Origin of the sequence: Streptomyces xanthochromogenes (genome assembly GCF_014650455.1) — a bacterium.
In the GTDB taxonomy this organism is placed as follows: Bacteria; Actinomycetota; Actinomycetes; order Streptomycetales; family Streptomycetaceae; genus Streptomyces; species Streptomyces xanthochromogenes.
In genome coordinates this window covers 113,813-339,898 of sequence record NZ_BMUZ01000012.1, presented here as the reverse complement: position 1 = coordinate 339,898, position 226,086 = coordinate 113,813, and the positions used below count along the sequence as shown (strand labels likewise).

Below are 226,086 nucleotides of genomic sequence, written 5' to 3'. Positions count from 1 at the left end.
TTCGACATCTCACGCCTCCTTCGGGGTGTCGACGGGAGCGGAGGTGGTGCGGCGGGTGCGACGCAGCGGAGGCTTGGCGCCGAGCCGCTTGGGGTCGAGGCCGGACCACGGATGGCCGCTCGCGAAGAACTTGCGGCGGGCCAGGAGCGTCATCACCGGCTTCGTGAAGAGGAAGACGACGACCACGTCGAGCAGCGTGGTCAGACCCAGCGTGAACGCGAAGCCCTGGACCTTGCCGACCGTCACGATGAAGAGCACCGCGGCGGCGAGGAACGACACGAAGTCGGAGACCAGGATGGTGCGCCGGGCGCGGGGCCAGGCCCGCTCGACGGCGGGACGCAGGGTGCGGCCCTCGCGGATCTCGTCACGGATGCGTTCGAAGTACACGATGAACGAGTCCGCGGTGATGCCGATGGCCACGATCGCACCACAGACCGCGGGCAGGTTCAGCGCGAAGCCGATGCCCGGGCCGAGCAGCGTCATGATCGCGTAGGTCAGGATCGCCGAGGCGACGAGGCTGAGGATGGCGATCATCGCGAGGCCGCGGTAGTAGGCCACCAGGTAGATGATGACCAGCGCGAGGCCGATGGCACCGGCGATCAGACCGGCGTGCAGCTGGTCGGCGCCGAGCGCTGCGGTCACCGTGGTGACGCTCTGCTCCTGGAAGGTGAGCGGCAGCGCACCGTAGGAGAGGACGTTGGCCAGGTCCTGGGCGCTCGACTGGTTGAAGCTGCCGGAGATCTCGGCGGAGCCGCTGAGCGTGGAGCTCACCGTCGGGGCCGAGACGACCGTGTTGTCCAGCGCGATCGCGAAGCGGTTGTTCGGGTACTGCTGCTGGGACAGCTTGCCGGTGATCGCGGCGAACTTCTTGGAGCCGCCGCTGGTGAAGTCCATCTGAACGATCCACTGACCGTTCTGCTGGTTGATCACGGCCTGCGCCTTGGCGACGTCGGTGCCGTCGACCTCGGCCGGGCCGAGGATGTACTTCTCGGCGCCGTTCTGGTCGCACGCGACGGTCGGGTCGGTGGACTTGGCGCCCTCGCCGGCCTTGGAGCGGGCTTCCTTGGTGGAGCAGTCGAGCGCGGCGAACTGGGCCTGGAGCTTGGCCGCGGCCGCCGAGTCGGCGGCGGAGCCCGACGGGTTCGGCGCGGGGCTGCTGGGCTTGCTCGCGCCGGGCGTGGGCGTACCGGACGCCTTCAGGGCGTCGGTGAGCGCACGGCCCTGGGGGGTGCCGCTCGGCTTGCCCGCGCTGGGCGTGGCCTTGCCGGAGGCGCTCGGGGTCGCCTTGCCGGTGACACTGGGGGTGCCCGAGGGAGTCGGCGTCCCCTTGCCGGAGGCGCTCGGGGAAGCGCTCGGGGTGGGCGCGGCGGTCGCCTGGGCGGTCAGCACCGGGCGGAAGTACAGCTTGGCGGTCTGGCCGACCTGCTGGCGGGCCTGCTCGGAGTTCGTACCCTTGGGGATGTTGACAATGATGTTGTCATTGCCCTGGGTCTGAACCTCGGCCTCGCTCACACCAAGGCCGTTGACACGACGCTCCATGATGGAGACCGCCGTGTCCATGTTGGCCTTGTTGATCGCCGACTCCTGGCCGGGCTCGGGCTTGGCCTTGAGCGTGATGCTCGTACCGCCCGCGAGGTCGATGCCGAGCCTCGGGGTGGTGGTGTGGGAAATGAACATCCCGCCGACGAGCGCGACCATGGCGATGAGAATCAAGGCCAGGGCGCGGCCCGGCTTGCTCTGACCCCCCGCCGCCGGCCTTCGGCCCTTGTTCGGTGCTGCCACCTTGTCGTTTCTCCCTGTCCAACCGCCCTGCGCCGGGTGTGCGCGTGGACGGCCACGAAGTGTTGTGGGGACGTCCCCCGTGGAAGTGGGCGCGCTCCGGGGACCGCCCGCGCCGGTCGGGCGCCGCGGTCCCGGTGCGTGACTACTTCGTGTCGGCCCCGCCGTCGGCCTTGCCGTCCTTGCCGTCCTTGGGCGCGGCGGCGTCCTCCGCCTCGTCCTTCTTGCCCAGGTCGATCTTGGCGTCCTTGGCGACCTCGGCATCGGCCTCGGCGGCCTCGGTGCTCGCCGTCAGCGAGGAGGCGTCGTCCGGAACGACCGGGAGCTCCTCCTCGGTGTCGCCGTGCACGATGCGGTTGTACTCCGCGTCGTCCAGGACCGCGCCGATGGCGTTCTTGGCGTAGACGGCGTGGACGCCGGGCGCCACCTCCAGAAGGACCGTCTCGTCGCCGATCTCCTTGACGGTGGCGTACATGCCCCCGATGGTGCGGACACCGGTGCCGGGCTGCATCTCATTGCGCATGGCTGCGGCCGCCTGCTGCTTCTTCTTGGCGGACCGGGTCATCAGGAACATGGCCCCGATAAGCACAATGAAGGGGAGGAGAGTAATAGGGCTCACGGGACGGAACTTCCTTCGCATGACCGCACCTGTGGGGCGCGGCCTGATCTGGGGGTGGGTACGCCGGCCTGGAAGGGCGGCATCGGCGGAGTCTAAGCGAGTCCGCACAGATGGAACAACGCCCAGCATCCCACCGGGGTTCCTCGACGTGCGACCCTCCGCGCCGTCACGCCCCGAAGAGCCCCTGTTGTCCGCTTCCTGCCGCGCCGCCGCCCTGCTGCGGCGGGACGAGACCGAGGTGGGCCCAGGCGGCGGGCGTGGCCACCCGGCCGCGCGGGGTGCGGGCGAGCAGACCCTCCCGGACCAGGAAGGGCTCGGCCACTTCCTCCACCGTCTCGCGCTCCTCCCCCACCGCCACGGCGAGGGTGGACAGGCCCACCGGGCCGCCGCCGAAGAGCTTGAGCAGGGCTTGCAGGACCGCCCGGTCGAGCCGGTCCAGACCGCGGGCGTCGACCTCGTACACCGCGAGTGCCATCGAGGCGATCTCAGGGGTGATGATGCCGTCCGCCTTGACCTGGGCGTAGTCGCGCACCCGGCGGAGCAGCCGGTTGGCGATGCGCGGGGTGCCGCGGGAGCGGCCCGCGATCTCCGCGGCGCCCGCGGTGTCGATCTCCACGTCGAGCAGCCGGGCGGAGCGGTGGATGACCCGCTCCAGCTCGGACGGCTCGTAGAACTCCATGTGCCCGGTGAACCCGAACCGGTCGCGCAGCGGGGGCGGCAGCAGGCCGGCCCGGGTGGTGGCGCCGACCAGGGTGAAGGGCGGCAGCTCCAGCGGGATGGCGGTGGCTCCGGGGCCCTTGCCGACGATGACGTCGACCCGGAAGTCCTCCATCGCCATGTAGAGCATCTCCTCGGCGGGCCGCGACATCCGGTGGATCTCGTCGAGGAAGAGGACCTCGCCCTCCTGGAGGGAGGACAGGATCGCCGCGAGGTCACCGGCGTGCTGGATCGCGGGGCCGCTGGTGATGCGGATGGGGGCGCCCATCTCGGCCGCGATGATCATCGAAAGGGTGGTCTTGCCGAGGCCGGGGGCGCCCGACAGGAGGACGTGGTCGGCGGTGGCGCCGCGGGCGCGGGCCGCGCGCAGCACCAGGTCGAGCTGCTCGCGGACCTTCTCCTGGCCGACGAACTCCTCCAGGTCCTTGGGCCGCAGCGCGGCCTCGACCGCGGTGTCCTCGCCGTCGGCGTCGGCCCCCACGAGCCGGTCGCCCGCCGTCGCGGACAGATCCGCCGTGTCGGAGCCGTCTTCCCAGTTCATGACGTGTGCCTCGGATCGTGGTCGCGGTGGGGGGCCTGCGGGCTGGTTCAGCGGGCGCGGTTGAGGGTCTGGAGGGCGGCCTTGAGGAGCGCGCCGATGTTCGGCTGCTCGGCGGCCTCGGCCTGCGCGGTGACGGCCGTGACCGCCTCGTCGGCCTCACGGGTCGCGTAGCCGAGCCCGATGAGGGCCGCGTGCAGTTGGTCGCGCCAGCCCGAGGTGACCGGGGCGCCGACCGCCGGGGCGTTGCCGACGGGCGCGCCGAGCCGGTCCTTCAGCTCGATGAGCAGCTTCTGGGCGCCCTTCTTGCCGATGCCGGGCACGGCGGTGAGCGCCTTCTCGTCGCCGGTGGCGAAGGCGCGGCGCAAGGCGTCCGGGGTGTGCACGGAGAGCACCGCCTGGGCGAGCCGGGGACCGACGCCGTTGGCCGTCTGGAGCAGCTCGAAGACCTGCTTCTCGTCGTCGTCGGCGAAGCCGTACAGGGTCAGCGAGTCCTCCCGCACGACCAATGACGTGGCGAGTTTGGTGTGCTGGCCGATGCGCAGTTCGGCCAGGGTGTTGGGTGTGCACTGGAGGGCCATGCCGATGCCGCCGACCTCGACCACCGCGGTGTCGGGGGCGAGGGCGGCGACCGGGCCGCTGACGAACGCGATCATCGGGTGACCTTCCGTACGGAGTGCTGGGCGTGGGCCTGTTGCAGCCGGTTGAGCGCGGGGGCGCGCCAGATGTGACAGATGGCGAGGGCGAGGGCGTCCGCCGCGTCGGCCGGCTTGGGCGGGGCGTCGAGCCGCAGCAGCCGCGTCACCATCGCACCGACCTGCGCCTTGTCGGCCCGGCCGCTGCCGGTGACGGCGGCCTTGACCTCGCTGGGGGTGTGCAGGGCGACGGGGATGCCGCGGCGCGAGGCGCACAGCATGGCGACCGCACTGGCCTGGGCGGTGCCCATCACCGTGCGCACGTTGTGCTGGCTGAACACCCGCTCCACGGCGACGAATTCGGGCCGGTGCGCATCGAGCCACTCCTCGATGCCGCGCTCGATGGCGACGAGGCGATGGCCCAACTCGGCGTCGGCGGGCGTGCGTACGACGCCGACACCGATCATGGTGAGCGGCCGTCCGGCGACTCCCTCGACGACGCCCACACCACACCGCGTCAGTCCGGGGTCAACCCCGAGTACGCGCACGGCCCCTCCCCTCGCCCGTCGGTGATCTGCCTGTCGGCGATCTCTGTGCCTGTCGGTGATCTTTGATCCGCTGCCAGGCTATCCGCTGCCACTGACAACGGCGGCGGGCCGATGGGACGTGTCCCATCGGCCCGCCGAAAACGCTCAGCCCGCGGCAGCGCTACGCGTCGACCTTCTCCATGACCTCGTCGGAGACGTCGAAGTTGGCGAAGACGTTCTGGACGTCGTCGCTGTCCTCCAGCGCGTCGATCAGCTTGAAGATCTTCCGCGCGCCCTCTTCGTCCAGTTCGACCTGCATGGTCGGGACGAAGTTGGAGTCGGCCGAGTCGTAGTCGATGCCGGCCTCCTGGAGCGCGGTGCGGACCGCGACCAGGTCGGTCGCCTCGGAGATGATCTCGAAGGAGTCACCGAGGTCGTTGACTTCCTCCGCACCCGCTTCCAGGACCGCGCCCAGGACGTCGTCCTCGGAGAGCTCGGCCTTGGGCAGGACGATGACGCCCTTGCGGTTGAAGAGGTACGAGACGGAACCCGGGTCGGCCATGTTGCCGCCGTTGCGGGTCATCGCGACACGTACGTCGGATGCGGCACGGTTGCGGTTGTCGGTGAGGCACTCGATGAGCACCGCGACACCGTTGGGGCCGTAACCCTCGTACATGATCGTCTCGTAGTCGGCACCGCCCGCCTCGAGACCGGCACCGCGCTTGAGCGCGGAGTCGATGTTCTTGTTGGGCACCGACTGCTTCTTGGCCTTCTGCACGGCGTCGAAGAGCGTCGGGTTGCCGTCGATGTCGGCGCCACCGGTGCGCGCCGCGACCTCGATGTTCTTGATCAGCTTCGCGAAGAGCTTGCCGCGCTTGGCATCGATCACGGCCTTCTTGTGCTTCGTCGTAGCCCATTTAGAGTGGCCGGACATCTGCCTGTCTCCTTCGCGTAACCCATTCTGCGTCGTTCGGCAGAGATCCTACCGGGACCCGGCCCGCCCGTCGCCCGGCCCCCGCCCGTCAGCAGGCGCTTTCGCGCCCCTCTTTCAGGAGGCGGCGCGCACCATGTCCACGAACAGGGCGTGCATCCGGTGGTCGCCGGTCAGCTCGGGGTGGAACGAGGTGGCCAGGGCGTTGTTCTGGCGTACGGCGACGATGTGGCCGCCGTGCTCCGCGAGCACCTCGGTCTCGGCGCCGACGGACTCGACCCAGGGCGCGCGGATGAACACGCCTTCCACGGGGCCGACGCCGGCGACCTCGACGGTCGCCTCGAACGACTCGTTCTGCCGTCCGAAGGCGTTGCGGCGCACGATCATCTCGATGCCGCCGATGGTCTCCTGGCCAGAGCGCGGGTCCAGGATCTTGTCGGCGAGCATGATCAGCCCGGCGCAGGTGCCGTACACGGGCAGGCCCGCCCGCACCCGCTCGCGCAGCGGCTCCAGCATGCCGAACAGCGCGGCGAGCTTGGAGATGGTGGTGGACTCGCCGCCGGGGATGACCAGGCCGTCCACCTCGGCGAGCTCCTCGGGGCGCCGGACCGGCCTGGCCACGGCGTCCGCCGCGGCCAGGGCGATCAGGTGCTCCCGTACGTCGCCCTGGAGGGCCAGGACACCGATCACAGGGGTGTTCATGAGTGATTACCAGCCACGGTTGGCGTAGCGCTCGGTCTCGGGCAGGGTGTCGCAGTTGATGCCGACCATGGCCTCGCCCAGGTTGCGGGAGGCGGCCGCGATGATCTTCGGGTCGTCGAAGAAGGTGGTGGCCTTCACGATCGCGGCGGCGCGCTTGGCCGGGTCGCCCGACTTGAAGATGCCGGAGCCCACGAAGACGCCCTCGGCGCCGAGCTGGCGCATCAGCGCGGCATCGGCGGGGGTGGCCACACCACCGGCGGAGAACAGCACGACGGGGAGCTTTCCGAGCTCGGAGACTTCCTTGACCAGCTCGTACGGGGCGCGCAGCTCCTTGGCGGCGGCGTACAGCTCGTTGTTGTCGAAGCCGCGCAGCTTGGCGATCTCGTTCTTGATCTGGCGCAGGTGGCGGACGGCCTCGACGACGTTGCCGGTGCCGGCCTCGCCCTTGGAACGGATCATGGCCGCGCCCTCGGCGATGCGGCGCAGGGCCTCGCCCAGGTTGGTGGCGCCGCAGACGAACGGCGTGGTGAAGGCGAACTTGTCGCTGTGGTTGACCTCGTCGGCCGGGGTGAGGACCTCGGACTCGTCGATGTAGTCGACGCCGAGGGACTGCAGGACCTGGGCCTCGACGAAGTGGCCGATGCGGGACTTGGCCATCACCGGGATGGAGACCGCGCCGATGATCTCCTCGATCATGTTCGGGTCGGACATCCGGGCCACGCCGCCGTCCTTGCGGATGTCGGCCGGGACCCGCTCCAGGGCCATGACGGCCACGGCGCCCGCGTCCTCGGCGATCTTCGCCTGCTCGGCGTTGACGACGTCCATGATCACGCCGCCCTTGAGCTGCTCGGCCATGCCGCGCTTGACGCGCGCGGTGCCGATGGCGGGGCTGTCGGACTGGGGGGTGCTGGAAGGCGTGGTGGACACGGAGCGACCTCACTGGGCGGAGAAGGGATTCTGCTGCCCCGAGAGAACCCCGGCGGAGCAGGCCACATCAAGGGCCAATGCGTACCCGGTGGATCGTTTTCACCTGCCGGCCCGGCCCGTGAGCCACCCGGCCGTGCCCGGTCGGCCCGCCGGTGCGGCAGGGCTCAGGCGCCGGGCGGTCCGGTCGTCGGCCGGTGCGGCAGGGCTCACGTGCCCGGGCGGTCGGCCAGCGCCGTCGGGGGCTCGTCGTCCATCTCGAACGCGAGCGGGAAGGGCGCGTGCCCGGCGAGGCGCAGCCAGCGCACCGTACGGTGCCGGCGCAGCGCCCGCGCCGCCCGCACCGCGTCGTTGTGGAAGCGGCGCGCCATCGGCACCCTGCGCACCGCTTGCGCCAGTTCCTCGGCCGCCTCGACGCCCCCGGGCGCCTCACGTACGGAGTCGACCTGCGTGGGCTCCCCGAACACCGCCCGCAGCGCCTGGCTCAGCTCGCTCTCGGCGACCTCCCGGTGTTCCTCCTCCGCCTGGCGCGCGGCGTGCGCGGCCTCGTACAGGACGATGGAGGCGGCCGGGTCGAGCACCCCGCTGGTGGCGAGTTCCTGGGTGACCGAGGCGCGGCGCAGGAGTTGGGCGTCCAGGGCGGCGCGGGCCGCGTCGATGCGGGCGTGCAGCCGGTCGAGCCGGCCTGCGGTCCAGCTGAGATAGAGGCCGATCGCGACCAGGGCGACGACGATCCAGATGAGGGTTACGGTCACGGGCGGCAAGGCTACCGGGACCCCGGCCCGCTCCGGCCCGGCTCCGGCGGCCGGGGCGGTTCACGGATGGCGGGCGGGGCCCTGGAGCCTCAGTCCCGGGCGAGCCCGAACCGCGCCCGGAATCCGGTGCGTTCGTCCGCCGCGACCGCCGCCGCGCCGTGCGTCACCGTCTCGTACACCGCGAGGATGTCCGCGCCGACCGTCGCCCAGTCGAAGCGCCGTACGTGCGCCGAGCCGCGCTCGCCGAGGCCCGCGCGGCGGGCCGGGTCGGCGAGCAGCCGTACCGCGGCCGAGGCCAGCGCGTCGGCGTCCTCATTGGCGAAGAGGTCGCCCGCCGCGCCCTGGTCCAGGACCTGCGCGAAGGCGTCCAGATCGCTGGCGAGGACCGCGGCCCCGGCCGAGAGCGCCTCGACCAGGATGATCCCGAAGCTCTCGCCGCCGGTGTTGGGGGCGACGTACACGTCCACGCTGCGCAGCAGCCGCGCCTTGTCCTCGTCGCTGACCATGCCGAGGAACTCGACCCGGGAGCGCATCTCGGCCGGCAGCGATGCGACCGCCTCTTCCTCGTCGCCGCGCCCGGCCACGAGCAGCCGGGTGTCCGGGCGCTCGGCGAGGATCTTGGGCAGGGCCTTCATCAGGACCGGCAGGCCCTTGCGGGGCTCGTCGATGCGCCCGATGAAGCCCAGGGTCTGCCCCTGCCACTCCTTCTTCGGCTCGGCCTTGGCGAAGAAGTCGACGTCCACGCCGTTGGGGATGACCACGGCGTCGCCGCCGAGGTGCTCCACCAGGGTGCGCCGCGCGTACTCGCTGACCGCGATGCGCGCGCTGATCTTCTCCAGGGCGGGCTGGAGGATCGGGTACGCCGCGATCATCGCGCGGGAGCGCGGGTTGGAGGTGTGGAAGGTCGCCACGATGGGCCCCTGCGCGGCCCAGCAGGACAGCAGGCCGAGCGAGGGCGAGGCCGGCTCGTGGATGTGGATCACGTCGAAGGTGCCGTCGTGCAGCCAGCGCCGCACCCGGGCCGCCGAGAGGAACCCGAAGTTGAGCCGCGCGACCGAGCCGTTGTACGGGACGGGGACGGCCCGGCCGGCCGATACGACGTACGGCGGCAGCGGGGTCTCGTCGTCGGCGGGGGCGAGCACCGACACCTCGTGGCCGAGGCGGATGAGGTGCTCCGCCAGGTCGCGGATGTGGAACTGGACGCCCCCGGGGACGTCCCACGAGTACGGGCAGACGATGCCGATCTTCACGGCCGTCGTTCCTCCAGATCCGCGAGCCACAGGCGTTGCAGCATGTGCCAGTCCTCGGGGTGGTCGGCGATTCCGGTGGCGAAGGCGTCTGCCATCGCCTGTGTCATCGAGGACGTCCTGGAGGCCCGGTCACCTGTCTCGGGCACCTCGATGGGCGGGTGCACCCGGCCCTTCATGATCGGCGAGTCGTCGTACCAGAGCGTCACGGGCAGCAGCACCGCGCCGGTCTGCTGGGCGAGCATGGCCGGCCCCGCGGGCATGCGGGTCGTCTCGCCGAAGAACTTGACCTCGACGCCGGACGCCGACAGATCGCGGTCGGCGACCAGGCAGACCAGGCCGCCCGCGCGCAGTCGCCGGGCCAGCGTGCCGAAGGCGGAGCCGCCGGTGTGCGGCAGCACCTCCATGCCCAGGCTCTCGCGGTAGGCGACGAAGCGGTCGTACAGCGTCTCGGGCTTGAGCCGCTCGGCGACCGTGGTGAAGGGGGTGTCCATCTTGGTGGTGACCCAGGCGCCCGCGAGGTCGTAGTTGCCCATGTGGGGCAGCGCGATGACGACGCCCCGCCCGGAGGCGAGGCCGTCGACGAGGTGGTGGACGTCCTCGGGCACGAAGCCGTTCGCCATCCGGTCCCTGCTCCACGACGGCAGCCGGAAGGACTCCATCCAGTACCGCATGTAGGAGCGCATGCCCGCCCGGGAGAGGGCCGCGAGCCGCTCGGGCGACGCGTCGGGGACGACCCGGGCCAGGTTGGACTCCAGGCGCAGCACGCTCTTGCCGCGCCGCTTCCACGCCTGGTCCGCGATGCGCCGGCCGAGCCCGTTCGCGACGGGTTCCGGGAGCTTCTTGACGGTGGACCAGCCAAGGCCGTACAGCGCGTCGGTCAGCCTGTCCTTCATGCGCCCGCCTCACCGGCCGCCCGCGCGGCGGCGGCGTCCGCCTCGGCGGACTCCCGGCGGACGGTCACCACGCGCTGGATCAGCGTGACCAGGCTGCCGACGGCGACGATCCACAGCGCGACGGGGAGCAGCACCTGGATGCCCGGCACCCCGAAGTTGTGCAGTCCGGCGAGGCCCGCGGCGACCAGTGAGATGACGAGCCGCTCGGCGCGCTCGACCAGGCCGTTGACGGCGACGGGAAGGCCGATCGCCTCGCCGCGCGCCTTGGTGTAGGACACCACCTGGCCGCTGGCCAGGCAGAAGATGGCCACCGCGCACAGCACGTTGTTGTCGCCCCGACCGGCGTACCAGAGGGCGAAGCCGCCGAAGATCGCGCCGTCGGCGACCCGGTCGAGCGTGGAGTCGAGGAACGCGCCCCAGCGGCTGGAGATCCCGGCCTGGCGGGCCATGTTGCCGTCGATCAGGTCGGAGAAGACGAAGAGGGTGATGACGATGGTGCCCCAGAAGAACTCTCCACGGGGGAAGAAGACCAGCGCACCCGCCATCACTCCGGCCGTGCCGATGAGGGTCACCGCGTCCGGGCTGACTCCGCGGCGGAGCAGAAATGCGGCGAACGGCGTGAGGACACGCGTGAAGAATGCACGCGCGTACTTGTTCAGCATGGCCTTCCCGAGGGGTCGGTGTGGCCGCGCGGCCCCTGCTGGCCACCGGCCGACCCATCGTAGCCACGACTGCGCGGCCGCACCGCCGGGCACCCGCCGGGCGCGCTTCGGGCCACCTCGCGCGTGCGGACCCGTACGACGTATGGACGCACCGTGACGGGAGTGGAAAGCTCGAATTACCGCGGGCGTCGCAGATGCCGCCTAGGCACGTGGAGTCCGCGTGTCCGCGCCCCCCCCTCACCACCTCACCGCGCACGAAACCGGGAGGAACGGACATGGGCGACAAGGCGAACGCGCACCCCGGGGCCGCCGGCAGGGCCCCGGCGGCCGACCACCCCGCATCCGTGAGGAACGTGGTGCTGGTCGGCCACAGCGGATCGGGCAAGACCACCCTGGTGGAAGCGCTCGCGCTGGCGGCGGGCGCCGTCAACCGCGCGGGCCGGGTCGAGGACGGCGGCACCGTCTCCGACTACGACGACATCGAGCACCGGCAGCAGCGCTCCGTACAGCTGTCGCTCGTGCCGGTGGAATGGGGCGGCTTCAAGATCAATATCTTGGACACCCCCGGATACGCCGACTTCGTCGGGGAACTCAGGGCCGGTCTGCGAGCGGCGGACGCGGCCCTTTTCGTCGTCTCGGCCGCGGACGGCGTGGACGGCTCCACCCGGATGGTCTGGGAGGAGTGCGCGGCCGTCGGGATGCCTCGGGCCATCGTGGTCACGCACCTGGAGGCGGCCCGCGCCGACTTCTCCGCCATGACCGGAATCTGCGCCGAGGCCTTCGGCGGCGACGACCCCGACGCGGTGCTCCCGCTCTACCTCCCGGTGCACGGCTCGGCCGGTCCGGACGGGCACGCGCCGGTGACCGGACTGATCGGGCTGCTCTCGCAGCGGATCTTCGACTACCAGTCGGGCGAGCGCAAGGAGACCCAGCCCGACGAGGCCCAGCTCCCGCTGATCGAGGAGGCCCGCAACCGGCTGATCGAGGGGATCATCGCGGAGAGCGAGGACGAGACCCTCATGGACCGCTACCTCGGCGGCGAGGAGATCGACTTCGCGTCCCTGGTGAGCGACCTGGAGCGCGCGGTGGCCCGCGGCACCTTCCACCCCGTCCTCGCCGCGGCCCCGGCCGCCGAGGGCGCCAAACAGGGCCTCGGCACCATCGAACTGCTCGAACTCGTCACCGGCGGCTTCCCCTCCCCGCTGGAGCGGGCCGCCCCCGACCTCACCACGCCGGACGGCAAGCCGCGGCCCGCGCCCGCGTGCGCGGTCGACGGCCCCCTGGTGGCCGAGGTGATCAAGACCTCGTCCGACCCGTACGTCGGCCGCATCAGCCTGGTGCGCGTCTTCTCCGGCACCCTGCGCCCCGAGGAGACGGTGCACGTGTCCGGGCACGGCATGGCGGACCGCGGCCACGAGGACCACGACGTCGACGAACGCGTCGGCGCCCTGTCCTCGCCGTTCGGCAAGCAGCAGCGCACGCTCACCCAGTGCGTCGCGGGCGACCTGGCGTGCGTGGCCAAGCTGACGCGGGCCGAGACCGGGGACACCCTGTCCGCCAAGGACGACCCGCTCCTGATGACACCCTGGGAGATGCCGGACCCGCTGCTGCCGCTGGCCATCGAGGCGCACAGCAAGGCCGACGAGGACAAGCTCTCGCAGGGGCTCGCGCGGCTGGTCGCCGAGGACCCGACGATGCGGCTCGAACAGAACGCCCACACCCACCAGTTGGTCCTGTGGTGCCTGGGCGAGGCACACCGCGAGGTCGCCCTGGAGCGGCTGCGCAGCCGGTACGGCGTCCAGGTCGACGTCGTGGCGCACAAGGTGTCGCTGCGCGAGACCTTCGGCGCGAAGGCGGCCGGGCGCGGCCGGCACGTCAAGCAGTCCGGCGGGCACGGGCAGTTCGCGATCTGCGAGATCGACGTGGAGCCGCTGCCCCCGGGCAGCGGCATCGAGTTCGTGGACAAGGTGGTCGGCGGCTCGGTCCCGCGCCAGTTCATCCCGTCCGTAGAGAAGGGCGTACGGGCCCAGGCGGCCAAGGGCGTCGCCGCGGGCTATCCGCTCGTCGACGTGCGCATCACGCTCCTGGACGGCAAGGCGCACTCGGTGGACTCCTCGGACGCCGCCTTCCAGACCGCGGGCGCCCTGGCCCTGCGGGAAGCGGCCACCGAGGCCCGTATCGACCTGCTCGAACCGGTCGCCGAGGTCCAGGTCCTGGTGGCCGACGACTATGTGGGCCCGGTGATGAGCGACCTGTCCGGGCGGCGCGGCCGGGTGGTCGGCACCGAGCAGGCGGGGCACGGGCGCACGCTGGTGCGGGCCGAGGTCCCGGAGATCGAGATCGGCCGGTACGCCCTGGACCTCAGGTCGCTCTCGCACGGCACCGGCCGGTTCAGCCGCAGCTACGCGCGGCACGAGCCGATGCCGCCGGGGATCGCCGACAAAATGCGCGAACAGACAGAAGGCGGACGCTAGTTGACAGCTCATCAGAAAGCCGCCCATCGCGACGACCTCGCGGTGGGCGGCCTTGCGATGTCCCCTGACGGGCGGGCCGCGTCACCGATACGCTGGGGTCCCAGTTCAGCAGGTGTGCGGGGAGCGGTGGCCGGGAACGGGCCGCAGAGCAAGGACGCGCGGCGATGGGGGCGGCAGTGACCACGGAAGAGCCATTCTTCGACTTCTTGCCCAGGCCACAGGTGCCGCTGCAGGGCTCCGCGGGCCAGACGGCCGCGACCCAGGCGCTCGCCTCGGCCGCGTACCGGGACAGCCCGGTCGAGGACATACTCAAGGCCAACAGCGAATGGCACGAGTCGGTGGTGACGAAGGGCAAGCTGTCACTCTTCGAACCGAATCTCGGCGAGGCCTTCTCGCGGGCCGTGCAGAACCGGATGCTCGGGGCCACCCGCAAGGGCATCATCCAGTCCTTCGGCACCGAGCCCGGCACCATCGTCGAGCACTGCCTCGCCTCGATCCGCATCCGCAAGGAGCGGGACACCAAACTCACCCTGGTCATGGGCGTGTTCGGGGTGCTCTTCCTGCCCGGGATGCTGCTCTGGCTGGCCGTCTTCCAGCTGCGCCGCACCCTGGCCGGCGCCAAGGACCGGCGGGCCGGCGCGCTCGGCACGGTCCTGATGGTGGCCGTGGCCGGGCTCGCCGTGCTCTTCCTGATCAAGCTGCCGTTCCACGGGATACTCGCCCTCTATCTGCGCGCGATGATGGTGGCCCCGGTCATCGGCTGGTACTGGGCCAAGGTCATCTGCGAGCGGACCGCGCGCGATCTGCGCTCGCGCTGGGACAGCCTTCTCGGCGGCGGCGGCATAGGAGCCAAGATCCCGGAGGCGGTGCCCAAGAGTTCGGCGGCCGGCTCCGCCGAACAGCTGCGCCAGTCGCTGGTCAAGCTGGCCGCCGAGGACCAGAGCAACGTCGTGTTCTACGCCGGGCCCAAGGGAATACTCGGGATGGGCACCCGCTGGGGCAGCTGGCAGCTCGCCGAGGAGCTGGAGCCCAAGGAAGCCGGCAAGGAGATCCACGGCTTCCGCAGCTGGGACGTCATACGGGCCATCCAGGACCGCCTCCAGCTCCTGGAGCGCGGCCCCCTGCACACCGGCGGCTTCCCCACCCCGTCCATCAAGAACTGGGTGGTCTCACCGATCGGCGAGGGCGCCAAGGAGGTCTCGCGGCCCAGCGGCCAGGACATCGACAACTTCCAGGTGCGCCAGCACGAGATACAGCGCATCTGCAACGAGCAGCAGTTCTCCAGCGGCAACCGCCACTACCTGGGCATTCAATTCACGCTCTGGGACGGCCAGTTGGTCATCACCATGATGGTCACCGTCACCGTGCTGCACGAGACCCTGCGCATCGAGGTGACCGGGCACGCGCTCGGCCCGGTGCACTCCCTGTTCACGACCAAGCCGTCGCCCAAGACCAGGGAGGTCGACAAGACCTTCAAGTTCTGGGAGAAGAAGACGATCCAGCTGCCCCTGGTCGACGCCACCGAGGTGGTGCGGCTCGCCGCCCGAGCCCCGCTGACCTGGTATCCGCCGCTGCTCGACCACCTGGGCGGCCGGATAGCGCTGCCCGAGCCGTTCGGCCTGCGGCACGCCTGGGCGGACAAGCCCTGGCGCCACCGCTTCATGGCCGACGACGCGATGCGGGCCGCGACGCCGGTCCTGCGGGTGGTCCACTCCGCCGCCATGAAGGTGCTCGACGAGCACGGAGTGAACACCGACCGCTTCACCAACCGCTCGATGATCCTGAGCGGCATGGTGCAGGACGCGGCACCGCGCAAGGCGGACCTGTACGACGCGTGAGGACTACGCGGGCCAGGCGTCGGCCAGCATCTGGCGGGTGTCCGCGAGGAGTTGGGGCAGCACCTTGGTGTGGCCGACGACCGGCATGAAGTTGGTGTCGCCGCCCCAGCGCGGCACCACGTGCTGGTGCAGATGGGCGGCGATCCCGGCGCCTGCCACCGCTCCCTGGTTCATCCCGATGTTGAACCCGTGGGCGCCGGAGGCGGCACGCAGCGCGGTCATCGCCCGCTTGGTGAGGTCGGCGAGCTCCAGCGTCTCGGCCTCGTCCAGCTCGGTGTAGTCGGCGACGTGGCGGTAGGGCACCACCATCAGGTGCCCGCCGTTGTACGGGTAGAGGTTGAGCACCGCGTACACGTGCTCCCCGCGCTTGATGATCAGGCCGTCCTCGTCCGACTTCGCCGGAATCGAGCAGAACGGACATCCGTCGCCGGACTCCGGTCCCGTCGGCTTGTTCTCGCCCTGGATGTAGGCCATCCGGTGGGGCGTCCACAGGCGCTGGAACGCGTCCTGCGTCCCCACTCCGATCTGCTGCTCCGGCTCAGTCGTCATGGTGTGCAGCATATGACTTCGACGGGCCGGGGCGTCGTCCGGGTTGCCGGTGGCAGGACGTGTGCGGGCCCCCGGGAAAGCACGCTTCCCGGGGGCCCGCGGCGCGCGGAGGGCTCAGACCTGGGTCCGCTCCGCCACGACCTTCTCGATCTTCGCGATGGCCTCGGCCACCGGGACGCCGTTCTCCTGCGAACCGTCGCGGTAGCGGAAGGAGACGGCGCCTGCGGCCATGTCCTCGTCACCCGCGATGATCATGAACGGGACCTTCTGCTTCTGCTGGTTGCGGATCTTCTTCTGCATCCGGTCCGACGAAGCGTCGACCTCGACCCGCAGCCCCTTGGCCTTGGCCTGGCGCGCGAAGTCCTGGAGGTACTCGACGTGCGCGTCACCGATCGGGATGCCGACCGCCTGGACGGGGGCCAGCCACGCCGGGAACGCGCCCGCGTAGTGCTCAAGGAGCACCGCGAAGAAGCGCTCGATGGAGCCGAACAGGGCGCGGTGGATCATCACCGGGCGCTGCTTGGTGCCGTCGGGGCCGGTGTACTCCAGGTCGAACCGCTCGGGCAGGTTGAAGTCGAGCTGGACGGTCGACATCTGCCAGGTGCGGCCGATGGCGTCCCGCGCCTGGACGGAGATCTTCGGGCCGTAGAAGGCGGCGCCGCCCGGGTCGGCGACGAGTTCGAGGCCCTGCTTCTCGGCCACCTCGCGCAGGGTGTTGGTGGCCTCCTCCCAGATCTCGTCCGAGCCGACGAACTTCTCCGGGTCCTTGGTCGACAGCTCCAGGTAGAAGTCGTTCAGACCGTAGTCGCGGAGCAGGTTCAGGACGAAGGTGAGCGTCCGGTCCAGCTCCTCGGCCATCTGCTCCTTGGTGCAGTAGATGTGCGCGTCGTCCTGGGTGAAGCCCCGGGCCCGGGTCAGACCGTGCACCACGCCCGACTTCTCGTACCGGTACACCGTGCCGAACTCGAAGAGCCGCAACGGCAGTTCACGGTAGGAACGCCCGCGTGCATCGAAGATCAGGTTGTGCATCGGGCAGTTCATGGGCTTCAGGTAGTAGTCCACGCCCTCGTCGAGCTGCATGGGCGGGTACATGCCGTCGGCGTACCAGTCCAGGTGGCCCGAGGTCTCGAAGAGCTTCCCCTTGGTGGCGTGCGGGGTGTAGACGAACTCGTAGCCCTCCTCCTCGTGCCGGCGGCGCGAGTAGTCCTCCATGACCCGGCGGATGATGCCGCCCTTGGGGTGGAAGACGGCGAGGCCGGAGCCGATCTGCTCCGGGATGGAGAACAGGTCGAGCTCGTTGCCGAGCTTGCGGTGGTCGCGCTTCTCGGCCTCGGCGAGGAACTCCAGGTGCGCCTTCAGCTCGTCCTTCGACGGCCAGGCGGTGCCGTAGATGCGCTGGAGCATCGGGTTCTTCTCGCTGCCGCGCCAGTAGGCCGCGGCGTTGCGCATCAGCTTGAACGCGGGGATGTTGCGGGTGGTGGGCAGGTGGGGACCGCGGCAGAGGTCCTTCCAGCACAGCTCGCCGGTCTTGGCGTCGAGGTTGTCGTAGATGGTCAGCTCGCCGCCGCCCACCTCGACGTTCGCCCCGTCGTCGGTGGACGCGGCGCCCTTGATGCCGATGAGCTCCAGCTTGTACGGCTCGTCGGCGAGCTCCTCGCGGGCGGCCTCGTCGGTGACGACGCGGCGCGAGAAGCGCTGGCCGCGCTTCTGGATCTCCTGCATCTTCTTCTCGACGGCCTTGAGGTCCTCGGGCGTGAACGGCTTCTCGACGTCGAAGTCGTAGTAGAAGCCGTCCCGCACCGGCGGTCCGATGCCCAGCTTGGCCTCGGGGAAGAGCTCCTGGACGGCCTGGGCCATGACGTGCGCGGTGGAGTGGCGCAGGATGTTGAGGCCGTCCTCGGAGGAGATCTCGACGGGCTCGACCTCCTCGCCGTCCTTCACCTCGTACGCGAGGTCCTTCAGCTCACCGGCCACGCGGGCCGCGACGATGGTGCGCTCACCGGCGAAGAGCTCGGCGGCCGTAGTGCCCGTCGTCACCACGCGCTCTTCCCGCTCGGAATCGCGTTGGATGATCACACGGACGTCTGACACCGGACTTCTCCTGCCGTAGGGGGCGCGCAGCGCGTGTCGCGTACGCGGAACGATCCTACCGAGCCGGTGGGGTACGCCGCGAAACGGTTAACGCCGCTCACGTATCCGCCACCGGCGAAGCCCGCGCCCGGCTCAGTCCGCCGCCGCCTCCGGGTCCGCCCCGCAGGCCTCCTCGAAGAAGTCGAGGTTCTCCTGGAGCGACTTCATCAGACGGTCCCGCTCGGCGTCGTCGACCTGCACGGGGGTGACCTCGCGGGCCGCGGACAGCCTGCGGAAACCGCCCCGGCTCTCCAGGCGTCCCACGACCCGGATCGGCAGCCCGACCAGATGCGCGTGCCCGGCGATGCGGTACGCCTCCTCGTCCAGCTCCATGCGGACGTGCGGGACTTCCGCCCCGGCCAGCACCCGCAGCCGTACGACGCCGGGCCCGCGCGGCCCCGAGCGGCGCAGCCGCACCACGGCGCCGGTGATCCGCACCGGCACGGACGGCTCGTCGCTCAGGTAGCGGGCGCCGGCCGCGCGCAGGGCGGGCAGGTCGCCGGGCGAGAAGTCGACGGGCTCCGGGCGGGCCGCGCACCCGGCGGGCACCCCGGCCGCGGAGGCCCACTCCAGGGCGACCCGGACGCCTTCGGTGCCGTGCACCAGGGCGACCACGGCCTCGGTCAGCTCGCGGCTCACACCGGCCCGTACGGCGGCGTCGAAGGCCTCCATGCCGCCCGTGGTGCGCTGGTAGTCGACCGCGTCCCGCACCGCGTTGAGGGCGGCGTACAGACGCACCACCGCGGGCCGCCCGGACGCCGCCGGCACGAATGCGACGAGCCCGCCGCCGGGCGCCGGCTCGACCAGGACGCCTTCGAGCGAGGCCAGGGCCTGCCTGCGGTGGCGGGCCCCGTAGTACCCGGCGGCCCCGCGCACGGCGAGCGCGCCCGCGAGCAGCATCCGGTGGGCCGCGCCGCGCAGCTGGTCCTGCTCGCTCCAGGAGGCGGCGCCGGCCGGCCCCTCGGGGACCTCGCGCCACCAGCGCACCTCGTCGCTGGGCAGCGCGAGCGAGACCAGCACCTCGCGCGCGGAGGGCGCGGCGCTGCGGGCGAGCGCCGTGAGGGCCTCGCCGAGCAGGTCGTCGCAGTCGGGGTAGGCCCGGCTATCGGGGACCAGCAGGCTCGTGCCGGAGGCGGTCGCGCCGGGCGGCGTCCAGCGCGCGTAGCGCCCCGCCGCTCCCCCGCGCCGCCGCCAGCCGTGCCGGTGCAGGAGCACCCCGAGCACCGTCGGGTCCACCTGGCCGGGAACCGGCAGCGTGCCGCCGAGATCGTCGTCGGACCAGCGCATCAGGGCCTCCCTCCCACCCCGACCCGCGTCATGATCTCGCAGAGCGCGCGGTCGTCGAAGATCCGCGAGGTCGGTATTCGCACCGTGGTCCTGCGCCGGCCGGTCACCGGGTGTCCGGCCAGGTTGGTCCAGTAGCAGCAGTGCCGCAGCGCCAGGCGGTCGTGGCCCGCGCGCAGCCACTCGTCCCGGATCCGCGGCGCCAGCATCACGACCAGGATCTTGTGCACCGACACGGGAGTGCGGGCCAGCTTCACCAGGTGGTCGTTGTCGAGCGTGAAGGAGAAGGCCCCGCCCGGCGGATGCGGCGGAATCTGGTACGTGCACTTGAGCTGCACCTTGATCGTCACTTCGTCGTCGACGGTGTGGCCGGGAGCGCTGTGGCTCACGTGCCAGTCGATGCCGTTGTCCGGAAAGGGCTGCGACAGCGAACACCCCGCGGCCGCCGCCACCGCGTGCAGGTAGCCCACCTGAAGGGTCTCCATGCAGGCGGTGGTGGCGAGCGAGCCGCGCAGCGGAGCGATCCGCTCGGGCAGCAGACCGTGCCCGGGCGCGGCCGGATCGGGCTGCGCGAGCGCCATGGCTGTCGTATGCCTTCCGGAACTGTGCCGAACTGCTTTCTGACGACACGTCAAACCCATTTGCCGTCAAGAGTGTTGTCTCCGTACTCGGCTCCCCGCAAACGGCGTATGTCGCAAACGGCCCGGGTATCACGGAAACGGGCAGGGGATGCACGCCATCTGCCGGTAGTGCGCGAGGAGTTGAGTAGACATGACGTGCTGGTACGAGGGCCCCCTGGCGGCATTCGACACGGAGACGACCGGGGTGGACGTCGAAGGGGACCGGATAGTCTCGGCCGCCCTTGTGGTGCAGGACGGCCCCGGGGCGCGGCCGCGGTCGACCCGCTGGCTGGTCAACCCGGGCATACCCGTGCCGGCGGGCGCGACCGCCGTGCACGGCCTGACCGACGAGCACCTCCAGCGCAACGGGCGCTGGCCGGCGCCGGTGATGGACGAGGTGGCGAAGTGCCTCGCCGAGCAGTGTGTGGCGGGCCGCCCGCTGGTCATCATGAACGCGCCGTTCGATCTGACGCTGCTCGACCGGGAGTTGAAGCGGCACCGCGCGGCGTCCCTGGCCCACTACCTGGGCCAGAATCCGATGCGGGTGCTCGACCCGCGGGTCCTGGACAAGCATCTGGACCGCTACCGCAAGGGCCGCCGCACCCTCACCGACCTGTGCGAGCACTACGGCGTGACGCTGGAGGGGGCGCACGACGCGGCCGCCGACGCACTGGCCGCCCTGGAGGTCGTACGGGCCGTGGGCCGCAGGTTCGCGACCCGTCTCGAGCGCCTGACGCCGACCGAGTTGCACACGCTCCAGGCGACCTGGCACGCCGCACAGGCACGCGGCCTGCAGGCCTGGTTCACCCGGCAGGGCACTCCGGAAGTGGTGGACACGGCGTGGCCGCTGCGGCCCGAACTCCCGGCGGCGGCTTGAGTGTTGACCAGGGGCGGGCAGCAAAAAGGCCGGTCCGTCTGGGACGGACCGGCCTTTCCCGGTGGGCGATACTGGGTTCGAACCAGTGACCTCTTCGGTGTGAACGAAGCGCTCTCCCACTGAGCTAATCGCCCGGGAACGGACTGAACCATACAGGCCCACGGGCCCAGCTTTCAAACCGCCCGCCCGTCTCCCGACCGCCACCCCTCAACGACGCGCTCGACGCGGCTTCTTCATGTCAGGCGGCGCCGGAGCCCGCGCCTGCCCGACCTCATCATCAGGGCGTGATTGGCCCGGAACACCGGGCGACCGGGCACCGCGAGCCGTCGCATGAGCGGCTTGCGCACCTCGACCTCCTGCTCGTAGACGGCCCGTGTTCCGCCCCGGTGCGCCAACAGCGTCCAGCGCGCCCACCCTTCGAGATCGCCGTCGAGTGCGACCTCGAGGACCAACGCCGCCGGATCGCGCCGGCGCTCCCGGGCGGTGACGAACAGGTCGTACGGGACGAACGAACGGAGCCGGGCGGTGCCGGTGCGTTCGTCGACGGGGGTCACCTCGCGGACCTCGCGCCACCAGCGCGGATACTCCTCGACGCGCTCCAGGACCGCATAGACGGCGCCAGGAGCGGCCCGCAGGTCCCAGACGCTGCGGAAGCGGTAGCGGCACCAGTTCATGCCGTCAGTCTGCGCGTGGCGGCCCCGGCGCGGAACACCCGGGGACGCCGAAGGCCCCGGAGATCGAGATGATCTCCGAGGCCTTCGGTCCGGGTGGGCGATACTGGGTTCGAACCAGTGACCTCTTCGGTGTGAACGAAGCGCTCTCCCACTGAGCTAATCGCCCGGGCGCACCGCAAACATTACCGCATGTCAGCGGGGCTCTTGACCACGCGCGGTCACTCGTTGATCTTCCACGGCATCACCATGCCGAACTTCCACAGGTAGATCCCGGCGAGCACGGCGACGATCACCAGGCCGACCGTCGTCAGGATGATGTTGCGGCGCCGCACCCGGGGGTCGAGCGCCTTCTGCGCGGCCTCGGTGACCTTGCGCTTCGTCCAGCGGAGCACCAGCTGGGCCCAGACGAATTCGGTCGCCCAGATCGCCATGCCGCCGAAGATCACCAGCCAGCCGGGCCCGGGCAGCGGCAGCATCACGATTCCGGCGGCCACGACCGCGAGGCCCACCACGAAAACGCCGACCTGCCAGCTCAGGTGCAGCGGCCGCGACGCCTTGATGAACTCCGGCGCACGCGAGCCGAGGGCCGCGGCGTCCTGTTCGTCACTCCCCGTATCCATGCGCCCAACCTACCGGAACCGTGTCCGGAAACGCCTTCACCGAAATGGACCTATAACCCAAAGTAATAGTCCGCCGTACGAGCTACATGAAGGCCCGCAAAACGGTCAGAGGGGTTTACAACGGCACCGTAGGTGGCATGTCGATTTCGCCGACGTGCGAATCCCCGAGCGCACACTGAGCGAAAGGCCCTGGCGCTTATGAACACCACGGTCAGCTGCGAGCTGCACCTGCGCCTCGTTGTGTCGAGCGAGTCCTCACTGCCTGTACCCGCGGGCCTGCGGTATGACACGGCCGATCCCTATGCCGTGCACGCCACCTTCCACACCGGAGCCGAGGAAACCGTCGAGTGGGTCTTCGCTCGCGACCTCCTCGCCGAGGGCCTGCACCGGCCCACCGGAACCGGCGACGTCAGAGTCTGGCCGTCACGCAGTCACGGTCAGGGTGTCGTCTGTATCGCCCTGAGCTCGCCGGAAGGAGAAGCCCTGCTCGAAGCCCCGGCGCGGGCCCTGGAGTCGTTCCTGAAACGGACCGACGCCGCGGTGCCGCCCGGCACCGAGCACCGTCACTTCGATCTCGACACGGAACTCTCGCACATCCTGGCCGAGAACAACTGAGGCCAGGCAGAGAGCCGCACGGCGCCGTCCGACTCGGGGCGACGGCGCCGCGCGGACAACCACATAACGGCAGTCACTGGTGCCGTCCCCCACGAAAGCCGTCGTGGGGGACGGCACCGGTGCGCGTGCAGGACCAGCCGCTAGAGTCCTCCAGCATCGACGGGCGCCCGCCCGACGCAGGCCAGGGAGCGAATCGTGCTGATCCCTCACGACACCCGAAGCGCGCTCGACATGGTGGTCGATCTGGTGAACACCGCGCCGGAGAGCGGCGCCACCGACCTCCTCCCCGACGTGGAGGCGCTGTACGGCTTCGTCCACGACCACAGCGTCAGCGGTGTGGAGCGGCTCTCCATCGGTGACCTCGTGGGCGTCCAGGCGGTCCGCAGCAGGTTCGCGGAGATCTTCGCGGCCCCCGACGCCCCGACCGCCGCCGAGCTCGTCAACCAGCTGGTCGCGGCCGCCGGGACCACCCCGCAGCTGACCGACCACGACGGCTACGACTGGCATGTGCACTACTTCGCGCCGGGCGCATCGGTGGCCGATCACCTGGCCGCCGACGGCGGCATGGCGCTCGCCTTCATCGTGGTCACCGGCGAGCAGGAGCGCCTTCGCCGGTGCGAGGCGCCGGACTGCGGCCGGGCCTTCGTGGACCTCTCCCGCAATCGCTCCCGCCGCTACTGCGACAGCCGTACCTGCGGGAACCGCCTGCACGTGGCCGCCTACCGGGCCCGCCGCAAGGAGGCCGAAGCGGCTCGCTGACCGATCGCGGTCACGCCCTCGCGGCACGCCCTCACAGCAGGAACAGGTCGTGCACGGCCGCCATGAGCAACAGACAGCCGATCACCCCCAGAAAGATCATCAGGGGTGGCTGGGAAAGCGCGAAGAGACAGCCCCGCGCCTGCGGGTCGGGCGCGTTCGGCTTGTCGGTCGGTGCAGGGGTGCAGCCCTGGGAAGTGTCCAGCATCTCGGGGCGATGATGACCCAGCCACACCGCATGGGTATACCAACACGCCCATAAACAGAGGGAGTTCGCCCGATCTTGTAGCGCGTACGGCACCGGCTGTGCGCGGTTCACGCACCTTCGCGCTCCCGAAGGAAGCAGGCCAAAACCTCAGATGCCGTGCTTTTTCAGGATGGCCTCGATGTCACTGAAGTCCTCGCCGGGAGCGGGCTGCGCCTTGGCCTTGGCGGCGGGCTGAGCGGCCGGCGCACGGCCCCCGCCGAGCGAGGGCGCCGAAGCGGCGGGGGCCACTGCGTCGCGCCGGGCGGCCGCCGCCGCGGCCCTGCGCTCCTTGCGGGTGCCGCCCGTGCGCCGCTCGACGGCCCGCGTCGTCATGAAGAGCAGCCAGGCGACCCCGAGCAGCCCGAAGCCGAACCAGACGCTCGGCTTGAAGACGATGCCGGACACCCACTGCACGACGCCGGTCATGACGAGGCCGACGGGGACCAGCGAGTAGGCGGCGATGCGCGTGGCCGCCAGGAAGCGCTTGCGGTACGCCGTGATGGCAGCGATGCCCACTCCGGCCGCGGAAACGGCGGAGCAGACGGTCTCGGCAAGCATCCGGTTCCTCCAGGCATGGGTGGTATGGCTTCTTCCATCCTGCACCGGAACCCACCGCTCGGGCCACGGCCGGGCAGGACCTCAGGGAGATCTCCGGGGCGGGATCCTCCCCAGGTCCCGGTTGCTGGGAGACTGGGCCCATGAGCGACACCACCCCCTCCAGCACCGCAGGCCCCGTCGTCCTCGACGTGTGGTGCGAGCTGCAGTGCCCCGACTGCCACAGCGCCCTCGACGACGTCCGCGCCCTGCGCGCCCGCTACGGCGACCGCCTCGACATCCGGCTGCGGCACTTTCCGCTGGAGAAGCACAAGCACGCCTTCGCCGCGGCCCAGGCCGCCGAGGAGGCCTTCGAGCAGGGACAGGGCTGGCCGTACGTGGAGGCGGTGCTCGCCCGCACCGAGCGCCTCGCCGAGCGCGGCGAGCCGGCCCTGGTGGACACGGCGGCCGAACTCGGCCTGGACGCCGAGGAGTTCGAGACCGCCCTCATCGACGGACGGCACATCCTGATCGTCGACGCCGACCAGGCCGAGGGCAAGGCGATCGGCGTGACCGGCACCCCGACGTACGTCATCGACGACCAGCGGCTGGACGGCGGCAAGAGCCAGGAGGGCCTGCGCGAGCGCATCGAGGAGATCGCGGACCGGCTGCTCGCCCAGTAGGCCCCGCCCTGTCCCATCCCGTCCCGGAGCCTCCGGCGATTCGCGTGATTCCCGTGCCACGTGATTCCGCAGCCCCGTGGCGCCACAGCCCTCAGCACCGCGGTCTCTCGGTCCCCGTGACTCAGATCAGGTGCTTGTACTGGTTGTGGCGGACGGTCTCGTACCCGAGCGACTCGTACAGGCGCAGCGCCGGGGTGTTGGCCGCGAAGACGTGCAGTCCCACGACGTCCTGCCCGTCGGCCAGCGCCACCCGCTCGGCCAGCAGCATGAGCGACCGGCCGTGGCCGCGGCCGCGGTGCCCCTCGGTCACGAGGACGTCGTAGACGTAGGCACCCTCGGCGGGCGGGGCGGCCCGGGACACCCACAGGGTCCCCACCGCGCTCCCCCGGTCCTCCAGGACCATCAGCCGTACCCCGGGAGTGGCGGCCCCCTCCGGCAGCAGTGCGCGGTGTTGCGCGTCGGACCAGGCCAGGGCCCGTTCCGCGGGCATGCCCTCCTCGATCCGGCCCCGCGCGTAGCTTTCCACCGCCTCGCGACGCCACCGCTCGAACTCCTCGGCGCCCATGGCGCGTCCGGTCGTCCCCGCGGGCAACTCGGGTGCGGTGTCCGGGAGTTGCTTGACCATGTTCCGGCTGCGTTCCCGATAGCCGAGGGCGGCCGCCATCCGCAGGGCCGCCTCCGCGTCGGCCCCGACCGAGAGGCGGACCTGGCCGCAGCCCCAGCCGCGCAGCACTTCCTCGGCCGCGAGCGCGGCGACGGTCCCGCGCCCGCGGCCCCGGTCCGCCTCCTCGATCCACAGCTCGTCGATCCGGCCGACAGCCGGTCTGAACGACGCGTCGGCGGCGATCGCGATCCTGCCGACGCGTCGGCTGTTCACACACACGTCGTAGGTACGCGACTTGGCGCCGTCGGCGCCCTCCTGAAGCGGCTCTGTCGGCCGAATGGTGGTGGTCATCAAGGCCGTTGTACCCGCCTCGGCGCCGCCCGTCATCAGCTTTTACGGGTCGAGATCCGATCCGGCCCGCTCGTCGAAGATCCGCATGGCCTTGGCCGTGACCGGGCCGGGCGCACCGGCCAACTCCCGTCCGTCCACCCGGTGTACGGCCTGGACGTCCCGCAGCGTGGAGGTCAGGAAGACCTCCTCGGCGCGCTCCAGGACGTCCATCGGGAGCTCGCTCTCCTGGGCGCCGGTCCATTCGACGGTGAGGGCGCGGGTGATCCCGCCGAGGCAGCCGGAGGCGAGCGGCGGGGTGTGCAGCCGGCCGTCGACGACCACGAAGACATTGGAGCCGGTCCCCTCGCAGAGCTGCCCCGCGGTGTTGGCGAACAGGGCCTCCGAGGCTCCGGCCCCGTGCGCCTTCGCGAGGGCGACCACGTTCTCGGCGTACGAGGTCGTCTTCAGGCCGGCCACCGCACTGTGCTCGTTGCGGGTCCACGGGACGGTGATCACGGCGGTGCTGTCGGGCCTGCGCGCGCTCTCGGCGATCGCGACGACCAGCGTCGGGCCCGCGTCGCCCCGGTCGGAGCCGAGCGGCGAGAGGCCGCCGGTGTAGGTGATCCGCAGCCGGCCGAGCGGCATCGGGTTGGCGTCGAGGACGGCCGCGCAGGCGTGCCGCACCTCGTCGAGGTCCGGGTCGGACAGGCCGAGGCCGCGGGCCGAGCGGGTCAGCCGTTCGAGATGGCGGGTGAGCGCGAACAGGCTCCCGCCGCTCGCCTTCACCGTCTCGAAGACGCCGTCGCCCACGGTGAGCCCGTGGTCGAGGACCGACACCCGCGCGGCGTCGGCGTCCCGCAGTGCGCCATTGACCCAGATCTGCATTTACACGGTCCTTCCGCTGTGGTCGATACGTCCGCCGTGCCCGCTGTACGCGCCGTGTCCGCCGAGGGCGCGCGCTCCGGACGCCACCGACAGCAGGCGCGCGGCCTTCAGCTCGGTCTCCGCCCACTCGCGTTCCGGGTCGGAGCCCCAGATGATGCCCGCCCCGGTACCGAAGCGGAGCGCCCCCTGGGGCCGGTCGATCCAGAAGGTGCGTATCCCGACGGCGAGCTCGGCGGTGCCCCGGTCGGCGTCGACCCAGCCGATGCCTCCGCAGTAGGGGCCGCGCGGCGAGGTCTCCAGAGCCTCGATGATCCGCAGGGCGCTGGACTTGGGGGCCCCGGTGACCGAGCCGGGCGGGAAGGTGGCGTCGAGCAGTTCGCGCCAGCCCGCGCCCTCGCGCAGTTCGCCGCGCACGGTGGAGACGAGGTGGACGAGGCCCGGGTGCTCCTCGACCGCGCACAGCGCGGGCACGGTCACCGAGCCGGTGGCGCAGACGCGCCCCAGATCGTTGCGGACGAGGTCCACGATCATCACGTTCTCGGCGCGCTCCTTCTCCGCGAGGTCCGCCGCCGTCCGCCCGGTCCCCTTGATGGGGCCGGACTCCACGATGCGGCCCGCACGGCTCAGGAACAGCTCGGGGGAGGCGGTCGCGATCTCGACGCCGTGCGCGGGCAGCCGGATCGTTCCTGCGTAGGGCGCCGGGTTGCCGCGGGCGAGCAGCGCGGTGAGCGCGTCCACGTCGGCCGCCGCGGGGTCGGGCAGCGGCGCACTCAGCACCCGGCAGAGGTTCGCCTGGTAGACCTCCCCGGCCGCGATGTGCTCGCGGATGCGCCGCACTCCGGCCGTATACGCGGCGCGGTCGAGGGAGGACGTCCAGTCACCCTCGGCGGGCCCGCGCCAGGCGCCGGGGACGGGGGCGGGGACCGGCTCGGTGCGGACGTCCGCGAAGCGGGCGCAGACGAGGCGGCCCTCGAAGTCGTGGGAGACGGCCCAGAAGCCGGAGGAGTCCAGGGCCTCGGGGTCGCTGGTGACATCACGCAGGTCCGAGGCGACGAGCTGGCCGAAGCGCGCCAGCGGAGTGAGGTCGTGCACGGTTGTGAGTCTAGAGCCGGTGCAGGTGGGGTGCCCCTGAGTGACCTGGAGGCGAACAGCGGTCCGGGCTCCGGTCGCGGTCCGGACCAGGCGTAACGCAGCACGCTGCACAAACGCGTTTTTGTACTGGCCCGGGAATCCGCTAGAGTTCAACACGTCGCCGGGACGCGCAAGCGAAACGGAAACGACAAGCGGACGTGGCTCAGTTGGTAGAGCATCACCTTGCCAAGGTGAGGGTCGCGAGTTCGAATCTCGTCGTCCGCTCGATGTGGGGGATCTTCCCGAACCCCCATATGCACTCCTGGTGGAGTGGCCGAGAGGCGAGGCAACGGCCTGCAAAGCCGTCTACACGGGTTCAAATCCCGTCTCCACCTCCAAGCGCGATTAGCTCAGCGGGAGAGCGCTTCCCTGACACGGAAGAGGTCACTGGTTCAATCCCAGTATCGCGCACGCAGTAACACGAAGTAACCGGCCCCGTGAGACGTGGGGTCGTCCCGCGCGATTAGCTCAGCGGGAGAGCGCTTCCCTGACACGGAAGAGGTCACTGGTTCAATCCCAGTATCGCGCACGCAGTAACACGAAGTAACCGGCCCTGTAAGACGTGGGGTCGTCCCGCGCGATTAGCTCAGCGGGAGAGCGCTTCCCTGACACGGAAGAGGTCACTGGTTCAATCCCAGTATCGCGCACCACCCGAAACCCCCGACCTTCACCAAGGCCGGGGGTTTCGTCGTTGGTTCCCGGATCGGCGCACCAGGTCAACTGCCGGGCGGAGAAGCCCGGTCGGAGTCCTGGCCGGCGTGCGAGGCACGCGCAAAAGGCGGTGCCCGATCGGCTCCCCAGCCGATCGGGCACCGCCTTTTACAGCCGTCCGCCGCACCCCCGTCCCCACGGGGTTGAAAAGGCTCGATGTCCCCGACCCGGTCCGCTCTACCGGGTCCGGAGCGCCGCTCAGCGCCCCAGCATCACGCCCACGGACGACGCTTGTGTGACCACCGCGTCCCAGCCGCCGAAGACGACTACGAGCAGGGCCGCCAGGGGAAGGACCATGGCCGTCGCCACCAGGGGGTGGCGCGGGCCGGACCGGCGGGCGCCGAACGCGGCGCCGAACGCCCTGCGTCCCTGCGTGCGGATCATCGTCCGCGCAGCGGTGTCCGCCATGGTCCTCTCCCGTTCGTTCATGGCCTGGTCGTTCGGCTGCCTGGTTCGGCCGCCTGCTCGCAGGTCACGCGCTTGCGGGGCCTGCTCGCCGGTTGTCTGTTTGCAGCGGCGGGTGTTTGACCTCGGGGGACGAGTGCACCACCCGCCGCTTGTCTTCAACAGTAGGGATGCGCGGGGCCGCGGACGTCATGCCCTCGTACCGATCTCCTGGCCTCCCAGGGGATGAGCCGTCACCCCCGCGACTACTCCCCAGGGTGGAGACGGGCCCCTACACCTTGGGGTCTTCCCGGAGGGGACGCCCCTGGGCGCGGGCCTCCGCCTCCCCCGCGTCCTCCCTGGGGACCGGCTGCTCGACCAGGGCGAGCACCCGGGTGGCCATGAAGCGCGCGGTGCGCACGACCGTGCCGCTGCGGGTGACTTCGCTCACTTCCACCACCCCGCGGCGGACCGCGGTTTCCACTCTGCGACCCGCCCGGCTTGCCACCACTTCGTACGTCCGGGTCGTGTCTCCCGCGTCCACCACTATCTCCACGCGGTCACCCTTCATAGATCCAAACCCCCTTCTGCGACGGACCGTTGAGATCTCGCACGGGGCAGCGGCCATGGATCCGCGGCCTGCTGACCACTCCTCAAGTTTCCCACTCGGCACTGACAATCGCCCGGGCCGCGAGGGCGCGGCCTATGAGCACACCGGGCGACGGGTACGTAAGCTGTGCCACGTCAACAGGACTGGCAGCGGGGATGAAAATGGCGATGATGCGGCTCCGGCGCGAGGACCCGCGTGTCGTCGGCTCGTTCAGGCTCCACCGGCGTCTCGGTGCGGGCGGCATGGGGGTCGTGTACCTCGGCTCCGACCGGCGCGGGCAGCGGGTGGCACTGAAGGTGATCCGGCCCGACCTCGCCGAGGACCAGGAGTTCAGGTCCCGGTTCGCCCGTGAGGTCTCGGCCGCCCGGCGGATCCGGGGCGGTTGTACGGCCCGGCTCGTGGCCGCCGACCTGGAGGCCGAGCGGCCCTGGTTCGCCACTCAGTACGTGCCCGGACCCTCGCTGCACGACAAGGTCGCCGAGGAGGGTCCGCTGACGGCCGCCGAGGCCGCGGCGATCGGGGCGGCGCTGTCCGAGGGGCTCGTCGCGGTGCACGAGGCGGGTGTCGTCCACCGCGACCTCAAGCCGTCCAACATCCTGCTGTCCCCGAAGGGGCCCAGGATCATCGACTTCGGCATCGCCTGGGCCACCGGCGCCTCGACGCTGACCCATGTCGGCACGGCGGTCGGCTCCCCCGGCTTCCTCGCCCCCGAGCAGGTGCGGGGCGCCGCGGTCACACCGGCCACGGACGTCTTCTCGCTCGGCGCGACCCTCGCGTACGCCGCCATGGGCGACTCGCCCTTCGGGCACGGCAGTTCCGAGGTGATGCTCTACCGCGTGGTGCACGAGGAGGCCCAGCTGCGGGGCGTACCGGACGCGCTCGCCCCGCTCGTGCGGGCGTGCCTGGCCAAGGACCCCGAGGAGCGGCCCAGCACGCTCCAGCTCTCCATGCGGCTCAAGGAGATCGCGGCGCGGGAGGCCCAGGGCGGCCTGCACGGGCCGGGTCAGGACGTACGGCCTCCGGCCCAGCGGGAGCGGATCGAGACCGAGCGGCCCACGGGGCGGCTCGACGAGCGGACGCAGCGGTATACCGATGCGGGGCGGGGCACCGGTTCTTCGCCCGGGCCGCGGTCCGGGACCGGGGCCCGTACGGGGTCCGGTTCGGGTTCGGCGCCGCGTACGGGGTCCGGTTCGGGTTCGGCGCCGCGCACGGGTGGCTCGCGTCCGGGTGGGCCGCGCAGTGGCTCCCGGCCCGGTGGGCGGCCGGGTACGCGGCCCGGGGCGCGTACCTCGGGCGGTGGGCTGCGGCCGGCGAACCCGCGGCTGCTGCGGCAGCGGCTCACCGTGTTCGTCCTGGTGACGCTGATCGTTCTGCTGGGGATCGCCGCGGTCAAGCAGTTCTGAGGGCTCCAGCGGGTTTCCAGGAGGGCGCCTGCGTTTCGGGCGCGGTCCGACCCGGGCCTGTCGCGCGGTCCCCCGCGCCCCCGGGGTGAAAGCGGGGGCTTGGGTCGGCTACGCCGTCGGGCGGCCCGTCGCCACCGCGTAGAAGGCCACCGCCGCCGCCGCGCCCACGTTCAGGGAGTCGACCCCGTGGGCCATCGGGATGCGGACCCACTCGTCGGCCGCCACCAGGGCCTGGGTGGAGAGGCCGTCGCCCTCGGCGCCCAGCATCAAAGCCACCTTGTCCAGCTTGTGCGGGGCCGCCTCCTCGATGCTGGAGGCCTTTTCGTCGGGCGTCAGGGCGAGCAGGCGGTAGCCGGCCCCGCGGACCGTCTCCAGCCCCTTGGGCCAGGATTCCAGACGGGCGTACGGGACCGAGAAGACCGCGCCCATCGACACCTTCACCGAGCGCCGGTACAGCGGGTCGGCGCAGTCCGGCGAGAGCAGGACCGCGTCCATGCCGAGGGCGGCCGCGCTGCGGAAGATCGCACCGATGTTGGTGTGGTCGTTGACGGCTTCCATGACCACCACGCGGCGGGCGGTGGTGAGGAGTTCGTCCGCGGCCGGGAGCGGCTTGCGCTGCATCGAGGCGAGCGCGCCGCGGTGCACGTGGTAGCCCGTGACGCGCTCGGCGAGGTCCGGGCTGACCGCGTACACGGGCGCCGGAAGCTCGTCGATGACGTCCCGCATGACGTCGACCCACTTGGCCGAGAGCAGCATCGAGCGCATCTCGTAACCGGCGTCCTTGGCCCGTCTGATGACCTTCTCGCCCTCGGCGATGAAGAGGCCTTCGGCGGGCTCGCGGCGGCGCCGCAGTTCCACGTCGGTCAGGCCCGTGTAGTCGCGCAGACGGGGGTCGTCGGGGTCCTCGACGGTGATGAGATCGGCCACAGGGTGATACTGCCTTGTCCTGGGTGGGGTGCCAACGGCTGGGGCGCCGGTGGTCGTGGGCTGGCTGGTTACGGGCGGGCGTTCACGGTGACGACGTCGCCGATGACGATGACGGCCGGGGGCTTCACTTCCTCGGCCCTGGCGACCTCTCCGACGCTGCCCAGGGTGGCGTCCACCCGGCGCTGGGCGGCGGTGGTGCCCTCCTGGACCAGCGCGACCGGGGTCGCCGGATCCTTGCCGTGCGCCACGAGTGCCTCGGCGATCGCGCCGATCTTGTCGACGCCCATCAGGACCACGAGCGTGCCCCGCAGCTGGGCCAGTGACTTCCAGTCGACGAGCGAGCGCGGGTCGTCCGGCCCCACATGGCCGCTGACCACGGTGAACTCATGGGCCACACCCCGGTGCGTGACGGGGATGCCGGCCGCTCCCGGCACCGAGATGGAGCTGGAGATGCCGGGCACCACCGTGCAGGCGATGCCCTCCGCGGCGAGTGCCTGGAGCTCCTCCATGCCCCGCCCGAAGACGTACGGGTCGCCGCCCTTGAGCCGTACCACCGCCTTGCCCGCCTTGGCGTGCTCGATCAGCGCGTTGTTGATCGCCTCCTGCGCCATGAAGCGCCCGTACGGGATCTTCGCGGCGTCGATGACCTCGACGTGCGGCGGGAGTTCGTCGAGCAGGTCGCGCGGGCCGAGCCGGTCGGCGATGACCACGTCCGCCTCGGCGAGCAGCCTGCGGCCGCGCACGGTGATCAGGTCCGGGTCGCCGGGGCCGCCGCCGACCAGCGCGACGCCCGGGGTGCGGGTGCGCTGTTGCGGGGCGACCAGGGTGCCGTCGCGCAGGCCCTCGACGATCGCGTCGCGGATCGCGGCCGAGCGGCGGGGGTCGGGGGTGTCGGTGGTGAGGACGGCGACCGTGACGCCCTCGGAGCGGCCGGTGGCCGGGGTCCAGGCGGTGGCGGCGGTCGCGTCGTCGGCGCGTACGCACCAGACGCGGGAGCGCTCGGCCTCGGCGGAGATGCGCTCGTTGGCCTCGGTGTCGGCGGTGGCGACCAGGGCGTACCAGGTGTCCGCGAGGTCGCCGTCCCGGAAGCGGCGGCGCTCCCAGCGGATCTCGCCCGCGTCCGCCATGGCCTCCACGGACGGGGTGGCGCTCGGGGAGACCAGCGTGACGTCGGCCCCGGCGGCGATGAGCGCGGGCAGCCGGCGCTGGGCGACCTGGCCGCCGCCGACGACGACGACGCGGCGGCCGGTCAGGCGGAGGCCTACGGGGTACGCGGGGTGTTCGACCATGGCGGCGGTGCTCCTCGGGCGGAGTGACGTGCGGTGAGCCGCTGCGGCGATGAAGCGGCTGGTGGGAGGGGGTACGAGGTCCCGCGGACAGCCTAAGGGGCGGGCGGGTGGTGCGGCACGGGCGGAGCCGGTGTCCGAGACCCGCGCCCGGACGAGCCCACGGCGTCCGGTGCGTGCGATCGCAGGGCGCCGAAGGCCCTCGTAGCGGAGCTGCCGGGCGTTTCGGCAACGCGGCGAGCGTGCGTGCCGGACCCCGTGGCCCGGGGGTGGGGCTCGGACACCGGTCCTCGGGGCCGGGGTCACTGGCCCCGGCCCCGCTCGTGCGTGCGTGCGGGTTACTTCTCGGTGACGCCGGCCGAGTCGAACGTGGCGACCTCGTGCATCGCGCGGGCCGCGCTCTGCACCACCGGGAGGGCGAGCAGCGCGCCGGTGCCCTCGCCGAGGCGGAGGTCCAGGTCGACCAGCGGACGCAGGCCCAGCTTGTTGAGGGCCGCCACATGGCCGGGTTCGGCGCTGCGGTGGCCCGCGATGCAGGCGGACAGGACCTCGGGGGCGATCGCGCGGGCGACCAGGGCGGCCGCGCCCGTGCTGACGCCGTCCAGGATCACCGGCGTGCGCAGCGAGGCGCCGCCGAGCAGGAAGCCGACCAGGGCCGCGTGCTCCAGTCCGCCGACGGCGGCGAGGACGCCGATGGGGTCGGCCGGGTCCGGCTGGTGCAGTTCGAGGGCACGGCGTACGACATCGACCTTGCGGGCGTGCGTCTCGTCGTTGATGCCGGTGCCGCGGCCGGTGACCTCGGTCGGGTCGACGCCCGTGTAGAGGGAGATCAGGGCGGCCGACACCGTGGTGTTGGCGATGCCCATCTCACCGGTCAGGAGCGCCTTGTTGCCGGCGGCCACCAGGTCGCGGGCGGTCTCGATGCCCACCTCGATCGCGGCGATCGCCTCCTCGCGGGTCATCGCGGGGCCGGTCGTCATGTCGCCGGTGCCCGCGCGCACCTTGCGGGGCAACAGGCCGGGCGTGGCGGGGAGTTCGGAGGCGACACCCACGTCGATGACGCAGACCTCGGCGCCGACCTGGTTGGCGAAGGCGTTGCAGACCGCGCCGCCGCCGAGGAAGTTGGCGACCATCTGGCCGGTGACTTCCTGGGGCCAGGGGGTGACACCCTGGGCGTGCACGCCGTGGTCACCGGCGAAGATCGCGACGGCGGCCGGCTCCGGGATCGGCGGCGGGCACTTGCGCGAGAGGCCGGACAGCTGCGCGGAGATGATCTCCAGCATGCCGAGCGCACCCGCGGGCTTGGTCATCCGCTTCTGCCGCTCCCAGGCCTCGCCGAGCGCCTTGGCGTCCAGCGGGCGGATGCCCGAGACGGTCTCTTGGAGCAGGTCGTGCGGGTCCTCACCGGGCAGCGCGCGGCGGCCGTACGTCTCCTCGTGGACGACCCAGGACAGCGGGCGGCGCTTTGACCAGCCCGCCTGCATCAGCTCGGGCTCCTCCGGGAACTCGTCGACGTAGCCGACGCAGAGGTAGGCGACCACTTCGAGGTGTTCGGGCAGGCCGAGGGCGCGGACCATCTCGCGCTCGTCGAAGAAGGAGACCCAGCCGACGCCGAGCCCTTCGGCGCGGGCCGCGAGCCACAGGTTCTCGACGGCGAGCGCCGAGGAGTACGGGGCCATCTGCGGCTGGGTGTAACGGCCGAGGGTGTGCCGGCCGCCGCGGGTCGGGTCCGCGGTCACCACGATGTTCACCGGGGTTTCGAGGATGGCCTCGATCTTCAGTTCCTTGAACTGCTTGGCCCGGCCCTTGGGCAGCGACTTGGCGTACGCCTCGCGCTGGCGCTGGGCGAGTTCGTGCATGGTGCGGCGGGTCTCGGCGGACCGGATCACCACGAAGTCCCAGGGCTGCGAGTGCCCGACGGAGGGCGCGGTGTGGGCCGCCTCCAGGACGCGCAGCAGCACCTCGTGCGGGATGGGGTCGCCGCGGAAGCCGTTGCGGATGTCACGGCGCTCGCGCATGACGCGCAGCACGGCCTCGCGCTCGGCGTCGTCGTAGCCGGGGGCGGCGGGGCCCTGTTCGGGGGCCTGCACGATCTCGGCGAGCTCCTCGGCGGGGGGCTCCTGCGGTTCGGCGGCGGGCTCCGGTACGGCGGCCGGCTGCGGCGCGGCGATCACTTCGAGCGGCTCCTCGGCAGCGGCCTCCTCGGGAGCCTCGACCGGGGACGGCTGCGCGACGGCCGCCGGGGCCTCGGCCGACGTGAGCGGTTCGGCTGCCGGTGCCTCGGCCACCAGGGGCTGCTGCTGCGGTACGAGTACGGGCTCGGGCGCCTGCGCGGGCTCGGCGGCCGGCTGCTCGGGCGCGACCGCGACCGGCTGCTCGGGCACCTGTTCCTCGGCCGGCACCTCCTCCTCGCCCGGGACCTGCGGCACGGGCACGGCGACATGTGTGGGCGCCTGGACGTGCGGCACGACGACGGGCTGCGCCTCGGGGCCCTCGGCCCGGGCGGGCTCGGCGGCCACGGGCTGCTGCGGAAGCCGGGCCTCGACGACCGGCTCGACGACCGGCGCCGCGGCCACCGGCTCGGCGGGGGCGGGTTCGGCCGGGGCCGCCTGGGTCGCGAGCGGCTCCGGGGCGGCGGGCTGAACGGCGGCCTGGCTCTCCGGGGCGCTTTCGACGACCGGCTCCGCCACGGCGGGCTCCTCGACGACCGGCTCGGCGACGGTCGCCTGGACCGGGGCCGGTTCGGCCGCCGGGGCTTCGGCCGCCGGGGCTTCGGCGACGAGGGCCTCGGCAGGTGCGGGCTCAGCGGGCGCGGCCACGGCGGCGGTCGGGGTGACCGGCTCGGCGGGGGCGACCGGCTCCGGCTGTGCGGCCGGGGTGACCGGATCGGTCGCGACCGGACCCGCGGACTCGGCCGCCGGCTGCGCGGCATCGGGCGTGTGGGCTGCGGCCGGGGCGTCCTGCACGGGCCCGGCCGGTACGGCATCCGCCGGTACAGGTACCGGTGCCGGCTCCGGCCGGCCCGGTGCGGGCGCGAGGTGCGGACCGGTCGGCACCGAGCCCTCCACCGGCACGAACTGGCCGACGGGCTGCGGCTGTCCGGGCTGCTGCGGGGCCTGGTCGGCCGCCTGCTCCTGGATCTCCTGGGCCTGCTGGGCGACCAGCCGGTCCACCAGGAGGGTGGACTGCGCGACGGCCTGCGGGGCCGGTGCCGCGTGCTCGGCGGCCTGTGGCTGGGCGGCCGGCGCCGCGGCCTGGACCGCGAGCTCCTCCGGGACGACCGTTTCTGCAGGGGGCATGGGTGTGTTGAGTGACGGGTGGGGCGCGGAGCGCTGCTGAGGCGTCCATGCCATCCCGGGCCCAGGCCCGGGTGCCAGATCCCCGAGCTGGGCTCCCGGCTGCTGGGCGGCCGGCTCCTCGCGCGGAATGTCCAGGTACTCCGGTCCCGTGGTCGGCGGGCCCTGGGTGCGGGTCGGCACCGGGTTGACCGGCGTACCGGCCGGGCCTCGGTCGGCGAGGGAACGTACGACCCCGGCGGAGGCGTCCGGCACCTGCGGGCCGAGGTGGAGGGGACGGCGGGACGGCGCCGGGCCGGCCGCGGGCTGCTGCGCGGCGCGGACGGCACCGAGCTCGACGGAGCCGGTGTCGCGGCCGCCGGCCTCGTGCGCGCCGGGCTCGGCCTGCCCGGGCGCGGGCGGCACCTGGGCCATGACGGGGGCCGGGGCCGGGGCGGACTGCGGGTCGATCCAGGCGCCCTGGGCGCCCGGCATCAGCAGCAGATCGTCGTCGTCCGCGGTGTTCTCGGAGGGGTCGAGGAAGGTGTAGGCGCCGGGAGCGGGGACGCCCGGCTGTTCCACCATGCCTGCGTTCTCCGGCAGTCCCTCGCCCGGGACCTGGCCGGTGTCAGTCATGCGTACCCCTCGCCCATCTGTAGTGCTCCATCTGCCTGCGCCCGGGGCCGCACACGCGGGACGCGTGCGTCGCCCGTCGCTCGGAACGGGTGCGCCGCGCGGTTGCGGACGGCCCGCAGGCATCAACGACACCATGCATTGTCGCGGGCCCCCGCCGCCGTGGCGGTCGGTCGCGGCCACGGGCCGTGTGGGCTGCGCCACGTTGCGCGTCCCCCGGATGTGCCGTACCGCGAACGGATCCCAATGCGGGCCCCTTTTCCGGCCCTTGGCGAGCTGGGTGCCGAACGGCCGGGTGCGGTACAACGATCGGCCAGCCTACCCCCCGCGACGCGCCGGAAAAGTCACAGGGATCTTTCTTTCCGCCTTCCGGAGAGCAGGAAGACGACCGAGCGTTCGCGCTCCGACCAGGCGCTCGTGTCGAGGTCGACCGATTGGAGGAGCGCGCACTCGACCTCGTATCCGCCGGCGCTCAGCGCGGCTCCCACGGCCTCCGCCTCGTCCCGGGTGGCCGCGTGCGTCACGATGCGCTCCGGCCTGCGATCGGCGCACGCCTCCACCACGGCCGCGCCGCCTCCCCCGACGCGTACGACGTCGGGCTCGGGCAGCGATTCCAGGACGTGCGGGGCCCGGCCGCGGACGACCTGGACCTGGACGCCGAAGCGGCGGGCGGCGGACTCGGTGCGCGAGCAGGCCTCCGCGTCGGTGTCGACGGCGATGACGGCGGCGCCGAACCGGGCCGCCTCCGTGGACAGGGCGCCGCTGCCGCAGCCGATGTCCCAGACGAGGTCGCCGACGCGCGGGCCGAGCCGGGCGAGTTGGGCGGCGCGCAGGTCGGTGGACTCCCCCGGGCCGAGCCCGGCGCCGTACTCGCGGTCGGGCAGCGCCCAGCCGCGCGGTGCGGAGGGGTAGCCGGGCGTGGGCGCGGCGAGCCAGCCGTCGCCCTCGCCGGCGGGGCCGCCGCCGAGGACGATGACGACGTTGGGGTCGCGCCAGGCGTGGTCGACGGCGTTCTCGGAGGTGAGGACGGTGACCTGTTCGCGGTCGCTGCCCAGTTCCTCGCAGATGACGAAGGTGCGGTGCACTCCTTCGAGGAGCAGCGCGAGCTCGGCGGGCCCGGCGCCGGGCGAGGTGAGGACGGCGACCTTGGCGTGGGCGCGGCAGACGTTGACCGCGCGGCGCAGGGTGCGGGGGTGGGCGACGACGATCCGGGCGTCGTCCCAGGGCATACCGGCCCGGGCGAAGGCTCCGGCGACGGCCGATACGGCGGGCACCACCTCGACCTCGAGGCCGTGCTCGGGGGCCCGCAGGGTGCGGACGACGCCGAAGAAGCCGGGGTCTCCGTCGGCCACGACGACCGCGCTGCCGCGGTGTCCGGCGATGCGTCGGGCGGCCAGGCTCACGCTGCCGAGCCGGATGCGCTCGGCGGCGGCCGGTACTTCGGGGAGTGCGAGGTGGTGGGCGGCGCCGGCCACCAGGGTGGCCGCGGAGAGGGCGGAGGTGGCCGCGGGGGTGAGGGGCGAACCGTCCCAGCCGATCACTGTGACGCGGTCGGCCATCTTCGTCAGACTCCAGGGGGTGTGGCTGGTCGGGTCGGCGGATGTGTGCCGGGTACGGACTTGAGGGTAGCTCCGGATTTCCGTTCCGGTCGTCGGCCCGGGATTCAGTTCCAGTCGGTGTAGGAGGCGTATCCGGCGTCGGCGAGCTGGTCGGCGACCCCGTCGAGGTCTTCGGGGAGCAGGCTCCACACGATGAGGTCGGTGCGGATGTCCGTCCAGCCGCCGTCCTCCGTCTGCGTACGCGCTATCCAGGCGTTCCGCAGGACGCCCTCGCTGATGCAGCCGATCTTCTGCGCGACCTGCTGGGATGCGGTGTTGTCGGCGGCGGTGCGCAGTTCGAGGCGCTCGAAGTGCTGGTCCCCGAACAGCCATTGGGCGGCGGCGAGCACGCCCTCGGTCGCATAGCCCTCACCACGGGCCCAGGGCGCCACGACGTAGCCGACCTCGGTGGCCAGGGTGCGCCAGTTGGTGTTCTGGAGGTGGACGATGCCGACCAGGCGCTGGGTGAGGAACTCGGTGAGCGCCCAAACGATTCCTCGGCCCTCGGTGCGCTCGCGCGGGGCGAGCCGGCGGACCCACTCGTCGGCGTCGCGGGCCGTGTAGGGGTGCGGCACCGAGGTCCAGGCGACGACCTGCTCGTCGTTCATCATCTCGATGAGCGCGGGGCCGTCGGCGTCCTCGAAGGGGCGCAGCACCAGGCGGTCCGTGCTGATGGAGATGTCCGGGAAGACCGGAAGGGGGGTTGTCATGTGCCGCTCCATGCCGTGGACCGCCGTGGGGACCGGGAAGGCGCTCAGACCTCCGTGGCCCGTGAACCTATAAGGACCGTAAAGGCACAGCATGCAGCATCGGGCCCCCGGCGCGCATGGCCGGGTGGGCGGTACGACGAAGGTCCCGGACCCCTGGCGGGGTGTCCGGGACCTTCGTTCTGCCGTACGGGGAGCGCTACTTGGCGGCGCCGAACGCGGGGACGACGGAGCCCGCGTACTTGTCGGTGATGAACTTCTTGACCTCGTCGGAGTTCAGGAGCTTGGCGAGCTTCTGGACGCGGGGGTCGTTCTCGTTGCCCTGCTTGACGGCGAGGAAGTTGGCGTAGGGGTTGCCCTCCGCCTTCTCCAGGGCGAGGGAGTCCTTGGCGGGCTTCAGGTTCGCCTCGATCGCGTAGTTGCCGTTGATGACCGCGGCGTCCACGTCGTTGAGGGCGCGGGGCAGCGTGGCCGCCTCCAGCTCCTTGAACTTCAGGCCCTTGCTGTCCTTGATGTCGGAGAGCTTGGCACCGGAGCCGGCGCCGTCCTTCAGCGTGATCACGCCGTTGGCGGCGAGCAGTTGGAGGGCGCGGCCCTCGTTGGTGGTGTCGTTGGGCACGGCGACGGTCTGGCCGGAGGTGAGGTCCTTCAGCGACTTGACCTTGTGCGAGTAGACGCCGAGCGGCTCCAGCTCCACGTTGACGACGGGCACGATGTGGGTGCCGTTCTTCTTGTTGAAGTCGTCCAGGTAGGGCTTGTGCTGGAAGAAGTTGGCGTCGACCTGGCCCTGCTCGGTGGCGGTGTTGGGCAGGACGTAGTCCGTGAACTCCTTCACCTCCAGCTTGAGTCCGGCCTTGGCCGCCAGGTTGTCCTTGACGAACTTGAGGATGTCGGCGTGCGGCGTCGGGGACGCGGCGACGACCAGCGCCTTGGAGTCGTCCGCCTTGGCGCCCGCGGGCTTCGGGTCGGAGGAGGAGCCGCAGGCGGTGAGGCCGACGGCGAGGGCGCCGGTGACGAGGGCGGCAGCGGTGATCTTGGTGTTCTTACGCACGAAAAGTGCCTCTTTCCGGTGGTGCGGTGTGACGCCCGGACAAGGAGTGCGGGCCGTGGGGAGGGAGGTTCAGGAGGTCCGGCCGCGCCGGGCGATCAGGCGGACGACGCCGTCGCCGAGCAGCTGGACCACGGTGACGATGGCGATCAGGACCGCCACCGTGATGAGCATGAAGTTGGTCTCGAAGCGCTGGTAGCCGTACGTGATGGCGACCGAGCCGAGCCCGCCGCCGCCGACCGCTCCGGCCAGGGCGGAGTAGCTGACCAGGGTGATCACGGTGGTGGTGATGGCGGAGACCAGGGAGGGCAGCGCCTGGGGGAGCAGCACCTTCCACACGATGGTGGGGATGCCGCCGCCCATCGACTGGACTGCCTCGACGAGCCCGTGGTCGACCTCGCGGACGGAGGTCTCCACCAGACGCGCGAAGAACGGGATGGCCCCGATGGACAGCGGCACGATCATGGCGCTGGGGCCGATGAAGGTGCCGACGGCCCAGGTGGTGAAGGGGATCAGGGCGATCAGCAGGATGATGAACGGCAGCGAGCGGCCGATGTTCACGATCACGCCGATGACCTTGTTCACCGGGCGGTTCTGCAGGAGCCCGCCCGTGTCGGTGAGCACGAGCAGCACCCCGAGCGGCAGCCCGAGCCCGATGGTGACGACGGTCGCCCACAGCACCATGTAGAGGCTGTCGTACGTGCCCTGCGACAACAGCGGCTGCATTTCCGACCAGGTCACTTGGCACCTTCCTTCACCAGGTCGAGCGCCTGGCTGTCGTCCACGACGTCCACCTGGAGGCCCTGCTCGCGCAGGAAGCCGACCGGGACGACGTTCTCCTCGTAGCGGCCGGGCAGTTCGATCCGCATCCGGCCGATCTGCTTGCCCGCCACGGTGTCCATGGCCGCGCCGAGGATCGAGATGTCGATGTTGTACGTCCGTGCCAGCTGCGAGACGACCGGCTGGGTGGCGGCCTCGCCGTGGAAGGTGACGTCGATGACGGTGCGCTCGGGGCCGCCGGCCGCGCCGGTCACCGGGAAGAGTTCGGCGGCCAGCTGGGAGCCGGGGGTGGCGAGCAGTTGGCCGACGGTCCCGGACTCGACGATCTTGCCCTTCTGCATCAGCGCGGCCGAGTCGCAGATCGTCTTGACGACGTCCATCTCGTGCGTGATGAGCAGGACCGTGAGGCCGAGCTGCTGGTTGAGGTCGCGCAGGAGCTGGAGGATCGAGCGGGTGGTCTCCGGGTCGAGCGCGCTGGTCGCCTCGTCGGAGAGCAGCACCTTGGGGTCGCCGGCCAGGGCGCGGGCGATGCCGACGCGCTGCTTCTGGCCGCCGGAGAGCTGGGCGGGGTGGGCCTTGGCCTTGTCGGCGAGGCCGACGAGGTCGAGCAGGTCGAGCGCCTTGCGGGAGCGCTCCTTGCCGGAGACGCCGAGGATCTCCAGGGGCAGCTCGACGTTGTCCTGCACGGTGCGCGAGGACAGCAGGTTGAAGTGCTGGAAGACCATGCCGATGCGGGAGCGGGCCCGGCGCAGGTCCTTGCCGGCCCGGCGTCCGCGGCCGGCCAGCGCGGTGAGGTCGACGCCGTCGACGGTCACCGTGCCGGTGGTGGGGCGCTCAAGGAGGTTGACGCAGCGGATCAGGGAGGACTTGCCGGCGCCGCTCTGGCCGATGACGCCGTACACCTCGCCCTCGCGGACGTGCAGGTCGACGCCGTCGAGCGCGGTGATATCTCGTCCGCGCGACTGGTAGACCTTGGTCAGGCCCGTTGTGGTGATCACAGGATTTCCGTCACTGTCGAGTGCGCGGCGCGGGGTATGCCGGGCACGGGGCAAACGTGTTCGGGCGCGGCTCGGCCTCATCGGTGGATACCGGGGGCACGGTGTGCGCAGGGGGCGGGCCGGCTTCGTATGTTCGATACGCAACCGGGCACGGCCGACCGTCTCGCTTCGGGGCGCGAGGCTCAGGCGGGGGCCCTCAGAAGGCGCACATTCGACACATACAACGAGCACCGGGCGTCATCATCGCCTCGGTCGCAAGGGTGCGGCTGCTCGTCGTGGTCATGTGGCAAGTAAAGCAGAACCGGTCAGGAACCGATCAGGGATGTCCGAATACCGGACACCCCTGGATCGACATGCGGACGGGGTCACTCCGCCGTGGTGATCTCCACGCCACCCGCCGTGGCCTGCGCGGACACGGCCGACAGGTCCTTCACGACCACGTCCGCGACCAGCTCGTCGGCCCGGTGCGTTGTGGTCAAGGCCACGGTCGTCATGCCTGCCGCACGCCCTGCCGCGAGCCCCGCCGGGGCGTCCTCGAACACCACGCAGCGGGCCGGATCGACCCCGAGCCGGGCCGCCGCGAGCAGGAAGGGCTCGGGGTCGGGCTTGCCCCGGACGATGTCGTCGGCGGAGACCAGGAGCTTGGGGTGGATGCCGGCCTCGTGCAGGCGGGCCTGTCCGAGCCGGCCGGTCGCCGAGGTGACCACGGCCCAGCGGTCCGCGGGAAGCGAGGCGAGCAGGGCCGCGGTGCCGGGCAGCAGCACCACTCCCCCGGCGACGTCCTCGACCTCCAACTCCTCGATGCGGGCCAGGGCGCCCGGTACGGCGTCGACGGGCAGCAGGTCGGCCACGATCTCGCCGGCCGGGCGGCCGTGCAGCTCCACGCGCGCGAAGTCCTCGGCGGTGATCCCGTACTCCTGGGCCCAGCGGGTCCAGCACCGGGTGACGGACGCCATGGAGGAGACGAGCGTTCCGTCGTTGTCGAACAGCAGGGCTTCGGCATGGATCTTCATGTCTGTCGACCCTACGGGTGGGGGTGGGGGTCGGCGCATCGGGCCTTTCGACCCGTAATACCCTCGACCCCATGCTCGATGCCCTGACGGTCGCGGTCGCCGCCGCCGCGCTCGCCCTCGCTGCCTGGTGCGGTTTCGCCGCATACCGGGACCAGCCCACCAAGGACTGGCACTTCATCGGCATGGCCGTGGTCGCCGTCCTCGCGCTGGCCCAGCTGGTCGTCGGGCTCGTGCAGCTCGGCCGGGGCGAGCGGCCCGAACAGGGCGTCGCGATCTTCATCGCGTATCTGGCCGGCGCGTTCGCGGCCGTCCCGGCCGCGGGATTCCTCTCGCTCTCCGAGCGGACCAAGTGGGGCTCGGTGACGGTGTCGGCGGGTGCCGTGGTGCTCGCCGTGCTCGAAGTGCGTCTCTACGACATCTGGGGAGGCTGACCGTGACCGAGTCCGCCACTGACACCACGCCCGCCGACGAGAACGACAGGCTCGGCTCCGGGCCCGGCCGGGTACTCGTCTGGTTCTACGGGGTGTTCACCGTGGCCGCGGCGTCCCGCTCGATCGTCCAGATGATCATGGACTTCGGCAAGGCCCCGCTGGCGTACGTGCTCTCCGCGATCGCGGCCTGCGTGTACGGCTTCATCACGTACTCGCTGGTGCGCGGCGGCGAGAAGGCCCGCCGGGCAGCGCTGGTGTGCTGCGCGGCGGAGCTCCTCTTCGTTCTGGTCGTCGGCACCTGGAGCCTGGCGGACGCCTCGGCCTTCCCCGACGCCACGGTGTGGTCGGACTACGGGATGGGATACCTCTTCATCCCGGTGATCCTTCCGGTCCTCGGCATGCTCTGGCTGCGGCGCAACAAGCGCTAGCGCCGGACGGCGTCAGGCGCTCGCCACGAACTCCTGGGCCGCCGCGTCCTTTTCGAGGGTGATCAGGGACAGGCGGGCGCTCACCGGCTCGGTGGCGACGGTCGCGTAGCCGTGCCGTCGGTACAGGCGCAGGTTCGACTCGCTGCGGTGGCCGGTGAAGAGCTGGAAGCGCTTGGCGGAGAGCTCCGCCGCGCAGTGCGCCTCGATGGCGTCCAGAAGCCGGCCGCCCAGGCCGTGCCCCTGCATCCGCGGATGCACGATCAGCTTGTCGATGCGGCCGGTGCCCGACGCGTCCACCCGGCCCCGCACCGAGGCGATGATCTCGTCGCCGAGCCGGGCCACCAGGGCGTATCCCGTGGAGAGTTCGGCCCGCAGCTCCTCAAGGGTCTGGGTCAGGGGCTCGATCGAGTAGTCGCCGTAGAGCTCGGCCTCGCTCTGGTAGCACAGGTACTGCAGCTTCAATATCTGCTCGGCATCCTGTGCGCCGGCCGCAGAGATGGTCACGCTCATGCCCATGTGTGCATGCCTCTCGCTCAACTGGTCCCCGATTGTCTACCGCTCCTTTCCCCCGAGTTCAGGAGCGGCAACCTCCGCCGCCAGCATTCTGCGCAGGCATCCCAGGCAACGGGAACGCATCGGCCCCAGGCTGCCCTGTGAGATATCCAACTCCCCTGCGATTTCCCGGTAGGTGGGGTCCTTCGGCGAGAGCAGCGCGGTCAGCAGCCGGGGGCAGTTGCCCGGGGTGCGGCCGACCGCGGCACGCAGCACGCGGCGCCGCTCGGCGGTGATCGCGGCGAGTTCGGGCCCCGGGTCCGGGTCGGCGGCCGGTGCGCTGCCGTACGGGCTCTCCTGGCGGCGCAGCCTGCGGGCGCGGCGCGCCTCGGCCCGCACCGCGGTGCGCACCCAGTGCGCGGGGTCGGCCGGGTGCTGCTCCAACAGCCGGAGCCAGACGGCCTGTTCGAGGTCGGCGGCGTCCACCCCGGTGCCGGGCGCCTCCGCGGCGGCCTCGGCGGCGAGCAGCGGGCTGAGCTGTGTGACGAGATCCATGCCGGGCGGGACGCGCCCGCCGCGGCAGCCGGTTTCCGCGGCGGGCACTTCTCACTCGTACGAGGACGGACTCAGCGCGCGCGGAAGTCGGCGGCGGCGAGCAGCGCGGTGTCGGCGTTGTCCGAGAACACCGCGTCGATGCCGGTGGCGAAGTACGTCTTGAAGGCCCCGAACGCGTCCCCGTAGGCGTTCGGGTCGGTGCCGCGCCGGAAGTCGGCCGGCAGGAAGGTGTTCTCGTTGCGCATCGTGTACGGGTGCAGCACCAGGCCCTGCGCGTGCGCGTCCCGGACCAGGGTGGTGGGCCTGGTGAGCCGGCCCGACGCGTCCTTGGGGATGATCAGGTCGAGGGTGGGGCCGATGCCCTGGGCGTACGAGGCGATCCACTTCAGGCCGGCCGGCTCGACCAGGTCGTCGACGGTGCGCGGGTCGCCGGCGACCACGAAGTCCCAGGGCTTGGTGCCGGCGTTGGAGAGCAGGACCACCGAAGGCGTGTCGACCAGGCGCGACAGGCGCTGGATGCTGCTGGGCTCGAAGGATTCCAGGAAGTGCGGGGCGTCCGCGCGGTGGCGGCCGTAGCGGCGCAGCAGGGTCGCGACCCGGTTCTCCAGGGGCAGCCCGATGCCGCGGAAGTAGGAGGGGTGCTTGGTCTCGGAGTGCAGCCAGATCCGGCGGCCGAGACGGCGGCCCTGCTCCTCGGCCCAGCGCAGCACCTCCTCGAAGGTGGGTACGTCCCAGCGGCCGTCGTACAGGGTGTTGTGCTGCCGGTTGCCGGGGATGCGCTCCTTGGCCCGCAGTGTCTTCAGCTCGGCGAGCGTGAAGTCCTCGGTGAACCAGCCCGTGATCGCGACCCCGTCGACGGTCTTGGTCGCCTTGCGGGAGGCGAACTCGGGGTGGTCCGAGACGTTCGTGGTGGCCGAGATGTCGTTCTCGTGGCGGCAGACGAGGTGTCCGTCCTTGGTGGGCACCAGGTCCTGCTCGATGACATGGGCGCCGAGGTCGAGGGCGTGCTGGTACGAGCCGAGCGTGTGCTCGGGCCGGTAACCGGCGGTGCCGCGGTGCCCGATGACGTACGGGACGGGCAGGTCGCGGTAGCCGCCCCGCCCGCCGCCGCGGCGCTGTGCGGCCGAGGCCGGTGCGCCCGCGAGCCCGGTGGCCGCCGTGCCGAGCACGGCCGCGCCCGCCGCTCCCAGCACGGTGCGGCGTCCGGGGCTCATCCGCTCACCCTCAGTCATGAACACTCCTCAGTCGTCTGTTCCCACGGGCGAATTCCACATGTCCCCGCACCTGCCGGAGCGGGGAGTCGAGCGTAGGCGGACGGAACTGAAGAGAGGGATGCTTTATGGGTACCCGGGGACCAATGCGGGCCGAACCTGGCGCGAACACATGTCAACAGCGCGTATCCACTTCGTGAACCCGATGTGCGATCAGCGGCGGCCCGCGAGTATCGTCCTCACCTGCACAGACATCCCACCCCCACCCAGACGACTCCGGAGGGCCCGTTGTCCCGCTTCGCGCTCATCAAGGCAGTGCTCGGACCGATCATGCGCCTGATGTTCCGCCCACAGGTGGAAGGCGCCGAGAACATCCCGGGCACCGGTCCAGTCATCCTCGCCGGCAACCACGTGACGTTCATCGACTCGATCGTGCTGCCCATCGTGTGCGACCGGCAGGTGTCCTTCATCGGCAAGGACGAGTACGTCACCGGCAAGGGGCTCAAGGGCCGCCTCATGGCGTGGTTCTTCACCGGGGTCGGCATGATCCCGGTCGACCGGGACGGCGCGAACGGCGGGGTCGCGGCGCTGATGACCGGCCGCCGCATCCTGGAGGACGGCCGGATGTTCGGCATCTACCCGGAGGGCACCCGCTCCCCCGACGGCCGCCTGTACCGCGGCCGCACGGGCGTCGCCCGGCTCACCCTGATGACGGGCGCGCCCGTCGTCCCCTTCGCGATGGTCGGCACGGACAAGCTCCAGCCGGGCGGTGCGGGGATGCCGCGGCCCGGCAAGGTGACGGTCCGGTTCGGCGAGCCGATGGAGTTCTCGCGGTACGAGGGGATGGACCGGGACCGGTACGTGCTGCGGGCCGTCACCGATTCGGTGATGGCCGAGGTCATGCGGCTGTCCGGCCAGGAGTACGTGGACATGTACGCCACCAAGGCCAAGGCGGCCTAGCCCCCTCATTGACCGGGGCGCACCCCAACTCCCTTTGCCTGACGGATCTTGGGCTCGACCCTGCGGGGGTCGGGCCCATTTCTCTTGTCCGCGCAAGGCCCTTGAGCGCAGCCCTGCCAAGGCGCGCCCCAACTCCCCTTGCCCCGACGCGGGGTTCGGCCCGGCTCCGCCAGGGGCGCGGGGAACTGCGCGACCGGCCCGTGGCGGCCCGTGGCGGCCCGCAGATGAAAACACACAGGCTGCGCTCGAACGGCGATCGTTCACCCGCACACCGTGCGTGGCTGGTCGCGCGGTTCCCCGCGCCCCCAAACAGCACGGGCACCAGCCCATGCGACCCCGACCGCACCCCCAGCCCGCTCAGGGCCGAGGCACAGCCGGGCCGTAGGGGTGCGGCACTCGGGGTGTCAGGGGTGTTCCAGGCCCTCGGCGAGCTTCTGGCCGCGCAGGAGGAACCAGGCCGCCGTCGCCGTGGCGAACAGCACCACCGCCCCCACCCCCGCCGCCGTCTGGAAGCCCTGCGTGAAGGTGTCCCGCGCCGCGGACAGCAGCGCGTCCGCCTGATCGGCCGGCAGCTTCGCCGACGCCTCCACCGCCCCGCCGAGCGAGTCGTGCGCCTCGGCCGCCACGTCCGCGGGGACGCCCGCCGGGACCTCGAAGCCCCGGTAGATGCCGGTCACCACGGAGCCGAGCAGCGCGATCCCGAGGGCCGCGCCCAGTTCGTACGCGGTCTCGGAGACCGCGGACGCCGCCCCCGCCTGCTCCTTCGGCACGCTGGAGAGGATCACGTCGGCCGTCACCGTGAAGGCGAGGCCCGCCCCGAGGCCGCCCACGAACAGGGCGATCCCCAGCGAGAGGACCCGCGTCTCCGCGCCGAGCAGCACGCACGCGGCGAGCGAGACGCCGACCGCCGCGAGGCCTCCGGCGACCGCGCTGCGCACGGAGGCGCGCCGCGCGATCGTGCCGGCCGCGAGTCCGGCCCCCACCGCGCCGACGGCGGCGGGCAGTTCGATGAGCCCGGCCTGCAACGGCGAGCGGCCCTGGACCAGTTGGAGGAACTGGGACAGGAAGAACACCAGGCCCGACAGGCCGAGGATGGTCAGCAGATCGGCGAGCACGGCCCCCGAGAAGCCCCGGTGGTGGAAGAGCCGGATGTCCAGGAGCGGCGAGGCGAGCGTGCGCTGGCGGCGTACGAACCAGACCAGCGCGGCGATGCCGAGCACGCCCGCCGCCAGGATGTCCCAGCGGAACCCGTTGACCGCGGCTTCCTTCACCGCGTAGACCACGGCGACCATGCCGACCAGGGAGAGCCCGACGCTGATCAGGTCCCACGGGCCCGGGTCCGGGTCACGGGACTCGGGCAGCAGCTTGATGCCGACCAGGACCAGGACGGCCATCACGGGCAGGTTGATGAGGAAGACCGAGCCCCACCAGAAGTTCTCCAGGAGGAACCCGCCGACCACCGGCCCGACCGCCGCACCCGCGGACGCGGCGGCGCCCCAGATGCCGACGGCGAGGCTGCGCTCGCGCGGGTCGTGGAAGATGTTGCGGATCAGGGCGAGCGTGGACGGCATCAGGGTCGCGCCCGCGACGCCGAGCAGTGCCCGGGCCAGGATCATCATCTCGGGGGTGGAGGCGTACGCGTTGAGCACGGAGACCGCGCCGAACGCCACGGCGCCCATGAGCAGCAGCTTCTTGCGGCCGATGCGGTCGCCGAGGCTGCCCATCGAGACGAGCAGTCCGGCGATGACGAACGAATAGACGTCGCCGATCCACAGCAGCTGGGTGCCGGTCGGTTTGAGGTCCTCGCTGAGGAAGGGCGTGGCGAGGCCCAGCACGGTCGCGTCGACGGCGACGAGCAGCACGGCGAGTACGAGCACCGCGAGCGCGAGCCAGCGGCCCATCGGGCCGATGGCCTGGGGCGCCCGCTGTTCGGTTGCGGTCACTTCTCCACGCTCCGTCGTGCACCGCCGAGCAGCAACTCGACGATCATGTACTGGAAGTCCTTGGCGGCGACCCGGCCGTCCTGGACGGCCCAGGCGCCGGAGCCGATCAGCCCGTACAGGGCCTCGGTGAGCCAGGCGGGGGTGAGGTCGATCCGGAACTCGCCCTGCTCCTGGCCGCGCCGGAAGAGGGCGGAGACGCGGGCGTCGATGCGGGCCCAGCCCTCGTGCATCTGCTCGGTTTCGAAGAGCTGGTTCTCGGTGACCAGGAAGGCGAGCAGACCCGCCACCGGCTCGACCTCGGTGACCAGGCGGCGCAGCGCGTCGGGGGCGCCGTCCGCGTCGAGCCGGGCCGCGTCCAGGGCGGCCTCCAGCTCGCGGATGCCGAGTTCTTCGAGGGCTCTGACCAGCGCTTCGCGTCCCGCGAAGTGGCGATGGAGGGTGGCCCGGCCTATTCCGGCGGCGCGGGCCACCTCGTCCATGGTGGCGGTGGCCTTGCGGGTGAGGAGGGCGGCGGCGGTGCGAAGCACCTGGTCTCGGTCCACGGTCATGAGACAAGCCTAGCCCCGATGAGACACGAATGTCTCATCGGGGCTGGGGGCCAGGCCTTCGCCGGGGGGTTACTTCTTCGCGGTCGCCCAGGCGTGCTGGACCGCCAGGTCGGCCTTGACCTCGGCCAGTTGGACCGCCACCGCCGAGGGGGCCGTACCGCCCCTGCCGTCGCGGGAGGCGAGTGCGCCCTTGACGTTCAGGACCGTGCGGACGTCGGGGGTCAGATGCTCGGAGATCTTCGCGAACTGCTCGTCCGTGAGCTGGTCGAGCTCGATGCCGTGCGCCTCGCACTCCTTGACGCACTCGCCCGCGACCTCGTGCGCGACCCGGAACGGCACGCCCCGCTTGACCAGCCACTCGGCGATGTCGGTGGCGAGCGAGAAGCCCGCCGGGGCCAGCTCCTCCATCCGCTCGCGGTTGACGGTGAGCGTGGCCATCATGCCGGTGAAGGCGGGCAGCAGCAGCTCCAGCTGGTCGCAGGAGTCGAAGACCGGCTCCTTGTCCTCCTGGAGGTCCCGGTTGTATGCGAGCGGCAGCGCCTTCAGCGTGGCCATCAGGCCGGTGAGGTTGCCGATGAGGCGGCCCGACTTGCCGCGCGCCAGCTCCGCGATGTCCGGGTTCTTCTTCTGCGGCATGATCGACGAGCCGGTCGAGAAGGCGTCGTGCAGGGTCACGAAGGAGAACTCCTTCGTGTTCCAGATGATGATCTCCTCCGCGATCCGTGACAGGTTCACGCCGATCATCGCCGTGATGAAGGTGAACTCGGCGACGAAGTCCCGCGAGGCCGTGCCGTCGATGGAGTTGCCGACCGAACCGTGCTCGAACCCGAGGTCGGCCGCGACCGCCTCCGGGTCGAGCCCGAGCGAGGAGCCGGCGAGCGCCCCGGAGCCGTACGGCGAGACCGCGGTCCGCTCGTCCCACTGCCGCAGCCGCTCGGCGTCCCGGGACAGGGACTGGGCGTGGGCCAGCACATGGTGGGCGAAGAGGACCGGCTGGGCGTGCTGGAGGTGCGTGCGGCCCGGCATCGCGACGTCCGGGTGGGCCTCGGCGAGGCCGACCAAGGCGTCCTGGAGCTCGGCGATCAGGCCGCCGATGGTGCGGGCGTGGTCACGCAGGTACATCCGGAAGAGCGTGGCGACCTGGTCGTTGCGGGACCGGCCGGCGCGCAGCTTGCCGCCGAGGTCGGCGCCGAGCCGCTCCAGGAGGCCGCGTTCCAGGGCGGTGTGGCAGTCCTCGTCGGCGATCGTGCCGACGAACGAGCCGTCGGCGACATCGGCCTCCAGCTGGTCCAGGCCGTCGGTCATGCGCTGGAGCTCGTCGGCGGTGAGCAGGCCCGCCTTGTGGAGCACGCGCGCGTGGGCGCGCGAACCGGCGATGTCGTACGGGGCGAGCCGCCAGTCGAAGTGGACCGAGGCGGACAGCTTCGCCAGCGCTTCGGCGGGACCGTCGGCGAACCGGGCTCCCCAGAGCCGGACGTCACCGTTGTTGCTGCTCACAGCTCAAGCTCCTCAGAAGTGGATGTGCGACCGCCTCCCCGCCGCGGAGGAACGGGGAGGCGGCCGTATAACGAGTCGGGCTGACCCGAAGTCGCGCCGGGCGACATTCTCGCCGTTAGGCATAACTATGCAATCCACCGTATGTTTTGTCAACGCCTCACTGTCGGGGTGGCTGCCACCGCCCCGCTGTCGGGCGGGGGTGGCTGCCAACGCCCCGCTGCCGGGCGGGGGTGGCTGCCAACGCCCCGCTGCCGGGTGGGGCCGAAGGGAGTGCGGCGCACGTACGGAGCAACTCCGGCCGCTTCGGGCGGCCGGGCGACGCGGCGGCACATACGGTCCGGAACATGCGCATCGTTGCCGTGCTCCTGGCGTCCCTGCTGTTCCCGCTCGCCGCACCCGCGGACCCCGGGCCGCTGCCCGAGCGGCTGGCCGACACCGGGGGCGGCAGTCAGCTCCTGACTGCGGAGGCGCCCGGCACCGGGGCCACCACGGGCCGGCTCACCTGGTGGGACCGGCGCGACGGAAGCTGGGTGGAGGCGGGCTCGGCGCCGGCCAGGTTCGGCGCGAAGGGCCTGGTGGAAGGCGCGTCCCGGGTCCAGGGCACCGACACCACGCCGACCGGCCTCTACTCGCTGCCGTACGCCTTCGGGGTGGCGGCCGCGCCGCCGGGCACCCGCTATCCCTACCGGACCGCCACGGACCGGTCCTGGTGGTGCGAGGACAACGAGGCCCGCGCCTACAACCGGTGGGTGGAGGGCCTGCCCGCGGACTGCCGGGCGAGCGAGTCGGAGCACCTGACGGCGTACGCGAGCCAGTACGCCCGGGCGCTGGTCATCGGCTTCAACTACACGCGGCCCGTGCGCGGTCGGGGGGCCGGCATCTTTCTGCACGTCAACGGCCGTGCCGCGACGGCCGGTTGCGTCTCGGTGCCGGCCGAGGCGATGGACCGCATCCTCGCCTGGGCCGACCCGGTGCGCCGACCGCACATCGCGATCGGCACGACCGGAGGGCCGACCGCGATCACGCGCTACTGAACCGGCCCGGCGCGCCGGGCAGTTGAGGGCCACAACCCCCAACCACGGGGTCAGCGGGGGTCGTTCTGGGCCAGACGCAGCAGATGGTCCGCGAGGGCCTGGCCGCCCGACGGGTCGCGGCTGATCAGCATCAGCGTGTCGTCCCCCGCGATCGTGCCGAGGATGTCGTGCAGCTCGGCCTGGTCGATGGCCGAGGCGAGGAACTGGGCGGCGCCGGGCGGGGTGCGCAGGACCACCAGGTTGGCGGAGGCCTCCGCGGAGATGAGGAGTTCCGCGGACAGCCTGCGCATCCGCTCCTCCTTCGCCGACTCGCCGAGCGGCGCCTTCGGCGTACGGAAACCGCCCTCGCTGGGCACCGCGTAGATCAGCTCGCCCCCGGTGTTGCGGATCTTCACCGCGCCCAGCTCGTCGAGGTCGCGGGAGAGCGTCGCCTGGGTGACGCTCAGCCCGTCGTCCGCGAGGAGCTTGGCGAGCTGGCTCTGGGACCGCACCGGCTGCCGGTTGAGGATGTCCACGATCCGGCGGTGGCGGGCGGTGCGGGTCTGCGGTACGGCGGGGCCGCCCGGGTCGAAGTCCTGCGCCTCGTCGGTCATCGTCGTCTCATTCTCCGGATCGTCCGTCCCCGTTGACTGTGCCGAGGACGCCGGGCAGCGCCTGGAGGAACGCGTCCACCTCCGCATCACCGATGATGAGCGGCGGCATGAGCCGTACGACATCGGGGGCGGGCGCGTTGACCAGGAAGCCGGCGTCCTGAGCCGCCTGCTGCACCTGGGGTGCGAGGGGCTCGTTGAGCACGATACCCAGCAGCAGCCCCGCACCACGGACATGGGAGACCAGCGGGTGGCCGAGCGCCTCGATTCCGGCGCGCAGCTTCTCGCCGGTCCGCTTGACGTGGTCGAGCGCGCCGTCGGCGGACAGCACGTCGAGCACGGCGAGTCCGGCGGCGCAGGCGACGGGGTTCCCGCCGAAGGTGGTGCCGTGCATGCCGGGCTTCAACAGCTCGGCCGCCGCGCCGAAGGCGACCGTCGCGCCGAGCGGAAGACCGCCGCCGAGCCCCTTGGCCAGGGTGACGATGTCGGGCTCGACGCCCTCGTGCTGCTGGTACTCGAACCAGCTGCCGGTCCGCCCGATACCGGTCTGCACCTCGTCCAGGACCAGCAGCGTGCCGGTGGCACGGGTGATCTCCCGGGCCGCCTCCAGGTATCCGGCGGGCGGGACGACGACGCCGATCTCGCCCTGGATGGGCTCGATGACGACGAGGGCGGTCTCCTCGGTGACGGCCGCCCGCAGCGCGTCGACGTCCCCGAACGGTACGTGGGTGACGTCGCCGGGCAGCGGCAGGAACGGCGTCCGCTTGCCCTCCTGGCCGGTGAGGGCGAGCGCGCCCATCGTCCGGCCGTGGAAACCGCCGTGGGTGGCGACCATGTGGGTCCGCCCGGTGAGGCGGCCGATCTTGAAGGCGGCCTCGTTCGCCTCCGCGCCGGAGTTGCAGAAGAACACCCTGCCGGGCCGGTCGAAGAGCTGGACCAGCCGCTCCGCGAGCGCCACCGGCGGCTCCGCCACGAAGAGGTTGGAGACGTGGCCGAGCGAGGCGATCTGCTGGGACACGGCCTGCACGACGGCCGGGTGGGCGTGGCCGAGCGCGTTGACCGCGATGCCGCCCACGAAGTCGGTGTACGCGGTGCCGTCCGCGTCCCACACGGTCGCGCCCGCGCCGCGCACCAGCGACAGCTTCGGCGTGCCGTAGTTGTCCGTCATGACGTGCTGCCAGCGCTGTGCGAACTCCTGGTTGGTCACCGCGCTCCCCCTTGTCCATCGCTCACGTGCGGTCCGTCGGGCACGACCATGGTGCCGATGCCCTCGTCGGTGAAGATTTCCAGCAGGATCGAGTGCTGGACCCGTCCGTCGATGACGCGCGCGGTGTTGACCCCGTTGCGCACGGCGAACAGGCAGCCCTCCATCTTGGGGACCATGCCGCTCGACAGCTCGGGCAGCAGGGTCTCCAGCTGACTGGCCGTCAGTCGGCTGATCACGTCGTCGCTGTTGGGCCAGTCCTCGTACAGCCCCTCGACGTCGGTCAGGACCATCAGGGTCTCGGCGCCCAGCGCAGCCGCAAGTGCCGCAGCCGCCGTATCAGCATTGACGTTGTAGACATGTCCGTCGTCCTGGGAGCGGGCGATCGAGGAGATGACCGGGATACGGCCGTCGTCCAGAAGCGCCTTGATGGCGCCCGGATCGATCGCGGTGATCTGGCCGACCCGGCCGATGTCGACCAGTTCGCCGTCGATCTCGGGGCGGTGCTGGATGGCGGTGATGGTGTGGGCGTCCTCACCGGTCATGCCGACGGCGAGCGGCCCGTGCTGGTTGAGCAGGCCGACGAGCTCGCGCTGCACCTGGCCGGCGAGCACCATGCGGACGACGTCCATGGCCTCGGGGGTGGTGACGCGAAGGCCCGCCTTGAACTCGCTGACCAGGCCGTGCTTGTCGAGCTGCTTGCTGATCTGCGGTCCGCCGCCGTGCACGACGACGGGCTTGAGGCCGGACTGCCGCAGGAACACCACGTCCTGGGCGAACGCGGCCTTCAGGCCCTCGTCGACCATGGCGTTGCCGCCGAACTTGATGACGACGGTCTTGCCGTGGTGCCGGGTCAGCCAGGGCAGCGCCTCGATGAGGATCTGCGCCTTGGGCAGGGCGGTGTGCTTGCGCGTGCTCATGAGCTGTACGCGCTGTTCTCGTGGACGTACTCGGCGGTGAGGTCGTTGGCCCAGATGACGACGGGCCCGGCGGTGCCGGCGGCGAGGTCGGCGGTGATCCTGACCTCGCGGTAGCGCATGTCGACCAGGTCGCGGTCCTCGCCGACGGAGCCGTCCTTGCAGACCCAGACGTCGTTGATGGCGACGTTCAGCCGGTCCGGGTCGAAGGCCGCCTTCGTGGTGCCGATGGCGGACAGGACCCGGCCCCAGTTGGGGTCCTCGCCGTGGATGGCGCACTTGAGCAGGTTGTTCCGGGCGATGGAGCGCCCGACCTCGACGGCGTCGTCCTCGCTCGCGGCGTTCACGACCTCGATGCGGATGTCCTTGGACGCGCCCTCGGCGTCCCCGATGAGCTGGCGCGCGAGGTCGTCGCAGACGGCGCGGACGGCCTCGGCGAACTCGCCGTACTGCGGGGCCAGTTCAGAGGCGCCGGAGGCGAGCAGCAGCACGGTGTCGTTGGTGGACATGCAGCCGTCGGAGTCGACCCGGTCGAAGGTCTGCCGCGTCGCGTCGCGCAGCGCCCGGTCGAGGGTGGCGGCGTCGAGGTCCGCGTCGGTGGTGAGCACGACGAGCATGGTGGCGAGGCCGGGAGCGAGCATGCCGGCGCCCTTCGCCATGCCGCCCACGGTCCAGCCGTCCTTGCTGACCACGCTGGTCTTGTGCACGGTGTCGGTGGTCTTGATGGCGATGGCGGCCTTCTCGCCGCCGTGCACGTCGAGCTGGGCGACCGCCGCGTCGACGCCGGGCAGCAGCTTGTCCATCGGGAGCAGCGTGCCGATGAGCCCGGTGGAGGCGACGGCGACGGTGCCCGCGCCGTGCCCGCCGGTCTCGTCGCGCCCCGCGGCGTTGAGCGAGGCGGCGGCCTTCTCGGCGGTGGCGTGGGTGTCCTGGAAGCCCTGGGGGCCCGTACAGGCGTTGGCGCCACCGGAGTTGAGGACCACGGCGCTCACCTCGCCGCCCTTGAGGACCTGCTCGGACCACAGGACCGGCGCGGCCTTGACGCGGTTGGAGGTGAAGACGCCCGCGGCGGCGAGGCGGGGCCCGGTGTTGACCACGAGGGCCAGGTCCGGGTTGCCGTTCTGCTTGATCCCGGCGGCGATGCCCGCCGCCTGGAATCCCTTGGCTGCCGTCACGCTCACGGCGCAACTCCCATCGTGGAAAGGCCCGTCGACTCGTCGAGTCCGAGGGCGATGTTCATGCTCTGCACCGCGCCGCCGGCGGTGCCCTTGGTCAGGTTGTCGATGGCGCTGACGGCGATGACGCGGTTCGCGGCCTCGTCGAGGGCCACCTGTACGTGAACGCCGTTGGACCCGTACACGGAGGCGGTGGTGGGCCACTGCCCGGCGGGGAGCAGGTGCACGAACGGCTCGTCGGCGAAGGCCTTCTCGTACGCGGCCCGTACGCTCTCGGCGCTCACGCCGGCCTTCGCCCTGGCGGAGCAGGTGGCGAGGATGCCGCGGGACATCGGCGCGAGGGTGGGCGTGAAGGACACGGTGACGTCCTCGCCGGCCACGGCGCTGAGGTTCTGGATCATCTCGGGGGTGTGCCGGTGCCCGCCGCCGACGCCGTACGGCGACATCGAGCCCATCACCTCGCTGCCCAGCAGATGCGGCTTGAGCGCCTTGCCGGCGCCGGAGGTGCCGGTGGCGGCGACGATCACGGCGTCCGGCTCGACGAGTCCGTCCCGGTACGCGGGGAACAGCGCGAGGGAGACGGCCGTCGGGTAGCAGCCCGGCACGGCGATCCGCCGCGTGGACTCCAACGCGGCGCGCGCACCCGGCAGTTCGGGCAGCCCGTAGGGCCAGGACCCGGCGTGCGCCGAGCCGTAGAACTTCTCCCAGTCGCCGGCGTCGCGCAGCCGGAAGTCGGCGCCCATGTCGACGACCAGGACGTCGTCGCCGAGCTGCTCGGCGACGGCCGCGGACTGCCCGTGCGGCAGCGCGAGAAAGACGACGTCGTGCCCCGCGAGAACCTCGGCCGTGGTGGCCTCCAGAACCCGCCCGGCCAGCGGGACGAGGTGCGGCTGAAGCGCCCCGAGCGGCTGCCCGGCGTTGGAGTTCGCGGTCAGCGCCCCGACCTCGACCCCGGGATGCCCGAGCAGCAGACGCAGCAGTTCCCCGCCCGCATAGCCACTGGCCCCTGCCACTGCCGCACGTACCGCTGCCATCGTTCCTCCTCGGTGATGGCATGACTATACGCAGTCATGCAGTTTTATGCAAAGAGTGCGCCGGTCCGATCGCCTCCGGGCTGCAACTGGGCGCTTCGGCCCGCCCCGGGCGTTCCCGTCGGTCCGGCCGGTCATGACGGCGGTCCGGGCCGTTTTCCCCGTCCTCCACGGTGCGGCCGATGATTTTCCGGCTCCCGGCCGGTCCAAGCTCATGACACCTCAGGACTCGTGACACCTCAGGAAGGGACACCGCCATGCCGGAGCTTCTCGTCGACTTCATCACCTCCCTCGACGGCTACGCGTCAGGAGAGGGATGGCCCGGGTTCTGGGGCCTCGAAGGCCCGGAGTACCTCGCATGGCTCGGGGAGCAGCCCCAGGCCACCTATCTGATGGGAGCGAACACCTACCGCTTGATGTCGGGCTTCGCAGGAGGCGAAGTCCCCAGTGGCCAGGACGAGTTCAGGCCCGAGGAGGAGGCGTCCGTCGACGAGCTCACGCGAGCTTCCAAGGTGGTGTTCTCCTCCTCCCTCAAGGAGCCACTTGCCTGGGCCAACACCACGGTCGTCCGCGACGACGCCGTCGAGGCGGTCCGTGCCATGAAGTCGAGCGGCTCGGGGCTCCTCAGCACGATCGGCAGCCTCAGCCTCTGCCGGTCCCTGCTCCGAGCCGGGCTCGTCGACCGCTTCCGGGTGGTGATGTTCCCGGTGATCACCGGGGCTACGGGTGAGGAGCGCATCTACGACGGCTATCCGGACGTTGCCCTGGAGATGATCGAGCACCGCACCTTCGACGGCCGCACCCAGCTGGTCGAGTACAGGCCCCGCGTTCTCGACCACCCGCCGCTCGGCGCCCCCGCGTGACGACGACCCGCCCGTCGGACGGCCCGGCCGGCGGGGACCGACGTCAGGGTGCCCGTGGTGCGGGGCCGGCGGCGGGCTAGGATCCGGGCCATGGCGCTGACCATGAAGGACGTGGACCGGTTCGAGGCCGCCCGACCGCGGCTCCAGGCCATCGGCTACCGGATGCTCGGATCCGCGAGCGAGGCCGAGGACGTGGTGCAGGAGACGTTTCTGCGCTGGCAGGCGTCCGACGTGGAACGCATCGAGGTGCCCGAGGCCTGGCTGACCAAGGTGCTCACCCGGCTCTGCCTCAACCAACTCACCTCGGCCCGCGCCCGCCGCGAGACCTATGTGGGCCAGTGGCTGCCCGAGCCGCTGCTCGACGGGGACCCGATGCTCGGCCCCGCCGACACCGTCGAGCAGCGCGAATCGGTGTCGTACGCGGTGCTCACCCTGCTGGAGCGGCTCTCCCCCAACGAGCGGGCGGTGTACGTCCTGCGGGAGGCGTTCGGCTACGCGCACCGGGAGATCGCCGAGCTGCTCGACCTCACCGAGGCCGCCAGTCAGCAGATCTTCCACCGGGCCAAGAAGCACGTGGCCGAGGGCACGGCGCGGACCGAGATCGACGCGGCCGCGGCCCGGCGGGTGGTCGAGGAGTTCCTGGCCGCCGCGGCCAGCGGACGGACCGAGCCGCTGGTGCGGCTGCTCACCGCGGACGCCATCGCGGTCGGCGACGGGGGCGGGAAGGTCCCGGCCCGTACGCGCGCCTTCGAGGGGGCACTCGCGGTCGCGACCTTCATGCGGGGCCTGTTCAAGCCCGGCAAGGCCAAGCGTGCCCTGGTCGGCGGCTCGGCCGAGGTGCATGCCGCGAACGCCAACGGGGCGCCCGCCGTCGTGGCCGTCGTGGACGGCCGGGTCGTCGGCGTCATGGCCCTGGAGATCGGCGCCGACGGCATCGTCGCGTTCCGCAGCCAGGGCAACCCCGACAAGCTGGACCGGGCGACCCGGCAGTGGGCGGCGACCGAGCACGGGGAGCCGCTGCTCCACATCTTCTGACCCCCTCCCGTCCCCTGTGACCCGCTTCACATCCCGCACCTGTCAGGAAACGGCGGGCCGCCCGGTTCAAGGGGCGACACCGCGCGAGACAGGAGCAGGGATATGCAGCACCGCATCATCGTCCTCGGAGCCGGATACGCCGGAGCGATCACCGCCGGTCGCCTCGCCAGGCGGCTCTACCGCGAGGACGTCACCGTCACCCTCGTCAACGCCGAGCCCGACTTCGTCGAGCGCGTCCGGCTGCACCAGCTCGCGACCGGCCAGGACCTCAAGGAACGCCCCCTCGACGAGATGTTCGCGGGCACCGGCGTCGAGGTGAGGCTCGGAAAGGTCACCGGCGTCGACGTCGACCGGAAGACCGTCGCCGTCGTGGCCGCGACCGGAGTGGACGCGAACGGCACGGCCGAGGAGCTCTCGTACGACACCCTCGTGTACGCCCTCGGCAGCGGCTGGACCGACCACGGCGTCCCCGGCGCGGCCGAGCACGCCCACCAGATCGCCGGTCGCGCCGGGGCGCTGCGGCTGCGCGACCGGCTCGCCCGGCTCGATGCCGGACAGCCGGTGGTCGTGGTCGGCGGCGGCCTCACCGGCCTCGAAGCGGCGACCGAGATCGCCGAGGCCCGCCCGGACCTCGATGTCGCGCTCGTCGCCCGCGGCGGCCTCGGCGACTGGCTCTCGCCCAAGGGCCGCGCGCATCTGCGCAAGGTGTGCGGCGACCTCGGCATCACCACGTACGAGAACGCCGCCGTCACCGGCGTCACGGCCGACCACGTCGCCACCGGCGACGGCAGCGCGATCCCGGCCGCGGTCACCGTGTGGACGACCGGCTTCGCCGTGCACGCCATCGCGGGGGCCACCGCCCTGGAGACCGGCGCCGACGGGCGGATCGCCGTCGACGCGTCCATGCGCTCGCTCTCGCACCCCGACGTGTACGCCGTCGGCGACGCGGCGGTGGCGACCGGCCCCGGCGGCGGGCCGCTGCGCATGTCCTGCGCCTCGGGCACCCCCATGGCCTGGCAGGCCGCCGGCGCGATCGTGGCCCGCCTGACCGGCGGGAAGCTGCCTGATGTGCCGCTGCGCTACTTCAACCAGTGCGTCTCGCTGGGCCGCAAGGAGGGCCTGATCCAGTACGTGACCGCCGACGACCGGGCCGTGCGCGGCGCCCTCACCGGGCGGTTCGCCGCCTTCTACAAGGAGCTGGTCTGCAAGGGCGCGGCCTGGGGCGTCGCCAACCCGTTCTTCGGGATGCCGGGCCGGCGCCGCCATGTGGTGGCGCGGCCCCGGACGGACGCGGCCGGCCGCGCCGCGGACCCGGCGGGCGCCACTGCCGGGGTCTCGGCCTGAGCGGGGCCGCGAGGGCCGCACTACGCGGCCCTCAGCTCCGCCAACCTCCGCTCCAGGAACGCTCGTTCCGCCGCGTTGCCCGTGCGGGCGAGCGCCTCCTCGTAGGCCCCGGCCGCCTCCTCGTACCGGCCGAGCCGGCGCAGCAGGTCCGCGCGGGTGGCGTGGAAGAGGTGGTACGCGGCCAGGTCCAGCGCGTCGACGAGGGCGAGGGCCTCGGCGGGGCCCTCGGTCTCGGCCACGGCGACCGCCCGGTTGAGGGCCACGACCGGCGTCGGGGCGAGCGCGAGCAGTTGGTCGTACAGCTGCCGGATCTGGTGCCAGTCCGTCTCCCCCGCCGTCGCGGCGTCGCTGTGCACGGCGTTGATCGCGGCCAGGATCTGGTACGGCCCCGGCCGGCCGAGGCGCAGGCAACGGCGCACCAACTCCTGCCCCTCGAACCTGAGTTCGGGGTCCCAGCGGGTGCGGTCCTGGTCGGCGAGGAGGACGAGGGCGCCGGCCGGGTCCGACCTCGCGGCCCGGCGCGACGCGGTGAGCAGCATGAGGGCGAGCAGGCCGAGCGGCTCGGGCTCGTCCGGCATCAGCTCGACGAGCAGCCGGCCCAGACGCAGGGCCTCGGCGCACAGGTCCTCGCGCACGAGGTCCTCGCCGGAGCTCGCCGCGTACCCCTCGTTGAAGATCAGGCAGACGACGGCGAGCACCGCGCCGAGCCGCTCCGGGAGGTCGACCTCGCGCGGGACGCGGTACGGGATGCGGGCGTCGCGGATCTTGCCCTTGGCCCGCACCAGGCGCTGGGCCATCGTCGGCTCGGGCACCAGGAAGGCGCGGGCGATCTCGGCGGTGCTCAGACCCCCCAACAGCCGCAGGGTCAGGGCCACTTGGGCGGTGGGGGCGAGCGAGGGGTGGCAGCAGGTGAAGACCAGGCGGAGCCGGTCGTCGTGCACGGGGCCCTCCTCGGCGGGCTCGTCGGCCGTGAACAGCCGCTCGCGCCGGGCGGCCTCGGCCTGCCGGTCGGCGCGGGTCGACTCGCGGCGCAGCCGGTCCACGGCCCGGTTGCGGGCGGTGGTGATGATCCAGCCGGCCGGGCTCGGCGGCAGCCCGTCGGCGGGCCACCGGGCGAGGGCGGCCTCGAACGCGTCCTGCACGGCCTCCTCGGCGAGGCCGATGTCCCCGAGCACCCCGACGAGGACGGCGACCGCCCTGCCGTACTGGGCCCGGAACACCCGCTCGACCTCGTCGTTCCCCGGCGCGCCCGCCCCCGTCCGGCTCACTCCTGGACTTCGCCGTAGAAGGGCCGCACCTCGATGGGCAGGGTCGTCGCGAGCACCGCCTTGCGGCCCCATTCCAGCGCCGCGTCCAGGTCGGGCGCCTTCACGATGCACAGCCCGCCGAGGTACTCCTTGCTCTCGATGTACGGCCCGTCGGTGGTGAGCACGTCACCGTTCTTCTCGCGCAGCACCGTTGCCGTGGAGGGCGCCGCGAGCCCCCCGGCGAAGACCCAGGCACCGGCGTCCTTGAGCTCCTGGTGGAAGGCCTGGAGGTTGCCGGTGATCCTGGCCATCTCGTCGGAGGACGGCGGGGTCCCCTCGCTCGGCGTGACCACGCTGAGCAGATAGTGCAGGGCGTTCGTCATGGCGTTCTCCTCGTACGGTGGCGTCCCCGGCGGGGCGGCCCTCACCATCTATACGAACGCGAACCGTGCGGATCGACACGGATCGCGGGCGCGCGCCGAAGTTTTTCGCCGTGCGCGGCGGCCGATGGCGTACGGTCTGGGCGACCGCGACCGTACGGTCCGCCGACCGAGCCGGGAGGACGCCCCGTGGGGGAGAACAAGCGCTTGATGCTGGCCGGCGAGTGGTACCTGCCCGACGACCCGGAGCTCCGCGCCGACACCGAGCGCCGCGTCCGGCTGTGCGCCGCCTACGACGCGGCGGCCACGGCCCCGGCCGCCGAACGGCACGCGGTCCTCGCCGAGCTGCTCGGCCGGGTCGACGCCTCCGTCCACGTGCGGGCGCCGTTCCGGTGCGACTTCGGCTACAACATCAGCATCGGCGCGGGGACGTTCGTGAACTTCGGCGCGGTCTTCCTCGACACCGGCAGCATCACCGTCGGGGCCGATGTGCAGATCGGGCCGAACGTGCAACTCCTCACGCCCGCACACGAGTTGGATGCCGAACGGCGGCGGGCCGGGTGGGAGAGGGCGCTGCCCGTGACCATCGGGGACAACGTGTGGCTGGGCGGCGGGGTGATCGTCTGCCCCGGTGTGAGCATCGGCGCGAACACGGTGGTGGGCGCGGGCGCCGTCGTCACCCGGGACCTGCCGTCGGGCGTGCTCGCGGTCGGCAACCCGGCCCGGGTCGTACGCGAGCTGACCTGAGCCGGGGCCGCGCGGCCCGGGACTACTGCAGGCCGAGGGCCATCCACTTGTCCGCGGTCTCCAGGGTGCGGAAGCCGATCCTCTCGTAGACCCCGTGGGCGTCCGCGGTGGCGAGCAGGATCCTGCGGAGCCCGGCGGGCTCCAGGTGGTCGCGTACCGCGGTGACGAGGGCCGTGCCGAGTCCCTTGCCGCGCACGGCGGGGTCCACGTACACGTCGCAGAGCCAGGCGAAGGTGGCGTGGTCGGTGACGACCCGCGCATAGGCCACCTGCTCGCCCGAAGTGCGGTCGTACGCGCCGAAGTTGAGCGATCCGGCGATGGCGGCGTCCTGCTTCTCGCGGGTGCGGCCCCGTGCCCAGTACGCGTCCGTGGAGAGCCAGTGGTGGACCCGGGCGGCGTCGAGGCGGGCGGGGTCGCTGGAGATCGCGCAGTCGCGGAAGATCACTTCACTCATGCGGGGAGCCTCGCAGGCGGCGGCCCGGTTGTCAGCAGTCCGGCACACCGTCCAGGGCGGTGCGCAGTCTGCGCACGGCCTCGGAGATCTCCGCGCGGCCCGTTACGCCCGCGAAGCTGAGGCGCAGATGCCCGGCCGGGGGCTCGGCGCTGAAGTAGGGGCGGCCCGGGGCCACGGCGACGCCCGCGCGCAGCGCCGCGGACACGACGACGGGCTCCGGTACGCCGTCGGGCAGCCGGAGCCAGAGGTGGTAGCCGCCGGACGGGACGTGGGGCAGGGCGAGTTCGGGGAGGCGGTGCAGGACGGCGGCGGCGAGGGCTTCCCGGCGCGCGGTCAACTCGGCCGACACCGCGCGCAGATGACGCCCCCAGGCCGGGGAGCCGACGAGTTCGAGGGCGGTCTCCTGCAGCGGGCGCGGCACGAAGAACGAGTCGACGACCTGGATCGCGCGCAGGCGTTCCAGGACCGGGCCGCGGGCGGCGAGCGCACCGACCCGCAGGCTCGGCGAGGTCGCCTTGGTGAGCGACGAGACGTGGACGACGACGCCGTCCGGGTCGTCGGCGGCGAGCGGGGCGGGCAGGGGGCCCGCGTCCTCGTGGGCGAGCCTGCGGGCGAAGTCGTCCTCGACGACGAACGCGCCGTGGGCGTGCGCGATGCGGACCGCTTCGCGGCCGCGGTCCGGGGACAGGAGGGCGCCGGTCGGGTTCTGGAAGAGGGGCTGGCAGACGAGGACGCGGGCGCCGGTGGCGGCGAAGGCGCGGGCGAGGAGTTCGGGGCGGATGCCGTCGGGGTCGACGGGGACCGGGACGGGCCGGAGGCCCGAGGCCCGGGCGATGGCCAGCAGGCCGGGGTAGGTGGGGGACTCGACGAGGACGGGTGCGCCGGGCGCGGCGAGCGCACGCAGGGCGGTGGTCAGCGCGGTCTGGCCGCCCGCGGTGACCAGGACGTCGGCGGCGGTGACCGCGCCGCCGATCTCCCGGGCGAACCAGGCGCGCAGTTCGGTGAGCCCGTCGACGGGCGGGCGGCTCCACACTCCGGGGCGGCGGCCGGCCCGTCCGAGGGCCGCGGCCATGGCCCGCTCGGGTTGGAGACCGGCGTCGAGGTAGCCGCCGCTGAGGTCGATGACGCCGGTCGCCGGGACGGTGAGGGTGGCCAGGACGCCGCTGGCGTCGACGGCGCGCGGGGCCGGTTCGGTGGCCCCGTCGGCGCTGAGCGCGACCTCCTGCCAGGAGGTGTCGCCGGTGCGCGCCGTGGCCGTACGCGGCTCGGCACGGTAGGCGCCCGCGCCGGGACGGGTGACCACGAGGCCCTCGGCGACGAGCTGCGCGAGCGCACGCGCGACCGTCACCGGGGACACCCGGTACCGCTCGACGAGCGCGCGGCTCGACGGCAGCTTTCCGCCGACCGAGTAGCGGTTCAGCTCACTCCGCAGGGATTCCGCCAGTTCGGTCACACTGCTACGCTCATGCATGACAGCACAGGATAGCGCTACTACCCTCAGCCCGATAGCGGTCGGCACCGGCACCGGCGGGGGGCCGGCCCTCGGGACCGGCACCGTCGAGGTCCCGGCAGCCGGACCGAGCGGCACCCCCACCTCCCTCCCCCGCGGCGCGCTGCTCGCCGCGCTCGGGGTCGTGTCCTTCTCGCTCACCTTTCCCGGGACCGCCTGGGGGCTGGAGAGCTTCGGACCCTGGTCGCTCGTGTCGCTGCGGATCACCCTGTCCGCGCTGATCGCGGGCGCGCTCCTCGCCGGGCTGCGGGTGCCGCTGCCAGCGCGGGCGCACTGGGCCGGTCTCGCCGTGGTCGCCGGAGGTTCGCTCGTCGGGTTTCCGCTGCTCACCACCCTCGCGCTGGAGACCTCGACGACCTCGCACGCCGCCGTGGTGATCGGGCTGCTTCCGCTGGCCACGGCGGCGCTCGGCGCGGTGCGCACCGGGCGGCGGCCCTCCCGCGCGTTCTGGGCGGCGTCGCTCGCCGGGGCCGCCGTGGTCGCCGTCTTCACCGTGCAGCAGAGCGGTGGGGCCCTGTCCGCGGGCGACGGCTATCTGTTCGCGGCGCTCCTCGTCTGCGCCGCCGCGTACGTGGAGGGCGGCCGGCTCGCCGCGGTGCTGCCGGGCTGGCAGGTGGTCGCCTGGTCACTGGTCCTGTGTCTGCCGTTCGCCCTGGCCGGGGCCGTGGTGGCGCTGGTCCACGAGCCCTGGCGGCTCACCGGACACGGCGTGGCCGGTCTGGTGTGGCTGGCCGCCGGGTCCAACTGCTTCGGCCTGTACGTCTGGTACCGGGGGCTCGCCGCGGTCGGCGTGCCGAAGGCAAGCCAGCTCCAGCTCGCCCAGCCGCTGCTCACGCTCGTCTGGTCGGTGCTGCTGCTCGGCGAACACCTCTCCCCGGCCGCCCCGCTCGCCGCGGCCGGGGTCCTGGTGTGCATCGCGGTGACCCAGCGGGCCCGGTCCTGAGGAGGACCCGCACCACGGCCCGGCTCAGCGGGCCCGGGCCGTGTAGTGGTCGGCGACGACGCGGGCCATGGCCCCGATGCGGTCCTCGGCCACTTCCTTCGCGGCGAAGAAGCAGTGGCCGCGCACCGAGGGGTGGCGATCGGCCAGGGTCAGATGGCGGGACAGCTCGGCCGGGTCCTGCCAGGCGGCGGGCTGCGCCGGGTCCCCCGCCTTGTAGAGGGCCTCGCCGATGTACAGGTCGACGCCGGTGCCCCGCGCGACCTCGTCCCACCACGGCACCAGGACGGCGTAGTCGGCGGCGGCCAGCCCGATGTTCCAGTACAGCTGGGGACAGATGTAGTCGACGAGGCCCTCGCGGACCCAGGCGCGGGTGTCGGCGTGCAGGTCGTCGTAGGTCTGGGCGCCGGCCGTGGTCGCCGAGCCCCGGGGATCGCTCGCCCTGTTGCGCCACACCCCGAACGGGCTGATCCCGAACCGGAGTCGGGGACGCAGCTCCTTGATCCGGGCGCCCGTCTCGCGCACCAGGAGGTCGATGTTGTCGCGCCGCCAGGCATCGCGGTCGGGGAAGCCGGACCCGTACCGCGCGTACGCCGCGTCGTCGTCGAAGCTCTGGCCCGCCACGGGATAGGGGTAGAAGTAGTCGTCCCAGTGCACGCCGTCGATGTCGTAGCGGCGTACCGCGTCCAGCATCGCGTCCTCGACGAACCGGCGGACCTCGGGCAGCCCCGGGTTGTAGTACAGCTTCCCGCCGTAGGGGACGACCCAGTCGGGGTGCAGCCGCGCGGGGTGGGTGGGAACCAGCAGCGACGGGTCCGTGTGGTTCGCGACGCGGTAGGGGTTGAACCAGGCGTGCAGTTCGAGGCCGCGCCGGTGCGCCTCGCGCACGGCGGTGCCCAGCGGGTCCCAGCCGGGGTCCTGGCCCTGCGTTCCGGTGAGCCACTGCGACCACGGCTCGTAGGGGGACGGCCACAGCGCGTCGGCGGTCGGGCGGACCTGGAACACCACCGCGTTGAGCCGCCGCTCGACCGCCTTGTCCAGATGGGCCAGGAGTTCGGCGCGCTGCGCCTGCGCGGACAGCCCGGCCCCGGAGGGCCAGTCCCGGTTGGCGACGGTGGCCAGCCACACCCCGCGGAACTCCCGCCGCGGCCTCCTGCCCGCCATGTCCCGCACCGCCCGCTCCAGCGTTCCGTCCCGGCCGGCGGCCGTCGCGCCGCCCACCGTGACCAGCCCGCTCAGGGCTCCCGCCGTGCCCGCCACAAAGCTCCTGCGCGTGATTCGCCCCACGTCACACCCCTCGCTCGGATCCCGTCGGCCCAGGTGTACCGGACAGCATGCCCGCCCCGGCCCCACTGGCACACGCGCGTCCGGAGTAACGTCAGGGGCCGAAGGCGGGCGCCGGAATCACACGGGGGACCCGCCGGGGACGGCAGTAGAGCGAAGCGAAAGGCACGATGTGACCGACATCGAACGCGTCGGAATTGTGGGCTGTGGCCAGATGGGCGCGGGCATCGCGGAGGTGTGCGCCCGCAGCGGCCTGGACGTCATGGTCGCCGAGACCACCGGCGAGGCCCTGGAGATCGGCCGCACCCGGCTGCACAACTCCCTCTCGAAGGCCGCGGAGCGCGGCAAGATCACCGAGGAGGAGCGCGACGCGACGCTCGGCCGGCTCAGCTTCACCACCGACCTGGGCGAGTTCGCCGACCGCGACCTCGTGATCGAGGCGGTCGTGGAGAACGAGCAGGTCAAGACCGAGATCTTCCAGGTCCTCGACCAGGTGGTGACCCGCCCGGACGCGATCTTGGCCTCCAACACCTCCTCGATTCCGCTGGTGAAGCTGGCGGTCGCCACCTCGCGGCCCGACCAGGTCATCGGCATCCACTTCTTCAACCCGGCCCCGGTGCAGAAGCTGGTCGAGCTGATCCCCGCGCTCACCACGTCCGAGGGCACCATCAGCCGCGCCCAGGTCCTGGTCGAGAAGGTCCTCGGCAAGCACGCGATCCGCGCCCAGGACCGCTCGGGGTTCGTGGTCAACGCGCTGCTGATTCCGTATCTGCTCTCGGCGATCCGGATGTTCGAGTCGGGCATCGCCAGCCGTGAGGACATCGACAACGGCATGGAGCTGGGCTGCGCGCACCCGATGGGCCCGCTGAAGCTCTCCGACCTCATCGGTCTGGACACCGTCGCCTCGGTCGCGGACTCGATGTACGACGAGTTCAAGGAGCCCCTGTACGCCGCTCCCCCGCTGCTCCAGCGGATGGTCGACGCCGGGCGCCTCGGCCGGAAGACCGGGTCCGGTTTTTACTCGTACGCCTGAGTAAAACGGCGTACTTCTGTATACGCGGGTGTACGCCTGAAAGGCCTGAGCCGGGCTCGTACCGCGCACACCGGGTGTGCGGCACGAGCCCGCATATGCCCATCGCACACGCTCCCGCCCCTGGGACACGGCGAGTTGACTCTGAGCCAACACATCCATGGCACGTCCGGACAGGACTAAGGAGCCCCACCGTGTCCAGCCACCCGGGACATTCGACCACCGTCGACGAACTGGCGGAGTTACGCCGCCGCCTGGACGTCGGCATGGCCCACATGGACGGGCAGCTCGCGCTGCTCGCCCAGCGGAGCGAGCAGACGGAACGTGAACTGACCGAGACGGTGGGACGGGTGGCGGCCCTGGAACACCTGAGGTGGCCGCTCCCCGCCCTCACCGCACTGGCCGCCCTCGGCGCGCTCTCGCTCGCCGTGTGGCAGGCCCTCGGCCGCTAGGGAACCGTGCGACTAGCCGTCGGCCAGTCGCAGATGGTGCAGGAGCAGGAGTCCGGCCGCCATGTTGGCGGCCGGGACCTCCCCCCGGGCGACCATGTCGGGCACCAGCTTGAGGGGTATCCACTCACGCCGTGACGACTCGAAGTCGTCCTCGGGGTGGCCGATGTACTCGGCCGACTCGGACCAGAACAGATGGTGCCGGGCGTCGATGAGCCCGTTGGCGGGCTCGACGGTGAGCAGGGGTTTGAGCGGTCCCGGCCGCCAGCCGGTCTCCTCCTCCATTTCCCGGGCGGCCGCGGCCTCGATGTCCTCGCCGTCCTCCACGACTCCGGCGGCCAGTTCCCAGCCCCAGCTGTCGGTGATGAAGCGGTGCCGCCACAGCAGCAGCACCTCGTTGGCCGCGTTGACGACGGTCGCGACGGCGACCGGGCGCAGCCTGATCAGGAAGTGGTCCAGGTGTCGCCCGTCCGGAAGCTCTACGTCCGCGAGGTTGACCCGAAACCAGCGATTTTCATACACAGTTTGTTCGCTCAGGTTCGTCCACTGCACGTTTCTGCCACCTTCCGACAAGTAGATGGCAATATCGCAGCAGGCTGACGATTACAGGGGAACGCGAAGCGCCCCGTCGATCAGCTCGGCGGCCTCGTCGGCGCCCGCGCAACCGCTCTCGATCAGGTGCTCGCGCACCACGCGCAGCCGGTCGCGCAATCGCTGCGACTCCATCCCCCGGGCCCGCTCCGCCATCTCGACCGCGGTGGCCACGGCCCGGTCTGCGTCGCCCTGTCGCAGCTCGATCTGCGCGAGCATCGCGAGGCGGTGCACCCTGCCCCTGTCGTGGGAGGGCTCGTCGGCCGCGAGGGCGGCCTGTTCGCGCGCCGCCGCCAGATCGCCGAGGCTGAGCAGGGCCTCGGCCACCTGGACGTTGACCAGGCCCGGCTGGACGTAACCGGTCTCGGCCGGCTCCTGGCCCGGCCGGACCCGCCCGGCCGCCGACTCCGCGCTCCTGATCGAGGACAGCGCGCTGTGCCCGTCCCCGAGATGCGCGTACGCCTTGGCCTGCATGGCGTGCAGATCGGATGCGAGCGCGGGGCTCAGGCTGCCGCCCGCCGCGCGCAGCGCCGCCTCCGCGAAGGCGACCGACTGGCGGTAGTCCCGCATGAACAGGGACTGGTTGACGAGCAGCGCGATGACGTAGGCGCCAAGTCCCCTGTCCCCACTGGCCTTTGCGAGCCGGAGCGCCTGGTGGAAGTAGCGCTGGGCAAGACCCTGGGCATTGGAGTCGTAGGCACAGATTCCCGCGATGGCCACCAACCCGCCCGTGGCGCGGTGCAGTTGACGCCCGGTGGCGTCCGGGTAGCCGCCCCGCAGCAGGGGCGCCGTCTCGGCGTTGAGGAAGCCGACGATGCGCGCACGGGTCGCGATGCCGCCCGCCTTGCGGTACATCAGCTCGTAGTGCTCACGGGCCGAGCGCAGCATCTCGATGTCGGATTCCCCCACCGCCGTCTGGCCGTTGCGGGACACGTCGGTGTCCTCCGGCGGGTTCTCCCACTCCCATACGGGCATGACGGCCGGGGTGCCGGTGACGGCGGGGGCGTCGAGGATGTGGGTGCGCTGCTGTTCGTCCGAGCGCCACAGGGCGGTGGCCCGCTCGACGAACCCGGCGAGCGGCGAGCCGTGCAGAGGGGCCGGCTCGCCCGGCACCCCGAGGCCGATGTCGTCGAGGGTGACCCGGCGGCGCAGCCGTCCCGCGAGCACCTCGCAGATCAGGTCGGGCACCTGGCCGCGCGGGCGCTGCCCCTTCAACCACCGTGCCACCGCGGTGTGTTCGTATCTGAGTGCGAGACCTCTGGCCCGTCCCGCCTGGTTCACCCGGGCCGCCAGACCCGCGTGCGAGATCCCCGCCTCGTCCACCAGGGCGTCGAGCAGGGTATTGGGCTGCATGGGCCCCTCCAACGGCTCGGTGTGGCCAGCGTAATCGAGCTCGGTTCACACGGGGTGTGAACCGAGTACCCGCATTTATGCGCCGCGCCCTCTGCCCACGGGCGCCCCCAGTCGGTTGACTCTGAACCCGCCTCCCGTTGAGGCGGTCGGGCCGCCGGCTCCCCCTCGTACAGTGCGGCGGCCCGCCCTCGGCGCCGCCGCCCTGTCCGCGCTGCCCGGCACTCCCGGCAGGGCGACGGCGCCCCGTCGTCAGCGGTGCGCACCGGCCGCCTCACCGGCCGCCGACTGGGCGGGCACCCGGACCCGGTCGTTGCGCAGCACCAGGAGGGCCACGTCGTCGGAGAGCCGGCCGCGGGTGTGGGCCAGGAGCGCGCGCCGTACCCGCTCGACCACATCGGCCGGTGACACCGGCGAGGGGCGGGAGGCGACCGTGAGCGCCTCCCGCAGCGCGAAGAACCGCCCCGCGTCGTCCCGGGCGTCCTCTGCGCCGTCGGTGTACAGACAGAGCGCCTCGCCCGGCAGCAGCCGGGTGCAGCGCAGCGGGGGCAGTTCGGCCGGCAGCGGGAACGGACCGAGCGGCGGCAGCGGGTCGCCGGGCGTGAGGGGCTCGGCGCCCCGGTCGAGCCGATAGGGCCAGGGATGCCCGCAGTTGAGGGCGTACACCTCACCGGACGGCCGGATCTCCAGGAGCAGTACGGTGACGAAGTCCTCACCGAGCGGTCTCTCCGGCTCGGCGCCGCCGGACGCCGGGTGCTCGGCGCGGCAGCGCTCGCGCAGATGCCGGGCGAGGGCTCGGTCCAACCTCCGCAGCACGCCCGCGAGTTGGGGCTCGTCGTAGGCGGCCTCGCGGAAGCTGCCGAGGACGGCGGCGACCGCGCCGATCGCGCCGAGCCCGTGGCCGCGCACATCGCCCATCACCACGCGGACCCCGTACGGGGTCGACATCGCCTCGTAGAGGTCGCCCCCGATCGACGCGCCCCGGCTGACCGAGAGCTGCCCGGCGGCCAGCGCGATGCCGTCGAGCCGAGCGGGCAGGGGGCGAAGAAGCACCCGCTGGGCGACCTCGGCGATGTGCCGGATGCGCCGCAACTCCCGCTCCGCCGTGCTGCGGACGCCGGCCGCCAGCCACACCACGGCGATCAGGAAGGCCACGCACGTCACGATCCGCAGGACCATGCCGTCCGCACCGGCCGACGGGCAGGCAAGCTCCCAGGCGACGACCAGGGCGAGCCAGCAGGACGGCAGGACGAGCGCGAGGGCCGCGGCCCGGCGGGAGCGCAATGCCGTCGCACAGGCGGTGGTCCATCCCGGTGTACGGATCATGCCGTCGGCCCCCCTCGGCCTGCACCCTGCATGGGCACCGGACCCCGCAGCCGGAAGCCGCACCGGCCTGCCCGGCCGCCTCGATTGTTTCGACCGCCCGAGCCCTCCGGCGGGGATCGTCCGCCCTTCTCACCCGAACGAGTGAGAAGGGGAAGGCGCGTCCGGCAACGAGGAGAGGGGCGCACCGGCAGTGCCGGTGCGCCCCTCTTCGTGCGCCGTCGCGCGGACTAGGCGCCGCGCAGCACCGCGCCCGTGGACTCGGCGGCCTGGGCCACCGCCGCGTCGCGGGCGGCCGAGGCCTCCTCGACGGTCAGGGTGCGGTCGGCGGCACGGAACCGCAGCGCGTAGGCGAGGGACTTCTTGCCCGCGCCGGTCTGCTCGCCGCTGTAGACGTCGAACAGGCGGATGGACTCAAGGAGTTCACCGGCGCCGACGCGCAGCGCGTTCTCCACCGCGGCGGCCGGCACCGAGGCGTCCACGACGAGCGCGACGTCCTGGGTGGCCACCGGGAAGGTGGAGATGCTCGGCGCCTGGACCACGCCCTCGCCGGCCTGCTCCAGGTCGTCGAGGTTCAGCTCCATCGCGCAGCTGCGGGCGGGCAGACCGAACGCCTTGACGACGCGCGGGTGCAGCTCACCGGCGTGCCCGACGAGGGTCTTGACGCCCTCGGGGAACACATACAGCTCGGCACAGCGGCCCGGGTGCCAGGGGCCGTACTGGCCTTGGTCCACGGCGAGTTCGAGCCCCGCCTCGCGGGCGACGGCGCGCGCCGCCTCGACGGCGTCGGCCCAGTCGGCCGGGCGGCCCTTGCCCCACCAGCCGGCCTGCTCGCGCGCACCGGCGAGCACGGCGCCCACGTGCCGCGGCTGCACCGGCAGCACGGCGTCCAGCGAGGCGATCTCCTCGTCGGTGGGGCGGCGGTCGACGGGCAGCCTGGCGGCGACGCCCGGCGTCGAGGACGGGTGGAAGACCAGGCCCGTCTCGAACAGCGCCACGTCGTGGCTGCCGCGGCCGACATTGCGGCGCAGCGTGGCCAGGAGGCCCGGCAGGAGCGTGGTGCGCAGCGCCGGCTCCTCGTCGCTGAGCGGGTTGACCAGCTTCACGACCTTGCGGTTCGGGTCCCCGGCGTCCAGACCCAGCTGGTCGAAGACCGACTCGGCGACGAACGGGTAGCTCGGCGCCTCGGTGAACCCGGCCCCGGCGAGCGCACGACCGACCCGGCGGTGCAGTCGCTGACGCTCCGTCAGACCCCGTCCGGCGGGCGGCTTCGGCAGCGTGGAGGGCAGGTTGGCGTAGCCCTCCAGACGGATGACCTCTTCGGCCAGGTCGTTCGGCTCGCTGAGGTCGGGCCGCCAGGACGGCACGGTCACGACGAGCTCGTCCTGCCCGTACGCGTCGCAGCCGACCTGCTGGAGACGGCGTACGACGCTCTCGCGGCCGTACTCGACGCCGGCGACGCGGTCGGGGTGGTCGGCGCGCATCGAGATGCTGCGCGGCGCGGACGGCGAGACGATCTCGGTGACGCCGGCCTCGGCCGTGCCGCCCGCGAGCAGCACGAGCAGGTCGACGGTCCGCTGGGCGGCCGCGGCCGCGGCCTGCGGGTCGACGCCGCGCTCGAAGCGCTTGGACGCCTCGGACGTCAGCTTGTGGCGGCGCGCGGCGCGGGCGATGGCGACCGCGTCGAAGTGCGCGGCCTCGATGACGACCTCGGTGGTGCCCTTGACCTCGCCGGTCTCGGGGTCCGTGACGGAGTCGGCGATCTCGGTGTTGGCTCCGCCCATCACACCGGCCAGGCCGATGGGGCCCCGGTTGTCGGTGATGACGAGGTCGGCGGCGTCCAGCTTGCGCTTGGTGCCGTCCAGGGTGGTGAGCAGCTCGCCGGCCTCGGCGCGGCGGACGCCGATGGGGCCGTCGACCAGGCTGCGGTCGTAGGCGTGCAGCGGCTGGCCGAGCTCGATCATCACGTAGTTGGTGATGTCGACGGCGAGCGAGATCGGACGCATCCCGGCCTTCTGCAGCCGGCGCTGCAGCCAGATCGGGGAGCGGGCCTCGGGGTCGAGACCGGTCACGGTGCGCGCGGTGAAGCGGTCGCAGCCGATCGGGTCGGCGACCTTGACCGGGTAGCCGTACGAGTTGGGCGCGGGCACGTCGAGCAGCGCCGGGTCGCGCAGCGGCAGACCGTAGGCGATGGCCGTCTCGCGGGCGACGCCGCGCATCGACAGGCAGTCGCCGCGGTTGGCGGTGACCGCGATGTCGAGGACCTCGTCGACGAGTTCGAGCAGCGCGATCGCGTCGGTGCCGACCTCGTGCTCCGGGGGCAGCACGATGATGCCGCCGGTGGTGTCCGGGCCCATGCCCAGCTCGTCGCTGGAGCAGATCATGCCGTGCGAGGTCTTGCCGTACGTCTTGCGCGCGGCGATCGCGAAGTCGCCGGGCAGCACCGCGCCGGGCAGGACCACGACGACCTTGTCGCCGACGGCGAAGTTGCGGGCGCCGCAGACGATCTCCTGCGGCTCACCCGTGCCGTTGGCCGGGCCGACGTCGACGGTGCAGAAGCGGATGGGCTTCTTGAAGCCCTCCAGCTCCTCGATGGTGAGGACCTTGCCGACGACGAGGGGGCCCTTGAGCCCGGCGCCGAGCTGCTCGACGGTCTCGACCTCCAGGCCGGCGTCGACGAGCCTGGCCTGCACGTCGCGGCCGGTCTCGGTGGCGGGGAGGTCGACGTACTCCCGCAGCCAGGAAAGCGGGACCCGCATCAGATCTCCATCCCGAACGGCCGGGTGAACCGGATGTCACCCTCGACCATGTCTCGCATGTCTTCTACGTTGTGGCGGAACATCAGCATCCGCTCGATGCCGAAGCCGAAGGCGAAGCCGCTGTACTTCTCGGCGTCCACACCGCAGGCGGTCAGCACCTTCGGGTTGACCATGCCGCAGCCGCCGAGCTCGATCCAGCCCTCGCTTGAGCAGGTGCGGCAGGGCCGGTCCGGGTTGCCGACGGATTCGCCGCGGCAGACGTAGCAGACCATGTCCATCTCGGCGGACGGCTCGGTGAACGGGAAGAAGTTCGGCCGCAGGCGCGTCTCGATGCCCTCGCCGAAGAGCGCCTTGACCATGTGGTCGAGGGTGCCCTTCAGGTCGGCCATGGTCAGGCCCTCGTCCACGGCGAGCAGCTCGACCTGGCGGAACACCGGGCTGTGCGTGGCGTCCAGCTCGTCGGTGCGGTACACCCGGCCGGGGCAGATCACGTACACCGGCGGCTCGCGGTCGAGCATCGAGCGGATCTGCACGGGGGAGGTGTGGGTGCGCAGGACGACGCCGGAGTTGGCCGCGCCCTCCGGACCCTGCACGAAGAAGGTGTCGTGCTCGGTACGGGCCGGGTGGTCCGGGCCGATGTTGAGCGCGTCGAAGGTGAACCACTCGGCCTCGACCTCGGGGCCCTCGGCCACCTCGTAACCCATGGCCACGAAGATGTCCTCGATGCGCTCCGAGAGCGTGGTCAGCGGGTGGCGGGCGCCGGCCGGTACGCGGTCGTGGGGCAGTGTGACGTCCACCGCCTCCTCGACCAGGACCCGGGCGTCCCGCTCGTCCTCCAGCTCGGCCTGGCGCGCGGCCAGGGCCTTGTTCACGGCACCGCGGGCCATGCCCACGAGCTTGCCCGCCGCGGCCTTGGCCTGCGGCGGCAGCGCGCCGATCTCACGGTTGGCGAGCGAGAGGGGCGAGGTACCACCGGTGTGCGCGGTCTTCGCCTGGGCGAGCGCGTCGAGGTCGCCGGCGGCGGCGAAGGCGGCGAGCGCCTCGTCCCGCATGCGCTCGATCTCTTCCGGTTTCAGTGCCTCGACCTCGACAGGGTCGTACGACTTATTGGGTGCCGACATCTCTTCCCGTGCTTCCGATTGTCCCCCAGCTAACTGGGAGGTGCCCCCAGGCCGGGGGTCCCCGCGACCGCGACCGCGATACGGCGATGGCACGCGGACACAAACGCACCAAAGGTCGAGTCTAACGGGGTGTGGGAATGGGGTTGCGCCCGTGGGCGGCTCGGAGGGCGATCTACTGGAGATACGCCGGAGCGCCGACGGGCAGGATAAATCGGAACTGGGCGCCGCCGCCGGGGCCGCGGCCCACCGTGATCGTGCCGCCGTGCGCCTCGACGATGCCCTTGACGATGTACAGGCCGAGCCCGGTCCCGCCGCGCTTGCTCCCCCGCCAGAAGCGGGTGAAGACGCGGCCCATCGACTCCTCGGGAATGCCGGGGCCTTCGTCGCTCACGGTGACGGCCGTTCCCTTCTCGTCGTGCTCGTCGATGCGTACGGGCGCTGGTGCCACCTCAATGGTGACGGTTCCCTCGCCGTGGCGCACCGCGTTTTCCAGCAGGTTGCCGAGCACTTGGTCGATCTTGTCCGGATCGGCCCACAGATCGGGCAGCGGCCGCTGGATGCGGACCAGGAAGCGGTCGGCGCTCTGCCCCGAGGCGACATGGGCCTGGAGGTGACGGCCGACGGCGGCCGGGACGTCGACCGGCTGGCGGCGCACTTCGAGGCGGCCCGAGTCGATGCGGGAGATGTCGAGGAGTTCGGCGATGAGCCGGGTGACCCGGTTGGCGTCGGCGTCGACGGTCTCCAGCATCAGGCGCTTCTGGTCGTCCGTGAACCGCTCCCACTTGGCGAGGAGCGTCGCGGTGAAGCCCTTGACGGAGGTCAGCGGGGAGCGCAGCTCGTGGGCGACGGTGGCGATGAGCTCGGCGTGCGAGCGCTCGGTGCGCCGACGGGCCTCGGTGGAGCGCAGGCTGACCACGACCCGGCGGACCGGGCCGGTCGGGCGCTCGCGTACGTACCGGGCGGAGACCAGCACTTCGCGGCCGCCGGGCAGCAGCAGATTGCGTTCGGGCTGGCCCACGCGGATGGCGAGGCCGCCGTAGGGGTCGGTGAGCTGCCACCAGCGGCGGCCCTTGAGGTCCTCCAGGGGCAGCGCCCGCTCCAGCGGGCGGCCGAGCGCCTCGTGCCGGGGAACCGCCGTGATCCTGACCGCGGCCGCGTTGAAACAGATCACCCGGCCCTTGTCGTCGGCGACCACGATGCCGTCGGGCAGGTCGTCGGGATCGAAGCCGAGGACATCAGGACCGCCGGACGGGTACAGCGCGGTGCTGTTGCCGATGCCGCTCATGCCGACAGCCATCCCCGTATCCCACCTCTCCGAAGCGCTGAGTGGGCCCCCGAGCCCGCCACCCTACTAGTAGGAGGTGACGGAGCGGCACCCTCCGGCAGCACGCTGCGCACGAGCGGAGGCGTAGAGGCACACCGCGGCGGCGGTGGCGAGGTTGAGGCTCTCGGCCTTTCCGTGGATGGGCACGCGCACCACGGCGTCCGCGAGTGCGCGGGTCTCCTCGGGCAGGCCCCAGGCCTCGTTGCCGAAGATCCAGGCGGTCGGGCCGCCCATCGTCCCCGCGTCCAGCTCGGCGTCGAGGTCGTCCTCGCCGGCCCCGTCGGCCGCCAGGATGCGTACGCCCGCGTCCCGCAGGCCCTGGACGGCCTGCTCGACGGGGACGCCGACCGCGACCGGCAGATGGAAGAGCGAACCGACCGACGCCCGCACGGACTTGGGGTTGTAGAGGTCGACGGAGGCGTCGGTGAGGACGACCGCGTCGGCGCCCGCGGCGTCCGCGCAGCGCAGGACGGTGCCGGCGTTCCCGGGGTCGCGGACGTGCGCGAGCACGGCGACCAGCTTGGGCTCGGCCCTGAGGATCTCCTCGAACGGCGAGTCCAGGAAGCGGCAGACGCCGACCAGGCCCTGCGGGGTGACGGTCTGGGAGACCTCGGCGAGCACCTCGTCGTCGGCGTAGTGGACGCGGGCGCCCGCGTCCAGGGCCGCGGTCACGATGTCCGCGTACCGCTCGGCGGCCTCGACGGTGGTGAACAGCTCGACGAGGGTGGGCTCACCGTCGCTGCGGTGCTCCACGGCCTCGCGGACGGCCTGCGGCCCCTCGGCGATGAACCGGCGTTCCTTGCCCCGGAAGTTGCGCCGGGCGAGCCGGCGGGCGGCGGCGACGCGCGGGGAACGCGGGGAGATCAGCTCGGGGGTGGGCATGTGCTCGCGGTCTCTCTACGAGGGGGCGGGGGCCTGGGGGCGCGGCCCCCGGAGACGGGGGGTCCGGGGGCGCGGCCCCCGCAACGCACCGGGACCCGCAGGCCAGCGGCCTGCGGGTCCGGTTCTGCTCGACAAGCCGTCGGGCGCTTACGCGGCCTTCGGGGCGTTGACGTCGCTCGGGAGGGCCTTCTGGGCCACCTCGACGAGCGCGGCGAACGCGTTGGCGTCGTTGACCGCGAGCTCGGCCAGGATCTTGCGGTCCACCTCGATGTTGGCGGCCTTCAGACCCTGGATGAGGCGGTTGTACGTCATGCCGTTCTGGCGGGCAGCGGCGTTGATGCGCTGGATCCACAGCTGACGGAAGTCGCCCTTGCGCTTCTTGCGGTCGTTGTAGTTGTAGACCAGCGAGTGGGTGACCTGCTCCTTGGCCTTGCGGTACAGGCGCGAACGCTGACCGCGGTAGCCGGAGGCCGCCTCGAGGATTGCCCGGCGCTTCTTGTGGGCGTTGACTGCCCGCTTGACGCGTGCCACTTGTTAACTCCTTGTAGCGGGGCCGTGGTTGGACTCACACGGCCCGAAATCGAATGGGTCCCGGTCTCGACGTTCCGCCTCCGACGGGCGGAGGCGGAGGAACGTCACTTGCCGAGAAGCTTCTTGATCTTCTTGGCGTCGGCCGGAGCCACGACGACCGTGCCCGTCAGCGAGCGGGTCTTCTTGGACGACTTGTGCTCGAGCAGGTGGCGCTTGCCGGCACGCTCACGGAGCACCTTGCCAGAGCCGGTGATCTTGAAGCGCTTGCTGGTACCGCTGTGCGACTTGTTCTTCGGCATAGCGCCGTTATCTCCTCGTCAGTGGCGCTCCCAGCCGGTCCGGGGACCGGCGCTCGGGAGCGTCATGTGTATCGGTTGACATCCGGAACGGGCTGTCCCGGAATCAGGCCTCGGCAGGTTCCTCGGCCGGCGCGGCCTCGGCGACCGGCGCCTCGGCGACGGCCTCGTCCTCGACGGACTCGTCCGCCTGGGCCGACTGACCCTGGCGCTCCGCCTTGCGGGCCGCCTGGGCCTCGCGGGCTTCGGCCATCGCCTCGGTCTTCTTCTTGTGCGGACCGAGAACCATGATCATGTTTCGGCCGTCCTGCTTCGGGCTGGACTCGACGAAGCCGAGCTCCTCCACGTCCGAAGCGAGGCGCTGGAGCAGTCGGTAGCCGAGTTCCGGCCGGGACTGCTCGCGACCACGGAACATGATCGTGATCTTGACCTTGTCGCCCTGCTTGAGGAACCGGACGACGTGACCCTTTTTGGTGTCGTAGTCGTGCGGGTCGATCTTCGGCCGGAGCTTCATCTCCTTGATGACCGTGTGCGCCTGGTTCTTGCGCGCCTCACGGGCCTTCATGGCCGACTCGTACTTGAACTTCCCGTAGTCCATGAGCTTGCACACGGGCGGACGGGCGGTCGCCGCGACCTCGACCAGGTCGAGGTCGTACTCCTGGGCGAGCTCCAGGGCCTTGGCAAGCGGAACAATTCCGACCTGCTCGCCGCTGGGGCCGACAAGTCGCACCTCGGGAACGCGAATCCGGTCGTTGATGCGGGGCTCGGCGCTGATGGATCCTCCTCGGTAGCACCACACGACTGTCTGGCAGACAGCCGCGTACGTCTGGTGACGTGACCAACCGCCACGAGGCACAAAAAATGCCCCGGACGGACACAGGCGGGGCTCCAAGAAAACCGGAACACCACCACGGTCTACCGCGGGGCGCACATCGGGCGGCTCCATCGTCCGTACGGAACGATGGTGGCCACCTGACCGGATGACCCGCCTCCCCTGAGGGTGGCCGGGTGGGAGATCGGAGCCTCCACTTGTGGGCCGGGCACACGTGCCTGGCCGGTCGTTACACAAGGTTAGCAGCAACCGGACGGGCGGGCGAATCGAGTGCGCGGGAAGCGGGCGCCCGGGCACCGCATATCGTGTGGGGCATGAGTGAGACGCCCCCCAATCAGCCCGCAGACTTCGACACCATGGCCCGCGACATCGCGGAGGTCCCGGCGGTCGAGGTGATCGTGACGGTCGCCGTGAACCTGATGAGCGCCGCCGCCGTGAAGCTCGGTCTGACCGAGGAGGGCGACCAGTACAAGGACCTCGACGAGGCCCGCAAGCTGGTGCACGCCCTGGCCGGCCTGCTCGACGCCGGTGCCACCGAGATCTCGTCCTTCCACGCCGCCCCGCTGCGCGACGGCCTCAAGTCGCTCCAGCTCGCGTTCCGCGAAGCCTCGGTCGTGCCGGACGAGCCGGGCAAGGGCCCGGGCGAGAAGTACACGGGTGCCGTCTTCGGCTGAGGCCCGCCCGCACCACGGCTCGCCCGACCGGCCGGGCCGGCCGCCCGCACGACCCGAACGGGCCGCTCCTCCCCTCAGCGGGTGAAGAGCGGCTCGTTCGGCTGTGGGGCCTCCGCCGGCAACAGCGCCAGGTCGAGGCCCTGGACGAGCCGGGCCCGCAGGGTCTGGTCCGCCGCGATCAGCTCGGCCACCTCGCGGCCCGCGTCCGCCGGCGCCGTGCCGTCGGCGAGCACCAGGGCGAGCGTGCCGTCCGCGCTGCCGGGGCCGAGATGGGCGCGCAGCACCGAGGGCACCGCGGCCACCGCCGAGCGCACCGCCCCGAGCACCGCGGGGTCCTGGAGCGGGTCCGTGCTGCTGCGGCCCTCCGCGAGGGCGAGCAGGGCCGCGCCCTTCAGCTCGTACGCGACCGGGCCCGCGAGGTCGATGACCACGGTGTCCGCCTTCTCGTGCACGGCCGCCGCGAGGGCCTGGTGCAGAGGCACCGCGACCGGCCGGGCCGCCGGGTCCCACCGGGCCAGCGCCGCGATCGAGGTGAACGCGGGCAGCGCCGTGCGGTCGCCCGCCTTCAGGGTGGGGACGGCCATGTCGCTGGTCTTCTCGCGCTTGAGGCCGTTCTCGTCGATCTCGCTCTCGCCCAGCACCGCGACCACGGGGACGAGCAGCCGCGCGGTGCGCAGCGCCGCCAGCACGCGTGGTTCGGCCGACCTGTCCTGCGCCCAGGCGGCGAGCGCCTCGGTCAGTTCGGGGGCGGCGGTGCCGTCGTCGTCGGAGAAGCCGGAATCCGGAATGTTCTTGAGCGCCACGCGACGAGCCTAACCGGGCCCGCTTCCACGCCCGCCCACGACCTCCCCGCTCAGAGCCACTCGCGCGGGGTCCTGACCCGGGTGGAGCGCCAGAGCGCCACCCCGGCCCCGAGCAGCAGGACGCCGCCGCCCGCGGAGAGGGGGACCAGCCAGTCGGCCGGGTCCTTGGCGGCGACGGGCTTGTCCGGGCCGCCGCCGAAGTACGTGCTGCCATTGGCCGCGGACTGCGAACGCAGGGCGGCGGGCTTGAGGCGGGCCGCGGCCGCGAGCGCGGCCGCCGGGTCGATCATGCCGTAGCCGCGGGCGTCGTCGCGGCCGCCGTCGGGGGCGCCCCGGGCGGTGTCCTCCAGGAGCTTCTTGATCTGCGCCGGGGTGAGGCCGCGGTTCGCCGAGCGGACGAGGGCGACCGCGCCGGAGACGAAGGCGGAGGCGGCGCTGGTGCCCCAGCCCTCGTAGTACTTGCGGTCCGGGTCGGCTATGACGACGTCCACACCGGGGGCGCTGACGGTGGCGTACCAGCGGCGGGTGGAGAAGGAGGCGTGGGTGCCGTTCTTGTCGACGGCCGCGACCGCGATGACGCCCGGGTAGGCGGCCGGGTAGGAGATGTGGTCGCCCTGGTCGCCGCCGTTGCCCGCGGAGGCCACGACCGCCGCGCCCTTGCCGAGGGCGTACTGGATGGCCGCGTCCTCGGCGGGCTCGGGGTGGGCGGAGGCACTGTCGTCGCCGAGCGAGAGGTTGATGACGTCGGCGCCGTTGTCGGCGGCCCAGCGGATGCCCGCGGCGAGCGCGCCGCCCTTGGTCTCGCGGGCCTGTTTGCGGGCCGGGTCGGTGGATTCCAGGATGACCCGCACCGGCAGGATCTTTGCCTCGGGTGCGATGCCGAGCACCCCCGCGCGGTCACCGGCGCCGTGGCCGTGGCCCGCGATGATGCCGGCCATGGCGGTGCCGTGCCGGGCCCAGTCGCGACTGCCCTGGCCGGCCCCGAAACCGACGAGGTCGTTGCCGGGCAGCACCTGTCCGGCGAGGTCGGGATGGCTGCCGTCGACGCCCGTGTCCAGGACCGCGACGGTGATGCCCTTGCCCCTGGTCGTCTGCCACGCCTGCTCGGTGTGCATGGCGCCCAGCTCCCACTGGCGGTCCCGGATGCCGTCGGCGTGGGCCGGGACGGCGGAGACGAGAAGGGCGAGGACGGCCGCCGCGGCGAGGGTGCCGGCGCGCCGCGCCCCCGTCCGGGACCGGCGGGGCCCGGCGGTTGCGGTCGGCAGGGGCTCGGTCATGATGCGGGCTCCGGGCTTGCGGCGGCCTTCTTGCGCAGGCCGCGTTCGACGTTGTCGGCGATGCCCTTGGCGTCGTGGCCGAGGCCCGCCTCGGCCACGGGACCGCTGGCGCCGTCGGCCGTGGCCTGCTCGGCGGACTGGGGGGCGTCGATGCGGCGGCCGTCGGCGAAGCCGGAGACGGCGGTGACGACCACGGGGGCGTCGGTGAGGACCCGCACCGTCCAGCTCGCGCGCTGCTGGTCTCCGAACGCGGCGGCGTCCGTGTTCTTCACCGGGTAGGCGCGCGGCATCAGGTCGGAGCGGTCGGCGAGCTTCTCGGTGGTGAACCGGTTCGCCAGGTCGGTCATCGCGGCGGGCTCGGCCCGGGTGAAGACGAGGCCGACGGTGATCACGCTGCTGGCGGTGGCGTCGGTGTAGGTGGCGCGCACCAGACGGGCGCAGCCGACCGGTTCGAGGACCTTGAGCAGGAGGGGGTCCAGAGCGCCCGCGCAGTCGCCGTCCGGGGCGACCCCGACCCGGGTCCACTCGCGGTCGGCGCCGCCGGGGCCCGCGCCGGTACCGCGGATCGTCGGCGGGAAGAGGGTGTCGACGGGCACGCTGTGCCACAGGTCGCGGGCGGCGGTGAAATTGCTGCGGACAGCGGGTTCGGCGTCGCCGTCCAGCCAGGTGCCCGCCGCCGCCCCGCCGATGAGCCCGGCGCCCAGCACCACGCAGATCGCGGCGGCGGCCACGCGCCCGGGCCGCCGGACCGGCACCGGCCTGAGCGGGCCCGGCTCGTCGGACAGCGGTTCCGGGGGAAGCAGCGGCTTCGGCGGACCGACCGGCAGCGGAGGTATCTCCGGCGGTCGCGGCACGGAGGGCACGGGAGGTATCGGCGAAGAGCGGGGCGGTATGGGGGTGTTCGGCAGGACGGGTCCGGGGTCGACCAGGTCGAGCGCGGAGCGCAGCCGGTCCGCCGCGTCCTCGGGCGCGGGCTGCCGCGGGAGGGACGCGGACTTCTGCGCGGGCTCGGACTCCGGTGCGGGCGGCGGTGGTTGAGGGGTGCCCGGGGGTCGTGCGTCGGTGGTCATCCGCCCCCCTCGTGCCCCTCTTGCCGTCCAGCTCAGCCCGTTACTGCCAGGGCGTCACTCTACGGGTTGATCCTGTGCGGGTGCAGACCGGCCGGGCTCCTTCCACATCCGCACCCGCTCTCCCCTACCTTGTGGTAACCGGTTCTGGCAGGCTTCCGCCATGACACCCCGCGCCGCTGACCGTGCCCGGTACGACCGGGCGACCGCCCACCTCGACGCGCCCGTGGCGATCGTCGACCTGGAGGCGTTCGACGCCAACGCGGACGATCTGGTCCGCCGGGCCGCCGGCAAGCCGATCCGGGTCGCCAGCAAGTCGGTACGGTGCCGGGCCCTCCTGGAGCGGGTGCTCGCCCGGCCCGGGTTCGCCGGGATCATGTCGTTCACGCTCGCCGAGTCGCTGTGGCTGGCGCGGGCCGGGTTCGAGGACGTACTGCTCGCCTATCCGTCCGCGGACCGGACCGCCTTCGCCGAGCTGACCTCGGACCCCAAGCTGGCGGCGGCCGTCACCGTGATGGTGGACGACCCCGCTCAGCTCGACCTGGTGGACGCGGCACGCGAGCGCCAGGACCTGGAGGTGCGGGTCTGTCTGGAACTGGACACCTCGCTCCAGCTGTTCGGCGGCCGGGTCCGGGTCGGCGCCCGCCGCTCCCCCTTGCGCACCCCCGCCCAACTCGCCGACCTGGCCCGCTCGGTGGCCCGCCGTCCCGGGTTCCGCCTGGTGGGTCTGATGGCGTACGAGGGCCATGTGGCCGGGGTCGGGGACGCGGTGGCGGGGCGTCCGGTGCGCTCGCGCGCGATCCGGCTGATGCAGTCCGCGGCCCGCAAGGAGCTGGCGGCGCGGCGCGCCGAGGTGGTGCGCGCGGTGCGGGCGGTCGCGCCGGACCTGGAGTTCGTCAACGGCGGCGGCACCGGCAGCGTGCAGCACACCGCGGCCGAGGCGGCGGTGACCGAGATCGCGGCGGGCTCGGGGCTGTACGTGCCGCGCCTCTTCGACAACTACACGTCGTTCAGCGGGCGTCCGGCGGCGCTGTTCGCCCAGCCCGTGGTGCGCCGGCCGGGTGTCGGTGTGGTGACCGTGCTCGGCGGCGGCTACCCGGCCTCGGGGGCGCCCGGCACGGACCGGCTGCCGGTGCCGTACCTGCCGGAGGGGCTCGGCTACGACGGGCAGGAGGGCGCGGGAGAGGTGCAGACGCCGCTGCTGGGCTCGGCCGCGGACGATCTCCTGATCGGCGACAAGGTGTGGTTCCGGCACGCCAAGGCGGGCGAACTGTGCGAGCGCTTCGAGGAGTTGCAGCTCGTCGAGGGCGACCGGGTGACGGCGACCGTGCCGACGTACCGGGGCGAGGGCCGCACCTTCCTGTAGGACGTGGTCACAGGGACGGCGGGGCCAAGCTGGTGCCGACCCCGCCGTTCTGGCCGCCGCCGATGGGCGCGATGCCCCGGGTGACGGTGTCGATGAGGGCGAGCGACGGCCCGCCGGGACCCGCGTCGAAGGCGAACCGGGCGACGACCGTCGCCTGGCTGCCCACCGTCGAGGGGAAGGCGAGCGATTCGACGTAACCGCCGGGCCCCGCACCGGTTTTGACCTGCCAGCGCACCAGGTAGCCGGTGCGCCCGTCGACGACGACGGAGCCGGACTTCACCTCCCGGTGCGAGGTGATGCCGTTGTAGGGGCGGGAGCCGACCGGGTCGTGGTCGTAGGCGTCGTTGGCGGCGTCGGTGATGTCGTGCTTGGCGACGGCCTCGGCGGTCGTGAGGTCGGTCATGGTGGCCGTCGACGTGGTGACCGTGCCGTGATGGCAGAACCCGGCGTCACCGGGGCAGTCGTAGGTGTCCTTCGTCGCCATGGTGACGAGCCCGGACACCGGGTCGTCGGTCTTCTCCCAGCCGTCGGGGATGGGCAGCGTGATGCCGTTGAGCTGGTCGACGAGGGTGTGCGGGTCGGCGGACGGCCCCGAACTCGGCTGTACGGAAGGCGAGTTGACCGTTCCGGAGGCCACGGCACTGTTGCCGGCGCGCCCGGGCTGCGGCCCCCCGCCGTCGCCGCCGCGGAGGGCGACCGCGCCGACGACCGCGGCCACCAGGACCGCGGCCGCCGCACCGATCACCAGCGGGCCGCGCCGCCGGGCGGGCGGTGCGACGACCACGGCGACGGGCGGCGGCCCGAAGACCTGCCCGTCCGGCGCTCTGGTGTGGGCGGTCCAGACGGTGCCGTCCCACCAGCGTTCGGTGCCGGGCAGGCCCGGGTCCGGGTACCAGCCGGGCGGGGTCGTCATGGTCATGCGCACACCCTAGGACGCGTGTTCAGCCGGCGTACACCGTGTCGCGCTGATCCGGGACGACCGAGCCGTCGGCGCGCCGCACGGGGGCCGGGGTGCCGTCGTGCCCGGTGTAGCCGGTGCTGGCGCAGGGGTAGGCCGCGGTCTTCTGCCCCTTGGGCTCGATGAACATGGGGTTCACGATCCAGCGGCCGTCGCTGTCGTCGTACGCCCGGCACATCAGCTCGTTCTTGTTGCGGTTCAGGACGAGCCGCAGCCCGGTCGCGTCGCGCAGGAAGGACACGTCCGTGTCGGAGTCCCCGGCCGCGAACACCTGGCGGTTCCTGGCCGGCTGGACCTTCTCGGCCGCGGCGCCGCGCACGCCGAAGATCTCCTGGTTGATCCAGCAGCGCTTGCCGTCGATGTACGTGATCATCGAGTCGGCACCGTCCTTGGCCGAGCCGCAGCCCTTGAGGTGCGAGGTGATGCGGCCGCGCTCGGTGGTGGAGCGGATGCCGATGGCGTGGTCCGGGTCGACGCCCGCACCGCGCGCCCAGACGTCGACGACGGGCTCGGGCGAGGCCGAGGTGATCCAGACGTCGAAGCCGGCCTTCTGGAGCGTGCGGATGAGGTCGCGCTGCTGGTCGTAGTAGCGCACCCAGGCGGTCGCCTTGGTGTTGCTGCCCACCGTCTGGACGGCGTCGGCGGGGGCCTTGAGGTTCTCGGCGCGGGCCGCGCTCGCGAAGGTCTTGACCTGGGCCGGGGTCCAGCCGTGCAGGAGCTGGGCGAGCCAGGCGTACGAGGGCTCGATGGTGCGGCGGTCGTAACCGGCGAAGGCGGGGGCGCCCTTGCCGGTGGTGCCCTCGCCGTAGACCGCGAGGATCTCGTCCGCGCAGGCGGTGTCGGTGGCGGTCGGCAGCGTCGTGGACCGGCCCGAAGGGCAGGCGGCCGTGAGGGACGCGGCCGCGGCATCCGTCAGGTAGCGGCTGGTGGTGTGCCAGTCGCCGCGCACCGGGCGCTGGATCTTGGCGTTGCGCAGCAGCCAGTACATGGTGGCGTCGCCCACGTCGTTCTTGACGACGGTGTTGTCCCAGTCGAAGACGGCGACCGGCTTCTTGCCGTGCCCCGCGCCCGCGCCGCACTTGCCGTAGCTGTCGATCAGGTCCTGAATCCGGTCCTGGTTGTCGCCGAACCAGCCGTCGGAGACGGTCAGTTGGGGGCAGCGGGCCGGGTGCGCCGCGGCGGGCTGGGCGGCGACGAGGCCGGCCGCGGCTATGGAGAGGGCCGCGGCGAGGACCGGAAGCCGGCGGACGGCGGGGGACTTGGACACGCTGGAGGACTCCTGTCGTCGGGACGATCATCGCGGACGTTAGACACCACAGCCGGGCGTCGTGCGACGCCCGGCTGCCGGATGCGTGACCCCCGGGTGAACAGCGGGGGTTGGCGGGGTTTAGAGCGGGGTGACGTACGCCCCGGAGATGCCGCCGTCGACCAAGAAGTCGGTGGCGTTGATGAACGAGGAGTCGTCGCTGGCGAGGAAGGCGACGGCGGCGGCGATCTCGTTCGCCTCGGCGAACCGGCCGGCCGGGATGTGCACCAGGCGGCGCGCGGCGCGCTCGGGGTCCTTGGCGAACAGCTCCTGGAGCAGCGGGGTGTTGACCGGTCCCGGGCACAGCGCGTTGACGCGGATGCCTTCGCGGGCGAACTGCACGCCGAGCTCACGGGACATCGCGAGCACGCCGCCCTTGGAGGCGGTGTAGGAGATCTGCGAGGTCGCGGCGCCCATGACGGCCACGAACGAGGCGGTGTTGATGATGGAGCCGCGGCCCTGGCGCTGCATGTAGGGCAGGGCGGCCTTGCAGCACAGGTAGACGGAGGTGAGGTTGACCTCCTGGACCCGGCGCCAGGCGTCGAGCCCGGTGGTGAGGATGGAGTCGTCGTCGGGCGGCGAGATGCCCGCGTTGTTGAACGCGATGTCGACGCTGCCGTACGTGTCGAAGGCCGTCTTGAAGAGCGCCTCGACCTGCTCCTGGTCGGTGACGTCGACCTTCACGAAGGTGCCGCCGACGGCCTCGGCGGCGGCCTTGCCCGCCGTCTCGTCGATGTCGCCGCACACCACGTGGGCGCCCTCGGCGGCCAGCCGCTTGGCGGTGGCGAGGCCGATGCCGCTGCCGGCTCCGGTGATGACGGCGGTGCGGCCGACCAGGCGGCGGCAGATGGTGTCGTCGGTCATGTGTGCTCAGGCCTCCGTGCTGATGAAGACGTTCTTGGTTTCGGTGAAAGCGGTGAGGGCGTCGGGGCCGAGCTCACGGCCGAGGCCGGACTGCTTGTAGCCGCCGAACGGGGTCGAATACCGCACGCTGGAATGGGAGTTGACGGACAGGTTGCCCGCCTCGACGGCCCGCGAGACGCGCAGCGCCCGGCCGACGTCCCGGGTCCAGATCGAGCCGGAGAGTCCGTAGTCGGTGGCGTTGGCGAGCCGGACCGCGTCCGCCTCGTCCTCGAAGGGCAGGACGACGGCCACGGGTCCGAAGACCTCCTCGACGGCGGCGGGCGCGTCCGGGTCCAGGCCGGTCAGGACGGTCGGCGGGAACCAGAACCCGGGCCCCTCGGGGGCACTGCCGCGAAGGCCGGGCGCGTCGTCGGCGACGTAGGCCCTGACCCGGTCCAGCTGGACGCGCGAGATGAGCGGGCCCATCCGGGTCTTCTCGTCGGCCGGGTCGCCGACCACGATCTCCTCGATCGCGGGGCCGAGCAGCTCCATGAAGCGGTCGTACGCCGTGCGCTGGACCAGGATGCGGGTGCGCGCGCAGCAGTCCTGGCCGGCGTTGTCGAGGAAGGACATCGGGGTGGCGGCGGCCGCGGCCTCGATGTCGGCGTCCGCGAAGACGATGTTGGGGCTCTTGCCGCCGAGTTCGAGGGTCACCCGCTTCACGCGGTCGGCGCACTTGGCCATGATCTGCTTGCCGACCCGGGTCGACCCGGTGAAGACGATCTTCGCGACGCCGGGGTGTTCGACGAGTTCGTTGCCCGCGATCGCGCCCGCGCCCGGCAGCACCTGGAAGAGGCCTTCGGGAAGCCCTGCCTCCAGGGCGAGTTCGGCCAGCCGCAGCGCGGTGAGCGGGGTCGTCTCGGCGGGCTTGAGGATCACCGCGTTGCCGGCCGCGAGCGCGGGGGCGGTGCCCCAGGCGGCGATCGGCATCGGGAAGTTCCAGGGGGCGATGACGCCGACCACGCCGAGCGGTTCGAGCAGGGTGATGTCGAGGCCGCCCGCCACCGGGATCTGACGACCACTCAGGCGTTCCACTCCCCCGGCGGAGAAGTCGAGCAGGTCGCGGACGTTGCCCGCCTCCCAGCGGGCGTTGCCGATGGTGTGTCCGGCCTCCCGGACCTCCAACCGGGCCAGTTCCTCGATGTGTTCGTCGACCACGGCCGCGAAGCGGCGCAGCAGGCGGGCCCGGTCGGCGGGGGCCGCGGCGGCCCAGCCCTGCTGTGCGGCCCGGGCTCGCACCACCGCGGCGTCGACGTCCGCGGAGGTCGCGCCCCGGACGGTCGCGATCACTTCCTCGGTGGCCGGGTTGAGCACCTGAAGCTCGTATGCGCTGGACAAGTCGTTCCTCACAGCCGTTCGAAGGAGCGGCGGAGCTCCCAGTCGGTGACCGCGGCGTCGAACGCGTCGAGTTCGACCCGCGCCATGTTGCGGTAGTGCGCGACGACCTCGTCGCCGAACGCGGCTTTGGCGATGGGACTGTTCTCCCACAGTTCGGCGGCCTCGCGCAGGGTGGTCGGGACGTGCGCGTAGTCGCCGACGTAGGCGTTGGACGTGCAGGCGTCGGGCAGTTCGAGCTTGTTCTCGATGCCGTGGAGGCCGGCCGCGACGAGTCCGGCGACGGCCAGGTGCGGGTTGACGTCCCCGCCCGGCAGCCGGTTCTCGAAGCGGGTGCCGGCGCCGTGGCCGACGACCCGCAGCGCGCAGGTGCGGTTGTCGTGGCCCCAGGCGACCGCGGTGGGCGCGAAGGAGCCCGGCTGGAAGCGCTTGTAGGAGTTGATGTTCGGCGCGTACAGGAGGGAGAAGTCGCGCAGCGCGGCGAGCTGTCCGGCCAGGAAGTGGCGCATCACGGGCGACATGTGGTCGGGCCCCTCGCCCGCCATCACGTTGTGGCCGTCCTCGTCGGTGAGCGAGAGGTGGATGTGGCAGGAGTTGCCCTCGCGCTGGTCGTACTTGGCCATGAAGGTGAGCGAGACGCCCTCCTGGGCCGCGATCTCCTTGGCGCCGGTCTTGTAGATGGCGTGCTGGTCGCAGGTGACCAGGGCCTCGTCGTAGCGGAAGACGATCTCGTGCTGGCCGGGATTGCACTCGCCCTTGGCGGACTCGACGGTCAGCCCGGCCGCCTGCATCTCGTTGCGGATGCGGCGCAGGAGCGGCTCGATGCGGCCGGTGCCGAGCACCGAGTAGTCGATGTTGTACTGGTTGGCCGGGGTGAGGCCCTTGTATCCGGCGTCCCAGGCCTGCTCGTAGCTGTCCTTGAACACGATGAATTCGAGTTCGGTGCCGACCTGGGCGGTGTAGCCGAGCTCGGCCAGGCGCTCCAGCTGGCGGCGCAGGATCTGGCGGGGGGCCGCGACCACCGGCGAGCCGTCGGCCCAGCCGAGGTCGGCGATGAGCATCGCGGTGCCCTCGTTCCACGGGACGCGGCGCAGGGTCGCCGGGTCCGCGTGCATGGCGAAGTCGCCGTAGCCGCGCTCCCAGGACGACATCGCGTAGCCGTCGACCGTGTTCATCTCGGTGTCGACGGCGAGCAGGTAGTTGCAGCCTTCGGTGCCGTGCGCCAGGACCTCGTCGAGGAAGAACCCGGCGGCGAAGCGCTTTCCCTGCAGCCGCCCTTGCATATCGGGGAAGGCGAGGACGACAGTGTCGATCTCACCGCTCGCGACGAGAGCGCGCAGCTCCTCGATCGCGAGCGGGGGTGTGCGGTCTGCCACGGGAAGCTCCTCCTTGGGTCAGCCGAGAGCCATAAGGTATGGGGTAAGACCATTGATTGGGAAGGGGAATCCACGACGTGGCGAAGAAGATCGACTCGGCGGACCGCGCGGAAGGCCGGACACCTGACCGCACGGCGGGCCGGACGCCCGACACGCTCGTCCCCGTACTGCGGACCGTACGGGCCGGGAACGGCTTCGAGGAAGCGCTGGAGCAGATCCTCCAACTGCTGCGCCTGGGTCTGGTCCCGTTCGGCGAACGACTGCCGTCCGAGCGGGAGTTGGCGGAGCGGATGGGGATCAGCCGGGTCACCCTGCGCGAGGTGCTCAAGGTGCTCCAGGACCAGGGCCTGGTGGAGAGCAGACGCGGCCGCTACGGCGGCACCTTCGTGCTGCCCAGGGCCGCCGAGGGCGGCGAGGACGAGCTGCGCCGGCGCATCGCGTCGGTGGACGTCGAGGACATCCTGCGCTTCCGGGAGGTCCTGGAGGTCGGCGCTGCCGGGCTCTGCGCGGCGCACGGCCTGACCGGCGACGGCGCCGAGCGGCTGCGCGCCGCGCTCGCCGCGACCCACGACGCCCAGCTCACCGACTACCGCCGCCAGGACACCCTGCTCCACCTCACGCTCGCCGAGCTCTCGGGGTCGCCCACGCTCACCGCCCAGTACGCGGCCGTGCGGGCCACCGTGAACGACCTGCTCGACTGCATCCCGCTCCTGGTGCGCAACCTGGAGCACTCGCAGCACCAGCACACCAATCTGGTCGAGGCGGTGCTCGACGGGGACGCGGACGGGGCGCGCGAGGTGATGCGCGAGCACTGCGGGGGCACCGCGGCGCTGCTGCGCGGCTTCCTGACCTGAGCGGCTCCCCCGTCCCGCACGGGCAACGGACCACGTCCCGCCGCCCGTTCACCGGCGATGTCCGTAACAGCGGTTTTACGTCCACCCCTTGCGCATCACCCTGCCCTCCAGCAAAGGTATGCAGCCGAACCATTGACCTGATCTTCCCTTGACGATCATCTGGAGCGGCTCATGGCCGAGGGCACCGATCTGCGCACCCCACCGTCCGCCTCCGCCGAGGACGACTATCTGCACCGGCGCACCCTGCGGCGCGGCAGCGCCGGGTGGCTGCTGCTCACCGGGCTCGGCGTCGCCTACGTGGTCTCGGGCGACTTCTCCGGCTGGAACATCGGCCTGTCCAAGGGCGGCTTCGGAGGCCTCGCCGCCGCCACCGTCCTGATGGGCATCATGTACGCCTGTCTGGTGTTCTCGCTGGCCGAGCTGTCGGCCATCCTGCCCACCGCGGGCGGCGGTTACGGCTTCGCACGCCGGGCGCTCGGCACCTGGGGCGGCTTCCTGACCGGCACCGCGATCTTCATCGAGTACATCCTGGCGCCCGCCGCGATCTCGCTCTTCATCGGCGACTACGTCGAATCGCTCGGCCTGTTCGGCCTGACCTCGGGCTGGCCCGTCTACCTCGCCTGCTTCGCGGTCTTCATCGGCATCCATCTGTGGGGCGTGGGCGAGGCACTGCGCTTCAGCCTCGTGGTGACCGCGATCGCGGTGGCCGCCCTGCTGGTCTTCGCCATCGGCGCCTTCACCGACTTCGACGCCTCCCGCCTCAACGACATCCCGGTGGACGCCTCGGCGCTCGGCTCCAACTCCTGGCTGCCGTTCGGGGTCCTCGGCATCTGGGCCGCGTTCCCGTTCGGCATGTGGTTCTTCCTCGGCGTCGAAGGGGTACCGCTCGCGGCCGAGGAGGCCAAGGACCCGGTACGGTCCATGCCGCGCGCGCTCGCCATCTCCCTCTCGGTCCTCGTGCTGCTCGCCGTGGTGACCTTCTTCGCCGCGACCGGAGCGCACGGCTCGGCCGCCCTCAAGGACGCGGGCAACCCGCTGGTCGTGGCACTCCAGGGCGACGGCGGCCCCACCGCCCTGAGCCGGTTCGTCAACTACGCGGGCCTGGCCGGCCTGGTGGCCTCCTTCTTCTCGCTGATCTTCGCGGGCTCGCGTCAGCTCTTCGCCCTGTCCCGGGCCGGCTATCTGCCCCGCTTCCTGTCCCTGACCAGCCGCCGCAAGTCGCCCTACCTCGGCCTGCTGATCCCCGGCGCCCTCGGCTTCGCACTGGCCGCCTGGAGCGGCAACGGCGGCCGGATGCTGAACGTCGCGGTGTTCGGCGCCACCATCTCCTACGCCCTGATGGCCCTCTCGCACGTGGTCCTGCGCCGCCGCGAGCCGGGCCTGGAGCGGCCCTACCGCACCCCAGGCGGAATCCTGACCTCCACCGTCGCCTTCGTGCTCGCGCTCTTCGCCCTGGTGGCCACCTTCCTGGTGGACAAGGACGCGGCGTTCATCGCGCTGGGCGTCTATGCGATCGCGCTGGCCTACTTCGCCTTCTACAGTCGCCACCGACTGGTCGCCCACGCACCCGAGGAGGAGTTCGCCGCCCTGGCCGCCGCCGAGGCCGAACTCGCCCGGGACTGACCCCCTTCCGAACGGAGACCTCCGCCGTGTCCAAGCCGCTCATCGGCATCAGTACGTATCTGGAGCCCGCCCGGTGGGGCGTGTGGGACCTGCCCGCCGCCCTGCTGCCCGCCGGATACCCCCGGCTCGTCCGGGCGTCCGGGGGCCTGGCCGCGATGCTGCCGCCGGACGACGACCCGGCGGCCGCCACCGAGGTCGTGGCGCGCCTGGACGGCCTGGTCATCGCGGGCGGGGCGGACGTGGAGCCGGTCAGGTACGGGGCCGAGCCGTCGCCCCGTACCGGGCCCCCCGCCCGCGAACGGGACGCCTGGGAGCTGGCGTTGATCGAGGCGGCCCTCGCCTCCGGCACCCCCCTGCTCGGCGTCTGCCGGGGCCTTCAGCTCCTCAACGTGGCCCTCGGCGGCACCCTGGTCCAGCACCTGGACGGGCACACCGGCGGCCGGGGCGTGTTCGGCGAGCACACCGTGAAGCCGGTGCCGGGCACCCTGTACGCCTCGCTCGTGCCCGAGGCGGTGGACGTGCCGACCTATCACCACCAGTGCGTGGACCGCCTCGCCACCGGCCTGGTCGCCTCCGCGCACGCCGGGGACGGCACCGTCGAGGCGGCGGAACTGCCCGGGGCCGCCTGGGTCCTGGGCGTCCAGTGGCACCCCGAGATGGGCCGGGACACCCGGGTCACCGAGGGCCTGGTGCGGGCCGCTTCCCCGCGCTGAAACCCCGCACCGCCCCGGTGGCCGCGGCCCGGGACCCGGCCGGTCCCGGGCCGTCCGACACGCCCGGGAACCCGCGCCCCCGCGAGGGGGTGACGATTCGGCGATCATCCGGGTATCTTCCTCTCGCCGCCCCTCACCGGGCGGATTCCCCGAGACTCCTCGCCTTCACCTGGCCGCTCGTTCCTCTTCGCGCTCTCGTTCCTTCCCTGGCCATTTCACGGACACATCCTGACCATGTGTTCCTCCGTGTCCCCGCTCGCCCCGCCCACAGGTGGGGAAGCTCCGCCACGCCCCGAAGGACCGAAGGCCCCGTGCCCGCACCCGTCATCCTGTCGGGCCGTTCCGTACGGCTCGAACCGCTCAGCCCCACCCACGCCCCGGCCCTGGCCGCCGCCGCAGCGGCCGACCGGACCTCGTACGCCTTCACACCGGTGCCGCACGGCCTGGACGCGGCGTACGCCTACGTCCACAGCGCGATGGCCGACCAGGAGGCCGGCCGCAGCCTGGCGTTCGCGACCGTACGGGCCGCGGACGGCCTCGTCGTGGGCTCGACCCGGTTCTGCGAACTCGACTACTGGGACGGACCCGTGGTGTGGCCGCCGGCCCCGCGCGGCCCGCTGACCGGCGCCGCGGACGCGGTTCCGGACGCCGCCGAGATCGGCGGCACCTGGCTCTCCGCGCACGCCCAGGGCACCGGCATCAACTCCGAGGCCAAGCTCCTGATGTTCCAGCACGCCTTCGACACCTGGCGGGTGCGGCGGATCTCGCTGCGCGCCGATGCCCGCAACGCCCGCTCGCGGGCCGCGATCGAACGGCTCGGCGCGGTGTCCGAAGGGGTGCGCCGGGTGCATACGCGGGGCCTGGACGGGCTGGTGCGCGGGACGGCGTTCTACTCGGTCCTCGACGAGGAGTGGCCGGTGGTCCGGCACACCATCGAGCAGCGCCTGGCCCGAGCCGAGCGGAGCGTCAACGGCTTCCGCCTGGTGCTCGCCTGACGGTTCGTCAGGTGGGGCGGGTCAGCGAGAGCAGATCTCGGGCGGGGCCCGCCGGCAGCGGGCCCTGCCGCCACACGGCACGCAGATCGCGCCGCAGCCGTACGCCCTCGACCGGGATCTGCACCAGGCGGCGGGCCGCCAGTTCCTCGCCGAGTGCGAGCTCGCTGAGCACGGTCGGGCCCGCTCCGCTGACGACGGCGGCCTTCACCGCGGTGGTGGAGGCGAGTTCGATGAGGGGCTCGGCGAGCCCGCCGTGCGCGGCGAGGGCCGCGTCCAGGACCTGCCGGGTGCCCGAGCCGCGCTCGCGCGAGATGAGCGCAGTGGCGGCCAGCTCCGCGGGAAGCAGCGGCCTGCTCCGGCGCGCCCACGGGTGCGAGGGGGCCGTGACCACGACGAGCCGGTCGTGGCCGATCACCGCCGAGTCGAGACCGACGGGCACCCCGAGCCCCTCGACGAAGCCGAGGTCGGCCTCGTCGGCGAGCAGCCGCTCCGCGACCACCGCCGAGTTCCCGGCACTGAGGGACACGGCGGTGCCGGGGCGTTCCGCGCGCAGCGCGATCAGCCAGCCCGGCAGCAGATACTCGGCGATGGTCATGCTCGCGGCGACCCGCAGCCGCGAGTCCCGGCGGCCGCGCAGCGCCTGCGCTCCCGCGTCGAACGCCTCGGCCGCCTCCACGACCCGCCGCGCCCAGTCCGTGACCAGGACGCCCTCCGCGGTGAGCCTGGAGCCGCGCGGCGAGCGGTCGACGAGGGCCACACCGAGGAGCCGCTCCATCGAGCGGACCCGGCTGCTCGCCGCGGGCTGGGTGATGCCGAGGTCACGGGCGGCCCGCCCGAGGCTGCCGTGCCGGGCGACCGCGAGCAGCAGCTCCATCGCCCCCAGGTCGGGGACCCGGTGGGCGAGGGGGGCGGCGCCTTCGGGGCCGTTCATGCTCATAAGCCCAGTTTATGGGCTCATAGCCACGGGAGGCGTGGCGGGGGGCCGGTGCCGGGCAGAAGCTGGATTCATGGCCACCGTCGCGCAACCGCGCCCCCGCACCCGATCCACCGTCGCCGCCCGGCGCCGCCCCGCCCTCCGCCACCTCGGCCCGAACTGGTACGCCGCGGTGATGGGTACCGCGATCATCGCGAACGCGGGCGCGGGGCTGCCGTTCCACATCCCGGGCCTCCCGGTGGTCTGGGCGCTCTCGCTGGCCATGCTCGCCGTGCTGCTCGTGGCCCGCGCCGGGCACTGGCTGCACCACCGCGACCAGGCCCGCGCCCATCTCCTCGACCCCGCCGTCGCGCCCTTCTACGGCTGTCTGTCGATGGCGTTCCTGGCCGTCGGCATCGGCTCGCTGTCCGTCGGCGCCGACGTGATCGGCGAGGCCGCGGCCGTGCCGCTCGCGTGGGTGCTGTACGGCGCCGGCACCCTGATCGGCCTGGTGGCCGCGGTGGCCGTGCCGTATCTGATGGTCGTCCGGCACGACGTGGCACCCGGCAGCGCCTCCCCCGTGTGGCTGCTGCCCGTGGTCGCGCCGATGGTCTCCGCCACGCTCGGCCCCCTGCTCGTGCCCCACCTGCCGGCCGGCCAGGCCCGCGAGGCCATGCTGCTCGGCTCGTACGCGATGTTCGGCATGAGCCTGCTCGCCACCCTGGTGATCCTGCCGGTGGTGTTCTCGCGCCTGATCCACCGGGGCGCGCTGCCCCTGTTCCTCACCCCCACCCTGTTCCTGGTGCTCGGCCCCCTGGGCCAGTCCACCACCGCGGTGAACAAGCTGGCCGATGTGGCGGGCGGCTCCATCGGTGCCACCTACGCGCACGGCATGGCCGCTTTCGCTGTCCTGTACGGGGTGCCGGTGATGGGCTTCGCCCTGATGTGGCTGGCGCTCGCGGTGGCCATGGCGGTCCGGGCGGCCCGGCGCGGCATGGGCTTCGCGATGACCTGGTGGGCCTTCACCTTCCCCGTCGGCACCTGTGTCACCGGCGCCGAGGGCCTCGCCCGGCACACCGGGCTGCACGCCTTCGACTGGCTGGCGGTGGCCCTGTACGCGCTGCTGGTGGCGGCCTGGCTGGTGGCCGGGTTCCACACCGTACGGGGGCTGGTCGACGGCAGGCTGCTCGCGGCCCCCGGGAAGAAGTAGCCGCGCCGAGGGGCCGCCTCAGGAGGACGGCCCCGCTCAGGCCCCGGCCCGGAGGGCCGCGCCGAGCAGGGCCGGCGCCTCCGCCAACGACGGGCCGTACCACGTGAGTTGACGGCCGTCGACGAGGGCGGCGGGCAGCTCGGGGAATGCCTCGGGGCCGTCGTCGGGTGTGAAGCGGTACGGCTCGTCGGGCAGCACGACCAGATCGGCGCCCGCCGCGTTCAGCTCGTCGATGCCGATGCGCGGATAGCGCTCGGCATGGTCGGCGTAGACGTTGCGCACGCCGAGCCGGGCCAGCAGATCGCCCGCGAAGGTGTCGCGGCCGAGGACCATCCAGGGCCGCCGCCAGATCGGCACGACCGCCCGGCGCTCGGCCCCCGGAAGCACCCCGGCCCACGCCCGCTCGGCCGCGTCCAGCCAGTCGGGCCGGGCGAGCCCGCAGCCCTCCACCAGAACGCGCTCCAGCTCCGTGAAGGCCTGCGGGAGCGTGCGGACCTCGGTGACCAGGACGTCGAGCCCGGCCGCGCCGAGGGCTGCCAGATCGGCGGGGCGGTTCTCCTCCTCGTTGGCGACGACCAGGTCCGGGGCGAGTTCGACGACGCGCGCCACGTCCGGGTTCTTGGTGCCCTTCACGCGGACGACGTCGAGCCCGGGCGGATGGCTGCACCAGTCGGTGGCGCCCACCAGGAGCCCCGGGCCGCTGACCGCGATGGCCTCCGTCAACGAGGGGACGAGGGAGACCACCCGCATCAGTGGCGGGTCTCCTCGATGGCCTCGATGTGATCGGCGACCGCCACGACCAGGATGCGGGTGCCGGGCAGCGCCGCCCGCCAGCGGTGGCGCACCCCGCCGGACAGGCACAGGGTGTCGCCGCGTTCGAGGCGGTAGGCGCGGCCCTCGGCCTCGACCTCGGCGGCGCCGTCCGCCACGTACATCAACTCGTCGTTGCGGTGCTGGAATTCGCGGCCGGTGTCCTGCTCGCCGGTGAACTCCATGGCGTGCAGCTGATGGTGTCCGCGCAGCAGCTCACGCACCCCGTGGCCGTCGTTCTCGCCCTCGGGCTCGGCCCGTACGACGTCGACGGTACGGGTGCAGTCGGCGGCGTCGTACAGCTCGGCGACCGTGGTGTTCAGGGCGTCCGCCACGCGCTGGAGGGAGCGGGCGCTGGGGCGGGCGCGTTCGTTCTCGACCTGGCTGAGGAAGGGCACCGAAAGGCCGCTGCGCTCGGCGACCACCGCGAGGGTGAGGCCGAGGCTGCGGCGCAGGCGCCGTACCGCCACTCCCACCCGAAGAGTTTCCTTGTCGTCCATCTCCCGGGCTCCCTCCCCGTTCACTCGGTCCGCGTACGCACCGGCTGCGTGCAGGTCACCCTACGCAGCTTCGGGCGCCGAGGGGACCGTCCCGCCAAGATCGCGACGGGTCCCCCACCGGATCGGGCCGGATCACGACGGTCCGCAGCCGCGGCCGGAAGACCGGCCGCGGCTGCGGAAAGGGGAGGTGGGAGCGGGTCTCCCGGGTGGTCGGTCAGGCGCCGACCGGGGTCCACTTGTCGGCCAGGCCCGGGTTCTCCTTCAGCCAGGCACGCACCGCGTCCTGCTCCTTGCCCTTGCCGGTGGACTGGATCTTCGCCTCAAGGCTGGTGAGCTGCTTCTCGTCCATCTTGAAGTTCTTCAGCCACTTGCCGACCTCGGCGTTGTCGGAGGCGAAGCCCTTGCGGGCCAGGGTGTGCACCCCGTCGCCCTTGCCCCAGACGCCCTTGGGGTCCTTGAGCTTCTTCAGGTCGTAGGTGTTGTACGCCCAGTGCGGCGACCAGAGCGGAACCACGATCGGCTCCTTCTTGGCGTACGCGCGCTTCAGCTCGGCGAGCATGCCGGGCGTGGAACCGTCGACGACCTTGTACTCGCCGTCGAGGCCGTACTCCTTGAGGATCTTGTCCTTCAGGATGCCCGTCTCACCGGCGCTCGGCTCGATGCCGACGATGCGGTTCTGGAACTCGGAGCCCTTGCCCTTGAGGTCTTCCAGGGAGTTGACGTCCTTGACGTAGGACGGCACCGAGAGCTCCAGGGAGGTGGGGCCGTACCAGGAGCCCATGTCCTCCAGCTTGTCCTTGTACTTGGCCCAGTACTGGGCGTGCGTGGTGGGCAGCCAGGAGTCGGTCTCGAAGTCGATCTGGCCGCCGGCCATGCCGGTGTAGAGCGCGCCGGCCTCGTACTGGCGGGCGTCCACGGTGAAGCCGCGGCGCTCCAGGAGTTCCTTCCACAGGAAGGTGGAGGCGACGCCCTCGTCCCACGGGATGTAGCCGAGCGAGACCTTCTTGCCCTTGCCCACGTCCTTGGCGCCGCTGACGGCGTCCGAGCCGGAGGAGCCGAACATGTTCATGCTGCCCGCGACGACGGCGAGGACGACCACGCCGACGATCGCGACGACGGGCTGCGGACGGTAGTTCCAGATCTTGAGACCGCCGCCGGCGGCCTTCGCCTTGGCGAGCGCGCGCCGGCCGAGCGGCGAGACCTGGCGGCTGAGCGCGCCGGTCATCCGGTCCAGGTACATGGCCAGGACGACGATGGAGATGCCGGCTTCGAAGCCGAGACCGATGTCGACGTTGCCGATGGCGCGGTAGACGGCGCCGCCGAGGCCACCGCCGCCCGCCATGCCGGCGATGACGACCATCGACAGGCTCAGCATGATCACCTGGTTGATGCCCGCCATGATGGTGGGCAGGGCCAGCGGCAGCTGGACCCGCATCAGCGTGTTGCGGGGGGTGGTGCCGAACGCCTCGGCCGCCTCGACGAGCTCGCCGTCGACCTGGCGGATGCCGAGTTCCGTCATGCGCACGCCCGGGGGCAGCGAGAAGACGATGGTGGCGATGATGCCGGGGACGACACCGACGCCGAAGAAGATGATGCCGGGGATCAGGTAGACCATCGCGGGCATGGTCTGCATGAAGTCGAGGACCGGCCGCAGGACGGCGCTGACGGTCTTGGAGCGGGCCGCCCAGATGCCGAGCGGAATGGCGACGACCAGCGTCACGATCGCGGCGACGAGCACCAGCGACAGCGTCGACATGGTGTCGTCCCACAGCTGGATCGAGTCGATCAGCGCGAAGCCGACGAAGGCCAGCACACCGGCGGACAGGCCGCGCAGCCACCAGGCGATCACGGCGAGGATGCCCGCGAAGAGCAGCGGCTGCGGTGCGTCGAGCACCGCGTTGATGCCGTCGTACATGCCGTTGACGACCTGGGTGATGGCGTCGAACAGCCAGGAGAGGTGGCTCTGGAGGAAGTTGACGGCGCTGTCGACCCAGCCGCCGAGGTTCAGCCTAGGCATGCGTCGCCACCTCCTTCATCGAGCATTCGACCGGGCCCTGCTTGTCGTCCCCCAGGAAGGCGATGAGCCGCTCCTGCGGCACGACGCCGAGCACGGCGCCGTCGGTGTCCTTGACGGTGACCGCGTGCGGGACGCGGGCCGCGACCGTGCACACGTCCGCGACGGAGGTGTCGGGCAGCACGGTCTCGCAGGCGCACTCACCCACGTCGGGGCGGTCCGGCACGGTCATCACGGACAGCGCCGTGAGGACCCGGGAGCGGTCGACGTCCTGGATGAACGAGGCCACGTAGTCGTTGGCCGGCGTGAGCAGGATGTCCTCGGCGGTGCCGAGCTGGACTATGCGCCCGTCGCGCATGACGGCGATGTTGTCGCCGAGCCGCATGGCCTCGTTGAGGTCGTGGGTGATGAAGACGATCGTCTTCTTGAGGCGCTTCTGCAGTTCGAGGAGCTGGTCCTGCATGTCGCGCCGGATCAGCGGGTCCAGCGCGCTGAACGACTCGTCCATGAGGAGCAGGTCGGCGTCGGTGGCCAGGGCGCGGGCCAGGCCCACGCGCTGCTGCATGCCGCCGGACAGCTCGTCGGGCCAGGAGTCGCCCCAGCCGGCCAGGCCGGTCAGTTCCAGGGCCTCGGCGGCACGTTTCTCGCGCTCGGCCCGGGGTACGCCCTGAACCTCAAGGCCGTACGCCGCGTTCTCCAGGACGCTGCGGTGCGGGAACAACGCGAAGTGCTGGAAGACCATGCTGATCTTGCTGGAGCGGACCGTACGCAGCTCACGGGCGGGCAGGCTCGTCAGGTCCTGGCCATCGAACAGGACACGGCCCGAGGTGGGCTCCAGGAGCCCGTTGAGCATGCGCAGCAGGGTCGATTTTCCGGAGCCGGAGAGACCCATGACAACGAAGATCTGACCGGGTTCCACCGTGAACGAGGCGTCGATCACCGCCGCGGTCGTCCCGTCCGCCCGCAGCTCGTCGCGGTCCCCGCCGCCTTCGAGCGTGCGGACGGCTTCCTCGGGTCGTCTGCCGAACACCTTGTAGAGCTGCTCGGCTTGCAGCCTGGACACATACACCTCACGGGTTGAACCGAAAACGGCCCGCATCCCCCGCGGGCGGGCCGTGGAGCGGCGCGGATTCGGTCCGCAGCCCGAGAAATGGTTGAAATCCATACTTGGGTCCGCTCCGGCGACGCGCCTGCCCGATCCGACCGGCAGCAAACACGACAGTGACCCAGTTCACTTGTTCACGAGCGGGATGCGCCCGCACCCGGGAGCCCGGCGGGCGGCGGGTGGCGGGTGGCGGGTGGCGGGTGAGTGTCAGTGGGGTGCGGCATCATCGGGGTGTGACGCGACGCCTGATGCTCCTCGACACCTCGTCCCTCTACTACCGCGCCTACTTCGGGGTCCCGGACACCGTCAGGGCGCCGGACGGCACGCCGGTGAACGCCGTGCGCGGCCTGCTCGACTTCATCTCCCGCCTGGTCCACGACCACCGCCCGGACGACCTGGTGGCGTGCATGGACGCGGACTGGCGGCCGCAGTGGCGGGTCGATCTGATCCCCTCCTACAAGGCGCACCGGGTGGCCGAGGAGACCCCGGCCGGGCGGCCCGACGAGGAGGAGACCCCGGACACGCTGGCCCCCCAGGTCCCGGTGATCGACGACATGCTGGACGCGCTGGGCATCGCGCGCGTCGGCGTCGCCGGCTACGAGGCGGACGACGTCATCGGCACCCTGTCCGGCCTCGCACCCGGCCCGGTCGACATCGTCACCGGCGACCGCGATCTGTTCCAGCTGGTCGACGACGAGCGCGGGGTGCGGGTGCTCTACCCGCGCAAGGGCGTGGGCGACTGCGACCTGGTGGACGACGAGCTGATCCGCACGAAGTACGGGGTGCGGCCCGACCAGTACGCGGACTTCGCGGCGCTGCGCGGCGACACCAGCGACGGACTGCCCGGCGTCAAGGGCATCGGCGAGAAGACCGCGGCCCAGCTGATCAACGAGTACGGGGACCTGGCGGGCGTCCGCGCGGCCGCCGCCGACCGTTTCTCCAAGCTGACCCCGGCCAAGCGGCGGGGGATCCTGGAGGCGGCCGACTATCTGGACGTCGCACCCAAGGTGGTGCGGGTCGCGATGGACGTGGCGCTGCCCGCGTTCGACCCGGTGCTGCCCACGGAGCCACGCGATCCGGCCACCCTCGAAGAGCTGGTGGCCCAGTGGGGTCTGGCCGGAGCGACGGGCCGGCTGCTCACCACGTTGCGCGCCTGACGGGGAGGCCGCGCGAACGGGTCCCCCCGCCCAGCCGGACTCGACGCGCATCACATCAGGACTCCGCCCGGGCTTTCCGCCACCGAAGGTGTTAACTTAGGTAATCCTAACTAATGGTGGATCAGGGGAGCGCACAGTGGCAGAACGCCCGTCTCGCAAGGCACCGAAGATCAACGAGGCGCGAGTGGTGCGCACCGAGCGCATCACTCCGCACATGGTTCGTGTCGTCCTCGGTGGCGAGTCGCTGGCCGGCTTCGGCGTCGGCGAGCACACCGACCACTACATCAAGCTGCTGTTCCCGGCGCAGGGCGTGAGCTACCCGGAGCCCTTCGACATGGAGCGGATCCGCGCGGAGTTCCCGCGCGCGCAGTGGCCGAGCACCCGCGCCTACACGGTGCGCGCGTGGGACGCCGAACTCGGCGAGCTGACCGTCGACTTCGTGGTGCACGGGGACGAGGGCCTCGCGGGCCCGTGGGCGCTGCGGGTCCAGCCCGGCGAGACGGTCCGCTTCCTCGGCCCGGGCGGCGGTTACGCCCCGGACCCGGCGGCCGACTGGCACCTGCTCGCCGGCGACGAGAGCGCGCTGCCCGCCATCGCTGCGGCCCTGGAGCGGATGCCGGCGGGTGCGCTGGTGCACGCCTTCGTCGAGGTGGCCGGCCCCGAGGAGGAGCAGAAGATCAGCACCCCGGACGGCGTCGCGGTGACCTGGCTGCACCGGGGCGAGGCCGCGGTGGGCTCCCAACTGGTCGGCGCCGTCAAGGACTTGGAGTTCCCCGCGGGCGATGTGCACGCGTTCGTGCACGGCGAGGCGGGCTTCGTGAAGGAGCTGCGCGCACTGCTCCGGGTCGAGCGCAACGTACCGCGCGAGCGCCTCTCGATCTCGGGCTACTGGCGCCTGGGCCAGGACGACGACGCCTGGCGCGCGGCGAAGCGCGAGTGGAACGAGCAGGTGGAGCGCGAGCAGGAGGCCCCGGCCGCCTGATCCGCTCCCCCACCCGCGAACCCCCCGGCGCCTGCCCCGCCGGGGGGTTCGCCGTTCGGCGGCGGGCCGCCGGGACCGCGAGCGGCCCCGCAACCCCCTCCGCCCCTGGGGCAGTTGGCCCTAGACCGACTTCTGGTACGAGCGGAACGTGCGGGTCGACAGCCACACCGCGACGATCGCCAGGCCGAGCAGGGCGCCGCCCCGGCCGAGCACGAGAGACCAGTCCGGGTCGGCCGCCATGGCCGAACGGCCCGCCACCATGCCCCAGTTGAGCGGGTTGAAGTCGGCGATGTGCCGCATCCAGGAGGGCATCTGGGACGGCGCCATGAACGCCGAGGACAGGAAGGTCAGCGGCAGCAGCAGGAAGGTGTTGATGCCGATGATCGACTCGCGCTGGCGGACCAGCATGCCCAGCGCGTTGGAGAAGGCGCCGAAGACCGTGCCGAGCAGGATCGCGGCGACGGCCAGGATCACCAGACCGCCGAAGCCGCCGGGGTAGTGGGCGCCGCCGAGCTTGCCGAGCAGCAGGATGATCACGGTCTGGACGGTGATGCTGATGCCGTTCTGCACGACGTTGGCGTTCATCAGGGCGCCGCGGCTGACGGGCGTGGTGAGGAAGCGGTTGAGCGTGCCGCGCTCGATCTCCTCAAGGGTGCCCATGCCGGCCCACATGCTGGAGCCGAGGGCGCTCATGAGGACGATGCCGGGCACGAGGTAGTCCAGATAGGACGTGGTGCCGAAGCCGCCGAGCTGCACGACCTTCTTGAAGAGGTTGCCGAACAGGAACAGCCAGATCACCGGCTGCACCAGGGTGATCAGGAGATAGGCGGGCTGGCGGAAGATCGCCATCAGTTGACGCTGCGTCATGTACCAGGTCTGGGCGAGGGCGTTGGAGCGCAGGGGCGCGGGCCGGACGTCGGTACTGGTCATCGGGTGCCTCCGGCGGTGGCGAGGGCGGGGGCTTCGGCTGCCGCCTCGGCTTCGGAGTAACGGCGTCCGGCATAGCGCAGGTAGACGTCGTCGAGGGAGGGGCGGGCCACGGTCGCGGCGGCGACGGAGGCGCCGGCCCGCTCCAGGGCGGCGAGCAGCACGGGCACGGCGGCCGCGCCGTCGTCGGCGCGTGCGCTGACCCGGCGGCCGTCGAACAGCACCTCGTGCACACCGGGCAGGCCGGTGAGGGCCTCGCGCAGCGGCGAGCGTTCGGTGACGGCCTCGCGCAGCTCCACATGCACGGCGTCGCCGCGGAGTTCGCCCTTCAGCTCGTCGGGGGTACCTTCGACCACGACCCGGCCGCGGTCCACGATCGCGATCCGCTCGGCGAGCCGGTCGGCCTCTTCGAGGTAGTGCGTGGTGAGCACGATGGTGAGCCCCTCGTCACCCGCGAGGCGGGCGATCTCGTCCCACATGGCGGTGCGGGCCTCGGGGTCGAGACCGGTGGTCGGCTCGTCGAGGAAGAGCACCTCGGGCCGGTGCACCAGACCGAGCGCCACGTCGAGGCGGCGCTGCATGCCGCCCGAGTACCCCTTCACGACGCGCTTGCCGGCGTCCGCGAGGTCGAAGCGTTCGAGCAACTCGTCCACGCGCCGCTTGAGAGCGGTGCCGGTCAGCCCGTACAGGCGTCCCTGGAGTTGCAGGTTCTCGCGGCCGGTGGCCACGGGGTCGGCTCCGGACTTCTGCGCCACGACGCCGATCGCACGCCTGACCCGGTCGGGATGGCGCAGCACATCGTGCCCGGCGACGGTCGCCGTGCCGCTGTCGGGGCGCGCGAGTGTGGTGAGGATCTTGACGGTGGTGGACTTGCCGGCGCCGTTGGGGCCGAGCAGTCCGAAGACCGTGCCGGCCTCGACGGTGATGCCCATGCCGTTGAGGGCGGTGACATCTCCGGGATACGTCTTGATCAGGTTGTGCGCCTGCACTGCGGGCGCCCGGGTACTCATGACGGGGCTCTCCTGGGGTGAGCGGGGTGGTCGGTATGACGGACCGATCCGCGTGGGGAGCGCCGGGCTATCCTTGGCGTGCCGCACCTTCGATCGCCTGGCCTGCCGCGCGCGGGTCGGGTCCGGGGTCGCAACCCCGGTGGGGGCTGCTGCAACAGCCCGTACCGGGGTTTCCCTGTCTTGCTCGTCCTTGCTCGTCCTGCGTGTTCTGCCTGTTCTGCGTCTCCCGCACGGCCCACGCGTGGGCCGGCACGCCGGGTGCGCGGCCGGGACCGGTACTGCTTGGGCCCGGCGGGCTACCCGCGGGAGTGGTCCTCGTCCTCCAAGTGCTCCCATTCCGCGGGCACTTCGCCCGTGGCCTGCCAGCTGCGCCATCCGTCGATGCCGCTGAGGGTGCCGTCCGCCATCTCCTTGAGGAAGCCGCGCACCCACTCCGCCTCGGCGTCGATCATGTGGAGTTGGTACTCGGTCTCCACGAGGAAGAACCGGGGCAGCGTCTCGCGCAGCTTCCGCAGCGCTCCCCGCAGCCCGGCGGCCTGCACCTCCAGCGTATTGACGCGTTGCGTGAGCAGCGCGGTGACCTCGTCGGGCGGCAGTACGCCCATGAGGGACAGGGCGGTCTCGAAGATCGGGAACTCGTGCACGGGCACCGAGACGATGTCCGCCATCCAGTCGAGCATTTCCTCGCGGCCCGTCGGGGTGAGGGCGTAGAGGGTGCGCTCGGGGCGGTTGCCCTGCCGCTCGACGTCGGCGACCTCGACGAAGCCATGCTTCTCGAGGTTCTGGACGACGGTGTAGAGCGAGCCGTAGTTGATCTTGATGCTGTACTCCTTGCCGCGCTGGCGCAGAGTCTGGGCGATCTCGTACGGATGCATCGAGGGACGCTCGGCGAGCAGCACCAGAACGGCCAGCGCCAAGGGGTTGCGGAGCTTGCGCCGCCCGACTGCCACCGCCCTCACCTCACATCCCTCGCTCCCGAATACTCGTAGCCGAACATATCGCGACTGTCGCGTGATGGTCAACCGCGATGTATCGCGAGTCTGGGTGTGCCGTGCAACGATCCGGTCCGCCCGGTGGGCCCGCCGTCCGCTGCCCTCTCGTCTGCCCTTTCACCCCTGGCGGGCAGGGGCCGGCACTTCTGGCGTCGGGCGCTCGGGACCGAACGGCGAGCCGGAGGCGCAGCGTGCGAGAGACAGGGACACCGCCGGTGGGTACCGGACCGCGGGCCGTGCCACCGGCCCGGCGACAGACGGGGACCGCGGGCACGGCGACCGCCGGCGGACAGGGCGCGCAGCGCGCCGGGCCGGCCGCGCTCCACGGGACCGCGGGCAACGCGGCCGTGGCGCAGTGGATCCAGCGCCAGGAGGTCCCCGGCGCCAACGAGGAGGCGCGGAAGAACGCCGTCGACCCGACCGGGCACGGCGAGTGGAGCACGTTCCGCGACATGATGGCGGAGGCCGGGTTCCCGAACAGCGTCACGGACGCCGCCTGGCAGTTGGTACTCGGCGGCCTGGCGGAGCAGGGCCGGCTCAACGACGAGGCCATGGCCAAGTTCACCGAACGCCAGGAGCAACGGGACCACCGCGCGTCGAACACCTGGTACCAGGAGCTGGTGCAGCTCATCGGGGACTATCTGGAGATCGACCGACCGACGATGGCCCTGTGGTCCGGCGGCATCGACACCAGTGTGTACGCCCGCTCCAAGGGCCACACCCCGCTGGAGGCCACCCCCTTCGGGGGCGTGGTCGACAAGCTGAGCCTGACGAAGGACTGGAAGCTCAAGACCCCGATGTGGAACGTCCTTTCCAAGGCGTTCGTGAACCGGGCGCGCGGCCCGGTCCACATCTTCCTGCGCGCCTACAACCCCGACAGCGTCCTGATCGCGCAGGAAGTGCCCCAACTCCGTGTGGTGATGGCGCTCAACCCGGCCGTCAAACTCATCTGGCACCCGGTGTACACCGCGGCCGACGGCAAGCTGCGGGAGGTCACCAAGGGCCTCGAACTGGCCGCGGACGCCTCCTACTCGAAGCGGGACGAGTGCGTGCAGGTGCTCTACGACTACCTGCGCCTCAAGCACGACCCGGAGAACGGCAACTCCGAACGGGCCCACAAGGAGATGAGCGACCGGCTCGCCACCAACGGCAATCCCCGCTAGGGGGCTGCCTGTTGGCGGTGTCCCACACTCCTGCGGCGGGAGGCTTCAGCACGCTCGGGCCGCGCGTCGCAGCCGTGGTCAGTACGCCCCCGTCCGCTCCGCCTCCCGATCCGGTATGGCCCGCCCGCCGTACTCGGGGCGAGCGTCCCCGGCCGCTCCCGGGCGGACCGGCCACCACAGGGCGCGCCCCAGGAGAGCCGCGACGGCGGGGACGAGGACGAGGGACAGGACGAGCGCGGACAGCAGGATGCCGAGCGCCATCGCGAAGGCCATCTGTTCGTTGCCCGGAGAGGTGGCCAGGGTGGCGAAGGACCCGGCGAGAACCAGGCCCGCCGAGGCGATGGCCGGAGTCGTGTGCCGCACCGCGCGGGCCACGGCTGCGCGCGCCGGTCCCGGCCGCCGCATCTCCTCGCGGATGCGGTCGGTGATCAGGATGTTGTAGTCGGTGCCGAGGGCCACCACGAAGAGGAACAGCACCAGCGGGAGGGCGAAGTTGACGCCCGGCTCGCCGAGTCCGTGCTGGAAGAGCAGAGTGGCCGCACCGAGGGTGGCCGCGAAGCCGAGCCCGACGGAGAGCATCAGGACGACCGGGGCGAGCAGACTGCGCAGGAGCAGCAGGAGAATCAGGGCGATCAGCGCGGCGGCGACCGGGAACACCACCTTCAGATCGTGGTCGACGGCCGTCGCGATGTCGGCGAAGATCGCGGCCGTTCCGCCCACATGGGCCGTCGTCCCGTCGGGCGTGTGCCGGGCGACCGTGGCCCGGATCGGCCCCGAGGCCAGGTCACGGGCCTGCTGGCTCTGCGGGTCGGCGGTGGGGTAGAGGTCGATGCGGGCGGCGCGGCGGTCCTGGTTCAGGACGGTCGGGGCCACCTTGCCCACGCCCTTGACCCGGGTGAGCGCCTGCGCGAGGCCGTCGAGCCTGCCTGCGGTGAGGGTGCCGCCGTCCTTGGCGGTGACGAAGACACTCGTCGGGTCGGACACACCGGCCGGCAGCGCCCGCGAGATCTCGGTGGCGGTGGCCGCGGCGGCGGTCCCGTTGTCGGCCTCGCCCCGGCCGTAGTCCATGCGGATGCCGGTCAGCCCGGCGGCCAGCGCGGCGAGCAGGGCGAGCGAGGCGGCCAGCATCATGACGGGCCGGCGTGCCACCAGCACCCCGAGCCGTGCGGCCCGGCCCTCGCGCGGCTCGCGGCGCAGCGCGTTCTTCGAGGGCCAGAACATCTTGCGTCCGGCGGCCGCGAGCAGCGCCGGCATGAGCGTGAGGCTGCCGAGCAGCATCACCAGGACCGCGGCGGCGATGGCGGGGCCGAGCGAGCGGAACTGTCCGAAGGTGGCCAGCCCCAGGGTGGCGAACGCGGCGACGATCGTCAGCGCGGCCGAGGTGATGGCGCTGCCCACCCGGGCGCAGACCTGGCCCGCGGCCTCACGGGCCAACTGATCGGGCCGCTCCCGCAGTTGCTCGCGGTAGCGGAACAGCAGGAACAGGAGGTAGTCGATGCCGATGCCGAGCAGGACCACGTTGAGGAGCGCCGGGGTGCTCGCGTCGAGCTTGAGCCCCGTGAGCATCGCGGCCCCGGCGACGGCTCCCGCCGCGACGAACCCGATCATGGCGACGGCGAGCAGCGGAAGCAGAGCGGCGAGCACGCTGCGGAACACCAGCACGTTGAGCAGGACGATCAGCGCGGTGACGAGCGCGCCGCCGATCTTCGTGGCCAGCTCGTGGGCATCGGCCGTGTCGACGGTGTCGGCGAGGGAGCCGGTGAATCCGGTACGCATCCCGGCCTCGGCGAACCGCTCCCGGGCATCGTCGCGGAACGCCCGGAAGACGTCCTGCAGCCCCGGGTCCGACGGGTTGCCGGTCAACTCGGCACCGAGCAGCTCGAAGCTGCGGTCGGGTGCGGTCATCACGGGGGCGACCCGGGGCGTCTGGGAGCGGTCCGGGACCATGAACGACGGGGTGTCGTCCTTGCGCGGCATCGTGACCCGGCGCTCGCCCAGCCTCGCCGCCTCGCCCTTGATCCGCTCACGGTCGGCGGCATCGAGCGGCTTCCCGTCCGACCGGGCGACCAGGACCGTGACGGTGGTGGCGTCGGGGTCGACCCCGAACCGCTCCTCGGCGATGTGCAGCGCGGCGGCCGAGTCGTAGTCGCGGGGCAGGAAGTCGCCCGCCTGGTTCTGGGTGACGCGGGCGAACAGGGTCGGCGTCAGAGCGCTGAGGGCGACACCGAGGACCACCCACAGGGCGATCACCTTCCAGGGATGTCGGGTGGAGAATCCGGTCAGGGCGCGGATCACGAGGTCCTCCGGCGGACGGTCTTGGATACGGACGGCCGGGGGTTCCCGGCAGCTCCAAGCCCATCAGTGCGAAGCCCCCGTCAGCGTCCTGGCCAGGGATGATCCCGCCCCGGGCCCTGACTCCCGCCCGCCACCCACCCCAGGACCACGGTCCTGGTTCCCCCTCCCCCCACGGCAGGTCCCACACCCCCGCGGCCTGTGCGAGGCTGTCGTGGGGGAACGGGAGGACGAGAGCTCGGGGGGCGGACGAGGTTATGCGCAGGGATGGGAGCAGAGGGGTGGAGCCGGGGATGGACGCGTCGGGCTACGGGGAGACCGGGAGTGCCCGGCCGTCGAACCCCGTGGACGCGCGGCCGCATCCGCTCCTGGACCGACAGGCACCGTCCGAGCGCGGCGGCCCCTGTGGACCGGCGGGATCGCGGCCTCCCGGCGATGGTGGCGCCGAGACTCCGTGGACGCGGAACGAGGCGCTCGTCACCGGCGGGGCCTGCGCCATCAATCTGCTCAGCTATGTGTTCGTCAGTGACCCCGTGGGGCAGCGCGGGGTGAGTGTCGTGGGGTTCCTACTCGTCGCCCTCGCGGCCGTGCCCCTGCTCGTGCGGCGCACCCACCCGGTACTGGCACTCGCCGGCACCCTCGCGCTCGACTCCGCCGCCTCGATCGCCCTGCCCCTCGCCACCCACTTCGGCGCGGTCCTCGTCCTGGCCCTCTACTCGGTCGCCAGGGCCTGCTCGGGCTGGGTGACGGCCGCCGCGACCGCGGCGACGACGGCACTGACCCTCCTGTCCCAGAGCACTGGACAGATCCCGCCCTGGCAGGCGACCCTCTCCGCGGTCCTGTCCCCCTTGATCGTGGTCGCCACCGCTCTCGTGGTGGGCCGCTGGCAGCGCGAGGTGGCGGCCAACCGGCGGCTGCTCGCGGACCGCGCCGTGGCCGACGAACGCCGCCGCATCGCCCGCGAGTTGCACGACATCGTGGCCCACCACATCACCACCATGCAGCTGATGGCGGGCGGCGCCCGGGCCAACCTGGCCCGGCCCGAGGTCGCCCGCGATGCCCTGGTCACCCTGGAGTCCTCCGGCCGCCTCGCACTGAGCGAGATGCGCCAACTCCTCGACGTACTGCGGGCCGACGACGAGCAGGAGCACGCGCCGCCGCAGCCCCAGCCCGGGCCCGACGACCTCCCGCATCTGGTTGCCGAGTCCCAACGGGCCGGACTGCCAACGGAGTTCACGATCACCGGTGCGCCGCGCCACCTGCCGCCGGCCCTGGGCCTGACCGTGTTCCGGGTCGCCCAGGAGGCGCTCACCAACACCCGCAAGCACGCGGGACCGGCGGCTCGCGCGGAACTCTCCCTGACGTACCGTCAGGACAGGATCGTCGTCGAGGTGTGCGACGACGGCGGAGGCTTCCCGCCCGGGGAGCCGCCGACGCCGAGTCCCGGCGGCCACGGCCTGATCGGCATGCGCGAGCGCGTCGCCCTGCACGGCGGCACGCTCACCACGGGCCCGCGCCCCGGCGGCGGCTTCGCCGTACTGGCCGAGTTGCCCCTGACCACGGACGAGGCGGCCGGAGCGGCCGTCCAGCACGATCCCGAGGGAGCACTGCGATGACCGGGCCCGACGACGGGGCGAGGCCGCGGGCGATCAGCGTGCTGATCGCCGACGACCAGCCGCTGGTCCGCCGCGGACTGTCCCTGATCCTCTCCCCCGACCCGGCGTTCGAGGTGGTGGGCGAGGCCGAGAACGGCGCGCAGGCGGTCGCTCTGGCGGGCCGGCTCCGCCCCGACGTCGTGGTGATGGACATCCGGATGCCCGTACTGGACGGGGTCGCCGCCACCGCCGAACTCGCCTCCGTCGTCCCCGGCTGCCGCGTCCTGGCCCTGAGCACCTTCGACATGGACGAGTACGTGGTGGGCGCGCTGCGCGCCGGGGCTTACGGGTTCCTGCCCAAGGACAGCTCCCCCGAGGACCTGAGCGCGGCGATCCGCACGGTGCACGACGGCGAAGCCGTGGTGGCTCCGCGCCTGCTCACCCGGCTGATCTCCGCGTACGTGACCGCCCCGCGCGAACCTCGTCCCTCCTTCACCGCCGGCGCCGAACTCACCCCCCGCGAGGTGGAGGTGTGGCACCTGATGGCCAAGGGCCTCGACAACGCCGCCATCTCCCGCGACCTGGACATCAGTGTGTCCACGGTCAAGAACTACATCACCAGCATCTTCGACAAACTCTCCGTACGCGACCGCGCCCAGGCGGTGATCGCAGCCTACGAATCAGGCCTGGTGACCGCCGGAACGGCAGGCGCCACCACGGAAAGACGGGGCGCGTAGCTCAGCGCCCCCTCGGCAACGACCGGGGCGCATGGGCCCGGACCGCCTCGAAGAGCTCCCTCTTGGAGGGGTTCACCATCGCCCGCCCGGCCACGGTCACCGTGGGCACCGTCTCGTTCCCGCCCGCGACCGAGCGCACGAACGCGGCCGCCTCGGGGTCCCGCCAGATGTTCACCTTCACGAACCGCAGCCCCGTGAAGAGCAGCCGCAGTCGCAGCTTCATGCAGTACGTGCACATGGGGCGCCAGTAGAGGACCACCCCGTCCTGATCCTGTGTCACGGATCTCCCCCCGTTTCCGCAGTGCCGCCGGGCGGACGACAGCGCTCCGATCGTAGGCGAACCGCCGGAAGCCCCCTGGCCGGGGTGTGGGTAATTGGTTCGCGGGGCCGACGGGCCACTGGCTATCGTGACAAGCATGGTCTTGGGCAGGGGCATGGGCAGCCAGGGTTCCGGCGAGGGGGCCCCGGGCCGGGCCCAGCGGGCGGCGGGGGCCGTGGTCGGCTCGGCCGTCGGCGACGCGTTGGGCGCACCCTTCGAGTTCGGCCTGCCAGGGGTCTACGCGCGGCGGTTTCCCGACGGCGTCGGCACCATGTGCGGCGGGGCCGGCTGGGACCCGGGCGAGGCCACCGACGACACCCAGATGGCGGTGCTGGTCGCCGACTCCCTCCTGGAGTGCGGCGGACTCGAACCGGCCGATGTCTTCCGGCGGTTCCAGCGCTGGGCGGTCTCGGAGCCCAAGGACATAGGGCTCCAGACCGAGGAGGTCCTGACGAACGGCGAGCCCTGGGACCGTGCGGCCGCCCGCCATTTCCAGGTCAACCGCCGTGCCGCGGGCAACGGTTCGCTGATGCGGGCCACCACCGGCGCGGTGTACTTCGCGGCTGCCGGGCGCGCGGCGACGATGGCCGCGGCCCGCAGCATCGCGGCGCTCACCCATGGCGACCCGGCCGCCTGGGAGGGCACGGCGATCTACCACGACCTGATACGTGTCGCGCTGGCCGGGGCCGACTCCCTGACGGCGGTGCCGGACGCCCTGGCCTCCGTCCATCCCGACCACCGCGTCCGATGGTCGACGGTCCTCTCTCCCGACTGGCATCCCTCCGACGCGACCGAGTTCAACGGTGCGGTCTGGCCCTGCCTCGGCTCCGCGCTCTGGGCGCTGCGTACGACGGACTCCTTCGAGCGGGCGCTGAGTGCCGCGATCGACCTGGGCGGCGACACGGACACGGTGGCGGCGGTGACCGGTGGCCTGGCGGGCGCCCGCTACGGCCTCCACGGCATCCCGCCCCGCTGGACCGCTCCCCTGCACGTTCCCGTGCCGGGCTGCGGCGACCGGGTCCTTCGGACACCCGAACTGGTGCGGATGGCCGAGGAGTTGGCCGGCACCTCCGGTTAGCCGCGGCCTGCCGGTGGCGCCCTCTCAGCCCGGCGCGGCGGCTCGGGCCGGCGGCGGTCCCCCGCTCACCCCCTCCCCCGCACCGACGCCCACACCTCGCCCTTCGCCTGGAGCGTCAGGCCGGGGACCGGGGTGAGGTCCCGGGGGGTCACGTCCAGGTCGAAGCGGCGTGCCAGGACCGCCAGGATCAGTACGGCCTCCACGAGGGCGAAGCGCGTGCCCAGGCACACCCGGGGACCGCCGCCGAAGGGGAACCAGGCGTATTCGGGTATCTCCTCGGCCCCCTCCGCCCAGCGCTCGGGGCGGAAGGCCTCCGGATCGCGGAACCAGCGGGCGTCGCGGTGGGTGGCCCACTGGCTGGTCCAGACCCGGGTGCCGGCCGGGATGCCGCGGCCGCCGAGGACCGCGCCCTCCCTCGCGACTCCGGTGAGGAGCCAGATCGTCGGGTAGAGCCGAAGGGTCTCCTTCACCACGGCCTGGGTGTAGGCGAGTTGGGCATAGTCGTCGTGGCCGGGTTCATGGGTGGCGCCCAGGACGCGGTCGAGTTCGTCACCCAGCGCCTCGCGCACGCGCGGGTTGCGGGACAGGAGGTGCCAGGCCCACACGAGCGTGCTGCTCGTGGTCTCGTGACCGCCTATGTAGAGCGTGACGGTCTCGTCGCGTATCTCCCGGTCGGACAGACGTGTCCCGCTCTCGTCCTGGGCGGCCAGCAGCCGACTGAGCAGGTCCGGCCGGTCGGTGTCGCCCGCGCGGTGCCGGGCCACGACGCGGCCCACCTCCGCGTCGATGACCGCGGTCGCCTTCTTGATGCGGGCTCTGCCCGGGGTCGGCAGCCAGTCCGGCAGAAGCGCGCCGATCCCGCTGAACTCGACCCCGATCTCGTGCTGGGCCACCTCCATGGCCCGCCCGATGGCGTCGGCGTCCGCCGCGGTGTCGACGCCGAAGATGGTGCGGACGGCGATCCGCTGGGTGAGCGCGGACATCTCCCGCTTCACGTCGATCCGCTGCCCGTCCGCCCAGCTGTCGGCGAGGTCCACCGCGCATGCGGCCATGGTCGCCGCGTACGACCGCACCTGTCTGGGCCGGACCGAGGGCTGGACCAGGGATCTCTTGCGGCGCCAGTCCTTGCCCCCGGCCACGACGACGCCGTTGCCGAGCAGGGTGCGGAAGGAGACCCCGAGGTCGGGCTGGTCGAAGGTGTGCTCCATCTCGGTGAGGAGCTCACCGATGCACTCGGGATCGGCGACGAACAGCGAGGTCGCACGGCCGAACCGCCAGTGCACCAAGTCGCCCCGGTTCCGCAGCTGTTCGAAGAAGGCGAGCGGGTCCTTGCCGAACCGGGGCAGGCTGCCCAGGTACGGCAGGCCTCGCGGGCCCGCAACCACCTTTCGCCGCGCAGCAGTTGCTCGGACGTTCTCGGACACATTGGCGGTGGTCAAGGTGTCTCCCTCCCTGTGACGCCCGGCCGTTGGTGCGGTCGGCCGTCGACCCGATCGGCCATTGGTACGGTCGGCCGATGTGGATCAGCCCCGCGTGGGTCCATGGAACCCGACTCCCCGACGCCCCGCCACCCCTGTGGATATCCACCGGTCCGCCTCGCTCCCGTCGTCCCCCGCAAGGGTCACGCCGTTTTCCACAGCGCCGGAGGCAGCCTGCCCTGGCAGCCCCAACTCCCTTAGGGAGGGCGGCAGTACAGCGGACGGGCGACCTGGCCGCAGCACGGGAGCGGCACTGGCGCCCGCAGCAAGCGAGCGACACGGGACGGCAGAGGACAACAAGGGAGCGGCCCCGCCGGTCAACCCGGCGGGGCCGCTCCCCCTGTCATCGCGTCACATGTCCACCGCGTCAGGCGTCCATCGCGTCGGGCCCGGCACGTGAAGCCCCGTAAGAGGACCGTCTGCCGAGCACGCGCGCTCGGCCAACCGTCCGCTCAGCCGACCGTGTCCGCTCAGCCGACCGAGCTGTAGGCCACGACTCCCCTCAGCAGCGCGTCGACCGCCTTGCGGGCGTTCTTCGCGACGGTGCTGTTCTCGCGCGGCGCCGCCGCCGCGATCTGCCCGAGGACGTCGATGACCTGCTTGCACCAGCGGACGAAGTCGCCCGCTGGCATGTCGGCCTCGCGGAGCACCTCGTCCAGGCCCTTGTCGGAGGCCCACTGGTAGGCGGCCCAGGCGAAGCCGAGGTCGGGCTCGCGCTGGCCCACGCCCTCCGCCTGGTTGATCTTGTGGTCCTCTTCGAGCGCGTCGAGCCGGCCCCAGATCCGGACCATCTCGCCCAGTGCCGCCTTGGCCTTGCCGGTGGGCGTCTTGGGCGCCACGGCGTCGTCCGACTGGCGGGCCTCGTACACCAACGCCGATACGCAGGCAGCGAGTTCGGCCGGGGTCAGGCCTTCCCAGATGCCCGCGCGCAGGCATTCGCTGGCCAGCAGGTCGAGTTCGCCGTAGAGGCGGGCCAGGCGCTTGCCGTGCTCGGTGACCTCGTCGTCGCGCAGGTAGTCGAGCTCGGTGAGCAGCGCCACGATCCGGTCGAAGGTGCGCGCGATCGTGTTGGTCCGCCCCTCGATGCGCCGCTCCAACTGCTGGGTGTCGCGCTGGAGACGGTAGTAGCGCTCGGCCCAGCGGGCGTGGTCCTCGCGCTCGTCGCAGCCGTGGCACGGGTGGGCGCGCAGGGCCGTGCGCAGCCGGGTGATCTCGCGGTCGTCCGCCGCCTCGGAGCGGGCCTTGCGGTGCCGCTCGGGGACGATGTGCCCGGCCTTGGTGCGCAGCGCGGACGCCAGGTCCCGGCGGGACTGCGGCGAGCGCGCGTTGAAGGACTTCGGGACGCGCATCCGCTCCAGGGCCTCCACGGGCACCGGGAAGTCCATCGAGGCAAGGCGCTTGACCTGACGCTCGGCGGTCAGCACCAGCGGGCGCGGCCCGTCGTGCTGCTCGAAGCCCCGGTGGCCGTTGGTACGGCCCGCGGGGATGCCGGGGTCGAGGACCAGGGCCAGGCCCGCGAACTTGCCGGTCGGCACGTGGATGATGTCGCCCGGCTTGAGCTTCTCCAGGGAGGCGGCGGCCGCCGCCCGTCGCTGGGCGGCGCCGTGCTTGGCGAGTTCGGTCTCGCGGTCCTTGAGGTCGCGCCGCATTCGCGCGTACTCCTCGAAGTCCCCGAGGTGGCAGTGCATGCCCTCCCGGTAGCCCTCCAGGCCCTCCTCGTTGCGCTGGACCTGCCGCGAGATGCCGACGACCGACTTGTCGGCCTGGAACTGCGCGAAGGAGGTTTCGAGCAGCTCGCGCGAGCGGTGCCGGCCGAACTGCTGGACCAGGTTGACGGCCATGTTGTACGACGGCTTGAAGCTGGAGCGCAGCGGGTAGGTGCGCGTGCCGGCCAGGCCCGCGAGCGCGCCCGGGTCCATGCCGCGCTGCCACAGGACCACGGCATGGCCCTCGACGTCGATGCCGCGCCGCCCGGCCCGCCCGGTGAGCTGGGTGTACTCGCCGGGAGTGATGTCGGCGTGCTGCTCGCCGTTCCACTTGACGAGCTTCTCCAACACCACCGAGCGCGCGGGCATGTTGATGCCGAGCGCGAGCGTCTCGGTGGCGAACACGGCCTTCACCAGGCCGCGTACGAACAGCTCCTCCACTACCTCCTTGAAGGTGGGCAGCATCCCCGCGTGGTGGGCGGCGATGCCGCGCTCCAGGCCTTCGAGCCACTCGTAGTAGCCGAGGACGTGCAGGTCCTCGCCGGGGATGGAGGAGGTGCGCTCCTCGACGATCTCGCGGACCTTCTGGCGCGCCTCCTCGTCGTTGAGCCTGAGCCCGGCGTACATGCACTGCTGGACGGCGGCCTCGCAGGCGGCGCGGCTGAAGATGAAGGTGATGGCCGGCAACAGGCCGTCGGCGTCGAGCCGTTCGATGACCTCGGGGCGGCCCGGTGTCCAGATCCGGGAGCGCTGGCGGCGCTCCCGCTCGCGGTCCGCCTCGCGCACCATCTTGCCGCGGCGCCGGTCGCGCGGGTTGTACGTCTTCTGGTTCTCCATGCGCGCCATGCGCAGGAGGTCGGGGTTGACCTCGCGCCGGGAGACGCCACGGCCGCCGTGGTCGGTCTCCTCCTCGAAGAGGTCGTACATCCGGCGGCCGGCCATGACGTGCTGCCACAGCGGCACGGGCCGGTGCTCGGACACGATCACTTCGGTGTCGCCCCGGACGGTGTCCAGCCAGTCGCCGAACTCCTCGGCGTTGGAGACGGTCGCGGACAGCGAGACCAGGGTGACGGACTCCGGGAGGTGGATGATCACCTCTTCCCAGACCGCTCCGCGGAAGCGGTCGGAGAGGTAGTGCACCTCGTCCATCACCACGTACCCGAGCCCGAGGAGGGCCTGGGAGCCCGCGTACAGCATGTTGCGGAGCACCTCGGTGGTCATGACGACCACCGGCGCGTCCGCGTTGACGCTGTTGTCGCCGGTCAGCAGGCCCACCTTGTCGGCACCGTAGCGGCGCGCGAGGTCGGCGTACTTCTGGTTGGACAGCGCCTTGATGGGCGTGGTGTAGAAGCATTTGCGGCCCTGCTCCAGGGCCAAGTGCACGGCGAACTCGCCGACGATGGTCTTGCCGGAGCCGGTGGGGGCCGCGACGAGCACGCCCTTTCCGGCTTCGAGGGCCTGACACGCCTCGATCTGGAACGGGTCCAGATCGAAGTCGTACAGGTCACGGAAGGGTGCGAGCGCGGTGGCCTGCTCGACGGCGCGGAGCCGGGCAGCTGCGTACGCTTCGGCTGGTGAGAGGTCCTCTGTCATCTTGTCTTCGAGCCTACCCGCCGCCTCTGACAGAGGTCGCGATCTTTATTGGAGGCCGGGTGCCGCGGCCTTCCGGCCGGACGCCGGTACGGGTGCCAATACCCGTACCGCACCGCGTACACACTCCGCGGTGAGCGGGAGCGGTCCGAGCCGCTCCCCGTCGGCGTACCCGGTGATCCCGTCCGCGGCGAGGCCGATCGAGGCGACGCGGTACGTGGTGACCTTGGGATGGCCGAGATGGGTGCCCCTGTAGACCCGCGGGAAGACCTTGACGAGGGTCGCGCGCGAGCAGTCCCCGACGACGGTGACGTCGAAGAGTCCATCGGTGAGGTCGGCGTCGGCGCAGATGCGCATGCCTCCTCCGTAGGAGGAGGAGTTGCCGACGGCGACGAGGGTCGCATCGATCTCACGGGTCTCGCCGTCGTCGAGGGTGATCTTGTACGGGATGGGCTTGAACGCGGCCAGTTCGGCGAGCATGGCGAGGTCGTACTTGAAGCGGCCCGATGGCCACCTCATCCGGTTGCCCCGGTCGTTGACCTTGGAGTCGAAGCCGGAGGCGAGGACGGTGGCGAACCAGCGGTCGCCGGTCCGGCCCAGGTCGATGTCCGTGAGCCGGCCGTCCTTGAGGGCCCGGGCCGCGCATTCCCCGGCGCGGGCCGGGTCGCGTATCGGAAGCCCGAGGGCGCGGGCGAAGTCGTTGCCGGTGCCCGCGGCGACGACGCCGAGCGGGGTGGTGGTGCCCGCGACGGCCTGGAGCGCGAGGTTGACCATGCCGTCGCCGCCGACGGTGATCAGCGCCCCGGTGCCGCCATCGACGGCCTCGCGCGCCCGGCGCAGCGCGTCGTCGGCGTCCTCGCCGAGCACGGTGCGGACGGAGAATCCGGCGGCCCGCAACGCGGAAGCGGCCGGCTGCGCGGCGTGCGCGCCCCGGCCGCGTCCCGCGGTGGGATTGACGAAGAGGGTGATCTCGCTGGTCACCCGCCGGACCCTACAAGGTCCGGCGTTCGCGTCAAGGTCAGGTGATGTCGTCGTACCCGTTGAGCTTGGTGGAGCGTCCGCCGTCCGACTGCTCGGGCAGCGCCGGGGGCGAGGTCACCGCCTCGACGGTGCCGATGTCCTCGGGCGTGAGGTCCAGGTCGGACGCCTCGTCGTCGGCCGGTCCCGCTTCGGCACGCTGCTTGCGGCGCTTGTCGTTCATCAGCGAGATGATCACGGCGACGAAGTAGAGGCCGACGATCGGGGTGGCGAGCGAGAGCATCGAGACCGGGTCGACGGTCGGCGTGGCGAACGCCGCGAAGACCGTCACACCCATGATCATTCCGCGCCACCAGCCCAGCATCCGGCGGCCGGTGAGGATGCCGCTGAAGTTGAGCATGACGAGGAACAACGGCAGCTCGAAGGAGAGGCCGAAGACGATGATCATGCGGGTGACGAGGTCGATGATCTCGTTGAGCGGCAGCAGGTTGGTCACGCCCGAGGGCGTGAAGCCCAGCAGCACCTCGGCCGCGGCCGGCAGCACGTGGTACGAGAACCAGCCGCCGGCCACGAAGAGCGGGGCACCGGCCGCGACGAAGCTCAGCGAGTAGCGCCGCTCGTGCTTGTGCAGACCCGGCGCGACGAACGCCCAGAGCTGGTAGAGCCAGACCGGGCTGGCAGCCACGACGCCCGCGACCATCGACACCTTGATCATCAGCGTGAACGGCCCCATGAGGCCGGACATCGTGATCTGGCCGCAGGTGTCCCTGTTCTTGCTGGCGAGCTTGTGGAAGTCGTCCGGGCAGCCGACCGAGTGCGTGATCGGCTTGGTGATGAGCCCCGCGATGTCCTTGTAGTAGAACGCCGCCACGATGGCGCAGACCAGGATCGCGAACACCGCCTTCGCGAGCCGGTTGCGCAGCTCGCGAAGGTGGTCCGAGAGCGGCATCCGGCCCTCGGGGTCCCTCTGTTGTTTGCGGGCAGACTTGAGCAACCCACGTCCTCATCTCGTGCGGCAGGTCACTCTGGTCACGAAGGTGAACAGCGCCTGCTGGGGCCCGGTGTCAGCGCTTGGTCGTGTCCGTCGGCTCGGTCACCGGACGGGCGCTGCTCACGTCGCCGGGCGCGGACTGGATCGTGCGCTGGGCCGGCGGCTGCTCGCCCGGGACCGGCGGGTCGGCCGGGGCGGGCTGCTGGCCCTCGGACTTCATGGCCTTGGCCTCGCTCTTGAGGATGCGGGCCGACTTGCCGAGCGACCGCGCCATGTCCGGGAGCTTCTTCGCGCCGAACAGCAGGACGACGACGATGAGGATGAGAATGATCTCGGGGGCGCCGAGCCTTCCGAACATAAGCGTTTACCTTCTCACCGAGGCTGCAGGGTTGGGGCTGCCGGTTGGCGGCCGGACGGGTGCCCGACCGTTCTTACGTGCAGCGATCGTAACGCGCAGGGGTGAACGCTGGGCAATCCCCGTGCGTACGCCCGTTTGCGGACCGGGCCTCGCTACCTGGGCCGCGTTGTGCAGCGTACCGCCCCGAAACGGACGGCATCGGAGCGCACCTGTCATCTCAGCGTTTCGCCGGCCCCCGCGAGGTCGACGGCGGCGCGCTCCAGGTCCTCCGCCGCACGGTTGATCTTGCTTGTGGTGTCGGCCACTTGGCGGCCGAGGCGCTGCGCCTCGACGAACACCTTGACGGCGAGGACGCCGAGCACGGCGATCCCGAGGAAACCGAGGGTGATGGCGGTCATCGGCCAGAACATCATGCGGACCCTAGACGGTGGAGTGGAGCCGGAGCGTGCGGACGCCGCCCCCGGTGAGGAGTTCGATGATGCGCTCACCCGCGGGCTTGCGAACGGCCGAACCGCACTCGGGGCAGGTGAAGGAGTAGAAGGTGGTGCGCCGGCTGGCCCCGATCGCGAGCCGCAGCGCGGCCGCGCCCAGCTCCAGGCGGGCGCGGCACTCCGGACAGGCCGCCTTGAAGAGGACCGGGATCACGGGACGAGCAATACCGGGCAGTACCGACATGATCCGCAGTTCTCCTCAGCTCTGGCGGTCGAGTACGGGGGCGGTTCGGCTCCGACGGGCGGGTTCAGCCCTGATGGCGCACGGCCTGCGGTTCCTCATATGCGGCCAGCGCCTCGCGGGCCACCGTGCGGGCGCTCTCGGCGAGATCGTCCGGCGTGACGATCCGGCCGTCCTGGCCGAGCCGCAGCGCGAGGCGTCGCAGCGACGCCGGGTCGGGCGTGCGCAGGGTGATCCGCAGCCCGCCGTCGGGCAGCTCGTCGGCACTGTCGTGCGGGTAGTACTCGGCGACCCAGCGGCCGCCGGGGCCCACCTCGACGACGACCTCGGGGTCCTCGGCCGAGGGCTGGACGAGCCCTTCGGACAGGTCGCGCAGCTCCAGCTCGGGCGGCGCGGACGCCTCGTCGAGCAGGCGGATCTCGGCGACCCGGTCGAGCCGGAAGGTGCGCCGGGCCTCGGAGAGGCGGCACCACGCCTCCATGTAGGTGTGGCCGACGGCGAACAGCCGGATCGGGTCGACCTCGCGCTCGGTCAGCTCGTCGCGGGCCGGCGAGTAGTACTTCACCCACAGGCGGCGGCGCTCCGAGATCGCGCGGTCCACCTCGGCGAAGACACCGCCCTCGGACTCGAAGGTGACCGAGAGGCGGGAGCTGGCGCCGGCGGCCTCGCCGGCCGCGGCCTCCAGCTTGGCGGTGGCGCGCAGCAGCGCCTGCCGGTCGCCCTCGCGCAGGCCGGGCAGCGTGGACACGGCCCGGGCGGCCACGAGGAGCGCGGTCGCCTCGTCGGCGGCGAGCCGGAGCGGGGCCGCGACGTCATCCGGGTTGTGCCACCAGATGCGGTCGCCGTCGGTGTCGATGTCCAGGAGGTCGCCGCCGCGGAAGCTCGTGCCGCACATGGGCAGCACGTCGAGGTCGGAGATCAGTTCGTCCTCGGTGATGCCGAAGGCGCGGGCGACGTCGCCGACACGGGCGCCGGGGCGCTCGCGCAGATAGGTCACCAGCGACAGCATCCGCCGCGTCTGGTCGATGGCGTTGGCAGCCATGGTCGTCCCGTCCCTCTCAGCCCTTGGCCACGGCGCGCAGCCGGTCCATCACGTCGGCCCGCAGATCGGCGGGTTCCAGCACCACCACGTCGGGGCCGAACTCCACCAGGTGGGCATCGAGCCCGTGCCCGTACGGAATCTCCAACTCGTCCCAGCCGTCGCCGAGTTCACGGGTCGAGGTGGCCCGTGAACGCAGCGGGTAGCCGGCGCCCGCGCGCAGCCGGATGCGGGCCGAGCGGGTCGCGGTCTCGCCCGCCCAGGTCTCGACGGTCTCGCGCACGGTGACGACATCGGGGACGGGCGCGGTGAAGGCGGCCGCGCGCGAGCGGACCTTGCCGGAGATGCGGCTGAGCCGGAACACCCGCTCGGCACCCCGGTCGCGGTCCCAGCCGACCAGGTACCAGTGGCCGCGCCAGCACTCCAGTCCCCAGGGTTCGACATGGCGGGCCTCGGGGCGTACAGCGGTGACCTTGCGGTAGTCGAAGACGACCGGGCGGCGGTCCCGGCAGGCCAGCATCAAGGGCTCGAAGGCCGCCTCGTGGACCGGGATGCGCGGCTCGATCGCGCTGTGCTCATACGGATTGTCGGCTTCCGGCATACCGGCGGCGCGCAGCTTCTGGAGTGCGCCGCTGGCCGCTCCGGCGAGCCGCGCCTGCTGCCACACGCGGGCGGCGAGCCCGAGGGCCGCGGCCTCCTCGGCGTCGAGCTGGACCGGCGGCAGGCGGTTGCTGTCGCGGCGGGCGAGGTAGCCGGTCTCACCGTCGAGGTTCTCGACGGTCTCGATGACCAGGCCGAGCTCCCTCAGATCGTCCTTGTCCCGCTCGAACATCCGGTTGAAGGAGTCGTCGGAACCGGCCTCGAGATAGGCCTCGATGGACTCGCGCAGCTCCCGCTTGCTGAGTGCGCGTCGTGTCCCGAGCAGACACAGCGCCAGGTTCATCAGCCGCTCTGCCTTGGCGATCGCCATCGATGCCCTACGCCCTCTCTCGTTGTGCGCTACGACCGTTGACCGTACCGCTCCGGGCTGCCGGGGCAAAAGCCGAGGGTCCATGCCCGCAGGCATGGACCCTCGGTCCGATCAGGTCCGATCGCTCGGGACCGATCCGGGTGCGTCTCAGACGGCGACCAGGTCGCAGACGAAGATCAGCGTCTCGCCCGGCGCGATGGCGTTGCCGGCGCCGCGGTCGCCGTAGGCGAGGTGGGCGGGGATGGTCAGCCGGCGACGGCCGCCGACCTTCATGCCCTGGATGCCTTGGTCCCAGCCGGAGATGACCTGGCCGGCACCGAGCTTGAACTCCAGCGGGTTGCCGCGGTTCCAGGAGGCGTCGAACTCCTCACCGGTGGAGAAGGCCACACCCACGTAGTGGACCTTGACGAAGTCCCCGGCCTTGGCGACGGCGCCGTCGCCCTCCCAGATCTCCTTGATCTCCAGGTCCGCCGGCGGCTCGCCCTCGGGGAAGTCGATCTCGGGCTTGTCGATGCTCACGTAATGCTCCTACTAATCGCTATGGGCAACCGGGACAGTCTTACACTGCTCCGAGGATGTCCACGACGAAGACGAGGGTCGAATTGGCCGGGATGTCCGCGCCCTGGGCCTTGTCCTTGTAGCCCTGCTCCGGCGGGATGACGAGCAGGACACGGCTGCCGACCTTCTTGCCGACGAGACCCTTGTCCCAGCCCTCGATGACCTGGCCCTGGCCGATCGCGGTCGAGAACGGGGCGCCGGTCTTCCACGAGGTGTCGAACAGCTTCGCCTGCGGAAGGCCCTCGTTGGGCTTCCAGGTGGCGCCGCTGTACTGCATGTAGACGGTCTGGCCGCTCTTGACCTCGTCGCCCTTGCCCTCGATGAGCACCTGGTCCACGAGCTTCTTCGGCGGGTCGTTCTTCGGGACCGTGATCGTGGCGGCCTCCTCCTTGTCCGCCTTGATCTGCGGCAGGTCGGACGGGATGGAGGCCTGGGTGCCGTCGACCTTCTTCGGCATGACGCTGTCGACGTCGAGGACGAAGACCAGGTTGTCGGTGCCGGAGACGCCGAGCTCCTGCTTGCCCGCGGCGCCGAACGCGGCGGCCGGCGGCGCGACGACCAGGACGCGGGCGCCGACCTTCTGGCCGAGCACCGCCTCGCTGAACGCCGGGATGTAGGTCTGCGAGCCGGCCGGGATGACCTGGGGCACGCCGCCCTTGTCGTAGGACCCGGCCAGGTCCTTGCCGCTCTTCCAGATCTTTCCGGTGTACTTCGTCACCGCGAGGTCGTCCTTCTTGACCTCGGCCCCGGTGCCGGCGGTCAGCGTCTTGACGACGAACTTTCCGCTCGGGTCACCCTTGGGGATGGTGATCGTGGGCTTCTTGTCCGCGTCACCGGCGACGGTGGGCATCGGCGAGGCGTCGGACACCGGCTTGGGAGCCGCGGGCGGCTGCGACGCCGAATCGGAGGGGGAAGCGGACGCGTCCTTCTTCTTCGCTGCGTCGTCACCTCCTCCGCAGGCCGCGGTGAGCATCAGGGCCGGCACGATGAGCGCGGCAGCAAGTCGGCGTCGCACAGTGGTCCTCGGGGTAGCTGGAACGGTCGGAGCGGCCACTCTACGGCCCCACTTCGGTACCACAAGGGTGCGGCATGCCCGGGGGCCCCGTACGCAACAGCGCACGGGGCCCCCGGATCACACGGCTGACGTCGTCTCACATACCGGCGATCAGCTTCTCCACCCGGTCGTCCACGGACCGGAACGGGTCCTTGCACAACACGGTGCGCTGCGCCTGGTCGTTGAGCTTCAGATGCACCCAGTCGACCGTGAAGTCCCGTCGCTGCTCCTGCGCGCGGCGGATGAAGTCGCCGCGCAGCCGCGCCCTGGTGGTCTGCGGGGGCACCGACTTGCCCTCGAAGATCTTCAGGTCGTTGCAGATCCTCGCCGCCTGGCCCTTGCGCTCCAGGAGGTAGTACAGGCCCCGTCGACGGTGGATGTCGTGGTAGGCGAGGTCTATCTGCGCGACCCTCGGGTGCGACATGGTCATGTTGTTCTTGGCCCGGTACCGCTCGATGAGCTTGTACTTCATGACCCAGTCGATCTCGGTGCCGATCCGGTCGAGGTCCTCGGCCTCGATCGCGTCCAGGGTGCGGCCCCACAGTTCGAGCACCTGGTCGACCGTGCCGGTGCGGATGCCCCGGCGCTCCACGAAGTCGACGGCCTTCTCGTAGTACTCCCGCTGGACTTCGAGGGCGGAGGCCTCGCGGCCGCTGGCCAGGCGCACCTTGCGCTGGCCCGTGATGTCGTGGGAGACCTCGCGGATGGCCCGGATCGGGTTCTCCAGGGTGAGGTCGCGCATGACCGTGCCGGCCTCGATCATGCGCAGCACGAGGTCGGTGGCACCGACCTTGAGGAGCATGGTCGTCTCGGACATGTTCGAGTCGCCGACGATGACGTGCAGGCGCCGGTAGCGCTCGGCGTCGGCGTGCGGCTCGTCCCTCGTATTGATGATGGGACGGGAGCGGGTGGTGGCGGAGCTGACGCCCTCCCAGATGTGCTCGGCACGCTGGCTGACGCAGTAGACCGCGCCGCGCGGGGTCTGCAGCACCTTGCCGGCCCCGCAGATCAGCTGGCGGGTGACGAGGAACGGGATGAGGATGTCCGCGAGCCGGGAGAACTCTCCGTGACGGGCGACCAGATAGTTCTCGTGGCAGCCGTAGGAGTTTCCCGCCGAGTCGGTGTTGTTCTTGAAGAGATAGACGTCGCCCGCGATTCCCTCCTCGTGCAGGCGGCGTTCGGCGTCGACGAGCAGGCCTTCGAGAATGCGCTCACCGGCTTTGTCGTGGGTGACCAGTTCGGTCACGTTGTCGCATTCGGGTGTTGCGTATTCCGGATGCGATCCCACGTCGAGGTAGAGGCGGGCGCCGTTCCGCAGAAAGACGTTGCTGCTGCGGCCCCATGACACAACACGGCGGAAGAGGTAGCGCGCCACTTCGTCAGGAGACAGTCGGCGCTGTCCCCTGAACGTGCACGTGACGCCGTACTCGTTCTCCAGCCCGAAAATGCGGCGGTCCATGAGGGAACATTACGCCTGATGGCCTGAGCTGAAACCGGGTTCGACGGCACGGTTTCGATCATTTTCGTCAACTACCTCGACAGAGCGCGGACGCCCGGGAGCCGCAAGCACCCTTTGCGTCGCGAGGAGCACCACGAGCGCGGCGATTCCGCCGCCACCCGCGACCGCGAAACTCGCGCCGGTTCCACCGAGTTCGACCGCGGGTCCGGCCGCGGCCGTGCCCAGTGCCGTGCCCACGCCGAAGGCGGTCACGAGCCAGGAGAACGCCTCGGTCACCGTGCCGCGCGGGGCGTGCCGGTCGACGACGATGAACGCGCAGGCGATGGACGGCGCGAGGAAGAGCCCGGAGACGACGGTGAGCGCGGCCATCGCGGGCAGGGCCGGAACCAGCGTCAGCGGGAGGTAGCCGACGGCGAGCAGCGCGACCAGGATGCGCAGCCGCTTCTCGGGAGCGCCGCTCCACCGCCGGGCCCCGTAGACGAGCCCGCCGAGCAGCGCGCCCAGCCCGTTGGCCGCCATCAGCCAGCCGTAGATCGTGTCGCTGCCGTGGTCGTCGGCGTAGGCGGACGCGGCCACGATGATCGCGCCGAGCGCGAGCCCGACGAAGAAGAACGAGCCGAGCAGCGCGAGCAGCCCGGGCGAGCGCAGCGCGCCGAGCCAGTGCGCCTCGCGGGGCGCCGAGCGCCAGCTCCGGGAGGGCCCGGACAGCACCACGCTGAGGGCGCCGAGCACTCCGAGCGCGTTGATCAGGAGCAGCGCGGCGGCGGGCGACCAGAGTGCGATGGAGACGGTGACGAGCAGCGGCCCGACCGTGAACATCACCTCCTGGGCTATGGCGTCCATCGCGTACGCGGTGTGCACCTGCTCCTCGCGCGTGAGGACACTGGGCCACAGGGCCCGCAGGCCGCCCTCCAGGGGCGGTGTGGCGAGCCCCGCGACGAGAACCGCCGCGTACGCCACGGCCACCGGATCGATGCCGGCGACGGCCAGCAGGACCATGCCGAGGGCGGAAAGCACGGAGGCGGGGAGCATCACGCGCGGCTGGCCGTACAGGTCGACGGCCCGGCCGAGCAGCGGCTGGCCGACGGCGGTGGCCACGCCGTACACGGCGGTCAGCGCGCCGGCGAGCGAGTAGCTGCCGCCCTCGGCCCGGACGAAGAAGACGACCGCGATCGCGGCCGTCGCGTTCGGCAGCCGGCCGGTCAAGGTGCCCGCGAGCAGCCGTGCGGCGTGCCGGGTCCGAAGGATCTCCGCGTATCCCGCCGCCATGCCCACTCCTCAGTGTTACGTATAACGTCCGAGGTCATACGTACCATGTGGCGTGTCCGCAGGTCCACCCCGCGCCCGCCCGCACATCGCTCTGGAGGCCCCTTGACCAGCCAGGACAGCCCGGAGTCCGCAGCGGCATCCGCGCCGGTGGCGGCCCGCGCCGGGGTGCGTGCCGCCCGCGCCGCGCTGTCCGGACGGGCCGCCGGGACGCGCCCGCCCACCAGCCGGGACGTGGCGAGCGCGGCCGGGGTGTCGCAGGCCACCGTCTCCCTGGTGCTGGGCGACAAGTGGCGGGGCCGGGTCTCCGAGCGGACCGCGGGTCTGGTCCGGGAGGCCGCGCAGGACCTCGGCTACCGGCCCAACCTCGCCGCCCGCAGTCTGCGGCTCGGCCGCACCAGGACCGCGCTGCTCGTGGTACCCGCCATGACCAGCGAATTCTTCGCCCAGGTCTACGCGGGCGCGGCCAGGGTCGCCGCCGAACACGGCTTCGGCGTGGTGCTCTACCCCTCCCCCGAGGGCATCGGCCCCGCCCGCGACCCGTTCGACTCGGCGCGCACCGCCCTCGACGGCGTCATCGCCTCCTCCATGGCGGCGGAGGCGCTCGCCTCGATCCGCGGCAGCGACCTTCCCCTGGTGATGCTCGACAGCGACCCCGCCGAGGCCGGGCCCGCGGCCCACGTCAACCTCGACATCGCCGACGGCGTAAGGCGCCTGACGGAGCATCTGCTCGGCCTCGGACACCGCCGGTTCACCCACATCGCCGCCGACGTCGACTCGTGGACCTTCGTCGTACGGGCCCGGGCGCTGGCCGCCGCGCTCGCCGGGACGCCCGACGCCGAGCTCCGTACGGTCCGGGCGGAGCTCAGCGTGGACGGCGGCCGACGGGCCGCGGAAACCGCCCTGGGCTCCCCGGGCCCGCGCCCGACCGCACTGGTCTGTGACGACGACTTCCTCGCGGCGGGCGCCTGCAAGGCCGCCCATCGGCTGGGTCTGCACGTGCCCGACGACGTGTCCGTCACCGGGTTCGACGGTCTCAACCTCGCCACCGCCCTCGAACCGGAACTGACCACGCTCACACTGCCCGCCGAACAGGTCGGCGCGCGGGGCATGGCGGCCCTGCTCGCCGTTCTGGAGGGACGCCCCGTGGAGAGCGGGGATCTGCCGGTGGCGCTGGCCGTACGGGGCTCGACGGCCGCGCCCCGGCCCGCCTGAGGCGGAACCGGGGCGCGGTCAGGAGCGGCGGGGGACTACTCGTCCTCCGTCTCCTCCAGGTCCGAAGGGGCCTCGGTGGGCTCGGTCTTGGCCACATCGGCCTGGAGCAGCCGGGAAAGCTGGCGGCCCACGATGCGCTTGAACTTCCGCTGCTGCGGCCGCGTCCGGTCCAGGACCGCGACCTCCAGGCGCTCGGCGGGGATCTCCCGGTCGGCGCCGTTCGTCTGGTTGGAGAGGGCCTGCACGGCCAGCCGCAGCGCCTCGGCGAGCGACATGCCCTCCTGGTGGCGCTGGTCCAGGAACGTGCTGATCTGCTCGGCGTTGCCGCCGACCGCGACCGAGCCGTGCTCGTCCACGATCGAGCCGTCGTGCGGCAGCCGGTAGATCTGGTCCTCTTCGGGCGTGCTCCCGACCTCGGCGACGACCAGCTCCACCTCGTACGGCTTCTCGCCGACGCTGGAGAAGATGGTGCCCAGCGTCTGCGCGTAGACGTTGGCGAGCCCACGGGCCGTCACATCGTCACGGTCGTAGGTGTATCCGCGCAGATCCGCGTAACGGACGCCGCCGATGCGGAGGTTCTCGTACTCGTTGTACTTGCCGGCGGCGGCGAAGCCGATCCGGTCGTAGATCTCGCTGAACTTGTGCAGCGCGCGGGACGGGTTCTCACCGACGAACACGATGCCGTCGGCGTACTGGATCACGACCAGGCTGCGGCCGCGGGCGATGCCCTTGCGGGCGTACTCCGCACGGTCGGCCATGGCCTGCTGGGGTGAGACATAGAACGGGGTCGACACCGGCTAACCGTCCCTTTCTGTCAGTGGCTGGGTCATCTCGGGGCCTGCGCGGGCCTCAGAGGAGGGAGGCCCGGGGGCCGTCGGGCTGCTCCAGCCGCCGTTCCAGGATGGAGCGGGCGAGCTCGGAGGACTCCGCCTCGGTGAGCCGGCGGAAGCCGTCCTCGGTGATGACGGTGACGATCGGGAAGATCCGGCGCGCCATGTCCGGGCCGCCGGTCGCCGAGTCGTCGTCGGCGGCGTCGTAGAGCGCCTGGATGACGAGCGTGGTCGTCTCCTGCTCCGTCAGATCGTCGCGGTAGAGCTTCTTCATGGAGCCCCGGGCGAAGATGGAGCCGGAGCCGGTGGCGGCGAAGCCGTGCTCCTCGGAGCGGCCGCCGGTGACGTCGTAGGAGAAGATGCGGCCCTTCTCGCGGTCCACGTCGTACCCCGCGAAGAGCGGGACCACGGCGAGGCCCTGCATGGCCATGCCCAGGTTGCCGCGGATCATCGTGGAGAGCCGGTTGGCCTTGCCCTCCAGGGAGAGCGTGGCGCCTTCGACCTTCTCGAAGTGCTCCAGCTCCAGTTGGAAGAGCTTGACCATCTCCACCGCGAGGCCCGCGGTGCCCGCGATGCCGACCGCCGAGTACTCGTCGGCCGGGAAGACCTTCTCGATGTCGCGCTGGGCGATCATGTTGCCCATCGTGGCCCGCCGGTCGCCCGCCAGGACGACCCCGCCGGGGAACGTCGCGGCCACGATCGTCGTGCCGTGCGGGGCTTCAACATGGCCCTGCACGGGCGGCAGGACGCGCTTGCCGGGGAGCATCTCCGGCGAGTGGTCGGACAGGAAGTCCATGAATGAGGAGGACCCAGGCGTCAGGAAGGCAGCTGGTAGACGCCCGGTGCCACGAGTGTTGGCTTCCACGAGTTTCCTTCCAAGTAGGCGGCAGCGCGACGGACGGTGTCGGGGAAATTCCCCAACAGGCCGATGGCCGAATTGCAGTTGAAGCTCAAGTACGACTGGACCCTACCCGCCGTGTGCCGGTGATCCACATGAACGGCCGGGCAGGACCGGCCCATTGCACGGTTGCCCCTGCTCCCACGGGGCCGGGCCGCGCCAGGGGAATCCCTCACCCCTGGCCGGGTTTCCCACGACGGACCGCGTTGTTCACATCCGTGAACTACTGCCCACCCTTTTGAACGAAGGACCGCACGAAGTCCTCGGCGTTCTCTTCGAGCACGTCGTCGATTTCGTCGAGCACGGAGTCGACGTCGTCCGACAGCTTCTCCTGGCGTTCCTTGAGGTCCTCGGAAGCCTGCGCGTCCTGCGCCTGCTCCTCGACCTCCTCGGTGGAACGCGTCGCCTTCTGCTGTCCGCCGCCGGTGTCCTTGGTCGCCATCTACCTCACCCCGCTCGGTTCGATGTCCTTGATCAGACCCTACAAGCAGGGTCTGACATCGGCCCCGCAGTTTCTGGAACGTGCGCGGCCTACCTCTGTGTTTCCCACACCCGCGGTCTTTCAGCCGCCCGAGAGCACCCGCACCAGATCTTCGGCGGTCCGGCACCGGTCGAGCAGCGCCTTCACGTGATTACGCGTTCCGCGAAGGGGTTCCAGGGTTGGCACCCGCTGGAGCGAGTCCCGGCCCGGAAGATCGAAGATCACCGAGTCCCAGGACGCCGCGGCGACGTCGTCCGCGTACTGCTCCAGGCAGCGGCCCCGGAAGTAGGCCCTGGTGTCCTCCGGAGGCTCCGTCTGGGCCCGCAGGACCCCGGGGTCGTCCAGGAGGCGCTTCATCTTGCCGCGGGCCACCAGACGGTTGTACAGGCCCTTCTCGGGCCGTACGTCCGCGTACTGGAGGTCCACCAGGTGCAGCCGGGCCGCGTCCCAGTTCAGGCCGTCCCGGCGCCGGTAGCCCTCCATCAGCTCGCGCTTGGCGATCCAGTCGAGCTCCCCCGACAGGCTCATCGGGTCGTTCTCCAGCCGGTTCAGAACGTCTTCCCAGCGGACCAGGACGTCCTTGGTCTGCTCGTCGGCGTCCGCCCCGAAGCGCTCCTCGACGTACTTGCGCGCCAGCTCGAAGTACTCCATCTGGAGCTGCACGGCCGTCAGGGTGCGGCCGCTGCGCAGGGTGACGAGGTGTTGCAGGGTGGGGTCGTGCGAGACCTGGTGGAGGGTGCGGACCGGCTGGTCCACGGCCAGGTCGACGTTGATGAAGCCTTCCTCGATCATGGACAGGACCAGGGAGGTGGTGCCCAGCTTGAGGTAGGTCGAGATCTCCGAGAGGTTGGCGTCGCCGATGATGACGTGCAGGCGGCGGTACTTCTCGGCGTCGGCGTGCGGCTCGTCGCGGGTGTTGATGATCGGGCGTTTGAGCGTCGTCTCCAGGCCGACCTCGACCTCGAAGTAGTCGGCCCGCTGGCTGATCTGGAAGCCGTGTTCGTGGCCGTCCTGGCCGATGCCCACCCGTCCGGCGCCGGTGATGACCTGGCGCGAGACGAAGAACGGGGTCAGGTGGCGCACGATGTCCGAGAAGGCGGTCTCCCGCTTCATCAGGTAGTTCTCGTGCGTGCCGTACGAGGCGCCCTTGTTGTCGGTGTTGTTCTTGTACAGGTGGATCGGCTGCGCGCCGGGCAGTTGGGCCGCGCGCTCCGCGGCCTCGGCCATGATGCGCTCGCCGGCCTTGTCCCACAGGACCGCGTCCCGGGGGTTGGTGACCTCCGGTGAGCTGTACTCGGGGTGTGCGTGGTCGACGTAGAGCCGCGCCCCGTTGGTGAGGATGACGTTGGCGAGGCCGATGTCCTCGTCGGTGAGCTGGCTTGAGTCGGCGGCCTCGCGGGCGAGGTCGAAGCCGCGGGCGTCCCGCAGCGGGTTCTCCTCCTCGAAGTCCCAGCGGGCGCGGCGCGCCCGGTGCATCGCCGCCGCGTAGGCGTTGACGATCTGGGACGAGGTGAGCATGGCATTGGCGTTGGGGTGGCCGGGGACGGAGATCCCGTACTCCGTCTCGATGCCCATTACTCGCCGTACGGTCATGCGGCCCTCCTTGCCCGGCGGCGCTCCCCCGCGGGAGCGGCGCTCAAGTACCGCTGGTGTTCCGGTGCGTGTGCGGTGCCCGTCCCCGCACTGCGCGACTCGGCGGTACCGAAGAGCCTAGAACGCCTTTGCGCTGGTGGGGAGATCAATTCCGTCATTGCTCTTGCTCCGCTGGTGGCCTGAAAAGCAGTCGGCTGCGGATGCCCGCCCCGGGCACCCGCAGCCGGCCTGCCTTTTACAGGTACTGACCGGTGTTCGCCACCGTGTCGATGGAGCGTCCGGTGTCCGCGCCCTGCTTTCCGGTGACAAGGGTGCGGATGAATACGATCCGCTCGCCCTTCTTTCCGGAAATCCGGGCCCAGTCGTCCGGGTTGGTGGTGTTCGGCAGGTCCTCGTTCTCCTTGAACTCGTCCACGCAAGCCTGGAGGAGGTGGGAGATCCGAAGGCCCTTCTGGTTCTGGTCGAGGAAGGCCTTGATGGCCATCTTCTTGGCCCGGTCCACGATGTTCTGGATCATGGCGCCGGAGTTGAAGTCCTTGAAGTACAGGACTTCCTTGTCACCGTTGGCGTACGTGACTTCCAGGAAGCGGTTCTCCTCGGATTCCGCGTACATCTGCTCCACCACGGACTGGATCATCGCGTGGGTGGTGCCGTCCTTGTCCCCGCCGTGCTCGGCGAGGTCGTCGGCGTGCAGCGGCAGTGAGGACCTGAGGTACTTGGCGAAGATGTCCTTCGCCGCCTCCGCGTCCGGACGCTCGATCTTGATCTTCACATCGAGCCGGCCGGGCCGCAGGATCGCGGGGTCGATCATGTCCTCGCGGTTGGAGGCGCCGATGACGATGACGTTCTCCAGGCCCTCCACGCCGTCGATCTCGGCGAGCAGCTGCGGGACGATGGTGTTCTCCACGTCCGAGCTGACACCGGATCCGCGGGTGCGGAAGAGCGACTCCATCTCGTCGAAGAAGACGATGACGGGGGTGCCCTCGCTCGCCTTCTCCCGGGCACGCTGGAAGACGAGGCGGATGTGCCGCTCGGTCTCGCCGACGTACTTGTTGAGGAGCTCGGGGCCCTTGATGTTGAGGAAGTAGCTCTTCCCCGCGGGCTGGCCGGTCACCTCGGCGACCTTCTTGGCAAGGGAGTTGGCGACCGCCTTGGCGATCAGCGTCTTGCCGCATCCCGGCGGGCCGTAGAGCAGGATGCCCTTCGGCGGCCGCAGTTCGTGCTCCTTGAAGAGGTCGGGGTAGAGGTAGGGCAGTTCGACCGCGTCGCGGATCAGCTCGATCTGGTTGCCCAGACCGCCGATCTTGTCGTAGTCGACGTCCGGAACCTCTTCGAGGACGAGCTCCTCGACCTCGCTCTTGGGGACCACTTCGTAGACGTAACCGGACCTGGGTTCCAGCAGGAGCGCATCGCCGGGGCGGATGGTGATGTCCAGGAGCGGCTCGGCGAGCCTCACCACCCGTTCCTCGTCGGTGTGCCCGACCACCAGGGCGCGCTCGCCGTCCTCCAGGATCTCCTTGAGGGTGACGATGTCCCCGGCGCGCTCGAACTCCATGGCCTCGACCACGTTGAGCGCCTCGTTGAGCATGACTTCCTGGCCGCGCCTCAGGTCGTCGAGTTCGACGCTGGGGCTGACGTTCACCCGGAGCTTGCGGCCCCCGGTGAAGATGTCCGCCGTGCCGTCCTCGTTGGACTGCAGGAAGACACCGAAGCCGGCCGGCGGCTGTGCGAGCCGGTCGACCTCCTCCTTGAGGGCCACGATCTGGTCGCGGGCCTCACGGAGGGTGTTGGCGAGCCGCTCGTTCTGCGCGGACACGCCCGCCAGACTGGTCTGCAACTCGACGATCCGCTCTTCGAGAATCCTCGTATGACGCGGCGAGTCGGCGAGCTTGCGTCGCAGGACGGCGATTTCCTGCTCTAGATAGGCAACCTGGCCGGCTGGGTCCTCAGACCCCCGCCCGGGCCGGATGCCGCGGTTGATGTCGTCGTCGTGGGCTGCCACGGTCCTCACCTCCTCCAAGGGGAGCTGGACGCTTCCTGACCCTACCTGGGCTGGTGGTGATTGAAACCCCTAGATCACAAAGACTCTGGGGTGTGTCCGATCTTCACCCTTGCGCTCTCCCTCACGTCAGGTGGATACCCACCCAACAACATCGGAAAGCGGGCGGTTGTTATCGTCGATGGAGTCAACACCCGTCAGGGCTGGCACCGATTGATTACTCGCGCAGGAACGGCAGGGACATGAACGAGGCTCTCGAAGTCTGGATCGACCAGGACCTGTGCACCGGCGACGGCATCTGCGTCCAGTACGCCCCCGAGGTCTTCGAGCTGGACATCGACGGACTCGCGTACGTGAAGAGCGCCGACGACGAGTTGCTGCAGGCGCCCAGGGCCACAACGCCGGTGCCGCTCCCGCTCCTCCAGGACGTCGTGGACTCCGCCAAGGAGTGCCCGGGCGACTGCATTCACGTACGTCGGGTTTCGGACAGCGTCGAGGTGTACGGGCCCGACGCCGAGTGAGCGCGGGGTGACCGGTGATGACGCACGGTCGCCCCGGCTCTCCGCCCGCGTCCCGGCCGCGGAATTCAGACGCCCAGGGCGTCGGCCCCGGTCGAGCGGACGAACTTCCCGCCCTGCCAGCGCCACTTGACCTCCTGGCGCACATCGGGCTCGTAGCGCGGCACGTCGTCGGACGAGTAGCCGACCAGGGTCGCCGCCACCACGCCGTCGCGTATCGCGAAGTCGGTGACGGTCTGCTTGCTCTTCGGGTCGACCAGCGTCGCCACCACACGCGGCGGGGCGCCCTTGGCCACCGGCCGCGTCACGACGTAGACGCCGCTGGGCGGGGTGCCGCCGCCGGCCCGGCAGTGGACGACCGCCACGGTCTCCGGTACGCCGTCGCCGTCGAGGTCCCCCGAGGCCTTCTTCTCCACCACCGAGCCCACGGGGCCGCAGTCCAGCGGGAAGGCCACCGTGCCGGGGTCGGGCGCCGCCGCCGTCGTGAGCCGCGTGTCCCGCTTGTCCGGAGTCTGGGAGGCCGTGGCCGCGTCCGGTGTCAGCAGGCCGGCGAGAGCGACCACGGCGGCCATCGCGGTGGCGGTGGCGATCCAGTGCACGGGACGGGCGTGGGTGTGCGCGAGCTCAGGGACGGCGGCATTCTGCACGCGGGAGGTCTCCTGTGGAGGGTGGTGCGGGTGGGGGTGGCCAGCATCGTGCCACACGTCACAGGTGGGCGGAATACCGGGGCATCAGGCTCAACGTAAAGGCGCCGCCGCCGAGTTCCCGTGTCGGTCCGGGAACTCGGCGGCGGCGCCGGTTCGTTGTACGAGGCCACGCCCCAGGACTGTGGTCAGTCCTTGTTGGGGCCCTCGTAGTCGTCGCCGTACGCTCCCTTGGCGGGGCGGCGGCGGCGCATCGGGGGTTCCACACCGTCCGCGAGGCGGCGGGCGGTCACCAGGAAGCCGGTGTGGCCGATCATCCGGTGGTCCGGGCGGACGGCCAGGCCCTCCACGTGCCAGTTGCGGATCATCGACTCCCACGGCTGCGGCTCGGCGAAGCAGCCGATCTCGCGGATGGATTCGACGGTGCGCGAGAGCTGGGTGGTGGTGGCCACGTAGCAGCACAGGATGCCGCCGGGGACGAGCGCCTTGGAGACGGCGTCCAGGCACTCCCAGGGGGCGAGCATGTCGAGGATGACGCGGTCGACCTCGGTGTCCGAGAGGTTGTCCTGGAGGTCGCCCACGGTGAGCTGCCAGGCCGGGTGCGGTCCGCCGAAGTAGCGCTCCACGTTCTGCGTGGCGATCTCGGCGAAGTCCTCGCGGCGCTCGTAGGAGTGCAGCATCCCGTGGTCGCCGATGGCGCGCAGCAGGAAGGCGCTCAGCGAGCCCGAACCGACGCCGGCCTCGACGACGCGGGCGCCGGCGAAGATGTCGGCGAAGGCCAGGATCTGCCCCGCGTCCTTGGGGTAGACCACGGCGGCGCCGCGGGGCATGGACAGGACGAAGTCGGGGAGCAGGGGGCGCAGCGCGAGGTAGGCGACGTTTCCCGTGGTACGGACAACACTGCCCTCGGGAGCACCGATCAGCTCGTCGTGCGGGAAGGAACCCTTGTGGGTGTGGAAATTCTTCCCGGCTTCGAGCGTGAACGTGTAGTGGCGTCCCTTGGGGTCGGTGAGCTGGACCTGGTCCCCGACCTTGAAGGGCCCGCGACGGCGGGCGGCACCGGTCGGTTCGGACATACGACCAGAGTACCGGCCGTTCCAGGTCTCGAACGCCACGTCGGCCGGGCCGCGCTCCTAGGAGCCGGGCCGTGCCATGGCCGCGACGAAGGCCTTCTCCACGTCGGCCGCGGAGAGCACTCCGTAGATCTCCCCGGTCTCCTCGACGACGAGGTACTCGGTCGCGGGGGTGGCCCGCAGGAGGTCGAGGAGCGGCTCCCCCGCGAGTTCGGCGGGGACGTGCATGCCGTCGGTGAGGTCCTGGGCGAGGCCGCTGACGGCGACCCAGGGGCGGCGGTGCTCGGGGACGCCGACGATGGCGGCCTCGCGGACCAGGGCGGTCGGGTCGCCGTGCCCGTCGACGACGACCAGGGCGCGGGCGCCCGCCTCGTTGGCGCGGCGCAGCGCCTCGGAGAGCGGGGTGGTGGACTCCACGGGCACCGCCCGCCGGGTGAGGGTACGGGCCCGCAGTTCGGGGAGGTGCTCGCGCAGCCGGGCCATGCGCAGGCTGTTGCCGGCGCCGGTCCAGATGATCGCGGCGAGGATGGCGGCGAGCAGTGCGTCGGTGACGGTGTCCATGCCGCTGACCTCGTCGGGCGAGTTGCCGAGCGCCCCGGTCTGGGTGAGCAGCGGCAGCCCGATGAGCACGGTGACGGCGAGGGCGCGGCCGACCCAGGCGGCGGCGATGGTGCCGCTCATGGGCTTGCCGGTGATCTTCCACACGACGGCGCGGAGCATCCGCCCGCCGTCCAGGGGCAGGCCCGGCAGCAGGTTGAATCCGGCCACGATGAGGTTGGAGATCATCAGGCCCGCCAGCAGCACGCCGGGGACGGTGCCGGGTTCGACGGCCTTCATGCCGAGGTAGAAGACGCCCGACAGGACGAGCGAGAGCAGCGGGCCGACGAAGGCCAGGACGAACTCGCGGCCCGGGGTCTCGGTCTCCTTCTCGATCTCGGAGACGCCGCCGAAGAACTGGAGCTGGATGCGGCGCACCGGAAGCCGGAAGCGGAGGGCGGCCACGGTGTGGGCGAGTTCGTGGACCAGCACGGAGGCGTAGAAGGCCACCGCGAAGAAGAGCGACACGAGGTAGCGGGCGGCGCCGAGTTCGGGCAGGACCCGGTCGAGCTGGCCGCCGAAGACCCAGGTGATGAGGGCCGCGACCAGGAACCAGCTGGGGGCGACGTAGACGGGCACGCCGAACGGGCGGCCCATCAGAATCCCGCCACCGGGGCCGGAGCGCGGCTGCTTGCCCTTGACCGGACCACCGCCGCCGGGGCTCTTGCCCGTCGCGCCGGACTGCGGCCGTCCGCGCTCGCCGCTCTCGCCGCTGTCTTCCACGGGTTCCCTTCGTCGGTACGATGCCTGCTCCGGGAAACCTGCCCCGGAGCCCCGGCCGGACTCACTGCGTCCGCCGAATGTTCGCTGCATGGTGCGATGTCACGATCATGCAGGGTGAGGGCGCCTGTCGTCGATGGTATTCCGCTCGCTGTCAGTGGCGGGTCGTAGGGTCTGTGTCATGAGTACGAGTACCGGTGGGGCCGCGGCCGCACAGCAGCCGACGTCGTTGTCGCCGTCGCGCGCGAACGACTTCATGCAGTGCCCCCTGCTCTACCGGTTCCGGGTGATCGACCGGCTCCCCGAGAAGCCGAGCGAGGCGGCCACGCGCGGCACCCTGGTGCACGCCGTTCTGGAGCGGCTCTTCGACGATCCGGCGGCCGAGCGCACGGCCCCGCGCGCCAAGTCGATGATCCCGGGCCAGTGGGACCGGCTGCTGGAATCGAAGCCGGAGCTCACCGAGCTGTTCGCGCAGGACGCCGAGGGCGAGCGGCTCGCCCAGTGGCTGGGCGAGGCCGAGCGGCTGGTGGAGCGGTGGTTCTCTCTGGAGGACCCCACGCGCCTGGAGCCGGTGGAGCGGGAGTTCTTCGTCGAGACCGAGCTGGAGTCGGGGCTGCGGCTGCGCGGTGTCATCGACCGGGTGGACGTGGCACCGACCGGCGAGGTGCGCATCGTCGACTACAAGACGGGCAAGGCCCCCCGGCCGCAGTACGCGGAGGGGGCGCTCTTCCAGATGAAGTTCTACGCGCTGGTGGTGTGGCGCCTCAAGCAGGTCGTGCCGCGCCGGCTTCAGCTGGTGTACCTGGGCAGTGGGGACGTGCTGACGTACGACCCGGTCGAGGCGGACCTGGTGCAGGTGGAGCGGAAGCTGCTCGCGCTGTGGGAGGCGATCCGGCTCGCCACCGAGACGGGCGACTGGCGGCCACGGCCGACGAAGCTGTGCGGCTGGTGCGACCATCAGGCGGTCTGTCCGGAATTCGGTGGGACTCCCCCGGTATACCCGCTGTCCATCACCGTGGCCCCGGAGTCGGCAGGCTGAGTTCCAGCGGCGGCCGTCGGCCCGGGTACGCCCCCGGTGGCGGCCGCCGGGCCCCCGCCCGGCCGCGTCCGGCATCGGTGAGCAGGGCAGAATGGGCCCGGTCCAGCAATCTGATGAGGAGTACCCGTGGCGATCCGCGTCCTACTGGTCGACGACCAGCCGCTGCTGCGCACCGGCTTCCGCATGATCCTGGAGGCCGAGCAGGACATCGCGGTGGTCGGCGAGGCCGGTGACGGTCTGCAGGCCCTCGATCAGGTGCGGGCGCTCCAGCCCGATGTGGTCCTCATGGACATCCGGATGCCCCGCATGGACGGGGTGGAGGCGACCCGGCAGATCAGCGGGCCCGGCAAGGACGGCCCCGCGAAGGTGCTCGTCCTGACCACGTTCGACCTGGACGAGTATGTGGTGGAGGCGCTCAAGGCGGGGGCCAGCGGCTTCCTCCTGAAGGACGCGCCCGCCCATGAGCTGGTGCAGGCGATCCGGGTGGTCGCGGCCGGCGAGGCGATGCTGGCGCCGTCGATCACGCGCCGGCTGCTCGACAAGTACGCCGATCATCTGCCGTCCGGCGAGGAGCCGGTGCCGGACACGCTGCACACGCTGACCGACCGCGAGGTGGAGGTTCTGAAGCTCGTCGCCCGCGGTCTTTCCAACGCGGAGATCGCGGCGGACCTGTTCGTCAGCGAGACCACGGTCAAGACGCACGTGGGGCATGTGCTGACGAAGCTGGGGCTGCGGGACCGGGTGCAGGCGGCGGTCTACGCGTATGAGAGTGGGCTGGTTCGGCCGGGTGCCCAGTAGGGCGGGGCGGCTCCCCGAGGCACCGGGGGCTCCGCCCCTCGACCCCGGCTCCTCCAACGCCGGAGGGCCTTCATCCTCGCGTGTGCGTCACCTGCGGATCGTGCGTGGCTGATCGCGCGGCTCCTCGTGCCCCTGGCAGGGCCGACCGCAGCCACCGTGACGCCCACCCGGTGCAGGTGCTCACCTGGCAGGGCTGACCTCGACCCGGTCGCCCCGCCCGGCGGGACAGCACATGTCGCTGCCCCGCGCCCCGGGCGGGGCCCTCGCCTCAGCCCTTCTTGATTTCCCAGAAGCGGAAGACCGTCGACGCGTCCAGGGTCCACTCCAGGCCGGTGATCCCGGTGCGCGCGACCGCGTACTGCTTGCCCTGCCACAGCGGGAGGACCGGGAGTTCGTCGGCCACGATGTCCTGGAGCTTGGCGAACTCGCCCTCGGTGGTGGCGCGGTCGGCGGTGCCCGCGGTCGCCGGGAGGATCTCGTCGGTGATCTGCTTGTTCGTGTAGTTGTTGGACAGCACGTTGCCCTTGCCGAAGAACGGCAGGGTGAAGTTGTCCGGGTCCGGGTAGTCCGGAATCCAGCCCTTCACGTACACGCCGTACTTCCCGGCCTCGATGTCCTTCTCGTACTGCTTGAACTCGACCGACTTCACGTCGGCGTCGAACAGCCCGCTCGCGTTGAGCTGGCCCGCGATCGCCCTCAACTCGTCGTCCGTGGAAGGTCCGTAGCGGCTCGGCGTGGACCACAGCGTCAGCTTCACCTTGCCGCTGATGCCCGCCGAGTGCAGTGCCGCCTTCGCCTTGACCGGGTCGGGGCTGCCCCCGTACTGGTCGAAGAGGGCCGTGGTGTGGGCGGTGATTCCGCTGGGGACGACCGAGTACAGCGGGGTCGCCGTGGACGAGTACACATCGCGGACGAGGGCCTCGCGGTCGACGAGGTAGGCGATGGCCTTGCGCACTCCGAGCTTGCCGGCGACCGGGTCCTTCATGTTGAAGACCAGGTCCTGGACCTCGGCGCTGGAGCCCTCGATGACGTTGATGCCCTGCTTGCCCGAGGTCGCCGCGGTCTGCAGCGCGGCCGTGTCCTTCGCCGTGAGACCTCGGTAGGCGAGGTCGATGTCGCCCTTGTTCAGGGCCGCGGCCAGGCCCTTCTGGTCGCCGTGGAACAGCTTCAGGGTCAGCCCGGAGTTCTTGGCCTTGACCGTGCCCTCGTAGGAGGAGTTGACCGAGAAGACGGCCTGCTGCTCGCCGAAGGAGTCCAGCTTGTAGACGCCGGAGCCGACCGCCTTGCCGTCGGTGCGCAGCTTGTCGGCCGGGTACTCCTTGTGGTCGACGATCGAGCCGGCACCGGAGGCGATCTTGCTCGGGAAGGTGGCGTCCGGGACCTTCAGGTGGAAGACGACGGTCTTCGCGTCCGGGGTGTCGACCTTGCCGAGGGTGGCGAGCATCGGCGCCGGGCCGCTGTCGTCGTGGATCTTCAGCACCCGCTCGAAGGAGTACTTGACGTCCTCGGAAGTCAGCGGGTCACCGTTGCTGAACTTGAGCCCGGGCCGCAGGGTGCAGCGGTAGACCGTGGAGCCGCCCCGGTCGAAGCCGCAGCTCTGCGCGGCTTCGGGCTGGGGCGTCGTGCTGCCCTTGGGGAAGCTGAGCAGGGACTGGAAGACGTTGTTGAAGAGCAGCCACGACCCTGGGTCGTAACCGGAGGCGGGATCGGTGGCGAGGATGTCGTCGGACATACCCATGATCACCGAACCGTCGCCGCCGGAGGCCGCGCCGCCGCCCTGCTGTGTCCCACAACCACTCACGAGACCGGCTGCCACGCCCGCCGCGAGCGGGGCGGTCAGCCATCGGTTTCGTATCTTCACCTGCACGTGCCTCACAGTCCTGCTGATGGAAATGTCCGGGCGCGCCAAGGGCCGCGGCCGGGTCGTGCGTTACTTCTTGCCGCGCCCGAGTTCCCACAGCTGCAGGTCGGACGAGGAGTTGATGGCCCATTCGGTGCCGGTGATGTCGGTGCGGGCCGCGACGTACTGCTTGCCCTGCCACAGCGGGATGACCGGGGCGTCGTTGGCGACGATGTCCTGGATCTGCTCGAACGGCTTCGCCGCCTGGTTGCGGTCGGCGGCCACCCGCGACTGCGGGATGAGGGTGTTGCGGATGTCGTTGCTGACGTACGGGGTGTTGAGGAAGTTGTCCTTGCCGAAGAACGGCGCGACGAAGTTGTCCGGGTCCGGGAAGTCGGGGAACCAGCCGAGGCCGTAGACCGCGTACTCGCCCTTCTTCTGCGCGGGACGGAACTTCGACCACTCGGTGCCCTGGATCGTCGTGCTGAACAAGCCGGTGGCGTTCAGCTGCGCCGACAGGTTCTTGAACTCGTCCTCGGTGATCGAACCGTAGTGGTCCTTGGTGTAGTTGAGGGTGAGCTTGACGGGCGTCGAGATGTTGGCGCTCTTCAGGATGTTCTGCGCCTTGGCCTTGCTCGCCTCGCCGTACTTGTTGAAGAACGAGTTGGTGTGGCCGGCGATCGAGGTGGGGATCAGCGAGTACAGCGGCTCGGCGGTCTGGCCGTACACCTTGCTCACCAGCTGGTTGCGGTCGATGGCCTGGGCCATCGCCTCGCGCACCGCCTTGTTCTTGACCGCCGGATCGTCGGTGTTGAAGGCGAGGTAGCGGATCTCCAGACCGGGCATCTCGACCAGGTTGACGTCCTTGCTCGGGCTGACCTGCATCTGCTGGATCTGCCCGGGCGTCATGGCGCGCGCCATCAGGTCGATGTCGCCCTTGGCGAGCGCGGTGCCCATGGCCTCGGCGGTGGGGAAGGAGCGCAGCTCGACCTTGTCGTTCGCGAACTTCACGTCGCCCTTGTAGTTCGGGTTCTTGGTGAAGGTGAACTTCTCGACCTGGTCGCCCTTGACGTCGGCCTTCATCGTGTACGGACCCGAGCCGTCCATCTCCAGGCCGTCTCGGAGCTTCTTGGGCTGGTACTTGTCCTTCTGCACGATCCCCGCGGCGGGCGTCGCGAGCTTGTACGGGAAGGTGGCGTCCGGCGTCTTGAGATGGAAGACGATCTCGGTGCCGCCCTTGGTCTCCATCGTGTCGATGTTGTCCAGGAGACCGGAGGGGCCGTTGTCGTCCTTGATGTCGAGCACGCGCTGGATCGAGTACTTCACGTCGTCCGCGGTCACCTTGGTGCCGTCGGCGAACTCAAGTCCGCTGCGCAGCGTGCAGCGGTAGCTCTCGTTCTCCTTGTCGGTGAAGTTGCACGCGGAAGCGGCGTCCGGGACGGGCAGGCCGCCACCGCGCGGCACGCGGACCAGCGACTGCGTGGTCTGCCGCATCACGTTCCAGATGCCGGTCTCGTAGGCGTGGGCCGGATCGAAGGGAGCAGGCGCGTCCTTGGTCGCCACGAACTGGTCCGTGGTGCCCACGACGATGGTCTTTCCGCCACTTCCCCCGCTCTCCGATCCGCCGCAGGCGGCGAGTACGGGAGCGAGCAGGCCCACTACGGCCGGCAGCACCAAAGTCTTGCGGTTCATCCTGGACGATCTCCCTTGTCCGGCACTTTGGGGTACAGCTGTGTACGGGACACTCCGCCGCGTCCGCCCGTTCGGGGCGGGGCGATCGGGCCGGGTTTGTGCGATCGGACCTGCGCTTCCCGTCCACGTGGTGTGCGGCGGGGCAGATGAGGATGCGGCGAAGTTCTCGGACGAGATTAGTGCTCGCCGTACGGAAAGCTGGAACTGGCTCTGGTGCACGGGGAATCAATCCGTCCGCCCCCTGGCGGCCCACCGATATCGAGATGCCGGAATGTTTCGTACACCGGTTCATGAAATGGGACACAAGGGTGCGTCCAGGCGCTCCGGAGTGCCCGGATCGGGCCGCCGTCGAGCCTCGGTCGGGTGATGAACGTCACCCCGAGGACCTCTTTGACAGGGCGTGAATTCGATCTCTGAAGTCACGGAAAATGAACGCGCGGCTGCGATGAGTTCTTCCGTATTCAACGACACACGCTCGGTGAACAGGTCAGTTCACACGCGTGATCAGGGTGCGCAGAAAGGCCAGGTCGACCGCTTCGAGGGAGTCGACCACGACCCGGCCCTCGGCGGCCGCGATCGGGGCGACCGAGGGCACCGCGACCACCCGGCAGCCGGCCGCCTCCGCGGCGGCGACACCGGTGGCCGTGTCCTCCACGACGGCGCATCTGGCCGGGTCGGCGTCGAGCCCGCGGGCCGCGAACAGGTACGGGTCGGGGTGCGGCTTGGTGCGGGGCACCTCGTCGCCGGCGACGGTCAGCGCGAAGTGGGACGGGCCGAGCGAATGCACGATCTTGTCGATGATGCGGCGGTGCGAGGCGGAGACCAGGGCGGTCGGGACCTTGTGGGCGGCGAGTTCGCCCAGCAGCCGGGCGGCGCCCGGCATCAGCGGCACCCCGCGGGAGATCCGGGCCTCGAAGCGGTCGTTGAGCAGTACGGTCAGCTCGGCCAGGGTGATGTCGGCGCCGGTGGCCTCGATGAGGAAGCCCGCGCTGCGGGTCATGGGCCCGCCCACCACGATGTCCCGCCACGACTCGTCCAGGACGTGCCCGAGCGCGGCGAACGCCTCGCGCTCGGCGTCCCACCAGAAGCCCTCGGTGTCGACGAGCGTGCCGTCCATGTCGAGGAAGACGGCCTGGAGTGCGGAGCCTTCGGCCGTAAGAGTCATGGCTGTGGGGACCGTACTGGTCATCGGCACACCTCCTGAAGGGACGAGAAGGCCGGTCGCCTTCCCCAGCGGGGAAAAGCGACCGGCCTTCTACTGGGCCGACCAGTGTACGTCCGGTCCGCTGAACGTGCGCTGAATTAACCGGGGCGCTTGGTCATCGGGCGTTGAAGTACTTGGCTTCGGGGTGGTGGATGACGATGGCGTCGGTGGACTGCTCGGGGTGGAGCTGGAACTCCTCGGAGAGGTGGACGCCGATCCGCTCCGGTTCGAGCAGCTCGGCGATCTTGGCCCGGTCCTCCAGGTCGGGGCAGGCTCCGTAGCCGAGCGAGAAGCGCGCCCCGCGGTACTTGAGCGCGAACATGTCCTCCACGTCGGACGGGTCCTCGCCCGCGAAACCGAGCTCGGAACGCACCCGCGCGTGCCAGTATTCGGCGAGCGCCTCGGCCAACTGGACGGACAGGCCGTGCAGTTCGAGGTAGTCGCGGTAGGAGTTGGCCTCGAACAGCTTGGCCGTCTCCTCGCCGATCCGGGAGCCGACGGTGACGACCTGCAGGCCCACCACGTCCACCTCGCCGGACTCCTCCGGGCGGAAGAAGTCCGCCAGGCACAGCCGGCGGCCGCGGCGCTGGCGCGGGAAGGTGAAGCGGGTCCGCTCGCTGCCGTCGTCGTTCAGGAGGACGAGGTCGTCGCCCTTGGACACGCACGGGAAGTAGCCGTGCACGACGGCCGCCTCCAGGAGGCCCTCGGTGTGCAGCTTGTCGAGCCAGCCGCGCAGGTGCGGGCGGCCCTCGGTCTCCACCAGCTCCTCGTAGCTGGGGCCGCCCTTGCGGGCCTCCTTCAGGCCCCACTGGCCCTTGAAGAGGGCGCCCTCGTCCAGCCAGGACGCGTACTCCTTGAGCGGGATGCCCTTGACGACGCGGGTGCCCCAGAACGGCGGGGTGGGCACCGGGTTGTCGACGGCCACGTCCGAGCGCACCGAGCCCTCGGGCTCCTCGGCCTCCAGGACGGGAGTGTCCCGCTTGGGCACCCGGCGCTGCTTGAGCTCGGGCAGTACGGCGCCGGGCACGCCGCGCTTGACGCCGATCAATGCGTCCATGAGCCGCAGGCCCTCGAACGCGTCGCGGGCGTAACGGACTTCGCCCTCGTAGATCTCGTGCAGGTCCTGCTCGACATAGGCCCGGGTCAGGGCCGCGCCACCGAGGATGACCGGGTACTCGGCGGCCAGCTTGCGCTGGTTGAGCTCCTCCAGGTTCTCCTTCATGATCACGGTGGACTTGACCAGGAGGCCGGACATGCCGATGACGTCGGCGCGATGCTCCTCGGCGGCCTCCAGGATCGCGGAGACCGGCTGCTTGATACCGAGGTTGACGACGTTGTAGCCATTGTTGGACAGGATGATGTCGACGAGGTTCTTGCCGATGTCGTGGACGTCGCCGCGCACGGTGGCCAGCACGATCGTGCCCTTGCCCTCCGCGTCCGACTTCTCCATGTGCGGCTCCAGATGGGCCACCGCGGACTTCATGACCTCGGCCGACTGGAGCACGAACGGCAGCTGCATCTGGCCGGAGCCGAACAGCTCGCCGACCACCTTCATGCCTTCGAGCAGGGTGTTGTTCACGACGTCGAGGGCCGGGGTGGTTTCGAGGGCCTCGTCGAGGTCGGCCTCCAGGCCGTTCTTCTCGCCGTCGATGATGCGGCGCTGCAGCCTCTCCTCCAGCGGCAGCGCGAGGAGCTCCTCGGCCTTGCCCGCCTTCATCGACTTCATGTTGACGCCCTCGAAGAGCTCCATGAGCTTCTGCAGCGGGTCGTAGCCCTCGGCGCGCCGGTCGTAGATCAGGTCGAGCGCGACCTTGACCTGCTCCTCCTCCAGGCGCGCGATCGGCAGGATCTTGGAGGCGTGCACGATGGCCGAGTCCAGGCCCGCCTTGACGCACTCGTCCAGGAACACGGAGTTGAGGACGACACGGGCGGCCGGGTTGAGGCCGAAGGAGATGTTGGACAGGCCGAGCGTGGTCTGTACGTCGGGGTGGCGTCGCTTGAGTTCACGGATCGCCCCGATGGTGGCGATGCCGTCGCCGCGCGACTCCTCCTGGCCGGTGCAGATGGTGAAGGTCAGGGTGTCGATGAGGATGTCCGACTCGTGCACCCCCCAGTTGCCGGTCAGGTCCGCGATGAGGCGCTCGGCGATGGCGACCTTGGTCTCGACGGTGCGGGCCTGGCCCTCCTCGTCGATGGTCAGCGCGATCAGCGCGGCGCCGTGCTCCACGGCCAGCTTGGTGACCTTCGCGAAGCGCGACTCCGGTCCGTCGCCGTCCTCGTAGTTGACGGAGTTGATGACCGCCCGGCCGCCGAGCTTCTCCAACCCCGCCTGGATGACCGGGAGTTCGGTCGAGTCGAGCACGATGGGCAGGGTGGAGGCGGTCGCGAAGCGGCCGGCCAGCTCGGCCATGTCGGCCACACCGTCGCGGCCCACGTAATCGACGCAGAGGTCGAGCAGGTGGGCGCCCTCGCGGATCTGGTCGCGGGCCATCTCCACACAGTCGTCCCAGCGGCCCTCCAGCATGGCCTCGCGGAACTTCTTCGACCCGTTGGCGTTCGTCCGCTCGCCGATCGCCAGGTACGAGGTGTCCTGGCGGAACGGCACGGTCTGGTAGAGCGAGGCCGCGCCCGGCTCCGGGCGCGGGTCGCGCTCGCCGGGGACGCTGCCGCGCACCCGCTCCACCACCTGGCGCAGGTGCTCGGGGGTGGTGCCGCAGCAGCCGCCGACCAGGGACAGGCCGTAGTCGTGGACGAAGTTCTCCTGCGCGTCCGCCAGGCCCTCGGGGTCGAGCGGGAAGTGGGCGCCGTCCTTGGTCAGGACGGGCAGGCCGGCGTTGGGCATGCAGAGCAGCGGGATGCGCGAGTGCCGGGTCAGATAGCGCAGGTGCTCGCTCATCTCGGCGGGGCCGGTCGAGCAGTTCAGGCCGATCATGTCGATGCCGAGCGGTTCGAGCGCGGTCAGCGCCGCGCCGATCTCGGAGCCCAGCAGCATCGTGCCGGTCGTCTCGAAGGCGAGGGAGACGACGAGGGGCATGTCGGCCCCGACCGCCTCCATGGCGCGGCGGGCGCCGAGGATCGCGGACTTGGTCTGGAGCAGGTCCTGGGTGGTCTCGACGATCAGTGCGTCCGCGCCGCCCGCGATCAGGCCCTCGGCGTTCGCCTGGAAGCCGTCGCGCAGCGTGGGGTAGCCGATGTGGCCCAGGGTGGGCAGCTTGGTGCCGGGGCCGATGGAGCCGAGCACCCAGCGCTGCTGCCCGGTGGAGGCGGTGAACTCGTCGGCGACCTCGCGGGCGATCCGCGCGCCGGACTCGGAGAGCTCGAAGACCCGCTCGGGGATGTCGTACTCGCTCATCGCCGTGTGGTTGGCGCCGAAGGTGTTGGTCTCCACGCAGTCCACGCCGACCGCGAAGTAGGCCTCGTGGACCGTGCGCACGATGTCGGGCCGGGTCACGTTCAGAACCTCGTTGCAGCCCTCAAGGTCCTGGAAGTCCTCCAGGGTGGGATCCTGCGCCTGCAGCATGGTTCCCATCGCGCCGTCGGCCACCACCACCCGGGTGGCGAGTGCCTCGCGGAGGGCGTCGATTCGGGTCCGGCTGTCAGCGGAAGGGGTCGGCAACGAGGCCATGGATGTGCTCCCTGGAGTGCGACGGCTGTCGGCTTTGCGCCGTCCGGCAGGAGGGCGCACGCGGCCAGCCTAACCGGGCGGCCCCGGCCCGCGCGCGGGTGTATCAGGGGGCGGACGCCAAGGGGCGGCCCGCGCGAAGCGGTCCTGACGGGGTGGCGGGGGCCACGCCCGCGGTGACACGAGGTCGACAACGGCCGATACTGTTCAGCATTGTCGAACCAGTCATGTCAGAGCCGGCCGCTACAGGACGACAGCCGGTTCCGCAGTGCCCGAAAGGGAGGGAGCGCGATGGCGCGCAACATCCAGTCGCTCGAACGGGCGGCCGCCATGCTGCGGCTGCTCGCGGGGGGCGAGCGGCGGCTGGGCCTGTCCGATGTGGCCTCCTCGCTGGGCCTCGCCAAGGGCACCGCGCACGGAATCCTGCGCACCCTGCAGGCCGAGGGCTTCGTGGAGCAGGACCCGGCGTCGGGCCGCTACCAGCTGGGCGCCGAGCTGCTGCGCCTGGGCAACAGCTACCTGGACGTCCACGAGCTGCGGGCCCGCGCCCTGGTGTGGACGGACGACCTGGCGCGGTCCAGCGGCGAGAGCGTGTACGTGGGGGTGCTCCACCAGCAGGGCGTGCTGATCATGCACCACGTCTTCCGGCCCGACGACAGCCGCCAGGTCCTCGAAGTGGGCGCCATGCAGCCGCTGCACTCCACGGCCCTGGGCAAGGTGCTCTCCGCGTACGACCCGGTCGCGCACACCGAGGCCGTGGACAACGCGCACGAGGCGTTCACGCCCGGCACGGTCACCTCGGCGGACGGCTTCGAGGAGCTGCTCGCGCTGACCCGGGCGCGCGGCTGGGGCTCCGACATCGAGGAGACCTGGGTGGGCGTCGCCTCGGTGGCCGCCCCGATCCACGACCGGCGCAGGATGCCGGTCGGCGCGGTGGGCGTCACGGGCGCCGTGGAGCGCGTCTGCAAGGAGGGCGAGGTGCGGCCCGACCTGGTGGCCGCGGTGCGGGACTGCGCCCGAGCGGTCTCGCGCGACCTGGGCGCCGGCCGCTTCTAGCGCCTTACCGGCCCGGCCCGCAGGCCCCGTACGGCGGCGTCGCAGGCCCCTCTGCGCCCCAGGGGGCGGCCCCGGGTGCCGTACGTCGGCGAAGCCCGTCCGGGGCTCGTCCGGGGCTCGTGCAGGGCTTGCCGGAGCCCCCGAGTTGCCCCTGGGCCCGGGTCGGCGTTTGGTGGTTCGTACCACCTGGTAACGATCGGGATTCCAGTCACACAAGTATTGACGCGCAGTTAACCCGAGGGCAAAACTGCCGTTCAGCGGTCGGCATTGTCGAACACCTACCGGCAATACGAGTTAGAGTGTGACAACGCCAAGGGCCGGCAGTCCTCAACTTGAGGGCGCGGAGCACCGGAGGGACCCGGTGCTCTGCCTGTTGGGGTTTCCCCCTGGACGAAGGACAAAGGAGTCGCGGATGTCCAGCCACGACATCTTCATCGGCGAGACCATCGGTACCGCCATTCTGATCCTGCTCGGCGGTGGCGTCTGCGCCGCCGTCACCCTGAAGCGCTCGAAGGCGCGGGGCGCCGGCTGGCTCGCGATCACCTTCGGGTGGGGCTTCGCGGTCCTGACCGGTGCCTACATCTCGGCCCCGCTCTCGGGCGCCCACCTCAACCCCGCGGTGACCCTGGGTCTCGCGATCGAGGGCGGCACCAAGTGGAGCGACGTCCCCGTGTACCTCGGCGGACAGATCCTCGGCGCCATGATCGGCGCGGTGCTGGTGTGGCTCGCCTACTACGGCCAGTTCCACGCCCATCTGACCGACCCCGAGATCGTGGGTGAGACGAAGGGCAAGTCCGTCGAGGCCCGCGAGAACGCGGCCGGCCCGGTGCTCGGCGTCTTCTCGACCGGTCCCGAGATCCGCAACATGGTGCAGAACCTCGTCACGGAGATCATCGCCACGTTCGTCCTGGTCCTCGCGATCCTGACCCAGGGCCTGAACGGCGACGGCAAGGGCCTCGGTGTCATCGGTGTCCTCATCACCGCGCTCGTGGTGGTCGGCATCGGCCTCTCGATCGGTGGCCCGACCGGATACGCCATCAACCCGGTCCGCGACCTCGGCCCCCGCATCGTGCACTCCCTGCTTCCGCTGCCCAACAAGGGCGGCTCGGACTGGAGCTACGCGTGGATCCCGGTCGTCGGCCCGCTGATCGGCGGAGCGATCGCCGGTGGCATCTACAACATCGCCTTCGCCTGACGAGCACGACGCGACGACCCCCTTCGGACTTTCCAGGAGCACCCATGAGCGACATCCACTCCACCGGCCCGTTCATCGCGGCCATCGACCAGGGCACCACCTCCAGCCGCTGCATCGTCTTCGACAAGGACGGCCGGATCGTCTCGGTCGAGCAGAAGGAACACGAGCAGATCTTCCCGAAGCCGGGCTGGGTCGAGCACGACGCCAACGAGATCTGGGCCAACGTCCAGGAGGTCGTGGCCGGGGCCGTCGAGAAGGCGGGCATCACCTCCGCCGACGTCAAGGCGATCGGCATCACCAACCAGCGTGAGACCACGCTGATGTGGGACAAGAACACCGGCGAGCCCGTGCACAACGCGCTGGTCTGGCAGGACACCCGCACCGACGCGCTCTGCCGCGAGCTCGGCCGCAACGTCGGCCAGGACCGCTTCCGCCGCCAGACCGGTCTGCCGCTCGCCTCCTACTTCGCGGGCCCGAAGGTGCGCTGGCTGCTCGACAACGTCGAGGGGCTGCGCGAGCGCGCCGAGCGGGGCGACATCCTCTTCGGCACCATGGATTCCTGGGTCATCTGGAACCTGACCGGCGGCACCGACGGCGGTGTGCACGTCACCGACGTCACCAACGCCTCGCGCACCCTCCTGATGAACCTGCACGACATGGCGTGGGACGAGAAGATCCTGCACTCCATGGACATCCCGGCGGCCGTGCTGCCCGAGATCCGCTCCTCCGCCGAGGTGTACGGACACGCCAAGGGCGGCGTCCTGGACGGCATCCCCGTCGCCTCCGCGCTCGGCGACCAGCAGGCGGCGCTGTTCGGCCAGACCTGCTTCTCCGAGGGCGAGGCCAAGTCCACCTACGGCACCGGCACCTTCATGCTGATGAACACCGGTGACAAGCCCGTCAACTCCTACAACGGCCTGCTGACGACGGTCGGCTACCAGATCGGCGACCAGAAGCCGGTCTACGCCCTCGAAGGCTCCATCGCCGTCACCGGCTCGCTCGTCCAGTGGATGCGCGACCAGATGGGCATGATCAAGACGGCCGCGGAGATCGAGACCCTCGCCTCCTCCGTCGAGGACAACGGCGGCGCCTACTTCGTGCCGGCCTTCTCGGGTCTGTTCGCCCCGTACTGGCGCCCCGACGCCCGCGGCGTGATCGCCGGTCTGACCCGGTACGTCACCAAGGCGCACATCGCGCGTGCCGTCCTGGAGGCCACCGCCTGGCAGACCCGCGAGATCAGCGACGCCATGACGAAGGACTCCGGCGTCGAGCTGACCGCGCTGAAGGTCGACGGCGGCATGACCTCCAACAACCTGCTGATGCAGACCCTCTCCGACTTCCTGGACGCGCCGGTCGTGCGTCCGATGGTCGCCGAGACCACCTGCCTCGGCGCCGCCTACGCCGCCGGCCTCGCCGTCGGCTTCTGGCCGGACACCGACGCGCTGCGCGCCAACTGGCGCCGCGCGGCGGAATGGACCCCTCGCATGGACGCGGACAGGCGCGACAGCGAGTACAAGAACTGGCTCAAGGCCGTAGAGCGGACCATGGGCTGGATCGAGGACGAGGAGTAATTCGACATGACCACCCTGCAGAGCGTCCCTGCCCTCGGGACGCACCCGGCTTCCGGCTCCACCGTGTCTTCCTTCAAGGCAGTGAGCCGCGCCGAGACCCGGGAGCAACTGTCCAAGGCGACGTACGACCTCCTGGTCATCGGCGGCGGCATCCTGGGCATCTCCACCGCCTGGCACGCCGCGCAGTCCGGTCTGCGGGTGGCTCTGGTGGACGCCGGCGACTTCGCCGGCGCCACCTCCTCCGCCTCCTCCAAGCTGCTCCACGGCGGTCTGCGCTACCTGCAGACCGGCGCGGTGAAGCTGGTCGCGGAGAACCACTTCGAGCGGCGTGCGGTGTCCCGTCAGGTGGCCCCGCACCTCGCCAACCCGCTCACGTTCTACCTGCCCGTGTACAAGGGCGGCCCGCACGGCGCCGCCAAGCTGGGTGCCGGCGTCTTCGCCTACTCGGCGCTCTCCGCCTTCGGTGACGGCGTCGGCCACCTGCTCTCCCCCGCCAAGGCCGCGGCGGACGTGCCCGAGCTGCGCACGGACAACCTCAAGGCCGTGGCCGTGTACGGCGACGACCAGATGAACGACGCCCGCATGGCCCTGATGACGGTCCGTGCCGCCGTCGAGGCCGGCGCGGTCGTGCTCAACCACGCCGAGGTGACCGGGCTGCGCTTCACCAAGGGCCGGGTGACGGGTGCGGACCTCAAGGACCGCATGGACGGCGAAGAGTTCGGCGTCGACGCCCGGCTCGTGCTCAACGCGACCGGCCCCTGGGTCGACCACCTGCGCAAGATGGAGGACCCCGCCTCCGCGCCCTCCATACGCCTGTCGAAGGGCGCGCACCTGGTCCTCAAGCGCACCGCCCCCTGGAAGGCGGCGCTGGCGACCCCGATCGACAAGTACCGCATCACCTTCGCGCTGCCGTGGGAGGACATGCTCCTGCTCGGCACCACCGACGAGGAGTTCGAGGGCGACCCGGCGGACGTCGCCGTCACCGAGGCGGACACCGCGCAGATCCTCGACGAGGCCGCGTTCTCGATCCGCGACCAGCAGCTGTCGCGCGATCTGATCACCTACTCCTTCGCGGGGCTCCGAGTGCTGCCCGGCGGTCCCGGCGACACCTCGAAGGCCAAGCGCGAGACGGTCGTCACCGAGGGCCGCGGCGGCATGCTGTCGGTGGCCGGCGGCAAGTGGACGACGTTCCGCCACATCGGCCGTACGGTGATGAAGAAGCTGGAGCAGTTGCCGGGCCACCCGCTCGGCAACGACTTCGAGCCCATCTCCGAGCTCCCCGGCAAGATGCCGCTGCCCGGCATCGCCAACCCGCGTGCCGTCGCCCACCGCCTGATGGTGGACGGCCAGGCTTCCGGTGCGAGCATGGCGGCCGACACCGCCAAGCACCTGGCGACCCACTACGGTTCGCTGTCCTTCGACATCGCCCGTCTGGCCAACGAGGACGCGGCCCTCGCCGAGCGCATCCACCCGGACGCCCCGGAGATCTGGGCCCAGGTCGCCTACGCCCGCGACCACGAGTGGGCCGAGACCGCCGACGACGTGCTGCGCCGCCGTACGACCCTGACGATCCGGGGTCTGGCGACGGACGAGATCCGCGGCAAGGTGGACGACCTGCTCGCCGAGAAGAACTGACGGTACGTCACTTCACGTCCGAGGGGCGGCTCCCGCGAGGGGCCACCCCTCCGGCGTACCCACGACCGCTGCCATACGCCGTACATCCGGCCGCAACACCGCGCGACGAGAGTGGGGGGCATGAAGTTCCAGGTGCTCTCGATCGTCGGCCACGCCCCCCATCCCCTGACAGGTGAACTCCCTTCCGCCGCCGATCGGTTGGCGCAGGTACTGGACGTGGGCGAGGCCGCCGAACGGCTCGGCTTCGACGCGTACGCCATCGGGGAGCGGCACGCCGGCGCCTTCCTCTCCTCCAGCCCGACGGTGCTGCTCGGCGCGCTGGCCGCCCGCACCCACCGCATCCGGCTCCTGACCGGCGTGACCGTGGTCGCCGTCCTCGACCCGGTACGCGTCGCCGAGGACTACGCGACCCTCGACCAGATCTCGCGCGGCCGGATCGAGCTGGTCATCGGCAAGGGCGCGGAGGCCGGCCACTTCGATCTGTTCGGGCTCGACGAGGCCCGCCAGTGGGACCTCCAGCGGGAGAAGTACGAACTGCTCCGCCGGCTGTGGAGCGAGGAGGACGTCGACTGGGCGGGCGAGTTCCGTCCGCCGCTGCGCGGCGTCACGACCGTGCCGCGGCCGTACGCCGGGGTGCCGCGCGTCTGGCACGGCTCGGCGACCTCCCTCAACTCCCCCGAACTCGCCGCCCGGCACGGCGATCCGCTGTTCACGGCCAACGCGATCCAGCCCCGTGCCGCGTACGGCAGGCTCATCGCGCACTACCGGGAGAAGTTCGAGGAGTACGGGCACGACCCGGCGCGGGCCCACGTCGCGGCGGGCTCGGGCGGGCTGCTGATCGCCGACACCGCCGAGCAGGCGGTCGCCCGCTACCGGGAGGTGTACGAGGCGAGGGTGCGGCAGTCCTTCAAGCCGCACCTGGAGGGGAAGGCGGGCTACAACACCCCGTTCCGCACCATCGAGGACGCCATCGCCGACGGCCCGGCGCTCATCGGCTCCCCGCAGCAGATCATCGACAAGATCCTCGGCTTCCACGAGGCGTACGGGCACGACCTCCAGTCGGTGACGGTCGACGGGTTCGGGCTCTCGACCGCCGAACAGACCGAAACGCTCGCGCGGTTCGCGGAGGAGATCGCGCCGGTGGTGCGCAAGGAGGCGCCGAGCGCTCTGTGGGAGTGAGGCCCCGGGAGTGCGGGGCCGCGCATAATGGGGGTCGATACGTCGGATGTATGGAGGGCGCCCCGTGGCTGTCACCGACGAGGCCATCGAGAAGATCAAGGAAATGATCGTCTCCGGCGCCCTGCGGCCGGGCGACCGGCTCCCCAAGGAGAGCGAACTCGCGGCCGGGCTCGGCCTCTCCCGCAACTCCCTGCGCGAGGCGGTACGGGCCCTGTCGCTGATCCGCATCCTGGACGTCCGCCAGGGGGACGGCACCTATGTCACCAGCCTGGACCCCCAGCTGCTCCTGGAGGCCATGAGCTTCGTCGTGGACTTCCACCGGGACGACACCGTCCTGGAGTTCCTCGCGGTGCGCCGCATCCTGGAGCCGGCCGCGACGGCGATGGCGGTGTCGCGGCTCACCGAGGCCGAACTCGACGCGCTGGCGGCCCAGTTGGACGCGCTGGGCGAGGCTCCCTCGGTGGAGGAGCTGGTGTCGGCGGACCTCGCATTCCACCGGGCGATCGTGGCGGGCTCGGGGAACACGGTGCTGTGCTCCCTGCTCGACGGCCTCTCCGGGCCGACGACGCGGGCCCGGATCTGGCGCGGCCTGGCCCGGGAGGACGCGGTCGGGCGCACGGTGCGCGAGCACCGAGCGATCCTGACGGCCCTGCGGGACCGGGACACCGAGGCGGCCCGGTCCTGGGCCACGGTCCACATCGCCGGCGTGGAGCACTGGCTGAGGTCCACCCTCTGACACCCGGTGCCGCCGGGGGCGGGGACCTGGATGAACCGTTGAACGAACGTCCGCAGAAACGTCCACGGCAACGTCCGCGGGAACATTCGTCTGTACATCGGATCTCTATCCGTCATCCGATGTATATCGCCGTCCCCGCGCCACCATCCGGGGTCGCGGCGAGGATTTCGACGCACAGCTCGGATGAATCAGCGGTCGCATGCCCTGCTGCCCCGTCGGCCCCACCTTCATTCCTGTGTCACTCCCGGCAGCGCCGGACCGTGCACGGGGGCTGCGGCTGGGTAGGTCGGAAGCCGTAAGGTTGGGACGTACGCAAGGGAACTTCTGAGGGAGGCACTGGGTGATCGAGCTGGAGGGCGTTCCCGAGCTGGTCGACCCGGTCATGATCGCCGCGTTCGAGGGCTGGAACGACGCGGGCGACGCCGCCTCCTCCGCTGTCGCGCACCTGGACGGGGTGTGGAAGGGCGAGGTGTTCGCCGCGCTGGACGCGGAGGACTACTACGACTTCCAGGTCAACCGGCCCACCGTGTGGCTGGACGGCGGGGTCCGCAAGATCACATGGCCCACCACCCGGCTCTCCGTGGTCCGGGTCGGTGGCGACAAGCCGCGCGACCTGGTGCTCGTGCGCGGCATCGAGCCGTCGATGCGCTGGCGGTCGTTCTGCAACGAGATCCTGGGCTTCGCCCATGAGCTCGGCGTCGAGATGGTGGTGGTCCTGGGCGCTCTGCTCGGCGACACCCCGCACACCCGGCCGGTGCCGGTCAGCGGCGTGACCTCCGACCCGGACCTGGCGCGGACCATGGATCTGGAGGAGACCCGCTACGAGGGCCCCACGGGCATCGTCGGCATCCTCCAGGAGGCCTGCACACATGCCGGTGTCCCGGCGGTCAGCCTCTGGGCCGCGGTGCCGCACTACGTGTCCCAGCCGCCGAACCCGAAGGCCACGCTCGCCCTGCTCAACCGCCTGGAGGACCTCATCGACCTGCGCATCCCGCTCGGCGAGCTCGCCGAGGACGCCCGGGCCTGGCAGCTCGGCGTCGACCAACTGGCCGCCGAGGACAGCGAGGTGGCCGAGTACGTCCAGACCTTGGAGGAGGCGCGGGACACCGCCGACCTGCCCGAGGCGTCCGGCGAGGCCATCGCCCGCGAGTTCGAGCGGTACCTGCGCCGCCGGGACGGCGGCCCCGGCCCCGGCCAGGCCACCGCGGGCGGCCATGCCACCGAGGCCGACGGGTCGTATCTGCGGGACACCTCCAGCGGCCGCACCCGGCCGCCGAAGCCCCCGAAGACCGACGAGCCCGGCGAGGAGACCCCCGAGGAGTAGGGGGGCCCGCCGGGTGGCCCCGGTTCGCGTTGCGGCACCTCCTCGCGCGCGGGAAGGTCGAAGGACAAGTGCCTTCAGGAGGTGTCGTACGCCATGCCCATCGCCACGGTGAACCCGGCTACCGGTGAGACGCTCAAGAGCTTCGGGGCCATGGGTCCCGAGGAGGTCGAGCGCCGGCTGGCCACCGCCGGGACCGCCTTCGCCGGCTATCGCACGACCCCCTTCGAACAGCGCGCCCGCCTGGTGCTGCGCGCGGCCGATCTGCTCGACGCCGACCGGGACGACATCGCGCGCACCATGACCCTGGAGATGGGCAAGCCGGTCGTGGCCGCCCGCGCCGAGGCGGCGAAGTGCGCGAAGGCGCTGCGCTGGTACGCCGAGCACGCGGCCGAGCTGCTCGCCGACGAGGAACCGGACGAGGACGACGTCCGCGACTCCGGCGCCGAGCGGGCCCGGATCCACTACCGGCCGCTCGGCGTGGTCCTCGCGGTGATGCCGTGGAACTTCCCGCTCTGGCAGGTCGTACGGTTCGCGGCGCCCGCCCTGATGGCGGGCAACGTGGCCCTGCTCAAGCACGCCTCGAACGTGCCGCAGACCGCGCTGTACCTGGAGGACCTGTTCCGCCGTGCCGGGTTCCCCGACGGCTGCTTCCAGACCCTGCTCATCGGCTCGGACGGCGTCGAGAAGGTACTGCGCGACCCGCGGGTGGCGGCGGCCACCCTGACCGGCAGCGAGCCGGCCGGGCGCTCGGTCGCGGCGATCTGCGGCGACGAGATCAAGAAGACGGTGCTCGAACTCGGCGGCAGCGACCCCTATGTGGTGCTCGCCTCCGCCGATGTGGAGCGGGCCGCGCGGACCGCGGTGACCGCCCGGACGCAGAACAACGGGCAGTCCTGCATCGCCGCGAAGCGCTTCATCGTCCAGGACGGGGTGTACGACGCCTTCGCCGAGCAATTCACCGCCGGTATGCGGGAGTTGAGGGTCGGCGATCCGCTCGACGACGACACGGACATCGGTCCGCTCGCCAGCGAGCAGGGCCGCACCGACCTGGAGGAGCTGGTCGAGGACGCCGTGCGCAAGGGGGCGACGGCCCTGTGCGGCGGGAGCCGTCCCGAGGGGCTCGACGGTGGCTGGTTCTACCGGCCGACCGTCCTCGCGGGCATCACCGCCGACATGCGCATCCACCACGAGGAGACCTTCGGACCGGTGGCCACGCTGTACCGGGTGCGCGACCTGGACGAGGCCATCTCGGTCGCCAACGACACGCCGTTCGGGCTGAGTTCCAACGTCTGGACCCGCGACGGCGGCGAGGTCGACCGCTGTGTGCGCGACCTCCAGGCGGGCGGGGTGTTCTTCAACGGCATGACCGCCTCGCATCCCGCGCTGCCTTTCGGCGGCGTGAAGCGGTCCGGTTACGGCCGCGAGCTCTCCGGCCACGGTATCCGCGAGTTCTGCAATGTCACGACGGTGTGGCACGGGGCGGAGCCTTCGGAGGACTGACGCCTGGTCAACTCCGGGCAACGGGCCCTGTGCGGGCGCGCGTTGTATCCGGTCGTACGTGTCGGCGGGCGCCGTCACATTCCGGAAACGTTCGCGGGGCCGCCGGTGCGGCGGCCCCGCGGGCATGTCCGGCCGACCCCGCCCGGCACGCCACCCGGGCCGCTCGCGCACCTCGGCTCCACTCCAACCTCCGCCGTGTTCGGCCTGTTTGGGGCGTGACATCGGTTTCCGGTCGGATTGCACGGGTTGCCCATTCAGCTTGATTTCAAACTCCGTTCCCCTCCACGGGGTGGACGGGGCGCCGCGGCAGGAGCAGGGTGTCTCCCCGAAGGCACGCCAAGCACAGCACCCGAGGGGAGCGGCGGACGCGATGACCGATCGGATTCACCCGGGTCAGGGCCCCGGAACGGCGGGCCCAGGACCCGACGGAGCTGGATTCACCTATCACGGAGCCGAGCCCGAACTGATCGTCGTCGCACGGGCCGAGGCCCGGCTGCGCGTCGGCACCGACGGCGTCCGGTCGGCCTCCGGGGCCGACACCTCGGCCCTGGCGATGTTCCTCACCGATGAACAGATCGCCCTGGAGCCCTTGTTCGGCCGTGAGGACCGGCCGGCGCGGGTCCCGCAGGGCACCTCCCGCGAGGCGCTGCCGGACCTGTCCCGGTTCTACCGGGTGCGCGGCGGCGGCGAGCGGGCCCCGGAGCTGAGCGCGCGACTCGCGGCGCTGCCCGAGGTGGAGACCGCCTACGTGAAGCCCGGCGCGGTGCCCGCCTCGCTCACGGGCCGCGACGAGGAGACGATCAAGCGCCTGAAGGAGGGTGCGCCCGCGACACCCGACTACACCGGCCGGCAGGGCCATCTGCGGCCCGCCCCCGAGGGCGTCGACGCGTTCTGGGCGTGGCTGCGCCCGGGCGGCAGCGGCGAGGGCGTCACCGTCATCGACGTCGAGGGCGCCTGGCAGCTGGGCCACGAGGACCTGGCGGAGAAGCTGGCCGGGATCGTGGTGGGCAACCCGGTGCAGGACCTCGCCTGGCGCAACCACGGCACGGCCGTGCTCGGGATCATCGGTGGCGACCGGGACGCGAAGGGCATCACCGGGGTGGCCCCGGAGGCGGTCACGGCGGCCGCCTCGGTCCAGGGCATCGGCACGGCGGCGGCGATCCACGCCGCGGCCGAGCGGCTCTCGTCCGGCGACATCGTCCTGGTCGAACTCCACCGCCCCGGCCCGAGGTTCGACTTCCAGGACCGCGACGACCAGGCCGGCTACCTCCCCGTCGAGTGGTGGCCGGACGACTTCGCGGCGATCCGCTGGGCCACCGCGCGGGGCGTCCTGGTGGTGGCGGCGGCCGGCAACGGGGGCGAGAGCCTGGACGACGCCCTGTACGAGCGGCGCCCCGAGGGCTTCCCGCAGGACTGGCGCAATCCCTTCAACCCCTCCAACGAGCCCTCGGGTGCGGTCCTGGTGGGGGCGGGCGCCCCGCCGCCCGGCACCCACGGCCGCGACCACGGCCCGGACCGCTCGCGGCTCGCGTTCTCCAACTACGGGGCGCGCGTGGACGCTCAGGGCTGGGGCCACGAGACCACCACGACCGGCGGGTTCTGGGACCGGGCGGGCGATCTCCAGGGCGGGGCCGAGGAGATCGCCTGGTACACGGACACGTTCTCCGGCACGTCCGCGGCCGCCCCTCTCGTGGCGGGCGCCCTCGCCTCGCTCCAGGGCATCCTCAAGGCCGCCGGGCAGGAGCCGATGGCGCCGGAACGGGCCCGGGCGCTGCTCCGCTCGACCGGTTCTCCGCAGCAGGACGCGCCGGGCCGCCCCGCATCGCAGCGGATCGGCAGCCGGCCCGACATCAAGTCCGCCGTGACGCGGCTGATGCCCTCGACGGTCGGCACCGGCCAGGCCGAACGGTACTGGGACGAACTGCTCCCCTACCCCCATGAACTCCCCCCGAGGCTCCGGCTGTTCGTGGCCGGCGCATGGCGCAATCTGAACGACCCGGCGCCCGACGTCCGCCAGGCGGTGCACGCCGCCTTCGCGGCGGGGCGGCCGGACATCCGGGTCTGGTTCTCGGACGACGAGGTCGTCGGCCTGGTGGTCGCCGGCTGAGCACCGAGGGCACCGAAGGCCCGGACGGCGAACGACACTCACGACAGGGAAGGTGACACCCGCATGAGCACCACCCCGCAGATGAGCCAGCAACACCAGCAGCACCAGCAGCACCCGCAACAGCAGTACGGGCAGCTGCAGTTCGGACAGCAGCACGGCCAACAGGGTCAGCAGACGCCCAGCACGTCCCCGCCGCAGGGCTTCGGCCAGCAGGGGTTCGGCCAGCAGGGGTTCGGCCAACAGGGCTTCGGCCCGTCCTACGGCCAGCAGGACATCGGCCAACAGGGCTCCGGTCAGCAGGGCATCGGCCAACAGGGCTTCGGACAGCAGCAGGGCATGGGGCAGCAGCACCTGCCGCCGCAGATCCAGCAGCAGCTCCAGCAGCTCGGCCAGCAGCAGCCCTACCAGCAGTTGCTCCAGCAGATGGGTGGGCAGGGCCAGCAGGGCCAGCAGTCGCTCGGCCAGCCGCTCGTGCTGCCCGCCGCCGTCAACAGCGCCGCCCTGATCAGCGGGATCGCCACGAAGTTCTGGGACGTCGTGACCCCGCTGTCCGGCCAGCCGTCGATCCTCTACCTGTTCATCGACGGCCAGTGGCGCCAGCTCGCCAACCCCAACCCCGTCACGCACGACGGAGTCCAGCAGGCCTTCGCCTTCGGGCACCAGGTCATCGCGTTCTACGACGCCGGCAACAGCGTCATCCAGGCGGTCATCATCAACAAGCAGTAGGCAGCCAGTGGGCCAACTCCGGCACAGAGGGCGCCGGGTGGGGACTGACCCCGCCCGGCGCCCGCCGGCGCGTCTAGGCGCAGCTGAACTTCGCCGCCGCCCAGTCCCCGTGGTCGCCCGACTTGGAGTTGTTGGTGTCGGTGACCTTCAGGTGTACGTGCCGTGCCCCGGCCAGGGGCACGTTCACCGGGACCGTCGCCGAGGCGCCGGTCACCTTCGGTGAGGTCCACAGCACCTTGCCGTCCGCCTCGACGGAGAAGGCCACCTCCCCATAGCCGTTGATCTCGTCGTCGATGCCGACGTCGGCGGTGAAGGCACTGCATCGGCCCCCGGTGTAGACCTCGATGTCGGAGTCGGCGTGCGCGCCGATGCCCTTGGCGTAGGTCGTGCCCGCGAGCGTGAGCGGGTGTCCGTCGGACGCGCCGGACTCACCGTTGGAGCGGTCGCGCTCGGGCGGCCCGTATCCGTTGACGGAGGTGAGCCAGGCCATGTCACTGGCCCAGGCGTCCGCCGCCGGGGGCGCGGGCATCACGGACACCGAGATGCGCTGTTGTGAACTTCCGCCCTGGTAGCCGGAGTCGACGGTGAGGGTCGCTTCGCCGGGCGCCGCGTCCTTGGCGGGGGTGACGCCCACCTCGACGCGCCGGGTGGCACCGGCCGGGACGCGGTCGAGGGCGGGGGCCGGGGTCACGGTCCACCCGGCCGGCGCGGCGACGGAGACCGATACGTTCCGGGCGTCCCTGCTTCCGGCGGTGACGTCCACGGCCACCTTGCCGGGAGCGCCCGCACCGAGCTCCTGCCCAGCGGGCGCGGCCAGCGTGACCGGCGAGCCGGGCGCCCGGCCGCCGACGGCGCTGGTGTCCTTGAGCTTCACCTCGAACGCCTTGTCGGTGCGCAGCGTCCCCGTCTTCACCAGGACCACACCGCCCCGGTCGCCCGAGTCGTAGAACCAGCCGGTGGCGGCCTTGTCGTACGCGGCCTTCGAGCCGAGCCGCGCGAGCCGGTGGCCCTGGACCTCCACCTGGGCGGGCGCACTGCCCGTGTGCAGGGTCAGCTGGTAGGGCCGGGCGGTCTGCTTGCCCTTGAACTGCCCTTTGCTGGCGCCCACTTGGACGGTCACGTCGCCGGAGCCGCGCTGCGGGGCCGAGACGTCGGCACGCTGGGTGGCGTAGGCGCCGGTCCGGTTGGCGCGGGTCACTCCGTCGTCCTCGTACAGCTGGAAGGTGGAGCGGCCCTGCGGGTAGATGTCCCAGGCCAGCGGCGAGTTGGCGGTGCGGTCCCGGTAGGAGCGGATGCCGGGCCACATCGGGACGGCGGCGCCCGCCTTCACGAACAGGGGCAGGGTGTCGAGCGGCGCGCTGTAGTTGTCGACGGTGGTCGGGCCCTGGTAGCTGCGCCCGCTCCAGTAGTCGATCCAGGTCCCCTTCGGCAGATAGATCCCGTTGCGTACGGCCGTGTCCTGGTAGACCGGCGCGACCAGGAAGTCCTGGCCGGACAGGAACTCGTACTTGGCGGCGTCGGTGGCGGCCTTCGGGTCGTCGGGGTACTCCAGCGCCAGCGGCCGGACCGGCCCGATGCCGGTCTTCGTCGCCTCGTGGGCGTAGGAGTACATGTAGGGAAGCAGCGACTCCTTGAGCTTGAGGTAGCTGCGGTTGATGGAGGTGTAGGGCTCCCCGTACTGGTAGGGCTGCTTGTCACTGGCCGCCCAGCCGTCCATGGTCATCACGGCGGGCAGGAACGACTTCCACTGGAGGTCGCGGGTGTACGTCTTGGGGCTGCCGCCGAAGATGCCGTCGATGTCGCCGCTGGTGTAGGCGAGACCGGAGAGGGTCGCACCCGCGTAGGTCGGGATCTGCCAGCGGATGTAGTCCCAGCTGCCCGACTGGTCGCCGGACCACTGGACGCCGCAGCGCTGCGCGCCGGACCAGCTCTCGGGGGCCCAGGTGAAGCCGCGGGCGTCGCTGTTGGCCTCGATGCCCTGGTAGGCGGCCTTGCAGCCGTCGAGCGCGTGCTTGTACCCGTCGCCGACCCAGGCCACGTCCAGCTTGGCGACGCGCTGGCCCGCCTTGACCTGGTCGGCGAGCTTGTCGAGGCCGTCCTCGGTCCACAGGCCCATCTGCATGGAGTCACTCTGCAGGCCCTTGGCCGTCTCGGGCAGGTTCTCGTAGCCGCAGCCGTAGCCGTCGTTGACCAGCATCCAGCCGTTGGGCATGTCGTTGGTCTTGTACGCGTCCGCGACCTTGAGGGCGTCGAGGGTGTGGCGCTCGCCGCGGTTGGCGTTGTGGAGATAGCAGTCGGAGTCGCCGGGTTCGAGCCCGTAGACCGGCGGCAGGAACGGCTTTCCGGTCAACTGGGTGTATGCGCCGATGACTTGCCTCGGGTCACCGGCGAAGTAGTAGGCGTCGAAGCGCTGTTCCTTGGCGCTCGCGGTGACCGGCTGCCCGAAGACGTACGTGTTGGGGGCGTACGTGTTGCGGAAGACGCCGTAGCCGCCCGTGGAGAGGTAGAACGGCACGGAGTTGGGGTGGCCGCCGTCGTTCCAGTTGTCGTCGACGCTCACCTGGACGGTCTGGTCGCGGTGCGAGGTGTTGCCGCGGCCGTTCTGCATGCCGCCGCCGTAGAACTGCTCGGTGGCGCCGCGGGACAGGGTCTGGGTGGTGGTGTCCTTGGTCCAGCTGAGCGGCTTGGTCTCGGACCAGAGCTGGGTGCCGTCCGCCTTGTAGAGGGCGAAGCGCAGCGGTGACTTGAAGGCGCGCAGGGTGACCTTGTCGGTGCTCAGCTCGTAGCGGTCGCCCCTGTCCTTCCAGCGGGCGGCGGGCGGCCTGCCCTGCGGCAGGACGATGTCGGAGCCGGTCGGGTCGCTGAACTTCCCGTCCGGGGCGAGTTCGATGCGGAAGGTGTCGGCCGCGACGAAGCTGACGCGGGCCTCGGCCGCGCCCGCGTGCAGCGTGAAGACGGAGCCGCCCGCGGCCTCGAAGCCGGTCACATTGCCTACGGAGGTGTCGCCCGTCGGGTCGGCGGGGGCATCGGCCTGTGCGCTGCCGGGCCCGGTGAACACCGCGAGCAGACCGAGCACGGCCGCTCCCGCGAGCGCCACTCTCGTGCGTATTGGTGATTGCATAGAGCGTGTTTAGCGCACAAACGAGCATTGGACCATGGGGTGGGCCCAGGAAAAACGAAACCGCCCCCGGACTCGCGAGGAGTCCAAGGGCGGTTCGGAGCTTGCCCGTTGGGGCGGACCCGGAGGTCGTCCGGGGTTGCCCCCGATGTTCCTTCGGGGTCAGAGGGCGACGCCGAGCAGGGCGTCGACCGTGCGCGAGACGAGGCCGGGCGCACCCTCGTCCGTGCCGCCCTCCGCGTCCTGGCGCGCGGCCCAGCGGTCGACCGCGGCGAGGGCGGCGGGGGCGTCCAGGTCGTGGGCCAGGGCCTCGCGGACCTCCTCGACCAGGGCGTCCGCGGACGGCCCGTCGGGCCGCGACACGGCGGCCCGCCAGCGCCCGAGGCGCTCGACGGCGTCCTGGAGCACCTGGTCGGTCCACTCCCAGTCGGCCCGGTAGTGGTGGGCGAGCAGCGCGAGACGGATGGCCGCCGGGTCGACGCCGTCGCGGCGCAGCGTCGAGACGAAGACGAGGTTGCCCTTGGACTTGGACATCTTCTCGCCGTCCAGGGCGACCATGCCGGCGTGCACGTACGCCTTGGCGAAGGGGTACTCGCCGGTCAGCGCCTGGGCGTGGGACGCGCCCATCTCGTGGTGCGGGAAGACCAGGTCGGAGCCGCCGCCCTGGACGTCGAAGCCCATGCCGAGGTGGTCGAGGGCGATGGCGACGCACTCGATGTGCCAGCCGGGCCGGCCGCGCCCGAGCGAGGCGCCGTCCCAGCTCGGCTCGCCCTCGCGGGCCGCCATCCACAGCATCGGGTCGAGCGGGTTCTTCTTGCCGGGCCGCTCGGGGTCGCCGCCGCGCTCGGCGGACAGCGCCCTCATGGCCGCGGCGTCGTAGTGCGAGACGTTGCCGAAGTGCGGGTCGCTCTCGACCGAGAAGTAGACGTCCCCTTCGAGCTCGTACGCCGCGCCCGCGTCCCGGAGCCGCTCGACGAGCGGGACGATGCCGGGTATGGCCTCGACCGCGCCGATGTAGTGCTTCGGGGGGAGCAGCCGCAGGGCGGTCATGTCCTCGCGGAACAGCGCGGTCTCGCCCTCGGCGAGCTCCACCCAGTCCTTGCCGTCGCGGACGGCTCGCTCCAGCAAGGGGTCGTCCACGTCCGTCACGTTCTGGACGTAGTGAACCTGCCGCTTGGTGTCGAGCCACACGCGCTGAACGAGGTCGAACGCGTTGTAGGTCGCCGCGTGACCCATGTGGGTCGCGTCGTACGGGGTGATCCCGCAGACGTAGATACGGGCGACGGGACCGGGGTCGAGGGAGACCAGTCCGCCGGTCGCGGTGTCGTGGATCTGGAGGTCGCGGCCCTTGCCGGGCAGGGCGGGGACCTCAGAAGCGGGCCAGGCATGCATGTCTTGAGCGTAACCGGACGCACGTTCCGGATACGAACCGGATACCGCTCTTGGCCGATTCGAGGCTCTTGCGCCCCCGGGCGCGGGGGTGCTACTTCCCCACCCCGCCCCTTCCCGCAACCCTCCGGGGTGCAAGAAGCCACCCGAACCTCCGGGCCTGCCCCCCGGGGGGCTTGGTCCGCCCGCGGACCGCGCGAGGTTGCTCGCGCAGTTCCCCACGCCCCTCAAGGCCCTACTCCGCCCGCAGGCCGCGCGAGGTTGCTCGCGCAGTTCCCCGCGCCCCTGAAGGCCGTACTCCGCCCGCAGGCCGCGCGAGGTTGCTCGCGCAGTTCCTCGCGCCCCTGAAGGCCCCGGTGCTGCTCCTCATCGGGCATTTCAGCCCGTCCGGCGATTGAGGACGAGCGCCCTTCAGGCGCGAACGGGGGTCCGGGGCGCAGCCCCAGGGGCCCGGGGTGGGGGCGCGGGGTCAGACCGGGGGCCAGGGGATCGCGGGCCATTCGCCCGAGGGGGCGGGGTGGACGCCCGTGTCCAGGAGGGAGGCCACCCGCGCGCGCAGGGCGTCCAGCTCCGCCTCGGTGATCAGGGAGGACAGCCGCACGGCCAACGCCCCCACGGGCAGAAGGGCCTCGGCCAGACCCTTCAGGGCGCCCACCGCCTCCGAGGTGAGCGGCTCGCCCGCCCACCCCCACAGCAGCGTCCGCAGCTTGTCGTCCACGTTGAACGTGACCCCGTGGTCGATCCCGTACAGCCGTCCGTCGGGCGCGGGCAGCAGATGCCCGCCCTTGCGGTCGCCGTTGTTGATGACCGCGTCGAGCACGGCGAGCCGCCGCAGCCGGGCGTCGTCGGCGTGCACGAGCAGCGCGGTACGCCCCTCGCCCACCTCGGCGAGCGCGACCGCCTTCCAGCCCTCGGCCGGCTCCTCGTCCTCGACGAGCGCGAGCAGCCCCGAGTCGCCCTCCACCGGCTCGATCCACAGCTGGACCATGCCCTCGCCGTACGGGCCGTCCCGCAGCACCGTGGGCGGCACGAGGTCCCAGCCGGTCGCCCGGGACACCTCGTACGCCGCGATCTCGCGCTGGGCGAGCGTGCCGTCGGGGAAGTCCCACAGCGGCCGCTCCCCCGCGACGGGCTTGTAGACGCACTCCGCGCTCTCGTCCCCGTACGCGACGGAGCAGTAGAGCACCGCGTTGGACGCCTCGCGGATCTGTCCGAGGACCGTGAGCTCACCCCGGGTGAGGAGCTCCACCGAGGTCAGGCTCCGCGGCGGTACCCGTTCTGGCGCGGGCATACGTGTCCTTCCGGGTCGAGCGGCAGGCTGCACAGCGGGCAGGGCGGCCGCCCCGCGTTCACGACGTCGAGCGCCCGCTTGGCGAAGGCCCGGGCCTGGGCGCCGGTCAGGCGCACCCGCAGCATCGGCGGGCCGTTCTCCTCGTCCTGGAGCATCCGCTCCTCGGCCTCGGCGAGGTCGTCCTCGGTGTCGGCGTCCAGCTCGACCAGGGCCTGCGCCTCGATGATCATGCGCTGTTCGTCGCCGTCCCAGGCCAGCGCCATGGTGCCGACCCGGAACTCCTCCTCGACCGGCGAGTCGAGGGGCGCGGTGTCGGTCACGTCCGGCGGGGCCACGGCAGGTACAGGAGCGTTTCCTCCGGTCCGGCGCACGACCTCGTCCAGCAGCTCGTCGATCCGCTCGGCGAGCGCCGCCACCTGGGTCTTCTCCAGGGCGACGCTGGTGGTGCGGGTGCCCGAGGACGCCTGGAGGAAGAACGTCCGGCGCCCGGGGAGCCCGACCGTGCCGGCCACGAAACGGTCCGGCGGGTCGTAGAAGAACACCTGACGGGACACGTTCTGGTCTCCCTAGTTCGGAGTTGGAGCGGCGGTTTTCGGCGCGTCCACCCTACTGTGCCCGGCGATCACGGTGCTCCCGCACCGCCACCGACCTCGGCCTGTTCCTCCGCGGGCTGCTCGCGCGGCATCAGCGAGGCGAGATCCCCGGTGTCCCCGAGGCGTACGAGGTAGGGCCGCAGCCGGGTGTAGCGGATCACGGTCAGGGAACACGGTTCCACCGAGATGCGCTGAAAGAGGTCCAGATGCATGCCGAGGGCGTCCGCCACGACGGACTTGATGATGTCGCCGTGCGAGCACATGGCGTAGACCGCATCGGGGCCGTGCTCGGTCTCGATCCGCTCGTTCCAGTCCCGTACCGCCCCCACGGCCCGGGCCTGCATCGCACGCATCGACTCGCCGCCGGGGAACGCCGCGTTGGAGGGGTGCTGCTGCACGACCTCCATCAGCGGCTCGGTGGACAGCTCCGCGAGCTTGCGGCCCGACCAGTCGCCGTAGTGGCACTCGCCGATCAGGTCCTCGGGATGCAGCGGGAGACCGGGGCGGGCGTCCAGGAGCGGCTGCACGGTCTCCCGGCAGCGCTGGAGCGGGCTGGTGACGACGGCGGCGAGCGGCACCCCGGCGAGCCGGGCGGGCAGGGCGGCGGCCTGGGCGTTGCCGCGCTCGTCGAGGGCGACACCCGGCGTCCAGCCGGCCAGCACCCCCGCCGTGTTGGCGGTGGAACGTCCGTGGCGTACGAGGATCAACGTGGCCATGGGCGCCAGCCTAAGCGGCCGGTGGCCCTCGGGTGCGGGCGGCTCCCGTTCACGGGAGAATGCACGCGATGATCGTCGACTGCGCCATCTACCACGAGGGCCGCCGCACCGAGGGGCCCCGGGATTTCTCCGATGCCCTCGCCCGGGCGCGCGCCGAAGGCGACAGCTTCCTCTGGGTGGGCCTCCACGAGCCGACGGAGGAGGAGTTCGACCTGGTCAGCACCGAGTTCGGGCTGCACGCACTGGCCGTGGAGGACGCCCTGAAGGCGCATCAGCGCCCCAAGCTGGAGGTCTACGACGACTCGCTGTTCATGGTCCTCAAGCCCGTCGTGTACGAGCCGGACAGCGACACCGTGTCCAGCGGCGAGCTGATGCTCTTCGTCGGCGACTGCTTCGTGGTGACCGTCCGGCACGGCGAGGGCGCGCCGCTCAAGGCGGTACGGCAGCGCCTGGAGGCGGAGCCCGAACTGCTCGCGCACGGGCCCACGACGGTCCTGTACGCGGTGAGCGACGCGGTCGTCGACCACTACACGGACGTGGCCGCCGAGCTCCAGACGGACCTGGAGGAGCTGGAGGCGCAGATCTTCTCGCCGGCCACGGGCGGCCGCGACACCAAGGACACCGCGTCGCGGATCTACACCTTCAAGCGGCAGCTCCTGGAGTTCCGCCGGGCCACCGGCCCGCTGGCGCAGCCCGTGCAGCGCCTGGCGAGCGCGGGCGTGCCGTTCGTGAACGCCAAGTCACAGCCGTTCTTCCGGGACGTGGACGACCACCTGATGCGGACCAACGAGGCCGTGGAGGGTCTGGACCGGCTTCTCTCGGACATCCTCTCGGCCCATCTGGCGCAGGTCAGCGTCCGCCAGAACGACGACATGCGGAAGATCTCGGCATGGGCGGCCATGGCGGCGGTCCCCACCATGCTGGCCGGCGTCTACGGCATGAACTTCGACCACATGCCGGAACTCCACTGGGCGTGGAGCTACCCGGCGCTGATCGTCCTGATGGTGCTCCTGGAGTTCGGCCTGTACCGCCTGTTCAAGCGGCGCGGCTGGCTGTAGCTAGGCGAAGCCGGGCGCGGCCACGGCGGGGCCGCCGAGCGCGTCGCGCCGCTCGGGCATGGCGAGGGTGACCATCCGCCGCCAGCCCGCGAGCCGTTCGTAGGCGTACACCGCGTGGATGCCCGCGACGAGGACGGCGGCCTTGGAGCTCGGCCAGCCGAGGATGCGTCCCATGTGGGCCATCACGGCGAGGCTGACGTCGCGGTAGACGCGGATCTCGGCCAGCGCGCTCCGGCGCAGCACCCGCTGGATGGCGGGTCCGTGTCCGGCGCGGGCCAGCCGCAGCAACTCCTCGTGGCAGTAGGCGAGGTGGTTGTCCTCGTCGGCGGAGATCATCCGCACCGCCCGTCCGAGGTCGGGGTGGCTGCCGAAGTGACGGCGCAACAGCCGCATCTGCTCACAGGCGCGCTGCTCGGTCACGCGGCTGTGCGCGAGGTAGACCACCACGTCCCGCTGGGTGAGCGGCTCCTCGCCCCGCAGCTGGGCGTGGCCGAGGCCGATGCCCTGCCGTTCGAGCAGCATCGTGTAGTCGGTGTCGTGCGGCACGTCGACCGGTCGCAGGCCGCGCTTCTTCAGGAGCGCGCGGAAGATTCGCCCGTGCTTGTCCTCGTCCGCGCCGTGCCGGGCCACCTTCGGGCCGAGGGCGCGGCACTCGTCCGGCAGCAGCGCCGCGATCCGGCCGTTCTCCCAGCCGCCCTGGGCCTCGCCACTGGCCGCGATGGAGCAGAAGAGCCGGTACGACTCGTCGTTGTCGAGGATCTCCTGGAACAGGCTCTTGGCCGAGAGCATCGCCGTACCTCCGGGTGCGCACAGGACTCTGCCGAACCGAGTCAAATGCGGCACATCGACCCCGGCAACAGGGATCGGGCCCCACTGGGCCGAACGAAGGAATGTGCGGTGCCCCCGGCGCCGTAACCGGGCGGCGGGGGCGGGCGTTGTGCGTCATGACGGCCGTGGCGGGGAAGACCCCCGAGCCCCCACCACGGCCGCAGAACCTCTTCGGCCCCTTCCGGGCCTATGCCACGCCCGCACGCTCCAGCGCCTCGGTGCCCGCGCGCAGCGAGGCGAGCCGCTCGTCCAGGGTGAAGCCGGCCGGGGCCAGGGTCAGCGTGGTGACACCGGCGGCGGCGTACGCCTGCATCCGGTCGGCGATCCGTTCCACCGAGCCGAGCAGCGTCGTCGAGTCGATGAGCTGCTGCGGCACCGCGGCACCGGCGCCCGCCTTGTCGCCGGCCAGGTACTTGTCCTGGATCTCGGCGGCCTCCTTCTCGTAACCCATGCGCTGCGCGAGCTGGTTGTAGAAGTTCTGCTTGCGGCTGCCCATGCCGCCGACGTACAGCGCGGTGTACGGGCGGAACATGTCGGCCAGGGCGGAGACGTCCGCGTCGGCGCCGAGCGCGATCGGCAGGGTGGGACAGACGTCGAAGCCGTCCATGGTGAGGCCGGCCTTCTCGCGGCCCGCACGGAGATGGGAGATCGCGGTGGCCTCGATGTGCTCGGCGGCCGGGAAGATCAGCAGAGCCCCGTCGGCGATCTCACCGGTCTGCTCCAGGTTCTTCGGGCCGATCGCGGCGATGTAGAGCGGGATGTGCTCGCGCTGGGGGTGCACGGTCAGCTTGATGGGCTTGCCGGGGCCGCCGGGCAGCGGCAGCGTCCAGTGCTCGCCCTCGTAGGAGAGCCGCTCGCGGGTCATCGCCTTGCGGACGATCTCGACGTACTCCCGGGTGCGGGCCAGCGGCTTGTCGAACTTGACGCCGTACCAGCCCTCGGAGACCTGCGGCCCCGAGACACCGAGGCCGAGGCGGAAACGGCCGCCGGACAGCGAGTCGAGGGTGGCGGCCGTCATCGCGGTCATGGCGGGCTGGCGGGCCGGGATCTGCAGGATCGCCGAGCCGACGTCGATGCGCTCGGTGTGCGCGGCGACCCAGGTGAGCACCGTCGGCGCGTCCGAACCGTAGGCCTCGGCCGCCCAGCAGACGTCGTAACCGAGCTTGTCCGCCTCCTTGGCGACGGCGAGGTTGTCGCCGTCCATTCCCGCGCCCCAGTAGCCGAGGTTGATGCCGAGCCGCATGGCCGATCCCCTTACTCGTCGGGACGCGTACGCACGCGCCCACTCCCGCGTCTTACTCATGAGTAACGTCTCTGTGCCGGGGACTCTAGCGCGCACGGCGGTGATGCGGCAGGGTCGAGTTGTCCACAGGCTCTCTCCCCGCAGGCCCCTGGCCAGTAATCTCGCGCCATGGAGCAGAGGCATCTCGGCCGCACGGGCCTGCGCGTATCCCGGATCGGGCTCGGCACCCTGACATGGGGCCGGGACGTCGGCGAGCAGGACGCCGCCGATCTCCTGAAGGCGTTCTGGGACGCGGGCGGCACCCTGATCGACACGGCGGACGTCTACGGCGGCGGGGACTCGGAGTATCTGCTCGGCCAGCTGATGGAGCGGCTGGTGCCGCGCAGGGACCTGGTCGTCGCGACCAAGGCGGGCAGCGTGCCCGATCCCGACCGCCGCTTCGACGGCTCGCGCGGCCACCTCCTGAACGCCCTGGACGCCTCGCTCGAACGGCTTCGCACCGACTACGTGGACCTGTGGCAGGTGCACGCCTTCGACTGCGGCACGCCGTTGGAGGAGACGCTCCAGGCCCTCGACATCGCGGTCAGCAGCGGGCGGGCGCGCTACGCGGGCATCTCCAACTTCAGCGGCTGGCAGCTCGCCAAGGCCGCGACCTGGCAGCTCGCCGCGCCCGGTGTCCGCACCCGCCTCGCCAGCACCCAGATGGAGTACTCGCTGCTCCAGCGCGGGGTGGAGCGCGAAGTGCTGCCCGCCGCCCTGGACCTGGGCCTCGGGCTCCTTCCGTCCTCACCGCTGGGGCGGGGCGTGCTGACCGGCAAGTACCGGCACGGGACACCCGCGGACTCGCGGGGTGCGTCCGACGGCTTCTCGGCGTTCGTCGCGCCCTATCTCGACGATGCGGCGAGCCGGATCGTCGAGGCGGTCTCCATAGCGGCGGACGGCCTCGCCGCGACACCCCTTCAGGTGGCGCTGGCATGGGTGAGGGACCGGCCGGGAGTGGTGGCGCCGATCGTCGGCGCGCGCAACGCGCAGCAGCTCGCGGCGGCATTGTCAGTGGAGGCCCTTAGTCTTCCTGACGAGATCTGCCAGGCGCTCGACGACGTGTCGGCGCCCGTGCACCGCTATCCCGATCAGGACTGGAGCACGCTGTGACTGCGCTTCCCCAGGGCTCGGCCCCTGGATCCACGGCCGACGAATCCGCCGAGGCGGAGGTGGCGTCCGAGACCGCTCAGGCGCCCGCCGAGGAGCCCGGGGCCGCCGAGGGTGCCGGGCCCGGCGCCGAGGGCGAGGCGCGAACCGGGGCCGAGGAGGCCGAGCCCGCCGACGAGCTCGCGGCCGAGGAAGCCGAACGTGCCTCGGCGGCCGATCCCGCCGATGCGGCCGAGCCCGCCGATGCGGCCGAGCCCGCCGATGCGGCCGAGGGCGTCGATGCGGCCGAGGGCGTCGAGCGGGCCGATGAGGCCGGCGGCGCCGAAGCCGAAGCCGGCGCCGATGAGACCGGCGGGCCGGAGGGCGCCGCGGAGCCCGCCGCCGACGCCGACGCCGCCGAGGCGGCCCAGGTCTCCGAGGCCGCGGCCGAGCTCGCGGCGCAGCGGGAGCTGCGGGCCAGGATCGAGCAGCGCAAGGCCGAGAAGGAGGCGCCGATCCCGGCCGGCACCAAGCTGAGCGGAACGGCGGCCGATCTCCTCGCGGCGGTACGGGCCGTGGAGAGCGGCGAGAAGTCCGGCGCCACGTTCTTCGCGGGCCCGCCGCCCGCCCCGCGGGGGCCCGCCCCCGGCCCCGCCCAGGAGGCGGCTCCGGTACGGCCCCGCGCCCCCGAATCCGCGCAGGCGCCCGCCACTTCGGCCGAGGCCCTCGCCTCCGTACGGTCCGTGCTGAGCAGGGGCGGCGCCCCCGAGACACTGGCCGCGCAGGTCACCGGCGCCCTCGGCGAGCAGGCGGCCGAGCGGCTCGGCGCCGACCCCTGGCAGCTTCTGTCCGTGTCCGGGGTGCGCCCCGAGCAGGCCGACGGTTTCGCGCGGGCGCTGCTCGGCGCCGAGTGCCGCCCGGACGACGAGCGCAGGGCGGCCGCCCTGGTCGGCTGGATCCTCGAACAGGCGGCGCTGCGGGGGCACACGGCGCTCACCGCCGACGATGTGCGGGGGGCCCTCGCCGGACGGTCCGTGCCCGACCCGGACGAGGCGGTCCAACAGGCCATCGCCGAGGGCGTGGTGCTGGTCTTCCAGGACGGCCTGGCCGAGGAGCCGGAGCCGGCCGAGGACGCCGCGGACACCGAAGCGGCCGAGGAGACGGCGGAGCCCGTCGAGCCGGTGGAGGTACTGCTCGGGCTCGACCGGTACGCGCTGGCCGAGGAGAGCCTGGCCGACGGCCTGGCCCGGCTGCTCAACTCACCGGTGGGGAACGACGGTTCGGTGTGGCCGGAGGACGGCGAGCTCATCCGCGCGGTCGCGGGCAGCGGCCTGGTGGCGCACACCGGCGGCGAGGCAGCGCGCGCCGAGTCGGCGGCGGTCGTGACCGCGGCCGCCGCGGCCGGGCTGCGGGCCGCGGGCGCTGCGCACACCATGGACGGACAGCGTCGCCTGGCCGAACTGACCGGCCCGCTGGCCGCGTTCACGCTCGCCGGGCTGCTGTCCGGCGAGGGCCCCGGCCGGGACGCGGACGGCGCGCTGGCCCTCGACGTCCTGGTGGTGCAGGACGCGGCGCAGCTCGACGTGGAGACCGCGGCCGTCCTGGTCGAGTCGCTGGCCGACGGCTGCCGTCTGGTGCTGAGCGGCGACCCCGGGGTGCTCGGCCCGGCCGGCGCGGGCCAGGTCTTCCAGGACGTGCTGTCCGCCCGCGTCTGCCCCGTCGTGGCATCCCGGCTGCCCGACGCCGGGCCGGTCGGCGAGCTCGTCTCGGGCATCGGCATCGGCGAGCTGAACCAGGTGGAGGCGCCCGGCAAGGAAGTCGTGATCGTCCCGGTGCGGGACGCGGGCGAGGCCGTGCACCGCTGTGTGCAGCTCCTGGCCGACTCGATCCCCCGGGCGTTCGGCATCCCGGTGGAGCAGGCCCAGGCCATCACGGTGGGCCACGGCGGCTCCGCCGGCACCCGTGCCCTGAACGCGGCCCTGAAGCAGCGCCTGAACCCAGGCCCCGGCCGCTTCGGCGGCTTCGACCCCGGCGACCGGGCGGCGTACGCCCAGGACCTGGGGCGCACCGTCGTGGGCACCGTCGTGGAGGCCGACGCGGAGGGCCTGCGGCTCGACTGCGCGGGCACCCCGGTGCTCGTGCCGAAGGAACGGGTCGAGTCGGCCCTGCGGCACGGCTGGGCGCTCACCGCGCACCAGGCGGTCGGGATGCGCTGGCCCGCGGTGGTCGCGGTGCTGCCGGGAGACGCGGCCCAGGGGCTCAACCGGCCCTGGGTGTATACCGCGTTCGGCCGCGCCGAGCGGCACCTGTCCGTCGTCCACGGCGTCGACCAGGCGCTGCCCCGAGCCGTGGCGGAGGTCCTTCCGGCGCAGCGCACGACCCGCCTCACGCCCTTGCTGCACGGCTTGATGAAGCCCGCGGAGCAGTAGGGCGCACACGGCGGAGGCCGCGCACCCCCGGATTTCGGGGTGCGCGGCCTCTGCCGTGTCCGGCCGGGTCAGGGGGTGGTGCGGGGGCCGTCCTCCTCGTCGAGGTCGTCCTCCAGCTCCTCCTCGTCGAAGACCGCGCTCACATCGAAGCGGCACACCACGTGCTGCGGGTCGGCGTGGTCGAACGGGGTGCTCAGCCACTCGCCCGGTTCGGGAAGTTCCTCGGCGGCCGACACCCACAGCGTGGAGTCGCCCTCCTCCAGGCCGAACTCCTTGTGCCGGGAGGCGATTTCATCGGGTTCGTACTCGCCGAAGAGCACCCCGAGCGCGGCGTGCACACTGCTGCCGACGACCGGGACCGTGCGCTCGCCCTCCTCCGACTCGGGGTCGAGATCGGTGATCCGCCGGGCCTGGGCGAGCAGGCGCTGGGGCTCGGCCACCGCGTAGTCGCGGCGGATGAGGACGCTCAGGGCGTTGGGCTCCTCGGGGCCCGCGTAGGGCGGCAGCGAGTCGTCGGCGCCGGGGATCTCGAAAGGGGTCACCTCGTCGTAGCGGTCGTAGAGCCGCTCGTCGTACGCCTCGGCGGCCGCCGCGAGCGCGTTGAAGGCCTCGTACACATCGGGATCGTCGTCCCCCGTGCGGCGTTCCACCGCATCGAGGTGACGGTCCAGCGCGGCTTTGACCGCCTCGGCGGCGGCACGTACCTCGGCAGCGGTGGGCTGCGCAGCATCAGACATAGTGCAGACGCTATCCGTACCGGGCCTCTGCCCGCACAATAGATGCGATGGTGGAATACGAATTTGTCGACGTGTACGTCCCCCGCGGGGTGTCCCGCAAGGAGGCGACGCGTCTGCTGACCGACCATGCCGAGTACGGACACTGGGAGTTGGACCGACTGAGTCTGCACCGGGACGGCAGTCGCCGAGTGCGGCTGCGCAGGCGGATCATCCGCCAGGTGCGAGCCACGTGGTGAACGTGGATGCATGACGGAGCGGGCCCCGCGCGTGCGGGGCCCGCTCCGTCATGACAGCCCTACGGGGTCGGCCCGCCGGTACCCCTGCGGCTACTGCGCCGCGCGGCCGCGGCGGTAGAGCACCGCTCCGCCGAGCAGCAGACCCGCGGCGGCCGGAACGGCGAAGCCCAGGCCCTCCGAGCCGGTGTGCGCGAGCTGCGGGGCCGCGGCCAGGGCCTGCGCCTGGGCCTGGGAGGCGGTCACGGCGTGCGTGACCGGGACGCCGGCCCGGACGGGCGCGACGGGCCCCGCGGGCTTGGCCGGCTGGTGCGCGATCGGGCCGACCGGGTGCTGCGGGACACCGGGGTGACCCGGCTGACCGGGCTGTCCCGGGTGCTGCGGCTGTCCCGGGTGCCCGGGGTGGCCCGGCTGCCCCGGGTGCTGGGGCGGGCACGGCTGCTGGTGGCCGCCCGGGTGACCCGGGTGTCCGGGGTGCTGCGGCTTGCCCGGGTGGTGAGGCAGGCCGGGGTGGCCCGGGTGCTGGGGCTTGCCCGGGTGCTGGGGGGTGCCGGGGTGGCCCGCGTCGTTGGCACAGTCGTTGCCGAACGCGGGGTTGCCGACGCCGATCACGCTCACGCTGTTGCCGCAGAGGTTCACGGGCGCGTCGATGGGGGCCTGGACGTGGTTGCCGGAGCCCACGCCGGGCGAGTCGACGGCCTTCCCGTGGGCGACCGCACCGCCGCCCTGGTGCCCCTTGTTGGCACAGCCGTTGGCGAACGCCGGGCTGAGCAGGCCGACCACGTTCACGGTGTTGCCGCAGACGTTGACCGGCGCGTGCACCGGGAGCTGGACGGCGTTGCCGGACAGCACGCCCGGTGAGTTCGCGGCGCTGCCCTGGGCCGCCGAGTCGGCGTGCGCCGCGCCGCTGCCCATGGCGATGACCCCGCTCGCGGCCGCCATGGTGATCAGTCCCTTGCGGGTGACCTGTCGCATAGATTCGTTCCCTGCCTTCTGCCTTCCGGAAAGCCCGGCTGCGCCGTTGCGCCCGGGCTGAAATGCCGGGCGGCCCCGGAGTGCATGGCGCGCACTCCGGGGCCGCCCGGCTCAGACCCTCACGGGTTGAGGCACAACGTCACTTGTTGACGCAGGTGTTGCCGAAGGCGGGGTTCAGCAGCCCGATCACGGAGACCGTGTTGCCGCACAGGTTCACGGGGATGTGCACGGGGACCTGGATGACATTGCCGGAAGCGACACCCGGGGAGTGCACGGCGGCACCCTGGGCACCGGCGTCCGCGACAGCCAGACCCGCACCCGCGAGAACCAGACCACCAGTAACAGCCGCAGCAGCGACGACCTTCTTGATCATTACTTCCTCCTTGTTGGCATATGTGCGGTCCCAGCCGCGGACCGCACACCCTGTAACGAGGGGGAAGTTATGGGGCTACGAGCATATGAGTGCATTCACTCTTTTCAGTCTGATACGTACGTTCAAACGATTAGCGGAGCGCCACCCCGGTGCGTGGTGCCCGGTGTCCGCGGCCCTGCCCGACCTCGCGACCCGCCCCTCAGGAGGCGTCGATGAACCGGTCCAGGACCCGTACGCCGAACTTCAGGCCGTCGACCGGGACCCGCTCGTCGACGCCGTGGAACATCCCGGCGAAGTCCAGCTCCGGCGGCAGCTTCAGCGGCGCGAAGCCGAAGCCGCGGATGCCCAGGTCGTCGAAGGACTTGGCATCGGTTCCGGCCGAGAGCATGTACGGCACGGCACGGGCGATCGGGTCCTCGGCCTGCAGCGCGGTCTGCATGGCGTCCACCAGGGCACCGTCGAACGTGGTCTCCAGGGCCTTGTCCGCGTGCACGTCCTCGCGCTTCACGCGCGGGCCCAGGATGCGGTCCAGGTCGGCGAGGAACTCCTCCTCGTACCCCGGCAGGAACCGCCCGTCGACATGGGCGGTCGCCTGGCCCGGGATGACGTTGACCTTGTAACCGGCACCCAGCTGCGTCGGGTTGGCGGTGTTCTGGAGGGAGGCACCGATGAGCTTGGCGATGCCGCCGAGCTTGGCGAGGGTCTCGTCCATGTTCTCGGGGTCGAGCTCGGTGCCCAGCGCGTCCCCGAGCTCGTCGAGGAAGTGCCGCAGCGTCTTGGTCACCCGCACCGGGAACTTGTGCCGGCCAAGACGCCCCACCGCCTCGGACAGCTCGGTGATGGCGTTGTCCTTGTGGATCATCGAACCGTGTCCGGCGGTGCCGTCCACGGTCAGCTTCATCCAGTGCATGCCCTTCTGGGCCGTCTCGACGAGGTAGAGCCGCAGCTTCTCGTTGACGGTGAAGGAGAACCCGCCGACCTCGCTGATCGCCTCGGTGACGCCCTCGAAGAGCTCGGGGTGCTTGTCGACGAGGAAGCGCGCCCCGTAGGTGCCGCCGGCCTCCTCGTCCGCGAGGAAGGCGAGGACGATGTCGCGCGGGGGCTTGCGGCCGCTGCGCAGCCGGTCGCGCACGACCGCGAGGGTCATCGCGTCCATGTCCTTCATGTCGACCGCGCCGCGGCCCCACACGCAGCCGTCGGCGATCTCGCCGGCGAAGGGGTCGTGGGTCCAGTCGTCGGCGTTGGCCGGTACGACATCGGTGTGGCCGTGGATGAGCAGGGCGGGCCGGGACGGGTCCTCGCCCGCGATCCGGGCCACGGTGGAGGCGCGGCCCTTGTGGGACTCGAAGATCTTCGGCTCCAGGCCGACCTCCGCGAGCTTCTCCGCGACGTACTCCGCGGCCGCACGCTCACCGGGGCCGGAGTGGTCTCCGTAGTTGCTGGTGTCGATCCGGATCAGATCGCGACAGAGATCGACGACCTCGTCCTCACCGGTCACGCCGCCGGTCCGGATCGTGCTCGACTCGCTCACGCTGCTTCCTCCCGCTGTCGCTCCGCTTGGTCCTCCCCCATCCTCCCCCCCGCCCCCCTCGGCACCCAAGGGCGGCTTCCCGCCGACATCCGGAGTTCACGCAGGCCAGGGGGGTGATCGAGCACCCCCGGATGTTTGCTATTGTTTTCCACGTCGGAACGGGCACGGCCCGCGAGACAGACACCTTGTCCGGGTGGCGGAATGGCAGACGCGCTAGCTTGAGGTGCTAGTGCCCTTTATCGGGCGTGGGGGTTCAAGTCCCCCCTCGGACACCAGCAGGAACCCCACTTCGGTGGGGTTCTTTTGCGTTTCCGGGGACCTTCGCCGGTGGGTCCGATCGGGCGGCCCCCGCCCGCCTCCGCTCAGAGCCGGCGGAGGGCCAGGACCGCGTTGTGTCCGCCGAAGCCGAAGGAATCGCTCAGGACCAGGTCGCCGCACGGCGGCAGGGGGCGGGGGGTGTCGCGGACGATGTCCAGGCCGAGGCCCTCCTCCGGGTGGTCGCAGCCCACGGTCGGGGGGATCAGGCCGTCCCGCAGGGTGAGGACCGAGGCGATGGCCTCCACGCCGCCCGCTCCGCCCTGGAGGTGGCCGAGGGCGCCCTTGTTGGCCGTGACGGGGATGTCCCGGATCTGGCTGCCGAAGAGGCGGCCGAGCGCGAGGGCCTCCGTGCGGTCGCCCTCGACGGTCGCCGTGGCGTGCGCGTTCACATGGGCCACGTCGTCGGGCGTGGCCCCGGCGTCCGCGAGGGCGGAGCGCAGCGCGGCCTCGATGCCGCGCCCGTGGGGTTCGGGGGCCGCCATGTGGAAGGCGTCGGCGGACAGGCCCCAGCCGGCCGCCTCGCAGTAGATGCGGGCGCCGCGGGCCCGGGCGTGCTCCTCGTCCTCCAGGACCAGGACGCCTGCGCCCTCGCCCAGGACGAACCCGTCGCGGGCGTCGTCGAACGGCCGCGACGCGTGCTCGGGCTGGTCGTTGCGCCGCGACACGGCCCGCATCGCGGCGAACGCGGCGAGGATCTCCGGGGTGATCACGGCCTCGGTGCCGCCCGCGACCACGAGGTCGAGCCGTCCGCTGCGGATGGCGTCGACGGCCTGCCCGATCGCCTCCGTACCGGAGGCGCAGGCGGACACGAACGTGCGTGCCTCGCCACGGATGTCGAGGTCCTTGGACACCTGGGCGGCGGAGGCCGACGGCACGGTCATGGGCGTGGTGTGCGGCGAGACCGCCCTCGGTCCCCGCGCGATGAGCGCGAGCCGGCTCTCGACCATGACGGGGGCGCCCCCGATGATCGTGCCCATCGACACTCCGGTACGGGTCGGACGCAGCCCGCCGGCCACGGTCCCCCCGGGGTCCAGTCCGGCGTCCCGCCAGGCCTCGCGGGCGGCGACCAGAGCGAGCTGGGAGGACCGGTTCATCCGCCGCGCCAAGGGCCTCGGCAGCAGCTCGGCCGGATCGACGGCGGCCCGGGCGGCGAGCCGTACCGGAAGCCCGTCGAAGCCGGGCCCCTCCATCACGGAGACGCCGCAACGCCCTTCGAGCAGGCCCTGCCACAGCTCGGGCACGTCCGCGCCCAGCGGGCTGACCGCGCCGAGGCCGGTCACCACGACCCGGCGGCGCCGGGGGACGGCCCACTGCGCCGGGTCGGGCAGAGCGGCCGGGTCCACGCGTGTGGTGCGCACGACCTGGCGTTCGTAGCGGGGCATGACGCGCTCGACGTCGGGGCCGCCGGTCAGGGGCCTCAGGTGCAGCCGGGTCTTGGTCTCGGTCGCGGGTGCGGTGCGCACCACCACGAGCCAGGGACCGTCCGGGTCGGTCGCGATGACGTCTCCGGGCACCAGTTCACCCGTGGTGAGCAGCAGGCACTTTCCGCCCATGACCGACTCTTCGCTCATCCTGGACCCTCGGCTCATTGGCGACAGATACGGCTGTCCCCTGCGTAACCCCCTCAGGCAGCATGCCTCCCCGCGCGGATACCCGCAGGCCAGGAGAGGCCGCGGCGCGTCCGGGCGCCCACGCCCTCCCGTACGCACACGGCGCTGACCTGGGACTCTCTTGCCCCGGGCGGGGTCGGTGGGGTTCTCTGGTCCCGTGAGACGCAGATCCAGGACCCCCGACGCCCCGCTCGCGCAGCGCGATGGCATCGATCCGGTGCGTGTGCGGCTGCCGGCCGACCCCGAAGGGGCCTGGGCAACGGTGGGTGATCATCTGCGGGGCCGGTTCGGCGGGGCGATCGGCGTGGATCGAGTGGCCGCGATGCTGCGCGACGGGAGGTTCGTCGGGGCGGAGGGGGCGCTGAGCGGGAGGGAGGCGTACCGGGCGGGGACGTTCGTGTGGTTCCACCGGGACTTCGCCCCGGAGGTGCCGGTGCCGTTCGGGATCGGGATCGTGTACCGCGACGAGCGGATCGTGATCGCGGACAAGCCGCACTTCCTCGCGACCACCCCGCGCGGCCGGCACATCACCGAGACCGCGGTGGCCCGGCTGCGTCGGGATCTGGCGCTGCCCGCGCTCCAGCCCGCCCACCGCCTCGACCGTCTGACCGCGGGCCTCGCCCTGTTCGTGGTGCGGCCCGAGCACCGGGGCGCCTACCAGAGCCTGTTCAGCGGGCGCCGGGTGCGCAAGGAGTACGAGGCGATCGCGCCGTACGACCCGGGGGTCGCGCTGCCCGTGACGGTGCGCAGCCGGATCGTGAAGGAGCGCGGGGTCGTCGCCGCCCGCGAGGAGGCGGGCGAGCCCAACGCGGAGAGCCGGATCGAGCTGGCCGAGCGGCGCGGCGCCCTCGGTCGCTACCGCCTGCTGCCCGCAACCGGCCGCACCCATCAGCTGCGGGTCCACATGAACCGGCTCGGCCTGCCGATCCTCAACGATCCGGTGTATCCGGTGGTGCTTCCGGAAGCCGAGGAGGGGCACTTCGAGGATCCCCTCCAACTGCTCGCCCGGGTGCTTGAGTTCACCGATCCGGTGGACGGCCGGGCGCACCGGTTCGAGAGCCGGCTCCGCCTGGGAGCCTGGCCCGACGCGCAGGCATCGGACCAATAGGCGCTGCACGTACGGGAATTGGGTGTCCGAGGGCACTGGGGGCCCACAACGGTCCGACAGATGTGCAGGCTTGCGTGGCGCCGCCCGGCCGGCTCCCCGCCTGCGCGCGGGCAGTTGCCGGACGGGCCGGGTATGAGCATGCCGCGCCACCTACAGGGGCGCGGGGAACTGCGCGAGCAGCCGTCGACGGCCCGCGGCGAAAGACAAGGGGGCGCGGAGGTCCAGGCCCGCCGCCGGGAGGGGGCCCGGGCCCCCAAGGGGGGCTGGCGCGCCGGGCCCCCAGGGGGTCAGTGGCCCCGGGCGATCCACTCGGCCAGGTGGGGCGCCTCGGCTCCGACCGTGGTCGCATCGCCGTGCCCCGTACGGACGGCCGTACCGGACGGCAACGTCAGCAGCCGCTCCCTGATCGAGTCGATGATCGTCGGGAAGTCGGAGAAGGACCGCCCCGTCGCGCCGGGCCCGCCGGCGAACAGGGTGTCACCGGTGAAGACCGTGCCGAGGGCCGGCACGTGGAGGCAGACCGCACCCGGGGCATGCCCCGGGGTGTGGATCACCTCGAACTCCACGCCCGCGACCGCCACCCGCTGCCCGTCGCCCAGTTCACCGTCCGGCAGCCGGTCGGGATGCGTCTGCTTCCACAGCGGCAGGTCGTCGCGGTGCAGCAGGATCGGCGCGCCGGTGGCCTCCGCCAGGGCCGGCGCCGCGTCGATGTGGTCGTTGTGGGCGTGCGTGCACAGGATCGCCCGCAGGGTGCGGCCGCCCAGTGCCGTCAGGATGGCCTCCGCGTCGTGCGCGGCGTCGACGACGACGGCCTCCTCGTCGTCCCCGACGATCCACACGTTGTTGTCGACGTCCCACTCACCCCCGTCGAGAGCGAACGTGCCGGACGTGACCAGATGGTCAATGCGTGCGCGAACGGTCATCAGAACTCCACCACCGAACGCAGCACGTCACCCTCGTGCATCCGCTCGAAGGCCTTCTCGACCTCGTCGAGCGCGATCGTCTCGGTGACGAACGCCCCGAGGTCGATCCGCCCCTGCTGGTGCAGGTCGACCAGCATCGGGAAGTCCCGCGAGGGCAGGCAGTCGCCGTACCAGGAGGACTTCAGGGCGCCGCCCCGGCCGAAGACGTCCAGGAGCGGGAGTTCGAGGGTCATGTCGGGGGTCGGCACGCCGACCAGGACGACCGTGCCCGCCAGGTCACGGGCGTAGAACGCCTGCTTGTACGTCTCGGGGTGGCCCACCGCCTCGATGACGACGTCCGCCCCGTTGCCGCCGGTCAGCTCGCGGATCGCCTCGACGGCGTCCTGGCTGCGGGAGTTGACGGTGTGCGTGGCGCCCATCGTCTTGGCCGTGGCCAGCTTGCGGTCGTCGATGTCCACCGCGATGATCTTCGCCGCGCCCGCGAGCCGGGCGCCGACGACCGCCGCGTCACCGACGCCGCCGCAGCCGATGACGGCGACGGAGTCGCCCCGGCCGACGTTGCCGGTGTTGATGGCCGCGCCGATGCCGGCCATGACCCCGCAGCCGAGCAGCCCCGCCACCGCCGGGGAGACCGCCGGGTCGACCTTGGTGCACTGGCCCGCAGCGACCAGGGTCTTCTCGGCGAACGCCCCGATGCCGAGCGCCGGGGACAGCTCGGTTCCTCCCCCAAGGCCTCCGGCCAGGGAGGTGCCCCCAAGCAGCGTCATCTTCTGCTTCGCGTTGTGCGTGTTGAAGCAGTACTGCGGGCGGCCGCGCAGACAGGCGCGGCAACTGCCGCACACCGCACGCCAGTTGAGGATCACGAAGTCGCCGGGCGCGACATCGCTGACGCCCTCGCCGACCGACTCCACGATGCCGGACGCCTCGTGGCCGAGCAGGAAGGGGAAGTCGTCGTTGATGCCGCCCTGCTTGTAGTGCAGATCGGTGTGGCAGACGCCGCAGGCCTGGATCTTCACCACCGCCTCGCCGGGGCCCGGGTCGGGCACCACGATGGTCTCCACCCGTACGGGCTGGTTCTTCCCCGGTGCGATGACCCCTTGGACCTGCTGCGACATGCCGCCACTCCCTGCTTCGTACCGTCGGGTGTATTCGGGTGTATCAGGAATACACCTTATGAGGTGGCCGCGTGCACCCGTCGGCCACCGACATAGGTCGCGAGCACCCGGGTCGCACCGATCTCCTCCGGCGGCCCCGCGTAGGGGTCGCGGTCGAGCACCGCGAGGTCGGCGAGCGCGCCCGGCCGGATCGAGCCCGTGTCGTCGAGGTGGTTCACGTACGCCGTTCCCGCGGTGTACGCGGCGAAGGCCGCGGTCAGGGTGATGCGCTGCTCCGGCAGGAACACCGGGCCCTTCTCACCGGGGGCGACCCGGTTCACCGCGGTGTGGATGCCCTGCATCGGGTCGGGGCTGCTGACCGGCCAGTCCGAGCCCGCCGCGACCGTCGCCCCGGAGCGGAGCAGCGCCGCGAACGGGTACTGCCAACCGGCCCGCTCGGCGCCGAGGAAGGGGATGGTCAGCTCGTCCATCTGAGGTTCGTGGGAGGCCCACAGGGGCTGGATGTTGGCGGTGGCACCGAGCGCGCGGAAGCGGTCGATGTCGTCGGGGTGGACGATCTGGAGGTGGGCCAGGTGCGGCCGGGTGTCCGTCCACCCGTTGGCCTCGCGGGCGGCCTGCACCGCGTCGAGGGCCTCGCGCACCGCCCGGTCGCCGAGCGCGTGGAAGTGGGCCTGGAAGCCGAGGGCGTCCAACTGTGTGACGTAGCCGCGCAGTTCGGCCGGGTCGACGAAGCTGGTTCCGGTGTTGGCGGTGGCGCAGCCGCAGGCGTCGAGGTACGGGCCGAGCAGGGCGGCGGTGCCGGTCTCCGCGACCCCGTCCTGCATGATCTTCACCGTGCCGGCGCGGAACCGACCGCGGCTCACCTCCCTTCGCCGCTCGACCAGTTCGGGGATCTGCTCCGCGCCACGCTCGCGATCCCACCACAGGGCGCCGACGACCCGCGCGGTCAGCGACCCGTCGCGCGCCGCGGCCACGTAGGCGTCGGCGGGGTCGTCCATGGAGCCGAAGTTCCCGACGATCGCGTCCTGCCAGGCGGTGATCCCGTACGAGTGGAGGTGGGCCTGGGCGCGCAGCAGGGCCGCCAGGCGGTCGGCGGGGGTCGAGCGGGGGGTGATCCGGCCGACCAGGTCCATGGCCCCCTCCTGGAGCAGCCCGGTCGGCTCACCGGAGGCGTCGCGTTCGATGCGACCGTCGGCCGGGTCGGGGGTGTGCCGGGTGTGGCCGGCGACGGCGAGGGCTCGGGAGTTGACCCAGGCCCCGTGGTGATCCCGGTTGGGAAGGTAGACGGGCCGGTCGGGCACGACGCGGTCAAGCAGGTCGCGGGTCGGGCTACCGCCCTCGAAGGCCTCCATCGACCATCCGCCCCCGGTGATCCACTCCTGTTCGGGGTGCGCATCGGCGTAGGCGCGTACCGCGTCGAGCGTGTCGGCCGCCGTGCGCAGACCCGTGAGGTCGCAGCCGGCCAGTTCGATGCCGGCCGAGACGGGGTGGACATGGGCGTCCTGGAAGCCGGGGACCAGCAACTTGCCCGCAAGATCGACGACTTGGGTCTTCGGGCCGATCAGTTCGCGCACCTCGTCGTGGCCGACAGCGGTGATGCGGTCCCCGGTGACGGCCACGGTGGTGGCGCGGGAGCGGGCGGCGTCCAGAGTGAGGACCGGGCCGCCGGTGAAGACGAGGTCGGCGGGGTCGTGGCGCATGGGGGATTCCGTTCTGCGAGGGAGTGCTGCGGGTGACGGGGACGGTTTCGGGGGCGGGCCCGGGCGGTGTGCCGGGACCGGTGGCTCGGACGGCGTCGGATGCGGCGCCGAGTGGCGTGCCGGGGACGCCGGTGGCTCAGACGGCTTCGGGTGCGGCGCCGAGCGGCGCCGGGTCCGCCGCCGCGGCGGAGAGGCCGGTGACGAAGTACGGTGATTTCCTTACCCACTTGGCCCAGGCGGCGGCCGCGACGCCGCTGAGCAGCATCGCGGCGGGGCACGCGAGCATGAACCACCCGTTGTCGGGGCTCACTTCGAAGTGGTCGGCCGAGGTGTAGAAGGTCCAGGCGAGATAGCCGCCGAGACCGAGCAGGAACAGCGCGCTCAGCACCGGGATCACCACGGCACGCACCGCCTCGACCACGCTCTCCCGCAACGCCCCCCGGAAGCGGCTCGCGGCGGCGAGGGCGGTCAGCGCGTAGTAGAGGGACACCACGATCCCGATGGCGTTGACGGAGGCGAGGATCAGGTCGCCGATCTTGGGGATGAGCAGCGAGAGCACGGCGATGCCCGCCGCGACGCAGCCGATCGCGACGGTACCGGCCGCCGGCGTCCCGTAGCGGGGGCTGACCTTGAGCCAGAGCGGGCCGAGCGTGCGGTCGCGGCTCATCGCGAACATGCCGCGGACCGTGGGGATGACCCCGGACTGGAGCGAGGCGACCGCCGAGAAGGTCAGCGCGACCAGCGGCAGGGCGGCGAGCGGCTGAGTGGCGAGCCGGTCGCCGAAGAAGGTGAGGCCTTGTGCGCCATGACCCACCAACTCGTCGGCGGAGAGCACCCGTTGGAAGGCGAACGAGCCCAGCAGGAACAGGCCGAGCATGGTGAACAGGGTGACGAGCCCGGCCTTGGAGGCGTCCTCGGGCTTCTTGATCTCCTCGTTCACGCTGAAGGTCGACTCGAAGCCCCAGTAACAGAAGACCGAGAGCAGCAGCCCCTGGGCGAGCGCCTGGCCGGAGGGGATGGTGAACGGGTTCAGCCAGTCGAGGCTGAAGGGGTGCGGGCCCTTGACCAGTCCGTATCCGCAGAAGCCGAGCAGCACCGCGTACTCGAAGACCAGGAGCCACTTCTGGAGGGCGGCGGCCGAGCGGGTGCCGATGACCGCGGTGAAGGTGACGGCGACCAGGATCACGATGCCGATGGCGGTGGACTGGGCCGTGGAGTCGGGGTCCAGGCGCAGGCCGCCGAGCGTGTGCAGGCCCGTCTCGCCGGCCAGTTGGATCAGGGCGGAGCCGGTGACGGCGGTGGTGTAGGCGAGGAAGACGACGGTGGAGACGATGCCGATCCAGCCGGTCAGGAAGCCCAGCCAGGGGCTGAGCGAGCGGCCCACCCACACATAGCCGCTGCCCATGTTGGGCTCGACCTTGTTGAGCCGGGTGTATGCGCTCGCGATGCCGAGGATCGGGATGAACGCCAGCAGCATCACGATCGGCAGGTGCAGTCCCACCGCGCCCGCGGTGACGCCGAGTCCGATGCCGATGCTGGTGGTGGCCGCCGTGGAGGAGGCGGCGATGGCGACGCCGTCCAGGACGCCGAGGCTCTTGCGCAGAACGGGTGGGTCACTGCCGTATGGAGTGCGCACGGTCGCTCCTTCGCCGAGGGGCGCTTTTCGGCCCCGATGGCGGCACATCGAACTCCGGGTGGAGCCAGTGCGTCAACGGCGTTGTCATAAGGTGCACCGGTCCGTAGGGTGCGGCGCATGAGCGAGCGAGTCGTGGCGGACGGGGAGCGACGCAGGCGGCGGCCCACCAAGCGGGGCACGGTGCTGTCGGAGGAGCTGATCGTCGAGACCGCGCTGCGCCTGATCGGCGAGCACGGGGCGGCGGCCCTGACCGTGCGCCGGCTCGGCACGGCGCTCGGCGCGGACCCGAGCGCGCTGTACCGGTACTTCCACGACACCGACGACCTGCTGCTCGCGGTGGCGGACGAGCTGATCGGACGTACCCTGCGGTCCTGGCGGGCGACCGGTGAGTGGCGGGCGGACCTGCGCTCGCTCGGCCTGCGCATCCACGCCGACTACCAGGCCCACCCGCAGGCGGCGGTGCTGACCTGTACCCGGGTGACGGGCCGGGTCCACGAGATGCGTTCGGTGGAGACGATCCTCGGCATCCTGCGCGGGGCCGGGTTCCCGGATGCCGAGGCGGTGCGGATCTACCACGTGTTCGTGGACCAGACCCTGGCGTTCGCGGCCCTGGACGCCACGGTGCTCACCCTGCCGCGGGAGTCCCGGACGCTGGAGGAGAGGACCTGGCGGGAGCGGTACGCGCGGCTCGGCCCCGACACCCATCCGCAGGTGGCCGCCACCGCGCCGATCCTGGTGGCGGAGATGGGCCGCAGCGCCTATCCGGCGGCCCTGGAGATGATGCTGGCAGCGGCCGAGGCCCGGCTGCGGCACGTACGGGCGTGAGCCCGACGGAAGCCGGGCGCGGGACGGGTACGCGCGAGGGCGGCGCCCCGTGGTCGGGGTGCCGCCCTCGCGCGTGTGCCGGGACTGGCGGGGCTACGGCCGGGGCTTGTCCGCGGCGAGCGCGCCGACCCGCTTGCGGACGACGAACCAGCCGCCGACCAGCAGCGCCGCGATGATCGGGAGGCAGTAGACCGTGGTGCGGCCGACACCGCCGCCGTACCACATCAGGAACGCGACGGTCGCGAGGAAGACCAGCGTCACGATCTGCGTGTAGGGCGCCCAGGGCAGCCGGTAGGAGGGGCGCTCCAGGCTGCCCTCCTGCGCACGGCGCCAGAACAGCAGCGAACAGATCATGATCATCGCCCAGGTGCCGAGGATGCCGATGGAGGCGAAGTTCAGCACGATCTCGAAGGCGTCGTCCGGGACGAAGCCGTTCAGGGCGACGCCGAGGACGCCGAAGAAGGCGGTGAACAGGACGCCGCCGTACGGCACCTTGCCCTTGTTCATGACGCCGACGAACTTGGGCGCCGAGCCCGCCAGCGACATCGAGCGCAGGATGCGGCCGGTGGAGTACAGGCCGGAGTTGAGGCTGGAGAGGGCCGCGGTGAGCACCACCAGGTTCATCACGCCCGCCGCACCCGGCACGCCGACCTTGTCGAGGACGGTGACGAACGGGCTCTGGTTCTCGGAATACTCGGTGTACGGCAGCAGCAGCGCGAGCAGCACCACGGAGCCGACGTAGAAGATGCCGACCCGCCACATGATCGAGTTGATCGCCTTGGGCAGGACCTTGTGCGGGTTCTCCGTCTCGCCCGCGGCGACGCCGCACAGCTCGACCGAGGCGTACGCGAAGACGACGCCCTGGATGACGAGCAGCATGGGCAGCATGCCCATCGGGAAGATGCCGCCGTGGCTGGTGATGTTGGCGAAGCCCGGCGTGGAGCCGTCCACGTCGTGCTGGGTCACCACGAGGTAGATGCCGACCAGCATGAAGGCGACGAGCGCGACCACCTTGATGATCGCGAACCAGAACTCCATCTCGCCGAAGTACTTCACCGAGATGAGGTTGGCGGTGAGGACCACCGCGAGCGCGACGAGCGCGCAGACCCACTGCGGCACGCTGCTGAACATGGCCCAGAAGTGGGCGTAGGTCGCGGCCGCGGTGATGTCGGCGACGGCGGTGGTCGACCAGTTCAGGAAGTACAGCCAGCCCGCCGTGTAGGCGCCCTTCTCGCCCATGAACTCACGGGCGTAACTGACGAAGGCGCCCGAGGAGGGGCGGTAGAGCACGAGCTCGCCGAGGGCCCGTACGACGAAGAAGGCGAAGACGCCGCAGACCGCGTACGCGATCGCGAGGGAGGGGCCCGCGCCCGCCATCCGGCCGCCGGCACCGAGGAAGAGCCCGGTGCCTATCGCGCCGCCGATGGCGATCATGTTGATGTGGCGGGACTTGAGGTCCTTGCTGTAACCGGCGTCACCGGCGTCGATGTGGGGGGTGCCCGTCGTCGCCCCCGCAGGGGCACTCTGGGTCTCGGCCGCAGGCATGCGGTCACTCATGGAGTAGTTCGCCTTTGTGAGGGGTCATGCGGTCGTGCGGGACCGGTCGTGCCGGTGACGCAGGTCGTCACCGTGGCGGGGACTAGCGTCACCATGGCACGGACCAGCGGCCCATAGTTCCGCCTGGCGGCACAGTTTGGCAGTGGTCAATGTCACGTACAGGCAGATTTGAGGTGTTTCTGAGGTAACCGAAAGGTATCCCGGGCTCGGAATTCGTTGCTCAGGGTACCTATGGCGCGAGGACGTCCAGCTCCTGGAGTGCGCCCACCGCGATCTCCCGGGTCAGCCGCTCGGCCTCGGCGGCGTCGCGGGCACGGACCGCCTCGGCCACCCGCACGTGCAAAGTGACGGCGGCCGGATCGGGGTCGGGAAACATCACCTGGTGATGGGTGCGGCCGGTGAGGACCTCGGCCACCACGTCGCCGAGCCGGGCGAACATCTCGTTGCCGGACGCGTCGAGCACGATCCGGTGGAAGGCCACGTCGTGCACGAGGTACGCCTCCAGCCGGCGCCCGCGCGAGGTCGCGACCATGCCGAGGGCCTGCTCGGTGAGGTCCGCGCATTGGGCCGGGGTGGCCCGCAGGGCCGCGAGGCCGGCGGCGACCGGCTCCACGGCGGAGCGCAGCACGGTCAGCGAGCGGAGCTGGCGCGGGCGGTCGGCGCCGGCCAGGCGCCAGCGGATGACCTGCGGGTCGTACACGTTCCACTGCTCGGCCGGCTGGACGGTCACGCCGACCCGGCGCCGGGACTCGACCAGATACATGGACTCCAGGACCCGGATCACCTCGCGCACCACCGTGCGCGAGACGTCGAAGCGCTGGGCGAGCTCGTCGGTGCGCAGGACGCTGCCGGGCGGGTACGCGCCGGCGGTGATCGCCAGACCCAGGCTTTCGAGCACATGCGTATGGAGGCCCCGGGCCCGAGTCGTCATGTCCCAAGCCTACGGGCCACCATCGAGGCCACAAAAGTATGACTTTTAAATCACGACCTCTTGAATATGTCGTACCTAATGGGTTTGAGTGTCGGCGAAGGACATCGATGTCGAAGAGGACAGCGAGGCACCACCCGCCATGAACACCCCCCTGACCGTCGTCGTGATGGGCGTTGCCGGAACCGGCAAGACCACCATCGGGCCGCTGGTCGCAGAACGGCTCGGCGTCCCCTACGCCGAGGGCGACGACTTCCACCCCGCGGCCAACGTCGCCAAGATGTCCGCGGGCATCCCCCTGGACGACGACGACCGATGGCCCTGGCTGGACGCGATCGGCGCCTGGGCACACGGCCGGGCCGGGCACGGCGGGGTGGTGAGCAGCTCCGCGCTCAAGCGGAGTTACCGCGACCGGCTCCGCGCGGCCGCCCCCGGAGTCGTCTTCCTGCATCTGACCGGCGACCGCGCGCTCATCGAGCACCGGATGGCCGAGCGCAAGGGCCACTTCATGCCGGCCGCGCTGCTCGACTCGCAGTTCGCCACCCTCCAGCCGCTGGGCCCCGACGAGGCGGGCACCGCCGTCGACGTGTCCGGCACCCCCGAGGACATCGCGGAGCGGGCCGCCGCCGCGCTGCGAACGCTCACCAAGTAAGGAATCCCACCGTGACCAGACTCAGCGTCGAGTTCCTGGCAGCGGACGCCACGCAGCCGATCACCTCGGCCGGCCACGCCCAACTGGGCATCGCCGTACTCGCGGGCATCGCCGTCATCGTCCTGCTCATCACCAAGTTCAAGCTGCACGCCTTCCTGTCGCTGACCATCGGCTCGCTGGCGCTCGGCGCCTTCGCGGGTGCCCCGCTCGACAAGGTCATCACCAGCTTCAGCGCGGGCCTCGGCAGCACCGTCGCCGGCGTGGGTGTGCTGATCGCGCTCGGCGCGATCCTCGGCAAGCTGCTCGCCGACTCCGGCGGCGCCGACCAGATCGTCGACACCATCCTGGCCAAGGCCGGGAAGTCCGGCGGGCGGGCGATGCCCTGGGCGATGGTGGCCATCGCCTCGATCATCGGTCTTCCGCTGTTCTTCGAGGTCGGCATCGTGCTGCTGATCCCGGTGGTGCTGCTCGTCGCCAAGCGCGGCAACTACTCGCTGATGCGGATCGGCATTCCGGCGCTGGCCGGTCTGTCCGTGATGCACGGCCTGATCCCGCCGCACCCGGGGCCGCTCGTCGCCATCGACGCGATCGGCGCCAACCTCGGGGTGACCCTCGCGCTCGGCGTGGTCGTCGCCATCCCGACGGTGATCATCGCGGGCCCGGTGTTCTCGAAGTACGCGGCCCGCTGGGTCGACATCCCGGCCCCGGACAAGATGGTCCCCTCCCGTCCCTCGGAGGACCTGGAGAAGCGCCCCAGCTTCGGCGCGACCATCGTCACGGTGCTGCTCCCGGTGGTCCTGATGCTGGCCAAGGCGCTGGTGGACATCGTGATCGACGACCCGAAGAACCACCTCCAGCGGGTCACCGACGTCATCGGCTCGCCGCTGATCGCCCTGCTCGCCGCGGTCCTGGTCGCGATCTTCACCCTGGGCCGGGCCGCCGGGTTCACCAAGGAGCGCATCTCGACGACCGTCGAGAAGTCCCTCGCGCCGATCGCGGGCGTCCTGCTGATCGTGGGTGCGGGAGGCGGCTTCAAGCAGACGCTGATCGACGTGGGCGTCGGCCAGATGATCCTGGACTTCTCCAAGGACTGGGCGATCCCCTCGCTGCTGCTCGCCTGGCTGATCGCGGTGGCGATCCGGCTCGCGACGGGCTCGGCGACCGTGGCGACGATCTCCGCGGCGGGCCTGGTCGCGCCCCTCGCGGCCGACATGTCGACCGCGCACGCGGCGCTGCTCGTGCTCGCCGTCGGCGCCGGCTCCCTCTTCTTCAGCCATGTGAACGACGCCGGGTTCTGGCTGGTGAAGGAGTACTTCGGGATGAGCGTCGGCCAGACGATCAAGACCTGGTCGGTGATGGAGACGATCATCTCCGTGGTGTCGCTCGGCTTCGTCCTGCTGCTGTCGCTGATCGTCTAGCCGGTCCTCCACTCGGTCGTCGAGTCGCGCTCCTGTCACTCGTCGCCGCGTGGGGCGTCGTCCAACTCCGGCTCCCACAAAGGGTGTTCGCGCTCGGCCCACGGCCGGTCGACCGACCCGGTGCGCATGCCACGGCGTGCCACCGGGTCGCCGATCGCCATCCACACGTGCCCGGCGACCACGATGCCGACCGCCAGCGACAGCCAGTCGTGCACGAACGTGGACCCGATCCGCACCTCGATGGGCGCCAGGTGCGTGAACCACATCAGCAGCCCGGTCCCCAGCATCACCAGGGCGGCCCCGGCGATCCAGCCCGCGTACACCTTCTGCCCGGCGTTGAACTTGCCCGAAGGCCGCGGCTCGCGCTCCCGGCGCAGGGCCGTGCGCAGCCAGGTGCGGTCGTACGGGTGGAAGCGGTTGAGGCGGCCCAGGTCGGCGCGGAACGCGCGCGAGGCCAGGCCGAGCAGGACCGGCACCGGGAGCAGCGCCCCGCAGATCTCGTGCACCCGCACCACCAGTTCGCGCCGACCCACCGCCTCGGCGAACTGCGGGACGTAGAGGACCGCCGCGGTGACCACACAGGCGCCCATCAGCCAGGCCGTGGTCCGGTGCACCCACCGCTCCCCCGGCGTGAACCGCCGTACCGAGCGCGGGAGTTCAGGAGGTGGGGTGGTCCTCGCGTCCGTTGGACCGGCCGACCCAGGCGTCGATGTCATAGCCCCGCTCCTCCCAGAATCCCCGCTCGACCTTTTGTGTCACGGTGATCCCGGACAGCCATTTCGCCGACTTGTAGAAGTACATGGGCGCCACGTACAGGCGGACCGGCCCGCCGTGCGCGTGGCTGACCGGCTTGTCCTGCATGCTCAGCGCGATCAACACGTCGTCGCGGCGCGCCTGTTCGAGGGTGAGGCTCTCGCTGTAGGCGCCGTCGAAGCTGGTGAAGCGGACGGCGCCGGCCCCCGGCCGCACCCCCGCCGCGTCCAGGAGGCGGGACAGCTGGACCCCGGCGAACGGGGTGCCGGGCACCCGCCAGCCGGTCACGCACTGCACGTCACGCACCAGCCGGGTCTGCGGCAGCGCGCGCAGCGCGTCCAGGGTGTAGGTGGCGGGCCTGGTGACCAGGCCGTCGACGGTGAGCCGGTAGTCGGCGGCGCTCCGGTCGGGCACCGACGACGTGACCGAGTAGTAGCGGAAGCCGCCGCCGTTGGGCAGCAGACCGGTGAGCCCGGTGGGGTCCTTGTCGGCGGCCGCGCCGAGGAACGATTCGAGGCCGCCCTGCACATAGCGCGCCGTGGCGACCCCGGCCACGCCGAGTCCGAGCATGCCGAGCACGAGCCGGCGCCCCACGGGTGTGCCCCGCGCGGGCGACGGCGTTGGTTCTGGTGTCACCCGACGATTCGAACACCCGGCGGCCGGTCCTGCCAGGGGCCACGGCCGTACGTCACCGTTCCGTCAGGATTTCCCCAGCCGGCTCACAGGCGGGTGCCGCGGCCGGACTCCCGTGCCCCGGGTCCACGCGGCCCCGGCAGCGCCCCGGGCACCGGGCAGGCCTCCTCGCCCAGGCCGATCCCGGCGTGTGCCCCGGGTCTGCGCGCCCGCAGCACCAGCCCGTACCCGAGGCCCACGAGCAGGGCGAGGACGACGATCCCGGGCAGCGCCCAGGTGAGCGCGTCGTCCGGGCCCGCCCCGGTCAGCACGGGGAGCTGCCGGACGCTGTACCCGGCGATGCCGAGCAGCGCGATGCCCGCGGCGCCCGCGGCGAGCAGCCGCCACAGCTGGGCACGGGCCTCTCCCCGGCGGACGAAGAAGACGATCACGGCGAGGGACGCGGCGGCCATCAGGAGGACCACCCCGAGCACGCCGACGCTGCCCGTCCAGGTGAACAGGTGCGTGACGGGGGCGGTCGGGTCGCCGGCCGGCCAGCGGTCGGTGAGCGCGAAGGCCGCCACCACGGCCACCGACACCACGGTCTGGAACAGCGAACCGGCCGCCGGGGCCCCGCTGGTGGGGCTGGTCCGGCCGAACCCGGCAGGCAGCAGGCCGTCGCGGCCCATGGCGAAGACGTACCGGGCGACCACGTTGTGCAGGCTGAGCAGTGCGGCGAACGCGCCGGTCACGAACACGACGTGCAGGACGTCGCCGAAGGTGGTGCCGAGGTTCTTCCCGGCGAGCGCGAACAGCAGCCCGGAGCCCTGCTTCTGGGCCGAGTCCACGATGTCCTGCGGGCCCGCCGCGAGCGTGAGCGCCCAGGAGCTGAGCGCGAGGAAGGCGGACACGAGGCCGACGGCGAGGAACAGCACGCGCCGCACGACGACCCGCGGACGGCTGGTCTCCTCGGCGTACGCCGGGGCCTGTTCGAAGCCGATGAACGCGGCGACGCAGAAACACAGGGCGATGCCGGCGCTGCCGTGCTCCAGGGCGTGCGGGTTGAAGGCGTGCGGCGAGAGGCGGCCGGTGGCCGGCTTCGCGAGGGCGGCGAGGTCGAAGACGACGACGAAGGCGACCTCGATGAGCAGGAGCACGCCGAGCACCCTGGCGTTGAGGCCGATCCTCAGCCGGCCGAGACCGCCGACCAGGGCGACCGCGAGCAGCGCGGGCACCCACCAGTCGATGGTGACGCCGCGGTAGGTGTCGAGCAGGGACGACACCTCGAAGCCGAACACGCCGTAGACGCCGACCTGCAGCGCGCTGTAGGCGGCGAGCGCCCCATGGGCGGCGCAGGCACCCGCGGTCGGGCCGAGGCCGCGGGCTATGTACGCGTAGAGCGCGCCCGCGTTGCGCACATGGCGGCTCATCTCGGCGTACCCGACGGCGAACAGGCCGAGCACGACGCCGAGGACCAGGAAGAGCAGCGGCTGTCCGACGACGCCCGTCGCGTCGAAGGCGGTGGGCATCGTCCCGGCCACGGCCATCAGGGGCGCGCTCGCCGCGAGGACCGAGAGCAGCAGCCCCGGGGTGCCGAGACGGCCGGTGCGCAGTGCCCGTTCCGGTTCCTCGTACGTGCTGGTCTCGGGTTCGCTGGTCCGGCTCGGCATGCGGGGTCGGCCCTTTCGGTGGTTTCCGGTGAGACCACACTTACGGCATCGCCCGCACGGAGAGTTCGCCAGAGCGTGAATGCGCGTTGAACGCGTGCGCGATGGTCACCGACAGCAAATCCCCGGCCGCCGCCGCACGTCAAGGCCTTTCGGTCCCCGCCGCGGGCAGCGAACACGGTCCTCCCGCCGGGGCCTTGTGGTCCGGCCGGACCACGGGCGCCCGCCCGGCCGGACCGAGGACGCCTAGGACACCGCCTTCGCGGCGGCGCGTCCGGCAGCCCGGCCCGAGAAGATGCAGCCGCCGAGGAAGGTGCCCTCAAGGGAGCGGTAGCCGTGTACTCCACCGCCGCCGAACCCGGCCGCCTCGCCCGCCGCGTACACACCCGGCAGGGGCTCGCCGCCCGCGGTGAGCACGCGCGAGGACAGGTCGGTCTCCAGTCCGCCGAGCGACTTGCGGGTCAGGATGTGCAGCTTGACCGCGATGAGCGGGCCGGCCTTCGGGTCGAGGATGCGATGCGGGGGCGCGGTGCGGATGAGCTTGTCGCCGAGGTAGTTGCGCGCACCCCGGATCGCGGTGACCTGAAGGTCCTTGGTGAACGGGTTGACGATCTCGCGGTCGCGGGCCACGATCTCGCGGCGCAGCGCGGCCTCGTCGATGAGGGGTTCGTCGGTGAGCGCGTTCATGCCGCGCACCAGCGAGGCCAGGTCCTTCTCGACGACGAAGTCGGCGCCGTGGTCCATGAACGCCTTCACCGGGCCCGGCACGTCGGCCCGGGCCCGCCCGAGGACACCGCGTACGGACTTGCCGGTCAGATCGGGATTCTGCTCGGAGCCCGACAGCGCGAACTCCTTGCCGATGATCTTCTGGTCGAGCACGAACCACGTGTAGCCGTACCCGGTCTTCATGATGTGGTCGAGGGTGCCGAGGGTGTCGAAGCCGGGGAAGAGCGGTACCGGCAGGCGGTTGCCGCGCGCGTCCAGCCAGAGCGATGAGGGGCCGGGCAGGATGCGGATGCCGTGCTTGGCCCAGATGGGGTTCCAGTTCTGGATGCCCTCGGTGTAGTGCCACATGCGGTCGCGGTTGATGTGGTGGGCCCCGGCCCGCTCGGTGATGCCGAGCATGAGGCCGTCGACGTGGGCGGGGACACCGGAGAGCAGATGGTCGGGCGGGGTGCCGAGCCGCTCGGGCCACTGGGCCCGTACGAGGTCGTGGTTGCCGCCGATGCCGCCGCTGGTCACGACGACCGCCTGCGCCGTAAGCTCGAAGGATCCGGTGACGGTCCGGGTCGACGCCGTCCCGCGCTCGGCGCCGGACGGCTCCAGGATCTCGCCCGTCACGGTGTCGACGGCCCCGGCACTGCTCCCGAGGCCCGTCACGCGGTGCCGGAACCTGAACCGGACGAGCCCCCGGGCGGCGGCCTCCCGCACCTTCCGCTCGAACGGGGCCACGATGCCGGGTCCGGTGCCCCAGGTGATGTGGAAGCGGGGAACGGAGTTGCCATGCCCGTTGGCGTCGTAACCGCCCCGCTCGGCCCAGCCCACCACGGGGAAGAACCGGACTCCCCGGGCGTGCAGCCACGCCCGCTTCTCGCCGGCCGCGAAGTCGACGTAGGCCTCGGCCCACTTGCGCGGCCAGTGGTCCTCGGCCCGGTCGAAGCCGGCCGTTCCGTACCAGTCCTGGAGGGCGAGGTCCCGGCTGTCCTTGACCCGCATGCGGCGCTGCTCGGGCGAGTCCACCAAGAAGAGCCCGCCGAACGACCAGTGGGCCTGGCCGCCGAGCGACTGCTCGGGCTCCTGGTCGAGCAGGATCACCTTCTTGCCGGCGTCCACCAGCTCCGCCGTGGCCACCAGGCCCGCGAGCCCCGCCCCGATCACGATCACATCGGCGTCGTACGCCATGGGCCGCTCACTCCGCTCGTCCGCCAAGTTACCCGTGCGTCAGATCTTGGGCGGGCCACCACCGCGCGTCAACCGTCACGGTCCGCCCACCCGGGAGGCGGCCCGGCCCCGGTGGCGCTAGGGTCGGCCAAGTCGGCGCCCCCCGGCCGTACTTGAGGTGTACGTCGTGTCGGTTCTGGTCCTCGTCCTCGCCGTGAGCGCAGCGTGCTGTCTGGGCTCGGGCTTCGTGCTGCAGCAGAACGCGGCGCAACACGCCCCGATCGGCGACTTCCTGTCGCCCCGGCTGCTGCTCGACCTGGTGCGCATGCCGCGCTGGCTGGCCGGGATAGGCCTGATGGTGGCGGGCATGGTGCTGAGCGCGCTGGCGCTGGGCTGGGGCGAGGTCTCGCTGGTCGAGCCGCTGGTCGCCACCAACCTGTTCTTCGCCATGTGGCTGTCCCGGCTCTGGACGCGCCAGCCGCTGGGCCGCCAGGGCTGGGCGGGGCTCGCGCTGCTCGCCGGCGGGGTCACCGCGTTCATCGTCGCGGGCCAGCCGCACGGCAGCGTCTCGGAGGCCGGGGCGCTGCGGCACTGGCTCATCGTGGGCGTGGTCGTCGGCATCGCGCTGCTCCTGGCCGGTCTCGCCAAACACGATCGGCTCAGCGTGGCCGCCCCGGTCATGCTGGCCATCGCGGCCGGTCTGCTCTACGGCCTCCAGGACGCCCTGACCCGGATCAGCGGCCAGCACCTCTCGGCGGGCGGCTGGCCGGAGCTGATGTCGAGCTGGCAGCCGTACGGGGTCATCGCGCTCGGGGTGACCGGGCTCGTCCTGGTGCAGAGCGCCTTCGAGACGGCCCCGCTGCGGATGTCGCTGCCCGCCCTGACGGCCGCCCAACCGCTGGCCGGGATCGCCTGCGGGGTCGGGTTCCTCGGCGACCAGCTGCGGACCGACGCGGGCGCGCTGGCCTGGGAGGCGGCCGGTCTCGCCGCGATCGTGGCGGGCATCGTGCTGCTCGGGCTGCACCCGGCCATGCCGTCGGGCACGGCGTCCAAGGAGGAGAGCCGGGATCTCCAGCCGCACTGAGGCGCGGTGCGGTACCGCGTTCGGCGGATCGTGAGGCACTGGCTTTTTAATAATGCCCAGCATTAGCATGGGGGCATGGCACGCACATCGGGACCCGAGACCCGGGAGAAGCTGATCCGCGCGGCCGAGGAGGTCTTCGCGGCCCAGGGCGTCGACGGCGCCCAGCTGCGCGACATCGTCAAGCTGGCCGGGCAGAGCAATCCGTCGGCCGTGCAGTACCACTTCGGCTCGCGCGCCGGGCTGCTCGACGCGGTGATGACCGGGCGCCAGCGGCGTACCGAGGGGGCGCTCGAAGCGCTCCTCGCGGAGCGCGTCCAGGCTCAGGGTCCGCACGATCCGCACGACCCCGAAGACCCGCACGACCCCGAAGACCCGCACGACCCCGAAGACCCGCACGGCCCCCACGATCCGCACGGCCCCCACGATCCGCCCGGCCCGCACGATCCGCCCGGCCCGCTGTATCGGGCCGGGCCGCCGGGTCCTCGTGACCTGCCCCTCCTGCTCGCGGCGCTCGTCGACGCAGAGGCGAGCGAGCTGCGCACCGGGCGCGGGCGGCGCTGCCTGCGGATCTCGGCCCAGCTCAGCCACGAGAGCGGCGTCCGCACCCGGACCCCGCACCCGACCCTGGCCGGGACCGCCTACTGGCACCTCATCGGCCGGATCGAGGACTGCCTCGCCGAGTCGCTGCCCGAGCCGGTCCGCCTGGAGCGGATCGATCTCGCGCTCACGCTCGTCGGCGCCGCGATGGCCGACCGGGCCCGCCAGTACCTGGCCGGCACCGAGCCGCTGACCGGCGAGGAGCTGTTCCGCGCCGACCTGGTGGCGACCACGAACGCCCTGCTCACGGCAGCTCCACCCGTACCCACCACCCCGAAGGACACGAGATGAACGACCTGACCGGCAAGACAGTGATCATCACGGGCGGCGCGCGCGGCCTCGGCGCCGAGGCGGCGCGCCAGGCGGTGGCGGCCGGCGCCCGGGTCGTGATCACCGACGTCCTGGACGAGGAGGGCCGGGCCACCGCCGAGGCCCTGGGCGCGAGCGCCCGCTTCCTGCACCACGACGTCACCTCCGAGCGGGACTGGGCGCGGGCCGCCGAGTTCGCGGTCGCCGAATTCGGCGCGCTTCACGGCCTGGTCAACAATGCGGGCATAGCAGCGGGCAGCCTCCTGGAGGCCGAGTCCGTCGACTACTTCCGCAAGGTCCTCGACATCAACCTCACCGGCGTCTTCATCGGCATGAAGGCGGTCGTCCCGGCGATGAAGGAGGGCGGCGGCGGCTCGATCGTCAACATCTCCTCGGCCGCCGGCCTGATGGGCCTGGCCCTGACGGCCGGGTACGGCGCCTCCAAGTGGGGCGTACGCGGTCTGACGAAGATCGGCGCGGTCGAGCTGGGCACCGCCCGCATCCGCGTCAACTCGGTCCACCCGGGCATGACGTACACCCCGATGACCGCCGCGGTCGGCATCGAGAAGGGTGAGGGCAACTACCCCAACACCCCGATGGGCCGGGTCGGCGAGCCCGACGAGATAGCGGGCGCGGTCGTCTTCCTGCTCTCGGACGCGGCCTCCTACGTGACCGGCGCGGAGCTGGCCGTGGACGGCGGCTGGACCACGGGGCCGACCGTGAAGTACGTGATGGGCCAGTGAGGCGGGCTTGCCGCCCGGGCCGGTGACCCGCACCCGCACCGCCGGGGCGCCGGGGCGCCGGGGCGCCGGGCAGCCGGTGATTTCATGGGCCCATGAATCCGGCTGACGAAATCCTGGACATCGTCGACGAGCACGACCACGTGACCGGGCAGGCCCGGCGCGCCGACGCCTACGCCCGCCATCTGCGCCACCGCTGCGTGTTCGTCCTGACCCGCGACGCGGCGGGCCGGATCTTCGTGCACCGCCGCACCCCGGACAAGCTCGTCTTCCCCTCCCTGTACGACATGTTCGTCGGCGGGGTGGTCGGCGCGGGCGAGTCGTACGACAGCGCCGCGCTGCGCGAGGCCGAGGAGGAGCTCGGCGTGTCCGGACTGCCGCGACCGGAACCGCTGTTCAAGTTCCTCTACGAGAACGGCGAGCAGAGCTGGTGGTCGTCGGTGTACGAGGTGCGCTGCGAGCTGCCGGTGAACCCCCAGGCGGAGGAGGTCGCATGGCACGACTTCCTGCCGCTCGCCGAGTTGGAGGCACGCATCGGCACCTGGGAGTGGGTGCCGGACGGGCTCGCGGCCTGGCAGCGGCTGCGCGCCACGGGGCTCGGCCCGTCCTGAGGGGCCGCCGGGTAGGGTGCGGCGCGTGATCACGATCGTGCAGACCCTGCGGCTGTGGTTCGCGCCCCAGCGCATCGGCGAGGAGGGCGAGACCCCCGACTACCGGTTCTCGCTCGCCAACGAGCGGACCTTCCTGGCCTGGATCAGGACGTCGCTCGCGCTGGTCGGGGGCGGTTTCGCGGTCGACCAGTTCCTGCCGGACCTGCGCTGGGGCGTCCGGGTCGCACTCGCCCTCGCGCTGCTCGCCGCCGGGGTGCTGTGCGCGCTGCGGGCGGTGAACCACTGGGTGCGCTGCGAGCGGGCCATGCGGCGCGGCGAGGACCTGCCGGTCTCGCGCTTCCCCACCCTGCTGAGCCTCGCCGTGGCGGTGGTCGCCGTGGTGATGGTGGTGGTCGTCGTCTTCGGCTGGGCCGGCTGATGCCCTCGCCGCTGCCCGCCCGCGACCCCGGGCTGCAGCCGGAGCGCACCCGGCTCGCCTGGCGGCGCACCACCCTGTCCTGCACGGTCGCGGCGGTGCTCGCCGCCAAACAGGCCCTGCACCAAGGGAGTTCACCGCTCGCGCCGGTCGCGGTGACGCTCAGCGGGCTCGCGTGGCTCGGCTTCCTGGCCGTGGCGCACCGGCGCATCCAGACCTTGAGCGGCGGCGCGCCGCCCCGGGTGCTCGGGGTGCGAGCCGCCCTCGCGGCGGCGGCCTGCACGGTGGCCCTGGCCTGTTTCGCCGTCGCCTCACTCTTCTGAACCCGGCCTTCCGGACCCGGCCTTCCGGACCCGGCCCTCCGAACCCGGCCTTCCGAACCCGGTCTCCTGAGCCCCGGCTTCTGAACCCGGCCTTCCCGACCCGGTTCGCGCGAACAGCGCGGCCGTCCGGCGCGCCGGAATGCAGGGTCCGCCCTGGACGGCATACCGACTGGTCGGTAGCGTGTCTCCGGACAGGACGCCCGACTCGTTCCGGAGGTGCCGCAGATGAGCACAGTCCCCCCGCCAGGCCTCGACCCGGAGCAGCTGCGGGCCCACCTCGACCGCGTGCGGCCCGGGCTCGTGGCCGGACCGCTCAAGGCCCGGCTGATCGAGGGGGGCCGGTCGAACCTGACGTACGTGGTCACGGACGGGACCGGGCAGTGGGTCGTGCGACGGCCGCCGCTCGGCCACGTACTGGCCACCGCGCACGACATGAAGCGCGAGCACCGGGTCATCAGCGCCCTGCACCCCACGGCCGTCCCGGTGCCCGAGCCGGTGCTGCTCTGCGAGGACGAGTCGGTGCTCGGCTCGCCGTTCTACGTCATGGAGTACGTGGCGGGAACGCCGTACCGCACCGCCGAACAGCTCGCCCCGCTCGGCGCCGAGCGGACCAGGGCGGCCGTGCTCGCGCTGGTCGACACGCTCGTCGAGCTGCACGCCGTCGACCCCGAGGCGGTCGGGCTCGGCGACTTCGGACGGCCCGGCGGCTTCCTCGACCGGCAGCTGCGCCGCTGGGGCAAGCAGCTCGACGCCTCCCGCAACCGGGACCTGGCCGGCATCGACGAACTGCATGCGGCCCTCGGGCGTGCGCTCCCCGTCTCTCCGGAGCCCACCGTCGTGCACGGCGACTACCGCCTGGACAACGTCCTGATCGGCGACGACGACCGGATCAAGGCGGTCCTCGACTGGGAGATGTCGACGCTCGGCGACCCGCTGACCGACCTCGGGCTCCTCGTGATGTACAGCGCGAAGCTGGAGGTGGCGGACTCTCCGGTCTCCACCACGGCGGGCGCCGCCGGTCACCCCTCCCCCGCGGAGCTGATCGAGCGCTATGCGGCCGGCTCGGGGCGCGACACCTCCGCCATCTCCTGGTACACGGCGTTCGCCTGGTTCAAGCTCGCCGTGATCCTCGAAGGCATCCACTACCGCTACACCCTCGGCCAGACCGTGGGCGCCGGGTTCGACCGCATCGGCGAGCTGGTCCCGGTCTTCATCGAGCACGGCCTCACGACCCTTCAGGAAGGCTGAACGCCCGTCATGGACTTCGCATTCGACGCCCGCACCGAAGAACTGCGGACCAAACTCCTCGCCTTCATGGACGGTTACGTCCACCCCGCCGAGGTCACCGACCACGAGCAGCGCGCCCTGCTCGCCTCGCCCTGGGACACCCCGCAGGTGGTGGAGGACCTCAAGGCCGAGGCGCGCCGCCGGGGCCTGTGGAACCTGTTCCTGCCCGACGCGGAGTACGGCGCGGGCCTCACCAACCTCCAGTACGCGCCGCTGGCCGAAATCACCGGCCGTTCCCCGCACTTGGCGCCCACCGCCCTGAACTGCGCGGCCCCGGACACCGGGAACATGGAGGTGCTCGCACAGTTCGGCTCGGACGAGCAGAAGAAGCGGTGGCTGGAGCCGCTGCTGGCCGGGGAGATCCGGTCGGCGTTCGCGATGACCGAGCCGGAGGTCGCCTCCTCGGACGCGACCAACATCGAGACGCGGATCGAGCGGGAGGGCGACGAGTACGTCATCACCGGGCGCAAGTGGTACATCTCCGGGGCGATGAACCCGGACTGCAAGATCTTCATCGTGATGGGCAAGACCGATCCCGCCAACGCCGATGTGCGCCGCCAGCAGTCGATGGTCCTGGTCCCGCGCGACACCCCGGGCGTCGAGATCCGCCGCGCCATGCAGGTGTACGGGTACGAGGACCACTCCCACGGCGGCCACGCCGAGGTCGTCTTCCACGGGGCCCGGGTGCCCGCGAGCAACCTGGTCGGCGAGGAGAGCGGCGGTTTCGCCATCGCCCAGGCGCGTCTGGGGCCGGGCCGGATCCATCACTGCATGCGTCTGATCGGGATGGCCGAGCGGGCGATCGAGCTGATGTGCCGAAGGGCCGTGTCCCGTACGGCGTTCGGCAAGCCGATCGCTCAGCAGGGCGTGGTGCAGGAGTGGATCGCGGACGCCCGGGTCGCGGTCGAGCAGCTGCGGCTGCTCGTCCTGAAGACGGCCTGGCTGATGGACACCGTGGGCAACCGCGGGGCGCACACCGAGATCCAGGCCATCAAGATCGCCACCCCGCGCACGGTGGTCGGCATCATCGACGACGCGGTGCAGCTGCACGGCGCGGGCGGCGTCAGCCAGGACTTCCCGCTGGCCGAACTGTGGGCCGCGGCAAGGACGTTGCGGCTCGCGGACGGCCCCGACGAGGTGCACCAGCGCTCGCTGGCCCGCCGCGAACTGAAGAAGTACCTCTAGCGGCGCGGCAGTTCGCGCTCAGGGCCGCAGCGCGCGGAGCAGCAGGTCGGCGAGGTGATCGGCGACCTGCTGCTGGGTGAGCGGCCCGTCCGGCCGGTACCAGGTGGACAGGTGGTGGACCGAGCCGAAGTGGTAGTCCACCACCAGGTCGGCCGGGGTCGCGGTGGAGAACACCCCGGCGGCCTGGCCCTCTTCGATGAGCGCCCGGAACCGCTCGTGGTAGCGGCGGCGCTCGGCGCGCACCTGCTTGTTCTTCTCCGGGCTCAGCTGGTGCATCGAGCGGAAGAAGATCGCGGCGTCGTCGAGGTTGTCGATGGTGGTCACCACCACGTCGGCGGCCGCCTCGCGCAGCCGCTGCTCGATGGGCGCGTCCGCACCGGCGAACGCGTCGAGCCGCTCCTGCTGGAGGCGCAGCACCCGGGCGTACACCTCTTGGAGGAGGTCCTCCTTGGAGCCGAAGTAGTGGTAGAGCGCGCCCTTGGTGACGCCGGCCGCCTCGACGATCTCCTGCACGGAGGTGCGGTCGTAGCCGTTCTCCGCGAACAGGCGGGTGGCGGCGGCGAGCAGCCGCTGGGGGACGGGGGTGGTGCCGCTCGTGTCCGTCGCCTTGGCCATCGCCGCCGCCTTTCTCTTGTTCACGTGCGCGAGGGGCCGCGGCCCCTCGCCCTGTTCCGGTCCTGCTGCGTCGTCGCCCGGGCGCTACGCCTGTGTGCGCAGCTCCCGCCTGAGGATCTTCCCACTCGTGGTCTTGGGAAGCTCCGCCAGGACCTCCACCTCGCGCGGGTACTTGTAGGCCGCGAGCCGCTCCTTGCAGTACGCGGCGAGCTCGGCCGGGTCGGCCTCGGCGCCCGGGCGCAGGCTGACGTACGCCTTGACGCTCTCGCCGCGGTAGGCGTCGGGGATGCCCACGACGGCCGCCTCGCGTACGGCGGGGTGGGTGTAGAGGACGTCCTCCACCTCGCGCGGCCAGACCTTGAAGCCGGACGCGTTGATCATGTCCTTCATCCGGTCGACCACGTAGAGCCAGCCGTCGCGGTCCATGAACCCGATGTCGCCGGTGCGCAGCTCTCCGTCGGGGAACGCCTCGGCGGTGGCCTCGGGGCGGCGCCAGTAGCCGGGCACCACCTGGGGGCCGCGCACCATGATCTCGCCCTGCTCGCCGAACGGCACGTCGTTGCCTTCGAGGTCGACGATCCGTACCACGGTCTCGGGCCCGGGCACCCCGACGGAGAGCGTGCCGGACACCGGGTCGACGGGCGCCTCCTTCTCGGGCGGCACCGAGGCACAGGGCGCGGTGCACTCGGTCAGGCCGTAGCCGTTGCGGATGTACGGTCCGAAGCCCGCCCGGAACTTCTCGACGAGCGCGGGCGGCAGGGGGGCGCCGCCCGACGAGATGACCTCGAAGGAGGCGAAGTGCTCCCGGGTGACGCCGGGGGTGGCCGCGAGCGCCATGAAGGCCGTGGAGGGGCCGACCGTGTAGGCGGGGCGGTGTTCGGCGAACGCGTCGAGGACGACGCCCGGGTGGAAGCGGTGGGCCAGGATCAGGGTGCCCGCGTTGGCGACGCAGGCGGCGAGTTCGCAGACCATGCCGGTGATGTGGAAGAGCGGCGCGAGCGCGAAGTAGCCCGAGCCCTCCGCTATGGGGTGCCCGGTGCGCTGCCGCTCCGCGTTGTAGGTGATGCCGCGATGGGTGTTCATCGCGCCCTTGGGGGTCCCGCTGGTGCCGGAGGTGTAACTGATCAACGCCGTGTCGGTGGCGGACAGTTCCCGGTCCGATGGCGCTTTCAGGCCCTGCCGTGCGACGGTGACGAGATCGTCGGTGTCGGCCGGCGCGGGGAGCCGCTCGTACCCGCCGAAGACCCTTTCGTCGTCGAGGCTCTGGAGGTCGGACTCGCAGGCGGTGAGCGCGATGCGGACCGTCGAGTCGGCGGCGGTGTCGCGCAGGTACCCCTCCCAGGCGCGATCCGAGCACACCAGGGCGGCGACCTCGGCGTCGTGCAGGACGTGGGCGACCTCGCCCGACTTGTACATCGGGTTCAGCGGCACGACGGTGGCGCCGGCCTTCCACGCGCCCAGCAGGGCGATCACGAAGTGCGGGGTGTTCTGGAGCATCAGCGCGACGCGGTCGCCGCCGGCCAGGCCACGGGCGGCGAGGTGGCCGGCCACGGAGTCGGACAGCGCGTCGGTCTCCGCGTAGCTGAGACGGCCGTCGAAGTACACGAGAGCGGTGTGTTCGGGGGCGCGGGCGACGGCGGCACGGAAGGAGTGCAGCACCGTCTCGGGCGGGGTTATGTCCGCCCGCTGGGCCTCGCTGAGCTGGGCGAGCCAGGGCTTGGCCGCGTAGATCGAGGTCATTCGGCGTCGGCCTCCCACTTCTGCTGAAGGTGGTTCATGCTGGTCAGCCAGCGGTCGGGGGTGGCGGCCCGGGCCGTGTAGTAGTCCGCGACCTCGGGGTGCGGCAGCACCAGGAAGCGGTCCTCGGCCATCGCGGCGAAGAGCGCGTCGGCGACCTGGTCCGGCTCGATCGCCGTGGGCCTGAGCACGAGGTCGCCGGCCGTTCCGGTGGCGGCCAGCATGTCGGTGCGGACCCCCTGTGGGCAGATGGCATGCACCTTCAGGCCCCGGTGGCGGTAGGTCAGCGACAGCCACTCGGCGAAGGCGAGCGCGCCGTGCTTGGTGACGCTGTACGGGGCCGCGCCGATCATGGTGAGCAGCCCGGCGGCGGAGACGGTGGAGACGAAGCGGCCCTCGCCGCGCTCCAGCCAGTCGGGCAGCAGCTCCTTGGCCGCGCGGACGTGGGCCATGACGTTGACGTCCCAGGCCGCGGCCCAGACGTCCTCCGGGGCCGCCTCCGAACCCCCCGATCCCAGGCCCGCGTTGGCGCAGTAGACGTCGATGGCGCCGCCGAGCGCGTCGCGGGCGGCGGGGACGACGGTGGACGCGTCGCCCGGTACGGCGATCGCGCCGATCTCCTCGGCGGTGCGGCGGGCCTTGTCCGCGTCGAGGTCGTTGACCACGACGCGGGCGCCCTCCGCCGCGAATCTGCGGGCGAGGGCGGCTCCGATGCCGCCGCCCGCGCCGGTGACGACGACCGCGGGGCTGTGCCCCGGCTGTCCCGTGCTCATCTGGACCCGCCTCTCTGCGTGCCGAATGCCTCGACAGACTAACCAGTCGGTATGCCCGGCGGAACCCCCGCCGCCACCCTCGTGGGCCACGGCCCCCGCCCCGCACGGCGCGCTTCGCCGGCACGCCGACGCCCTCGCACGGTGGGTGGCCGTTCGCGCAGTTCCCCGCGCCCCTGACCCCCAACCCCCTTTTCGACTGCGGACCGTGCTCCCTTCTCGCACAGTTCCCCGCGCCCCTGTCGGTGACCCGGAATCCCTCGGTGCCGGCCGGCATCGGGCATTTCAGCCCGTCCGGCGTTTGAGGACGAGCGCCCTCAAGGCGCGAACGGGGACTGGGGCGGAGCCCCAGGGGGCCCGCGCCAGCCAAACCGCCGCCCCCTCCCCGCTCCACTCCCCCGGAGGCCCGCGGCATGGGACATTCCGAAACCCCGCCCCCACCGCTAGCGTTCGGGCGGGGCGAGCCGAGGAGGTACGGGATGGATCTGTCCAGACGGGGCGTGCTCGCGAGCGCCCTCGCAGCAGGAGCCCCCGGCACGGGAAGGGCACGCCCCGCCCGAGCCACGGGCATCCGCACCGGCTTCGACCGCCTCGCGGCCGAGGGCTGCGCCACCCTGTCCGGCCAGAGCGTCGGCGTCGTCACCAACCCCACCGGCGTGACCCAGGACGTCCGGCACATCGTGGACGTCCTGCACGCCGACCCCCGCGTCAAGCTCACCGCCGTCTTCGGCCCCGAGCACGGCTTCCGCGGCACCGCCCAGGCCGGCGGCTCGGAGGGCCGCTACAACGACCCCGCCACGGGGCTGCCCGTGTACGACACGTACACCAAGAGCGGCCAAGCCCTCGCCGACGTCTTCACCGCCTCCGGCGTCGACACCGTCGTCTTCGACATCCAGGACGTCGGCGCCCGCTTCTACACCTACATCTGGACGCTCTACGACTGCATGGAGGCCGCCGCCCTCGCCGGCAAGAGGTTCGTCGTCCTGGACCGGCCCAACCCGGTGACCGGCCGGGCCGCGTACGGCCCGGTCCTCGACCCGGCGTTCGCCACCTTCGTCGGGCGGCAGCCCATCGCCCAGGCGCACGGGATGACCGCGGCCGAACTCGCCCGGCTCTTCAACGCCGAGTTCCTCGGCGGGAGGGTCCGTCTGACGACCGTCGGCATGACCGGCTGGCGGCGCACGGACTTCTACGACCGCACCGCCCTGCCCTGGGTGCCACCGAGCCCCAACATGCCCACCCCGGACACCGCCCTGGTCTACGCCGGGACCTGTCTCTTCGAGGGCACCAACCTGTCGGAGGGGCGCGGCACGACACGCCCCTTCGAACTGCTCGGCGCCGAAGGGATGGACGGCCGATGGGCCGCGGCCGTCAACCGGCTCGCCCTGCCCGGAGTCCGGTTCCGCGAGGCGTACTTCGCTCCGACCTTCTCCAAGTTCGCGGGAAAGACGGTCGGTGGGGTCCAACTCCACGTCCACGATAGGGAGTTGTTCGACCCCGTACGCACCGGCATCGCGCTCCTGGTGACCGCGAAGCAGGTGTGGAGCGGCTTCGCCTGGCGGTCCGACCACTGGATCGACAAGCTCACGGGCTCGGCCCTGGTGCGGACGATGATCGACGCCGGTGCCACCGCGGACGAGATCGTCGCCGCCTGGCAGCCGGGGCTCGAAGCGTTCCGCACCGTACGCCGCAGGCATCTGATGTACGACTGAGCCGCGCCGCAATCCCCGCCATTCGACCCCGTCCCGCATATGGCCAGGTCCGCGCTGCCGCAGGACGATGGGGACGCTCATCGTCGAGCGGACCGGAGGTCGGGTCATGACGGACATCGGAGTCGCGCCGTACCGGGAGATCACCTTCGACGCGGACGGAGACGCCGATCCCGCCGAACGCGCGGCCCTGGCCGGGGTGGAAGCCACCGATCTGGTGCTGCTCGCGCACGGCTGGAACAACACCCCCGACACGGCCAGGGGCCTCTTCCGGGCCTTCTTCGCGGCGTTCCCGGCGCTGCTCACGGGGCCGGAAGGGGTGCGGCTCGGCTACGGCGGCGTGATCTGGCCGTCGATCCGCTTCACGGACGAGACCATCCCGAACTTCCCGCACGCCACGGCGACCACCGCCCCCACCACACCCGCACCCGCACCCGACCCCGGGCTCGACGCCGCGACCGTCACGGCGCTCAAGGGGTTCTTCCCCGGGCAGGACACCGCGATCGACCGGATCACCGCGTACCTGGACCAACGCCCGGACGAAGAAGCCGCGTTCACCGATTTCGCGCGACTGACGAGGCAACTGGTGACGGCCCCCGCGAGCGGGCCGGGGACGCTCGGCGACCTGGCGCTGGAGGACGGGCCCGGCGCCTCGCCCGCGCTCCTGACCGACGGCATCCTGGGCCTGTGCCAACGGTTCACGGCCGCCCTCGCCGACACCGGCATGGCCGTGCAACCGGGGCCGCCGGGGCCCTCGTTCTCGATCGGAGGCTCCCTCAAGCACCTGTGGGACGGCGCCAAGGAGGTGCTCCGCCAGACGACGTACTACGAGATGAAGCACCGGGCCGGCACCGTGGGACAGCGCGGGCTCGGCCCGCTCATCGGCCAACTCGCCGCCGCACGGCCCGACTTGCGCATCCACCTGGTCGGACACAGCCAGGGCGCGCGCCTTGTCGCCTTCGCGCTGAAGGGGCTGCCGGGCGGGGCGCACAACGTGAAGTCGGTGACGCTGCTCGAAGGCGCCTTCTCGCACTACGCCTTCGCCGAACGGCTGCCGGACGGCCTCTCGGGGGCGGGCGCGCTGAGCGACGCACAGGGCCGGGTCGACGGCCCGGTCGTGTCCTGCTACTCGCACTTCGACACCGCGCTCGGCGTCATCTACCCGCTGGCCTCGGCACTGTCCGGGGACTGTGCGAGCGCGCTGCCCGGTCTCGACCGGCGCTGGTGGGCCATCGGCCACGACGGCATCCAGGCGGTCAGCCCCTGCACCACGCTCACGCTCGCCGAGGCGCTGCGCGACGGGGTGCCGGACTCGGGCTGCGTCAGCGTGGACGCGGCCGCGGTGGTGAAGGCCGGCGGCCCGCCCTCCGGCGCACACAGCGACATCTGCCATCCGGAACTGGCCCGGGTGGTGCTGGCCGCGGGCCGGATCGTCGGACCCTGACCCGCGGCCGTTCGTCGCCTACCGGTGGCTGGGGAACTCGACCACCTGCTGGTAGGTGGGCCGGTTCTGCCAGTTGATGGTGGACTGGGTGATGCCGCCGAGCGGGCGCTGCGTGATGCTGTCGGCGCACCACTGGTCACCCGCCGAGCAGCCGGCGTCCCCGGGGTAGACCTGGGCCGGGGTCTTGGCGGCCGCCTGCTTGAGCGTGCCGAGCAGGCTGTCCCGGCAGGCGGCGAGCTGGCCGCCGCCGCAGTAGGCGCGGGCCAGCGGACCCTGCACGTTCTCGCCGAGGACCGCCCTCAGGTCCTTGTCGACATAGCTCCACCAGCCGTACTGGAAGGCGGACCCGGCGTGCGAGCCGGTCGGGCCGTGCCCGGCCGAGGGCGCTTCGTCGATGCCGAGGTTGGCGGTGAGGGCGCTGTAGAGCGGATCGCCGAGACCGGGCCGGAACTCGCCCTCGACGAGCAGTGGCCACCAGGCGTCCATCAGGCGCACCGCGTCGGGATGGGTGTAGGTGTGCGAGCCCTGCGAGGTTTCGCGGCGCTGGCTGCCGTCGGACTGCCAGGCCTCCAACTGCTGTACGGCGGAGGCCAGTTGCGGGTCGGTGATCGGTGTGCTGCGCAGCACCCTGAGGAGCTCGGGCAGCACGTCCTCGCCGCGCAGGTCGGTCACGGCGGCCTGGGCCATGGCCCGGGTGAGCGAGGAGCGGGTCACACCGCCCTGGGCGACCAGGGCCTTCACCCGGTCGTCGAGGAGGTCGACCCGGTGCACGGACCCGTCGCCGAAGCCCGCCGTGGAGTAGTCCTTGGCCTGCTTGTTGTTCCAGGACACGTAGTAGTCCTGGCCGACCGACTGGGGGTGCTGGGCGGGCGGGGTGTACGCGGCCGTGTTGGCGGCGGGGTCGAAGCCCTGCCATTCGTAGGCCTGCTCGGCCTTGACGGGCAGCGACGGGTCGACGTCCGGGTCGCGGACCGGGTTGAGACCGCTGTTGTAGTACGCGACCGTCCGCGAGTCCGCGTAGAACCAGTTGAAGGTGTAGTCGACGGACTGTGCCGCCTCCTGGAAGGTCTTGGCGTCCTTCACGAACGTGGGGTCGTTCATCATCTGGAAGCCGATGATCGAATCGGCGTCGTGACGGTAGGTGGAGCGCAGCGAGGTGTAGGCGACGGGCTTGCCGCCCACGGTGGCGCGGGCCGTGACGATGCCGTAGTTGGTGCGCCACACCTGCATCCGGTAGGAACCGGCCGCGGTCGTGTCGGCGACGGTCGGCTTCCAGCTGTTGGTCTTCTCCAGCTTCTCCATCGGCGTGCACACACCGCGGTAGACGTAGTGGGTGGCGTCCTGGCACAGCTCCACGGCGTAGGTGTCGGTGATGTCCTGGCCCGCGGAGGTGGCCGACCAGGCGTAGTCCTGGCCGCGGCCGAGCTGGACGTACATGCCGACCCCGGCGAAGGAGGCGCCCCGGGCGCTGATGCCGGGACCCTGGATCTCCTGGAGCATCAGCAACTGTGGCGCGAAATAGCCGGTTTGAGGGCCGAACACCGCCACCGGGTTGCCGCTCGCCGTGTGCGAGCCCGACACCACGAGGGCGTTGGACATGCCGCGCGGCTTGCCCAGGTCGACGCCGGGCAGCACACCGTTGTCGTACATGCCCTTCAACGGCTTCAGCTTCTGCGGAACCTTGACGTCCGCCTTGGCCTGGGTGTTCGCCGAGCCGGTGCGGTCGTAGACGAGCTTTTCGGGCACGACGGAGCCCGGGTCGGGCATCGCGGCGCCCTGGGCGTTGGCGGGCTTGCCCGCGTACGGGAAGCTGGTGCCGTCGTGCACGGTGAGCGCGGCCTCGGGGTCGTTGCGCTCGCGGAAGGACTCCCAGACCTTGGTGCCGTCGGCGACGCCGTACTTGGCCTGCGCGGCCTGGAGCGAGAGCGCGGCCTGCACCTCGCCGCCGCCTCCGCCGCCGAAGAGCCCGCCCACCACCGAGGCGAGCGCGATCAGGTCGGTGAGCTTGAAGGGCTGGATCTCCCCCACGTTGGTGATGGAGTCGATCTTGCCGGTGAGGACGTACTCGCCGGGGAAGTACCGGCCGTCCTTGGACTGCTTGGCATAGGCGTTGATGCCGTCCACATACGCCTGCGCGTCGGCCATCGCCTGCTCGCCGCGGGGCCCGTTGGTGGTGCGGATGCGGTCGACCTGCGCCTGGAGATCGGCCTCGGTGTACGGGGCCTGCGGCCAGAACTCCTGCTCCAGGCCCTGGTTGGCGAGGGCGCCGCCCGCGAAGGAGGTCAGCTCGCCGCGGCCGATGTGCCGGAACAGGTCCATGAGCCAGAGCCGGTCCTGGCCGGCCGCGTACCCGGCACCGTACTCGGTGCCGTAGCGCGTGGTGCCCTTGATGTGGGGCACGCCCGTCGCCTTGTCCCGGGTGATGGTGACGTCCGGGCGGGGCGAGCTGGTCGACTGCGCCTGCCCGCTCGGCACCCCGAAGGAGGCGTCGTTGAAGAAGGTGTTGAGCTTGTCGTCGGTGAGCGAGGACTGCCCCGCCACCAGCGCGTCGTACTTGCCGAGCTCGTCGTCGCTGTGTGCGGGGTGGGTCCCGAACAGCTTGTTGCCGAGGATCTCGACGAGGGTCGCGTTGCCGTTGGCGCCGGGCGGCAGGATGTCGGAACACTGCCCCTGGCAGTGGTCGCCGTCGGCGGGCTCGGCGGCGCCGGCCTGGACGGCGGGGCCGAGCAGGGCGGCGGACAGGGCGATGACGGTGGCGGCACAGGCGGCGGCTCTGCCGCGTCCGATTCCCGTCGCGTGTCGAAGTCTGCTGAAGGTTCCTGGTGTGGTGAGCCTTGCGGTGCGTCGTCGCATGCGCGCTCCTAGTGGGGGCCGATGCGCCGGAGGCTACTGGGGGGTACGGCGCGCCGTAAGGTGAACATGCGTCACCTTCTCCGAATCCCCACACGCCCGCCCGATCGGCTCCGCGAGCACGACGGCGTACCACCGGAAGCTGTGCTCTTCAGGCCTCCGTCGGCGCGCGTATTCCTTCCGGCCCGCGCTGGGTCGTGCGGGGCGGATGAGAGCGGCCTGTGCGGATGATGCGCAAGTGCCTTGAGGGATCTGATGGGTTGAGGTGATTCGGGAGACACCGGTCGACCTCGTACGCGGTCGGCCCGAGGCCTTCCGCGGCACGCCCGCGGCCAGGCACTTCACGTGTTGCCGCAGGTCGTCGGGGTACCCGGTGCATACGGGCCACGTTGTGAGGAGTTCCTGAGAATCGGATTCCAACCCTTGGGACAGGGTAGGCGAATCCCCCGTAATGGACTTCATCGGAATTTCGATGGAGCCGGATCGCCTTCCGGTACGTCCATTCCTCGACGCCGAAGTACGAGCGACGGAGGTGGCAGGGCCATGGCTGGTTTCCGCAGTCTGGCGAGACAGGTGCGCGACCCGAGGAACGACCTCGCGTTGCGGCGCTATTCGCTGCGCAAGTGTCTGGAGCGGTTCGCCCCCTACGGGCACCGGGCGACCTGGGACCATCTGTGCGGCAGGCACCGCATCGGGCCCGAGGACCGGGCCCCCGATCCGGCGCGGCTGGTGGCCGCGCTGGAGGAGCTGGAGGCGGCCAGGACCGTCTGGCTCGCCTATGAAGTGGAGTTCGCGGCGCGCAGGAAGCGCGAGAAGCACGCGGGGCTGCGGCGCCCGGGCTCCTTCGACGACTGGCACCGGCGCACCTGGGGCGGTTTCGGGGTGGCGTGGTGCGACGATCCGGGTGCGCACCCCGCCGAGCCGCTGGCCGAGGTGCTCGGCCGCATGATCGCGGCGCTGCGGACCACGCCAGGCACGGCGTGCCCGGTGTGCGGGGGGAGCCGCCTGGTGTGGAGCCAGGACCTGTCCCACGAGCCGTGGTTCGGGCCGGTCTGTTCGGGCTGCGGCATTCTGGTCCCGCGCCCCGTGCTGACCACCGAGGCGCTGACGCGGGCCAAGGCGGCGCGGCGCGGAGAGCTGGCATCGGTGGCGTGAGCGGCGCGGGGGCGAGCCGACTCTCCCCCGCGTTGCCAGGAGACCCCGCGTTCCCAGGAGACCCCGCGCTGTCGGGAAGCCTCCCGTTGCCAGGAAACCCCGGGCGGTCGGGAACACGTACGCCGTCCGTGATCCCCGGGCGGTGGTCGGCGGGCTCCGGCCGCGTCGACCACATGATTCAGGTCTGTCTGAACGGCGCACGCGGTGCGGGCGACGGTGCGGCGGTGCCGCTGTCCCCGGCCGCCCTCGCCGAGTCCGCGGCGGCCGCGGTGGCGGCGGGCGCGGCCGAGGTCCATGTGCATCCCAAGACCCCTTGCGGCAGCGACTCGCTCTCACCGCGCGTGGTGGGCCCGGCCGTCGAGGCGATACGGGCGGCGGTGGACGTACCGGTCGGGGTGACGACGGGCGCCTGGGCGGAGCCCGATCCGATGCGCCGCGTGGAGCGCGTACGGTCCTGGGCGGTGCTGCCCGACTACGCCTCGGTCAACTGGCACGAGGAAGGCGCCGACGAGGTGGCGGCCACCCTGCTCGACCGGGGCGTGGGCATCGAAGCGGGCATCTGGTCCGGCACCGACGCGGCCCGCCGCTTCCTCGACTCCCCTTATGGGCCAAGGGTGTTGCGCGTCCTCGCCGAGGTGATCGCCCCCCTGCCGGGGGAGGCCGGTCCGACGGCCCGCGCGCTGCTGGCCGAGCTGGGCGGTGCACACGGCAGGCCCGTGCTGCTGCACGGCCAGGACGCCTGCACCTGGCCGGTGCTGCGCCTGGCCCGCTCGCTCGGCCTCGACACGCGCATAGGCCTGGAAGACGTGCTGGTACTGCCGGACGGCGAACGGGCCACGTCCAACGCGCAGTTGGTGAGGGCGGCGCTGGCCTGCGGGTGAGCGTGGTGCCGGCCCGCGCCGGAGTGCGGTGCCGGCCCGCGTCAGCGGGCGGCTCCGGCCGACCCGCGCGGCCCCTCCCGGCTCGGCCCTTGTGCTCAGCCCTTGCGCTCGGCGAGCAGCCGGGAGCCGGTGAGGGTGCTGCCGAAGACGTCGTCCGGGTTGGACAGGACGCAGTTGTCCAGGGAGAGGCAGCCGCAGCCGATGCAGTCCGAGAGGTGATCGCGCAGCCGCCCCAACTGGCTGATGCGCCGGTCGAGTTCGGCACGCCAGTTCTCGGAGAGGCGGGCCCAGTCCTCCTTGGTCGGGGTGCGCTCCTCGGGGAGTTCGGCCAGGGCGTCGCGAATCGTGGCCAGCGGAATGCCGACGCGCTGCGCGGCCCGGATGAAGGCGACCCTGCGCAGGGTGTCGCGGCAGTAGCGGCGCTGGTTGCCGGAGGTGCGGCGGCTGACGATCAGGCCCTTGGACTCGTAGAAGTGCAGGGCGGACACGGCGGCTCCGCTGCGCGCGGACACCTGCCCGACCGTGAGCTCGTGGATCTTCTCTGGAATCTGCGGCACCCCTGGAACCCTACTGGCCCCGGCCCCCCGGCCGGCCGCCGCCCGCCACCCCGCCCGCACTGCCGCACCTCGTTGACAGGACCGGCGGCCCCAACCATGCTGAGTTAGCTGAGCAAGCGCTTGTACATGTGCTGGTACATGGGCCGGCGCAGACGCTTGTTCAGGACCGCGAGAGCGTCGCGAGAGGCAGGGACCAGGGACATGGCAGAGCCGAGGATCTTCACGTCCGCCGAGGAGCTGAAGGCCGGGGTGGGCGAGCAGCTCGGGCACAGCGACTGGCTGGAGATCGACCAGAAGCGCATCGACCTGTTCGCCGACGCCACGGGCGACCACCAGTGGATTCACGTCGACCCCGAGCGGGCCGCTTCCGGGCCCTTCGGGACGACGATCGCGCACGGCTACCTCACCCTGTCCCTGCTGCCGACCCTGGTGCCGCAGGTGCTGCGCGTCGAGGGCATGAGGATGGGCATCAACTACGGCACCAACAAGGTCCGCTTCCCCTCCCCCGTGCCGGTCGGCTCGCGGCTGCGCGCGACGGCGGAGCTGACGGAGGTCGTCGAGGCGGGCGGCGGGGTGCAGGTCACCGCGAAGGTCACCGTCGAACGCGAGGGCGGCGACAAGCCGGTGTGCGTGGCGGAGTCGGTCTCGCGCTACTTCTTCTGAGCATCGCCCCGCCGGTCCTCGCGGGCCGGCGCTCCCGCGCGGAGCACTCCGCCGCTTGCGGGCCGAGTCCGAGCCCCGGGGCGGCGGCCCCGGGGCGGCGGCCCCGGGGCGGCGGCCCCGGGGCCCGGCCGGTTCGAGAAGAGCGGGCGGGCCCCGGTCCGCTACTTCTGGACCCCGACCATCCGCAGTACGAGGTCGGCGTAGAGCGCGCCGACCTCGTCGGGCGTGCGGCGGCCCTCCGTGTTGAACCAGCGGGCCACGTCGATGCAGAGCGAGAGCACCGCGAGCGTGGTGCCGGGCACGTCCGGCACGTCGAACTCGCCCGCCGCCACCCCCTCGTTGAGGATGCGGCGCACCGCGGCGTCGCTCTGCCTGCGCAGTTCCACGATCTCGGTGCGGTGCTCGGCGCCGAGCGCGTCGAGCTCGTACTGGACCACGCGGGCCGTCGTGTGGTGCCCCGCGTGCCAGCGGACGAAGGAGCGCACGGCTGCGGAGAGCCGCTCGGCCGCGCTTCCCTCGGCCTCGGCCGCGGACCGCAGGATCTCCAGGGCCTTGTCGTGCCCGATCCGGCTGATCCGGTGGAGCAGCTCTTCCTTGGTCTTGTAGTGGATGTAGAGCGCGGCCGGGCTCATGCCGGCCCGGCCCGCGATGTCCCGGGTCGTGGTGGCGTGGTAGCCGCGCTCGGCGAACGCCTCGACGGCGGCGACGAGCAGCCTCCTGGCGGCCTCGGGCGTGACCTCGCCCCAGGGCTTTTCCTCGCCGCCGGCCGTCTCTTCGGTCACGTCAGCCGTACCCATCGCTCGCCCCTTCCGTCCGTCAGCGCTTTTCGTTCAGCGGGACGAACACCATACCCCGAGGGTGAGCAAGCGCTTAGAGGCTGTCCGGCGGGTCCGGTCGCCTCTCGGACAGGCCGGCCTAGAGCTTCTGGAACGGGTCGTGTTCCGCGAGGAGCTTTTCCAGCCGGGCCTGGTCGACCCGGCTCACGATCTGGCCGGCCTCCTGGCGGTCCCTGATCACCTTGGCGAGGGTGAAGGCGGAGGTGACGAGGTAGAGGACCGCCATGGCGAGGAAGGCGCGGACCCAGGAGTCCGCCTGGAGGCGGAGGATACCGATCGCGGTGGCGACCAGCGCGATCGCGAAAGCGGCGACGGCCTGGCCGTAGTACGCCGCGGTGTTCTGCTGCTTGACCGGTGTCTCACTCATGGCGACAGCATGGAGCGGATGTGGCACGGGCCACATCCGCTCTCGTACTCAGTACATACTCAGACGCCCGGCGGCCGAGCGCGCACGCCCCGTTCAGAAGGCCGAAATCCCGGTCTCCGCACGGCCGATGATGAGCTTCTGAATCTGGCTGGTGCCCTCGTACAGGGTCATCACGCGGGCGTCCCGCAGCAGCTTTCCGACCGGGTACTCGTCGATGTAGCCGTAGCCGCCGAAGACCTGGAGGGCGTTGTTCGCGGCCCGCACCGCAGCCTCGGAGGCGAACAGCTTCGCCTTGGACGCGGCGGTGGCGAAGTCCCGGCCCCGGTCGATGAGGTCGGCGACCCGCCAGGTCAGCAGCCGGGCCGCGTCCACGTCCACCGAGATGTCGCTGATCAGCTCCTGGACGAGCTGGTAGTGGGCGATGGACCTGCCGAACTGCTCGCGTTCACCGGCGTACTTGACGGCCGCGTCCAGGGCGGCCTGCGCGATGCCGACACAGCCGGCCGCGACCGACATCCGTCCCTTGGCGAGCGCCGACATCGCGATCGAGAAGCCCTTGCCCTCCGGCCCGAGCAGCGCGGCCGCCGGGACGCGTACGCCCTCCAGGACCAGTTCGGCGGTGGCCTGGCCGCGCAGGCCCAGCTTGCCGTGGATGGTGCGGCGGGTGAGGCCGGGGGTGTCGGTGGGGACCAGGAAGGCGGACACGCCCCGGTGGCCCGGGGTGTCGTTGGTCCGGGCGAAGAGCAGCACCACATCGGCCCAAGTGCCGTTGGTGATGAACATCTTGGTGCCGTCGATGACGTAGTCGTCGCCGTCCCGGACCGCCTTGGTGACGAGGTTTCCCGCGTCCGAGCCCGTGCCCGGCTCGGTCAGTCCGAAGCAGCCGATGACGTCGCCCGAGGTGAGCCGGGGCAGCCAGGCACGCTTCTGCTCCTCGCTGCCCCAGGAGGCGATGGTCTTGGTGACCAGGCCGAGGGAGACCGAGACGATGCCGCGGACCGAGGAGTCGCCGCGGCCGAGCTCCTCGGTGACCAGGCAGTACGCGAGGTGGTCGCCGCCCGAGCCGCCGTACTCCTCGTCGACGGTGAGCCCGAGGAAGCCGAGCGCGCCCAGCTTCTTCACGATCGACTTGTCGACGTTCTCGGCGCGGTCCCACTCGATGACGTGCGGGGTGATCTCGCGCTCGACGAACTCCTCGGCGAGCTGCTGGACCGCCGCCTGTTCCTCGCTCAGCTCCAGGTTCATGTTCGCTGCACCCCAGATTTAATTACCACTGCTAGTTTTTGGTTGGCAGGCCCTACTATGTGCCGCATGGCCCGACCGCGCAAGCCCCTTCTGAGCACCGACCGCATCGTCGCGGCGGCGAGCGCCCTGGTGGACGCGGAGGGCCTCGCGGCGGTGTCGACCCGGCGGCTCGCCGCGGAACTCGGGGTCAGCGGGCCCTCGCTCTACAACCACTTCCGCACCAAGGACGAGATCCTGGAGGCCGTCGCCGACGCCACCTCGGCACAGGTCGACCTGTCGATGTTCGACACGGACGACGGGCGCGACTGGCGTACGTCCCTGCACGACTGGGCGCTCGCCTACCGCTCGGTGCTCACCCGTCACCCCAACATCGTTCCGGTGCTCGCCCAGGGGCCCGGCCGCCGCCCGGCCGGGCTCCGGCTCGCGGACGCGGTGTTCGGCGCGATGGTCGCGGCGGGGTGGCCGCCGGCCCAGGCGACCCGGATCGGCGCGCTGATGCGGTACTTCATCATGGGCTCGGCGCTCGGCTCGTTCGCCCGTGGCTTCGTGGACGACGAGGCGGCGTACGATCCCGCGGACTATCCGCACCTGGGGCAGGCACATCTCCTCGCCGAGCGGCAGCAGGAGATCGACGAAGGGGCCTTCGAGGTGGGGTTGCGGGCACTGCTGGACGGGCTCCGGCTCCAGTACGAGGCGCTGGCCAGCGCGTAGCCGGGGTCCCGCCGCCCCGAGCGGAGGCCCGCCGCCCGGAAGGAAGTCGCCCTGCCTCCCGAAGGCTGCGGGGGCCCAGCCCCCGGACCCGGCCACCCGCTCCCCCGGAATCGTTGACCGGGCGCGGGCCGCGCGTGGCCGGTCGCGCCATTCCCCGCGCCCCCCTGGATGCCAAGCCCCCTAGAAGACGACCAGGGCTCGTCCTCCCTTGCCCGCCAGCATGTTGTCGAAGGCGGCCGGGATGCCGGCCAGCGGGATTCGCTCGGAGACCAGCGAGTCGAGGTCCAGGCGGCCCGCGCGGATGTGGTCGGCCAGGACCGGGAGGTCGGTCGCGGGGTCGCAGTTGCCGTAGACGCAGCCCGCCAGCGTGCGGCCCCAGTGGAAGATCTCCAGGGCGTTGAAGGTGACCTGTTGGTCCTTGCCGCCGATGCCGACGACCGTCGTGCGACCGCCGCGCCGGGTCGACTCCCAGGCGGTACGGATCGTCACCGCGCGGCCCACGCACTCGACGGCCACGTCCGTGCCCTGGCCGCCGGTGAGCCTCCGGATGTCCTTGGCCGTCGTCTCGGAGGCGACCACGAAGTCCGTCGCCCCGGCCTCGCGGGCCAGCCCTTCCTTGTCCGGGGAGACGTCGACGGCGATGATCTGCCCCGCGCCCGCGATCCGGGCGGCCTGGAGGGTGGCGAGCCCCACCCCGCCCGCGCCGAACACCGCGACCGTCTCGCCCTGCCGCACCTTCGCCGAGTGGTGGACCGCCCCGTACCCGGTGAGCACCGCGCAGCCGAGCAGCGCGGCCTCGGTGAGCGGGATGCCCGCGGGGAGCGGGATCAGGCAGTTCTCCGCGACGACGGTCTCCTCGGCGAACGCGGCCACGTTCAGGCCCGGGTGCAGCTCGGTCCCGTCGGCGGTGTGCGCGTACACCGAGCCCGCGCCGTTCAGCGCGTTGACGCAGAGCCACACCTCGCCGAGCGAGCAGGGGTGACAACTGCCGCAGGAGGGAGCCCAGTTGAGGACGACCTCGGCTCCGGGGGCGACGGAGGTGACGCCCTCGCCGACGGAGACGACCGTGCCCGCGCCCTCGTGGCCGAGGACGGCCGGGACCGGCACCCGCATGGTCCCGTTGGTGAGCGAGAGGTCGGAGTGGCAGACCCCGGCGGCGGCCAGGCGGACCCGCACCTGGCCGGGGCCCGGCGCGGGCAGGTCGATGTCGGTGATCTCCAGCGGAGAGCCGACGGCGGGCAGTACGGCGGCGCGAACCATGGCGTGCGTGCTCCTGAGCGGTGGGAAGGGAGGCGGAGTGGGCTTCAGAACTGGAGCGACTTGGTCTGGAGGTACTCGGTCAGACCGTGCACGCCGAGCTCGCGGCCGACCCCCGACTGCTTGTAACCACCGAAGGGGGCAAGGGGGTTGAAGCGTCCGCCGTTGATGTCGACCTGGCCGGTGTCCATCCGGCGGGCGAAGGCCACGGCCTCCGCCTCGTCGCCCGCCCAGACCCCGCCGGCCAGCCCGTACACGGTGCCGTTCGCGATGCGCAGGGCGTCGTCCTCGTCCTCGTACCGGATGATCGAGACGACCGGGCCGAAGATCTCCTCCTGGGCGATGGCCATCTCCGGGGTGACGTCCGCGAAGATCGTGGGCGAGACGTAGTAGCCCTGCTCCAGGGGTGCCTCGGCGCCGCCCGCGACGATGCGCGCGCCTTCCTCGACGCCCTTCTCGATGTAGCCGCGCACCCGCGCCAGTTGCTTGGCGTTGACGAGCGGGCCGACGCGGTCGCCGACCGTGTACTTGGCCGCGGCGGCCGATGCCAGCTCGACGGCCTCGTCGTACCGGTCGGTGTGGACCAGCATCCGCGTCCAGGCGCTGCACGTCTGGCCGGAGTTGCCCATCACGTTGGCGACGCCCACGTTGACCGCCTTGGCGAGGTCGGCGGTGGGCAGGATGACGTTGGCGGACTTGCCGCCCAGCTCCAGGGCGACCCGCTTGACGGCGGCGCCGGCCGTGGCGCCGATCTGCTTGCCGACGGCGGTCGAGCCGGTGAAGGAGACCAGGTCGACCCCTTCGTGCTCGGCGAGCGCCTGCCCGGCGACCGGGCCGAGCCCGGTGACCAGGTTGAACACGCCCGCGGGCAGACCGACTTCATGCACCGCCTCGGCGAAGAGCTGCGCGGTCAGGGGCGTGTCCTCGGCGGGTTTGAGGACGACCGTGCAGCCCGCCGCCAATGCGGGTGCCACTTTGTTGACGATCTGGTGCAGCGGATAGTTCCAGGGCGTGATCGCGCCGACGACGCCGACCGGCTCCTGGTAGACCGTGGAGTTCCCGACCTTCTCCTCGAAGGAGTAGGAGGCGGCGAGTTCCGCGTAGGACCCGGCGATCGCGATCGGCAGGCCCGTCTGCACGGCCTGCGCGAACGGGAGCGGGGCGCCCAGTTCGGCGCTGATGGTCTCGGCGATCTCGTCCTTGCGGGCGACCAGGCGGTCCCGCAGCGCCGCGAGCCCGGCGGCTCGCTCGGCGGGCGGGGTCGCCGCCCAGCCCGGCAGGGCCGCCCGGGCGGCGCGCACCGCGGCGTCGACGTCCTCGGCCGTACCGGCCGGGACATGACCTATGACCTGCTCGTCGACCGGGTTGAGCACCGCGATGGTGTCGCCGCCCGCCGCGGCCCGCCATTCGCCGCCGATGTACATGCCGTCGTGGGCGTTCATCACATTCCTCCCGAGCGGAGCCAGCGTCGTCCGCCGCTCAAACTAGCGCCGTTAGTTTTTTGGCGCCAGGGCCCCCGACGGCCTTGGCTCAGATGATGCCGAACAGGATGCCCGAGCCGAGCACCACCAGGCAGGTCAGGGCCGCCCATTTCACCGTGAACCGGGTGTGGTCGCCGAACTCCACCTTGGCCATGCCGACCAGGACGTAGACGGCGGGCACCAGTGGGCTGGACATGTGCAGCGCCTGCCCGGCCAGGGAGGCACGGGCGATCTCCAGCGGGGACACCCCGTGCGCCGCGCCCGCCTCGGCGAGGACGGGCACGACCCCGAAGTAGAAGCCGTCGTTCGACATGAAGTAGGTGAGCGGCAGGCTGAGCACGCCGGTCACCAGGCCCATCTGCGAGCCCATGCTGTCCGGCACCACGCCGACCAGCCAGTCCGCCATGTGCTTGACCATGCCGGTGCCGTTGAGCACACCCGTGAAGACGGCGGCCGCGAAGACCATGCCCGAGACGTTGACGACGTTGTCCGCGTGGGCGGCGATCCGGGCCTTCTGGGCCGGGATGTGCGGGAAGTTCACGGTCAGGGCGAGGGCCGCGCCGATCAGGAACAGGACCGGGATCGGCAGCCACTCCATGATCATGGAGGTGAGCAGGGCGACGGTGAGCAGCGCGTTGAACCAGTACAGCTTGGGCCGCAGGGTCTCGCGTGCGGGGTCGAGCCCCTGGAAGTCGTCGTCGCCCTCGGGGGCGTCCGCACCCGCGCCGCCGCCCGAGGCGCGCGGGGTCTCGCCGGAACCCCCGGCCCCGACGAGCACCGTCTCGGTCTCGGTCTCGAGGACCTTGTCGAGGGACAGGTAGCCCACGCGCCGGCGCTCGCGCATGCCGAGCACGTACGACAGGACGAGCACGGCGACCAGGCCGGTCGCGAGGGCCGGGATCATCGGCACGAAGATGTCGGAGGCGTCCAGCTTCAGGGCCGTCGCGGCGCGGGCGGTGGGACCGCCCCAAGGGAGCGTGTTCATCACGCCGTTGGCGATCGCGGCGACGCCGGTCATCACCACCGGGCTCATGCCGAGCCGCTTGTAGAGCGGGTACATCGCCGAGACGGTGATCATGAAGGTGGTGGAGCCGTCGCCGTCGAGCGAGACGATCGCGGCGAGCACCGCGGTGCCGACGACGACCCGCATCGGGTCGGCCTTGCAGAAGCGCAGGATGCCTCGCACGATCGGGTCGAAGAGGCCCACGTCGATCATCACGCCGAAGTAGATGATGGCGAACATGAGCATCGCGGCGGTCGGAGCGAGCGAGCCGACGCCCTTGATGACGTAGTCGCCGAGATGGGCTCCCTTGCCGACGAAGACGCAGAAGAGAGCGGGGATCAGAACCAGCGCCGCGATGGGCGACATCTTCTTCAGCATGATCAGGACCAGGAAGGTCGCGATCATGCCGAAGCCGAGGATGGTCAGCATTCAGGACACCTAACGTTCACCCTTGAACTGGCGCCGGGGGCCGGCGGTGCGGATGACGTTAGGTCGCCGTTTCAATCCTTAACAAGATGTTGACACCTGAGCAATACGAGCAAAACTCCAGGTCACGATAGGGGTACGAGTTCGACGGGGAAGCCGTTGAGCACGGACGTGCCCGACAGCGGGTCGATGCGTGAGCCGTCGAGGAGCTGGTTCACGTTGACGCCCGGCCGGCCGGCGGCGACCCCGAGCCTGCTGCCCGGACGGCTGTGGCCCCAGCCGTGCGGCAGGCTGACCACGCCCCGGCGCACGCTGTCGGTGATCTCCACGGGCGCGGCGACCGCTCCCCCGTCCGCCGTGATCCGTACGCCGGCGCCGTCGGCGAGGCCGAGCCGGGCGGCGTCCTCGGGGTGGATCTGCAGGGTGCAGCGGTTGGAACCGCCGTTCAGCGCGGGGATGTTGTGCAGCCAGCTGTTGTTGGAGCGCAGATGGCGCCGGCCGACCAGGACCAGCGCCGCGGGTCGCTCGCCCAGGGCCGCGCGCAGCCGGGGCAGGTCGGCGGCGACGGGCGCGGGGAGCAGTTCGACGCGGCCGCTGCGGGTCCTGATCACCTGCGCGAGGCGCGGCTTCAGCTCGCCGAGGTCGATTCCGTGGGGGTGGGCGAGCACACGCTCCAGGGTGAGCCCGTCGGGGTCGGCCCCGAATCCGTCGCCGTAGGGGCCGAGCCGGAGCATGAGGTCCAGACGGCGCTCGGGGCCGCCCGCGCCGGTCAGCCGGGCGGCGAGCTCCGTCGCGTCACGGCCGTGCACGGGTGAGTGCGGGTCGTCGACGGCCCTGGCCAGGGTGCGCTCGACGACCATCGCGTCCACGGCGGCGGGTTCGGCGCCGTGCAGGCCGCTGACGGCGAGCACGAGCCGGGCGTGGATCTCGCACTCATCCATGCGCCCTTCGGCGAGCGGCACGGCGGGCCGGGTGTAGCGGACCTGGTTGCGGACGGCGAAGCCGTTGAAGGCGAAGTCGAAGTGGGCGCTCTGCGAGGGCGGCGGAGGGGGCAGCACGACGTCGGCGTGCAGCGAGGTCTCGTTCAGATACGGGTCGATGCTGACCATGAAGTCGAGTCCGGCGAGCGCCCGGTCGAGCCGGTCCCCGTCGGGCGCGGAGAGGACCGGGTTGGCGGCGGAGACGATGAGCGCACGAATCCGCCCCTCGCCCGGCGTCTCGATCTCCTCGGCGAGGGCGGCGAGCGGCAGTTCGGACTTCACCTCGGGGTGGTTGCCGACCCGGCTGCGCCAGCGCCCGAGCGAGAAGCCCTTGCCGGGCCCGGCCGGGCGGGGTGCCCGGTCGGTGGCGGAGAGCGGGAAGAGCGCGCCGCCGGGCCGGTCGAGGTTGCCGGTCAGGGTGTTGAGCACGTCGACCAGCCAGCTGGCCAGGGTGCCGTGCTCGACGGTGCAGCTGCCGATCCGGCCGTATACGGCGGCCGTGGGCGCGGCCGCCAGCTCCCGGGCGATGTCCCGGATCTCGTCCGGCTCCACATCGCAGGCGGGGCCGACCGCCTCCGGCGTGAACTCCCGCAGGGCGTCCGCCACTTCGGGCACTCCTTCGACCTGAGCCTCAAGTGCGCCGAGGTCGGTGAGCTTCTCCTCGAAGAGCACGTGGGCGATCGAGGCGAGGAGCAGCGCGTCGGTGCCGGGCCGGATCGCCACGTGCCGGTCGGCGAGCTTCGCGGTGCGGGTGCGGCGCGGATCGACGACCGTGAGGGTGCCGCCGCGCCTGCGCAGGGCCCGGAGCTTTCCGGGGAAGTCCGGGGCCGTGCACAGACTGCCGTTGGACTCCAGCGGGTTGGCGCCGAGCAGCAGCAGGTGTCCCGTGCGGTCGAGGTCGGGGACCGGGATGGCGAACGGGTCGCCGAACAGCAGCCCGCTGGAGACGTGCTTGGGCATCTGGTCGAGGGTGCTGGCGGTGAAGAGGTTGCGGGTGCGCAGCGCGCCGAGCAGGGCGGGCGGGTAGAGGGCGCCGGCCATGGTGTGCACATTGGGGTTGCCGAGGACCACGCC

At 71.8% G+C, this 226,086-nt stretch carries 205 protein-coding genes, 8 tRNA genes and 1 pseudogene (2 of these 214 only partly in view); 73 read left to right on the top strand and 141 right to left on the bottom strand.

Features of this window, described 5'->3' with window-relative positions; genetic code table 11:
* The 13 genes from secF to pgsA form a co-directional block, all read right to left on the bottom strand.
* Nucleotides 1–8, bottom strand: the 5' portion of a protein-coding gene (gene secF / locus IE267_RS29740) for a protein translocase subunit SecF (RefSeq protein ID WP_189765333.1). 1,090 nt of this gene lie to the left of the window's left edge; only the first 8 of its 1,098 coding nucleotides appear in the window; the start codon lies at nt 6–8; its stop codon lies beyond the left edge, outside the window.
* Between the two features lies 1 nt (nt 9).
* Nucleotides 10–1,782 (bottom strand): protein translocase subunit SecD, encoded by a 1,773-nt coding sequence (gene secD / locus IE267_RS29735; RefSeq protein WP_189765332.1) that lies wholly within the window; start codon nt 1,780–1,782, stop codon nt 10–12.
* A 142-nt stretch (nt 1,783–1,924) separates the two neighbouring features.
* A complete protein-coding gene (yajC, locus tag IE267_RS29730) occupies nt 1,925–2,398 on the bottom strand; it encodes a preprotein translocase subunit YajC (RefSeq protein ID WP_161253490.1) in 474 nt (157 codons plus the stop codon).
* A 166-nt stretch (nt 2,399–2,564) separates the two neighbouring features.
* Nucleotides 2,565–3,656, bottom strand: a complete 1,092-nt coding sequence (ruvB, locus tag IE267_RS29725; RefSeq protein WP_189765331.1) for a Holliday junction branch migration DNA helicase RuvB — start codon at nt 3,654–3,656, stop codon at nt 2,565–2,567.
* Between the two features lie 47 nt (nt 3,657–3,703).
* Nucleotides 3,704–4,309, bottom strand: a complete 606-nt coding sequence (gene ruvA / locus IE267_RS29720; protein WP_167154896.1) for a Holliday junction branch migration protein RuvA — start codon at nt 4,307–4,309, stop codon at nt 3,704–3,706.
* Nucleotides 4,306–4,836, bottom strand: a complete 531-nt coding sequence (gene ruvC, locus IE267_RS29715; protein WP_100577266.1) for a crossover junction endodeoxyribonuclease RuvC — start codon at nt 4,834–4,836, stop codon at nt 4,306–4,308. Before ruvC ends, ruvA begins: the two co-directional genes overlap by 4 nt.
* Before the next feature lie 160 nt (nt 4,837–4,996).
* Entirely contained in the window at nt 4,997–5,749 is a 753-nt protein-coding gene (locus IE267_RS29710) for a YebC/PmpR family DNA-binding transcriptional regulator (protein ID WP_161253500.1), read from the bottom strand.
* A gap of 114 nt (nt 5,750–5,863) precedes the next feature.
* Nucleotides 5,864–6,448: a pyridoxal 5'-phosphate synthase glutaminase subunit PdxT gene (gene pdxT / locus IE267_RS29705; RefSeq protein ID WP_161253503.1), complete on the bottom strand. Its 585-nt coding sequence runs from the start codon at nt 6,446–6,448 to the stop codon at nt 5,864–5,866.
* A gap of 6 nt (nt 6,449–6,454) precedes the next feature.
* A complete protein-coding gene (gene pdxS / locus IE267_RS29700) occupies nt 6,455–7,375 on the bottom strand; it encodes a pyridoxal 5'-phosphate synthase lyase subunit PdxS (protein WP_189765330.1) in 921 nt (306 codons plus the stop codon).
* 206 nt (nt 7,376–7,581) lie between these two features.
* Nucleotides 7,582–8,127, bottom strand: a complete 546-nt coding sequence (locus IE267_RS29695; RefSeq protein ID WP_189765329.1) for a hypothetical protein — start codon at nt 8,125–8,127, stop codon at nt 7,582–7,584.
* An 89-nt stretch (nt 8,128–8,216) separates the two neighbouring features.
* Nucleotides 8,217–9,377: a glycosyltransferase family 4 protein gene (locus IE267_RS29690; RefSeq protein WP_161253509.1), complete on the bottom strand. Its 1,161-nt coding sequence runs from the start codon at nt 9,375–9,377 to the stop codon at nt 8,217–8,219.
* On the bottom strand, nt 9,374–10,270 hold the full coding sequence (locus IE267_RS29685) for a phosphatidylinositol mannoside acyltransferase (RefSeq protein ID WP_189765328.1): 897 nt from the start codon (nt 10,268–10,270) through the stop codon (nt 9,374–9,376). The genes IE267_RS29690 and IE267_RS29685 overlap by 4 nt, the downstream gene beginning before the upstream one ends.
* Nucleotides 10,267–10,932, bottom strand: a complete 666-nt coding sequence (gene pgsA, locus IE267_RS29680) for a phosphatidylinositol phosphate synthase (RefSeq protein ID WP_189765327.1) — start codon at nt 10,930–10,932, stop codon at nt 10,267–10,269. The genes IE267_RS29685 and pgsA overlap by 4 nt, the downstream gene beginning before the upstream one ends.
* 275 nt (nt 10,933–11,207) lie before the next feature.
* Between pgsA and IE267_RS29675 the strand changes: the two genes are divergently transcribed.
* Together IE267_RS29675 and IE267_RS29670 are read left to right on the top strand one after the other, a co-directional pair.
* A complete protein-coding gene (locus IE267_RS29675) occupies nt 11,208–13,406 on the top strand; it encodes an elongation factor G-like protein EF-G2 (RefSeq protein ID WP_189765326.1) in 2,199 nt (732 codons plus the stop codon).
* Nucleotides 13,407–13,570: 164 nt separating this feature from the next.
* Nucleotides 13,571–15,244: an AbeC-like domain-containing protein gene (locus IE267_RS29670; protein ID WP_161253520.1), complete on the top strand. Its 1,674-nt coding sequence runs from the start codon at nt 13,571–13,573 to the stop codon at nt 15,242–15,244.
* A gap of 3 nt (nt 15,245–15,247) precedes the next feature.
* Here IE267_RS29670 and IE267_RS29665 read toward each other — a convergent pair whose 3' ends face one another.
* From IE267_RS29665 to IE267_RS29650, 4 genes are all read right to left on the bottom strand, one after another.
* Nucleotides 15,248–15,805 (bottom strand): HIT family protein, encoded by a 558-nt coding sequence (locus tag IE267_RS29665; RefSeq protein WP_100577257.1) that lies wholly within the window; start codon nt 15,803–15,805, stop codon nt 15,248–15,250.
* Nucleotides 15,806–15,907: 102 nt separating this feature from the next.
* Entirely contained in the window at nt 15,908–17,884 is a 1,977-nt protein-coding gene (gene thrS / locus IE267_RS29660; protein ID WP_189765325.1) for a threonine--tRNA ligase, read from the bottom strand.
* A gap of 132 nt (nt 17,885–18,016) precedes the next feature.
* A complete protein-coding gene (locus IE267_RS29655; protein ID WP_189765324.1) occupies nt 18,017–19,210 on the bottom strand; it encodes a serine/threonine-protein kinase in 1,194 nt (397 codons plus the stop codon).
* Nucleotides 19,210–19,788, bottom strand: a complete 579-nt coding sequence (locus IE267_RS29650; protein WP_100577255.1) for a DUF4365 domain-containing protein — start codon at nt 19,786–19,788, stop codon at nt 19,210–19,212. The genes IE267_RS29655 and IE267_RS29650 overlap by 1 nt, the downstream gene beginning before the upstream one ends.
* A gap of 190 nt (nt 19,789–19,978) precedes the next feature.
* On the opposite strand from IE267_RS29650, the gene IE267_RS29645 reads away from it, so the two are divergent.
* Nucleotides 19,979–20,704 (top strand): 3'-5' exonuclease, encoded by a 726-nt coding sequence (locus tag IE267_RS29645; protein ID WP_161251510.1) that lies wholly within the window; start codon nt 19,979–19,981, stop codon nt 20,702–20,704.
* A 62-nt stretch (nt 20,705–20,766) separates the two neighbouring features.
* Here the strand turns inward: IE267_RS29645 and IE267_RS29640 are convergent.
* From IE267_RS29640 to IE267_RS29625, 4 genes are all read right to left on the bottom strand, one after another.
* Nucleotides 20,767–20,838, bottom strand: a tRNA-Val gene (locus tag IE267_RS29640).
* A gap of 99 nt (nt 20,839–20,937) precedes the next feature.
* Nucleotides 20,938–21,378 (bottom strand): SRPBCC family protein, encoded by a 441-nt coding sequence (locus tag IE267_RS29635; RefSeq protein ID WP_167154874.1) that lies wholly within the window; start codon nt 21,376–21,378, stop codon nt 20,938–20,940.
* A gap of 94 nt (nt 21,379–21,472) precedes the next feature.
* Nucleotides 21,473–21,544: transfer RNA gene (locus IE267_RS29630), tRNA-Val, on the bottom strand.
* Between the two features lie 52 nt (nt 21,545–21,596).
* Complete coding sequence (locus tag IE267_RS29625; protein ID WP_189765323.1) at nt 21,597–21,998, bottom strand: TIGR02611 family protein; 402 nt, start codon at nt 21,996–21,998, stop codon at nt 21,597–21,599.
* Nucleotides 21,999–22,196: 198 nt separating this feature from the next.
* On the opposite strand from IE267_RS29625, the gene IE267_RS29620 reads away from it, so the two are divergent.
* Both IE267_RS29620 and IE267_RS29615 read left to right on the top strand, forming a co-directional pair.
* Nucleotides 22,197–22,613, top strand: coding sequence for an SsgA family sporulation/cell division regulator (locus IE267_RS29620; protein ID WP_053723613.1), 417 nt, complete (start codon nt 22,197–22,199; stop codon nt 22,611–22,613).
* Between the two features lie 195 nt (nt 22,614–22,808).
* Nucleotides 22,809–23,372: a CGNR zinc finger domain-containing protein gene (locus IE267_RS29615; RefSeq protein ID WP_167154868.1), complete on the top strand. Its 564-nt coding sequence runs from the start codon at nt 22,809–22,811 to the stop codon at nt 23,370–23,372.
* Nucleotides 23,373–23,403: 31 nt separating this feature from the next.
* On the opposite strand, the gene IE267_RS29610 is transcribed toward IE267_RS29615, so the two are convergent.
* Together IE267_RS29610 and IE267_RS29605 are read right to left on the bottom strand one after the other, a co-directional pair.
* Nucleotides 23,404–23,577, bottom strand: coding sequence for a hypothetical protein (locus IE267_RS29610; protein ID WP_167154865.1), 174 nt, complete (start codon nt 23,575–23,577; stop codon nt 23,404–23,406).
* A 147-nt stretch (nt 23,578–23,724) separates the two neighbouring features.
* The gene (locus IE267_RS29605; protein ID WP_189765322.1) at nt 23,725–24,174 is read right to left on the bottom strand and encodes a hypothetical protein; all 450 of its coding nucleotides are present in this window, start codon (nt 24,172–24,174) and stop codon (nt 23,725–23,727) included.
* Nucleotides 24,175–24,314: 140 nt separating this feature from the next.
* Here IE267_RS29605 and IE267_RS29600 point away from each other — a divergent pair, with 140 nt between their 5' ends.
* Nucleotides 24,315–24,833: a DsbA family protein gene (locus tag IE267_RS29600; protein ID WP_189765321.1), complete on the top strand. Its 519-nt coding sequence runs from the start codon at nt 24,315–24,317 to the stop codon at nt 24,831–24,833.
* A 121-nt stretch (nt 24,834–24,954) separates the two neighbouring features.
* Here IE267_RS29600 and IE267_RS29595 read toward each other — a convergent pair whose 3' ends face one another.
* The 3 genes from IE267_RS29595 to IE267_RS29585 are packed head-to-tail and all read right to left on the bottom strand — an operon-like array spanning nt 24,955 to nt 27,744.
* Nucleotides 24,955–25,788 (bottom strand): GNAT family N-acetyltransferase, encoded by an 834-nt coding sequence (locus IE267_RS29595; protein ID WP_167154859.1) that lies wholly within the window; start codon nt 25,786–25,788, stop codon nt 24,955–24,957.
* Nucleotides 25,789–25,830: 42 nt separating this feature from the next.
* On the bottom strand, nt 25,831–26,652 hold the full coding sequence (locus IE267_RS29590; RefSeq protein WP_189765320.1) for an aminotransferase class IV: 822 nt from the start codon (nt 26,650–26,652) through the stop codon (nt 25,831–25,833).
* Nucleotides 26,653–27,744, bottom strand: a complete 1,092-nt coding sequence (locus IE267_RS29585) for a chorismate-binding protein (RefSeq protein WP_189765319.1) — start codon at nt 27,742–27,744, stop codon at nt 26,653–26,655. It abuts the gene before it with no gap.
* 191 nt (nt 27,745–27,935) lie between these two features.
* Here IE267_RS29585 and IE267_RS29580 point away from each other — a divergent pair.
* The 5 genes from IE267_RS29580 (at nt 27,936) to IE267_RS29560 (ending at nt 28,433) form a co-directional block, all read left to right on the top strand.
* Nucleotides 27,936–28,008, top strand: a tRNA-Gly gene (locus IE267_RS29580).
* Nucleotides 28,009–28,047: 39 nt separating this feature from the next.
* Nucleotides 28,048–28,121 (top strand) — tRNA-Cys (locus tag IE267_RS29575).
* A gap of 1 nt (nt 28,122) precedes the next feature.
* Nucleotides 28,123–28,194, top strand: a tRNA-Val gene (locus tag IE267_RS29570).
* Between the two features lie 46 nt (nt 28,195–28,240).
* Nucleotides 28,241–28,312 (top strand) — tRNA-Val (locus tag IE267_RS29565).
* A 46-nt stretch (nt 28,313–28,358) separates the two neighbouring features.
* A tRNA-Val gene (locus IE267_RS29560) sits at nt 28,359–28,433 on the top strand.
* Nucleotides 28,434–28,692: 259 nt separating this feature from the next.
* On the opposite strand, the gene IE267_RS29555 is transcribed toward IE267_RS29560, so the two are convergent.
* Both IE267_RS29555 and IE267_RS29550 read right to left on the bottom strand, forming a co-directional pair.
* Nucleotides 28,693–28,902: a hypothetical protein gene (locus IE267_RS29555; RefSeq protein ID WP_100577417.1), complete on the bottom strand. Its 210-nt coding sequence runs from the start codon at nt 28,900–28,902 to the stop codon at nt 28,693–28,695.
* 268 nt (nt 28,903–29,170) lie between these two features.
* The gene (locus tag IE267_RS29550; protein WP_100577245.1) at nt 29,171–29,449 is read right to left on the bottom strand and encodes a DUF8836 family protein; all 279 of its coding nucleotides are present in this window, start codon (nt 29,447–29,449) and stop codon (nt 29,171–29,173) included.
* A gap of 194 nt (nt 29,450–29,643) precedes the next feature.
* On the opposite strand from IE267_RS29550, the gene IE267_RS29545 reads away from it, so the two are divergent.
* Nucleotides 29,644–30,891: a serine/threonine-protein kinase gene (locus tag IE267_RS29545; RefSeq protein WP_167154850.1), complete on the top strand. Its 1,248-nt coding sequence runs from the start codon at nt 29,644–29,646 to the stop codon at nt 30,889–30,891.
* Between the two features lie 108 nt (nt 30,892–30,999).
* On the opposite strand, the gene IE267_RS29540 is transcribed toward IE267_RS29545, so the two are convergent.
* From IE267_RS29540 to IE267_RS29500, 9 genes are all read right to left on the bottom strand, one after another.
* Nucleotides 31,000–31,818, bottom strand: a complete 819-nt coding sequence (locus IE267_RS29540; RefSeq protein ID WP_161254436.1) for a TrmH family RNA methyltransferase — start codon at nt 31,816–31,818, stop codon at nt 31,000–31,002.
* 68 nt (nt 31,819–31,886) lie between these two features.
* Nucleotides 31,887–33,107, bottom strand: coding sequence for a uroporphyrinogen-III C-methyltransferase (gene cobA, locus IE267_RS29535; protein WP_189765318.1), 1,221 nt, complete (start codon nt 33,105–33,107; stop codon nt 31,887–31,889).
* Nucleotides 33,108–33,442: 335 nt separating this feature from the next.
* Nucleotides 33,443–37,015, bottom strand: coding sequence for a nicotinate-nucleotide--dimethylbenzimidazole phosphoribosyltransferase (gene cobT / locus IE267_RS29530; RefSeq protein WP_189765317.1), 3,573 nt, complete (start codon nt 37,013–37,015; stop codon nt 33,443–33,445).
* A 341-nt stretch (nt 37,016–37,356) separates the two neighbouring features.
* Nucleotides 37,357–38,571 (bottom strand): precorrin-6y C5,15-methyltransferase (decarboxylating) subunit CbiE, encoded by a 1,215-nt coding sequence (gene cbiE / locus IE267_RS29525; protein ID WP_167154841.1) that lies wholly within the window; start codon nt 38,569–38,571, stop codon nt 37,357–37,359.
* Between the two features lie 104 nt (nt 38,572–38,675).
* Entirely contained in the window at nt 38,676–39,332 is a 657-nt protein-coding gene (locus IE267_RS29520; protein ID WP_167156418.1) for a GNAT family N-acetyltransferase, read from the bottom strand.
* A 184-nt stretch (nt 39,333–39,516) separates the two neighbouring features.
* Complete coding sequence (locus tag IE267_RS29515) at nt 39,517–40,368, bottom strand: MetQ/NlpA family ABC transporter substrate-binding protein (protein ID WP_167154837.1); 852 nt, start codon at nt 40,366–40,368, stop codon at nt 39,517–39,519.
* 69 nt (nt 40,369–40,437) lie between these two features.
* Nucleotides 40,438–41,106 carry a methionine ABC transporter permease gene (locus tag IE267_RS29510; protein WP_167154834.1) on the bottom strand — a complete coding sequence of 223 codons (669 nt, stop codon included), beginning with the start codon at nt 41,104–41,106 and terminating at the stop codon, nt 40,438–40,440.
* Nucleotides 41,103–42,143 (bottom strand): methionine ABC transporter ATP-binding protein, encoded by a 1,041-nt coding sequence (locus IE267_RS29505; RefSeq protein WP_161256372.1) that lies wholly within the window; start codon nt 42,141–42,143, stop codon nt 41,103–41,105. The genes IE267_RS29510 and IE267_RS29505 overlap by 4 nt, the downstream gene beginning before the upstream one ends.
* Before the next feature lie 365 nt (nt 42,144–42,508).
* Complete coding sequence (locus IE267_RS29500; RefSeq protein ID WP_189765316.1) at nt 42,509–43,156, bottom strand: HAD-IA family hydrolase; 648 nt, start codon at nt 43,154–43,156, stop codon at nt 42,509–42,511.
* Between the two features lie 71 nt (nt 43,157–43,227).
* Between IE267_RS29500 and IE267_RS29495 the strand changes: the two genes are divergently transcribed.
* Both IE267_RS29495 and IE267_RS29490 read left to right on the top strand, forming a co-directional pair.
* Complete coding sequence (locus tag IE267_RS29495) at nt 43,228–43,587, top strand: hypothetical protein (RefSeq protein ID WP_161256366.1); 360 nt, start codon at nt 43,228–43,230, stop codon at nt 43,585–43,587.
* A gap of 2 nt (nt 43,588–43,589) precedes the next feature.
* Nucleotides 43,590–44,015 (top strand): hypothetical protein, encoded by a 426-nt coding sequence (locus tag IE267_RS29490; protein ID WP_189765315.1) that lies wholly within the window; start codon nt 43,590–43,592, stop codon nt 44,013–44,015.
* 12 nt (nt 44,016–44,027) lie between these two features.
* Here the strand turns inward: IE267_RS29490 and IE267_RS29485 are convergent, their stop codons facing one another.
* From IE267_RS29485 to IE267_RS29475, 3 genes are all read right to left on the bottom strand, one after another.
* The gene (locus IE267_RS29485; protein ID WP_161256393.1) at nt 44,028–44,531 is read right to left on the bottom strand and encodes a GNAT family N-acetyltransferase; all 504 of its coding nucleotides are present in this window, start codon (nt 44,529–44,531) and stop codon (nt 44,028–44,030) included.
* A gap of 36 nt (nt 44,532–44,567) precedes the next feature.
* The gene (locus IE267_RS29480) at nt 44,568–45,062 is read right to left on the bottom strand and encodes a sigma-70 RNA polymerase sigma factor region 4 domain-containing protein (RefSeq protein WP_167156416.1); all 495 of its coding nucleotides are present in this window, start codon (nt 45,060–45,062) and stop codon (nt 44,568–44,570) included.
* 71 nt (nt 45,063–45,133) lie between these two features.
* Entirely contained in the window at nt 45,134–46,294 is a 1,161-nt protein-coding gene (locus IE267_RS29475; RefSeq protein WP_189765314.1) for a glycerophosphodiester phosphodiesterase, read from the bottom strand.
* 318 nt (nt 46,295–46,612) lie between these two features.
* On the opposite strand from IE267_RS29475, the gene IE267_RS29470 reads away from it, so the two are divergent.
* Nucleotides 46,613–47,233, top strand: a complete 621-nt coding sequence (locus IE267_RS29470) for a lysophospholipid acyltransferase family protein (protein ID WP_229861483.1) — start codon at nt 46,613–46,615, stop codon at nt 47,231–47,233.
* Nucleotides 47,234–47,637: 404 nt separating this feature from the next.
* Here IE267_RS29470 and IE267_RS29465 read toward each other — a convergent pair whose 3' ends face one another.
* The 3 genes from IE267_RS29465 to argH form a co-directional block, all read right to left on the bottom strand.
* On the bottom strand, nt 47,638–49,134 hold the full coding sequence (locus IE267_RS29465) for an MFS transporter (RefSeq protein ID WP_189765355.1): 1,497 nt from the start codon (nt 49,132–49,134) through the stop codon (nt 47,638–47,640).
* 38 nt (nt 49,135–49,172) lie between these two features.
* Complete coding sequence (locus IE267_RS29460) at nt 49,173–49,724, bottom strand: TetR/AcrR family transcriptional regulator (RefSeq protein ID WP_189765313.1); 552 nt, start codon at nt 49,722–49,724, stop codon at nt 49,173–49,175.
* Between the two features lie 69 nt (nt 49,725–49,793).
* Complete coding sequence (gene argH / locus IE267_RS29455; protein WP_167154814.1) at nt 49,794–51,221, bottom strand: argininosuccinate lyase; 1,428 nt, start codon at nt 51,219–51,221, stop codon at nt 49,794–49,796.
* Nucleotides 51,222–51,565: 344 nt separating this feature from the next.
* On the opposite strand from argH, the gene IE267_RS29450 reads away from it, so the two are divergent.
* Nucleotides 51,566–52,255 (top strand): L,D-transpeptidase family protein, encoded by a 690-nt coding sequence (locus IE267_RS29450; RefSeq protein ID WP_167154810.1) that lies wholly within the window; start codon nt 51,566–51,568, stop codon nt 52,253–52,255.
* Between the two features lie 50 nt (nt 52,256–52,305).
* Here the strand turns inward: IE267_RS29450 and IE267_RS29445 are convergent, their stop codons facing one another.
* The 5 genes from IE267_RS29445 to argC are packed head-to-tail and all read right to left on the bottom strand — an operon-like array spanning nt 52,306 to nt 57,175.
* Entirely contained in the window at nt 52,306–52,848 is a 543-nt protein-coding gene (locus tag IE267_RS29445; RefSeq protein ID WP_161246062.1) for an arginine repressor, read from the bottom strand.
* Between the two features lie 7 nt (nt 52,849–52,855).
* The gene (locus IE267_RS29440; RefSeq protein ID WP_167154807.1) at nt 52,856–54,052 is read right to left on the bottom strand and encodes an acetylornithine transaminase; all 1,197 of its coding nucleotides are present in this window, start codon (nt 54,050–54,052) and stop codon (nt 52,856–52,858) included.
* Nucleotides 54,049–54,969, bottom strand: coding sequence for an acetylglutamate kinase (argB, locus tag IE267_RS29435; protein ID WP_161246058.1), 921 nt, complete (start codon nt 54,967–54,969; stop codon nt 54,049–54,051). Before argB ends, IE267_RS29440 begins: the two co-directional genes overlap by 4 nt.
* A complete protein-coding gene (argJ, locus tag IE267_RS29430) occupies nt 54,966–56,147 on the bottom strand; it encodes a bifunctional glutamate N-acetyltransferase/amino-acid acetyltransferase ArgJ (RefSeq protein WP_167154804.1) in 1,182 nt (393 codons plus the stop codon). Before argJ ends, argB begins: the two co-directional genes overlap by 4 nt.
* A complete protein-coding gene (gene argC, locus IE267_RS29425) occupies nt 56,144–57,175 on the bottom strand; it encodes an N-acetyl-gamma-glutamyl-phosphate reductase (RefSeq protein WP_189765312.1) in 1,032 nt (343 codons plus the stop codon). The genes argJ and argC overlap by 4 nt, the downstream gene beginning before the upstream one ends.
* A 254-nt stretch (nt 57,176–57,429) precedes the next feature.
* Between argC and IE267_RS29420 the strand changes: the two genes are divergently transcribed.
* The 3 genes from IE267_RS29420 to IE267_RS29410 all read left to right on the top strand — a co-directional run bounded on the left by IE267_RS29420 (nt 57,430) and on the right by IE267_RS29410 (nt 60,414).
* Nucleotides 57,430–58,035 (top strand): dihydrofolate reductase family protein, encoded by a 606-nt coding sequence (locus tag IE267_RS29420; protein WP_189765311.1) that lies wholly within the window; start codon nt 57,430–57,432, stop codon nt 58,033–58,035.
* 90 nt (nt 58,036–58,125) lie between these two features.
* Nucleotides 58,126–59,070 carry an RNA polymerase sigma factor SigJ gene (sigJ, locus tag IE267_RS29415; protein ID WP_189765310.1) on the top strand — a complete coding sequence of 315 codons (945 nt, stop codon included), beginning with the start codon at nt 58,126–58,128 and terminating at the stop codon, nt 59,068–59,070.
* Nucleotides 59,071–59,172: 102 nt separating this feature from the next.
* Entirely contained in the window at nt 59,173–60,414 is a 1,242-nt protein-coding gene (locus IE267_RS29410) for an NAD(P)/FAD-dependent oxidoreductase (protein WP_189765309.1), read from the top strand.
* Nucleotides 60,415–60,434: 20 nt separating this feature from the next.
* Here IE267_RS29410 and IE267_RS29405 read toward each other — a convergent pair whose 3' ends face one another.
* Nucleotides 60,435–61,682, bottom strand: a complete 1,248-nt coding sequence (locus IE267_RS29405; RefSeq protein ID WP_229861482.1) for an RNA polymerase sigma factor — start codon at nt 61,680–61,682, stop codon at nt 60,435–60,437.
* A complete protein-coding gene (locus IE267_RS29400; protein ID WP_189765307.1) occupies nt 61,679–62,044 on the bottom strand; it encodes a YciI family protein in 366 nt (121 codons plus the stop codon). Before IE267_RS29400 ends, IE267_RS29405 begins: the two co-directional genes overlap by 4 nt.
* A 186-nt stretch (nt 62,045–62,230) precedes the next feature.
* Between IE267_RS29400 and IE267_RS29395 the strand changes: the two genes are divergently transcribed.
* Entirely contained in the window at nt 62,231–62,788 is a 558-nt protein-coding gene (locus IE267_RS29395; RefSeq protein WP_167154781.1) for a sugar O-acetyltransferase, read from the top strand.
* 22 nt (nt 62,789–62,810) lie between these two features.
* Here the strand turns inward: IE267_RS29395 and IE267_RS29390 are convergent, their stop codons facing one another.
* A complete protein-coding gene (locus IE267_RS29390; RefSeq protein ID WP_189765306.1) occupies nt 62,811–63,242 on the bottom strand; it encodes a GNAT family N-acetyltransferase in 432 nt (143 codons plus the stop codon).
* Between the two features lie 31 nt (nt 63,243–63,273).
* Complete coding sequence (locus IE267_RS29385; RefSeq protein WP_167154775.1) at nt 63,274–64,713, bottom strand: aminotransferase-like domain-containing protein; 1,440 nt, start codon at nt 64,711–64,713, stop codon at nt 63,274–63,276.
* Here IE267_RS29385 and IE267_RS29380 point away from each other — a divergent pair.
* A complete protein-coding gene (locus IE267_RS29380; protein ID WP_167154771.1) occupies nt 64,712–65,695 on the top strand; it encodes a DMT family transporter in 984 nt (327 codons plus the stop codon). The two genes, IE267_RS29385 and IE267_RS29380, sit on opposite strands and share 2 nt — an antisense overlap.
* A gap of 24 nt (nt 65,696–65,719) precedes the next feature.
* On the opposite strand, the gene IE267_RS29375 is transcribed toward IE267_RS29380, so the two are convergent.
* The gene (locus IE267_RS29375) at nt 65,720–66,979 is read right to left on the bottom strand and encodes a glycoside hydrolase family 10-like protein (RefSeq protein WP_189765305.1); all 1,260 of its coding nucleotides are present in this window, start codon (nt 66,977–66,979) and stop codon (nt 65,720–65,722) included.
* Nucleotides 66,980–67,148: 169 nt separating this feature from the next.
* Here IE267_RS29375 and IE267_RS29370 point away from each other — a divergent pair, with 169 nt between their 5' ends.
* Both IE267_RS29370 and IE267_RS29365 read left to right on the top strand, forming a co-directional pair.
* Nucleotides 67,149–68,009: a 3-hydroxybutyryl-CoA dehydrogenase gene (locus tag IE267_RS29370; RefSeq protein WP_100577214.1), complete on the top strand. Its 861-nt coding sequence runs from the start codon at nt 67,149–67,151 to the stop codon at nt 68,007–68,009.
* A 191-nt stretch (nt 68,010–68,200) separates the two neighbouring features.
* Nucleotides 68,201–68,458 carry a hypothetical protein gene (locus tag IE267_RS29365; protein WP_161245314.1) on the top strand — a complete coding sequence of 86 codons (258 nt, stop codon included), beginning with the start codon at nt 68,201–68,203 and terminating at the stop codon, nt 68,456–68,458.
* A gap of 12 nt (nt 68,459–68,470) precedes the next feature.
* On the opposite strand, the gene IE267_RS29360 is transcribed toward IE267_RS29365, so the two are convergent.
* The 10 genes from IE267_RS29360 to infC all read right to left on the bottom strand — a co-directional run bounded on the left by IE267_RS29360 (nt 68,471) and on the right by infC (nt 79,431).
* Complete coding sequence (locus IE267_RS29360) at nt 68,471–69,007, bottom strand: NUDIX domain-containing protein (protein ID WP_078966054.1); 537 nt, start codon at nt 69,005–69,007, stop codon at nt 68,471–68,473.
* Between the two features lie 51 nt (nt 69,008–69,058).
* Nucleotides 69,059–70,399: an NsdA family TPR-like regulatory protein gene (locus IE267_RS29355; RefSeq protein ID WP_167154765.1), complete on the bottom strand. Its 1,341-nt coding sequence runs from the start codon at nt 70,397–70,399 to the stop codon at nt 69,059–69,061.
* A gap of 249 nt (nt 70,400–70,648) precedes the next feature.
* On the bottom strand, nt 70,649–71,722 hold the full coding sequence (locus tag IE267_RS29350; RefSeq protein ID WP_189765304.1) for a PP2C family protein-serine/threonine phosphatase: 1,074 nt from the start codon (nt 71,720–71,722) through the stop codon (nt 70,649–70,651).
* A gap of 227 nt (nt 71,723–71,949) precedes the next feature.
* Nucleotides 71,950–74,478 (bottom strand): phenylalanine--tRNA ligase subunit beta, encoded by a 2,529-nt coding sequence (gene pheT, locus IE267_RS29345; RefSeq protein WP_189765303.1) that lies wholly within the window; start codon nt 74,476–74,478, stop codon nt 71,950–71,952.
* Nucleotides 74,478–75,599: a phenylalanine--tRNA ligase subunit alpha gene (gene pheS / locus IE267_RS29340; protein ID WP_161245171.1), complete on the bottom strand. Its 1,122-nt coding sequence runs from the start codon at nt 75,597–75,599 to the stop codon at nt 74,478–74,480. Before pheS ends, pheT begins: the two co-directional genes overlap by 1 nt.
* Nucleotides 75,600–75,771: 172 nt before the next feature.
* Nucleotides 75,772–76,884 (bottom strand): sensor histidine kinase, encoded by a 1,113-nt coding sequence (locus IE267_RS29335; RefSeq protein ID WP_229861490.1) that lies wholly within the window; start codon nt 76,882–76,884, stop codon nt 75,772–75,774.
* A 66-nt stretch (nt 76,885–76,950) separates the two neighbouring features.
* Nucleotides 76,951–77,805: a TrmH family RNA methyltransferase gene (locus IE267_RS29330; protein ID WP_167154756.1), complete on the bottom strand. Its 855-nt coding sequence runs from the start codon at nt 77,803–77,805 to the stop codon at nt 76,951–76,953.
* 147 nt (nt 77,806–77,952) lie between these two features.
* Nucleotides 77,953–78,336 (bottom strand): 50S ribosomal protein L20, encoded by a 384-nt coding sequence (gene rplT / locus IE267_RS29325; protein WP_003970214.1) that lies wholly within the window; start codon nt 78,334–78,336, stop codon nt 77,953–77,955.
* Nucleotides 78,337–78,440: 104 nt separating this feature from the next.
* Nucleotides 78,441–78,635, bottom strand: coding sequence for a 50S ribosomal protein L35 (rpmI, locus tag IE267_RS29320; RefSeq protein WP_100577122.1), 195 nt, complete (start codon nt 78,633–78,635; stop codon nt 78,441–78,443).
* A 103-nt stretch (nt 78,636–78,738) separates the two neighbouring features.
* A complete protein-coding gene (gene infC, locus IE267_RS29315) occupies nt 78,739–79,431 on the bottom strand; it encodes a translation initiation factor IF-3 (RefSeq protein WP_167154753.1) in 693 nt (230 codons plus the stop codon).
* A gap of 347 nt (nt 79,432–79,778) precedes the next feature.
* Between infC and IE267_RS29310 the strand changes: the two genes are divergently transcribed.
* The gene (locus IE267_RS29310; protein ID WP_100577120.1) at nt 79,779–80,138 is read left to right on the top strand and encodes a DUF1844 domain-containing protein; all 360 of its coding nucleotides are present in this window, start codon (nt 79,779–79,781) and stop codon (nt 80,136–80,138) included.
* 74 nt (nt 80,139–80,212) lie between these two features.
* On the opposite strand, the gene IE267_RS29305 is transcribed toward IE267_RS29310, so the two are convergent.
* From IE267_RS29305 to IE267_RS29295, 3 genes are read right to left on the bottom strand one after another with little or no spacing between them, the layout of a single operon-like run.
* A complete protein-coding gene (locus IE267_RS29305) occupies nt 80,213–80,941 on the bottom strand; it encodes an SseB family protein (protein WP_167154750.1) in 729 nt (242 codons plus the stop codon).
* Nucleotides 80,942–80,991: 50 nt separating this feature from the next.
* Nucleotides 80,992–82,218: a type VII secretion-associated serine protease mycosin gene (gene mycP, locus IE267_RS29300; RefSeq protein WP_189765302.1), complete on the bottom strand. Its 1,227-nt coding sequence runs from the start codon at nt 82,216–82,218 to the stop codon at nt 80,992–80,994.
* Nucleotides 82,215–83,288, bottom strand: a complete 1,074-nt coding sequence (locus IE267_RS29295; RefSeq protein ID WP_189765301.1) for a hypothetical protein — start codon at nt 83,286–83,288, stop codon at nt 82,215–82,217. The genes mycP and IE267_RS29295 overlap by 4 nt, the downstream gene beginning before the upstream one ends.
* Before the next feature lie 160 nt (nt 83,289–83,448).
* Here IE267_RS29295 and IE267_RS29290 point away from each other — a divergent pair, with 160 nt between their 5' ends.
* Entirely contained in the window at nt 83,449–84,651 is a 1,203-nt protein-coding gene (locus IE267_RS29290; RefSeq protein ID WP_189765300.1) for an amino acid deaminase/aldolase, read from the top strand.
* A gap of 7 nt (nt 84,652–84,658) precedes the next feature.
* Here IE267_RS29290 and IE267_RS29285 read toward each other — a convergent pair whose 3' ends face one another.
* The 5 genes from IE267_RS29285 to IE267_RS29265 all read right to left on the bottom strand — a co-directional run bounded on the left by IE267_RS29285 (nt 84,659) and on the right by IE267_RS29265 (nt 90,529).
* Nucleotides 84,659–85,570 carry a DUF2510 domain-containing protein gene (locus IE267_RS29285; RefSeq protein ID WP_189765299.1) on the bottom strand — a complete coding sequence of 304 codons (912 nt, stop codon included), beginning with the start codon at nt 85,568–85,570 and terminating at the stop codon, nt 84,659–84,661.
* Nucleotides 85,571–85,592: 22 nt separating this feature from the next.
* Complete coding sequence (locus IE267_RS29280) at nt 85,593–86,876, bottom strand: haloacid dehalogenase-like hydrolase (protein WP_189765298.1); 1,284 nt, start codon at nt 86,874–86,876, stop codon at nt 85,593–85,595.
* A gap of 120 nt (nt 86,877–86,996) precedes the next feature.
* Entirely contained in the window at nt 86,997–87,779 is a 783-nt protein-coding gene (locus IE267_RS29275; protein WP_167154735.1) for a 3-oxoacyl-ACP reductase, read from the bottom strand.
* A gap of 6 nt (nt 87,780–87,785) precedes the next feature.
* Nucleotides 87,786–89,156: an aldehyde dehydrogenase family protein gene (locus IE267_RS29270; protein ID WP_167154732.1), complete on the bottom strand. Its 1,371-nt coding sequence runs from the start codon at nt 89,154–89,156 to the stop codon at nt 87,786–87,788.
* Nucleotides 89,157–89,164: 8 nt separating this feature from the next.
* Nucleotides 89,165–90,529 (bottom strand): glutamine synthetase family protein, encoded by a 1,365-nt coding sequence (locus IE267_RS29265; RefSeq protein WP_167154728.1) that lies wholly within the window; start codon nt 90,527–90,529, stop codon nt 89,165–89,167.
* Nucleotides 90,530–90,618: 89 nt separating this feature from the next.
* On the opposite strand from IE267_RS29265, the gene IE267_RS29260 reads away from it, so the two are divergent.
* From IE267_RS29260 to IE267_RS29245, 4 genes are all read left to right on the top strand, one after another.
* Nucleotides 90,619–91,383 carry a FadR/GntR family transcriptional regulator gene (locus IE267_RS29260; RefSeq protein WP_161246565.1) on the top strand — a complete coding sequence of 255 codons (765 nt, stop codon included), beginning with the start codon at nt 90,619–90,621 and terminating at the stop codon, nt 91,381–91,383.
* A 171-nt stretch (nt 91,384–91,554) separates the two neighbouring features.
* Nucleotides 91,555–93,006: an ethanolamine permease gene (gene eat / locus IE267_RS29255; protein WP_189765297.1), complete on the top strand. Its 1,452-nt coding sequence runs from the start codon at nt 91,555–91,557 to the stop codon at nt 93,004–93,006.
* A 26-nt stretch (nt 93,007–93,032) separates the two neighbouring features.
* Nucleotides 93,033–93,719 carry a gamma-glutamyl-gamma-aminobutyrate hydrolase family protein gene (locus tag IE267_RS29250; protein WP_189765296.1) on the top strand — a complete coding sequence of 229 codons (687 nt, stop codon included), beginning with the start codon at nt 93,033–93,035 and terminating at the stop codon, nt 93,717–93,719.
* Between the two features lie 311 nt (nt 93,720–94,030).
* Nucleotides 94,031–94,714, top strand: coding sequence for a GNAT family N-acetyltransferase (locus tag IE267_RS29245; protein ID WP_189765295.1), 684 nt, complete (start codon nt 94,031–94,033; stop codon nt 94,712–94,714).
* A gap of 7 nt (nt 94,715–94,721) precedes the next feature.
* On the opposite strand, the gene IE267_RS29240 is transcribed toward IE267_RS29245, so the two are convergent.
* Nucleotides 94,722–95,651, bottom strand: coding sequence for a LysR family transcriptional regulator (locus IE267_RS29240; RefSeq protein ID WP_229861481.1), 930 nt, complete (start codon nt 95,649–95,651; stop codon nt 94,722–94,724).
* A 70-nt stretch (nt 95,652–95,721) separates the two neighbouring features.
* Between IE267_RS29240 and IE267_RS29235 the strand changes: the two genes are divergently transcribed.
* Nucleotides 95,722–96,837, top strand: a complete 1,116-nt coding sequence (locus IE267_RS29235) for a TDT family transporter (RefSeq protein WP_189765294.1) — start codon at nt 95,722–95,724, stop codon at nt 96,835–96,837.
* A 36-nt stretch (nt 96,838–96,873) separates the two neighbouring features.
* On the opposite strand, the gene IE267_RS29230 is transcribed toward IE267_RS29235, so the two are convergent.
* The 4 genes from IE267_RS29230 to IE267_RS29215 form a co-directional block, all read right to left on the bottom strand.
* Nucleotides 96,874–97,587, bottom strand: a complete 714-nt coding sequence (locus tag IE267_RS29230; RefSeq protein ID WP_189765293.1) for a helical backbone metal receptor — start codon at nt 97,585–97,587, stop codon at nt 96,874–96,876.
* Nucleotides 97,587–98,147 carry a helix-turn-helix domain-containing protein gene (locus IE267_RS29225; protein WP_161248580.1) on the bottom strand — a complete coding sequence of 187 codons (561 nt, stop codon included), beginning with the start codon at nt 98,145–98,147 and terminating at the stop codon, nt 97,587–97,589. Before IE267_RS29225 ends, IE267_RS29230 begins: the two co-directional genes overlap by 1 nt.
* A gap of 214 nt (nt 98,148–98,361) precedes the next feature.
* Nucleotides 98,362–100,164 (bottom strand): ABC transporter permease/substrate binding protein, encoded by a 1,803-nt coding sequence (locus IE267_RS29220; RefSeq protein ID WP_189765291.1) that lies wholly within the window; start codon nt 100,162–100,164, stop codon nt 98,362–98,364.
* A complete protein-coding gene (locus IE267_RS29215; protein WP_167156410.1) occupies nt 100,157–101,260 on the bottom strand; it encodes a quaternary amine ABC transporter ATP-binding protein in 1,104 nt (367 codons plus the stop codon). The genes IE267_RS29220 and IE267_RS29215 overlap by 8 nt, the downstream gene beginning before the upstream one ends.
* Before the next feature lie 254 nt (nt 101,261–101,514).
* Here IE267_RS29215 and IE267_RS29210 point away from each other — a divergent pair, with 254 nt between their 5' ends.
* Both IE267_RS29210 and IE267_RS29205 read left to right on the top strand, forming a co-directional pair.
* Nucleotides 101,515–102,423: a 5'-3' exonuclease gene (locus tag IE267_RS29210; protein ID WP_167156408.1), complete on the top strand. Its 909-nt coding sequence runs from the start codon at nt 101,515–101,517 to the stop codon at nt 102,421–102,423.
* Between the two features lie 136 nt (nt 102,424–102,559).
* Nucleotides 102,560–103,405, top strand: a complete 846-nt coding sequence (locus IE267_RS29205) for a siderophore-interacting protein (RefSeq protein WP_189765289.1) — start codon at nt 102,560–102,562, stop codon at nt 103,403–103,405.
* Nucleotides 103,406–103,525: 120 nt separating this feature from the next.
* Here IE267_RS29205 and IE267_RS29200 read toward each other — a convergent pair whose 3' ends face one another.
* The 3 genes from IE267_RS29200 to IE267_RS29190 all read right to left on the bottom strand — a co-directional run bounded on the left by IE267_RS29200 (nt 103,526) and on the right by IE267_RS29190 (nt 106,292).
* Nucleotides 103,526–104,335 (bottom strand): ABC transporter permease, encoded by an 810-nt coding sequence (locus IE267_RS29200; RefSeq protein ID WP_189765287.1) that lies wholly within the window; start codon nt 104,333–104,335, stop codon nt 103,526–103,528.
* Nucleotides 104,332–105,342 (bottom strand): ATP-binding cassette domain-containing protein, encoded by a 1,011-nt coding sequence (locus IE267_RS29195; RefSeq protein WP_167154709.1) that lies wholly within the window; start codon nt 105,340–105,342, stop codon nt 104,332–104,334. The genes IE267_RS29200 and IE267_RS29195 overlap by 4 nt, the downstream gene beginning before the upstream one ends.
* A 296-nt stretch (nt 105,343–105,638) precedes the next feature.
* Nucleotides 105,639–106,292: a PadR family transcriptional regulator gene (locus IE267_RS29190; protein ID WP_167154691.1), complete on the bottom strand. Its 654-nt coding sequence runs from the start codon at nt 106,290–106,292 to the stop codon at nt 105,639–105,641.
* Between the two features lie 257 nt (nt 106,293–106,549).
* On the opposite strand from IE267_RS29190, the gene IE267_RS29185 reads away from it, so the two are divergent.
* Nucleotides 106,550–107,497, top strand: coding sequence for a hypothetical protein (locus IE267_RS29185; RefSeq protein WP_189765286.1), 948 nt, complete (start codon nt 106,550–106,552; stop codon nt 107,495–107,497).
* Nucleotides 107,498–107,575: 78 nt separating this feature from the next.
* Here the strand turns inward: IE267_RS29185 and IE267_RS29180 are convergent, their stop codons facing one another.
* Nucleotides 107,576–109,792, bottom strand: a complete 2,217-nt coding sequence (locus IE267_RS29180; protein WP_189765284.1) for an MMPL family transporter — start codon at nt 109,790–109,792, stop codon at nt 107,576–107,578.
* 290 nt (nt 109,793–110,082) lie between these two features.
* Here IE267_RS29180 and IE267_RS29175 point away from each other — a divergent pair, with 290 nt between their 5' ends.
* The gene (locus IE267_RS29175) at nt 110,083–111,405 is read left to right on the top strand and encodes a sensor histidine kinase (protein ID WP_189765282.1); all 1,323 of its coding nucleotides are present in this window, start codon (nt 110,083–110,085) and stop codon (nt 111,403–111,405) included.
* Nucleotides 111,402–112,121: a response regulator gene (locus tag IE267_RS29170; RefSeq protein WP_189765280.1), complete on the top strand. Its 720-nt coding sequence runs from the start codon at nt 111,402–111,404 to the stop codon at nt 112,119–112,121. The genes IE267_RS29175 and IE267_RS29170 overlap by 4 nt, the downstream gene beginning before the upstream one ends.
* Nucleotide 112,122: 1 nt before the next feature.
* Here the strand turns inward: IE267_RS29170 and IE267_RS29165 are convergent, their stop codons facing one another.
* Nucleotides 112,123–112,401, bottom strand: a complete 279-nt coding sequence (locus IE267_RS29165; protein WP_229861480.1) for a glutaredoxin domain-containing protein — start codon at nt 112,399–112,401, stop codon at nt 112,123–112,125.
* 136 nt (nt 112,402–112,537) lie between these two features.
* Here IE267_RS29165 and IE267_RS29160 point away from each other — a divergent pair, with 136 nt between their 5' ends.
* The gene (locus tag IE267_RS29160; RefSeq protein WP_373304606.1) at nt 112,538–113,518 is read left to right on the top strand and encodes an ADP-ribosylglycohydrolase family protein; all 981 of its coding nucleotides are present in this window, start codon (nt 112,538–112,540) and stop codon (nt 113,516–113,518) included.
* Between the two features lie 65 nt (nt 113,519–113,583).
* Here IE267_RS29160 and IE267_RS29155 read toward each other — a convergent pair whose 3' ends face one another.
* The 13 genes from IE267_RS29155 to IE267_RS29095 all read right to left on the bottom strand — a co-directional run bounded on the left by IE267_RS29155 (nt 113,584) and on the right by IE267_RS29095 (nt 127,640).
* Nucleotides 113,584–114,957, bottom strand: a complete 1,374-nt coding sequence (locus tag IE267_RS29155; RefSeq protein WP_229861479.1) for a cytochrome P450 — start codon at nt 114,955–114,957, stop codon at nt 113,584–113,586.
* A gap of 509 nt (nt 114,958–115,466) precedes the next feature.
* Nucleotides 115,467–118,295, bottom strand: coding sequence for a DEAD/DEAH box helicase (locus tag IE267_RS29150; RefSeq protein ID WP_189765279.1), 2,829 nt, complete (start codon nt 118,293–118,295; stop codon nt 115,467–115,469).
* Nucleotides 118,296–118,340: 45 nt separating this feature from the next.
* The gene (locus IE267_RS29145) at nt 118,341–119,273 is read right to left on the bottom strand and encodes a diacylglycerol kinase (protein WP_189765277.1); all 933 of its coding nucleotides are present in this window, start codon (nt 119,271–119,273) and stop codon (nt 118,341–118,343) included.
* Between the two features lie 37 nt (nt 119,274–119,310).
* Entirely contained in the window at nt 119,311–120,264 is a 954-nt protein-coding gene (gene tatC, locus IE267_RS29140; protein WP_189765275.1) for a twin-arginine translocase subunit TatC, read from the bottom strand.
* A gap of 70 nt (nt 120,265–120,334) precedes the next feature.
* Nucleotides 120,335–120,619 (bottom strand): Sec-independent protein translocase subunit TatA, encoded by a 285-nt coding sequence (gene tatA / locus IE267_RS29135; RefSeq protein ID WP_100577094.1) that lies wholly within the window; start codon nt 120,617–120,619, stop codon nt 120,335–120,337.
* Between the two features lie 212 nt (nt 120,620–120,831).
* The gene (locus tag IE267_RS29130) at nt 120,832–121,029 is read right to left on the bottom strand and encodes a hypothetical protein (protein ID WP_167156401.1); all 198 of its coding nucleotides are present in this window, start codon (nt 121,027–121,029) and stop codon (nt 120,832–120,834) included.
* Between the two features lie 10 nt (nt 121,030–121,039).
* Nucleotides 121,040–121,294: a hypothetical protein gene (locus IE267_RS29125; RefSeq protein ID WP_161250528.1), complete on the bottom strand. Its 255-nt coding sequence runs from the start codon at nt 121,292–121,294 to the stop codon at nt 121,040–121,042.
* Nucleotides 121,295–121,358: 64 nt separating this feature from the next.
* The gene (locus IE267_RS29120) at nt 121,359–122,333 is read right to left on the bottom strand and encodes a helix-turn-helix transcriptional regulator (RefSeq protein ID WP_167154661.1); all 975 of its coding nucleotides are present in this window, start codon (nt 122,331–122,333) and stop codon (nt 121,359–121,361) included.
* Between the two features lie 16 nt (nt 122,334–122,349).
* Nucleotides 122,350–123,300 carry a helix-turn-helix transcriptional regulator gene (locus tag IE267_RS29115; RefSeq protein WP_189765273.1) on the bottom strand — a complete coding sequence of 317 codons (951 nt, stop codon included), beginning with the start codon at nt 123,298–123,300 and terminating at the stop codon, nt 122,350–122,352.
* A gap of 147 nt (nt 123,301–123,447) precedes the next feature.
* Nucleotides 123,448–123,819 carry an FKBP-type peptidyl-prolyl cis-trans isomerase gene (locus tag IE267_RS29110; RefSeq protein WP_167154659.1) on the bottom strand — a complete coding sequence of 124 codons (372 nt, stop codon included), beginning with the start codon at nt 123,817–123,819 and terminating at the stop codon, nt 123,448–123,450.
* Nucleotides 123,820–123,859: 40 nt separating this feature from the next.
* Nucleotides 123,860–124,873 carry an FKBP-type peptidyl-prolyl cis-trans isomerase gene (locus IE267_RS29105; RefSeq protein WP_161250537.1) on the bottom strand — a complete coding sequence of 338 codons (1,014 nt, stop codon included), beginning with the start codon at nt 124,871–124,873 and terminating at the stop codon, nt 123,860–123,862.
* 136 nt (nt 124,874–125,009) lie between these two features.
* The gene (gene pafA / locus IE267_RS29100) at nt 125,010–126,371 is read right to left on the bottom strand and encodes a Pup--protein ligase (protein ID WP_053723508.1); all 1,362 of its coding nucleotides are present in this window, start codon (nt 126,369–126,371) and stop codon (nt 125,010–125,012) included.
* Nucleotides 126,372–126,380: 9 nt separating this feature from the next.
* Nucleotides 126,381–127,640, bottom strand: coding sequence for an MFS transporter (locus tag IE267_RS29095; protein ID WP_189765272.1), 1,260 nt, complete (start codon nt 127,638–127,640; stop codon nt 126,381–126,383).
* Between the two features lie 186 nt (nt 127,641–127,826).
* Here IE267_RS29095 and IE267_RS29090 point away from each other — a divergent pair, with 186 nt between their 5' ends.
* A complete protein-coding gene (locus tag IE267_RS29090; RefSeq protein ID WP_229861487.1) occupies nt 127,827–128,852 on the top strand; it encodes a LacI family DNA-binding transcriptional regulator in 1,026 nt (341 codons plus the stop codon).
* 35 nt (nt 128,853–128,887) lie between these two features.
* Here the strand turns inward: IE267_RS29090 and prcA are convergent, their stop codons facing one another.
* The 6 genes and pseudogenes from prcA to arc form a co-directional block, all read right to left on the bottom strand.
* Complete coding sequence (prcA, locus tag IE267_RS29085; RefSeq protein ID WP_100577085.1) at nt 128,888–129,646, bottom strand: proteasome subunit alpha; 759 nt, start codon at nt 129,644–129,646, stop codon at nt 128,888–128,890.
* A 55-nt stretch (nt 129,647–129,701) separates the two neighbouring features.
* Complete coding sequence (prcB, locus tag IE267_RS29080) at nt 129,702–130,547, bottom strand: proteasome subunit beta (RefSeq protein WP_100577084.1); 846 nt, start codon at nt 130,545–130,547, stop codon at nt 129,702–129,704.
* Nucleotides 130,499–130,687: pseudogene (locus tag IE267_RS29075) on the bottom strand (endonuclease domain-containing protein); the annotation flags it as partial. The gene prcB and the pseudogene IE267_RS29075, both read right to left, overlap by 49 nt.
* A gap of 116 nt (nt 130,688–130,803) precedes the next feature.
* Nucleotides 130,804–131,022 carry a ubiquitin-like protein Pup gene (locus IE267_RS29070; protein ID WP_016325855.1) on the bottom strand — a complete coding sequence of 73 codons (219 nt, stop codon included), beginning with the start codon at nt 131,020–131,022 and terminating at the stop codon, nt 130,804–130,806.
* A gap of 120 nt (nt 131,023–131,142) precedes the next feature.
* On the bottom strand, nt 131,143–132,654 hold the full coding sequence (gene dop, locus IE267_RS29065) for a depupylase/deamidase Dop (RefSeq protein ID WP_161250545.1): 1,512 nt from the start codon (nt 132,652–132,654) through the stop codon (nt 131,143–131,145).
* Between the two features lie 235 nt (nt 132,655–132,889).
* The gene (gene arc / locus IE267_RS29060) at nt 132,890–134,656 is read right to left on the bottom strand and encodes a proteasome ATPase (RefSeq protein ID WP_100577081.1); all 1,767 of its coding nucleotides are present in this window, start codon (nt 134,654–134,656) and stop codon (nt 132,890–132,892) included.
* A gap of 239 nt (nt 134,657–134,895) precedes the next feature.
* Here arc and IE267_RS29055 point away from each other — a divergent pair, with 239 nt between their 5' ends.
* Nucleotides 134,896–135,174, top strand: a complete 279-nt coding sequence (locus IE267_RS29055) for a ferredoxin (RefSeq protein WP_161250548.1) — start codon at nt 134,896–134,898, stop codon at nt 135,172–135,174.
* 65 nt (nt 135,175–135,239) lie between these two features.
* On the opposite strand, the gene IE267_RS29050 is transcribed toward IE267_RS29055, so the two are convergent.
* The 3 genes from IE267_RS29050 to IE267_RS29040 all read right to left on the bottom strand — a co-directional run bounded on the left by IE267_RS29050 (nt 135,240) and on the right by IE267_RS29040 (nt 138,208).
* Complete coding sequence (locus IE267_RS29050) at nt 135,240–135,818, bottom strand: hypothetical protein (protein ID WP_167154647.1); 579 nt, start codon at nt 135,816–135,818, stop codon at nt 135,240–135,242.
* Nucleotides 135,819–136,003: 185 nt separating this feature from the next.
* Nucleotides 136,004–136,891 (bottom strand): tRNA (adenine-N1)-methyltransferase, encoded by an 888-nt coding sequence (locus IE267_RS29045; RefSeq protein ID WP_100577078.1) that lies wholly within the window; start codon nt 136,889–136,891, stop codon nt 136,004–136,006.
* Between the two features lie 57 nt (nt 136,892–136,948).
* Complete coding sequence (locus IE267_RS29040; RefSeq protein ID WP_167154643.1) at nt 136,949–138,208, bottom strand: site-2 protease family protein; 1,260 nt, start codon at nt 138,206–138,208, stop codon at nt 136,949–136,951.
* Nucleotides 138,209–138,386: 178 nt separating this feature from the next.
* Between IE267_RS29040 and IE267_RS29035 the strand changes: the two genes are divergently transcribed.
* Together IE267_RS29035 and IE267_RS29030 are read left to right on the top strand one after the other, a co-directional pair.
* Nucleotides 138,387–139,244, top strand: coding sequence for a RecB family exonuclease (locus IE267_RS29035; protein WP_229861478.1), 858 nt, complete (start codon nt 138,387–138,389; stop codon nt 139,242–139,244).
* Nucleotides 139,245–139,370: 126 nt separating this feature from the next.
* Nucleotides 139,371–140,042, top strand: a complete 672-nt coding sequence (locus IE267_RS29030) for a response regulator (protein WP_100577075.1) — start codon at nt 139,371–139,373, stop codon at nt 140,040–140,042.
* A 268-nt stretch (nt 140,043–140,310) separates the two neighbouring features.
* Here the strand turns inward: IE267_RS29030 and IE267_RS29025 are convergent, their stop codons facing one another.
* The 4 genes from IE267_RS29025 to metH form a co-directional block, all read right to left on the bottom strand.
* Nucleotides 140,311–141,903 carry an ABC transporter substrate-binding protein gene (locus IE267_RS29025; protein WP_189765268.1) on the bottom strand — a complete coding sequence of 531 codons (1,593 nt, stop codon included), beginning with the start codon at nt 141,901–141,903 and terminating at the stop codon, nt 140,311–140,313.
* A gap of 69 nt (nt 141,904–141,972) precedes the next feature.
* A complete protein-coding gene (locus IE267_RS29020; protein ID WP_161250558.1) occupies nt 141,973–143,574 on the bottom strand; it encodes an ABC transporter substrate-binding protein in 1,602 nt (533 codons plus the stop codon).
* 487 nt (nt 143,575–144,061) lie between these two features.
* Entirely contained in the window at nt 144,062–144,763 is a 702-nt protein-coding gene (locus IE267_RS29015) for an HAD family hydrolase (RefSeq protein ID WP_167154631.1), read from the bottom strand.
* Between the two features lie 130 nt (nt 144,764–144,893).
* Nucleotides 144,894–148,403, bottom strand: a complete 3,510-nt coding sequence (gene metH, locus IE267_RS29010) for a methionine synthase (RefSeq protein WP_189765266.1) — start codon at nt 148,401–148,403, stop codon at nt 144,894–144,896.
* A 288-nt stretch (nt 148,404–148,691) separates the two neighbouring features.
* Here metH and IE267_RS29005 point away from each other — a divergent pair, with 288 nt between their 5' ends.
* The 10 genes from IE267_RS29005 to IE267_RS28960 all read left to right on the top strand — a co-directional run bounded on the left by IE267_RS29005 (nt 148,692) and on the right by IE267_RS28960 (nt 161,429).
* A complete protein-coding gene (locus tag IE267_RS29005; protein WP_167154627.1) occupies nt 148,692–149,456 on the top strand; it encodes an IclR family transcriptional regulator in 765 nt (254 codons plus the stop codon).
* Nucleotides 149,457–149,868: 412 nt separating this feature from the next.
* Nucleotides 149,869–150,651, top strand: coding sequence for an MIP/aquaporin family protein (locus tag IE267_RS29000; protein ID WP_161250566.1), 783 nt, complete (start codon nt 149,869–149,871; stop codon nt 150,649–150,651).
* Nucleotides 150,652–150,695: 44 nt separating this feature from the next.
* Nucleotides 150,696–152,222 (top strand): glycerol kinase GlpK, encoded by a 1,527-nt coding sequence (gene glpK, locus IE267_RS28995; RefSeq protein ID WP_167154621.1) that lies wholly within the window; start codon nt 150,696–150,698, stop codon nt 152,220–152,222.
* 6 nt (nt 152,223–152,228) lie between these two features.
* A complete protein-coding gene (locus tag IE267_RS28990; protein ID WP_167154601.1) occupies nt 152,229–153,857 on the top strand; it encodes a glycerol-3-phosphate dehydrogenase/oxidase in 1,629 nt (542 codons plus the stop codon).
* A gap of 120 nt (nt 153,858–153,977) precedes the next feature.
* Nucleotides 153,978–155,036, top strand: coding sequence for an LLM class flavin-dependent oxidoreductase (locus IE267_RS28985; protein WP_189765265.1), 1,059 nt, complete (start codon nt 153,978–153,980; stop codon nt 155,034–155,036).
* A gap of 64 nt (nt 155,037–155,100) precedes the next feature.
* On the top strand, nt 155,101–155,772 hold the full coding sequence (locus IE267_RS28980; RefSeq protein WP_167154591.1) for a FadR/GntR family transcriptional regulator: 672 nt from the start codon (nt 155,101–155,103) through the stop codon (nt 155,770–155,772).
* Between the two features lie 340 nt (nt 155,773–156,112).
* On the top strand, nt 156,113–157,096 hold the full coding sequence (locus IE267_RS28975; protein ID WP_161250576.1) for a PAC2 family protein: 984 nt from the start codon (nt 156,113–156,115) through the stop codon (nt 157,094–157,096).
* 93 nt (nt 157,097–157,189) lie between these two features.
* On the top strand, nt 157,190–158,596 hold the full coding sequence (locus IE267_RS28970; protein WP_167154583.1) for an NADP-dependent succinic semialdehyde dehydrogenase: 1,407 nt from the start codon (nt 157,190–157,192) through the stop codon (nt 158,594–158,596).
* 370 nt (nt 158,597–158,966) lie between these two features.
* Complete coding sequence (locus IE267_RS28965; protein ID WP_189765263.1) at nt 158,967–160,703, top strand: S8 family peptidase; 1,737 nt, start codon at nt 158,967–158,969, stop codon at nt 160,701–160,703.
* A 63-nt stretch (nt 160,704–160,766) separates the two neighbouring features.
* The gene (locus tag IE267_RS28960; protein ID WP_189765262.1) at nt 160,767–161,429 is read left to right on the top strand and encodes a hypothetical protein; all 663 of its coding nucleotides are present in this window, start codon (nt 160,767–160,769) and stop codon (nt 161,427–161,429) included.
* A gap of 73 nt (nt 161,430–161,502) precedes the next feature.
* Here the strand turns inward: IE267_RS28960 and IE267_RS28955 are convergent, their stop codons facing one another.
* The 5 genes from IE267_RS28955 to IE267_RS28935 all read right to left on the bottom strand — a co-directional run bounded on the left by IE267_RS28955 (nt 161,503) and on the right by IE267_RS28935 (nt 168,536).
* A complete protein-coding gene (locus IE267_RS28955) occupies nt 161,503–164,550 on the bottom strand; it encodes an NPCBM/NEW2 domain-containing protein (RefSeq protein WP_189765260.1) in 3,048 nt (1,015 codons plus the stop codon).
* A 159-nt stretch (nt 164,551–164,709) separates the two neighbouring features.
* Nucleotides 164,710–165,939 (bottom strand): cysteine--1-D-myo-inosityl 2-amino-2-deoxy-alpha-D-glucopyranoside ligase, encoded by a 1,230-nt coding sequence (gene mshC, locus IE267_RS28950; protein ID WP_189765258.1) that lies wholly within the window; start codon nt 165,937–165,939, stop codon nt 164,710–164,712.
* A 466-nt stretch (nt 165,940–166,405) separates the two neighbouring features.
* Nucleotides 166,406–167,227 carry an SCO1664 family protein gene (locus tag IE267_RS28945; RefSeq protein ID WP_189765256.1) on the bottom strand — a complete coding sequence of 274 codons (822 nt, stop codon included), beginning with the start codon at nt 167,225–167,227 and terminating at the stop codon, nt 166,406–166,408.
* The gene (locus tag IE267_RS28940) at nt 167,191–167,781 is read right to left on the bottom strand and encodes a DUF3090 domain-containing protein (RefSeq protein WP_161246271.1); all 591 of its coding nucleotides are present in this window, start codon (nt 167,779–167,781) and stop codon (nt 167,191–167,193) included. The genes IE267_RS28945 and IE267_RS28940 overlap by 37 nt, the downstream gene beginning before the upstream one ends.
* Nucleotides 167,782–167,849: 68 nt before the next feature.
* Nucleotides 167,850–168,536 (bottom strand): histidine phosphatase family protein, encoded by a 687-nt coding sequence (locus IE267_RS28935; protein ID WP_189765254.1) that lies wholly within the window; start codon nt 168,534–168,536, stop codon nt 167,850–167,852.
* Between the two features lie 59 nt (nt 168,537–168,595).
* On the opposite strand from IE267_RS28935, the gene corA reads away from it, so the two are divergent.
* On the top strand, nt 168,596–169,594 hold the full coding sequence (corA, locus tag IE267_RS28930) for a magnesium/cobalt transporter CorA (protein WP_189765252.1): 999 nt from the start codon (nt 168,596–168,598) through the stop codon (nt 169,592–169,594).
* Here the strand turns inward: corA and IE267_RS28925 are convergent, their stop codons facing one another.
* Complete coding sequence (locus IE267_RS28925) at nt 169,595–170,383, bottom strand: ferritin-like domain-containing protein (RefSeq protein WP_189765251.1); 789 nt, start codon at nt 170,381–170,383, stop codon at nt 169,595–169,597.
* A gap of 226 nt (nt 170,384–170,609) precedes the next feature.
* Entirely contained in the window at nt 170,610–171,665 is a 1,056-nt protein-coding gene (locus IE267_RS28920) for an LLM class F420-dependent oxidoreductase (RefSeq protein WP_161246282.1), read from the bottom strand.
* A gap of 168 nt (nt 171,666–171,833) precedes the next feature.
* On the opposite strand from IE267_RS28920, the gene IE267_RS28915 reads away from it, so the two are divergent.
* Both IE267_RS28915 and IE267_RS28910 read left to right on the top strand, forming a co-directional pair.
* Nucleotides 171,834–172,817 carry an aldo/keto reductase gene (locus IE267_RS28915; protein WP_161246280.1) on the top strand — a complete coding sequence of 328 codons (984 nt, stop codon included), beginning with the start codon at nt 171,834–171,836 and terminating at the stop codon, nt 172,815–172,817.
* Entirely contained in the window at nt 172,814–175,222 is a 2,409-nt protein-coding gene (locus IE267_RS28910) for a helix-hairpin-helix domain-containing protein (protein ID WP_189765250.1), read from the top strand. Before IE267_RS28915 ends, IE267_RS28910 begins: the two co-directional genes overlap by 4 nt.
* Before the next feature lie 68 nt (nt 175,223–175,290).
* Here IE267_RS28910 and IE267_RS28905 read toward each other — a convergent pair whose 3' ends face one another.
* Entirely contained in the window at nt 175,291–175,959 is a 669-nt protein-coding gene (locus IE267_RS28905; protein WP_167154533.1) for a hypothetical protein, read from the bottom strand.
* 47 nt (nt 175,960–176,006) lie between these two features.
* On the opposite strand from IE267_RS28905, the gene IE267_RS28900 reads away from it, so the two are divergent.
* Nucleotides 176,007–176,195, top strand: coding sequence for a DUF5703 family protein (locus IE267_RS28900; RefSeq protein ID WP_100577052.1), 189 nt, complete (start codon nt 176,007–176,009; stop codon nt 176,193–176,195).
* 90 nt (nt 176,196–176,285) lie between these two features.
* Here IE267_RS28900 and IE267_RS28895 read toward each other — a convergent pair whose 3' ends face one another.
* The 3 genes from IE267_RS28895 to IE267_RS28885 all read right to left on the bottom strand — a co-directional run bounded on the left by IE267_RS28895 (nt 176,286) and on the right by IE267_RS28885 (nt 179,071).
* A complete protein-coding gene (locus IE267_RS28895) occupies nt 176,286–177,167 on the bottom strand; it encodes a chaplin family protein (protein WP_189765248.1) in 882 nt (293 codons plus the stop codon).
* A 139-nt stretch (nt 177,168–177,306) separates the two neighbouring features.
* Entirely contained in the window at nt 177,307–177,540 is a 234-nt protein-coding gene (gene chpH, locus IE267_RS28890; RefSeq protein ID WP_161252022.1) for a chaplin ChpH, read from the bottom strand.
* 199 nt (nt 177,541–177,739) lie between these two features.
* Entirely contained in the window at nt 177,740–179,071 is a 1,332-nt protein-coding gene (locus tag IE267_RS28885; RefSeq protein WP_189765246.1) for a M20/M25/M40 family metallo-hydrolase, read from the bottom strand.
* 187 nt (nt 179,072–179,258) lie between these two features.
* Here IE267_RS28885 and IE267_RS28880 point away from each other — a divergent pair.
* Nucleotides 179,259–179,346: transfer RNA gene (locus IE267_RS28880), tRNA-Leu, on the top strand.
* Nucleotides 179,347–179,433: 87 nt separating this feature from the next.
* Here IE267_RS28880 and IE267_RS28875 read toward each other — a convergent pair.
* Nucleotides 179,434–180,960: a beta-ketoacyl-[acyl-carrier-protein] synthase family protein gene (locus IE267_RS28875; protein ID WP_229861477.1), complete on the bottom strand. Its 1,527-nt coding sequence runs from the start codon at nt 180,958–180,960 to the stop codon at nt 179,434–179,436.
* Nucleotides 180,961–181,156: 196 nt separating this feature from the next.
* Here IE267_RS28875 and IE267_RS28870 point away from each other — a divergent pair, with 196 nt between their 5' ends.
* On the top strand, nt 181,157–182,107 hold the full coding sequence (locus IE267_RS28870; RefSeq protein WP_167154522.1) for a pseudouridine synthase: 951 nt from the start codon (nt 181,157–181,159) through the stop codon (nt 182,105–182,107).
* Nucleotides 182,108–182,394: 287 nt separating this feature from the next.
* Here the strand turns inward: IE267_RS28870 and IE267_RS28865 are convergent, their stop codons facing one another.
* The 4 genes from IE267_RS28865 to IE267_RS28850 form a co-directional block, all read right to left on the bottom strand.
* The gene (locus IE267_RS28865) at nt 182,395–183,030 is read right to left on the bottom strand and encodes an MBL fold metallo-hydrolase (protein WP_189765245.1); all 636 of its coding nucleotides are present in this window, start codon (nt 183,028–183,030) and stop codon (nt 182,395–182,397) included.
* The gene (locus IE267_RS28860) at nt 183,030–184,145 is read right to left on the bottom strand and encodes an S-(hydroxymethyl)mycothiol dehydrogenase (RefSeq protein ID WP_189765244.1); all 1,116 of its coding nucleotides are present in this window, start codon (nt 184,143–184,145) and stop codon (nt 183,030–183,032) included. The genes IE267_RS28865 and IE267_RS28860 overlap by 1 nt, the downstream gene beginning before the upstream one ends.
* 56 nt (nt 184,146–184,201) lie before the next feature.
* Complete coding sequence (locus IE267_RS28855) at nt 184,202–185,845, bottom strand: amidohydrolase (RefSeq protein ID WP_189765242.1); 1,644 nt, start codon at nt 185,843–185,845, stop codon at nt 184,202–184,204.
* Between the two features lie 136 nt (nt 185,846–185,981).
* A complete protein-coding gene (locus IE267_RS28850) occupies nt 185,982–187,529 on the bottom strand; it encodes an APC family permease (RefSeq protein ID WP_189765240.1) in 1,548 nt (515 codons plus the stop codon).
* A gap of 69 nt (nt 187,530–187,598) precedes the next feature.
* Between IE267_RS28850 and IE267_RS28845 the strand changes: the two genes are divergently transcribed.
* Nucleotides 187,599–188,306, top strand: coding sequence for a TetR/AcrR family transcriptional regulator (locus IE267_RS28845; RefSeq protein ID WP_161244738.1), 708 nt, complete (start codon nt 187,599–187,601; stop codon nt 188,304–188,306).
* A gap of 93 nt (nt 188,307–188,399) precedes the next feature.
* Here IE267_RS28845 and IE267_RS28840 read toward each other — a convergent pair whose 3' ends face one another.
* Nucleotides 188,400–189,863 (bottom strand): amino acid permease, encoded by a 1,464-nt coding sequence (locus tag IE267_RS28840; RefSeq protein ID WP_167154503.1) that lies wholly within the window; start codon nt 189,861–189,863, stop codon nt 188,400–188,402.
* A 229-nt stretch (nt 189,864–190,092) separates the two neighbouring features.
* The gene (locus IE267_RS28835) at nt 190,093–190,794 is read right to left on the bottom strand and encodes a FadR/GntR family transcriptional regulator (protein WP_167154498.1); all 702 of its coding nucleotides are present in this window, start codon (nt 190,792–190,794) and stop codon (nt 190,093–190,095) included.
* 139 nt (nt 190,795–190,933) lie between these two features.
* On the opposite strand from IE267_RS28835, the gene IE267_RS28830 reads away from it, so the two are divergent.
* Nucleotides 190,934–191,443, top strand: a complete 510-nt coding sequence (locus IE267_RS28830) for a gluconokinase (RefSeq protein WP_167156395.1) — start codon at nt 190,934–190,936, stop codon at nt 191,441–191,443.
* An 11-nt stretch (nt 191,444–191,454) separates the two neighbouring features.
* The gene (locus tag IE267_RS28825; protein WP_189765239.1) at nt 191,455–192,861 is read left to right on the top strand and encodes a GntT/GntP/DsdX family permease; all 1,407 of its coding nucleotides are present in this window, start codon (nt 191,455–191,457) and stop codon (nt 192,859–192,861) included.
* Between the two features lie 35 nt (nt 192,862–192,896).
* On the opposite strand, the gene IE267_RS28820 is transcribed toward IE267_RS28825, so the two are convergent.
* From IE267_RS28820 to IE267_RS28805, 4 genes are all read right to left on the bottom strand, one after another.
* Nucleotides 192,897–193,577: a cytochrome b/b6 domain-containing protein gene (locus tag IE267_RS28820; RefSeq protein ID WP_189765237.1), complete on the bottom strand. Its 681-nt coding sequence runs from the start codon at nt 193,575–193,577 to the stop codon at nt 192,897–192,899.
* Nucleotides 193,519–194,250 (bottom strand): molybdopterin-dependent oxidoreductase, encoded by a 732-nt coding sequence (locus IE267_RS28815; protein WP_229861476.1) that lies wholly within the window; start codon nt 194,248–194,250, stop codon nt 193,519–193,521. The genes IE267_RS28820 and IE267_RS28815 overlap by 59 nt, the downstream gene beginning before the upstream one ends.
* An 83-nt stretch (nt 194,251–194,333) precedes the next feature.
* Entirely contained in the window at nt 194,334–195,896 is a 1,563-nt protein-coding gene (locus IE267_RS28810) for an APC family permease (protein WP_189765235.1), read from the bottom strand.
* A 243-nt stretch (nt 195,897–196,139) separates the two neighbouring features.
* The gene (locus IE267_RS28805) at nt 196,140–197,795 is read right to left on the bottom strand and encodes an FAD-binding dehydrogenase (RefSeq protein ID WP_189765233.1); all 1,656 of its coding nucleotides are present in this window, start codon (nt 197,793–197,795) and stop codon (nt 196,140–196,142) included.
* 166 nt (nt 197,796–197,961) lie between these two features.
* Between IE267_RS28805 and IE267_RS28800 the strand changes: the two genes are divergently transcribed.
* The 8 genes from IE267_RS28800 to IE267_RS28760 all read left to right on the top strand — a co-directional run bounded on the left by IE267_RS28800 (nt 197,962) and on the right by IE267_RS28760 (nt 204,325).
* Nucleotides 197,962–198,858 (top strand): DMT family transporter, encoded by an 897-nt coding sequence (locus tag IE267_RS28800; protein WP_189765232.1) that lies wholly within the window; start codon nt 197,962–197,964, stop codon nt 198,856–198,858.
* 75 nt (nt 198,859–198,933) lie between these two features.
* Entirely contained in the window at nt 198,934–199,746 is an 813-nt protein-coding gene (locus IE267_RS39775; protein ID WP_229861475.1) for a TetR/AcrR family transcriptional regulator, read from the top strand.
* Nucleotides 199,743–200,507, top strand: coding sequence for a glucose 1-dehydrogenase (locus IE267_RS28785; protein WP_161244729.1), 765 nt, complete (start codon nt 199,743–199,745; stop codon nt 200,505–200,507). The genes IE267_RS39775 and IE267_RS28785 overlap by 4 nt, the downstream gene beginning before the upstream one ends.
* Nucleotides 200,508–200,599: 92 nt before the next feature.
* Nucleotides 200,600–201,115: an NUDIX hydrolase gene (locus IE267_RS28780; RefSeq protein ID WP_189765231.1), complete on the top strand. Its 516-nt coding sequence runs from the start codon at nt 200,600–200,602 to the stop codon at nt 201,113–201,115.
* Between the two features lie 25 nt (nt 201,116–201,140).
* Nucleotides 201,141–201,533: a YidH family protein gene (locus IE267_RS28775; RefSeq protein WP_100577397.1), complete on the top strand. Its 393-nt coding sequence runs from the start codon at nt 201,141–201,143 to the stop codon at nt 201,531–201,533.
* Entirely contained in the window at nt 201,533–201,853 is a 321-nt protein-coding gene (locus IE267_RS28770) for a DUF202 domain-containing protein (RefSeq protein ID WP_189765230.1), read from the top strand. Before IE267_RS28775 ends, IE267_RS28770 begins: the two co-directional genes overlap by 1 nt.
* Nucleotides 201,854–202,078: 225 nt before the next feature.
* A complete protein-coding gene (locus IE267_RS28765) occupies nt 202,079–203,101 on the top strand; it encodes a phosphotransferase family protein (RefSeq protein WP_189765229.1) in 1,023 nt (340 codons plus the stop codon).
* Nucleotides 203,102–203,110: 9 nt separating this feature from the next.
* On the top strand, nt 203,111–204,325 hold the full coding sequence (locus tag IE267_RS28760) for an acyl-CoA dehydrogenase family protein (protein ID WP_189765228.1): 1,215 nt from the start codon (nt 203,111–203,113) through the stop codon (nt 204,323–204,325).
* 18 nt (nt 204,326–204,343) lie between these two features.
* Here IE267_RS28760 and IE267_RS28755 read toward each other — a convergent pair whose 3' ends face one another.
* The 3 genes from IE267_RS28755 to IE267_RS28745 form a co-directional block, all read right to left on the bottom strand.
* Nucleotides 204,344–204,940: a TetR/AcrR family transcriptional regulator gene (locus IE267_RS28755; protein WP_100577030.1), complete on the bottom strand. Its 597-nt coding sequence runs from the start codon at nt 204,938–204,940 to the stop codon at nt 204,344–204,346.
* A gap of 84 nt (nt 204,941–205,024) precedes the next feature.
* On the bottom strand, nt 205,025–206,680 hold the full coding sequence (locus IE267_RS28750) for a class I adenylate-forming enzyme family protein (protein WP_189765227.1): 1,656 nt from the start codon (nt 206,678–206,680) through the stop codon (nt 205,025–205,027).
* Nucleotides 206,677–207,450, bottom strand: coding sequence for an SDR family oxidoreductase (locus tag IE267_RS28745; RefSeq protein WP_161244723.1), 774 nt, complete (start codon nt 207,448–207,450; stop codon nt 206,677–206,679). Before IE267_RS28745 ends, IE267_RS28750 begins: the two co-directional genes overlap by 4 nt.
* Before the next feature lie 476 nt (nt 207,451–207,926).
* Here IE267_RS28745 and IE267_RS28740 point away from each other — a divergent pair, with 476 nt between their 5' ends.
* Together IE267_RS28740 and IE267_RS28735 are read left to right on the top strand one after the other, a co-directional pair.
* Nucleotides 207,927–209,159 carry an exo-beta-N-acetylmuramidase NamZ family protein gene (locus tag IE267_RS28740; protein WP_189765226.1) on the top strand — a complete coding sequence of 411 codons (1,233 nt, stop codon included), beginning with the start codon at nt 207,927–207,929 and terminating at the stop codon, nt 209,157–209,159.
* A 106-nt stretch (nt 209,160–209,265) separates the two neighbouring features.
* Complete coding sequence (locus tag IE267_RS28735; RefSeq protein WP_189765225.1) at nt 209,266–210,600, top strand: lipase family protein; 1,335 nt, start codon at nt 209,266–209,268, stop codon at nt 210,598–210,600.
* 18 nt (nt 210,601–210,618) lie between these two features.
* Here the strand turns inward: IE267_RS28735 and IE267_RS28730 are convergent, their stop codons facing one another.
* On the bottom strand, nt 210,619–213,453 hold the full coding sequence (locus IE267_RS28730) for a penicillin acylase family protein (RefSeq protein ID WP_189765224.1): 2,835 nt from the start codon (nt 213,451–213,453) through the stop codon (nt 210,619–210,621).
* A gap of 540 nt (nt 213,454–213,993) precedes the next feature.
* On the opposite strand from IE267_RS28730, the gene IE267_RS28725 reads away from it, so the two are divergent.
* Complete coding sequence (locus IE267_RS28725; protein ID WP_161244720.1) at nt 213,994–214,605, top strand: hypothetical protein; 612 nt, start codon at nt 213,994–213,996, stop codon at nt 214,603–214,605.
* 173 nt (nt 214,606–214,778) lie between these two features.
* Complete coding sequence (locus tag IE267_RS28720; RefSeq protein WP_189765348.1) at nt 214,779–215,486, top strand: 3-keto-5-aminohexanoate cleavage protein; 708 nt, start codon at nt 214,779–214,781, stop codon at nt 215,484–215,486.
* Between the two features lie 95 nt (nt 215,487–215,581).
* Here IE267_RS28720 and soxR read toward each other — a convergent pair whose 3' ends face one another.
* Entirely contained in the window at nt 215,582–216,043 is a 462-nt protein-coding gene (gene soxR / locus IE267_RS28715; protein ID WP_161253700.1) for a redox-sensitive transcriptional activator SoxR, read from the bottom strand.
* Between the two features lie 201 nt (nt 216,044–216,244).
* Between soxR and IE267_RS28710 the strand changes: the two genes are divergently transcribed.
* Nucleotides 216,245–216,706: a MaoC family dehydratase gene (locus IE267_RS28710; protein WP_167154438.1), complete on the top strand. Its 462-nt coding sequence runs from the start codon at nt 216,245–216,247 to the stop codon at nt 216,704–216,706.
* Between the two features lie 161 nt (nt 216,707–216,867).
* Here IE267_RS28710 and IE267_RS28705 read toward each other — a convergent pair whose 3' ends face one another.
* From IE267_RS28705 to IE267_RS28695, 3 genes are all read right to left on the bottom strand, one after another.
* The gene (locus IE267_RS28705; RefSeq protein ID WP_161253706.1) at nt 216,868–217,503 is read right to left on the bottom strand and encodes a TetR/AcrR family transcriptional regulator; all 636 of its coding nucleotides are present in this window, start codon (nt 217,501–217,503) and stop codon (nt 216,868–216,870) included.
* 118 nt (nt 217,504–217,621) lie between these two features.
* On the bottom strand, nt 217,622–217,909 hold the full coding sequence (locus IE267_RS28700; protein WP_161253709.1) for a YiaA/YiaB family inner membrane protein: 288 nt from the start codon (nt 217,907–217,909) through the stop codon (nt 217,622–217,624).
* 93 nt (nt 217,910–218,002) lie between these two features.
* Complete coding sequence (locus tag IE267_RS28695) at nt 218,003–219,154, bottom strand: acyl-CoA dehydrogenase family protein (RefSeq protein ID WP_189765223.1); 1,152 nt, start codon at nt 219,152–219,154, stop codon at nt 218,003–218,005.
* Between the two features lie 66 nt (nt 219,155–219,220).
* On the opposite strand from IE267_RS28695, the gene IE267_RS28690 reads away from it, so the two are divergent.
* Complete coding sequence (locus IE267_RS28690; RefSeq protein ID WP_167154434.1) at nt 219,221–219,865, top strand: TetR/AcrR family transcriptional regulator; 645 nt, start codon at nt 219,221–219,223, stop codon at nt 219,863–219,865.
* A gap of 180 nt (nt 219,866–220,045) precedes the next feature.
* Here the strand turns inward: IE267_RS28690 and IE267_RS28685 are convergent, their stop codons facing one another.
* From IE267_RS28685 to IE267_RS28670, 4 genes are all read right to left on the bottom strand, one after another.
* The gene (locus tag IE267_RS28685; protein WP_189765222.1) at nt 220,046–221,125 is read right to left on the bottom strand and encodes a Zn-dependent alcohol dehydrogenase; all 1,080 of its coding nucleotides are present in this window, start codon (nt 221,123–221,125) and stop codon (nt 220,046–220,048) included.
* 44 nt (nt 221,126–221,169) lie between these two features.
* Nucleotides 221,170–222,564, bottom strand: a complete 1,395-nt coding sequence (locus tag IE267_RS28680) for an aldehyde dehydrogenase family protein (protein ID WP_189765221.1) — start codon at nt 222,562–222,564, stop codon at nt 221,170–221,172.
* An 88-nt stretch (nt 222,565–222,652) separates the two neighbouring features.
* Nucleotides 222,653–224,035 (bottom strand): CitMHS family transporter, encoded by a 1,383-nt coding sequence (locus IE267_RS28675; protein WP_189765220.1) that lies wholly within the window; start codon nt 224,033–224,035, stop codon nt 222,653–222,655.
* 122 nt (nt 224,036–224,157) lie between these two features.
* Nucleotides 224,158–226,086, bottom strand: partial view of a molybdopterin oxidoreductase family protein gene (locus IE267_RS28670; protein WP_189765219.1) — the 3' portion only. The gene runs 297 nt beyond the window's last position; 1,929 of the gene's 2,226 nt are visible here — the last part of the coding sequence; its start codon lies off the right edge, out of view; it ends in the stop codon at nt 224,158–224,160.

Excerpts from the sequence above, each read along its gene's own strand:
- ruvB (WP_189765331.1), bottom strand. The coding sequence starts at position 3,656 with ATGAACTGGGAAGACGGCTCCGACACGGCGGATCTGTCCGCGACGGCG.
- ruvA (WP_167154896.1), bottom strand. The coding sequence starts at position 4,309 with ATGATCGCGTTCGTCAGCGGCCCGGTCGCCGCCCTCGCCCCCGACACC.
- IE267_RS29710 (WP_161253500.1), bottom strand. The coding sequence starts at position 5,749 with ATGTCCGGCCACTCTAAATGGGCTACGACGAAGCACAAGAAGGCCGTG.
- pdxT (WP_161253503.1), bottom strand. The coding sequence starts at position 6,448 with ATGAACACCCCTGTGATCGGTGTCCTGGCCCTCCAGGGCGACGTACGG.
- IE267_RS29685 (WP_189765328.1), bottom strand. The coding sequence starts at position 10,270 with ATGAAGGACAGGCTGACCGACGCGCTGTACGGCCTTGGCTGGTCCACC.
- pgsA (WP_189765327.1), bottom strand. The coding sequence starts at position 10,932 with ATGCTGAACAAGTACGCGCGTGCATTCTTCACGCGTGTCCTCACGCCG.
- IE267_RS29675 (WP_189765326.1), top strand. The coding sequence starts at position 11,208 with ATGGGCGACAAGGCGAACGCGCACCCCGGGGCCGCCGGCAGGGCCCCG.
- IE267_RS29670 (WP_161253520.1), top strand. The coding sequence starts at position 13,571 with ATGGGGGCGGCAGTGACCACGGAAGAGCCATTCTTCGACTTCTTGCCC.
- IE267_RS29665 (WP_100577257.1), bottom strand. The coding sequence starts at position 15,805 with ATGCTGCACACCATGACGACTGAGCCGGAGCAGCAGATCGGAGTGGGG.
- IE267_RS29655 (WP_189765324.1), bottom strand. The coding sequence starts at position 19,210 with ATGCGCTGGTCCGACGACGATCTCGGCGGCACGCTGCCGGTTCCCGGC.
- IE267_RS29650 (WP_100577255.1), bottom strand. The coding sequence starts at position 19,788 with ATGGCGCTCGCGCAGCCCGATCCGGCCGCGCCCGGGCACGGTCTGCTG.
- IE267_RS29645 (WP_161251510.1), top strand. The coding sequence starts at position 19,979 with ATGACGTGCTGGTACGAGGGCCCCCTGGCGGCATTCGACACGGAGACG.
- IE267_RS29635 (WP_167154874.1), bottom strand. The coding sequence starts at position 21,378 with ATGAACTGGTGCCGCTACCGCTTCCGCAGCGTCTGGGACCTGCGGGCC.
- IE267_RS29625 (WP_189765323.1), bottom strand. The coding sequence starts at position 21,998 with ATGGATACGGGGAGTGACGAACAGGACGCCGCGGCCCTCGGCTCGCGT.
- IE267_RS29620 (WP_053723613.1), top strand. The coding sequence starts at position 22,197 with ATGAACACCACGGTCAGCTGCGAGCTGCACCTGCGCCTCGTTGTGTCG.
- IE267_RS29610 (WP_167154865.1), bottom strand. The coding sequence starts at position 23,577 with ATGCTGGACACTTCCCAGGGCTGCACCCCTGCACCGACCGACAAGCCG.
- IE267_RS29605 (WP_189765322.1), bottom strand. The coding sequence starts at position 24,174 with ATGCTTGCCGAGACCGTCTGCTCCGCCGTTTCCGCGGCCGGAGTGGGC.
- IE267_RS29600 (WP_189765321.1), top strand. The coding sequence starts at position 24,315 with ATGAGCGACACCACCCCCTCCAGCACCGCAGGCCCCGTCGTCCTCGAC.
- IE267_RS29595 (WP_167154859.1), bottom strand. The coding sequence starts at position 25,788 with ATGACCACCACCATTCGGCCGACAGAGCCGCTTCAGGAGGGCGCCGAC.
- IE267_RS29590 (WP_189765320.1), bottom strand. The coding sequence starts at position 26,652 with ATGCAGATCTGGGTCAATGGCGCACTGCGGGACGCCGACGCCGCGCGG.
- IE267_RS29555 (WP_100577417.1), bottom strand. The coding sequence starts at position 28,902 with ATGGCGGACACCGCTGCGCGGACGATGATCCGCACGCAGGGACGCAGG.
- IE267_RS29550 (WP_100577245.1), bottom strand. The coding sequence starts at position 29,449 with ATGAAGGGTGACCGCGTGGAGATAGTGGTGGACGCGGGAGACACGACC.
- IE267_RS29545 (WP_167154850.1), top strand. The coding sequence starts at position 29,644 with ATGAAAATGGCGATGATGCGGCTCCGGCGCGAGGACCCGCGTGTCGTC.
- cobA (WP_189765318.1), bottom strand. The coding sequence starts at position 33,107 with ATGGTCGAACACCCCGCGTACCCCGTAGGCCTCCGCCTGACCGGCCGC.
- cobT (WP_189765317.1), bottom strand. The coding sequence starts at position 37,015 with ATGACTGACACCGGCCAGGTCCCGGGCGAGGGACTGCCGGAGAACGCA.
- cbiE (WP_167154841.1), bottom strand. The coding sequence starts at position 38,571 with ATGGCCGACCGCGTCACAGTGATCGGCTGGGACGGTTCGCCCCTCACC.
- IE267_RS29520 (WP_167156418.1), bottom strand. The coding sequence starts at position 39,332 with ATGGAGCGGCACATGACAACCCCCCTTCCGGTCTTCCCGGACATCTCC.
- IE267_RS29500 (WP_189765316.1), bottom strand. The coding sequence starts at position 43,156 with ATGAAGATCCATGCCGAAGCCCTGCTGTTCGACAACGACGGAACGCTC.
- IE267_RS29495 (WP_161256366.1), top strand. The coding sequence starts at position 43,228 with ATGCTCGATGCCCTGACGGTCGCGGTCGCCGCCGCCGCGCTCGCCCTC.
- IE267_RS29485 (WP_161256393.1), bottom strand. The coding sequence starts at position 44,531 with ATGGGCATGAGCGTGACCATCTCTGCGGCCGGCGCACAGGATGCCGAG.
- IE267_RS29480 (WP_167156416.1), bottom strand. The coding sequence starts at position 45,062 with ATGGATCTCGTCACACAGCTCAGCCCGCTGCTCGCCGCCGAGGCCGCC.
- IE267_RS29475 (WP_189765314.1), bottom strand. The coding sequence starts at position 46,294 with ATGACTGAGGGTGAGCGGATGAGCCCCGGACGCCGCACCGTGCTGGGA.
- IE267_RS29470 (WP_229861483.1), top strand. The coding sequence starts at position 46,613 with ATGTTCCGCCCACAGGTGGAAGGCGCCGAGAACATCCCGGGCACCGGT.
- IE267_RS29465 (WP_189765355.1), bottom strand. The coding sequence starts at position 49,134 with ATGGGCCGCTGGCTCGCGCTCGCGGTGCTCGTACTCGCCGTGCTGCTC.
- IE267_RS29460 (WP_189765313.1), bottom strand. The coding sequence starts at position 49,724 with ATGACCGTGGACCGAGACCAGGTGCTTCGCACCGCCGCCGCCCTCCTC.
- IE267_RS29450 (WP_167154810.1), top strand. The coding sequence starts at position 51,566 with ATGCGCATCGTTGCCGTGCTCCTGGCGTCCCTGCTGTTCCCGCTCGCC.
- IE267_RS29445 (WP_161246062.1), bottom strand. The coding sequence starts at position 52,848 with ATGACCGACGAGGCGCAGGACTTCGACCCGGGCGGCCCCGCCGTACCG.
- argB (WP_161246058.1), bottom strand. The coding sequence starts at position 54,969 with ATGAGCACGCGCAAGCACACCGCCCTGCCCAAGGCGCAGATCCTCATC.
- argC (WP_189765312.1), bottom strand. The coding sequence starts at position 57,175 with ATGGCAGCGGTACGTGCGGCAGTGGCAGGGGCCAGTGGCTATGCGGGC.
- IE267_RS29420 (WP_189765311.1), top strand. The coding sequence starts at position 57,430 with ATGCCGGAGCTTCTCGTCGACTTCATCACCTCCCTCGACGGCTACGCG.
- sigJ (WP_189765310.1), top strand. The coding sequence starts at position 58,126 with ATGGCGCTGACCATGAAGGACGTGGACCGGTTCGAGGCCGCCCGACCG.
- IE267_RS29410 (WP_189765309.1), top strand. The coding sequence starts at position 59,173 with ATGCAGCACCGCATCATCGTCCTCGGAGCCGGATACGCCGGAGCGATC.
- IE267_RS29400 (WP_189765307.1), bottom strand. The coding sequence starts at position 62,044 with ATGACGAACGCCCTGCACTATCTGCTCAGCGTGGTCACGCCGAGCGAG.
- IE267_RS29390 (WP_189765306.1), bottom strand. The coding sequence starts at position 63,242 with ATGAGTGAAGTGATCTTCCGCGACTGCGCGATCTCCAGCGACCCCGCC.
- IE267_RS29380 (WP_167154771.1), top strand. The coding sequence starts at position 64,712 with ATGACAGCACAGGATAGCGCTACTACCCTCAGCCCGATAGCGGTCGGC.
- IE267_RS29385 (WP_167154775.1), bottom strand. The coding sequence starts at position 64,713 with ATGCATGAGCGTAGCAGTGTGACCGAACTGGCGGAATCCCTGCGGAGT.
- IE267_RS29355 (WP_167154765.1), bottom strand. The coding sequence starts at position 70,399 with ATGCAGCCCAATACCCTGCTCGACGCCCTGGTGGACGAGGCGGGGATC.
- IE267_RS29350 (WP_189765304.1), bottom strand. The coding sequence starts at position 71,722 with ATGATCCGTACACCGGGATGGACCACCGCCTGTGCGACGGCATTGCGC.
- pheT (WP_189765303.1), bottom strand. The coding sequence starts at position 74,478 with ATGCGGGTCCCGCTTTCCTGGCTGCGGGAGTACGTCGACCTCCCCGCC.
- pheS (WP_161245171.1), bottom strand. The coding sequence starts at position 75,599 with ATGTCGGCACCCAATAAGTCGTACGACCCTGTCGAGGTCGAGGCACTG.
- IE267_RS29335 (WP_229861490.1), bottom strand. The coding sequence starts at position 76,884 with ATGAGCGGCATCGGCAACAGCACCGCGCTGTACCCGTCCGGCGGTCCT.
- IE267_RS29330 (WP_167154756.1), bottom strand. The coding sequence starts at position 77,805 with ATGCCCACCCCCGAGCTGATCTCCCCGCGTTCCCCGCGCGTCGCCGCC.
- rpmI (WP_100577122.1), bottom strand. The coding sequence starts at position 78,635 with ATGCCGAAGAACAAGTCGCACAGCGGTACCAGCAAGCGCTTCAAGATC.
- IE267_RS29310 (WP_100577120.1), top strand. The coding sequence starts at position 79,779 with ATGAGTGAGACGCCCCCCAATCAGCCCGCAGACTTCGACACCATGGCC.
- mycP (WP_189765302.1), bottom strand. The coding sequence starts at position 82,218 with ATGACCGAGCCCCTGCCGACCGCAACCGCCGGGCCCCGCCGGTCCCGG.
- IE267_RS29295 (WP_189765301.1), bottom strand. The coding sequence starts at position 83,288 with ATGACCACCGACGCACGACCCCCGGGCACCCCTCAACCACCGCCGCCC.
- IE267_RS29290 (WP_189765300.1), top strand. The coding sequence starts at position 83,449 with ATGACACCCCGCGCCGCTGACCGTGCCCGGTACGACCGGGCGACCGCC.
- IE267_RS29285 (WP_189765299.1), bottom strand. The coding sequence starts at position 85,570 with ATGACCATGACGACCCCGCCCGGCTGGTACCCGGACCCGGGCCTGCCC.
- IE267_RS29275 (WP_167154735.1), bottom strand. The coding sequence starts at position 87,779 with ATGACCGACGACACCATCTGCCGCCGCCTGGTCGGCCGCACCGCCGTC.
- eat (WP_189765297.1), top strand. The coding sequence starts at position 91,555 with ATGGCCGAGGGCACCGATCTGCGCACCCCACCGTCCGCCTCCGCCGAG.
- IE267_RS29240 (WP_229861481.1), bottom strand. The coding sequence starts at position 95,651 with ATGAGCATGAACGGCCCCGAAGGCGCCGCCCCCCTCGCCCACCGGGTC.
- IE267_RS29235 (WP_189765294.1), top strand. The coding sequence starts at position 95,722 with ATGGCCACCGTCGCGCAACCGCGCCCCCGCACCCGATCCACCGTCGCC.
- IE267_RS29230 (WP_189765293.1), bottom strand. The coding sequence starts at position 97,587 with ATGCGGGTGGTCTCCCTCGTCCCCTCGTTGACGGAGGCCATCGCGGTC.
- IE267_RS29225 (WP_161248580.1), bottom strand. The coding sequence starts at position 98,147 with ATGGACGACAAGGAAACTCTTCGGGTGGGAGTGGCGGTACGGCGCCTG.
- IE267_RS29220 (WP_189765291.1), bottom strand. The coding sequence starts at position 100,164 with ATGCCTAGGCTGAACCTCGGCGGCTGGGTCGACAGCGCCGTCAACTTC.
- IE267_RS29215 (WP_167156410.1), bottom strand. The coding sequence starts at position 101,260 with ATGCGGGCCGTTTTCGGTTCAACCCGTGAGGTGTATGTGTCCAGGCTG.
- IE267_RS29210 (WP_167156408.1), top strand. The coding sequence starts at position 101,515 with ATGCTCCTCGACACCTCGTCCCTCTACTACCGCGCCTACTTCGGGGTC.
- IE267_RS29200 (WP_189765287.1), bottom strand. The coding sequence starts at position 104,335 with ATGACCAGTACCGACGTCCGGCCCGCGCCCCTGCGCTCCAACGCCCTC.
- IE267_RS29195 (WP_167154709.1), bottom strand. The coding sequence starts at position 105,342 with ATGAGTACCCGGGCGCCCGCAGTGCAGGCGCACAACCTGATCAAGACG.
- IE267_RS29175 (WP_189765282.1), top strand. The coding sequence starts at position 110,083 with ATGGACGCGTCGGGCTACGGGGAGACCGGGAGTGCCCGGCCGTCGAAC.
- IE267_RS29170 (WP_189765280.1), top strand. The coding sequence starts at position 111,402 with ATGACCGGGCCCGACGACGGGGCGAGGCCGCGGGCGATCAGCGTGCTG.
- IE267_RS29160 (WP_373304606.1), top strand. The coding sequence starts at position 112,538 with ATGGTCTTGGGCAGGGGCATGGGCAGCCAGGGTTCCGGCGAGGGGGCC.
- IE267_RS29150 (WP_189765279.1), bottom strand. The coding sequence starts at position 118,295 with ATGACAGAGGACCTCTCACCAGCCGAAGCGTACGCAGCTGCCCGGCTC.
- tatA (WP_100577094.1), bottom strand. The coding sequence starts at position 120,619 with ATGTTCGGAAGGCTCGGCGCCCCCGAGATCATTCTCATCCTCATCGTC.
- IE267_RS29130 (WP_167156401.1), bottom strand. The coding sequence starts at position 121,029 with ATGTTCTGGCCGATGACCGCCATCACCCTCGGTTTCCTCGGGATCGCC.
- IE267_RS29125 (WP_161250528.1), bottom strand. The coding sequence starts at position 121,294 with ATGTCGGTACTGCCCGGTATTGCTCGTCCCGTGATCCCGGTCCTCTTC.
- IE267_RS29120 (WP_167154661.1), bottom strand. The coding sequence starts at position 122,333 with ATGGCTGCCAACGCCATCGACCAGACGCGGCGGATGCTGTCGCTGGTG.
- IE267_RS29115 (WP_189765273.1), bottom strand. The coding sequence starts at position 123,300 with ATGGCGATCGCCAAGGCAGAGCGGCTGATGAACCTGGCGCTGTGTCTG.
- pafA (WP_053723508.1), bottom strand. The coding sequence starts at position 126,371 with ATGGACCGCCGCATTTTCGGGCTGGAGAACGAGTACGGCGTCACGTGC.
- IE267_RS29095 (WP_189765272.1), bottom strand. The coding sequence starts at position 127,640 with ATGGCGGCGGGATACGCGGAGATCCTTCGGACCCGGCACGCCGCACGG.
- IE267_RS29070 (WP_016325855.1), bottom strand. The coding sequence starts at position 131,022 with ATGGCGACCAAGGACACCGGCGGCGGACAGCAGAAGGCGACGCGTTCC.
- dop (WP_161250545.1), bottom strand. The coding sequence starts at position 132,654 with ATGACCGTACGGCGAGTAATGGGCATCGAGACGGAGTACGGGATCTCC.
- IE267_RS29055 (WP_161250548.1), top strand. The coding sequence starts at position 134,896 with ATGAACGAGGCTCTCGAAGTCTGGATCGACCAGGACCTGTGCACCGGC.
- IE267_RS29045 (WP_100577078.1), bottom strand. The coding sequence starts at position 136,891 with ATGTCCGAACCGACCGGTGCCGCCCGCCGTCGCGGGCCCTTCAAGGTC.
- IE267_RS29035 (WP_229861478.1), top strand. The coding sequence starts at position 138,387 with ATGAGTACGAGTACCGGTGGGGCCGCGGCCGCACAGCAGCCGACGTCG.
- IE267_RS29020 (WP_161250558.1), bottom strand. The coding sequence starts at position 143,574 with ATGAACCGCAAGACTTTGGTGCTGCCGGCCGTAGTGGGCCTGCTCGCT.
- IE267_RS29015 (WP_167154631.1), bottom strand. The coding sequence starts at position 144,763 with ATGACCAGTACGGTCCCCACAGCCATGACTCTTACGGCCGAAGGCTCC.
- metH (WP_189765266.1), bottom strand. The coding sequence starts at position 148,403 with ATGGCCTCGTTGCCGACCCCTTCCGCTGACAGCCGGACCCGAATCGAC.
- IE267_RS29005 (WP_167154627.1), top strand. The coding sequence starts at position 148,692 with ATGGCGCGCAACATCCAGTCGCTCGAACGGGCGGCCGCCATGCTGCGG.
- IE267_RS29000 (WP_161250566.1), top strand. The coding sequence starts at position 149,869 with ATGTCCAGCCACGACATCTTCATCGGCGAGACCATCGGTACCGCCATT.
- glpK (WP_167154621.1), top strand. The coding sequence starts at position 150,696 with ATGAGCGACATCCACTCCACCGGCCCGTTCATCGCGGCCATCGACCAG.
- IE267_RS28990 (WP_167154601.1), top strand. The coding sequence starts at position 152,229 with ATGACCACCCTGCAGAGCGTCCCTGCCCTCGGGACGCACCCGGCTTCC.
- IE267_RS28985 (WP_189765265.1), top strand. The coding sequence starts at position 153,978 with ATGAAGTTCCAGGTGCTCTCGATCGTCGGCCACGCCCCCCATCCCCTG.
- IE267_RS28970 (WP_167154583.1), top strand. The coding sequence starts at position 157,190 with ATGCCCATCGCCACGGTGAACCCGGCTACCGGTGAGACGCTCAAGAGC.
- IE267_RS28965 (WP_189765263.1), top strand. The coding sequence starts at position 158,967 with ATGACCGATCGGATTCACCCGGGTCAGGGCCCCGGAACGGCGGGCCCA.
- IE267_RS28960 (WP_189765262.1), top strand. The coding sequence starts at position 160,767 with ATGAGCACCACCCCGCAGATGAGCCAGCAACACCAGCAGCACCAGCAG.
- IE267_RS28955 (WP_189765260.1), bottom strand. The coding sequence starts at position 164,550 with ATGCAATCACCAATACGCACGAGAGTGGCGCTCGCGGGAGCGGCCGTG.
- mshC (WP_189765258.1), bottom strand. The coding sequence starts at position 165,939 with ATGCATGCCTGGCCCGCTTCTGAGGTCCCCGCCCTGCCCGGCAAGGGC.
- IE267_RS28945 (WP_189765256.1), bottom strand. The coding sequence starts at position 167,227 with ATGCCCGCGCCAGAACGGGTACCGCCGCGGAGCCTGACCTCGGTGGAG.
- IE267_RS28935 (WP_189765254.1), bottom strand. The coding sequence starts at position 168,536 with ATGGCCACGTTGATCCTCGTACGCCACGGACGTTCCACCGCCAACACG.
- corA (WP_189765252.1), top strand. The coding sequence starts at position 168,596 with ATGCACGCGATGATCGTCGACTGCGCCATCTACCACGAGGGCCGCCGC.
- IE267_RS28925 (WP_189765251.1), bottom strand. The coding sequence starts at position 170,383 with ATGCTCTCGGCCAAGAGCCTGTTCCAGGAGATCCTCGACAACGACGAG.
- IE267_RS28920 (WP_161246282.1), bottom strand. The coding sequence starts at position 171,665 with ATGCGGCTCGGCATCAACCTCGGCTACTGGGGCGCGGGAATGGACGGC.
- IE267_RS28915 (WP_161246280.1), top strand. The coding sequence starts at position 171,834 with ATGGAGCAGAGGCATCTCGGCCGCACGGGCCTGCGCGTATCCCGGATC.
- IE267_RS28905 (WP_167154533.1), bottom strand. The coding sequence starts at position 175,959 with ATGTCTGATGCTGCGCAGCCCACCGCTGCCGAGGTACGTGCCGCCGCC.
- IE267_RS28900 (WP_100577052.1), top strand. The coding sequence starts at position 176,007 with ATGGTGGAATACGAATTTGTCGACGTGTACGTCCCCCGCGGGGTGTCC.
- IE267_RS28895 (WP_189765248.1), bottom strand. The coding sequence starts at position 177,167 with ATGCGACAGGTCACCCGCAAGGGACTGATCACCATGGCGGCCGCGAGC.
- chpH (WP_161252022.1), bottom strand. The coding sequence starts at position 177,540 with ATGATCAAGAAGGTCGTCGCTGCTGCGGCTGTTACTGGTGGTCTGGTT.
- IE267_RS28875 (WP_229861477.1), bottom strand. The coding sequence starts at position 180,960 with ATGAGCGAAGAGTCGGTCATGGGCGGAAAGTGCCTGCTGCTCACCACG.
- IE267_RS28865 (WP_189765245.1), bottom strand. The coding sequence starts at position 183,030 with ATGACCGTTCGCGCACGCATTGACCATCTGGTCACGTCCGGCACGTTC.
- IE267_RS28860 (WP_189765244.1), bottom strand. The coding sequence starts at position 184,145 with ATGTCGCAGCAGGTCCAAGGGGTCATCGCACCGGGGAAGAACCAGCCC.
- IE267_RS28855 (WP_189765242.1), bottom strand. The coding sequence starts at position 185,845 with ATGCGCCACGACCCCGCCGACCTCGTCTTCACCGGCGGCCCGGTCCTC.
- IE267_RS28850 (WP_189765240.1), bottom strand. The coding sequence starts at position 187,529 with ATGTGCCGCCATCGGGGCCGAAAAGCGCCCCTCGGCGAAGGAGCGACC.
- IE267_RS28845 (WP_161244738.1), top strand. The coding sequence starts at position 187,599 with ATGAGCGAGCGAGTCGTGGCGGACGGGGAGCGACGCAGGCGGCGGCCC.
- IE267_RS28840 (WP_167154503.1), bottom strand. The coding sequence starts at position 189,863 with ATGAGTGACCGCATGCCTGCGGCCGAGACCCAGAGTGCCCCTGCGGGG.
- IE267_RS28835 (WP_167154498.1), bottom strand. The coding sequence starts at position 190,794 with ATGACGACTCGGGCCCGGGGCCTCCATACGCATGTGCTCGAAAGCCTG.
- IE267_RS28830 (WP_167156395.1), top strand. The coding sequence starts at position 190,934 with ATGAACACCCCCCTGACCGTCGTCGTGATGGGCGTTGCCGGAACCGGC.
- IE267_RS28820 (WP_189765237.1), bottom strand. The coding sequence starts at position 193,577 with ATGACATCGACGCCTGGGTCGGCCGGTCCAACGGACGCGAGGACCACC.
- IE267_RS28810 (WP_189765235.1), bottom strand. The coding sequence starts at position 195,896 with ATGCCGAGCCGGACCAGCGAACCCGAGACCAGCACGTACGAGGAACCG.
- IE267_RS28805 (WP_189765233.1), bottom strand. The coding sequence starts at position 197,795 with ATGGCGTACGACGCCGATGTGATCGTGATCGGGGCGGGGCTCGCGGGC.
- IE267_RS39775 (WP_229861475.1), top strand. The coding sequence starts at position 198,934 with ATGGCACGCACATCGGGACCCGAGACCCGGGAGAAGCTGATCCGCGCG.
- IE267_RS28785 (WP_161244729.1), top strand. The coding sequence starts at position 199,743 with ATGAACGACCTGACCGGCAAGACAGTGATCATCACGGGCGGCGCGCGC.
- IE267_RS28780 (WP_189765231.1), top strand. The coding sequence starts at position 200,600 with ATGAATCCGGCTGACGAAATCCTGGACATCGTCGACGAGCACGACCAC.
- IE267_RS28770 (WP_189765230.1), top strand. The coding sequence starts at position 201,533 with ATGCCCTCGCCGCTGCCCGCCCGCGACCCCGGGCTGCAGCCGGAGCGC.
- IE267_RS28765 (WP_189765229.1), top strand. The coding sequence starts at position 202,079 with ATGAGCACAGTCCCCCCGCCAGGCCTCGACCCGGAGCAGCTGCGGGCC.
- IE267_RS28760 (WP_189765228.1), top strand. The coding sequence starts at position 203,111 with ATGGACTTCGCATTCGACGCCCGCACCGAAGAACTGCGGACCAAACTC.
- IE267_RS28755 (WP_100577030.1), bottom strand. The coding sequence starts at position 204,940 with ATGGCCAAGGCGACGGACACGAGCGGCACCACCCCCGTCCCCCAGCGG.
- IE267_RS28750 (WP_189765227.1), bottom strand. The coding sequence starts at position 206,680 with ATGACCTCGATCTACGCGGCCAAGCCCTGGCTCGCCCAGCTCAGCGAG.
- IE267_RS28745 (WP_161244723.1), bottom strand. The coding sequence starts at position 207,450 with ATGAGCACGGGACAGCCGGGGCACAGCCCCGCGGTCGTCGTCACCGGC.
- IE267_RS28740 (WP_189765226.1), top strand. The coding sequence starts at position 207,927 with ATGGATCTGTCCAGACGGGGCGTGCTCGCGAGCGCCCTCGCAGCAGGA.
- IE267_RS28735 (WP_189765225.1), top strand. The coding sequence starts at position 209,266 with ATGACGGACATCGGAGTCGCGCCGTACCGGGAGATCACCTTCGACGCG.
- IE267_RS28730 (WP_189765224.1), bottom strand. The coding sequence starts at position 213,453 with ATGCGACGACGCACCGCAAGGCTCACCACACCAGGAACCTTCAGCAGA.
- IE267_RS28725 (WP_161244720.1), top strand. The coding sequence starts at position 213,994 with ATGGCTGGTTTCCGCAGTCTGGCGAGACAGGTGCGCGACCCGAGGAAC.
- IE267_RS28720 (WP_189765348.1), top strand. The coding sequence starts at position 214,779 with ATGATTCAGGTCTGTCTGAACGGCGCACGCGGTGCGGGCGACGGTGCG.
- IE267_RS28710 (WP_167154438.1), top strand. The coding sequence starts at position 216,245 with ATGGCAGAGCCGAGGATCTTCACGTCCGCCGAGGAGCTGAAGGCCGGG.
- IE267_RS28705 (WP_161253706.1), bottom strand. The coding sequence starts at position 217,503 with ATGGGTACGGCTGACGTGACCGAAGAGACGGCCGGCGGCGAGGAAAAG.
- IE267_RS28700 (WP_161253709.1), bottom strand. The coding sequence starts at position 217,909 with ATGAGTGAGACACCGGTCAAGCAGCAGAACACCGCGGCGTACTACGGC.
- IE267_RS28695 (WP_189765223.1), bottom strand. The coding sequence starts at position 219,154 with ATGAACCTGGAGCTGAGCGAGGAACAGGCGGCGGTCCAGCAGCTCGCC.
- IE267_RS28690 (WP_167154434.1), top strand. The coding sequence starts at position 219,221 with ATGGCCCGACCGCGCAAGCCCCTTCTGAGCACCGACCGCATCGTCGCG.
- IE267_RS28685 (WP_189765222.1), bottom strand. The coding sequence starts at position 221,125 with ATGGTTCGCGCCGCCGTACTGCCCGCCGTCGGCTCTCCGCTGGAGATC.
- IE267_RS28680 (WP_189765221.1), bottom strand. The coding sequence starts at position 222,564 with ATGAACGCCCACGACGGCATGTACATCGGCGGCGAATGGCGGGCCGCG.
- IE267_RS28675 (WP_189765220.1), bottom strand. The coding sequence starts at position 224,035 with ATGCTGACCATCCTCGGCTTCGGCATGATCGCGACCTTCCTGGTCCTG.